General features: G+C 66.2%; 209 protein-coding genes, 4 tRNA genes, 3 rRNA genes and 1 pseudogene (1 of these 217 running past the window's edge). 157 read left to right on the forward strand and 60 right to left on the reverse strand.

The features are described 5' to 3' along the window. Window position 1: 1 nt before the first annotated feature. A complete protein-coding gene (locus C3B78_RS06385; RefSeq protein WP_396136695.1) occupies window positions 2–799 on the reverse strand; it encodes an SGNH/GDSL hydrolase family protein in 798 nt (265 codons plus the stop codon). Window positions 800–950: 151 nt separating this feature from the next. On the opposite strand from C3B78_RS06385, the gene C3B78_RS06390 reads away from it, so the two are divergent. After that, the gene (locus C3B78_RS06390) at window positions 951–1,601 is read left to right on the forward strand and encodes an alpha/beta hydrolase (protein ID WP_104997329.1); all 651 of its coding nucleotides are present in this window, start codon (window positions 951–953) and stop codon (window positions 1,599–1,601) included. 42 nt (window positions 1,602–1,643) lie between these two features. Here the strand turns inward: C3B78_RS06390 and C3B78_RS06395 are convergent, their stop codons facing one another. Further along, complete coding sequence (locus C3B78_RS06395) at window positions 1,644–1,871, reverse strand: RNA-binding S4 domain-containing protein (RefSeq protein WP_104997330.1); 228 nt, start codon at window positions 1,869–1,871, stop codon at window positions 1,644–1,646. Window positions 1,872–1,904: 33 nt separating this feature from the next. Between C3B78_RS06395 and C3B78_RS06400 the strand changes: the two genes are divergently transcribed. The 3 genes from C3B78_RS06400 to C3B78_RS06410 all read left to right on the forward strand — a co-directional run bounded on the left by C3B78_RS06400 (window position 1,905) and on the right by C3B78_RS06410 (window position 5,473). After that, window positions 1,905–2,906, forward strand: a complete 1,002-nt coding sequence (locus C3B78_RS06400) for a DMT family transporter (protein ID WP_104997331.1) — start codon at window positions 1,905–1,907, stop codon at window positions 2,904–2,906. A gap of 144 nt (window positions 2,907–3,050) precedes the next feature. Continuing rightward, complete coding sequence (locus C3B78_RS06405; RefSeq protein WP_104997332.1) at window positions 3,051–4,436, forward strand: glycine--tRNA ligase; 1,386 nt, start codon at window positions 3,051–3,053, stop codon at window positions 4,434–4,436. Between the two features lie 2 nt (window positions 4,437–4,438). Next, window positions 4,439–5,473 carry a GNAT family N-acetyltransferase gene (locus tag C3B78_RS06410; RefSeq protein ID WP_104997333.1) on the forward strand — a complete coding sequence of 345 codons (1,035 nt, stop codon included), beginning with the start codon at window positions 4,439–4,441 and terminating at the stop codon, window positions 5,471–5,473. Between the two features lie 97 nt (window positions 5,474–5,570). Here C3B78_RS06410 and C3B78_RS06415 read toward each other — a convergent pair whose 3' ends face one another. Further along, entirely contained in the window at window positions 5,571–6,326 is a 756-nt protein-coding gene (locus C3B78_RS06415) for an alpha/beta hydrolase (protein WP_104997334.1), read from the reverse strand. 85 nt (window positions 6,327–6,411) lie between these two features. Here C3B78_RS06415 and C3B78_RS06420 point away from each other — a divergent pair, with 85 nt between their 5' ends. The 6 genes from C3B78_RS06420 (at window position 6,412) to C3B78_RS06445 (ending at window position 12,762) form a co-directional block, all read left to right on the forward strand. Continuing rightward, a complete protein-coding gene (locus C3B78_RS06420) occupies window positions 6,412–7,920 on the forward strand; it encodes a YibE/F family protein (protein ID WP_199775398.1) in 1,509 nt (502 codons plus the stop codon). Between the two features lie 55 nt (window positions 7,921–7,975). After that, window positions 7,976–9,154: a tRNA dihydrouridine synthase DusB gene (gene dusB, locus C3B78_RS06425; protein ID WP_104997336.1), complete on the forward strand. Its 1,179-nt coding sequence runs from the start codon at window positions 7,976–7,978 to the stop codon at window positions 9,152–9,154. After that, on the forward strand, window positions 9,138–10,436 hold the full coding sequence (locus C3B78_RS06430; RefSeq protein ID WP_104997337.1) for a deoxyguanosinetriphosphate triphosphohydrolase: 1,299 nt from the start codon (window positions 9,138–9,140) through the stop codon (window positions 10,434–10,436). Before dusB ends, C3B78_RS06430 begins: the two co-directional genes overlap by 17 nt. A gap of 52 nt (window positions 10,437–10,488) precedes the next feature. Continuing rightward, window positions 10,489–12,417 carry a DNA primase gene (dnaG, locus tag C3B78_RS06435; protein ID WP_104997338.1) on the forward strand — a complete coding sequence of 643 codons (1,929 nt, stop codon included), beginning with the start codon at window positions 10,489–10,491 and terminating at the stop codon, window positions 12,415–12,417. Between the two features lie 72 nt (window positions 12,418–12,489). Then, window positions 12,490–12,562: transfer RNA gene (locus C3B78_RS06440), tRNA-Asn, on the forward strand. A gap of 124 nt (window positions 12,563–12,686) precedes the next feature. Beyond that, window positions 12,687–12,762: transfer RNA gene (locus C3B78_RS06445), tRNA-Asn, on the forward strand. A gap of 51 nt (window positions 12,763–12,813) precedes the next feature. Here C3B78_RS06445 and C3B78_RS06450 read toward each other — a convergent pair. The 3 genes from C3B78_RS06450 to C3B78_RS06460 all read right to left on the reverse strand — a co-directional run bounded on the left by C3B78_RS06450 (window position 12,814) and on the right by C3B78_RS06460 (window position 14,724). Continuing rightward, window positions 12,814–13,221 carry a hypothetical protein gene (locus tag C3B78_RS06450; protein ID WP_104997339.1) on the reverse strand — a complete coding sequence of 136 codons (408 nt, stop codon included), beginning with the start codon at window positions 13,219–13,221 and terminating at the stop codon, window positions 12,814–12,816. 83 nt (window positions 13,222–13,304) lie between these two features. Further along, the gene (locus C3B78_RS06455) at window positions 13,305–13,496 is read right to left on the reverse strand and encodes a hypothetical protein (protein WP_104997340.1); all 192 of its coding nucleotides are present in this window, start codon (window positions 13,494–13,496) and stop codon (window positions 13,305–13,307) included. 4 nt (window positions 13,497–13,500) lie between these two features. Continuing rightward, window positions 13,501–14,724 (reverse strand): multidrug effflux MFS transporter, encoded by a 1,224-nt coding sequence (locus C3B78_RS06460; protein WP_199775349.1) that lies wholly within the window; start codon window positions 14,722–14,724, stop codon window positions 13,501–13,503. 176 nt (window positions 14,725–14,900) lie between these two features. On the opposite strand from C3B78_RS06460, the gene C3B78_RS06465 reads away from it, so the two are divergent. The 5 genes from C3B78_RS06465 to C3B78_RS06485 all read left to right on the forward strand — a co-directional run bounded on the left by C3B78_RS06465 (window position 14,901) and on the right by C3B78_RS06485 (window position 18,883). Further along, a complete protein-coding gene (locus C3B78_RS06465) occupies window positions 14,901–15,752 on the forward strand; it encodes a phage holin family protein (protein WP_104997341.1) in 852 nt (283 codons plus the stop codon). A gap of 96 nt (window positions 15,753–15,848) precedes the next feature. Next, window positions 15,849–16,472 carry a CDP-alcohol phosphatidyltransferase family protein gene (locus C3B78_RS06470; RefSeq protein WP_104997342.1) on the forward strand — a complete coding sequence of 208 codons (624 nt, stop codon included), beginning with the start codon at window positions 15,849–15,851 and terminating at the stop codon, window positions 16,470–16,472. Next, window positions 16,472–17,380 carry a DMT family transporter gene (locus C3B78_RS06475; RefSeq protein ID WP_104997343.1) on the forward strand — a complete coding sequence of 303 codons (909 nt, stop codon included), beginning with the start codon at window positions 16,472–16,474 and terminating at the stop codon, window positions 17,378–17,380. The genes C3B78_RS06470 and C3B78_RS06475 overlap by 1 nt, the downstream gene beginning before the upstream one ends. Before the next feature lie 155 nt (window positions 17,381–17,535). Beyond that, complete coding sequence (locus tag C3B78_RS06480; RefSeq protein WP_104997344.1) at window positions 17,536–18,732, forward strand: glycosyltransferase; 1,197 nt, start codon at window positions 17,536–17,538, stop codon at window positions 18,730–18,732. 77 nt (window positions 18,733–18,809) lie between these two features. After that, window positions 18,810–18,883 (forward strand) — tRNA-Ile (locus tag C3B78_RS06485). Between the two features lie 92 nt (window positions 18,884–18,975). Here C3B78_RS06485 and C3B78_RS06490 read toward each other — a convergent pair. Beyond that, on the reverse strand, window positions 18,976–19,410 hold the full coding sequence (locus C3B78_RS06490) for a tyrosine-type recombinase/integrase (RefSeq protein WP_104997345.1): 435 nt from the start codon (window positions 19,408–19,410) through the stop codon (window positions 18,976–18,978). A gap of 361 nt (window positions 19,411–19,771) precedes the next feature. Between C3B78_RS06490 and C3B78_RS06495 the strand changes: the two genes are divergently transcribed. Continuing rightward, entirely contained in the window at window positions 19,772–20,173 is a 402-nt protein-coding gene (locus tag C3B78_RS06495; RefSeq protein ID WP_158677197.1) for a hypothetical protein, read from the forward strand. Window positions 20,174–20,528: 355 nt separating this feature from the next. On the opposite strand, the gene C3B78_RS06500 is transcribed toward C3B78_RS06495, so the two are convergent. Then, window positions 20,529–21,371, reverse strand: a complete 843-nt coding sequence (locus C3B78_RS06500) for a class I SAM-dependent methyltransferase (RefSeq protein WP_104997347.1) — start codon at window positions 21,369–21,371, stop codon at window positions 20,529–20,531. A gap of 713 nt (window positions 21,372–22,084) precedes the next feature. Here C3B78_RS06500 and C3B78_RS06510 point away from each other — a divergent pair. Beyond that, a complete protein-coding gene (locus C3B78_RS06510) occupies window positions 22,085–23,275 on the forward strand; it encodes an acyl-CoA dehydrogenase family protein (RefSeq protein ID WP_104997348.1) in 1,191 nt (396 codons plus the stop codon). 36 nt (window positions 23,276–23,311) lie between these two features. Here C3B78_RS06510 and C3B78_RS06515 read toward each other — a convergent pair whose 3' ends face one another. Next, window positions 23,312–23,890, reverse strand: a complete 579-nt coding sequence (locus tag C3B78_RS06515; protein WP_104997349.1) for a M23 family metallopeptidase — start codon at window positions 23,888–23,890, stop codon at window positions 23,312–23,314. Between the two features lie 468 nt (window positions 23,891–24,358). Between C3B78_RS06515 and rpsB the strand changes: the two genes are divergently transcribed. The 6 genes from rpsB (at window position 24,359) to C3B78_RS06545 (ending at window position 29,356) form a co-directional block, all read left to right on the forward strand. Continuing rightward, entirely contained in the window at window positions 24,359–25,228 is an 870-nt protein-coding gene (gene rpsB, locus C3B78_RS06520) for a 30S ribosomal protein S2 (RefSeq protein WP_104997350.1), read from the forward strand. Window positions 25,229–25,357: 129 nt separating this feature from the next. After that, window positions 25,358–26,194 (forward strand): translation elongation factor Ts, encoded by an 837-nt coding sequence (gene tsf / locus C3B78_RS06525; protein ID WP_104997351.1) that lies wholly within the window; start codon window positions 25,358–25,360, stop codon window positions 26,192–26,194. A gap of 140 nt (window positions 26,195–26,334) precedes the next feature. Next, on the forward strand, window positions 26,335–27,072 hold the full coding sequence (pyrH, locus tag C3B78_RS06530) for a UMP kinase (protein WP_104997352.1): 738 nt from the start codon (window positions 26,335–26,337) through the stop codon (window positions 27,070–27,072). A 129-nt stretch (window positions 27,073–27,201) separates the two neighbouring features. Next, window positions 27,202–27,759, forward strand: coding sequence for a ribosome recycling factor (frr, locus tag C3B78_RS06535; RefSeq protein WP_066274709.1), 558 nt, complete (start codon window positions 27,202–27,204; stop codon window positions 27,757–27,759). Beyond that, on the forward strand, window positions 27,759–28,682 hold the full coding sequence (locus C3B78_RS06540; protein ID WP_104997353.1) for a phosphatidate cytidylyltransferase: 924 nt from the start codon (window positions 27,759–27,761) through the stop codon (window positions 28,680–28,682). The genes frr and C3B78_RS06540 overlap by 1 nt, the downstream gene beginning before the upstream one ends. Window positions 28,683–28,771: 89 nt before the next feature. Then, a complete protein-coding gene (locus C3B78_RS06545) occupies window positions 28,772–29,356 on the forward strand; it encodes a DivIVA domain-containing protein (protein WP_104997354.1) in 585 nt (194 codons plus the stop codon). 29 nt (window positions 29,357–29,385) lie between these two features. Here C3B78_RS06545 and C3B78_RS06550 read toward each other — a convergent pair whose 3' ends face one another. The 4 genes from C3B78_RS06550 to C3B78_RS06565 all read right to left on the reverse strand — a co-directional run bounded on the left by C3B78_RS06550 (window position 29,386) and on the right by C3B78_RS06565 (window position 33,186). Then, window positions 29,386–30,852, reverse strand: coding sequence for a sodium/solute symporter (locus C3B78_RS06550; RefSeq protein ID WP_104997355.1), 1,467 nt, complete (start codon window positions 30,850–30,852; stop codon window positions 29,386–29,388). 7 nt (window positions 30,853–30,859) lie between these two features. Then, entirely contained in the window at window positions 30,860–31,210 is a 351-nt protein-coding gene (locus C3B78_RS06555) for a hypothetical protein (RefSeq protein WP_104997356.1), read from the reverse strand. Beyond that, window positions 31,207–31,923 carry a LytR/AlgR family response regulator transcription factor gene (locus C3B78_RS06560; RefSeq protein ID WP_104997357.1) on the reverse strand — a complete coding sequence of 239 codons (717 nt, stop codon included), beginning with the start codon at window positions 31,921–31,923 and terminating at the stop codon, window positions 31,207–31,209. The genes C3B78_RS06555 and C3B78_RS06560 overlap by 4 nt, the downstream gene beginning before the upstream one ends. 66 nt (window positions 31,924–31,989) lie before the next feature. Continuing rightward, window positions 31,990–33,186 (reverse strand): sensor histidine kinase, encoded by a 1,197-nt coding sequence (locus tag C3B78_RS06565; protein WP_104997358.1) that lies wholly within the window; start codon window positions 33,184–33,186, stop codon window positions 31,990–31,992. A gap of 182 nt (window positions 33,187–33,368) precedes the next feature. Between C3B78_RS06565 and C3B78_RS06570 the strand changes: the two genes are divergently transcribed. Both C3B78_RS06570 and C3B78_RS06575 read left to right on the forward strand, forming a co-directional pair. Continuing rightward, window positions 33,369–33,749, forward strand: a complete 381-nt coding sequence (locus C3B78_RS06570; RefSeq protein ID WP_104997359.1) for a DUF485 domain-containing protein — start codon at window positions 33,369–33,371, stop codon at window positions 33,747–33,749. Beyond that, complete coding sequence (locus C3B78_RS06575) at window positions 33,746–35,362, forward strand: solute symporter family protein (RefSeq protein WP_104997360.1); 1,617 nt, start codon at window positions 33,746–33,748, stop codon at window positions 35,360–35,362. The genes C3B78_RS06570 and C3B78_RS06575 overlap by 4 nt, the downstream gene beginning before the upstream one ends. Before the next feature lie 118 nt (window positions 35,363–35,480). Here C3B78_RS06575 and C3B78_RS06580 read toward each other — a convergent pair whose 3' ends face one another. Both C3B78_RS06580 and C3B78_RS06585 read right to left on the reverse strand, forming a co-directional pair. Then, a complete protein-coding gene (locus C3B78_RS06580; protein ID WP_234005541.1) occupies window positions 35,481–36,047 on the reverse strand; it encodes a hypothetical protein in 567 nt (188 codons plus the stop codon). Between the two features lie 160 nt (window positions 36,048–36,207). After that, complete coding sequence (locus tag C3B78_RS06585; RefSeq protein ID WP_104997361.1) at window positions 36,208–36,681, reverse strand: Lrp/AsnC family transcriptional regulator; 474 nt, start codon at window positions 36,679–36,681, stop codon at window positions 36,208–36,210. 194 nt (window positions 36,682–36,875) lie between these two features. On the opposite strand from C3B78_RS06585, the gene pdhA reads away from it, so the two are divergent. Genes pdhA through C3B78_RS06600 form a run of 3 tightly spaced genes read left to right on the forward strand, consistent with a single transcriptional unit; the run spans window position 36,876 to window position 40,473 of the window. Continuing rightward, entirely contained in the window at window positions 36,876–38,045 is a 1,170-nt protein-coding gene (gene pdhA / locus C3B78_RS06590) for a pyruvate dehydrogenase (acetyl-transferring) E1 component subunit alpha (protein WP_104997362.1), read from the forward strand. Beyond that, window positions 38,045–39,055: an alpha-ketoacid dehydrogenase subunit beta gene (locus C3B78_RS06595; RefSeq protein WP_104997363.1), complete on the forward strand. Its 1,011-nt coding sequence runs from the start codon at window positions 38,045–38,047 to the stop codon at window positions 39,053–39,055. Before pdhA ends, C3B78_RS06595 begins: the two co-directional genes overlap by 1 nt. A gap of 8 nt (window positions 39,056–39,063) precedes the next feature. Continuing rightward, a complete protein-coding gene (locus tag C3B78_RS06600) occupies window positions 39,064–40,473 on the forward strand; it encodes a dihydrolipoamide acetyltransferase family protein (RefSeq protein WP_234005542.1) in 1,410 nt (469 codons plus the stop codon). Window positions 40,474–40,519: 46 nt separating this feature from the next. On the opposite strand, the gene C3B78_RS06605 is transcribed toward C3B78_RS06600, so the two are convergent. After that, a complete protein-coding gene (locus C3B78_RS06605; RefSeq protein WP_104997365.1) occupies window positions 40,520–41,200 on the reverse strand; it encodes an SACE_7040 family transcriptional regulator in 681 nt (226 codons plus the stop codon). A gap of 150 nt (window positions 41,201–41,350) precedes the next feature. Between C3B78_RS06605 and C3B78_RS06610 the strand changes: the two genes are divergently transcribed. Genes C3B78_RS06610 through C3B78_RS06640 form a run of 7 tightly spaced genes read left to right on the forward strand, consistent with a single transcriptional unit; the run spans window position 41,351 to window position 49,282 of the window. Then, a complete protein-coding gene (locus C3B78_RS06610) occupies window positions 41,351–42,958 on the forward strand; it encodes a carboxyl transferase domain-containing protein (protein WP_104997366.1) in 1,608 nt (535 codons plus the stop codon). 8 nt (window positions 42,959–42,966) lie between these two features. Beyond that, complete coding sequence (locus tag C3B78_RS06615) at window positions 42,967–45,126, forward strand: acetyl/propionyl/methylcrotonyl-CoA carboxylase subunit alpha (protein WP_104997367.1); 2,160 nt, start codon at window positions 42,967–42,969, stop codon at window positions 45,124–45,126. Window positions 45,127–45,128: 2 nt separating this feature from the next. Further along, window positions 45,129–46,304, forward strand: a complete 1,176-nt coding sequence (locus C3B78_RS06620) for an acyl-CoA dehydrogenase family protein (protein WP_104997368.1) — start codon at window positions 45,129–45,131, stop codon at window positions 46,302–46,304. A gap of 20 nt (window positions 46,305–46,324) precedes the next feature. Further along, window positions 46,325–47,134: a CoA transferase subunit A gene (locus C3B78_RS06625; protein WP_104997369.1), complete on the forward strand. Its 810-nt coding sequence runs from the start codon at window positions 46,325–46,327 to the stop codon at window positions 47,132–47,134. Between the two features lie 2 nt (window positions 47,135–47,136). Then, complete coding sequence (locus tag C3B78_RS06630) at window positions 47,137–47,904, forward strand: CoA transferase subunit B (RefSeq protein ID WP_104997370.1); 768 nt, start codon at window positions 47,137–47,139, stop codon at window positions 47,902–47,904. Then, window positions 47,901–48,446 (forward strand): MaoC family dehydratase, encoded by a 546-nt coding sequence (locus C3B78_RS06635; RefSeq protein WP_104997371.1) that lies wholly within the window; start codon window positions 47,901–47,903, stop codon window positions 48,444–48,446. The genes C3B78_RS06630 and C3B78_RS06635 overlap by 4 nt, the downstream gene beginning before the upstream one ends. Next, a complete protein-coding gene (locus tag C3B78_RS06640) occupies window positions 48,443–49,282 on the forward strand; it encodes an HpcH/HpaI aldolase/citrate lyase family protein (RefSeq protein ID WP_104997372.1) in 840 nt (279 codons plus the stop codon). The genes C3B78_RS06635 and C3B78_RS06640 overlap by 4 nt, the downstream gene beginning before the upstream one ends. Window positions 49,283–49,293: 11 nt before the next feature. Here the strand turns inward: C3B78_RS06640 and C3B78_RS06645 are convergent, their stop codons facing one another. Next, window positions 49,294–50,763 carry a lipase maturation factor family protein gene (locus C3B78_RS06645; protein WP_104999671.1) on the reverse strand — a complete coding sequence of 490 codons (1,470 nt, stop codon included), beginning with the start codon at window positions 50,761–50,763 and terminating at the stop codon, window positions 49,294–49,296. A gap of 109 nt (window positions 50,764–50,872) precedes the next feature. On the opposite strand from C3B78_RS06645, the gene dxr reads away from it, so the two are divergent. The 7 genes from dxr (at window position 50,873) to C3B78_RS06680 (ending at window position 57,156) form a co-directional block, all read left to right on the forward strand. After that, window positions 50,873–52,057 carry a 1-deoxy-D-xylulose-5-phosphate reductoisomerase gene (gene dxr / locus C3B78_RS06650; protein WP_104997373.1) on the forward strand — a complete coding sequence of 395 codons (1,185 nt, stop codon included), beginning with the start codon at window positions 50,873–50,875 and terminating at the stop codon, window positions 52,055–52,057. Window positions 52,058–52,074: 17 nt separating this feature from the next. Then, the gene (locus tag C3B78_RS06655; protein ID WP_104997374.1) at window positions 52,075–53,406 is read left to right on the forward strand and encodes a M50 family metallopeptidase; all 1,332 of its coding nucleotides are present in this window, start codon (window positions 52,075–52,077) and stop codon (window positions 53,404–53,406) included. Between the two features lie 125 nt (window positions 53,407–53,531). After that, the gene (locus tag C3B78_RS06660) at window positions 53,532–54,221 is read left to right on the forward strand and encodes a MarR family transcriptional regulator (RefSeq protein WP_104997375.1); all 690 of its coding nucleotides are present in this window, start codon (window positions 53,532–53,534) and stop codon (window positions 54,219–54,221) included. Beyond that, window positions 54,218–54,733: a hypothetical protein gene (locus C3B78_RS06665; RefSeq protein WP_104997376.1), complete on the forward strand. Its 516-nt coding sequence runs from the start codon at window positions 54,218–54,220 to the stop codon at window positions 54,731–54,733. The genes C3B78_RS06660 and C3B78_RS06665 overlap by 4 nt, the downstream gene beginning before the upstream one ends. Window positions 54,734–54,808: 75 nt before the next feature. Beyond that, complete coding sequence (locus C3B78_RS06670; RefSeq protein WP_104997377.1) at window positions 54,809–55,102, forward strand: YciI family protein; 294 nt, start codon at window positions 54,809–54,811, stop codon at window positions 55,100–55,102. A 34-nt stretch (window positions 55,103–55,136) separates the two neighbouring features. Further along, window positions 55,137–56,303 (forward strand): flavodoxin-dependent (E)-4-hydroxy-3-methylbut-2-enyl-diphosphate synthase, encoded by a 1,167-nt coding sequence (gene ispG, locus C3B78_RS06675; protein ID WP_104997378.1) that lies wholly within the window; start codon window positions 55,137–55,139, stop codon window positions 56,301–56,303. Beyond that, a complete protein-coding gene (locus C3B78_RS06680) occupies window positions 56,266–57,156 on the forward strand; it encodes a GNAT family N-acetyltransferase (RefSeq protein ID WP_104997379.1) in 891 nt (296 codons plus the stop codon). Before ispG ends, C3B78_RS06680 begins: the two co-directional genes overlap by 38 nt. On the opposite strand, the gene C3B78_RS06685 is transcribed toward C3B78_RS06680, so the two are convergent. The 3 genes from C3B78_RS06685 to C3B78_RS06695 are packed head-to-tail and all read right to left on the reverse strand — an operon-like array spanning window position 57,153 to window position 59,382. Then, entirely contained in the window at window positions 57,153–57,791 is a 639-nt protein-coding gene (locus tag C3B78_RS06685) for a TetR/AcrR family transcriptional regulator (protein ID WP_199775350.1), read from the reverse strand. The genes C3B78_RS06680 and C3B78_RS06685 overlap by 4 nt on opposite strands. Beyond that, the gene (locus C3B78_RS06690) at window positions 57,788–58,531 is read right to left on the reverse strand and encodes an ABC transporter permease (RefSeq protein WP_104999672.1); all 744 of its coding nucleotides are present in this window, start codon (window positions 58,529–58,531) and stop codon (window positions 57,788–57,790) included. The genes C3B78_RS06685 and C3B78_RS06690 overlap by 4 nt, the downstream gene beginning before the upstream one ends. A gap of 11 nt (window positions 58,532–58,542) precedes the next feature. Next, window positions 58,543–59,382 (reverse strand): ABC transporter ATP-binding protein, encoded by an 840-nt coding sequence (locus C3B78_RS06695; protein WP_234005543.1) that lies wholly within the window; start codon window positions 59,380–59,382, stop codon window positions 58,543–58,545. A gap of 425 nt (window positions 59,383–59,807) precedes the next feature. Here C3B78_RS06695 and C3B78_RS06700 point away from each other — a divergent pair, with 425 nt between their 5' ends. From C3B78_RS06700 to C3B78_RS06710, 3 genes are read left to right on the forward strand one after another with little or no spacing between them, the layout of a single operon-like run. After that, window positions 59,808–61,619: a proline--tRNA ligase gene (locus C3B78_RS06700; RefSeq protein WP_104997381.1), complete on the forward strand. Its 1,812-nt coding sequence runs from the start codon at window positions 59,808–59,810 to the stop codon at window positions 61,617–61,619. A gap of 7 nt (window positions 61,620–61,626) precedes the next feature. Next, window positions 61,627–62,421, forward strand: a complete 795-nt coding sequence (locus C3B78_RS06705; protein ID WP_104997382.1) for a sulfite exporter TauE/SafE family protein — start codon at window positions 61,627–61,629, stop codon at window positions 62,419–62,421. Window positions 62,422–62,478: 57 nt separating this feature from the next. Beyond that, on the forward strand, window positions 62,479–63,870 hold the full coding sequence (locus C3B78_RS06710) for a pyridoxal phosphate-dependent decarboxylase family protein (RefSeq protein WP_104997383.1): 1,392 nt from the start codon (window positions 62,479–62,481) through the stop codon (window positions 63,868–63,870). Between the two features lie 17 nt (window positions 63,871–63,887). Here the strand turns inward: C3B78_RS06710 and C3B78_RS06715 are convergent, their stop codons facing one another. The 3 genes from C3B78_RS06715 to C3B78_RS06725 form a co-directional block, all read right to left on the reverse strand. After that, the gene (locus C3B78_RS06715; protein WP_104997384.1) at window positions 63,888–64,931 is read right to left on the reverse strand and encodes an aminoglycoside phosphotransferase family protein; all 1,044 of its coding nucleotides are present in this window, start codon (window positions 64,929–64,931) and stop codon (window positions 63,888–63,890) included. Window positions 64,932–64,980: 49 nt separating this feature from the next. Further along, window positions 64,981–65,682: a VIT1/CCC1 transporter family protein gene (locus C3B78_RS06720; protein WP_104999674.1), complete on the reverse strand. Its 702-nt coding sequence runs from the start codon at window positions 65,680–65,682 to the stop codon at window positions 64,981–64,983. 195 nt (window positions 65,683–65,877) lie between these two features. Beyond that, a complete protein-coding gene (locus tag C3B78_RS06725) occupies window positions 65,878–67,071 on the reverse strand; it encodes a DUF4439 domain-containing protein (protein WP_104997385.1) in 1,194 nt (397 codons plus the stop codon). 134 nt (window positions 67,072–67,205) lie between these two features. Between C3B78_RS06725 and rimP the strand changes: the two genes are divergently transcribed. The 5 genes and pseudogenes from rimP (at window position 67,206) to rbfA (ending at window position 73,146) form a co-directional block, all read left to right on the forward strand. Next, window positions 67,206–67,820 (forward strand): ribosome maturation factor RimP, encoded by a 615-nt coding sequence (gene rimP / locus C3B78_RS06730; protein ID WP_104997386.1) that lies wholly within the window; start codon window positions 67,206–67,208, stop codon window positions 67,818–67,820. Beyond that, complete coding sequence (gene nusA, locus C3B78_RS06735; RefSeq protein ID WP_104997387.1) at window positions 67,820–68,800, forward strand: transcription termination factor NusA; 981 nt, start codon at window positions 67,820–67,822, stop codon at window positions 68,798–68,800. The genes rimP and nusA overlap by 1 nt, the downstream gene beginning before the upstream one ends. A 180-nt stretch (window positions 68,801–68,980) precedes the next feature. Continuing rightward, on the forward strand, window positions 68,981–69,322 hold the full coding sequence (locus tag C3B78_RS06740; protein ID WP_324778438.1) for a YlxR family protein: 342 nt from the start codon (window positions 68,981–68,983) through the stop codon (window positions 69,320–69,322). Window positions 69,323–69,474: 152 nt separating this feature from the next. Beyond that, a pseudogene (gene infB, locus C3B78_RS06745) lies at window positions 69,475–72,387 on the forward strand (translation initiation factor IF-2). Between the two features lie 249 nt (window positions 72,388–72,636). Then, the gene (rbfA, locus tag C3B78_RS06750) at window positions 72,637–73,146 is read left to right on the forward strand and encodes a 30S ribosome-binding factor RbfA (protein WP_104997389.1); all 510 of its coding nucleotides are present in this window, start codon (window positions 72,637–72,639) and stop codon (window positions 73,144–73,146) included. Window positions 73,147–73,239: 93 nt separating this feature from the next. On the opposite strand, the gene C3B78_RS06755 is transcribed toward rbfA, so the two are convergent. Beyond that, window positions 73,240–74,373 carry a ScyD/ScyE family protein gene (locus C3B78_RS06755; RefSeq protein WP_104997390.1) on the reverse strand — a complete coding sequence of 378 codons (1,134 nt, stop codon included), beginning with the start codon at window positions 74,371–74,373 and terminating at the stop codon, window positions 73,240–73,242. A gap of 179 nt (window positions 74,374–74,552) precedes the next feature. On the opposite strand from C3B78_RS06755, the gene C3B78_RS06760 reads away from it, so the two are divergent. Both C3B78_RS06760 and trxA read left to right on the forward strand, forming a co-directional pair. Further along, window positions 74,553–75,038: a nucleoside deaminase gene (locus C3B78_RS06760; RefSeq protein WP_104997391.1), complete on the forward strand. Its 486-nt coding sequence runs from the start codon at window positions 74,553–74,555 to the stop codon at window positions 75,036–75,038. Window positions 75,039–75,040: 2 nt separating this feature from the next. Further along, window positions 75,041–75,478: a thioredoxin gene (trxA, locus tag C3B78_RS06765; RefSeq protein WP_104997392.1), complete on the forward strand. Its 438-nt coding sequence runs from the start codon at window positions 75,041–75,043 to the stop codon at window positions 75,476–75,478. Between the two features lie 18 nt (window positions 75,479–75,496). Here the strand turns inward: trxA and C3B78_RS06770 are convergent, their stop codons facing one another. Further along, a complete protein-coding gene (locus tag C3B78_RS06770; RefSeq protein ID WP_199775351.1) occupies window positions 75,497–76,654 on the reverse strand; it encodes a pyridoxal phosphate-dependent aminotransferase in 1,158 nt (385 codons plus the stop codon). 97 nt (window positions 76,655–76,751) lie between these two features. Here C3B78_RS06770 and truB point away from each other — a divergent pair, with 97 nt between their 5' ends. The 10 genes from truB (at window position 76,752) to C3B78_RS06820 (ending at window position 86,783) form a co-directional block, all read left to right on the forward strand. Beyond that, window positions 76,752–77,690 carry a tRNA pseudouridine(55) synthase TruB gene (gene truB / locus C3B78_RS06775; protein WP_104999675.1) on the forward strand — a complete coding sequence of 313 codons (939 nt, stop codon included), beginning with the start codon at window positions 76,752–76,754 and terminating at the stop codon, window positions 77,688–77,690. A 2-nt stretch (window positions 77,691–77,692) separates the two neighbouring features. Next, a complete protein-coding gene (locus C3B78_RS06780) occupies window positions 77,693–78,046 on the forward strand; it encodes a hypothetical protein (RefSeq protein WP_104997394.1) in 354 nt (117 codons plus the stop codon). A 19-nt stretch (window positions 78,047–78,065) separates the two neighbouring features. Next, window positions 78,066–78,527 carry a hypothetical protein gene (locus C3B78_RS06785; protein WP_442778260.1) on the forward strand — a complete coding sequence of 154 codons (462 nt, stop codon included), beginning with the start codon at window positions 78,066–78,068 and terminating at the stop codon, window positions 78,525–78,527. A gap of 133 nt (window positions 78,528–78,660) precedes the next feature. After that, a complete protein-coding gene (locus C3B78_RS06790; protein ID WP_104997395.1) occupies window positions 78,661–79,644 on the forward strand; it encodes a bifunctional riboflavin kinase/FAD synthetase in 984 nt (327 codons plus the stop codon). Window positions 79,645–79,670: 26 nt separating this feature from the next. Next, window positions 79,671–80,525, forward strand: coding sequence for a tryptophan 2,3-dioxygenase (gene kynA, locus C3B78_RS06795; protein WP_104997396.1), 855 nt, complete (start codon window positions 79,671–79,673; stop codon window positions 80,523–80,525). After that, complete coding sequence (gene kynU / locus C3B78_RS06800) at window positions 80,522–81,781, forward strand: kynureninase (RefSeq protein WP_104997397.1); 1,260 nt, start codon at window positions 80,522–80,524, stop codon at window positions 81,779–81,781. Before kynA ends, kynU begins: the two co-directional genes overlap by 4 nt. Window positions 81,782–81,962: 181 nt before the next feature. Next, a complete protein-coding gene (rpsO, locus tag C3B78_RS06805) occupies window positions 81,963–82,232 on the forward strand; it encodes a 30S ribosomal protein S15 (RefSeq protein WP_013600532.1) in 270 nt (89 codons plus the stop codon). Window positions 82,233–82,475: 243 nt separating this feature from the next. Beyond that, window positions 82,476–84,746: a polyribonucleotide nucleotidyltransferase gene (locus tag C3B78_RS06810; protein ID WP_104999677.1), complete on the forward strand. Its 2,271-nt coding sequence runs from the start codon at window positions 82,476–82,478 to the stop codon at window positions 84,744–84,746. Window positions 84,747–84,863: 117 nt separating this feature from the next. After that, a complete protein-coding gene (locus C3B78_RS06815) occupies window positions 84,864–86,207 on the forward strand; it encodes a M16 family metallopeptidase (RefSeq protein ID WP_104997398.1) in 1,344 nt (447 codons plus the stop codon). Window positions 86,208–86,270: 63 nt separating this feature from the next. Continuing rightward, a complete protein-coding gene (locus C3B78_RS06820) occupies window positions 86,271–86,783 on the forward strand; it encodes a DUF1579 family protein (protein ID WP_104997399.1) in 513 nt (170 codons plus the stop codon). Between the two features lie 73 nt (window positions 86,784–86,856). On the opposite strand, the gene C3B78_RS06825 is transcribed toward C3B78_RS06820, so the two are convergent. The 3 genes from C3B78_RS06825 to moaA form a co-directional block, all read right to left on the reverse strand. After that, window positions 86,857–88,617: an HNH endonuclease signature motif containing protein gene (locus C3B78_RS06825; RefSeq protein WP_234005544.1), complete on the reverse strand. Its 1,761-nt coding sequence runs from the start codon at window positions 88,615–88,617 to the stop codon at window positions 86,857–86,859. Between the two features lie 262 nt (window positions 88,618–88,879). Then, window positions 88,880–89,146, reverse strand: coding sequence for a MoaD/ThiS family protein (locus C3B78_RS06830; protein ID WP_104997400.1), 267 nt, complete (start codon window positions 89,144–89,146; stop codon window positions 88,880–88,882). 5 nt (window positions 89,147–89,151) lie between these two features. Beyond that, window positions 89,152–90,285 (reverse strand): GTP 3',8-cyclase MoaA, encoded by a 1,134-nt coding sequence (gene moaA, locus C3B78_RS06835; RefSeq protein WP_199775352.1) that lies wholly within the window; start codon window positions 90,283–90,285, stop codon window positions 89,152–89,154. Between the two features lie 285 nt (window positions 90,286–90,570). On the opposite strand from moaA, the gene C3B78_RS06840 reads away from it, so the two are divergent. From C3B78_RS06840 to C3B78_RS06870, 7 genes are all read left to right on the forward strand, one after another. Continuing rightward, entirely contained in the window at window positions 90,571–92,097 is a 1,527-nt protein-coding gene (locus tag C3B78_RS06840) for a molybdopterin-dependent oxidoreductase (protein ID WP_199775399.1), read from the forward strand. 23 nt (window positions 92,098–92,120) lie between these two features. Further along, window positions 92,121–93,398 carry a molybdopterin molybdotransferase MoeA gene (locus C3B78_RS06845; RefSeq protein ID WP_104997402.1) on the forward strand — a complete coding sequence of 426 codons (1,278 nt, stop codon included), beginning with the start codon at window positions 92,121–92,123 and terminating at the stop codon, window positions 93,396–93,398. Next, window positions 93,386–93,880 carry a cyclic pyranopterin monophosphate synthase MoaC gene (gene moaC, locus C3B78_RS06850; RefSeq protein ID WP_104997403.1) on the forward strand — a complete coding sequence of 165 codons (495 nt, stop codon included), beginning with the start codon at window positions 93,386–93,388 and terminating at the stop codon, window positions 93,878–93,880. Before C3B78_RS06845 ends, moaC begins: the two co-directional genes overlap by 13 nt. Next, window positions 93,877–94,407 carry a MogA/MoaB family molybdenum cofactor biosynthesis protein gene (locus C3B78_RS06855; protein WP_104997404.1) on the forward strand — a complete coding sequence of 177 codons (531 nt, stop codon included), beginning with the start codon at window positions 93,877–93,879 and terminating at the stop codon, window positions 94,405–94,407. Before moaC ends, C3B78_RS06855 begins: the two co-directional genes overlap by 4 nt. After that, window positions 94,397–94,867, forward strand: a complete 471-nt coding sequence (locus C3B78_RS06860) for a molybdenum cofactor biosynthesis protein MoaE (protein WP_104997405.1) — start codon at window positions 94,397–94,399, stop codon at window positions 94,865–94,867. Before C3B78_RS06855 ends, C3B78_RS06860 begins: the two co-directional genes overlap by 11 nt. Before the next feature lie 96 nt (window positions 94,868–94,963). Beyond that, window positions 94,964–95,734, forward strand: coding sequence for a 4-hydroxy-tetrahydrodipicolinate reductase (gene dapB, locus C3B78_RS06865; RefSeq protein WP_104997406.1), 771 nt, complete (start codon window positions 94,964–94,966; stop codon window positions 95,732–95,734). Window positions 95,735–95,737: 3 nt separating this feature from the next. Further along, window positions 95,738–96,217 carry a hypothetical protein gene (locus C3B78_RS06870; RefSeq protein WP_104997407.1) on the forward strand — a complete coding sequence of 160 codons (480 nt, stop codon included), beginning with the start codon at window positions 95,738–95,740 and terminating at the stop codon, window positions 96,215–96,217. Window positions 96,218–96,254: 37 nt separating this feature from the next. Here the strand turns inward: C3B78_RS06870 and C3B78_RS06875 are convergent, their stop codons facing one another. Continuing rightward, a complete protein-coding gene (locus C3B78_RS06875; RefSeq protein WP_104997408.1) occupies window positions 96,255–97,493 on the reverse strand; it encodes a heparan-alpha-glucosaminide N-acetyltransferase domain-containing protein in 1,239 nt (412 codons plus the stop codon). Between the two features lie 84 nt (window positions 97,494–97,577). Between C3B78_RS06875 and C3B78_RS06880 the strand changes: the two genes are divergently transcribed. From C3B78_RS06880 to C3B78_RS06910, 7 genes are all read left to right on the forward strand, one after another. Continuing rightward, window positions 97,578–97,937, forward strand: a complete 360-nt coding sequence (locus C3B78_RS06880; RefSeq protein ID WP_396136693.1) for a hypothetical protein — start codon at window positions 97,578–97,580, stop codon at window positions 97,935–97,937. Window positions 97,938–98,076: 139 nt separating this feature from the next. Then, window positions 98,077–98,985, forward strand: coding sequence for a 4-hydroxy-tetrahydrodipicolinate synthase (dapA, locus tag C3B78_RS06885; RefSeq protein WP_104997409.1), 909 nt, complete (start codon window positions 98,077–98,079; stop codon window positions 98,983–98,985). A gap of 41 nt (window positions 98,986–99,026) precedes the next feature. After that, on the forward strand, window positions 99,027–100,718 hold the full coding sequence (locus C3B78_RS06890) for a ribonuclease J (protein ID WP_104997410.1): 1,692 nt from the start codon (window positions 99,027–99,029) through the stop codon (window positions 100,716–100,718). A 133-nt stretch (window positions 100,719–100,851) separates the two neighbouring features. After that, a complete protein-coding gene (locus tag C3B78_RS06895) occupies window positions 100,852–103,764 on the forward strand; it encodes an FtsK/SpoIIIE family DNA translocase (protein WP_104997411.1) in 2,913 nt (970 codons plus the stop codon). Window positions 103,765–103,787: 23 nt separating this feature from the next. Beyond that, window positions 103,788–104,432 (forward strand): CDP-diacylglycerol--glycerol-3-phosphate 3-phosphatidyltransferase, encoded by a 645-nt coding sequence (pgsA, locus tag C3B78_RS06900; RefSeq protein WP_104997412.1) that lies wholly within the window; start codon window positions 103,788–103,790, stop codon window positions 104,430–104,432. After that, on the forward strand, window positions 104,429–104,908 hold the full coding sequence (locus C3B78_RS06905) for a CinA family protein (protein WP_104997413.1): 480 nt from the start codon (window positions 104,429–104,431) through the stop codon (window positions 104,906–104,908). The genes pgsA and C3B78_RS06905 overlap by 4 nt, the downstream gene beginning before the upstream one ends. A gap of 166 nt (window positions 104,909–105,074) precedes the next feature. After that, entirely contained in the window at window positions 105,075–105,527 is a 453-nt protein-coding gene (locus tag C3B78_RS06910; RefSeq protein ID WP_043793869.1) for a helix-turn-helix domain-containing protein, read from the forward strand. 77 nt (window positions 105,528–105,604) lie between these two features. Here the strand turns inward: C3B78_RS06910 and C3B78_RS06915 are convergent, their stop codons facing one another. Then, entirely contained in the window at window positions 105,605–106,138 is a 534-nt protein-coding gene (locus C3B78_RS06915) for a MarR family winged helix-turn-helix transcriptional regulator (RefSeq protein WP_104997414.1), read from the reverse strand. 40 nt (window positions 106,139–106,178) lie between these two features. Here C3B78_RS06915 and C3B78_RS06920 point away from each other — a divergent pair, with 40 nt between their 5' ends. The 6 genes from C3B78_RS06920 to dapF all read left to right on the forward strand — a co-directional run bounded on the left by C3B78_RS06920 (window position 106,179) and on the right by dapF (window position 111,743). After that, window positions 106,179–106,403 (forward strand): DUF3046 domain-containing protein, encoded by a 225-nt coding sequence (locus tag C3B78_RS06920; protein ID WP_104997415.1) that lies wholly within the window; start codon window positions 106,179–106,181, stop codon window positions 106,401–106,403. A gap of 190 nt (window positions 106,404–106,593) precedes the next feature. Then, window positions 106,594–107,649: a recombinase RecA gene (recA, locus tag C3B78_RS06925; protein ID WP_066274884.1), complete on the forward strand. Its 1,056-nt coding sequence runs from the start codon at window positions 106,594–106,596 to the stop codon at window positions 107,647–107,649. 135 nt (window positions 107,650–107,784) lie between these two features. After that, window positions 107,785–108,276 (forward strand): regulatory protein RecX, encoded by a 492-nt coding sequence (locus C3B78_RS06930; RefSeq protein WP_104999681.1) that lies wholly within the window; start codon window positions 107,785–107,787, stop codon window positions 108,274–108,276. 18 nt (window positions 108,277–108,294) lie between these two features. Beyond that, a complete protein-coding gene (gene miaB, locus C3B78_RS06935) occupies window positions 108,295–109,854 on the forward strand; it encodes a tRNA (N6-isopentenyl adenosine(37)-C2)-methylthiotransferase MiaB (RefSeq protein WP_104997416.1) in 1,560 nt (519 codons plus the stop codon). Between the two features lie 3 nt (window positions 109,855–109,857). Further along, a complete protein-coding gene (miaA, locus tag C3B78_RS06940) occupies window positions 109,858–110,766 on the forward strand; it encodes a tRNA (adenosine(37)-N6)-dimethylallyltransferase MiaA (protein ID WP_104997417.1) in 909 nt (302 codons plus the stop codon). Between the two features lie 32 nt (window positions 110,767–110,798). Next, window positions 110,799–111,743 (forward strand): diaminopimelate epimerase, encoded by a 945-nt coding sequence (dapF, locus tag C3B78_RS06945; RefSeq protein ID WP_104997418.1) that lies wholly within the window; start codon window positions 110,799–110,801, stop codon window positions 111,741–111,743. On the opposite strand, the gene C3B78_RS06950 is transcribed toward dapF, so the two are convergent. Next, window positions 111,715–112,338 (reverse strand): class I SAM-dependent methyltransferase, encoded by a 624-nt coding sequence (locus C3B78_RS06950; protein WP_104997419.1) that lies wholly within the window; start codon window positions 112,336–112,338, stop codon window positions 111,715–111,717. The genes dapF and C3B78_RS06950 overlap by 29 nt on opposite strands. Before the next feature lie 447 nt (window positions 112,339–112,785). Between C3B78_RS06950 and hflX the strand changes: the two genes are divergently transcribed. Further along, a complete protein-coding gene (hflX, locus tag C3B78_RS06955; RefSeq protein WP_104997420.1) occupies window positions 112,786–114,369 on the forward strand; it encodes a GTPase HflX in 1,584 nt (527 codons plus the stop codon). After that, on the forward strand, window positions 114,362–116,419 hold the full coding sequence (locus C3B78_RS06960; protein WP_104997421.1) for an ATP-dependent DNA helicase: 2,058 nt from the start codon (window positions 114,362–114,364) through the stop codon (window positions 116,417–116,419). The genes hflX and C3B78_RS06960 overlap by 8 nt, the downstream gene beginning before the upstream one ends. Before the next feature lie 33 nt (window positions 116,420–116,452). Here C3B78_RS06960 and lexA read toward each other — a convergent pair whose 3' ends face one another. After that, complete coding sequence (gene lexA / locus C3B78_RS06965; protein ID WP_104997422.1) at window positions 116,453–117,187, reverse strand: transcriptional repressor LexA; 735 nt, start codon at window positions 117,185–117,187, stop codon at window positions 116,453–116,455. 385 nt (window positions 117,188–117,572) lie between these two features. Here lexA and C3B78_RS06970 point away from each other — a divergent pair, with 385 nt between their 5' ends. From C3B78_RS06970 to C3B78_RS07000, 8 genes are all read left to right on the forward strand, one after another. Beyond that, window positions 117,573–117,929 carry a LysM peptidoglycan-binding domain-containing protein gene (locus C3B78_RS06970; RefSeq protein WP_104999682.1) on the forward strand — a complete coding sequence of 119 codons (357 nt, stop codon included), beginning with the start codon at window positions 117,573–117,575 and terminating at the stop codon, window positions 117,927–117,929. Between the two features lie 104 nt (window positions 117,930–118,033). Further along, window positions 118,034–119,152 (forward strand): histidinol-phosphate transaminase, encoded by a 1,119-nt coding sequence (locus C3B78_RS06975; protein WP_104997423.1) that lies wholly within the window; start codon window positions 118,034–118,036, stop codon window positions 119,150–119,152. 59 nt (window positions 119,153–119,211) lie between these two features. Next, window positions 119,212–119,838, forward strand: a complete 627-nt coding sequence (hisB, locus tag C3B78_RS06980; RefSeq protein WP_104997424.1) for an imidazoleglycerol-phosphate dehydratase HisB — start codon at window positions 119,212–119,214, stop codon at window positions 119,836–119,838. Next, window positions 119,835–120,602, forward strand: coding sequence for an imidazole glycerol phosphate synthase subunit HisH (gene hisH, locus C3B78_RS06985; RefSeq protein WP_104997425.1), 768 nt, complete (start codon window positions 119,835–119,837; stop codon window positions 120,600–120,602). Before hisB ends, hisH begins: the two co-directional genes overlap by 4 nt. Further along, window positions 120,603–120,761, forward strand: coding sequence for a hypothetical protein (locus C3B78_RS19840; protein ID WP_197432389.1), 159 nt, complete (start codon window positions 120,603–120,605; stop codon window positions 120,759–120,761). Between the two features lie 40 nt (window positions 120,762–120,801). Continuing rightward, complete coding sequence (gene priA / locus C3B78_RS06990; protein ID WP_104997426.1) at window positions 120,802–121,548, forward strand: bifunctional 1-(5-phosphoribosyl)-5-((5-phosphoribosylamino)methylideneamino)imidazole-4-carboxamide isomerase/phosphoribosylanthranilate isomerase PriA; 747 nt, start codon at window positions 120,802–120,804, stop codon at window positions 121,546–121,548. A gap of 10 nt (window positions 121,549–121,558) precedes the next feature. Beyond that, the gene (locus C3B78_RS06995) at window positions 121,559–122,440 is read left to right on the forward strand and encodes an SseB family protein (RefSeq protein WP_104997427.1); all 882 of its coding nucleotides are present in this window, start codon (window positions 121,559–121,561) and stop codon (window positions 122,438–122,440) included. Between the two features lie 53 nt (window positions 122,441–122,493). Next, window positions 122,494–123,780: an MFS transporter gene (locus tag C3B78_RS07000; protein WP_104999683.1), complete on the forward strand. Its 1,287-nt coding sequence runs from the start codon at window positions 122,494–122,496 to the stop codon at window positions 123,778–123,780. 166 nt (window positions 123,781–123,946) lie between these two features. On the opposite strand, the gene C3B78_RS07005 is transcribed toward C3B78_RS07000, so the two are convergent. After that, entirely contained in the window at window positions 123,947–124,333 is a 387-nt protein-coding gene (locus tag C3B78_RS07005) for a DUF1844 domain-containing protein (protein WP_104997428.1), read from the reverse strand. Window positions 124,334–124,718: 385 nt separating this feature from the next. Here C3B78_RS07005 and infC point away from each other — a divergent pair, with 385 nt between their 5' ends. The 4 genes from infC (at window position 124,719) to C3B78_RS07025 (ending at window position 127,506) form a co-directional block, all read left to right on the forward strand. Further along, window positions 124,719–125,717 (forward strand): translation initiation factor IF-3, encoded by a 999-nt coding sequence (gene infC / locus C3B78_RS07010; protein WP_234005545.1) that lies wholly within the window; start codon window positions 124,719–124,721, stop codon window positions 125,715–125,717. Between the two features lie 115 nt (window positions 125,718–125,832). Beyond that, the gene (rpmI, locus tag C3B78_RS07015; RefSeq protein ID WP_009358635.1) at window positions 125,833–126,027 is read left to right on the forward strand and encodes a 50S ribosomal protein L35; all 195 of its coding nucleotides are present in this window, start codon (window positions 125,833–125,835) and stop codon (window positions 126,025–126,027) included. Between the two features lie 118 nt (window positions 126,028–126,145). Next, window positions 126,146–126,532, forward strand: a complete 387-nt coding sequence (rplT, locus tag C3B78_RS07020; RefSeq protein WP_066274920.1) for a 50S ribosomal protein L20 — start codon at window positions 126,146–126,148, stop codon at window positions 126,530–126,532. A 62-nt stretch (window positions 126,533–126,594) separates the two neighbouring features. Continuing rightward, a complete protein-coding gene (locus C3B78_RS07025; RefSeq protein WP_104997429.1) occupies window positions 126,595–127,506 on the forward strand; it encodes a TrmH family RNA methyltransferase in 912 nt (303 codons plus the stop codon). A gap of 101 nt (window positions 127,507–127,607) precedes the next feature. Here C3B78_RS07025 and C3B78_RS07030 read toward each other — a convergent pair whose 3' ends face one another. Next, on the reverse strand, window positions 127,608–127,883 hold the full coding sequence (locus C3B78_RS07030) for a GlsB/YeaQ/YmgE family stress response membrane protein (RefSeq protein ID WP_066274925.1): 276 nt from the start codon (window positions 127,881–127,883) through the stop codon (window positions 127,608–127,610). 195 nt (window positions 127,884–128,078) lie between these two features. Here C3B78_RS07030 and C3B78_RS07035 point away from each other — a divergent pair, with 195 nt between their 5' ends. Beyond that, the gene (locus C3B78_RS07035) at window positions 128,079–129,038 is read left to right on the forward strand and encodes a cation diffusion facilitator family transporter (RefSeq protein WP_104997430.1); all 960 of its coding nucleotides are present in this window, start codon (window positions 128,079–128,081) and stop codon (window positions 129,036–129,038) included. Between the two features lie 58 nt (window positions 129,039–129,096). Here the strand turns inward: C3B78_RS07035 and C3B78_RS07040 are convergent, their stop codons facing one another. Further along, entirely contained in the window at window positions 129,097–130,305 is a 1,209-nt protein-coding gene (locus C3B78_RS07040; RefSeq protein ID WP_104997431.1) for an MFS transporter, read from the reverse strand. A gap of 159 nt (window positions 130,306–130,464) precedes the next feature. Here C3B78_RS07040 and C3B78_RS07045 point away from each other — a divergent pair, with 159 nt between their 5' ends. Further along, window positions 130,465–130,914, forward strand: a complete 450-nt coding sequence (locus tag C3B78_RS07045; RefSeq protein ID WP_104997432.1) for a (deoxy)nucleoside triphosphate pyrophosphohydrolase — start codon at window positions 130,465–130,467, stop codon at window positions 130,912–130,914. On the opposite strand, the gene C3B78_RS07050 is transcribed toward C3B78_RS07045, so the two are convergent. From C3B78_RS07050 to C3B78_RS07060, 3 genes are all read right to left on the reverse strand, one after another. Beyond that, window positions 130,911–132,044: an Rv2578c family radical SAM protein gene (locus C3B78_RS07050; protein ID WP_104997433.1), complete on the reverse strand. Its 1,134-nt coding sequence runs from the start codon at window positions 132,042–132,044 to the stop codon at window positions 130,911–130,913. The genes C3B78_RS07045 and C3B78_RS07050 overlap by 4 nt on opposite strands. A 72-nt stretch (window positions 132,045–132,116) precedes the next feature. Further along, a complete protein-coding gene (locus C3B78_RS07055; RefSeq protein ID WP_104997434.1) occupies window positions 132,117–132,800 on the reverse strand; it encodes an SIMPL domain-containing protein in 684 nt (227 codons plus the stop codon). Window positions 132,801–132,803: 3 nt separating this feature from the next. After that, window positions 132,804–133,274: a hypothetical protein gene (locus C3B78_RS07060; RefSeq protein WP_104997435.1), complete on the reverse strand. Its 471-nt coding sequence runs from the start codon at window positions 133,272–133,274 to the stop codon at window positions 132,804–132,806. A gap of 197 nt (window positions 133,275–133,471) precedes the next feature. Between C3B78_RS07060 and pheS the strand changes: the two genes are divergently transcribed. The 3 genes from pheS to C3B78_RS07075 are packed head-to-tail and all read left to right on the forward strand — an operon-like array spanning window position 133,472 to window position 137,768. Next, window positions 133,472–134,533, forward strand: a complete 1,062-nt coding sequence (pheS, locus tag C3B78_RS07065) for a phenylalanine--tRNA ligase subunit alpha (RefSeq protein ID WP_104997436.1) — start codon at window positions 133,472–133,474, stop codon at window positions 134,531–134,533. 2 nt (window positions 134,534–134,535) lie between these two features. After that, window positions 134,536–137,079 carry a phenylalanine--tRNA ligase subunit beta gene (pheT, locus tag C3B78_RS07070; RefSeq protein WP_104997437.1) on the forward strand — a complete coding sequence of 848 codons (2,544 nt, stop codon included), beginning with the start codon at window positions 134,536–134,538 and terminating at the stop codon, window positions 137,077–137,079. Window positions 137,080–137,099: 20 nt separating this feature from the next. Then, window positions 137,100–137,768 (forward strand): 4'-phosphopantetheinyl transferase family protein, encoded by a 669-nt coding sequence (locus C3B78_RS07075; protein WP_104997438.1) that lies wholly within the window; start codon window positions 137,100–137,102, stop codon window positions 137,766–137,768. Here the strand turns inward: C3B78_RS07075 and C3B78_RS07080 are convergent. The 3 genes from C3B78_RS07080 to C3B78_RS07090 all read right to left on the reverse strand — a co-directional run bounded on the left by C3B78_RS07080 (window position 137,765) and on the right by C3B78_RS07090 (window position 144,251). After that, window positions 137,765–139,147, reverse strand: a complete 1,383-nt coding sequence (locus C3B78_RS07080) for a M1 family metallopeptidase (RefSeq protein ID WP_104997439.1) — start codon at window positions 139,145–139,147, stop codon at window positions 137,765–137,767. The genes C3B78_RS07075 and C3B78_RS07080 overlap by 4 nt on opposite strands. A 34-nt stretch (window positions 139,148–139,181) precedes the next feature. Beyond that, window positions 139,182–143,102: a Pls/PosA family non-ribosomal peptide synthetase gene (locus tag C3B78_RS07085; protein WP_104999685.1), complete on the reverse strand. Its 3,921-nt coding sequence runs from the start codon at window positions 143,100–143,102 to the stop codon at window positions 139,182–139,184. 183 nt (window positions 143,103–143,285) lie between these two features. Further along, entirely contained in the window at window positions 143,286–144,251 is a 966-nt protein-coding gene (locus tag C3B78_RS07090; RefSeq protein WP_104997440.1) for a quinone oxidoreductase family protein, read from the reverse strand. 203 nt (window positions 144,252–144,454) lie between these two features. Here C3B78_RS07090 and argC point away from each other — a divergent pair, with 203 nt between their 5' ends. The 10 genes from argC (at window position 144,455) to C3B78_RS07140 (ending at window position 154,583) form a co-directional block, all read left to right on the forward strand. Next, complete coding sequence (argC, locus tag C3B78_RS07095; RefSeq protein ID WP_104997441.1) at window positions 144,455–145,498, forward strand: N-acetyl-gamma-glutamyl-phosphate reductase; 1,044 nt, start codon at window positions 144,455–144,457, stop codon at window positions 145,496–145,498. Further along, entirely contained in the window at window positions 145,495–146,661 is a 1,167-nt protein-coding gene (gene argJ, locus C3B78_RS07100; protein WP_104997442.1) for a bifunctional glutamate N-acetyltransferase/amino-acid acetyltransferase ArgJ, read from the forward strand. Before argC ends, argJ begins: the two co-directional genes overlap by 4 nt. 39 nt (window positions 146,662–146,700) lie before the next feature. Further along, window positions 146,701–147,660 carry an acetylglutamate kinase gene (gene argB, locus C3B78_RS07105; RefSeq protein ID WP_104999686.1) on the forward strand — a complete coding sequence of 320 codons (960 nt, stop codon included), beginning with the start codon at window positions 146,701–146,703 and terminating at the stop codon, window positions 147,658–147,660. Then, window positions 147,657–148,910, forward strand: a complete 1,254-nt coding sequence (locus C3B78_RS07110; protein ID WP_104997443.1) for an acetylornithine transaminase — start codon at window positions 147,657–147,659, stop codon at window positions 148,908–148,910. Before argB ends, C3B78_RS07110 begins: the two co-directional genes overlap by 4 nt. Further along, entirely contained in the window at window positions 148,907–149,917 is a 1,011-nt protein-coding gene (argF, locus tag C3B78_RS07115) for an ornithine carbamoyltransferase (protein ID WP_104997444.1), read from the forward strand. The genes C3B78_RS07110 and argF overlap by 4 nt, the downstream gene beginning before the upstream one ends. Then, window positions 149,917–150,447 carry an arginine repressor gene (locus C3B78_RS07120; protein ID WP_104997445.1) on the forward strand — a complete coding sequence of 177 codons (531 nt, stop codon included), beginning with the start codon at window positions 149,917–149,919 and terminating at the stop codon, window positions 150,445–150,447. The genes argF and C3B78_RS07120 overlap by 1 nt, the downstream gene beginning before the upstream one ends. 45 nt (window positions 150,448–150,492) lie before the next feature. Continuing rightward, complete coding sequence (locus C3B78_RS07125; RefSeq protein WP_104997446.1) at window positions 150,493–151,698, forward strand: argininosuccinate synthase; 1,206 nt, start codon at window positions 150,493–150,495, stop codon at window positions 151,696–151,698. A gap of 4 nt (window positions 151,699–151,702) precedes the next feature. Next, window positions 151,703–153,130, forward strand: coding sequence for an argininosuccinate lyase (gene argH, locus C3B78_RS07130; RefSeq protein WP_104997447.1), 1,428 nt, complete (start codon window positions 151,703–151,705; stop codon window positions 153,128–153,130). Between the two features lie 132 nt (window positions 153,131–153,262). Further along, entirely contained in the window at window positions 153,263–153,811 is a 549-nt protein-coding gene (locus C3B78_RS07135; protein WP_104997448.1) for a pyridoxine/pyridoxamine 5'-phosphate oxidase, read from the forward strand. 10 nt (window positions 153,812–153,821) lie between these two features. After that, complete coding sequence (locus C3B78_RS07140; RefSeq protein ID WP_104997449.1) at window positions 153,822–154,583, forward strand: maleylpyruvate isomerase family mycothiol-dependent enzyme; 762 nt, start codon at window positions 153,822–153,824, stop codon at window positions 154,581–154,583. Between the two features lies 1 nt (window position 154,584). Here the strand turns inward: C3B78_RS07140 and C3B78_RS07145 are convergent, their stop codons facing one another. After that, window positions 154,585–155,079: a methylated-DNA--[protein]-cysteine S-methyltransferase gene (locus tag C3B78_RS07145; RefSeq protein WP_104997450.1), complete on the reverse strand. Its 495-nt coding sequence runs from the start codon at window positions 155,077–155,079 to the stop codon at window positions 154,585–154,587. Continuing rightward, window positions 155,076–156,626, reverse strand: a complete 1,551-nt coding sequence (locus tag C3B78_RS07150) for a DNA-3-methyladenine glycosylase 2 family protein (protein ID WP_104997451.1) — start codon at window positions 156,624–156,626, stop codon at window positions 155,076–155,078. The genes C3B78_RS07145 and C3B78_RS07150 overlap by 4 nt, the downstream gene beginning before the upstream one ends. 116 nt (window positions 156,627–156,742) lie before the next feature. Between C3B78_RS07150 and C3B78_RS07155 the strand changes: the two genes are divergently transcribed. From C3B78_RS07155 to rrf, 7 genes are all read left to right on the forward strand, one after another. Beyond that, window positions 156,743–157,417: a DNA-3-methyladenine glycosylase gene (locus C3B78_RS07155; protein WP_104997452.1), complete on the forward strand. Its 675-nt coding sequence runs from the start codon at window positions 156,743–156,745 to the stop codon at window positions 157,415–157,417. A 52-nt stretch (window positions 157,418–157,469) separates the two neighbouring features. Then, a complete protein-coding gene (locus C3B78_RS07160) occupies window positions 157,470–159,698 on the forward strand; it encodes a HelD family protein (RefSeq protein WP_104997453.1) in 2,229 nt (742 codons plus the stop codon). Window positions 159,699–159,732: 34 nt separating this feature from the next. Then, the gene (tyrS, locus tag C3B78_RS07165; RefSeq protein WP_104997454.1) at window positions 159,733–161,046 is read left to right on the forward strand and encodes a tyrosine--tRNA ligase; all 1,314 of its coding nucleotides are present in this window, start codon (window positions 159,733–159,735) and stop codon (window positions 161,044–161,046) included. Window positions 161,047–161,119: 73 nt separating this feature from the next. Beyond that, the gene (locus C3B78_RS19640) at window positions 161,120–161,356 is read left to right on the forward strand and encodes a hypothetical protein (protein WP_158677198.1); all 237 of its coding nucleotides are present in this window, start codon (window positions 161,120–161,122) and stop codon (window positions 161,354–161,356) included. A 203-nt stretch (window positions 161,357–161,559) separates the two neighbouring features. Then, window positions 161,560–163,082 (forward strand): 16S ribosomal RNA (locus tag C3B78_RS07170). 495 nt (window positions 163,083–163,577) lie between these two features. Beyond that, a 23S ribosomal RNA gene (locus C3B78_RS07175) occupies window positions 163,578–166,703 on the forward strand. Between the two features lie 230 nt (window positions 166,704–166,933). Continuing rightward, window positions 166,934–167,050 (forward strand): 5S ribosomal RNA (gene rrf, locus C3B78_RS07180). Together the 16S, 23S and 5S rRNA genes form the textbook arrangement of a ribosomal RNA operon. Window positions 167,051–167,560: 510 nt before the next feature. Here rrf and C3B78_RS19990 read toward each other — a convergent pair. Further along, window positions 167,561–168,400, reverse strand: coding sequence for a hypothetical protein (locus C3B78_RS19990; RefSeq protein ID WP_234005546.1), 840 nt, complete (start codon window positions 168,398–168,400; stop codon window positions 167,561–167,563). Window positions 168,401–168,436: 36 nt separating this feature from the next. Here C3B78_RS19990 and C3B78_RS19995 point away from each other — a divergent pair, with 36 nt between their 5' ends. The 10 genes from C3B78_RS19995 to C3B78_RS07230 all read left to right on the forward strand — a co-directional run bounded on the left by C3B78_RS19995 (window position 168,437) and on the right by C3B78_RS07230 (window position 178,278). Next, window positions 168,437–169,357 (forward strand): hypothetical protein, encoded by a 921-nt coding sequence (locus C3B78_RS19995; protein ID WP_234005547.1) that lies wholly within the window; start codon window positions 168,437–168,439, stop codon window positions 169,355–169,357. A 3-nt stretch (window positions 169,358–169,360) separates the two neighbouring features. Continuing rightward, complete coding sequence (locus tag C3B78_RS07190; RefSeq protein ID WP_104997456.1) at window positions 169,361–170,350, forward strand: HAD-IIA family hydrolase; 990 nt, start codon at window positions 169,361–169,363, stop codon at window positions 170,348–170,350. Window positions 170,351–170,359: 9 nt separating this feature from the next. Further along, window positions 170,360–170,611, forward strand: coding sequence for a hypothetical protein (locus tag C3B78_RS07195; protein WP_104997457.1), 252 nt, complete (start codon window positions 170,360–170,362; stop codon window positions 170,609–170,611). Next, complete coding sequence (locus C3B78_RS07200; RefSeq protein WP_104997458.1) at window positions 170,611–171,426, forward strand: TlyA family RNA methyltransferase; 816 nt, start codon at window positions 170,611–170,613, stop codon at window positions 171,424–171,426. The genes C3B78_RS07195 and C3B78_RS07200 overlap by 1 nt, the downstream gene beginning before the upstream one ends. 13 nt (window positions 171,427–171,439) lie before the next feature. Beyond that, window positions 171,440–172,465 (forward strand): NAD kinase, encoded by a 1,026-nt coding sequence (locus C3B78_RS07205; RefSeq protein WP_104997459.1) that lies wholly within the window; start codon window positions 171,440–171,442, stop codon window positions 172,463–172,465. A 4-nt stretch (window positions 172,466–172,469) separates the two neighbouring features. Beyond that, the gene (gene recN, locus C3B78_RS07210; RefSeq protein WP_104997460.1) at window positions 172,470–174,209 is read left to right on the forward strand and encodes a DNA repair protein RecN; all 1,740 of its coding nucleotides are present in this window, start codon (window positions 172,470–172,472) and stop codon (window positions 174,207–174,209) included. A gap of 114 nt (window positions 174,210–174,323) precedes the next feature. Next, window positions 174,324–176,084: a CTP synthase gene (locus tag C3B78_RS07215; protein WP_104999687.1), complete on the forward strand. Its 1,761-nt coding sequence runs from the start codon at window positions 174,324–174,326 to the stop codon at window positions 176,082–176,084. 24 nt (window positions 176,085–176,108) lie between these two features. Further along, window positions 176,109–176,771 (forward strand): NUDIX domain-containing protein, encoded by a 663-nt coding sequence (locus C3B78_RS07220; protein WP_104997461.1) that lies wholly within the window; start codon window positions 176,109–176,111, stop codon window positions 176,769–176,771. Further along, entirely contained in the window at window positions 176,771–177,793 is a 1,023-nt protein-coding gene (xerD, locus tag C3B78_RS07225) for a site-specific tyrosine recombinase XerD (RefSeq protein ID WP_104997462.1), read from the forward strand. Before C3B78_RS07220 ends, xerD begins: the two co-directional genes overlap by 1 nt. Window positions 177,794–177,795: 2 nt before the next feature. Beyond that, on the forward strand, window positions 177,796–178,278 hold the full coding sequence (locus C3B78_RS07230) for an 8-oxo-dGTP diphosphatase (protein WP_104997463.1): 483 nt from the start codon (window positions 177,796–177,798) through the stop codon (window positions 178,276–178,278). 72 nt (window positions 178,279–178,350) lie between these two features. Here the strand turns inward: C3B78_RS07230 and C3B78_RS07235 are convergent, their stop codons facing one another. The 4 genes from C3B78_RS07235 to C3B78_RS07250 form a co-directional block, all read right to left on the reverse strand. Next, entirely contained in the window at window positions 178,351–179,502 is a 1,152-nt protein-coding gene (locus tag C3B78_RS07235) for a bifunctional 2-methylcitrate synthase/citrate synthase (RefSeq protein ID WP_104997464.1), read from the reverse strand. Window positions 179,503–179,563: 61 nt separating this feature from the next. After that, on the reverse strand, window positions 179,564–180,469 hold the full coding sequence (gene prpB, locus C3B78_RS07240; RefSeq protein ID WP_104997465.1) for a methylisocitrate lyase: 906 nt from the start codon (window positions 180,467–180,469) through the stop codon (window positions 179,564–179,566). Then, a complete protein-coding gene (locus C3B78_RS07245) occupies window positions 180,469–181,989 on the reverse strand; it encodes an MmgE/PrpD family protein (RefSeq protein ID WP_104997466.1) in 1,521 nt (506 codons plus the stop codon). Before C3B78_RS07245 ends, prpB begins: the two co-directional genes overlap by 1 nt. Then, window positions 181,982–182,641: a GntR family transcriptional regulator gene (locus C3B78_RS07250; protein ID WP_104997467.1), complete on the reverse strand. Its 660-nt coding sequence runs from the start codon at window positions 182,639–182,641 to the stop codon at window positions 181,982–181,984. The genes C3B78_RS07245 and C3B78_RS07250 overlap by 8 nt, the downstream gene beginning before the upstream one ends. A 176-nt stretch (window positions 182,642–182,817) precedes the next feature. On the opposite strand from C3B78_RS07250, the gene C3B78_RS07255 reads away from it, so the two are divergent. Then, window positions 182,818–184,710 (forward strand): AMP-binding protein, encoded by a 1,893-nt coding sequence (locus C3B78_RS07255; protein WP_104997468.1) that lies wholly within the window; start codon window positions 182,818–182,820, stop codon window positions 184,708–184,710. Between the two features lie 14 nt (window positions 184,711–184,724). Here the strand turns inward: C3B78_RS07255 and C3B78_RS07260 are convergent, their stop codons facing one another. Both C3B78_RS07260 and C3B78_RS07265 read right to left on the reverse strand, forming a co-directional pair. Continuing rightward, the gene (locus C3B78_RS07260; RefSeq protein WP_104997469.1) at window positions 184,725–185,438 is read right to left on the reverse strand and encodes a response regulator; all 714 of its coding nucleotides are present in this window, start codon (window positions 185,436–185,438) and stop codon (window positions 184,725–184,727) included. After that, window positions 185,435–187,069 carry a sensor histidine kinase gene (locus tag C3B78_RS07265; RefSeq protein WP_104997470.1) on the reverse strand — a complete coding sequence of 545 codons (1,635 nt, stop codon included), beginning with the start codon at window positions 187,067–187,069 and terminating at the stop codon, window positions 185,435–185,437. Before C3B78_RS07265 ends, C3B78_RS07260 begins: the two co-directional genes overlap by 4 nt. Before the next feature lie 151 nt (window positions 187,070–187,220). On the opposite strand from C3B78_RS07265, the gene C3B78_RS07270 reads away from it, so the two are divergent. From C3B78_RS07270 to C3B78_RS07315, 10 genes are all read left to right on the forward strand, one after another. Then, the gene (locus tag C3B78_RS07270) at window positions 187,221–188,564 is read left to right on the forward strand and encodes a cation:dicarboxylate symporter family transporter (RefSeq protein WP_104997471.1); all 1,344 of its coding nucleotides are present in this window, start codon (window positions 187,221–187,223) and stop codon (window positions 188,562–188,564) included. A 239-nt stretch (window positions 188,565–188,803) separates the two neighbouring features. Continuing rightward, window positions 188,804–189,703: a ParA family protein gene (locus C3B78_RS07275; RefSeq protein WP_013600617.1), complete on the forward strand. Its 900-nt coding sequence runs from the start codon at window positions 188,804–188,806 to the stop codon at window positions 189,701–189,703. Between the two features lie 7 nt (window positions 189,704–189,710). Then, window positions 189,711–190,523, forward strand: a complete 813-nt coding sequence (locus C3B78_RS07280) for a segregation and condensation protein A (RefSeq protein ID WP_104997472.1) — start codon at window positions 189,711–189,713, stop codon at window positions 190,521–190,523. Continuing rightward, window positions 190,520–191,182: an SMC-Scp complex subunit ScpB gene (gene scpB, locus C3B78_RS07285; protein WP_104997473.1), complete on the forward strand. Its 663-nt coding sequence runs from the start codon at window positions 190,520–190,522 to the stop codon at window positions 191,180–191,182. The genes C3B78_RS07280 and scpB overlap by 4 nt, the downstream gene beginning before the upstream one ends. Window positions 191,183–191,293: 111 nt before the next feature. Further along, the gene (locus tag C3B78_RS07290; protein ID WP_104997474.1) at window positions 191,294–192,508 is read left to right on the forward strand and encodes a pseudouridine synthase; all 1,215 of its coding nucleotides are present in this window, start codon (window positions 191,294–191,296) and stop codon (window positions 192,506–192,508) included. Window positions 192,509–192,511: 3 nt separating this feature from the next. Further along, the gene (locus tag C3B78_RS07295; RefSeq protein ID WP_104997475.1) at window positions 192,512–193,621 is read left to right on the forward strand and encodes a prephenate dehydrogenase; all 1,110 of its coding nucleotides are present in this window, start codon (window positions 192,512–192,514) and stop codon (window positions 193,619–193,621) included. Then, complete coding sequence (gene cmk / locus C3B78_RS07300) at window positions 193,621–194,334, forward strand: (d)CMP kinase (RefSeq protein ID WP_104997476.1); 714 nt, start codon at window positions 193,621–193,623, stop codon at window positions 194,332–194,334. Before C3B78_RS07295 ends, cmk begins: the two co-directional genes overlap by 1 nt. Before the next feature lie 31 nt (window positions 194,335–194,365). After that, window positions 194,366–195,046: a lysophospholipid acyltransferase family protein gene (locus C3B78_RS07305; RefSeq protein ID WP_199775400.1), complete on the forward strand. Its 681-nt coding sequence runs from the start codon at window positions 194,366–194,368 to the stop codon at window positions 195,044–195,046. 10 nt (window positions 195,047–195,056) lie between these two features. Further along, window positions 195,057–196,607, forward strand: coding sequence for a ribosome biogenesis GTPase Der (der, locus tag C3B78_RS07310; RefSeq protein ID WP_104997477.1), 1,551 nt, complete (start codon window positions 195,057–195,059; stop codon window positions 196,605–196,607). A 158-nt stretch (window positions 196,608–196,765) separates the two neighbouring features. Next, window positions 196,766–196,842: transfer RNA gene (locus C3B78_RS07315), tRNA-Pro, on the forward strand. 104 nt (window positions 196,843–196,946) lie between these two features. Here C3B78_RS07315 and C3B78_RS07320 read toward each other — a convergent pair. After that, window positions 196,947–197,816 carry an Fpg/Nei family DNA glycosylase gene (locus tag C3B78_RS07320; RefSeq protein ID WP_104997478.1) on the reverse strand — a complete coding sequence of 290 codons (870 nt, stop codon included), beginning with the start codon at window positions 197,814–197,816 and terminating at the stop codon, window positions 196,947–196,949. A 165-nt stretch (window positions 197,817–197,981) separates the two neighbouring features. Between C3B78_RS07320 and gcvH the strand changes: the two genes are divergently transcribed. The 5 genes from gcvH (at window position 197,982) to C3B78_RS07345 (ending at window position 201,071) form a co-directional block, all read left to right on the forward strand. Further along, the gene (gene gcvH / locus C3B78_RS07325; protein WP_104997479.1) at window positions 197,982–198,368 is read left to right on the forward strand and encodes a glycine cleavage system protein GcvH; all 387 of its coding nucleotides are present in this window, start codon (window positions 197,982–197,984) and stop codon (window positions 198,366–198,368) included. A 157-nt stretch (window positions 198,369–198,525) separates the two neighbouring features. Further along, complete coding sequence (locus C3B78_RS07330) at window positions 198,526–199,002, forward strand: FHA domain-containing protein (RefSeq protein ID WP_104997480.1); 477 nt, start codon at window positions 198,526–198,528, stop codon at window positions 199,000–199,002. A gap of 23 nt (window positions 199,003–199,025) precedes the next feature. Beyond that, on the forward strand, window positions 199,026–199,742 hold the full coding sequence (gene ftsR / locus C3B78_RS07335; RefSeq protein ID WP_104997481.1) for a transcriptional regulator FtsR: 717 nt from the start codon (window positions 199,026–199,028) through the stop codon (window positions 199,740–199,742). Next, window positions 199,742–200,245, forward strand: a complete 504-nt coding sequence (locus tag C3B78_RS07340; RefSeq protein ID WP_013600629.1) for a bifunctional nuclease family protein — start codon at window positions 199,742–199,744, stop codon at window positions 200,243–200,245. Before ftsR ends, C3B78_RS07340 begins: the two co-directional genes overlap by 1 nt. A 232-nt stretch (window positions 200,246–200,477) precedes the next feature. After that, entirely contained in the window at window positions 200,478–201,071 is a 594-nt protein-coding gene (locus tag C3B78_RS07345; RefSeq protein WP_104997482.1) for a MerR family transcriptional regulator, read from the forward strand. Between the two features lie 74 nt (window positions 201,072–201,145). Here C3B78_RS07345 and C3B78_RS07350 read toward each other — a convergent pair whose 3' ends face one another. Then, the gene (locus C3B78_RS07350; RefSeq protein WP_104997483.1) at window positions 201,146–201,964 is read right to left on the reverse strand and encodes a ParA family protein; all 819 of its coding nucleotides are present in this window, start codon (window positions 201,962–201,964) and stop codon (window positions 201,146–201,148) included. Between the two features lie 301 nt (window positions 201,965–202,265). On the opposite strand from C3B78_RS07350, the gene C3B78_RS07355 reads away from it, so the two are divergent. After that, on the forward strand, window positions 202,266–205,664 hold the full coding sequence (locus C3B78_RS07355) for a pyruvate carboxylase (protein WP_104997484.1): 3,399 nt from the start codon (window positions 202,266–202,268) through the stop codon (window positions 205,662–205,664). Between the two features lie 103 nt (window positions 205,665–205,767). Here C3B78_RS07355 and C3B78_RS07360 read toward each other — a convergent pair whose 3' ends face one another. Continuing rightward, a complete protein-coding gene (locus C3B78_RS07360; RefSeq protein ID WP_104997485.1) occupies window positions 205,768–207,576 on the reverse strand; it encodes an AMP-dependent synthetase/ligase in 1,809 nt (602 codons plus the stop codon). A gap of 190 nt (window positions 207,577–207,766) precedes the next feature. Here C3B78_RS07360 and C3B78_RS07365 point away from each other — a divergent pair, with 190 nt between their 5' ends. Beyond that, the gene (locus C3B78_RS07365; protein WP_104997486.1) at window positions 207,767–208,861 is read left to right on the forward strand and encodes an ROK family glucokinase; all 1,095 of its coding nucleotides are present in this window, start codon (window positions 207,767–207,769) and stop codon (window positions 208,859–208,861) included. Here the strand turns inward: C3B78_RS07365 and C3B78_RS07370 are convergent. The 3 genes from C3B78_RS07370 to C3B78_RS07380 are packed head-to-tail and all read right to left on the reverse strand — an operon-like array spanning window position 208,858 to window position 211,017. After that, complete coding sequence (locus tag C3B78_RS07370; protein WP_104997487.1) at window positions 208,858–209,424, reverse strand: hypothetical protein; 567 nt, start codon at window positions 209,422–209,424, stop codon at window positions 208,858–208,860. The two genes, C3B78_RS07365 and C3B78_RS07370, sit on opposite strands and share 4 nt — an antisense overlap. Then, window positions 209,411–210,232, reverse strand: a complete 822-nt coding sequence (locus C3B78_RS07375; protein WP_104997488.1) for an alpha/beta hydrolase — start codon at window positions 210,230–210,232, stop codon at window positions 209,411–209,413. The genes C3B78_RS07370 and C3B78_RS07375 overlap by 14 nt, the downstream gene beginning before the upstream one ends. Beyond that, window positions 210,229–211,017, reverse strand: coding sequence for an alpha/beta hydrolase (locus tag C3B78_RS07380; RefSeq protein WP_104997489.1), 789 nt, complete (start codon window positions 211,015–211,017; stop codon window positions 210,229–210,231). The genes C3B78_RS07375 and C3B78_RS07380 overlap by 4 nt, the downstream gene beginning before the upstream one ends. Window positions 211,018–211,128: 111 nt before the next feature. On the opposite strand from C3B78_RS07380, the gene C3B78_RS07385 reads away from it, so the two are divergent. Both C3B78_RS07385 and C3B78_RS07390 read left to right on the forward strand, forming a co-directional pair. Beyond that, the gene (locus C3B78_RS07385; protein WP_104997490.1) at window positions 211,129–211,962 is read left to right on the forward strand and encodes a lysophospholipid acyltransferase family protein; all 834 of its coding nucleotides are present in this window, start codon (window positions 211,129–211,131) and stop codon (window positions 211,960–211,962) included. A 73-nt stretch (window positions 211,963–212,035) separates the two neighbouring features. Continuing rightward, entirely contained in the window at window positions 212,036–213,430 is a 1,395-nt protein-coding gene (locus C3B78_RS07390) for a class II 3-deoxy-7-phosphoheptulonate synthase (protein ID WP_104997491.1), read from the forward strand. Window positions 213,431–213,471: 41 nt separating this feature from the next. On the opposite strand, the gene C3B78_RS07395 is transcribed toward C3B78_RS07390, so the two are convergent. Together C3B78_RS07395 and C3B78_RS07400 are read right to left on the reverse strand one after the other, a co-directional pair. Continuing rightward, the gene (locus C3B78_RS07395; protein WP_104997492.1) at window positions 213,472–215,622 is read right to left on the reverse strand and encodes a Stk1 family PASTA domain-containing Ser/Thr kinase; all 2,151 of its coding nucleotides are present in this window, start codon (window positions 215,620–215,622) and stop codon (window positions 213,472–213,474) included. A 105-nt stretch (window positions 215,623–215,727) separates the two neighbouring features. Further along, entirely contained in the window at window positions 215,728–217,119 is a 1,392-nt protein-coding gene (locus C3B78_RS07400; protein ID WP_104997493.1) for a lytic transglycosylase domain-containing protein, read from the reverse strand. 242 nt (window positions 217,120–217,361) lie between these two features. Here C3B78_RS07400 and C3B78_RS07405 point away from each other — a divergent pair, with 242 nt between their 5' ends. Continuing rightward, window positions 217,362–217,715 (forward strand): Rv2175c family DNA-binding protein, encoded by a 354-nt coding sequence (locus C3B78_RS07405; protein WP_199775353.1) that lies wholly within the window; start codon window positions 217,362–217,364, stop codon window positions 217,713–217,715. A gap of 67 nt (window positions 217,716–217,782) precedes the next feature. On the opposite strand, the gene C3B78_RS07410 is transcribed toward C3B78_RS07405, so the two are convergent. Together C3B78_RS07410 and C3B78_RS07415 are read right to left on the reverse strand one after the other, a co-directional pair. Beyond that, window positions 217,783–218,877 (reverse strand): polyprenyl synthetase family protein, encoded by a 1,095-nt coding sequence (locus tag C3B78_RS07410; protein WP_104997495.1) that lies wholly within the window; start codon window positions 218,875–218,877, stop codon window positions 217,783–217,785. After that, window positions 218,874–219,395: a hypothetical protein gene (locus tag C3B78_RS07415; protein WP_104997496.1), complete on the reverse strand. Its 522-nt coding sequence runs from the start codon at window positions 219,393–219,395 to the stop codon at window positions 218,874–218,876. The genes C3B78_RS07410 and C3B78_RS07415 overlap by 4 nt, the downstream gene beginning before the upstream one ends. A gap of 141 nt (window positions 219,396–219,536) precedes the next feature. On the opposite strand from C3B78_RS07415, the gene dinB reads away from it, so the two are divergent. The 8 genes from dinB to C3B78_RS07455 form a co-directional block, all read left to right on the forward strand. After that, entirely contained in the window at window positions 219,537–220,697 is a 1,161-nt protein-coding gene (gene dinB, locus C3B78_RS07420) for a DNA polymerase IV (RefSeq protein ID WP_442778269.1), read from the forward strand. Between the two features lie 275 nt (window positions 220,698–220,972). Beyond that, window positions 220,973–221,350 (forward strand): DUF3040 domain-containing protein, encoded by a 378-nt coding sequence (locus C3B78_RS07425; protein ID WP_104997498.1) that lies wholly within the window; start codon window positions 220,973–220,975, stop codon window positions 221,348–221,350. A 381-nt stretch (window positions 221,351–221,731) separates the two neighbouring features. Then, on the forward strand, window positions 221,732–222,160 hold the full coding sequence (mraZ, locus tag C3B78_RS07430) for a division/cell wall cluster transcriptional repressor MraZ (RefSeq protein ID WP_009358613.1): 429 nt from the start codon (window positions 221,732–221,734) through the stop codon (window positions 222,158–222,160). A gap of 165 nt (window positions 222,161–222,325) precedes the next feature. After that, window positions 222,326–223,318 (forward strand): 16S rRNA (cytosine(1402)-N(4))-methyltransferase RsmH, encoded by a 993-nt coding sequence (gene rsmH, locus C3B78_RS07435; protein ID WP_104997499.1) that lies wholly within the window; start codon window positions 222,326–222,328, stop codon window positions 223,316–223,318. Then, complete coding sequence (locus tag C3B78_RS07440; protein ID WP_104997500.1) at window positions 223,315–224,028, forward strand: hypothetical protein; 714 nt, start codon at window positions 223,315–223,317, stop codon at window positions 224,026–224,028. Before rsmH ends, C3B78_RS07440 begins: the two co-directional genes overlap by 4 nt. A gap of 48 nt (window positions 224,029–224,076) precedes the next feature. Beyond that, window positions 224,077–225,873 (forward strand): peptidoglycan D,D-transpeptidase FtsI family protein, encoded by a 1,797-nt coding sequence (locus C3B78_RS07445; protein WP_104997501.1) that lies wholly within the window; start codon window positions 224,077–224,079, stop codon window positions 225,871–225,873. Between the two features lie 66 nt (window positions 225,874–225,939). Next, window positions 225,940–227,616 (forward strand): UDP-N-acetylmuramoyl-L-alanyl-D-glutamate--2,6-diaminopimelate ligase, encoded by a 1,677-nt coding sequence (locus C3B78_RS07450; RefSeq protein WP_104997502.1) that lies wholly within the window; start codon window positions 225,940–225,942, stop codon window positions 227,614–227,616. 6 nt (window positions 227,617–227,622) lie between these two features. Continuing rightward, a protein-coding gene (locus tag C3B78_RS07455) for a UDP-N-acetylmuramoyl-tripeptide--D-alanyl-D-alanine ligase (RefSeq protein WP_104997503.1) crosses the window boundary here: on the forward strand, window positions 227,623–228,973 show its 5' portion. Its footprint extends 116 nt past the window's final position; only the first 1,351 of its 1,467 coding nucleotides appear in the window; it begins with the start codon at window positions 227,623–227,625; the stop codon falls past the right edge of the window.

Genomic DNA, 228,973 nt, shown 5'->3' on the forward strand with positions numbered 1-228,973 from the left:
GCTATCGCCGGGCAGCCTCGGTGCTGCCCAGTGGGCCCTCGCCGGAACCCAACGGAACGCCCGGCCCGAAGACTGGGCCCGGCGTCGGCCGTTTCGCGGTGATGCCGTCACCGGAGGACTGGTTGCGCAGCCGCCGAAGCACCCACGGCACGAAGTACTGCCGGGCCCACACCAGGTCGCCCGAGCGCGCCTCGCGCCACGTCCGTGGCGGAAACGGCTTGGGCTGAAGCGGCTCCAGCGTGTGCTCCACGTTCAGCGAGTCCAGCACCATGGCGGCGATGGTGTGGTGGCCCAGGGGGGAGAAGTGCAGCCGGTCCTGGTCCCACATCCGGGGATCGCTGAGCTGGCGGAGGGACCACATGTCCGCGATCACGGCGTCGTGCCTGGCGGCGACGGTCCGCAGGTTTTCGTTGTAGATGGCAACCTTGCTGCGGATCCTGCCGAGCACGGAAGTGCCGGTGTCCGGACCATTGAAGAGCACCACGGTGGCACCGCCCATGGCCAGGATCTGGACCACCGAGTCGAGCTTCTCGGCGAGGGCGTCGGGGTCCCCGCCCGGACGCAGCAGGTCATTGCCGCCGGCGGAAAGGGTGACCAGATCGGGCTTCAGCGCAAGGCACGGAGCGAGCTGCTGGTCCACGATCTGCTGCAGCAGCCGGCCGCGCACCGCCAGGTTTGCGTAGGCGAAGTCCGGCTTGGTGCGGCTGAGCTCCTCCGCCACCCTGTCTGCCCAGCCGCGGAACGCGCCCGGGCTTGAGGGTTCGGGGTCTCCAATGCCCTCGGTGAAGGAATCGCCCATGGCCACGTAGCGGGTCCAGGGGTGGGATCCGGAATGCGCGGGCGGGGTCTGGATAGCACTTTCTTCAGTCACGGTCTCCATCCTGCCTTTCGCTTCTCTGGCTACGCGAACGTAGGTTGTTACCTCTTAGTAACTGGTAAGAATGGAAACCATGACTGAAGCCGAAGTATTTCCTGCCCCTGTCGTTTTGTGGTCCCATCCGGAGGACCAGCGCGACGGCAAGCCGCTGCTGGTGCTGCTGCACGGCTACGGAGCCAACGAGCAGGACCTGCTGAGCCTGGCCGACCTGCTGCCCGGCGACTTCGCGGTCGCCTCGATCCGGGCGCCCATCGCCATGGGCCCCGGGTTCACCTGGTTCCCGCTCACCGCGTCCATTGACTACTCGCTCGAGCGGGTCAAAGCCGCGTCCTCCTTCGTGCTGGACTGGATCGACACCATCAGGGCGGGGCACCCGTCGGTGTCCCTGCTCGGTTTCTCCATGGGCATGGCCATGGCCACCACGCTCCTGCGGCAGCGGCCCACGGACTTCGCAGCCGTCGTCGGACTCTCAGGCTTTGTGGTGGACGCCGGCGACGATCCCAGCTTCCGGGATGACGAGCTGGACGGAACTATTCCGATGTTCTGGGGCCGTGACCAGCAGGACCCCGTAATCACCCCGGACAAAATCGACTTCACCATGGCCTGGGTCCGCAAGCACGTCAGGCTCACCAAGGTGCTCTACACCGGCATGTGGCACGGGATCAACCAGCAGGAGATCGGGCACGTGGGCGAGTTCCTCACCCACGAGGTCCTCAAGAAGTAGGACCTATGACGCCGGGCGGCGGGCCAGTGCCGCCCTTCGGCGTCAGGCTGCGGGCGCTGCCACGCGCACAGTCTGCCCGTTCACCGTGACGGTGTCCCCGTTGTGCAGCTGCCGGCCGCGGCGGTCGTCGATTTCCCCGTTGACCTTGACGAGCCCGTTCTTAATGAGCTCCGCCGCTTCCACCCCGTCCTCCACCAGGTTGGCGAGCTTCAGGAGCTGGCCAAGGCGGATCATGCTGTCGCGGATGGTGATCTCTTCAACATTGCTCATAGAAGCAATGATGCCTGACGTAAGGTGGATTCAATGACCCCCAGCCCCCGCCTGCCGCTGATCGCAGGCCTTCCCCTGGCGGTGGGCGCGGGCCTCGCCATTCCCGTCCAGGGCCGTATCAACGGAGCCCTTGGAGCCCGCCTCAACGACGGCATCGCCGCCGCAGTGGTGAGTTTCAGCACCGGACTGGTGTTGATGATCCTCATCTCGCTGGTCCTGCCGCGCGGCCGGGCCGGCCTGGCCAGGATCCTGCCCGCAGTCCGGAGCAGGGCTTTTCCGCGCGTGTACGTCCTGGCCGGCGGCATCGGCGCGCTCTTCGTCTTCGCCCAGTCCTTCACAGTGGCACTCCTTGGCGTTGCCCTGTTCACGGTCGCCACGGTCACCGGCCAGACCGTCAGCGGGCTGCTGGTCGACCGGCTGGGCATCGGACCGGCCGGCCGGAAACCCGTCACCGGCATCCGCGTCGTTGGCTGCCTGTTGACCATTGCCGCCGTGGCCTGGGCCGTTTCGCCCCGCTTCACTGGATCAACGGGCATGGCCTCCGACGCCGGCGCAGGACCAGGCGGCGGCGCGGCGGCCCTGCTTGTTCCGCTCCTGTTGCCGGTGGCGGCAGGGTTCCTGATGAGCTTCCAGCAGGCCATGAACGGAACAGCCACCGTCCACTACGGCACGCCCATCGCTGCAACGCTGGTCAACTTCGTGGCCGGCTCCGCCGTACTGTGGGCCGCGTACGCCATCAAAGTCTCGGTGGCCGGATGGGGCAATCCGCTGCCGGGGGAGTGGTGGTACTACGTGGGCGGTCCCATGGGCTGCGTGTTCATCGGGCTGGGCGCGCTGCTGGTCCGCAGCCTGGGGGTCCTGGTCACCGGACTGGGCATGATTGCCGGGCAACTGCTGGGTTCGCTCGCCCTGGATGTCGTGCTGCCAACTCCGGGGACGGTAGTGGCGCCGGCCACGGTGCTGGGCACCATCCTTACCCTCGCCGCCATCATCCTTGCCACGCTGCCATGGCCGCGGGGCGCGCTGCGCAGGTAGCGGCCGGTAGGCTAGGGCACGCAGCTTTTTCGCTTTCCCTTCATCCGCCCCGCCCGGCAACCAGAGATATCCCGCCGCTGGTTCCACCGGGCCAGCAAACCGCGGACCGCACCCAGCGGCCCTGTAGAAATTGGAGTTACCCCCATGGCAGCAAAATCCGTTCTCGACCAGGTCATTTCCCTCTCCAAGCGCAGGGGATTCGTGTTCCAGGCCGGTGAGATCTACGGAGGTTCGCGCTCTGCCTGGGACTACGGCCCCCTTGGCGCCGAGCTGAAGGAAAACATCAAGCGCCAGTGGTGGCAGTCCATGGTCCGCGGGCGCGAGGACGTGGTGGGCCTGGACTCCTCCGTCATCCTGCCCCGCCAGGTGTGGGAAGCCTCCGGGCATGTGGAGGTCTTCTCCGACCCCCTGGTGGAGTGCCTCTCCTGCCACAAGCGCTACCGGGCAGACCACCTCGAGGAAGAGTACGAGGAAAAGAAGGGCCGCCCCGCCGAGAACGGCCTCAAGGACATCGCCTGCGCCAACTGCGGCACCCGCGGCGAATGGACCGAACCGCAGGAATTCTCCGGCCTGCTCAAGACCTACCTGGGTCCGGTTGCCAGCGAAGAGGGCCTGCACTACCTGCGTCCGGAGACGGCGCAGGGCATTTTCGTGAACTTCAACAACGTCCTCACCACCTCGCGGAAGAAGCCGCCGTTCGGCATCGGCCAGATCGGCAAGTCCTTCCGCAACGAGATCACCCCGGGCAACTTCATCTTCCGCACCCGCGAGTTCGAGCAGATGGAGATGGAGTTCTTCGTCGAGCCCGGCACCGATGAGGAATGGCACAAGTACTGGATGAACGAGCGCATGGCCTGGTACACCGGCCTGGGCATCCGCGAGGAAAACCTGCGCTTCTTCGAGCACCCGCAGGAGAAGCTGAGCCACTACTCCAAGGGCACCACGGACATCGAGTACCGCTTCGGCTTCCAGGGCTCCGAGTGGGGCGAACTGGAAGGCATCGCCAACCGCACAGACTTCGACCTCTCCACGCACGCCAAGGCTTCCGGCACGGACCTGAGCTACTTCAACCAGGCCACCAACGAGCGCTACACCCCCTATGTGATCGAGCCGGCGGCCGGCCTGACCCGTTCCTTCATGGCCTTCCTGGTGGACGCCTACACCGAGGACGAGGCCCCCAACGCCAAGGGCGGCGTGGACGTCCGCACCGTCCTGCGGCTGGATCCGCGCCTTGCCCCCGTCAAGGCCGCCGTCCTGCCGCTGAGCCGCAACGAGGACCTGTCCCCGAAGGCCAAGGCCCTGGGTGCGCAGCTGCGCAAGAACTGGAACATCGACTTCGACGACGCCGGCGCCATTGGCCGCCGCTACCGCCGCCAGGACGAAATCGGTACCCCGTTCTGCATCACTGTGGACTTCGACACCCTCGAGGACCAGGCAGTGACCATCCGCGAGCGGGACACCATGAGCCAGGAACGCGTCTCCCTGGACAAGGTGGAGGGCTACCTGGCCGCACGCCTGATCGGCGCCTAGCCATGGCCATCGAATACCGCGAATGGCGGGAAGGCGACGACCTCGCCCTGCTGGAGATCTGGGGCGACCCGGAGACCCAGCAGGCCCGCCAGTTCCGGGGCGCGTTGACCCTGTCCTCCGACGGGAGCGGCGGCACGCCGTGGCGCCGCTGCATCGTTGCCGAGGACGTGATCGACGGCGTCGGCATCCCCGTGGCGGCGGGCGTGGTCTACGAGGCGTCGCTGCACCCTGAACGGCTCTGGGCCTACATCGAAGTGGCCCGGGACCACCGGCGTTCCGGCATCGGTGCCACCCTCCTGACCATGCTGCGCCGCGAGGCCGGCCAGTCGCCGTCGGGCGTTTCCAAACTCCGCGCCAAAGTGGAGCCGGGCACTCCGGGGGCCGCTTTCGCGGAGGCCTTCGAGCTTGCGCCCATCCAGCGTTCGCGGCTGGTGGTCATAGAACCGGGAGCCCTGCGGCTTCCTGTGTTCCCTGCCGGGGACGACGGCGGCGGGCCCGCCAACGATGAAAATGCGGGCTCCGACATCGTGATGGACCTCGCAACAGGGTCCGTTGAATTGACCGACGTTGTGGGCAGGTACTACACCTCGATCCACGGCTGGGATTCGCCCGGAGTGCTCTCGGTGGGGCAGGTGCAGAAGCTGTTCCTGGACGACCTCACCGGTGCCCACGGCGCCATCGTGCTGCGGGCGCGGCCAGAGTCTGCGTTCGGCGCCGGCGTGGCGCCCACCAGGAAGGGCCGGATCCGGGCCTTCGCCGTGAGCTACGCCGCGCCCGCCAACCCGGACGCGGCACCAGGCCAGGAAGCTGCCGGACCTGAAGCGCCCACGGACGTGTTCGTCGGCCATGAACCCGGCCTCGCCGCGGATGATGCTGCGGAAGCGGTCCGGGACATGCTCGCGCTGATCGCGTACCAGCACCCGGTGATGCTGGAACTGGACGACTCCATGACGGCCCTCCGTGCCGCCGTCGAGCCCCTGCTGGAAAGCGGCAAGGCGCGGCTTGCCGGCCCGGAAACCCTCATCGTCTCGGACTAGCCCCGCCAAGCCCAACCAGGTAGCGCCAAGTGTCGTTATGGGGCCTCAAAACGACACTTAGCGCTACCTGGTTGGGGGAGGGGCTGGGGGCCGGGGCTTACAGGGTCACCTGGACCGCTGATTCCGGGAGCAGCCGGGCGAAGGCTGCAGGCAGGGCAACGTCAGCGCCGGTGCTTTCGGCGAAAGCCTTCATCACGAAGCCCGTAGTGAGCGTCTGCCACAGCCCGATCTTGCGGAGCATGAAGTGGCCTGCCCCCTTGAGCGCCACGTACTGCATGCTCGCGGCGCCGGCCGAAGCGCGCCGGGCGAACAACTGCGACGCCGCGGGGCTGGTCCACCTGTCCCTGGTGCCATGGACAATAAGCACCTTGCGGCCTGCAACCGCGGAGACGGGAGTTCCCGGGCTGAGCCAGGGAGCAAGGGCGACGACGGCCTCCACCCCGGGCTGGTCCGCGGCGCAGACGGCGGTGAGCCCGCCCATGGAATGGCCCACCAGGAAGATCGGCACGCCCGGGTGCTGCTCCTGGATCTGCCCAAGTGCCCAGCGGGCGTCCTGGAGCGGGGTCATCTCAGCGCCGTTCCAGCCGCGGACGCTGTTGCGCAGCGACCACACAGCCAGCCCATGCTTGCGGCCGGCGCGGTGCAGGTGCCGCGCGAAGGGCACCATCCTCGCCGGACTCAGGTGCCGGGCCTCGACGGGCTCGCGGCTCTGGGACTTGCCGCCATGCAGGACCAGGGCAACACCCCGGGTGGGAGCCGCCGGTTGAAGGACGCGGAGCACTGCCTGCCGGGCAACCGCGGGTGCACCGGCAGGGCGGGATCCGCCGTTTTCCTCAGTACTGCTGCTGGCCATGCCCGGTACCTCCCAGTCCCCAAAGTTCCATTTATCAACCCTACGGTGCCGGACGTAGAGTTCAATGTATGAGGTTCTACTGCTGATGGGGTCCGGTCACTCCCACGCTTCCACAGGCCATTCGGAGCCGACGCCGGAAGCGATGGCCGCCCGACGGAAAGCCAACCGCATCCTGGCGGCGGTGCTGATCCCGCTGACGCTGCTCACGCTCGCGGGAATGGCGATGCTCTGGCCCTCGGGCAGCAAAGAGGGTATTTCCCTGGCCAACCCCTACTCCGCCGCCCCCGGGGTCACCTTCGACACCGGCACCATCCAAAGCGTGGTGACGGAGGACTGCATGCAGGGCGCGTCACAGCAGGGCCAAAGCCAGCAGGGTTCGGGCGGCCAGGGTACGGGCGACCAGTCCCAGGGCCAGCAATCCCAGCCGGGATCGGACTGCACCTTCGCCTTCACGGAGCCGGACAAGGGAGGCAGCCCGGTCAAGGTGGTCATCAACCCGGACGTCGCCAAGTCCCATGGGGTCAAGCCCGGTGACCAGATCCGGTACCTCAACCTGTCCAACGCCCAGGGCGCCTCCGCGGGCCAGGGTTCGCCGGCGTTCATTTTTGTGGACTTCGTCCGGACCCTGCCGATCGTCCTGCTCGCACTGCTGTATGCGGCGGTGGTGATTGCGGTGGCCCGCTGGCGGGGCCTGCGTGCCCTGATCGGGCTCGTCGGCGCCTACTTCGTGCTGGCCAGCTTTATGCTCCCGGGGCTGGTGGAGGGGAAACCGCCACTGCTGCTGGCCCTGGTGGGCTCCACGGTGATCATGATTGGCGTCCTGTACTTCGCCCACGGATTCTCGGCACGGACCTCCACCGCGCTGCTGGGCACCATGTTCGGACTGGGGATCACGGCGCTCCTGGCCGCCTGGGCCACGGGCGCCGCCAACCTCGCCGGGGTGGGCAGCCACGATGCCACCACCCTGGTGAACACTTCTGCCAATATCTCCATCTCCGGCGTCATCCTGTGCGGGCTCATCATCTCCGGGCTGGGTGTCCTCAACGACGTGACCATCACCCAGTCCTCCGCCGTCTGGGAACTCTATGAACTGGCACCGGGGAGCAGTGCCCGGAAGCTGTTCACCTCAGCCATGCGGATCGGCCGCGACCACATCGCCTCCACGGTGTACACCATCGCCTTCGCGTACGCCGGCGCGGCCCTGCCCATCCTCATCATCGTGATGCTGTACGACCGCCCGCTCGCGGACACGCTCACCAGCGCGGAGCTGTCAGAGGAAGTCATCCGGACCCTGGTGGGCTCCATCGGCCTGGTGCTGGCCATCCCCGTCACCACGCTGATCGCGGTCCTGGTGGTCAAGGCCACCGGCATCCGGGCGGACGCCGGGGCCGCCGCCCCTGCTATGGCAGCGGCCGGGCCGGGCTGGACACCGGCCGGCTCAGCCAACGGCAACGGCGGCCACACGATCGTGGACGACGTCGAGGACACAGGCGCCCTCGCAGCCGCCGCACTGGAGGGGCGCTCCCGGCGGTCGGCCGCAGGGGAGGGCACCGAGCCGCCCACCCGGCGGGGACGCCGGGCGGAACGGGGCTGACCGGTCCCGCACGGGCGTAGACTCCCGATTTGCCCGGCTTTGCAACAATAGACAGGTGACTGTTGCAGCAACTACTCCCGCCCCCAAGCTGGAACTCCCGCCCCTGAAGCTGGGTCCCATCACCGTGGACACGCCGGTGATCCTGGCACCCATGGCCGGCATCACCAACTCGGCGTTCCGCCGGTTGTGCCGGGAGTACGGCGGCGGCATGTACGTGGCAGAGATGGTCACCTCCCGGGCGCTGGTGGAGCGGACCCCCGAGTCCCTGCGGATCATTTCCCACGACGACGACGAAAAAGTCCGGTCCGTCCAGCTGTACGGCGTGGACCCGGTGACAGTAGGCGCCGCCGTACGCATGCTCGTCGAGGAGGACCGCGCGGACCATATCGACCTCAACTTCGGCTGCCCCGTTCCCAAAGTCACCCGCCGGGGCGGCGGCTCGGCCCTGCCCTGGAAGATCGACCTGTTTACGTCGATTGTGCAGACGGCCGTCAAGGAAGCCTCCAAGGGCAACATCCCGCTGACCATCAAGATGCGCAAGGGCATCGACGACGACCATCTCACGTACCTCGACGCCGGCCGCATTGCGCGCGATGCCGGCGTTGCCGCCGTCGCGCTTCACGGCAGGACGGCCGCGCAGTTCTACTCCGGGCAGGCCGACTGGTCCGCCATCGCCCGCCTCCGCGAGGCGCTTCCGGATATCCCGGTGCTGGGCAACGGCGATATCTGGTCCGCGGAGGACGCGGTCCGGATGGTCCGCGAAACGGGCGTGGACGGCGTGGTGGTGGGCCGCGGCTGCCAGGGCAGGCCCTGGCTTTTCGGCGACCTGCAGGCAGCGTTTGAGGGCAGCGACACCCGGCACAGGCCCAACCTGGGCCAGGTTGCGCAGGGCGTCTACCGGCACGCGGAACTGATGGTGGAGACTTTCGGGGACGAAGGCAAGGCGCTGCGGGAAATCCGGAAGCACATCGCCTGGTACTTCAAGGGCTACGTGGTGGGAGGCGAACTCCGCACGCGGATGGCGCTGGTGAACAGCCTTGAGGAGCTGCGCGCCGCGCTGGACGAGCTGGATGCCGACTCGCCCTACCCGGGCGGCGACGCCGAAGGTCCCCGCGGCCGCGCCGGCTCACCCAAGAGGCCGGCGCTGCCGAAGGACTGGCTGGAATCCCGTGCCCTCAATGCCGACCAGACCCGGGACATCTCGGCGGCGGAACTGGATGTTTCCGGTGGCTGAAACGCGCACTGCCGCCCCCGTCCTGCCAGGCTACGACACCCATGACTCCGCCCGCTGGGTGGAGGAACCGCCCAAGAACGTCTACCGCTCGGATTTTGAGCGGGACCGCGCCCGCGTGCTGCATTCCTCGGCGCTCCGCCGGCTGGGCGCCAAGACCCAGGTGGTGGCCCCGGACACGGACGACTTTGTCAGGACCCGCCTCACGCACAGCCTGGAAGTGGCCCAGGTGGGCCGTGAACTGGGCCGTGCCCTGGGCTGCGATCCGGATGTGGTGGACACCGCCTGCCTGAGCCACGACCTCGGCCATCCGCCGTTCGGCCACAACGGTGAATCGGCACTCAACGAGGTGGCCCACGCCATCGGCGGATTCGAAGGCAACGCGCAGACCCTGCGGCTGCTGACCAGGCTGGAACCCAAGGTGCTGACCCCGGACGGGCAGCCGGCGGGGCTGAACCTCACCAGGGCCAGCCTCGACGCGGCCGCAAAGTACCCGTGGTCCGCGCTGGAGGCCCCGGTGATCCACGGCCAGCGGACCAGCAAGTTCGGCGCCTACGAGGACGACCTCCCCATCTTCAACTGGATCCGGGAGGGTGCCCCGGAGCGCCGGTCCTGCCTGGAAGCCCAGGTCATGGACCTCGCCGACGACATCTCCTATTCGGTGCACGACGTTGAGGACGCGATCGTGGCCGGGCATTTCCAGCTGCGCTGGATGGACAACCCGGACCACCGCGCCCGGGTTGTGGGGTATGCCAAGCAGTGGTACCTGCCGCACAACGATCCAGCCGCCATCGACGCCGCCCTGGCCCGGCTTGAAGCCACGGACGTCTGGGTGCGGGAGGCCGACGGCAGCCGCAAGTCCATGGCTGCGCTGAAGAACATGACCAGCCAGCTGATCGGCCGGTTCTGCCAAAGTGCCTTGGAAACCACCCGTGCCGTCTACGGCCCGGAGAACCTGACCCGGTACAGCGCCGAGCTGATGGTGCCGGACGAAACTGTCATGGAAATCGCCGTCATGAAGGGCCTGGCCACCACCTTCGTGATGACCACCGAGCACCGCCAGCCCATCTACGAGCGCCAGCGCGAGGTGCTCCACGCCCTGGTCACGGCGCTGAGCGCCACCGGCGACCGGCACCTGGAACCAATGTTTGCCGCCGACTGGCGGGATGCGCCCGACGACGGCGCCCGCCTCCGCGTGGTGATCGACCAGGTGGCCTCGCTGACCGACGGCTCCGCGCTGGCGATGTACGAGCGCCTGGTGGGGAGCCTGCCGTCCCTGTGGTGAGCTGCGTTATGCCCGCGCGTTGGATGTCCGGCCCCGGGGCTAGGATGGCTCTGTGCCTGGGCTGATCAAACGCGAAGATATCGACGAAGTACGCCAGCGCACGGATATCAAGGAAGTTGTTGACGGCTACGTCACGCTCAAGGGCGCGGGGTTGGGGACGTTCAAAGGCCTGTGCCCCTTCCACGATGAACGTTCCCCCTCCTTCACTGTCCGGCCGCAGGTGGGCCGCTACCATTGCTTCGGCTGCGGTGAGGACGGCGACGTCATCGCGTTCGTTCAGAAACAGGACCACAGCTCGTTCCAGGAAGCTGTTGAGAAGCTGGCGGCCCGGATCGGCTACGAGCTCCGGTACGAGGACGGCGGGACCGGCCCCAACCGGGAGGAAGTAGGGCGGCGGCAGCGGCTGCTGGATGCCCACAAGATCGCGGACGAGTTCTTCCGCGCCCAGCTCCTGACGCCCGGTGCTGCCGAAGGGCGGATGTTCCTGCACAACCGGGGTTTTGACCGGGCGGCGGCGGAGCAGTTCGGCGTCGGCTATGCGCCCCAGGGCTGGGACGCGCTGCTCAAGCACCTCCGCGGCCGCGGCTTCACCGACGCCGAGCTGAAGCTGACGGGCATGTTTTCCGAAGGCAACCGGGGGATCTATGACCGTTTCCGTGGCCGCCTGATCTGGCCCATCCGCGACATCGCGGGGGACACCATCGGCTTCGGCGCGCGCAAGCTCTACGAGGACGACCAGGGCCCCAAGTACCTCAATACTCCTGAGACCACGCTCTACAAGAAATCCCTGGTCCTGTACGGCATCGACCTCGCCAAGCGCAGCATCGCCAAGGACCGGCAGCTGGTGGTGGTGGAGGGCTACACGGACGTCATGGCGTGCCACCTCGCGGGAATCACGACGGCGGTGGCCACCTGCGGTACGGCGTTCGGCACCGAGCACATCAAGATCGCCCGCCGGCTGCTGTCCGACGACGGCACCGGGGGAGAGGTCGTCTTCACCTTTGACGGCGACGCCGCGGGGCAGAAGGCCGCGCTGCGTGCCTTCGAGGAGGACCAGCGTTTTACCGCCCAGACGTATGTGGCTGTGGAGCCCTCCGGCGCCGATCCCTGCGACCTGCGCCAAAGCAGGGGCGACGAAGCCGTGCACGCCCTGGTCCAGTCCCGCCGGCCGCTGTTCGAGTTTGCCATCCGCACCACCCTGAAGCAGTTCAACCTGGACACGGTGGAAGGCCGGGTGCAGGGATTGAAGGCCTCCGTGCCCGTGGTGGCTGCCATCCGTGACGCCTCCACCCGTACGGGCTATTGCCAGGCGCTGACCGGCTGGCTGGGCATGCCGGACCCGAACGAGGTGCTGCGGCTGGTCAACGCCGAAGTCAAAAACGCCGGCAAGCGCGGCGACCAGGGCGGGGCTCCCGGGCCGGGGCCACGGTCCTCCGCCCCCACCGCCCAAGCGGGCGGACCCGGCGTGGCTGCCGGGCCGCCGTCGGGCGCTGTTCCTTCCTACCACCGTCCGGACCCCCGGGACCCCGTGGCGTCAATGGAGCGGCAGGCCCTTGAGGTTGCCCTGCAGGAACCGTCTCTGCTTGCCGGTGGGATCTGGGAGCGTTTTTCGGCCGCGCGGTTCGTCACCCCCGCCTTCCAGGCGGTCCATGACGCCATGCGTGCCACGGACCCTGCCCTGACCGGCGACCCCGTCCGGTGGGTGGAGCAGGTGATGCATGAGGTCCCCGAACCGTTGCGGCCCCTGGTGTCCGAACTGGCCGTGGTGCCGCTGCCCGCGAGCACCGAGGAAGCCGTCCAGAAGTATTGCCGCGACATCCTGTCACGGCTGTTCGAGCTTCAGATCACACGCGTCAAGGCGGACAAGATGGGCCAGCTCCAGCGGCTGGACCCTGCAACGGATCCAGAAACGTACCAGCGCCTTAACCGGGAACTGATGATGCTGGAGATGGAACGCCGGTCCCTGCGGGCGGAAGCCTAGCCGCGGCACTCCCGGCCGCTCCCTCGATTTCGTTTCCAGCCGGGGTCTTTGCTAGGCTGATACCCGCTTCATTCCTCCTTAGCTCAATTGGCAGAGCATTCGACTGTTAATCGAAGGGTTGCTGGTTCAAGTCCAGCAGGAGGAGCGCACAATCCCCGTTCCGGTCCTCCGGAGCGGGGATTTTTATGTGCCGGAAAGCGGTCCCGGGCGGGCGGGAACGCCGATTTCACTTTGGCCGGAAACCTTTGCTAATGTCATACCTGCTTCATTCCTCCTTAGCTCAATTGGCAGAGCATTCGACTGTTAATCGAAGGGTTGCTGGTTCAAGTCCAGCAGGAGGAGCCATCAAAAAAATCCCCGTTCCTCCCGTGTGGAGGGGCGGGGATTTTTGTCTTCCTAGACGAAGTCCATTTCCACCTGCAGGAAGCGCTCCGCTTCGGCGATGGCGGCGATGAACGCCTCTTGCTCGGTGGGGGACTTCCGTGGCTGGCGGGGGTTCCACTCGTGGGGTGCCGAATGGATCCGGACGAAGCCGGTTTCCGGCGGGGCATAGAAGATTCCAAAGCGCTGCACGGGCCATTCGGGGGATGTTTCCGGAGCCACCAGCAACGCGGCTTTGAAAGCGGGGTTGTACCACTGGGCAATGGGGCGGCGGCGGTCTTCGGTGAACAGGCCTGCGGCGTAGAGGGCGGCGGACTGGCTGCCGCTCTGGGCACACAACCGGTCCCACCACAGTGGCAGTATCCGGTTATCGCACCGTTGCCACGTGGCCGGAAGCGGCGGTTGATCCTGCCAGTTGGGCACGGACAACATTTTATCGCGCGGGCGGGGTTCGGCGGCAGAGCCAGCCCGCGCGGCTCGGGGTGCAAGCCCGAGGCACGGCAGGGTCAGGGACGGTTCCAGGGGCCGGGGTTGACCCGGTACAGCAGGGCCGATCCGGCCACCATCCCCAGCACAATGCCCATGGCAGGATTCCCCAGCGCGCGGCCGGCGAAGTAGCCCACGACGGCGCCAATCACCGCCCCGAGGAAGAGTCCCCGGCGGTTGCGGTGCGGCTTTCGTCCGGCAGTGTCCTTCATGGCGTCAGTGGATCGATGGGACGGTGCGCGGCCGGACTACCAGCCAAAGCGCCGCGATGGCCAGCAGGATGCACACTGCCTGCACCGCTCCCATGGGAGCGGCGCTGGTGATGCCCAGCCAGCCAACCACAGGGGAGATGAGGCCGGCCATCATGAAGGTCGAGAAGCCCAGCAGGGAAGCTGCAGTTCCCGCCTGGGCGGCGTGGCCGGCCAGGGCGAGCACCTGCACGCAGGGGAACATGAAGCCCGTCCCCATGATGTAGAACCACAGCGGAACCATGACTCCCCAGAGGCCAAAACCCAACTGGTCGAACACCACGATCAGCATGGCCATCACGAACATCCAGGCGGTGGCGCCGGCAAGGATCCACTGCGGCGGCACCCGCCGGATGAGGCGGGAGCTCGTTTGGATTCCGGCAACAATGCCCAGCGAGTTGATGCCAAAGAGCAGGCCGTACTGCTGGGGCGAGAAGCCAAAGATGTCCTGGAACAGGAACGGCGAGGCCGAAAGGTACGTGAACAGGCCGCCGAAGTTCAGGCCGGCCACCATCAGCAGTCCCACAAAGACCCGGTCGCCGAAAAGGATCCGGTAACGCTGGCGGACGGTCATCCCGCCATGCCGGCGATTTTCCGGCGGAAGGGTCTCACGCACCAGGAACAGCGAGGCGATGATCACCAGCGTGCCGTAGGCCGCAAGGAAGACGAAAATCCCGGGCCATGCCATCACCAGGAGCAGCTGCGAGCCGATCACTGGTGCCAGGATCGGCGCCAGGCCATTGACCAGGGACATCCGGGAAAACATCTTGACCATCGCGTAGCCGGAGAACAGATCCCGGACCATCGCCATGGCCACCACACCGCCGCCGGCGGCACCCACGCCCATAAGGACGCGGAATATGCCCAGGGCGGTGATGTCCGTGGACAGGGCAGCCCCCAGGGACGCTGCGATGTGCAATGCCGTGGCCAGGATCAGGGGCGTCCTGCGGCCGAACCTGTCGCTGAACGGGCCCACCACCAGCTGGCCGATGGCAAAGCCCACGGTAGTTCCCGCCAGGGTCAGCTGAACCTGCGCCTCGCTCACTCCCAGGCCCGCCTCCAGGGCGGGGAACGCAGGAAGGTAGAGGTCGATCGTGAACGGACCCAGGGCGGTCAGGGCACCGAGGAGGAGGATGTACAGGAGTTTCCGGCGGCGGCTCAAGAGATCGCCCGGATTGCTGGGGATGGTCACGGAGATCAATCCTAGGCCCGCACCGGCCAACTTTGCAGCGTTGTAGGCGGTGCCGTCCGGCAAGCCCCGAAGTTCGTCCTTAACCTGAATGATAGTTTTGGGGCGGGGACTGTGCGGCTGCACTTTCCCGCAGCACACGGAAGCCGATTCGACCCATAACCAGTTAGGCGGAACCGATGAGCGGACGTCACAGCGGGCGTACCAGCCAGGGATTGCGCATCACAGCGCTCCCAAGGACGCTAAAACTCCTTTTCCGGTTGGCGCCGCGCCAGCTCAATGACGAAATCGCCTTCGCCAAGATCGAGCTCAAGCGCAAGGGAATGCAGGTCGGAGTAGCCGCTGCGTTCTTTGCTGTAGCCCTCGTGTTCCTTTTGTTCCTGGTGGTGGGCCTCATCGTGGCGGCAATCATGGGCCTGGCAACCATCATGCCCGCCTGGCTGGCCGCGCTCCTGGTGTCGGCGGCCTTCCTGCTGATAGCGCTGATCGGCGGCCTGATCGGTGCAAGGAAATTCAAGAAGGCCATGCCGCTCATGCCGGAGGAGACCATCCGCGGCATCAAGCACGATATCGGCGTGGCAAAGGAAGGGTCCGCCTTCAACGCCGCAGTCCTGGATCCCCAGAGTCCGGAAGGCAAAGCCGCCAAAGCCGCGAAGGATGAAGCCGCGGCAAAGGCCAAGGCCGAGAAGGCAGTCAAAGCGGCTGACCACGACAAGGAATTCCCGCACGCATCCGAGCCCGAGCTGGCCCGCCGCCTCAACCAGCGCCGCCACCACCTCACCGAAGTACGCGACGAACTCGGCACTGAGCTGGATGTCAAGACCCAAGCCCGGTACCTGCTGGCCTCCGCCCAGGACAAGCTGCGCGAAGGGCAGGCCCTGGCCGGCCGCGGCCGGGATGTTGCAGGGCAGAAGTTTGCCGCCCTGGCCGGGTCCGCTGACCTCGAGAAGCGATGGAAGCCGCTGGCGGCCTTCATCGCCGCGGGGACGGCCTTCCTGGTGCTCGTCCGAAAGCTCCTGCGGACGTACTAGGGGCAGGTGGCGGGCCCGTCGCGGGAACCCGCAGAAGGTCCATGGCTGGAACGGCAAGGCGCTCGCAGGGGGCGGCAGGAAGGAAAGGGGCACGGGGTGAAGTTCATTGGTGCCGGCTCCCGTCCCGGACGCCCCCAGGTGGACCACGACCGGGTGTTCACTATCCCCAACCTGCTCACCGTGGTGCGCTTCATGGGCGTCCCGCTCTTCATCTGGCTTGTCCTGGCGCAGAAGGAATACGGTGCCGGCGTAGTGGTGCTGGCGGTCATGGCCGGCACGGACTGGATTGACGGCTACATCGCCCGCCGCTTCGATCAGGCCTCCAGGCTCGGCCGGGTCCTGGACCCCATCGCCGACCGCCTCGCCCTGATCGCCGTGGCTGTCACGCTGGTGATGGCCGGCGTCGTCCACTGGCTGTACCTGGCCGCGCTGGTGATCCCGGATGCCGTCCTGCTCGCCCTGACGCTGTCCTTCTTCCGGGGGCACCCGGACCTCCCGGTAAGCATGGTGGGCAAGGTGCGCACCGGCCTGCTGCTGCTCGGAACGCCGATACTGGTCCTTTCACGGCTGGATACGGGATTTTCCGGCGAGCTGTTCGTTGCCGCCTGGATAGTGCTTGGTCTTGGGCTGGTTGGCCATTGGATTGCTGCCTACAACTACTTCTGGGCCATCCTGCGAAAGGGCAGAATGGCCCGGCAACACGACGACGGGACAACCTGATGGTGTGGATGGCGGTGGTGCTTGCGCTGCTTGGCGCCTTCTGCCTGGCCCTCGGCGCCCAACGCCAGGGGAGCGCTGTCAAGGCGGACACCGGCGGCCTTGCCCTGAGCTCCAACGGCTTCTTGCGCCTGCTTCGGAATCCGCGCTGGGTGTTCGGCCTGTTGCTGCTGTGCACCGGTATGGCCATGAACGCGGTGGCGCTCGTATCCGCCCCGCTGACGGTCGTCCAGCCCATCGGTGCCATCGCCCTGGTGATCACCACCATCATCAATGCACGGGACCAGGACCTCACCATCAACCGGGCAACGGTGGTGGCCATCGCCGCCTGCGTGACGGGCTCCGCGCTCTTTGTCCTCCTGGCGGTCAACGTCACCCAGGAAAACCACCACGTGAGCGTGGAGGACGAGCTCACCATCGTGCTGCTGCTTGCCCTCGCCGTTGGAGTCTTCGGCACGCTCGCCGTCATGTTCAAACACCGGATCAATGCCTTCGTCTACATCCTGGGCGCCGGGGTGCTCTTTGGCTTCGTGGCCGTCCTCACCCGGATCATCGGCAAGCATCTGCTCGACCCGAACGGGCTGTTCCTGCTGAACGTTCAGTGGTACTCCGTGGTGGCCCTTATCGCCGCCGGCGGGCTGGGGTCCTGGTTTGTCCAAAACGCCTATTCCTCCGGCCCGCCGGACCTCGTGATTGCAGGACTCACGGTGATTGACCCCCTGGTGGGCATCGCGATCGGCATTGTGATCCTCGGTGAACTGCGCCCGGATGTCCACGCCGTGATGGCCATTGCGATGGGAACCGCGGCCTCCCTTGCTATCGTTGGGGTGATCGCCCTTTCCAGGCACCACCCCGAGGTCACGAAGCGCAAGAAGGACGCGCGGAAGGCCGTGGGCCGGGCGGTGCGTTAGCCGGCTGTCCAACATATCTTGTCCAGCAAATACCAGCAGATTTCCAGCCCAGATCCAGTCAACCCAAATTCACCACGAGGCCAGGCACCACGTGCTTCGGCCAGCTGTGCTGCCAGTTCATGCTGTCCGCACCGTGACCATCAGGAGCTCTCCACGTGACCACGCCCGCCGACCAGCGTCCCCTGACCATACTGATTGCCGCGGACACGTATCCGCCCCATATCAACGGAGCAGCCCAGTTCGGCTACCGCCTGGCCAAGGGAATGACCGGCCGGGGACACGACGTGCACGTCCTGGCCTGCCGCGCGGACAACGGAAAGAGCTTCACCGAGTTCCGCCCGGAAGGAACGGTCCACAGGCTCCGTTCCCACGGGGTTCCCACACACGAATACTTCCGGATCTGCCTCCCCTGGGAAATCAAGAAGGAAATCAGCCTTCTTTTCGACCGCGTGCAGCCGGACGTGGTGCACATCCAGAGCCACTACATGATCGGCGAGCACGTCCTGTACGAGGCCGTGAAGCGCGGTGTGCGGATTGTTGCCACGAACCACTTCATGCCGGAAAACCTCAACCCGTTCCTGCCGTTTCCGCAGTGGTTCAAGGACATCATCGGCCGTATCTCGTGGAAGGACATGGGCAAGGTCATGGGTAAGGCGGACGTAGTCACCACGCCCACCCCCCTTGCGGCAAAGGCCATGCACCAGCACGCCTTCCTGCACAAGGTGTTGCCGCTGTCCAACGGCATCGACTCCGCAGCCTACGAACTGCAGCCCGGGGAGCAGATCGATCCCCACCCGTACCCAACAGTGATGTTCGCCGGCCGGCTGGCGGAGGAGAAGCACGTGGATGTGCTGATCGAGGCCATCGGCAAAACCCCGCCGGAGCTGAACGTGCACCTGGAGATTGTCGGCGGCGGCGAGGTGCGCTCCGCCCTGGAGGAGCTTGTCGACCGGCTCGGGCTGGGGGACCGGGTGAAGTTCCTCGGGCTTGCCACCGACGAGGAGTTGCGGAAGGCCTATATCCAGGCGGACCTCTTCTGCATGCCGGGAACTGCCGAGCTGCAGTCGCTGGTGACGCTGGAGGCGATGTCCGCTTCCACCCCGGTGGTGCTGGCGGATGCCATGGCGCTGCCGCATCTGGTGCGTGACGGCGAAAACGGGTACCTCTTTACGCCCAATGACAGCGACGACCTCGCCAAGAAGATCACGCGCATCCTGGAACTGCCGGCCGCTGAGCGTGCTGCCATGGGCCATGCCAGCCGGCAGATGGTGGAGCCGCACAGCATCCAGGGAACGCTGCAAACCTTTGAGGACCTTTACCGGGGTGCGGCGTTCGAGGACAAAGTGGTCTGAACGCATTCCCGGGTTTGCTAGAGTGTTTTTGCCCTGCAGGCACGCATCGCTTTTGAAGCGGGCCGCCGCGGGGATTCGGGGCTATAGCTCAGCTGGTTAGAGCGCGGGACTCATAATCCTAAGGTCCTCGGTTCAAGTCCGAGTAGCCCTACCCGGAAAGAGCCCCTGACCTGCGGAAACGCGGATCAGGGGCTCTTCTCTTTTGAAGTCCCGAGGTAGGCATCCACCGGAAACCCACCGGAATCATTCCGTGCTCTGGCCGAATGCCTCCAGCAGAGTCGTGTTGTCCGGTGCCTCGTGGGTCTTTCGGACGTAGTGCTTCCGCGTGACGTTCTCGCTGGAATGGCCCAGCTGGGCGGATGCAACAGCCATGCCTGAGGAGGCCTCCAACAGGGTTCCTACCCTCTTTCGGAAGGTGTGCGGTGTGACCCACTCAAAGCCGAGCTCGTCGCGCGCTGAGCGCCACTGCTTCCGAAAATTGTTGGGGTCCCGGAGCGAGCCGACGGCCGAGGGGAACACGACGTCCCACGGGTTGGCCTCCAGCTGCCCAATTTGCCGCCTCAGGAGCATTTCCACTGCGAAGGCGGGCAGGAAGTACCTTTGGCGGGAATGGGCGCCCTTAGGGTGCTCCTGGATGGTCAGGCCCTGTTTCGGCATGTAGACGATGGTCCCGTTCACCGTGACAGTGGGGCGGGCAGCGGAGTCCTGCTCGCGCGACAGGCCTACGACACGATCGGTCAGGACGAGATCGCCAAGCCCCTGCGTTCTCTACGCAATGTCACTGCCGCATTCCTCGACTCCAATCGCATGCCTCCCTACGTCGCACAGACCGAGAAGCTGATCGTTCACGGCGAACTGGGGGATTCAGGGGCCTTCCGAAGCGACTGGGTCGCTCCTGCTCGGCGCCGCGCTGCTCACGAAAGGGGACTACTCACGCGATGTTGGCTGGGCGGGAAGGCGTCGCCAGCTCGGAAGTTCCCAGAAAGACGACTCCTGGACCGACATGCTCACCACGGGGTCTCGGGCGAATCTCGCGAACATGCGCGAGCCGCTGACGGCTCTGCTGGACGACGTCGCCACGCGGGCGGCGACCGGTACGAATCAGCCGAGCGACGCCCTCGAGGCGATCCGCGCCCAGTGGCTCGCTGAACGCGAGTCCCGCAACTTCTACGACTGGCGCTACTACCTCGTCCGCTACACCGGCGCCCGCAGCTCGAAGGGCGACGGCTACTACAACGGCACCTACGACAGCACGACCGGCGGATTCGCTTATCAGCGCCTCCGGATGCTTCACGGTAGCAACTACAACGCCTACTTCAGCGACGCGCTGCTACATGCGGCCTGGGTCGACGGCTCCCTTGGTTCTGATGCCGAGGAACCAAGTTGGTGGCACCGCGACGACCCAGGCGGTCAAAGAGTCCCGCATCGAGATTCGCTGTGATGACGACGCCTTCGAACTCGTCCTTCCAGACGACCGTGAGACCGTCGAGACCAAGGTCGCCAAGGCCTTGACGGCGTTCGACTCTGACGACCAGTTGCGGGTTCTGGTCCAGCAGAATCCCGAAGGCGGCCCGCTAGTGGATAGCGAGGACCGGATACAGCTCTGTTTGCGACTGGTGCGCTCGTTGGCAGTTGAGGGCCTCTGACGGTCATTGCAGGACGCCGCAGCCGAAGCGTTAGCGTCCTTCGCTCCAAAGCGGCGCATCGTGACGGAGATTGCCGATGGCAGGATAATGGCTGCCACCTCAACCCGTGATCCCTAGGGTCTAGAGCGATGAGGGCTCCGATGTCCCGGTTCATGGCGCGGCCCTCATCGAGTCGGACTCCGCGCGGATACGCTTCGCAGAGTCCTCTCCGACATCACGAAGAGTCCACTCATGCCCGTCGACCATGATCATCGCGAGTCGGGCGATGTGCTCTATCTGGACGTGCTGCTCGGCCGTCATCTCGACCGCAGTGTCGAGGAAGACCCAGTCGAACTGGCCCGGAGAGAAAGCGTTAGCGGTGAGTGCATCGCGGACATCGACCGGGTAGATCGCTGCGGCCTTCGGATGCTTGCGGATCAGGACGTTGAGCATCGCCTGACTAGAGTCAACGCCCGCGTAGCGGTCCGCACTGGCGAGCCCAAGATCGAGCACTCGACCGGTGCCGCAGCCGATGTCGAGAACGTGGGGCGGGTACTTTCCCCGAACACCATCGAGGAGCCGCTTGACACGGTTCGACTCCCCGGAACCGATGGGGTGCTCGACATCCCAGATAGTGGCGACCGCATCGTACGGCGGCTCGATGTCGCTGACCGTGGAGGGCGCGTTCTGGATTCCGTAGAACAGCCGAGTGGTTGCGCGGTTGACCAGTGTGGTGTCGGTGAAGTGGTTGTCCTCGGTCCACCAGCGGTACTTCCCGTCGGGGCTGAGGAGATAGATCTTGGTCAGCGAGTAGTACTTGCCCGGCTGCCCGAAGGTGTGGATCACGCGCGCGGCGCGAACCATGTCCTCGTGGGTCACGTCTGAGGTGCGCCCCTCGACGATGTAATGGTGGGGTGCCGTCTCGGCATAGGTCCTAGCGAACGTCCACTCCCGGGAGATTGCAAACTCCAGCCACCAATTCAGGTCCTGCTGGGTAATCCGGCCCTCAGTCATCTGTCTTCTCCTAGTTACGTGCGTCCGGTCTCGTAAGATCAGGATGCACGGCACCTCCGACAAAACCGCTGCTCAACGTCGTTGGAGGGTGTCGCGACGTTGGCGCGCTGGCGACTGATGCACCGATAGATGACAGCCTGAGCTGTCTTGCTTGTAGGCGGGCCCGGAGGGACGCAACAGATGCCTGTAGACCGCCACCCATCCACCGCAGAAGGCGAACTCAGATGGTCGTCGCTTGCGGCAACTCTCGGACCGCCGGTACAGGGTCGCCCTGGACCTGCCGAGGTCACGGGCGACCTGGGTGCCAGGCTCCCCGGCCGTCTGACGCCGCCTACCGAGATCCTTGCCGACGGCCCTCCATCGAATGGGCTGCGGGTAGACACATTCGGTGGCTTTCGCCCACCGCTAACCCACCGGAAACAACGAGCAGGATCGGAAGGCCATGATCAGCTGGAATCGCTCGAGGGGCGCTACTGCTTGGGATCCGCGGGGTGATGGAATCCACCGGAACGGACGAAAGGCAGGAATTGCTAATCCTAAGGTCCTCGGTTCAAGTCCGAGTAGCCCTACATCTGCGGAAAACCGCGGCCGACGATCATCGTCGGCCGCGGTTCTCTTCCTTAAGGCCACGATATGCGGTATGTTACTCATCAGTAACTTACCGTGCTTCTTCCACGGAGCACCGGTCACTGCTGATCACTTGTGAGGTAACCATGTCCACAGCCGCTGCAGGCCTCAACGACCTTCCCTACGCTGACGGCGACTTCTTCGCCTTTGAGCAGCTGCTCACCGGAAAGGAACAGGACCGGCTGGCAGAGGTCAGGGAGTTCCTGGCGCGGGAGGTCAAACCCATCGCCGTGGACTTCTGGAACCGCGGTGAATTCCCGATGGACCTCATCCCCAAGCTGGCCAACATCGACCTGGTCAGTCCGGTGCGCCGTCAGGGCTATTCCAACCTCCTCGCCGGCCTGGTCCACGCAGAGGTGACCCGGGCCGACGCCTCAATCTCCACCTTCATGGGCGTCCACGACGGCCTGTTTACCGGCTCCATTGAGGCGCTGGCATCACAGGAACAAAAGGACGCCTGGCTTCCTGACATTTACGCCCTGAACAAGATCGGCGCCTTCGGGCTGACCGAACCCCTGGGCGGCAGCGACGTTGCCGGCGGCACCCGCACCACCGCACGGCGGGAGGGCGGCGGCTGGATCCTCAACGGAGCAAAGCGCTGGATCGGCAACGCAACGTTCTCCGACTGGGTGGTCATCTACGCCAGGGATGTGGACGACAACCAGGTCAAGGGCTTCCTGGTAGACACCACCCTGGAGGGCTTCAGTGCTGCCAAGATCGAGAACAAGATCGCACTGCGGACTGTCCAGAACGCCGACATCGCCCTGGACAACGTGCTGGTCCCGGACTTCTGCAAGCTGGCACACGCCAACAGCTTCCGCGACGTCAACAAGGTCCTGAAGGTCACCCGGCTGGGCGTCGCGTGGCAGGCCGTGGGCCAGCAGCTGGCCGCCTTCGACGTGGCCCGGCGCTATGCCGTGGAACGCCACCAGTTTGGCCGGCCGCTCGCATCCTTCCAGCTGGTGCAAAGCCAGCTGGTGCAGATCCTCGGCAACGCCGTCAGTTCCATGGGCATGATGGTGCGGCTCTCCCAGCTGGAGGACGCAGGACAGGCGCGCGACGAACAGTCCGCCCTCGCGAAGGCATTCACAACAGCGAGGATGCGCGAAAGCGTGGCGATCGGCCGGAGCATCCTGGGCGGCAACGGCATTGTGACGGACTTCGAGATGGCCAAGATCTTCGCCGACGCTGAAGCCATCTACTCCTATGAAGGCACGCACGAGATCAACACACTGGTCACCGGCCGCGCGATCACCGGCATCTCCGCGATTGTCTAGCCTTCCCGGCCTGCCGCGGCATACTCGGGCCAGGTACTAGGGCGGCGCTTCGAGCGGCAGGAGGATGGACGGCCGGAGATCCATGACGAACTGCAGCGGATTGACGTAGTCATCGCCGCGCCGCACACCCCAGTGCACGCAGGGCGCTGCAGGGCAATGCCCCGGACGTGCCGTGCCGACAGGCTGCCCGGCCGCTACCACGCTGCCTGCTGCGAGGGTGCTTGCAACCGGCTCAAAGCTGCTCCGCAGCCCGTTGCCGTGGTCGATGGTGATTACCGGGCGGTCCACCACCACCCCCGCGAAGCTGACGGTGCCCGCAGCCGGCGAGGTGACGTGTGCGCCGTCGAAGGCTGCTCCGAGGTCCACGCCCCGGTGGCCGCTGAGCCAGGGCTTCGGGGGCGGATCAAAATCCCGCAACACACGGGGACGGGGGCTGAGGGGCCATTGCCAGGAGGGTGCGGCCGCGTCTGCCACGCCGGCGGTGGCGTCCGGAGCCGCCCCCTCCACGGCTCCCAAGGGTCCACCGTAGGCGGGCGCCGCGGTGAGGGGCTCCCCGGCGGGGGCCAGTGAAGCGGGCATCAGGAGGAACGCCGCGAGCAGCAATGGTGGTCTCATGCCACCAGCGTGCGCCCGCCTTGATCGTGCCGCGAGCGGCAGGTGCGGCTATGTGGATAAGGTGCGCGCCGGCGTCGTTCCTGTCCTCGTCAGTGTCCTCTGGCCGAGGGTGCCTGTAGTACACTTGATGGAGCAGTTTGCTGCGCCCTCAATGCCTCCCGTCCAGCGGCTATCCAGTGGTTCTTCCAAAGGTATATGTTCCTGTCCGGGCGGCGTCGGCACATCTCATTCAGGAGTGTGGGGGAGCGGCAGCTGACTACGCGCATCCAGCCCTCCTTAGCGACGCCCCGGCCGAGCTGGCGGAGGATCAGGCCTCTTGCGGTCGGGACTCCGGTCCTGATGGGAAGCCTGATGGATGCCAGGAGCACGGCCCGTCCGGGCCACGCTAATCAACCGTCAACTATTGGCAGGGTAAGAAGCCTCCGGGTTTTCTCATGAATGACCTGCCGGAAAATAAGGAGCGTCGGAATGCCCGTCGTAACCATGCGCCAGCTGCTTGACAGCGGCGTCCACTTTGGACACCAGACCCGCCGTTGGAACCCGAAGATGAAGCGCTTCATCTTCACCGAGCGCAACGGCATCTACATCATCGACCTTCAGCAGTCGCTGTCCTACATCGACCGCGCCTACGAATTCGTGAAGGCCACCGTTGCCCACGGCGGCACCGTCCTCTTCGTCGGCACCAAGAAGCAGGCCCAGGAAGCGATTGCCGAGCAGGCAACCCGCGTTGGCCAGCCCTACGTCAACCAGCGTTGGCTCGGCGGCATGCTGACCAACTTCCAGACGGTCGCCAAGCGCATCCAGCGCATGAAGGAACTCGAAGAGATCGACTTCGACGACGTCGCCGGTTCCGCTTACACCAAGAAGGAGCTGCTGCTCCTCAAGCGCGAACTCACCAAGCTGGAGTCCAACCTCGGCGGTATCCGCAACCTGACCAAGGCACCGTCCGTGCTCTGGATCGTGGACACCAAGAAGGAACACCTCGCCGTTGACGAGGCCAAGAAGTTGAACATCCCCGTTGTTGCCATCCTGGACACCAACTGCGATCCGGACGAGGTCGACTTCCCGATCCCGGGCAACGACGACGCCATCCGCTCCGTCAACCTCCTCACCCGCGTTGTTGCAGACGCCGTTGCCGAAGGCCTCATCGCGCGCAACAGCCGTGGCACGGGCGCTACTGAAGCTCCGGAAGAGCCGCTGGCCGAGTGGGAGCGCGAGCTCCTCGAAGGCAGCAAGGCTGAAGCTGCAGCTCCGGCAGAAGAAGCTGCGGCACCCGCCGCCGCTGAAGCTGCCGCTCCGGCGGAGGAAGCTGCTGCTCCTTCCGAAGAAGCCAAGTAACACAAGTAAATCCGGATTTTCCGGCGCCGTCCTGCGGCAGCCGGAGCTGCTGACAGGATGGCGGCCCGCCACGGGCTGCCGTCCTGTCGGTCCGTACACCACAACAAATTTCTAGACAGAGGGGTTCACATGGCGAACTACACTGCCGCGGACATCAAGGCCCTGCGCGAGCGCACCGGCGCCGGCATGATGGACGTCAAGAAGGCTCTTGACGAGGCCAACGGCGACGCCGAGAAGGCCATCGAGATCATCCGCATCAAGGGCCTCAAGGGCGCCACCAAGCGCGAAGGCCGCTCCACCGCTGAAGGCCTGGTGGCCGCAAAGGTCAGCAACGGCGTCGGCGTCATGATCGAGGTCAACTGCGAGACCGACTTCGTTGCCAAGGCTGACAAGTTCATCCAGCTGGCCGACAAGGTCCTGGCCGTTGCCGTCGAGTCCGGCGCTGCCGACCTCGAGACCCTTCTCGCCACCGATGTTGACGGCAAGCCCCTCTCCGAGGTCGTCGTCGAAGAAGGCGCAGTCCTGGGCGAAAAGGTTGTTGTCCGCCGCATCTCCCGCATCGAGGGTGCAACGGTTGACGCTTACCTGCACAAGACCTCCAAGGACCTGCCGGCCCAGGTTGGCGTGCTGTTCGCTGTTGACGGTGAAGGCGAAGCTGCTGCCACCGCAGCCCACGATGTCGCAGTCCACATTGCGGCCATGGCCCCGAACTACCTGACCCGCGAGGACGTTCCGTCCGACCTGGTTGAGTCCGAGCGCCGCATTGCCGAAGAAACCGCCAAGGCCGAGGGCAAGCCCGAAGCCGCCCTCACCAAGATTGTGGAAGGCCGCGTTACCGGCTTCTACAAGGGTGAGGTCCTGGTTGACCAGGCATTCGCCAAGGACGCCAAGAAGTCCGTGGCACAGGTCCTCGCTGAGGCCGGTGTCAAGGGAACCGCGTTCACGCGTTTCCGCGTCGGCTCCTAGCCGAAACTGCAAGGGGGTGGCCACTTCGGTGGCCGCCCCTTTTGCATGCGCGGGGAGGCCCCGTACGGGACAGGCCCGTATGGGACCTTTTGGCCGCGCAGCAGGATAACCTTTTTAGAGTTCACCAACGGGAAGGCATCATGGAAGCCGTCAACACTGTAGTCCAGCCAGAGAAAAGTCGACGCCGGGTCCTCCTGAAGCTCTCCGGCGAGGTCTTCGGCGGCGGGAAGCTGGGCGTTGACCCGGAGACCGTCCGCGACGTCGCCAAGCAGATCGCCGCAGCCGTACCCCAGGTGGAGGTGGCCATCGTCGTGGGCGGCGGCAACTTCTTCCGCGGCGCCGAACTTTCCCAGAGCGGAATGGACCGCTCCCGCGCCGACTACATGGGCATGCTCGGCACCGTGATGAACTGCCTTGCCCTCCAGGACTTCCTGGAACAGGCCGGCGTCGAAACCCGAGTCCAGAGTGCCATCACCATGGGCCAGGTCGCCGAGGCGTACATTCCCCGCCGCGCCATCCGCCACATGGAAAAGGACCGCGTGGTCATTTTCGGCGCCGGCGCCGGGCTGCCGTACTTTTCCACCGACACCGTTGCGGCGCAGCGGGCCCTCGAGGTCCACGCCGATGTCGTCCTGATGGCCAAGAGCGGTGTGGACGCCGTCTACACCGCCGACCCCAAGAAGGACCCCACAGCCGAGCGGCTGGAAACCCTCAGCTACGACGACGCGCTCCGCCGGGACATCCGGGTCATGGACCAGACGGCCATGACCATGTGCAAGGACAACAACCTTTCCATGGTGGTCTTCGGCATGGAAGGCGAAGGCAACGTCACCCGCGCCATCCTCGGCGAAAAGCTGGGCACGCTGGTGACCGCCTAGCTGCGGCTAGGATGTTTTCAGGACAGTTCCGTCGGTGCCGTTAAGGACACGGACGGACCAGCAACAGAGAACCACGTTGTGTGCAGGGACCCGGCCACCCGGACTGCACCAGGACCTTCAGGAGAGACCGTGATCGAAGAAACCTTGCTCGAAGCCGAAGAAAAGATGGACAAGGCAGTAGAGGTAGCCAAGGAAGACTTCGCTTCCGTCCGCACCGGCCGCGCCAACCCGGGCCTGTACAACAAGGTCCTGGTGGAGTACTACGGGTCGCCCACTCCACTGCAGCAGCTTGCCTCGTTCGCTATCCCGGACGCCCGCACCATCCTCATCACCCCCTTCGACAAGACGGCCCTGCGCGACATTGAGCGTGCCCTCAGCGATTCCGAGGTGGGCGCCAACCCGTCCAACGACGGCAACGTCATCCGGATCACCATCCCGGAGCTGACCAAGGAACGCCGCAAGGAATACGTCAAGATCGTCAAGACCAAGGGCGAGGACGCCAAGGTGTCCATCCGCAACATCCGCCGCAAGGCCAAGGAAACCCTTGACAGGCTGGTCAAGGACGGCGAGGCCGGGGAGGACGAGGGCACCCGCGCCGAGAAGGAGCTGGACAGCCTTACCAAAGCCCACGTGGACGGCATCGATGAGCTGCTCAAGCGCAAGGAAGCAGAGCTGCTCGAAGTCTGATGGGGCAGGCAGATCAGGCCCCGGCAGCAAGGGCGCGCACACGGGGGAAGCAGCCCAGGAGCAACCCGACGCCAAAGGCCGGACGTAACCTTCCGGCCGCCGTCGTGGTGGGTCTGGCCATGTTGTTTGCCGTTCTGGGCGGCCTGCTGCTGCTCCCGCTCGGCTTCGTTGCGGTAACCACCACCTTCGCCATATTCGGCGTCTGGGAAATCTACCGCGCCCTGGAAGCCAACGGGACCAGGATGCCCATCGTGCCGGTGATGACCGGCACGGTGGCCATGCCCTTCGCCGCCTACCTTGGGGGCATCGAAAGCCTCCTGTTTGCCATGCTGCTGAGCTCGGTGGCCGTGCTGCTCTGGCGGTCCATCGAAAGTGCCGCCGGCTCGGCCAACAGCATCTTCGCGGGCGTCTTCACCCTGGGCTGGGTGCCGTTCTTCATCAGCTTCGCCGTACTGCCGCTGCACGCCGCGGGCGGTGCAACCCCGCTGGGACTGTGGCCGGGCGGAACCATCCCCCAGGGCGCCTGGCAGGTAGCGGTGATGCTCCTGCTGGTGGTTTCCAACGACACCTTCGGCTACCTGGTGGGGGCATCGCTGGGCAAGCACCCCATGGCGCCAAAAATCAGCCCCAAGAAGTCCTGGGAAGGATTCGCCGGGTCCATCGGCGGGGCCATGCTCATCGGTATCCTTGCCTGCCTGTTTGTACTCGACAAACCCTGGTGGGTGGGCATCGTCCTGGCGGTTGGCCTGGTCGCCGCTTCCACCGCCGGTGACCTCGCTGAATCCATGGTCAAGCGCGAACTGGGCATCAAGGACATGAGCAGCATCCTGCCCGGACACGGGGGAGTCATGGACAGGCTGGACTCGATAGTCTTTGCTTCGCCGGCAGCGTTCGTCCTCTACGGGCTGGTGGCCGGTGCCTGACACAAACCCCGCCGGAACGCCAGATCACCCCCGGCACAAATAAGCTGGTGCAGAAGTACTACGGCTGAAGAGCACTGAAGGAAGCAAAAGTGGCATTGGACATTCATCGGCAGATCCCTGCGTCCTTTGAGCGCGTGAAGCGCGGTGAGTACGGCTACAACGCCAAACAGGTGGACCAGTTCCTGCAGCGTGCCCGGGTGTCATTGGAGACCCCGGAATCAGCGGCCCGGCCCGTCAACAGTTCAGACGTCCGGGCTGTCTCCTTCGATCCCGTCAAAGGCGGGTATTCTGCCGCGGTGGTGGATGCCGCGCTGGACCGGCTCGAGGACGCCTTCGCCCGCCGGGAGCGGGACGAGCTGATCGCAGCCCGCGGGGAGGAGGCCTGGCTGCGCGAGATCGGCAACCTTTCGGGCATCCTCCGCGGGCGGCTGCACCGCCCGGACGGCGACCGCTTCCGCCGCCCCGCCAAGAAGAAGGCGCGCAGCTACAACACGGCCGACGTCGACCGGCTGTGCCGCGAGCTGATTGCCTACCTTGAGCATGACAAGCCCCTCAGCGTGGACAGTGTGCGCCGGGCAGTGTTCCGCCCGGCCGTGGGCAGGGACGGGTACGAGGAATCGCAGGTGGATGCGTTCCTGGACCGCGTGGTTGAGCTGATGGCTGCCATCGACTGAGCCGCCCGGCTTCCGGACGGCAGGGGAGCTCAGCGCTCGGTGGCGAGCGGGCGCTCCGGGGTGTGGAGCCGGGTCATCACCCTGGCCATGGTTCCCGGGATCCGCTGCGCCGTTGCGCGGGACACGATGACCATTACCGCAAAGGCCGTGGGTACCGTCCATGCCGCCGGCTGGGCAAGCCAACCGGGGGTGTTGGCTGCCCCGGCGACGGCCCCGACGATCATTGCCCCACCGCACAGGACTCCGCCGGTCAGCATGCCGGCGATGGCGCCGGCGTCGGTAAGCCCCCGCCACCAGATCCCCAGCAGCAGCACCGGGCACACCGTGGAGGCGGTAAAGGCGAAGACCAGCCCGACGCTCCCTGCCAGGGCGAAGGAGTCGGTCATGAACGCAAAGCCCAAGGGGACAACGGCGGAAATGACGGCTGCCAGCCGGAAGCTGCCCACGCCTGCGCCCAGGACGTCCTGGCTGATGACGCCGGCCAGGGAAACCACCAGCCCCGAGGTGGTGGAAAGGAAGGCCGCGAAGGCCCCCGCCACCACTAGCGCGGACAGCAGGTCGCCCGCCGTACCGCCCACGAGTTGCCCGGGCAGCAGCAGCACCATGGCGTCCGCCTGGCCGGCGCGCGCCAGCCCCGGAGCGAACATCCGCCCCACGAGCCCGTAGGCGGTGGGAAACAGGTAGAACACGGACAGCAGGCCCAGGACGATCAGCGTGGTGCGGCGGGCGGACTGGCCGTCGGGGTTGGTGTAGAAGCGCACCAGCACGTGCGGCAGGCCCAGGGTTCCAAAAAGCAGGGCAACCAGCAACGATACGTTCTCGTAGAGCCCCGCAGGGGGCGCCCCCGTGGGATTAACCGCAGGCGCAGCGAGGGCAGGGGCCCCGCTGCCGGCGAGAACGAAGATGATGAACAGGATGGGAACGGCCAGTGCGGTGAGCTTCAGCCAGTACTGGAACGCCTGGACGAACGTAATGGAGCGCATGCCGCCTGCCACCACGGTGAGGCATACCACGATCACCACCGCGACGGACCCCACCCAGGACGGCAGCCCGGTGGTGATGCGGATGGTGAGGGCAGCGCCGTGGAGCTGGGGCACGATGTACAGCCAGCCCACCAGCACCACCACCAGGCTGGTGACTTGCCGCACCGGCCGGGAGTCAAGCCTGGCCTCGGTGAAGTCGGGGATGGTGTAGGCGCCGGACCGCCGCAGCGGCGCTGCCACGAAGAGCAGCAGCATCAGGTACCCTGCCGTGTACCCGACCGGAAACCACAGCGCATCCGTTCCGGACAGCAGGATGAGCCCGGCGACACCCAGGAAGCTGGCAGCGGACAGGTATTCGCCGCCGATCGCGGACGCGTTCCACCATGGCCGGACCGTGCGGGAAGCGACGTAGAAATCACCCGTGGTCCGCGATATGCGCAGGCCGTAGAAGCCGATCACGGCGGTGGCCAGGGAGACACCCACCAGGGCAGCCAGTGCGATGCCGGGGTTCACGGTTCCCTCACTGGTCCTCGGCCAGGTCCCGGTACCGTGCCTCGTTGCGCGCCGCCGTCCGGATGTACAGCCAGGCGCTGAGCCCGATCACCGGGTAGATGCCGGCCCCCAGCAGGAGCCAGGCGAACGGAATGCCGGCCACAGGGGTTTCGGCCAGCCCGGGGACGGTGGTGAGCAGCAGGGGGAAGGCACCAAGGATCACCAGGAAGCCTCCGGCGACCACCAGGCCCAGCCGCAGCTGGGAGCGGATCAGGGACCTGACAAAAACCTGTCCGACTTCGGAGTCCTGGGCGGCTTCCCGCGTCTCCTTTGCCGGCCGCAGCGCAGTCTGCGGTGCCGTTACCCGCACCCTGGTCATGTATTGGGCCTGATCCGGGTGGCCTCGAGTTTCTCCCGTACCGTGGGAAGGTGGCGCCTGCTGATGGGCAGGCCCGCGCCCGCCACCGTGACGCTGGGACCGTCGGCCGCGAGCTTCATCGAGGTCACGTGCTTCAGGGCCACCAGGTAGGAGCGGTGCGTCCGGATGAATCCGGCGTCCGCCCACTGCTGCTCGAGGTCAGCCAGCGGAACCCTGATCAGGTAGCTGGCCTCGGCGGTGTGGAGGCGCGCATAGTCGCCCTGCGCCTGGACGTAGGTGACGTCGTCGCGCCTGATCATTTTGGTGGTCCCGCCCTGGTCCACCGTAATCATCTCCGGCGCGGCGCCGCCGTCGCGCAGTTCGCTGATGCGCCCCACGCAGCGGGCCAGGCGCTCGGCCCGCACCGGCTTGAGCAGGTAATCCACCGCGGCGAGTTCGAAAGCGTCCAGCGCGTGGTCCTCGTCCGCCGTCACGAACACGACGGCGGGCGGCCGGCTGCTCCCTGCGATGGCCCGGGCAATGTCCAGGCCGGACATCGCGGGCATGTGGATGTCCAGGAAGACGGCGTCGACAGTGACGGAGGAGAGGGCATGGAGGGCTTCGCTGCCGGAGGTTGCCCGGAGGATCGTTCCCACGCGTTCGTCCCTTCCCAGCAGGAACGCCAGTTCCTCAACGGCGGGCAGCTCATCATCAACGACGAGGACGTTAATCATGCTCCTAGGGTAGCTTTCCGGAGCCTGCAGTTGGCGCCGGAGGCGGTCGGCGCAGGCCGGGGCCGGTCACGCATCGTGGCCCGGCTGCGACTTCGGGACCCGCATGGTGATCAGCGTTCCCTCTCCGGGGGCGGTCTCGATCACCAGCCCGTGGTCGTTGCCGTAGACCTGGCGGAGGCGGGCATCGACGTTCCGCAGGCCCACATGCTCGCCGTCGGTGTGGCCGGCCAGCATGGACTGGAGCTGGCCGGGGTCCATGCCCACGCCGTCGTCCTCGATGGTCACCTCGGCGAAGGCGCCGGCGTCGTTGGCCGTGATGCTGATGTGCCCGGCCCCCTCCTTGGCCTCGAGCCCGTGCCGGACCGCGTTCTCCACCAGCGGCTGCAGGCTCAGGAACGGGATGACGGTGCTGAGTACCTCCGGTGCCACGCGAAGGCTCACCTGGACGCGCTCGCCGAACCGCGCCCGTTCCAGGAGCAGGTACCGGTCGATGCAGCGGAGCTCCTCGGCGAGCGTGGTGAAGTCCCCGTGCCGCCGGAAGGAATAGCGGGTGAAGTCGGCGAACTCCACCACGAGCTCCCGGGCACGGGCGGGATCCGTATTGATGAAGGACGCGATGGCGTTCAGTGAGTTGTAGATGAAGTGGGGGCTGATCTGGGCCCGCAGCGCCCGCACTTCGGCCTCCATCAGCTGGGTGCGTGAGGCGTCCAGTTCCGCGAGCTCCACCTGCACGGCCACCCAGTCCGCCACTTCGCTGGTGGCCCGGACAAGTCCCGCGCCGGCGGACGGGGCGAAGGCTGCGACGGCGCCCACCACCCGGGAGCCGGCCCGCACCGGCGCGATCACGGCTGCGAACGGGCCCCCCGTAGTGTCCGTGGCGGGGCCTGCGTCCCCGGCCGGGAGCACAGCCGTCCGGCCGCTCGCCAGGACGCTGGCGGCAAGGTCCATCATCCGCGGTTTCAGGTCCTCACCGGCGCCGTCCCACGCCAGCACGCCGGAGGTGTCCATGATCGCCAACGCATCGCAGCCCAGCAAGGCACGCAGCTGGCGGCTGGCCTTGGCCGCGCCCGCGGGGTTGAGTCCGCGGCGGAGGTGCTGGCCCGCCTGGGAGGCGGCGTGCAGCGTGTGGTAGGTGGCGCGCTCGGCGTCGGTGCCCAGGTCCCGGAAGGACCGGAGCACCTTGAGTCCCACGCCGACGACGACGGCGATGGCCATGGCGATGACGGCCACGGCTGCGGCAGTCAGGAGGGGGGAGTCCGGCATGGTGCCCAGCGTAGCCGCGGGTGCCGTTTGTCGCAGCATCCCAACCGTTGAGCGACCGCCGGCGGCCAAGTCTGGAATGTGGCACCCCGCACGCAGCAGAGTGATTGTAGTCACATTTGCGGTACCCCGTCTTCGGGGCCTGCCGTTGGGTGTGTCCAGGCAAGTCTCAACAAGGAGGAACGATGGGTAACGATGCCCACACTCCGGACGCAGCGGCGTCCGTGGACTTCGAGCAGGTCCAGTCGACGGAGCAGTTCAAGGAACTGCGCAAGCGTCACCGCAGCTTTGTCTTTCCCATGGCAGTCGCATTCCTGCTGTGGTACTTCGCGTACGTCCTGCTCGCCGACTACGCCGTGGGCTTCATGTCCACGAAGGTCTGGGGCAACATCAACGTGGGCCTGATCCTCGGCCTGCTCCAGTTCGTGTCAACGTTCGCGATCACCGGCTGGTACGTCAGCTACTCCAACCGGCGGCTGGACCCCATCGCGGCCGAAATCCGCAACGAAATCGAAGGACACGAATTTGATAAGCACGGCAACCGAGTGAGCGGAGCAAACAAATGATCGGCATCGCCACCGCGGTGGACGTGGCCGCCCTCAAGGACACCACGCTGCTGAACATGGGGATCTTCGGCCTGTTCGTGGCCGTGACCATGGTGATCGTCTTCCGTGCCAGCCGGAACAACAAGACCGCCGCGGACTACTACGCTGCCGGCCGCTCCTTCACCGGCTCGCAGAACGGCACCGCCATCGCGGGCGACTACCTCTCCGCGGCCTCGTTCCTGGGCATCACCGGCGCCATCGCCATCAACGGCTATGACGGGTTCATGTACTCCATCGGCTTCCTGGTGGCCTGGCTCGTGGCGCTGCTGCTCGTGGCCGAACTCCTGCGCAACACCGGCAAATTCACCATGGCCGATGTGTTGTCCTTCCGGCTCAAGCAGCGGCCCGTGCGCATCGCTGCCGCCATCTCCACCCTCGCCGTCTGTTTCTTCTACCTCCTCGCCCAGATGGCAGGCGCCGGAAGCCTGATTTCGCTCCTGCTCGGCATCAGCGACTGGGGCGGACAGGCACTGGTGATCATCGTCGTCGGCGCCCTCATGATCATGTATGTCCTCATCGGCGGCATGAAGGGCACCACCTGGGTGCAGATCATCAAGGCAATCCTGCTCATTGCAGGCGCCGCCGTCATGACACTCTGGGTCCTGGCCATCTACGGCTTCAACCTCTCCAGCCTCCTGGGCGCCGCAGTGGAGACGGCCAACAACCCGGCCGTCCTCAACCCGGGCCTGCAGTACGGCAAGACCGAAACCTCGAAGCTCGACTTCATGTCACTCGGCCTGGCCCTGGTCCTCGGCACGGCCGCCCTGCCGCACGTGCTCATGCGCTTCTACACGGTCCCCACGGCCAAGGAAGCCCGCAAGTCCGTGGTCTGGTCCATCTGGCTGATCGGCCTCTTCTACCTCTTCACCCTGGTGCTGGGCTACGGTGCCGCTGCCCTGGTGGGTGCCGACACCATCAAGAGCGCCCCGGGCGGCGTGAACTCGGCTGCCCCGCTCCTGGCCTTCTACCTTGGCGGACCGCTGCTGCTGGGCTTCATCTCAGCCGTCGCGTTCGCCACCATCCTCGCCGTCGTGGCCGGCCTGACCATCACGGCTGCGGCTTCCTTTGCCCATGACATCTACGCCAGCGTCATCTCCAAGGGGAAGGCCGACGCCGACACGGAAGTTAAGGTGGCCCGGCGCACCGTCGTGGTCATCGGCGTCCTCGCAATCCTGGGCGGCATCCTCGCCAACGGACAGAACGTGGCGTTCCTCGTGGCGCTCGCATTCGCCGTCGCAGCCTCCGCCAACCTGCCCACGATCATCTACTCCCTGTTCTGGCGCAGGTTCACCACCCAGGGCGCGGTCTGGAGCATGTACGGCGGCCTGGGCTCCGCGATCGTCCTGATCATCTTCTCGCCGGTGGTCTCCGGCGCAGCAACATCGATGATCAAGGACGCGAACTTCGCGCTCTTCCCGCTGAGCAACCCCGGCATCGTGTCCATTCCGCTCGCGTTCCTGCTGGGCTGGCTGGGAACCGTCCTCGACAAAAAGCGCGAGGACACCGCCAAGCAGGCCGAAATGGAAGTCCGGTCCCTCACGGGGGTGGGTGCCGAAAAGGCCACCAGCCACTGACCTGCGCCCAGCCCCTGGCCGTCATCAACCGCCGGCCGAGGGCAAGAACACCGAAGAGCCTCCGTACCGGGAACATTCCATTCCTGGTACGGAGGCTCTTCCGTTCCTGCCGGAGCTGCTAGCCCGCGGGCCTCAGTTTGATGTTGGTCATCTTGAGCTCGTCGGCTCCTTCAAAGCGGTAGGCGAGGTCCACCTCTTTGCCCTCGCAGCTAATGAGTCCGACAATATCTGCCGACTTGGTTCCGTTCTCGGTGGCAACCTTAAGGTCGGTGTAGGCCGGTTTGCAGGATCGGTCCATCTCCAGGCTTTTGACGCCGGAAATGAAGGCCTCCTTGGACAGCTGCTCCTGCAGCGCCGGGTCGAGGTACTCGTCGTATGCTTTGGAACTGTCCCCGGCGATCACCAGCTTCGTGAAACCGTCCGCCAGGCCCCGCGCCTGGTTGGTGGCGCTGCCCGCTATGTTGACCAGGATGATGATCCCGAGGATCACCAGCAGCAGGACGCCGCCGGCGCCGGCCGCAATGATCCACAGTTTCCGCCGGTTCCTTGGCGTCCTTGGCGGCGGCTGCCCCGGGAGCCCGAAGGGCGCGGAGTCCGGGCCCTGCCCGAAGTGCGGCTGCTGGGGCAGCTGCCGGGACCCAAAGCCGGTGTGGCCCGGCTGGTACGGTTCCTGAGGAGTGCTCAAAATGGAGCCTTTCGGGAAAAGTGGTGCTGCGCACCGCTCGGTGGCGGGGATCCTGTGCCGGCCCCGCCAATTAACTGGCACCAGCCTATAGCGCGGGCTGCCGGCCTCGTACTCCGGCCCGCCTTCCGCCGTCGTACTTTACGTCGATGCGGGACGCCCGCTAGCCGCGTTCGGAACCACGGTCAAGCAGGGGCTGCACCCGGAACGGAATGAGTTCCCCCATGGCCAGGGCCGTGTCAGTCCTGTCCACGCCTGCGCACGCCAGGATTTTCCCGTTGATCCGGAACAGGTCCTCGGCGTCCAGTGCCACCACCCGCAGCAGCAGGTCCGCCGAACCTGTCAGGCCGTAGCCCTCAAGGATCTCGGGGATGACTGCAAGTTCCTTTGCCAGCTGGGCGAGCCGTTGCTGCTGGACGTGGACGGAAATGAAAGCCATCAGCGGGTAGCCCAGGGCAGCGGGGTTGATCCTCCGCTCGAAGGACAGGAAGACGTGCCTTTTCTCCAACTGCGCCATGCGCGCCTGCACGGTGTTCCGGGACAGGCCAAGCTTCTGGGCCAGCGCCACCACCGTCTTCCGCGGGTCCTGGGCCAAGGCCGAAAGCAGGCGGGTGTCGGTGCCATCCAGGGCTTGCATAATGCGCAACGTTAGCACGGTCGCGGGCCGCCGCGCAGAGCATTTTGCTCAATGATCGCGCCGGTGGTTGTACCTCCTGAGCATTGTGAGTAGGGTCACAATATCCGGGGCAAAGGCGCCCGGGCGGCCGGCGGCCGGCGGGACCACAAGTCCCCAAACCGCGGGTCAACCACGTGAGAAGATTGCGGGCTATCGTGTCTACAGACGAAACGGGCCAGGGCGGATCCACCGCCTCCATCAGTGCCCGGTTACCCCATGGACAAGGACGGGACCTGGTCCAGTTGGTCACCCCTTCCGGAGAACGGGTCAGCCATCCGGAATTCGACTACTGGGTCCGGGACATCACCGACGAGCAATTGTGTTCCCTTTTTGAGGACATGAGCGTCATCCGGCGCATCGACGTCGAGGCAACGGCCCTGCAGCGGCAGGGCGAACTTGGGTTGTGGCCGCCGCTGCTGGGACAGGAAGCGGCGCAGGTTGGCTCCGGCCGCGCGCTCCGCAGCGACGACTTCGTCTTCTCCAGCTATCGGGAGAACGGGGTGGCGTACTGCCGCGGAGTGGACCTGACGGACCTCGTCCGGGTGTGGCGCGGCAACGCGTCCTCGGGCTGGGATCCCTATACGGTCAACATGGCCACCCCGCAGATCATCATCGGCGCCCAGACCCTGCATGCCACCGGCTACGCCATGGGCATCCAGGACGATGGCGCAGATTCGGTGGCCGTGACCTATTTCGGCGATGGCGCCACCAGCGAAGGTGACGTCAACGAGGCAATGGTGTTTGCCGCAAGCTTCCAGGTCCCCGTGGTGTTTTTCTGCACCAACAACCACTGGGCAATCTCCGAGCCTGTCCGGCTCCAGTCCCACATCCAGCTCGCGGACAGGGCTGCCGGGTTCGGCATCCCCAGCCTGCGCGTGGACGGCAACGACGTCCTGGCGGTCATGGCGGCAACGCGGGTGGCCCTGGACCGGGCACGGCGCGGCGGCGGCCCGACCTTCATCGAGGCGGTCAGCTACCGGATGGGCCCGCACACCACGGCGGATGACCCCACCCGCTACCGCGACCCCAACGAACTCGAGGACTGGGCTGCCAAGGACCCGATCAGCCGGATTGCCGCACTGTTGGACCGGAAGGGCCTGCTGACCGAAGAACTGCAGCAGCAGGTGAAGGACAAGGCCGACGCCGTGGCGCGCGAGATGCGCACGGGGTGCATCACCATGCCGGACCCCGAACCGCTGGACGTCTTCAGGCACGTCTACAGCACACCCAACTCCTGGCTGGACCGGCAGCAGGACCACTACGCCCGTTACCTCGCCTCCTTCGGTGATCCCGCTGGGGCCGTCCCAGAAGAAGGTGCACGCTGATGACCCAGATGACCTTTGCCCGTGCCATCAATGCCGGCCTCCGGAAGTCCCTCGAGAACGATCCCAAAGTGGTGCTCCTGGGCGAGGACATCGGCACCCTCGGCGGCGTGTTCCGTGTGACCGACGGGCTGCAGAAGGACTTCGGGAAGCACCGCGTGGTTGATACGCCACTGGCTGAATCGGCCATTGTGGGCACCGCCGTCGGCCTCGCCTACCGGGGCTTCCGCCCGGTGGTGGAAATCCAGTTCGACGGTTTCGTGTACCCCGCATTCGACCAGATTGTCAGCCAGGTGGCCAAGATCCACTACCGCACCCGCGGAGCGGTGAAGATGCCCATCACCATCAGGATTCCGTTCGGCGGCGGCATCGGCTCACCCGAGCACCACTCCGAATCTCCGGAGGCCTACTTCACCCACACGTCCGGCCTGCGCGTGGTGACCGTTGCGGATCCGCAGGACGCCTACACGGTGATCCAGCAGGCCATCTCCTGCGACGACCCCGTGCTCTACTTTGAACCCAAGCGCCGCTACCACGACAAAGGCGAGGTTGACGAGGCACTGGACCCTGCCACCGCGGCGCCCATGGGCCAGGCGCGCGTCCTGGCCAAGGGCACCGACGTCACGCTGGTGGCTTACGGCCCGCTGGTCAAGACGGCCCTCGATGCAGCTTCCGCGGCCGCCGACGAAGGGATTTCCATCGAGGTCATCGACCTTCGCTCGCTGGCGCCGGTGGACTATGGCACGGTTGTTGCCTCCGTGCGCCGAACCGGACGAATGGTCATTACCCACGAGGCCGGGCAGTCGGGCGGCCTGGGTGCAGAAGTGGCGGCGAGCATTACCGAGCGGTGCTTCTACTACCTGGAAGCCCCGCCGGTCCGCGTCACCGGGTTCGACATTCCCTACCCCTACTCCAAGCTTGAAATGCACCATCTGCCAGGCCTGGACCGAATCCTCGACGGCGTGGACCGTGCCCTTGGCCGGCCTAACTCCCTCAGCGGGCTGGAAGGATGAGCGCCACCATGATCAAGGAATTCCGGTTGCCGGACCTGGGCGAGGGACTTACTGAATCGGAGATCCTCAGCTGGAAGGTGGGAGTGGGCGATACCGTCAGCCTGAACCAGGTGATTGCGGAAGTTGAAACGGCGAAGGCAGTGGTGGAGCTCCCGTCCCCGTTTGCCGGGGTCATCAAGGAACTGCACGAGCAGCCGGGCTCGGTGGTGGAGGTGGGCAAGCCTATCGTCTCCTTCGAGGTAGCGGACGACGCCGGGCAGGCACCTTCGGGGGGAACGGGGGAGGCGGCATCCGGGGCAGCGTCGGGGGCGCCCAAAAGGGAGCCAAACCTGGTGGGCTACGGCGCCGTCCCGGAAAGCACCGGCCGGCCCGCGCGGCGGCCGCGGAACATCCCGGTGCCTGAGAGTGTCGCCAGGCCTGTCGACACCAGGCCTGTCGACACCAGTCCTGTCGACACCAAACCTGCCCAAACCGAACCTGCCCAAACCAGTCCTGCCGAGACCACGGCCGACCGCCCCCGGTCCACGCCGCCGGTCCGGAAGCTGGCGAAAGACCTCGGGGTGGACCTGGCGGAGGTGGCCGGGACCGGTCCGCAGGGGCTGATTACCCGCGAGGACGTGCAGCACTTTGTGGATGGCAAATCCCGCGGCATTAGTGCAGGCGCTGGCGCGGGCCACGAAGCAGCCACTTCAACGGCGTGGCAGGCGCATCCGGATGGACGGGAGTCCCGGACCCCCATCAAGGGCGTCCGGAAGCTCACGGCCGCCGCCATGGTGCAGAGTGCTTTCACTGCACCGCACGCCACGGAATTCCTGACCATCGACGTCACTCCCGCCATGGAACTGCTTGCCCGGCTTCGGGACAGCAGGGCATTCGCGGGATACAAGCTGACCCCGCTGACCCTGGCGGCAAAGGCGGTGCTTATAGCCCTCCGGCGCAATCCGTCGCTCAACTCGCACTGGGACGAGGAAACCCAGGAGATCGTCACTTTCAACTACGTCAACCTCGGCATAGCGGCCGCCACGCCGAGGGGCCTCATGGTGCCCAACATCAAGGACGCGGACTCATTGTCCCTGGCCCGGCTGGCAGAAGCACTGACGGCGCTCGCGGAAACCGCCCGGGCCGGCAAGACCCCGCCGTCGGACCTGTCCGGAGGCACCATCTCCATCACCAATATCGGCGTCTTCGGTATCGACGCCGGCACCCCCATCCTGAACCCGGGGGAAGCGGCGATCCTGGCGCTGGGAGCCGTGCGGACGGTGCCTTGGGAGCATCGCGGGGAGGTTGCCCTGCGCCAGGTGATGACCCTGAGCCTGTCCTTTGACCACCGGCTGGTGGATGGCGAACAGGGTTCGCGTTTCCTTGCCGATGTGGGTGCCATCCTGGCCGACCCCGGCATGGTCCTCACGATGGTCTAGGCCATGGACGGCCCTGGCCCGCTTGAGCGTTGCTGCCCGGCACCGCTTATGCGGTCCGGGGCCGTTCGTGGGACTTGGCGTCAACCAACAGCGCTGCCAGCGCCATGCTCTCAAGCAGCGGGCGGGCGGTTCCGGCGGCCACCTTCCGGCCGTGGCTGCGGACCGAGTGCGGTGTGGAGTTGATCAGGCCGAACGTGGCGTGGGCCCGCATCCGGAGCTCCGAACCGTCCGTCGCGGGATGGAGCCTCGCGAGGACGTCCACCCAGACCTCCACATAACTGCGCTGGAGGATCCGCACCGCCTCCTGGTCCTGTTCGGACAGGCTGCTGAAGTCCCTGTCCTGGACACGGATGACGTCCGGCTTGCCCAGGGCAAAATCCACCTGGAACTCCACCAGTCCCCGCAGGGCTGCCAGGGGATCGGCATTGTCCGCCACCACCCGGCGCCCGCCGTCCAGCAGCTCCTGGCTGACAGTAACCAGCAGGTCGGCCAGCACCGCCTGCTTGCCCGGAAAATGGCGGTAAACGGCCGGGCCACTGACGCCCGCGGCAGCACCGAGGTCCTCCAGAGACACGCGGTTGAAGCCGTGCAGGGCAAAGAGGGACGCGGCAGCGGACAGCAGCGCCTGGCGGCGGTTCTCCTTCGCCCTGCTCCGCTGCGTTGTACTGCCGCTGCGCTGTGTTGTACTGCTGCGCTCGCCGGCGGGCGCCGCATCTGTGCTTGGCACAATTCCTCCTCGGACCCGGAGAGTCTAGCAAGGCAGTCCCTGCCCCTGTGTTGGACATCACAGTTAATCGAGACTAACCTGAATTTCAGTTACTCAATACTAACCGAGTTGGTTTTCGCCGACCGGCCCCAAGATGAACAGGATGCGTCAATGGAGACCATTGCCACCCGGCTTGATCCCTCCAGCGGGACCTTCGCGGCAAACCGCGAAGCGCAGCTGGAACTGGCGGAGGACCTGCGGAAAAGGCTGGCGGACGCTGCGCTGGGCGGACCGGAGAAATCCCGGCAGCGCCACGTGGCCCGGGGGAAGCTGCTGCCTCGCGAGCGCATCGACCAGCTGCTCGATGACGGCAGTCCGTTCCTCGAAATCGCGCCGCTCGCCGCCAACGGAATGTACAACAACGAGGCTCCCGGCGCCGGCGTCATCGCCGGCATCGGGCTGGTCCACGGCCGCCACGTGCTGGTGATCTCGAACGATGCCACGGTCAAGGGCGGAACGTACTATCCGCTGACCGTCAAGAAACACCTGAGGGCCCAGGAGATCGCCCTTGAAAACCGGCTGCCCTGCATCTACCTGGTTGATTCCGGCGGCGCGTTCCTGCCAAAGCAGGACGAGGTCTTTCCGGACAAGGAGCACTTCGGCCGCATCTTCTATAACCAGGCGAGGCTGTCCGCGGCCAAGGTTCCCCAGATCGCCTCGGTGATGGGCTCCTGCACCGCCGGCGGCGCCTATGTGCCGGCCATGAGCGATGAAACGGTGATCGTCCGGAACCAGGGCACCATCTTCCTAGGCGGGCCGCCGCTCGTGAAGGCCGCGATCGGCGAGATTGTCACGCCGGAGGAGCTAGGCGGCGGAGAGGTCCACTCGAGGATCTCGGGTGTGACGGACCACCTGGCGGAAAACGACGAACACGCGCTGCAGATCATCCGGGACATCGTGTCCACCCTCCCGCCGCCGGCGCCGCCCGCCTGGGAGGTGGAGGCCGCCGTCGAACCGTCAGCAGACCCTGAGGGGCTGTACGGTGCCGTGCCCACGGACGTGAATGCCCCGTACGACGTCCATGAGGTGATCGCCCGGCTGGTGGACGGCAGCCGGTTCCATGAGTTCAAGAAGGAATACGGCGCCACCCTGGTGACCGGTTTCGCCCGCCTGCACGGGCACCCGGTGGGCGTCGTGGCCAACAACGGCGTGCTCTTTAGCGAGTCGTCCCTCAAGGGCGCACACTTCATCGAACTCTGCGACCAGCGCGGCACCCCGCTGGTGTTCCTGCAGAACATCTCCGGCTTCATGGTGGGCAAGGATTCTGAACAGGGCGGCATCGCCAAGAACGGCGCCAAGATGGTGACGGCGGTAGCCACCGCCCGGGTGCCCAAACTGACGGTGGTCATCGGCGGTTCCTTCGGCGCCGGCAACTACTCCATGTGCGGCCGTGCCTATTCCCCGAGGTTCCTGTGGATGTGGCCGGCAGCACGGATCTCGGTGATGGGCGGCAACCAGGCCTCAAGCGTGCTGGCCACGGTGAAGCGCGACCAGTACGAGGCCGCTGGCCAGGCGTGGTCCGCCGAGGACGAGGAGGCATTCAAAGCGCCCATCCGGCAGCAGTACGAGGACCAGGGCAGCCCGTACTACTCCACCGCCCGCCTCTGGGATGACGGCGTGATTGATCCGGGCGATACGCGCACCGTGCTGGGCCTGGCGTTGGACGTCGTGTCCCGCACGCCGCTGCCGGACACCTCCTTCGGCCTCTTCAGGATGTGAGCCAGCACATGACCACCCCTTCCTTTACCGGCACCTCCACGGCAAGCAGGCCCATGTTCAGCACTGTCCTGGTGGCCAACCGCGGCGAGATCGCCTGCCGTGTGATCCGCACCCTCCGCGCCCTGGGCATCCGGGCGGTTGCGGTTTACAGCGATGCCGACGCCGGCGCGCGCCATGTGCGCGAGGCCGACACAGCCGTTCGGATCGGCCCCGCCGCGGCCACGGAGAGCTACCTGAAGATCGAGGCCATCATCGATGCGTGCCGCAGGTCCGGAGCGGAGGCGGTGCATCCGGGCTACGGCTTCCTGAGCGAGAACGCCGACTTTGCCCGCGCCCTGGACCGGGCCGGCATAACCTTCATTGGCCCCGGTGTTGATGCGCTGAACGTGATGGGGGACAAGATCCGCTCCAAGAACCACGTGGCCGGTTACGGCGTCCCCGTGGTGCCGGGAGTGGCGGAGCCCGGCATGACGGATGAGCAGCTGGTGCAGGCGGCCGGCGGCGTGGGGTTTCCGCTGCTGATCAAACCCTCCGCAGGCGGGGGCGGCAAGGGCATGCACGTGGTGGAACGCCCGGCGGACCTCCCCGCGACGCTGGCTACCGCCCGGCGGGTGGCTGCCAGCGCGTTCGGCGACGATACCCTGTTCCTGGAACGCCTGGTATCAACCCCGCGGCACATCGAGGTGCAGGTGCTCGCGGACAACCATGGCAACGTCATACACCTGGGCGAGCGTGAATGTTCGCTGCAGCGGCGCCACCAGAAGGTCATCGAGGAGGCGCCGTCGCCCTTGCTCGAAGCGCACCCGGAAGGCGCCGCCCTTCGCGCCCGCATCGGCGAGGCCGCCTGCAATGCCGCCCGCAGCGTTAACTACAGCGGTGCCGGGACCGTCGAATTCCTCGTTTCGGACGACGCGCCGGACCAGTTCTACTTCATGGAGATGAATACCAGGCTGCAGGTGGAGCATCCCGCCACCGAAATGGTCACCGGCATCGACCTCGTCGAATGGCAGGTGCGGATCGCCGCCGGCGGGGAACTCACCATCCGGCAGGCCGACGTCGAACTAAGCGGGCACGCGGTGGAAGCACGCGTCTACGCCGAGGTTCCCGAGAAAAACTTCCTGCCTTCCACCGGGACAGTGCTCCTCTTGGATGAACTGCCCGGGCAGGCGGCCGTCAGGGTGCGGGTGGATTCGTCCCTGGTGGAAGGACTGGAGGTATCGTCCAGCTACGACCCCATGATCTCCAAGGTGATCGCATGGGGCGAGGACCGTTCAGCTGCCCTGGACACCCTGGACGCGGCGCTCGCGGGCTACACGGCGCTTGGGCTGGACACCAACGTGGAATACCTGAGGTTGCTGATCAATGATGCCGATGTCCGCGCGGGACGCCTGGACACGGGCCTGATTGAACGCAAACTGCCGCACCTCGCCTTCCGCCGCGTTGGCGAGGCCGAGCTGGCGGCGGCGGCGCTCTTCACCCTCCATGCGGAGGAACAGAACAACCCGCTGCCGCCCGGCGTCTGGCATGCCCGCAACGGCTGGCGCCTTGGCACGCCGGCGCCGCGCTGCGTCAGCCTGGGAACGCCCGACGGCGGCGTGGCCACGGTGCGGATCAGCGGCAGCAACGCGGCGGGCCCGATAGGGGACGGCGCTGTCCCGGAAGGCAGTGCCCTGGTGGCCGTGGGCGGCGGACCGCCCCGTCCGGCACGGCTGGAAATGATTTCCCCGCGAAGTGTTGCGCTGACGTTCAACGGGCGCACCACCGCGTACGCCGTCGTGCCGGGATCTTCAGCGCTTTTCCTTGGCAGCGAGGGCTGGTCCTGCCGGCTGGAAGTCCTGACGCGTGAGACGCGGCTTAAGCGGGTACTTGCAGCGATACAGCGGGAGGAGGGTGCTGCCGACCCGGCGGTGCGCTCACCCATGCCGGGAACCGTGGTGTCCGTTCCGGTCACCGACGGTGCGGCTGTCACGGCAGGGCAGGTGCTGGTTTCGGTGGAGGCGATGAAGATGGAGCACCAGCTGCTGGCTCCGCTTGACGGGACGGTGCACCTCAGCATCCGGCCTGGAGACCTGGTTAAGGCGGACCAGGTCCTGGCCACGGTCCACCCCCGCACCGCAGGCACAGACACAGACACAGACACAGACTTACTCAACGGCGAAGGAGCCTAGACATGGCAGGTTTTGAACTCAGCGAGGAATACCAGGAGCTCAGCGACACCGTCCGGGACTTCGCGGACACCGTGGTGGCACCCGTTTCCGCAAAGCACGACGAGGAGCACAGCTTCCCCTACGAGGTGGTCAAGCAGATGGGAGAGATGGGGCTGTTCGGACTGCCTTTCCCCGAGGAATTCGGCGGAATGGGCGGCGACTATTTCGCCCTTGCCCTCGCCCTGGAGCAGTTGGGCCGGGTGGACCAGTCTGTTGCCATCACCCTCGAAGCGGGAGTGTCGCTGGGCGCCATGCCCATCTACCGTTTCGGTACGGACGCGCAGAAGCAGGAGTGGCTGCCCATGCTGGCATCCGGCCAAGCGCTGGCAGGCTTCGGCCTGACCGAACCGGAGGCAGGATCGGACGCGGGCGGCACCAAGACCCACGCCCGGCGCGAGACTGCCGGCGGCACAACAGAGTGGGTGATCAACGGCAACAAGGAGTTCATCACCAACTCCGGAACGGACATCACCCGCCTGGTCACCGTCACCGCCGTCACCGGCCGGAAGGAACGCGGCGACGGCTCGGTGCAGAAGGACATCTCCACCATCCTCGTGCCCACCGATACCCCGGGTTTCAAGGCTGAGAAACCCTACAACAAGGTGGGCTGGAACGCCTCGGACACGCATCCGCTGACCTTGAAGGATGTCCGCGTCCCGGAGGCCAACCTGCTGGGGGTGGAAGGGCGCGGCTATGCCAACTTCCTGTCCATCCTGGACGAGGGCCGCATCGCCATCGCGGCACTGGCCACCGGCGCAGCGCAGGGCTGCGTGGACTTGTCGGTCAAGTACGCCAAGGAACGCAGCGCCTTCGGGCAAAACATCGGCAAGTACCAGGCCATTTCGTTCAAGATCGCGCGGATGGAGGCGCGGGCCCACACCGCCCGCCTTGCCTACTACGACGCGGCGTTCCGCATGCTTGCCGGCAAGCCGTTCAAGACCCAGGCAGCCATCGCTAAGATGGTCGCAGGCGAGGCGGCCATGGACAACGCGCGGGATGCCACCCAGGTATTCGGCGGCTATGGCTTCATCAACGAGTTCACCGTGGCACGGCACTACCGCGACTCCAAGATCCTTGAAGTGGGGGAGGGCACCACGGAGGTCCAGCTGATGCTGATCGCCCGCGAACTGGGACTGTAGCCGGCCTGAGAGGATCACCGATGATTGACAAGGTTGTTGCCAGCGCTGACGAAGCCGTCGCGGACATACCGGACGGAGCGTCCCTGGCCGTGGGCGGATTCGGCCTCTGCGGTATCCCGGTGACCCTCATCGACGCGCTGCACCGGGCAGGAACAGCGGAACTGGAAACCGTCAGCAACAACTGCGGCGTGGACGACTGGGGGCTGGGCATCCTGCTCCGTGACGGCCGGATCCGCCGCACCATCAGCTCCTACGTGGGCGAAAACAAGGAGTTCGCCCGCCAGTACCTGGCCGGTGAACTCGAGGTGGTGCTCACCCCGCAGGGCACCCTGGCCGAGAAGCTCCGCGCCGGCGGCGCCGGCATCCCGGCGTTCTACACGAAGGCGGGGGTGGGCACGCAGGTGTCCGAAGGCGGGCTGCCGCAAAAGTACGACGCAGAGGGCGGGATTGCGATCGCGTCCGCGCCGAAGGAGGTGCGGTCCTTTGGCGGTGTGGACTACGTGCTGGAGGAGTCGTTGACCCCGGACTTCGGGCTGGTCCACGCCTGGAAAGGCGACCGGCATGGAAACCTGGTCTTCCACGCCACCGCCATGAACTTCAATCCGCTCTGCGCCATGGCCGGCAGGATCACCATCGCCGAGGTGGAGGAGCTGGTGGAGCCTGGCGAACTGGACCCGGAACACATCCACACTCCAGGGATCTTCGTCCAGCGGGTGGTGCTGGCCGCCAACGCGGAGAAACGCATTGAAAAACGTACCGTTGCCCTTCCCCGGCCGGGCAGCGGAACGTCCGGGATTGGCGCCGGCACCAACCAGCAGGCAGGAGCATAGCCATGGATCCCAACAGCCCCTACGCTCCACGGCCCGAAGGCGTCCGCCCCGAATACCGCCGGGCGGCAGTCCAACAGCACGCGGTCCAGGCAGACGGGACCGCCGCCAAAGGCTGGACCCGCAATGAACTCGCCGCCCGCGTGGCGAAGGAGCTCAGCAACGGCCAGTACGTCAACCTGGGCATCGGCATGCCAACCCTCATTCCCAACTACATTCCCGACGGCGTGGAAGTGGTGCTCCACTCCGAAAACGGGATCCTCGGCGTCGGGCCCTATCCCGCGGAGGATGCGGTTGATCCCGACCTGATCAACGCCGGCAAGGAAACTGTCACGGTCAACAAGGGTGCCGCTTTCTTCGACTCGGCTTCTTCCTTTGGAATGATCCGCGGGGGCCATGTGGACGTGGCAGTCCTGGGCGCCATGGAAGTTGCGGCCAACGGTGACCTGGCCAACTGGATGATCCCGGGCAAGATGGTCAAGGGCATGGGCGGCGCCATGGACCTGGTCTTCGGCGCCAAGAAGGTCATCGTGATGATGGAGCACGTGGACCGGAACGGGAATCCCAAGATTGTCAGGCGGTGCACCCTGCCGCTGACCGGCAAGGGCTGCGTGGACCGGATCATTACGGACCTTGCGGTCATCGACGTTGTTGCGGACGAGTCCGGGTCCAGGCTGATACTGCGCGAATTGGCGCCAAACGTCTCCGTGGAGGACGTGGCCGCCGCCACCGGGGCGGACCTCTTCGAGGAAGACCGGGAACTGACGGTATGAGCGGGGGAGACAAGCAGGACGTCGGCGGCGAGCCGCTCGTCATTGAGCAGCGCGGGCTGTACTTCGAGGAGCTGCAGGAGGGCGTCACCTACGCCCACCGTCCCGGCCGCACGGTGACGGAGGCCGACAATGTCCTGTTCACCACGCTGACGATGAACACCCAGGCGCTGCACCTGGATGCCGCCTGGAGCGCGGGTCAGCCCTTCGGCCAGCGGCTGGTGAACTCGATGTTCACCCTGGCCACCATGGTGGGGCAGTCCGTCTCTCAGCTGACCCAGGGCACCATTATCGCCCAGCTGGGCCTGGCCGATGTCTCGTTCCCGCATCCGCTCTTCCATGGCGACACCCTCTACACCGAGACGGTGATCAGCGGAAAGCGGCTCTCGGGTTCCCGGCCGGGCCAGGGAATCGTCACCATGGAGCACACCGGCCGCAACCAGGACGGGACGGTGGTGGCCCTGGCCACCCGAAGCTGCCTGATGTGGACCCGCGAGGCCCATGCCAAGCGGCAGGACCACGGACAGGAGACAATGCAGTCATGACTTTTGTGATGGGCCCCGCCCTGCTCTTCTGCCCTGCCGACCGGCCGGAGCGCTACCAGAAGGCGGCCGCCAGGGCTGATGCCGTCATCCTGGACCTCGAAGATGCGGTGGCGCCGGCGGATAAGCAGCGCGCCCGCGGTGCCATCCTCGCCCAGCTGGGGACCACCGGCGTGGAACCGGAGCTTGAACCCAGCTGCACCATCGTGCGCGTCAACCCGGCAGGCACGGAGGAGTTCGAGAAGGACCTGCACTGCCTGGCCCACACCCCCTACCGGACAATCATGCTGGCCAAGGCGGAAACCGCGCAGCAGCTCGAAGCCCTTGACGGATACCAGGTGATCGCGCTGTGTGAAACGGCCCTGGGGGTCCTGAACGCCCCCGCCATTGCAGCCGCCCCCAACGTGGTGGGCCTGATGTGGGGGGCGGAGGACCTGCTGGCATCGCTGGGCGGTACGTCCAGCAGGAAGGCCGACGGCGGCTACCGGGCCGTGGCGATGCACGCCCGTTCCGCCGTGCTGCTGGCTGCGCGCGCCTGCGGCAAGGAGGCGGTGGATGCGGTTTACACGGACATCCCGGACCTTTCCGGGCTGGAGGAGGAAGCGGCTGACGCCGTGGCCTCCGGCTTCAGCTCCAAAGCGTGCATCCATCCGAGCCAGGCAGCCGTGGTCCGGGCCGCCTTCGCGCCGTCCGACGCTGAGGTGGCGGCGGCTGAAGCCCTCCTGGAGGCCGCTGAGTCAGCGGGGTCAGGAGTGTTCAAGTACCAGGGGAAGATGATCGACGGGCCCCTCCTCAAGCACGCCCAGGAAATCATCCGCCGCGCCCAGGCCGTGGGCTAGCTGGTCCGCCCTCATCCCGGCTGCCCCTGCGACCGCCGCAATGACAGCGGGGGGATCGGCTCGTACAGCAGCCGCCGCACCCACCGGTTCCCGGTCTCCCGGAACTCCTTGCGGCTTGCGAACCGGTAGTGGTAGCTGCGCACGCGCACCCAACGCGGCGGCGCGCCGTCGAACGGGTCATGGCGGAGGAGCCGCAGCGTTTGCCTGTCCGCCTCCAGGAGCTTGCCCAGGAAAGCGTAGAACCACTCCTCATGGACCGTCCTTAGCGGCAGGAACCACATCAGCCAGTCCAGGCGGAGGTGGTAGGGCGCCCATTGCCGGGGGAGCCTCCCGAGGTCACCCGGCTTGCCCTTGAAACCGTACTCGCGCCACTCGGAGGAGTTGTCCGGGTCCTCGTCGAGGGTGCCCTCCACCACGATTTCAATCCGTTGCCTGGTGACCGTGCCGAACGCGCCGTAGGTATTGACCAGCTGCCACCGGTTGAAACTGGCATTCATCAGTTGCCGGCGGGAGAAGAGGTTGCGCAGCGGCCAGTAACTGAGCACAACCAGCAGCAGCGTGGCAGCCAGCGTAATGGCCAGCCACCAGAGCGGCGTCTCCCGGTCCACGCCCGGCGCTCCGTGCCAGTCCACCGGAATGGCCGGCAGGACGGCGTGGGCAACCGGATCACTCACGGCGGCGAAGGCCAGCACAATGGCAATCCAGTTCAGCCACGCGAAGTTGCCTGTGGCCACCAGCCAGAGCTGGGTTGCGATGACAATGCCTGCCGCGACGCTGGCAACGGGCTGCGGAGCAAACAGGAAGAACGGCACCACCAGCTGGGCGAAGTGGTTGCCCAGCACTTCCACCTTGTGCAGCGGCTTGGGCAGCAGGTGCGCCTGCCGGCTGAGCGGACCCGGCATGGGCTGCGTCTCGTGGTGGTAGTAGAGGGCAGTCAGGTCACGCCATTCCCGGCCGCCGCGGATCTTGATCATCCCGGCACCGAACTCCAGCCGGAACACCAGCCACACGATCAGGATCAGGATGGTGCGGGGCGGGTCTGTCTGGTCCGAGCCCAGGAAGGCCACCGTGAAGCCCGCCTCCAGGAGCAGCATCTCCCACCCGAACCCATAGAAGGTCTGGCCCACGTTCACGATGGACATGTACAGCAGCCACAGGATAAGGAACGCTATCAGCGGAACCCACGGCGGGCCCTGCTGCGGGATGCCGGCCACGAGCAGCGCCGACACCAGCAGCCCTGCGGCGCACACCCAGCGCAGCAGCCGGTCCGAATACCGCCAACGGAACAGGGTGGGCCGGCGCAGGCGGCTGAAGCCGGAGAGGTATTCGGGGGCCGGGAGAAGGCCTCGTTCGCCCAGCAGCGCCGGGAACTGGTTCAGCGAGGACAGGAACGCAACGAAATACAGTGCCGCCACGCCGCGCTGCAGCACCTGCCGGGCGAATTCGTATTCCGGCGCATCAAACCAGGAGAGCCAGTCCACGCAGTCCACGTTACGCCCGCTCCCAACAGTGCTGCCACCGGGGCAAGGGGATGTGTACCTCCGTTGGGGGCTGCGGTTGTCCGGCAGTGCGGTGCGGGATACTTAAGCAATGCAGCCACGCAGAATCGTCCTCCTCGGATCCACCGGTTCCATCGGCACCCAGGCGATTGACGTCGTCGACGGCGCCCCGCACCTTTTCAAGGTGGTGGCCCTCAGTGCCGGGGGAGGCAACCTGGAACTCCTCGCGCGCCAGGCGGTCCACACGGGTGCCTCTGTCATTGGCATCGCCGGCGGGGACCCCGGTCGACTGGCCTCCTTGGTGGCCGAAGCCGCAGCCGCGGCGGGCAGGCAGGATTACCGGCCGGAAATCATTGCCGGACCGGACGCCTCCACCCGTATTGCGGGGGTCGAGGCTGACGTGGTCCTGAACGGAATCACCGGTTCCATCGGGCTGGCGCCCACCCTGGCCGCCCTCAAATCCGGCGCCACGCTGGCGCTTGCCAACAAGGAGTCCCTGATTGTGGGCGGCTCGCTGGTGAAGGCCGCTGCCCGCGAAGGCCAGCTCGTGCCGGTCGATTCCGAGCACTCGGCGATCGCCCAGTGCTTGCGTTCCGGGTCTGCCGCGGAAGTGGAAAGACTGATCCTCACCGCGTCCGGCGGTCCCTTCCGCGGCAGGAGCAGGGACGACCTGCTCGGGGTAACTCCGCAGGAGGCGTTGGCGCATCCCACGTGGGACATGGGAGTCATGGTCACCACCAATTCCGCAACCCTCGTCAACAAGGGCCTGGAAGTGATCGAGGCGCACCTGTTGTTCGATGTTCCGCTGGACCGGATAGACGTGGTGGTGCATCCGCAGTCCGTAGTGCACTCAATGGTGCAGTTCATTGATGGATCCATCATTGCGCAGGCGTCCCCGCCGGACATGCGCCTCCCCATTGCCCTGGGGCTGGGCTGGCCGGACCGGGTGCCCAAAGCGGCCGCGGCCTGTGACTGGACGCAGGCCGCCACGTGGACATTCGAGCCGCTGGATACGGAAGCCTTCCCCGCCGTCGGCCTCGCCAAGGACGCCGCGAAGCAGGGCAGTACGTTCCCCGCCGTGTTCAACGCCGCCAACGAGGAAGCCGTGGCGGCCTTCCATGCCGGACGCATCAGGTTTACCGACATCGTGGACACCATCGAGTCCGTCCTCAGCGAACATTCAGGCTCCTCCGGGCTGACGGTGGAGTCAGTGCTGGATGCTGAGGATTGGGCACGCACCCGCGCCCACGAACGTTTAGCAGTCAGCAGTCTCTAGGAAGCAGCAGCACGTCAATGACCCCCGTTCTCCTCTTTGTCCTCGGCGTCGTCTTTGTGGCGATCGGCATCGCTGCCTCCATCGCGCTCCATGAAGTGGGGCACCTGGTACCAGCCAAGCTCTTCAAGGTCCGCGTCACGAAGTACATGATCGGCTTCGGCCCCACTCTCTGGTCCCGGCGGAAAGGCGAAACCGAGTACGGCGTGAAGGCCATCCCGCTGGGCGGTTACGTCTCCATGATCGGCATGTATCCGCCCAACAAGGAGGACGGTTCGGTCCGGCCCTCCAGCACGGGCATGTTCCAGACACTGGCCGCCGAAGCCCGGTCCGCTGCCCATGATGAAGTGGGACCCGGCGATGAGGGGCGGGTGTTCTACCGGCTTCCGGTCTGGAAGAAGATCATCGTGATGCTGGGCGGGCCGGCCATGAACATGGTGCTCGGCGTGCTCCTTACCGCCGTCCTGCTGATGGGCTTTGGCGTAGCCACGGCCACCACCACCATCTCCGACGTCTCCAAGTGCCAGGTGGCGGCGGGGGAGACCGTGGACCCCGACTCGGCGGACTGCCGGCTGACCCCCGCCGCGGCGGCCGGCCTCAAGCCCGGCGACAGGGTCACCTCCTTCGACGGGAAGACCGTGACCAGCTGGGACCAGTTGACGGAATGGATCCGGGCCTCCGCAGGACGTGAGGTGGGGATTACCGTTGAGCGGGACGGCAACCGGGTGTCCACCACGGTGACGCCGGTGCTGTCGGCCCGGCCCGTCATCGGGGCGGACGGGCGCCAGGCAACGGACGACGCCGGCACCCTCCTTTACCAGGACGTAGGCTTCCTGGGCATCGGTTCGCAGACTGAACTTGTGGCCCAGCCGGCGTCGTCCGTCCTTCCGATGGCGGGGGAGAACATCCGCCAGGTGGCGGGGGTGGTGTTCAACCTGCCCGCACGCGTCGTAGGCGTGGCGAAGGCTGCCTTCAGCGAGGAGCCCCGTGACCCGAACGGCCCCATCAGCGTGGTGGGCGTGGGACGGGTGGCCGGTGAAGTGGCCGCCATGGAAGAAATCCCGGTGCAGTCCAGGCTGGCCGCACTGATCGGGCTGCTCGCAGGCCTGAACTTCGCGCTGGCTGTGTTCAACCTGATACCGCTGCTGCCCCTGGACGGCGGACACGTTGCCGGCGCCCTGTATGAGGGTGCACGGCGCCGCGTGGCCAAGCTGCTCGGCAAGCCGGACCCGGGAGCCTTCGACATTGCCAAGCTGCTGCCGGTGACCTATGTGGTGGCCGCCCTGCTCATGGGGATGAGCGCGCTCCTCATCTATGCCGACATCGTGAAGCCCGTGAACCTCTTCGGCTGACGCCGGCGACTCCTTCGAAGGGGCAGTTCGCGGCTGATAAACCACTTCTCAGCCGAATGTGACTGATATCTAATAATCAGCCGAAGGTGGTTGATCCTGTTGGATCAGCTGCCTAAGGTTGGAACATGTACGTTCTCACCATTGACCAGCGGGGGAGCACCTCGGACGTGGACCGCGTCCCGGATTTGATCGCCGAGCTGCGGAGCCGCACCCGGGTTCCGTTCGAGCGCTCAGTGGGTGACGAACTCCAGGGTGTCGTGGAACAGGCTGCGGACGTGGTGGACATCGCCTTGCATGCGTTGCGCAGCGGGTACTGGTACGTGGGGATCGGCATAGGCGCCGTGAACCTCGTTCCGGGTGCCAGCCCGCGCGAAGGGTCCGGAAGCGGCTTCGTGGCGGCGCGCAAGGCAGTGGAACTCGCCAAGGGCGCGGCCGGCCAGGTCCCGTTGTCAGTGGTGTCCGGCACCATGGTCCGTGGAAAGGACATTCGGTCCCCGCAACAGAAAAGTTCGGCACAGGAAGGCGCCATGGCCTGCTCCAACGCACAGGCAGTGCTTCGCCTGATCGGGCGCCTGGTGCAGCAGCGTACGGAGGCCCAGTGGCGGGTGGTGGACCAACTGCGCGTGCAGGGTGACGGCAGGCACGGCAGCCAGAAGCAGGTGGCCCGGGACCTGGGAATCACCGAGCAGTCGGTGAGCCGTGCCGTGCTGAGGTCCGGCTGGCAGGAAGAATGGGCGGCAAGGCCTGCAGCGGCAATGCTCCTTGACTATGCGCAGTCCGTGATTGCAGGCACCCGGACGGAAGGAAACCAGTGAACGCACTGTGGATCACGGTTGCGCTGCTCGTGGCAGGATTCGCCGGCTGGCCCGTGACCGCATTGGTGTTCCGGCTCGCCAAGACCATCGACGACAAGGCGGACGCCGCCAAGGCGGCCGAGGAAGCCGGGAGGGCAGCCGACGATCCGTCCGCGGACGTCACCGTCGACCCCCCGCCTTCCCTAGGGGGCCAAAGTGTGGACGATGAGCTGACCGCCGTGGGGAACGCATCGCCGTCGGGCGGTTCCGGCTCCGAGCCGGCGGCTCCCACCCAGCGGATCCTTCGGGGCGGCGCCATCATTGGAATCCTGGAGCGGCTCGGAGTATGCCTTGCCATCCTTACCGGCCAGCCGGTGGCCATCGCCTACATCGTGGCCATCAAGGGCCTGGGCAGGTTCGCGGAGCTGAAGGAAACGCCCGTGGCGGCTGAACGGTTCATCATCGGAACACTGACCTCCATGCTGTGGGCGGCAGGAACGGCCGCGGCCGTCAAGGTCATCTTCCTGGCGTGACAAAAGGTCTGCCCCTTCCGTGGCAGGCAGCCCGCCGGATGCGTGCGAAGGCAGGCAGGGCGATAGGGTAGCGGTATGACTGTTTTTGCCGTTGAGTACGTTTATGCCGCCGAATCCACTGAAGAACGCAATGCCGTCCGGCCTGCGCACCGTGAATGGACCGCCGGCCTGGCCCAGGACGGCGCCATTCTGGCCAGCGGGCCGTACGGTGACGGTGCCGGAGCGCTGCTGATTTTCAAGGCAGCTGATGAAGCCGCCCTCAACTCGATCCTGAAGCAGGATCCGTTCGCGGCAGCGGGAGTCATCGCCGGAACCCGCATCACCGAATGGTCGCCAATTACCGGCGTGCTGGCCGGCCTCGCCGCATAAGCCGCCTCAACTTTTCGAATCTCAAGGAGTCCTCGTGACCTCGGTCAGCCTGGGAATGCCCGCAGCACCGCCACCCGTCCTTGCCCCCCGCCGCAAGACGCGGCAGATCAAAGTTGGTTCCGTGGGGGTCGGCTCGGACTCGCCCATCAGCGTGCAGTCCATGACCACCACGCCCACCACGGACATCAACGCCACCCTCCAGCAGATCGCGGAACTGACGGCGTCGGGCTGCGACATCGTGCGCGTTGCCTGCCCGTCCGCCGACGACGCCGAGGCGCTGCCCATCATCGCCCGGAAGTCCCAGATTCCCGTCATCGCGGACATCCACTTCCAGCCCAAGTACGTCTTCGCGGCGATCGAGGCCGGCTGCGCGGCGGTGCGGGTGAACCCCGGCAACATCCGGAAGTTCGATGACCAGGTCAAGGAGATCGCCGCGGCTGCCCGCGACCACGGAACATCGATCCGCATCGGCGTGAACGCCGGTTCCCTGGAGCCCGGAATCCTGAAGAAGTATGGCAAGGCCACCCCGGAGGCGCTCGTGGAGTCTGCCGTCTGGGAAGCATCCCTCTTTGAGGAGCACGGTTTCCACGACTTCAAGATCTCCGTGAAGCACAACGACCCCGTCATCATGGTGGCTGCGTACGAGATGCTTGCCGAAAAGGGCGACTGGCCGCTGCACCTCGGCGTCACCGAGGCCGGCCCGGCGTTCCAGGGAACCATCAAGTCGGCCACGGCCTTCGGGGCGCTCCTGTCCCGGGGTATCGGCGACACCATCCGGGTTTCCCTCTCCGCCCCGCCGGCGGAGGAAATCAAGGTGGGAAACCAGATCCTCCAGTCCCTCAACCTGCGTCCGCGCAAGCTGGAAATCGTCTCCTGCCCCTCCTGCGGCCGCGCCCAGGTGGATGTCTACACGCTGGCCGAGCAGGTTACGGCCGGGCTTGAAGGAATGGAGATTCCGCTGCGCGTAGCGGTCATGGGCTGCGTGGTCAACGGCCCGGGAGAAGCCCGCGAAGCAGATCTTGGCGTTGCCTCGGGCAACGGCAAGGGCCAGATCTTTGTGAAGGGCGAGGTCATCAAGACTGTCCCTGAGAGCCAGATTGTTGAGACACTGATCGAAGAGGCCATGCGTATCGCGGAAGAGATGGGGGAGGCCGATGGCGAAGATGCTGTCAAGGGTAGCCCCGTGGTTAGCGTCTCGTAAGGACGTCCCCGACCCGCCGGGGATCTCCGTCCGTACCCTGGAGCGGGAGGACACTGCAGCGCTGAGGCGCCTGGCGCAGCGTGATCCAGTCACGAACGTGTTCATCCTGGCGCACTTGCGTGCCGCCGGTTCCGCCGCAGCCACCAGCGGCGGAGCCGGGGTCTTCGGCGTGTTCGACGACGGCGTCCTTGCAGGTGCGTGCTGGGCAGGGGCCAACCTCGTTCCCGTCCAGCTGGACCCGGACCTGGCCGGAGCGGTGGCTGCGGCGGCGAGCGCGTCCGGACGCCGCTACGCCTCCGCCTTCGGCCCCGCCAGTTCCGTACTGGCCCTTCACGCCGAATTGGTTGAGCTGGGGCACCGGGCCCACGAGGTGCGCCCGGACCAGCCGCTGATGACCATCGCCGGCCCCCCGTCCGTTGAGCCGAACCCGGGACTGGGGCTGGGAAACCTTGCCGACTTCGACCGCATCCTGCCGGCGTGCGCAGCGATGTTCGAGGAAGAAGTGGGATACTCCCCTTTCCTTGGCGGCAGGGAGTTCTACAGCCGCCGGGTGGAAAGCCTGATTCGGCAAGGCCACTCCCTGGTGCACCTGAATGACGCCGGCGAAGTGGTGTTCAAGGCCGAACTCGGCGCCGTCACCTCCGACGTAACCCAGATCCAGGGCGTCTGGATGAACCCCCTTTACCGCGGCCAAGGGCTGAGTTCCGGGTATATGGCGGCAGTGGTGGAGCAGGCACAGAAAGTGGCACCCACCACAAGCCTCTACGTCAACGGCTTCAACACCCGTGCCCGGGCCACCTACGAGCGGGTCGGTTTCCAGCAGGTCGGGACCTTCGCCACCGTTCTCTTCTAGGACCGCTCCCTCTTCCGGTTGTCCAGGTCTCCCGTCAGGTAGCGCTGCACATTGGGTGCGACCAGCCGCACCACGTCCTCGGGTGCCGCGGATGCCAGCGGCTCCAGCCGGACCACGTAGCGGACCATCATCAATCCCACCATCTGCGTGGCTACCAAGTCGCCGCGGAGCGCCACGTCCTCCTTCGGCCCGGGCACGCCGGCCATGATGCGGCTGATGATGGCCCGGGTGGCGGTTTCCCGAAGGAGGGCAGTCTTCGCCTTCGATCCAATGGTGCCGCGCAAGAATGCCACCAGTCCTGGCTGGGCAGGGCTCTCCCACAGGCGCAGCACTGCCCGGACGATGAGTTCGGCCCGCTCGCCGGGGGGAGAATCCTCCACGCCGGCCAACACCTCCCCGGGATTCGCCGGAAGCTCCACGCTGAGGGCGAAGAGCTCGTCTTTCCCGTTGAAGAAATGGTGGATCATGGCCGGATCCACCCCTGCCGACCGCGCCACCTGCCGCAGGCTGGTCCCCTCAAAACCGTGCTCGGCGAAAAGCCGCCGGGCCGTCTCGAGGATGTGGCCCCGCGATGCGTTTGTCCCGCCCCGGCGTCCCCGCCGCACAGCCGGGGGCGGTCCATTCGATGCGCTCACGCGCTCTGCCTGCGCAAGGTGAGGGAAGCCAGCACCAGGACGCCCACAACAATGGCCACCATGATCCCGGCATCCTGCCACAGCTGTTCCGTGGCTTCCGTGTTGGCAGCGATCTCCTGCAGCGCGTCCACGGAGAATGTCAGCGGAAGTACGTTGGAGATTGCTTCAAGGACATCGTTCATGCGGTCACGGGCCACGAACAGTCCGCACAGCAGGATCTGCGGCACCACCACCACGGGCATGAACTGCACTGCCTGGAACTCGGTCCTGGCGAAGGCTGAACACAGCAGTCCCAGGGCCACGCCCAGGACAGCATTGATCACGGCGACCAGGACCACATAGCCGGGAGGCCCCTGGATGTCGAGATCGAAAATCCAGTAGGCAACGGCAGTGGCCACCAGCGACTGCAGGGCGGCCATGATCGAAAACGCCAGGCCGTAGCCAAAAAGGAGGTCGGCTTTGTGCACAGGTGTGGTGAGCAGCCGTTCCAGGGTTCCGGAGGTCCGTTCACGCAACATGGTGATGGAGGTGACCAGGAACATCACCACGAAGGGGAAGATGGCCAGCATCATCAGGCCTACCCGGTCGAAGGTCCGGGGGACTCCCGGGGGCAGCGACTCGTTCTCGTACAGGAAATAGACCGCAGTGAGCAGCAGGGCAGGCACCACCAGGATCATGGCGATGCTGCGGTGGTCGTGGCGGAGCTGGTCCAGCACCCGCTGCGTCGTGGCAAGCATCATTCTGAGGTCCACTACCGCACGCTCCTACCTTGTGCCTTGGGTTCCCCGGTGCCCGCAGCCGGAGCCCCGGGCGTCTCCGGCGCCGCCTCCGCATCCGCCGCCGTCGTCTCCTGGATGATGTGGAGGAACGCCCTCTCAAGATCGCTGCTGTGTCCGCGCCGGCTGAGTTCCCTGGGCGTCAGCCGGGCAAGCAGCCTGCCCCCACGGAGGAGCAGCAAGTCGTCACACCTGCTGGCTTCCTCCATCACGTGGCTGGACACGAGGAGGGTTGTTCCAGCCTCTGCCATGGCCTGGAACCTGCTCCAGAGGTCCGCCCGCAGTACCGGGTCGAGCCCTACGGTCGGTTCGTCCAGCACCAGGAGCGGGGGACGCGCCACCAGTGCGCAGGCGAGGGAGGCGCGGCTGAGTTCGCCGCCGGACAGGTCGGCCGTCTTCTGCCGGGCCTGGCGTTCAAGCCCGACGGCGGCAATCGCCTCCGCTGCCTCAAGCTTCCTTTTCCGGTGCATGGCTCCGAAGTAGCGGACGTTCGCTTCCACCGTCAGGTCCGGGTACAGGCTTGGCGACTGGGTCACATAGCCCACCTGGTGCCGCAGGGCAGCGCTGCCGGCCGGCAGGCCCAGGACCTGCACCGTTCCCGACGTCAGCCGCTGGACTCCAACGATGGCCCTCATGAGGGTTGTCTTTCCGCTTCCGGAAGGGCCCAGCAGCCCGGTGATCCTGCCGGCCGGGATTGTGAAGTCCAGTCCGCGAAGGACGGGAACTTTGCCCCGCGTGACATCCAGTCCGGCGGCGACAACGGTGTCCCCGGCCGTTCTGCCTTGAACTTCCGGTATTGCTGCCGCATGGGACATGATCGCACTCCATTGCCGGGAGCAGGCCTGCCGGCACCTGGAGGCACCGTAATTCATCACCTGATGAATTAAGGCTAGGGTGCCGGAAGGGTCCGGTCAACAGCAAGAAAAGGAGAAACACTTGTCAATGTGCCCGCCATCACATAGGTTCGATCTAGCTGCGCTGGAGTGGCGTGGGCGGTCTCACCAGTCCTCACCAGTACTTAGGCGATAACGGCGTCGAGCCACGCCCGGATGCGATGACCAGCCTCATGGGGGGCCAGGGGCTTTGCATCTCCGGGCGTGGCTCAACTGCGTTCCGGGTAAGTGCCGGCCTGCCGCGATGCGTACCCGCCAGCGGGGAGTGGCCCGGCCAGCCGGTAGATTAGTACCAGACGAAATCCCGGCCCTGCTCTCCAGCACTCCCCAGAAACGGATACCCACCCGTGGTTACAAGACTGTCCCAGCTATTCCTGCGCACCCTCCGCGAAGATCCCGTCGACGCCGAGGTGGCCAGCCACCGGCTCCTGGTCCGCGCAGGCTACATCCGCCGCGCGGCCCCCGGCATCTACACCTGGCTGCCGCTGGGACTGAGCGTCCTGCGCAAGGTGGAAGCCGTTATCCGCGAGGAGATGGCCGGGATCGGGGCGCAGGAAGTCCACTTTCCGGCCCTCCTTCCCCGTGAGCCCTACGAGGCCACCAACCGCTGGACCGAATACGGCGAGGGCCTGTTCCGGCTCCAGGACCGCAAGGGCGCCGATTACCTGCTGGCCCCCACGCACGAGGAAATGTTCACGCTGCTGGTCAAGGACCTGTACTCCTCCTACAAGGACCTGCCGCTGAGCCTCTACCAGATCCAGAACAAGTACCGCGATGAGGCGCGTCCCCGTGCCGGCCTCCTGCGCGGCCGCGAGTTCATCATGAAGGACTCCTACTCCTTCGACGTGGACGACGCCGGCCTGGACGCCAGCTACGCCGCCCACCGCGGCGCCTACCTGCGCATCTTCGAGCGCCTCGGCCTGGAGGTCATCCCGGTAACCGCGACGGCCGGTGCCATGGGCGGCTCCAAGAGCGAAGAGTTCCTGCACCCCACCGACATCGGCGAGGACACCTTCGTCCGGTCTGCCGGCGGCTACGCAGCCAATGTCGAGGCGGTGACCACCGTGGCCCCGGCTGAGATCGACTTCACCGGCGCTCCGGCCGCCGAGGTGCTCGACACCCCGGATACCCCCACCATCGACACCCTGGTGGCAGCCTCCAATACACTCGCCCCCCGCAGCGAAGCCGACGGCGGTGCCTGGACCGCCGCCGACACCCTTAAGAACGTAGTGCTCGCCGTTACCCTGCCCACCGGCGAGCGCCAGCTGGTGGTTATCGGGGTGCCGGGCGACCGCGCCGTGGACCTGAAGCGCGTCGAAGCGAACATCGGTTCCTTCCTGCCCATCGGCGGTGAGATCGGCCTGGAAGCCGCCAACGACGACGACCTCAAGAAGCAGCCGCTCATCGTGAAGGGCTACCTCGGCCCCGGCCTGTCCCTGGAGGAGCCCCTGCTGGGAGCCGAAAGTTCAACGAAGCTCCTGTACCTGGTGGACCCCCGCGTGGTCCGCGGCACAACCTGGATCACCGGCGCCAACGAGGCAGGCAAGCACGTATACGGCCTGGTGGCCGGCCGGGACTTCACCTGGGACGGTGTCATCGAGTGCACGGAGGTCCGCGAAGGCGATCCCGCCCCGGATGGCTCCGGCCCGCTGGAGACCGCCCGCGGCATCGAGATGGGGCACATCTTCCAGCTCGGCCGCAAGTACGCAGAAGCGCTGGAGTTGAAGGTCCTGGACCAGAATGGCAAGCAGGTCACCGTGACCATGGGCTCCTATGGCGTCGGAGTCACGCGGGCCGTTGCGGCGCTGGCCGAGGCCAACCACGACGCGCGGGGGCTCGTCTGGCCGCGTGCCGTTGCCCCGGCCGATGTACATGTTGTTGCGGTGGGCAAGGGTGAAGAGATCTTCGCCACCGCCGAGCGACTGGCAGCCGACCTTGAGGCAGCGGGCCTGGATGTCCTGCTCGACGACCGGCCGAAGGTTTCGCCCGGGGTCAAGTTCGGCGATGCCGAACTGGTGGGCGTTCCCACCATCCTTGCCGTTGGCCGCGGCCTGGTGGATGGTGTTGTCGAGATCAAGGACCGCCGCAGTGGTGACGCCGAAAACGTGGCAGTGGACAAGGCAGTTGACTACGTAGTCAACGCTGTCCGCACCAGCTGACCCGGCAGTGGAGTCCGGACTCGAATCCCTCGGGCTGACAACACTCCTTTTGATCGTGCTAGCCGGTTTCGCTGCCGGCTGGGTGGACGCAGTGGTGGGCGGGGGCGGGCTGATCCAGCTCCCCGCCCTGCTGCTGGTCCCGGGGATCACCCCCGTCCAAGCGCTGGCGACGAACAAGATGGGGTCCATCTTCGGCACCGCCACCAGTGCTGCCACCTACTACCGGCGGGTGGGACCGGACCTTAAGACGGCGCTGCCGATGGCCGTGATCGCCCTGGCGGGCAGCTTTGGCGGCGCCGTGCTGGCAGCAACCCTGCCGGCTACGGTCTTCAAGCCCATCATCGTCACGGCGCTGGTCGCCGTCGCCCTTTTCACTGCACTGAAGCCGGACGTTGGCGGCATCACCGTGCTGCGGCACGATGGCCGTAGGCACTACGTGATTGCCTGCCTGATCGGGGCCGTCATCGGTTTCTACGACGGCCTCATCGGCCCGGGGACAGGCTCCTTCCTGGTCATCGCCCTGGTCTCGGCGATGGGCTATGCCTTCCTGGAAGCCAGCGCCAAAGCCAAGATCGTCAACATGGCCACCAATGCGGGCGCACTGCTGTTCTTCCTGCCCCACGGCTCCCTCCTGTGGGGCCTCGGCCTGCTGCTGGGAGCTGCCAACATGGCTGGCGGCTACCTCGGAGCAAGGACAGCAGTCAAACAGGGAAGCCGCTTTGTCCGCGCGGTCTTCCTGCTGGTGGTGTCGGGCCTCATCATCAAGCTCGGCTACGACGTCTGGCAGGAAAACTTCGCCTGAAACTGCCCTGGAAAAGCAGGCTCGGAGGCCCGGCCGGCGGAGGCGTAGCATGCAGATATGTCACATGGCTATGACGAGTACGCCCCGGCCCTGGCGGCAGCGGCAGGCCACGCCGCGGCCTGGCTGCGAAGCCTTCCCGAGAGGCCCGTGGGACCGGCGGCGGCCGCCCATGACCTCACCGGCGCCTTTGGCGGCCCGCTGCCGCGTGAGGGGATGCCGGCTGAGAAAGTGGTGGACCTGCTGGCGAAGACGGCAGAACCGGGGCTCATGGCCATGCCCTCCGGCCGGTTCTTCGGCTGGGTGATCGGCGGGACGCTACCTGCCGCCCTTGCCTCCGACTGGCTGGTGAGTGCCTGGGACCAGAACGCCGGACTGCGCTACGCCACCCCTGCCATGGCGGCGGTCGAGGAGGGCGCGGGCAGTTGGCTCCTGGAACTGCTGGGACTTCCTGGACAGTCCGACGTCGGGTTCGTTACCGGCGCCACGATGGCGAATTTCACCTGCATGGCCGCCGCACGGTGGCGGCTGCTTGCGGACGCCGGCTGGGACCTGGACAGTGACGGGCTGTCTGGCGCTCCGAGGATCCGCTGCCTGGTGGGGCGGGAACGGCATGACACCGTGGACCTTGGCCTGCGCTACCTGGGCCTGGGCAAGCCCGCGGTGGTGGACTCCGACAGCCAGGGGCGGTTGATCCCCGAAGCCCTGGACGCAGCACTGGCTGGAGGCTCAGGCCCCGCATTAGTCTGCCTCCAGGCAGGGAACGTCCATTCAGGCGCTTTTGACCCGTTCCCCGAAGCCATCCGCGTTGCCCGGAAACACGGAGCGTGGGTCCATGTGGATGGCGCCTTCGGCCTGTGGGCCGCCGCAGCCCCCGAACTGCGCCATCTGATCCGTGGCTATGAGGATGCGGACTCCTGGGGAACGGATGCCCACAAGACCCTCAACGTTCCCTACGACTGCGGCATCGCGATTGTCCGGGATGCTGCAGCCCTTCGCTCTGCCATGGGCCTGCACGCCAGCTACCTGGTGCATGACGCGGAAGGTCCCGGCGATCCCTTCGAAAAGGTCCCGGAGCTGTCACGGCGGGCGCGCGGCGTGACGGTGTGGGCGGCCCTGAAGAGCCTCGGCTCCGACGGCGTGGCAGCCCAGGTGGAGGGAATGGCCGCCGCGGCCTCGGAAATCGCCGCGGGGCTGGCCGGGCTGGACGGCGTGGAAGTGTTGAACGACGTCGGCTACACCCAGGTTTGCGTGGCGTTCGGCGACGACGCCACCACCCGGGCGGTGACGGCCCGCGTCATCGGGGACGGCAGGGTATGGATGTCCGGGTCACGGTGGCGGGACCGGGACATCCTCCGGGTGTCGGTCAGCAACTGGCGCACCGAAGGGGACGAGGTCGGCACTGCCGTGGACGCCATCCGTTCCGCACTCGCCGCCGTGCGCGGCAGCTGACCTGGGAACGTGGCCGGTCAGGTCGGACCCGCGGCCTGGCCGGGCTCCGGCAAAGCATGTGCCGGCGGCAGTCCTTCCAGGGTCCGCCCGGCGAGGGTACTGGCAACCCAGAGGGACCTTGCCAAATCGCCGCGATGGCGGGGCTTCCCGGCGTACCAGAGCGCGTTGGCCACTTCCCTGGCCACGGCCCATTGCCGGGCGGCCTCGGGGTCCAGGCCGGCTGCGGCGCTGAAGTCCGCGCAGCGTCCACGCAGGCCGGCTTCGGGCTGGTTCAGCGGCAGGTCCTGCAGGCGGTTCCATAACAGCGGTGCCACGCCGAATTCCGGTTCGCCGATCATGGGCTGGGGGTCGATGGCTGCGAAACCGTCCGGCGTTGGTTTTCCGTTTGTTGCGCGGGTGCCCGGCCTGGCCAGGATATTGAGGTAGTGCAGGTCCGTATGGACCAGGACGTCCCGCGCCGAGCGGCGCCCCACCGCGCCCCGTATCTGGCACACCTCCAGCGCCGCTTCCAGCAGCCACCGTGGAAAGGGGCGGCCGAGCTGTTCCCAATCCGCGGGGAGGTCGTCGCTCCACTGTTCGGCACGGGCGGCGATGTGCTCGAACTCCCGCCACTGCGGCCGGTCATCGGGAAGGAGGCTTAGCTGGCGGACCAGCCCGCCCCATACCACCACGGCGTCAGCCATCGGCACGTTGCTGAGCGGGCGGCCGGCGTCGAGCCTTTCGAGGAGCATGGAACACGTGCCCGTGTCCGACGCCAGCAGCGCGACGGCGCCCCGCCCGCTCCACAGTGACAGCGCATGCCGCTCCACCCTCGCTTCGTCGTGGGGGAAGGCGATCTTGAGGGCAGCGGGGGAGGCGTCCTCCCGGACCACCGGAATCACGACCGCACCGTGGCCGTTCCAGGGCACGACGCCGGGACCAAGGCCGGAGGCAAGATGCCACCGGGCCAGCAGGCTTTCGGCGATGCCGGGCAAGGAAGCCAGCCAGGCCCGGCCTTCCGGGGTGCCGCCGTAGCGCGCGGCAAGGTCCGGAGGAATGGGGAGTACCGTTGGCTGGCTCATCAGTCCCAGCCTAAGGGCAACGGCCGTGCTGTCCCGGGGGCGGCGGGCGCTACACCACGCCCGTGGCGCCGAGCATGCTGCCGATGCTGAACGTGGCGGCGAGGGCCAGGGCGCCGCCCGCCACCACCCTGACCGCGGCCCTGGATTTGGAACCGCCGCCGATCCAGGCGCCCAATGCTCCCGTCAGGGCCAGTGCAACCAGGACAGCAGCGAAGGTCAAGGGAACACGGACCTCCGGCGGCGGAAGAAGGATTGCCAGCATTGGGAGGACCGCGCCGATAACAAAAGCCATGGCTGAAGCGAAGGCCGCGTGCCAGGGGTTCACGATGTCCGTCTCGTCGATGTTGAGTTCGGCGGAGAGGTGCGCGGCCAGGGCATCATGGGCCGTGAGTTCTTCGGCTACCTTGCCGGCTGTTTCGGGGCTGAGGCCCTTGGCGAGGTAGATGGCGGTAAGTTCTGCCAGTTCCTCCGCCGGTTCCTCGGCCAGCTCCCGGCGCTCTTTCTCTATCAGGGCTTTTTGGCTGTCGCTCTGGCTGCTCACGGATACGTACTCACCCAGTGCCATGGATACCGCGCCGCCCACCAGCCCCGCGGCCCCGGCAGCGAGGATGGGGCCGGACTCGGCGGTGGCCCCTGCCACGCCAACCACGATCGCCGCCACCGAGACGATGCCGTCGTTGGCACCCAGGACGCCCGCACGCAGCCAGTTCAGCCGCTGGGCGGTATCGTTGCCGTGCGGTTCGGTCTCCATGTGGCGGCGAAGTTCCGGGGCCCCGGTGTCCGCTGCACCCTGTTCCGCGGGTTCATGTGCGTCCATGCTCTTCAGCAAACCATCAGAAGCTGTCCCGGGCCACCCGGCACGGACAGGAAAGCGGCGCCCTGGCCGGGTTCATCGGAGTGGGGGTGCTGACTCCCGTAATTATGGGAGCTGCCGCGTCCCCTCAGTTCATGGCTCTGCCGGCGCAGGAGCGGAACTGGCGGGAAGGTCCGGCAGCTGGTCCTGGTCGAGGACGACGCCGGGAACCGGCCCCGGGTCCGCGCCCCAGTGGGCAGCGCGGCGTGCCGCGGCCTGAAGGGCGGAGATGGCCCACTCCCGCGTGCCGCCGTCGGCAAGGGCAATGACGTCCCCGAAGGCAGGAAGCGACACCAGCTCCAGGCGGGCAAGCCCGGCAGCCGGGTGGGCAAGGAATTCCGGGTCCAGTACGTAGCCGGGCTGCTGCATCTGTGCGGCACTGCATGCTGCCCGGGAGTGCGCCGCGGCTTCGGCGGCAAGGTCTTCATGCGCGGCAAGGAAGGCTCCCGCCGCGCCGGTGTCCTTGGCTGCCAGCCGGGGGAGTGCCGCCTGGTAGGCGTAGACACTCTGCTGTTCGGCGGCCAGGGCCGCCGAAAGCGCATTGGCGACAGCTGCAACCGTCCCTGTGCCGGTTGTTTCCTGTCCAGCAGATGCCGGAGCCGCGGCCGTGGGAGGACCCGCGGGCGCCGGAAGAAACGGCGGGCAGGCGGATTCCGTCGGGGATCGCGTGGGGCTGGCTGCGGGTGTGGCGGCTGTGGATGGAGAGGCACCGGCGGGCGTCCCTGCGGCTGAGTGCGGCAGTGTTTCCACGGCGACGCCGCCGGCGGCGGCCACGTCCTCGGCGGCGAGCAGTTGGGCGGTGCCGGCACCGGCCAGCAGCCGGGCCAGCCCGCCGTCGGCCTTTGCTGCGTCGGCGAGGCGCTGCACTCCGCTGGCCGAGAGCGCGGACGCCAGCCCTGCAAGGCTGGAAAGTTCCGCCTTGGGGGATTCCGTCGTCGTTGGCTGCGGGGCGGGCTGCGCGGAGGCAGGGGAGGGTGCGTCCAGCGCAGGGGCGGCTTCCGACGGCGAAAGGAGGGTGCGCGCCTGCAGCGTCAGCAATGTCACAGCCGTGTCCACGGCGGCCGTTTTTCCGCCAACGTCCGGGGCGCCGCCGGCTGCCGGCACAGCTGACAGCACCCCAGCGGCCGTTCGCAGCTCCAGCGCGTCATCCAGGGCGGCCATCCTCGCCTGCTCGGAGAACGGCGGATCCGCGGGCGGCGGCGGTTCCGCGGGGATCAGGGCGAATCCGAGGCTGAGGACAAGGAGGGCTGTGAACGACATAACGGCGTACCGGAAATAGCGCAGCATTGGGCGGTTTTCCCGATTGTCGTCTTTCACAACAGACCATGGTGTCACGCCGGCTGGGAATCTCCGTCCCGCCGGACCGGTAAAATAGCTACGCTAGTACACACAACATCATCTATAGGGAGGCGGCGGGCATCGTGAGCAATTCAGAAGCCACGGCTTCATCGGACCTGACCGGAACGGGTAAGGCTGATGCCGCACCCGCCAACAACCCGGAAGCTGCCCGGCTCCGCGCGCTCCTCGAACCGGCGGTGCAGGCGAACCGCCTGTACCTGGAGGACGTGGCCATCGTGGCGGGTTCCCACCGGGTGGTCCACGTTGTGGTGGACCTGCCCCAGGAGGAAACCGGCGGCGTCAGCCTTGATGTCATTGCGGACATCTCGAAAGTCCTGTCCGACGTCCTGGACAACGATCCCGCCGACGACGGCCGGCCCTATGATCTCGAGGTTTCCTCGCCCGGCGTGGGGCGCCCCCTGACCGAGCCGCGCCACTGGCACCGCGCCAAGGGCCGCATGGTCAAGGTCAATGTTGCCCAGGGGGACAACGTCACCGGCCGCATCCAGTCAGTGGATGACGGGGGAGTGATGATCATCCCGGAGATCGCCGTGAAAAAGGGAATGAAGCCCAAGCAGGGCGATCCCGTCAAGCTTCCTTTCGACAGGATCCGCAACGGAAAAGTCGAGATCGAATTCAGCCACCTCTCCGAGGACGGTCTGGAACCTGAACACAATGGACCTTCTGAGGAGGCCTGATGGATATTGACATGAGCGCACTGAGACTTCTGGAGCGTGAGCGTGAAATTCCGCTGGACCTCCTCATCCCCACCATTGAGCAGGCGCTCCTGGTGGCCTACCACAAGTCGCCCGGCGCCTTCGAAAAGGCCCGCGCCGAACTGGACCGCAAGAGCGGCCACGTGACCATTTGGGCTGTGGAGATTGACGACGACGGCGCCCCCATCGGCGAGTTCGAGCACACCCCTGAGGGGTTCGGCCGGATCGCTGCCAGCACCGCGCGCCAGATCATCCTGCAACGCCTGCGTGACGTTGAGGACGACAACGTGCTGGGCGAGTTCAAGGGCCGCGAAGGCGAGCTGGTGTCCGGCACCATCCAGCAGGGCAACAACCCCCACATGATCCAGGTCAACCTGGGCTCCGTCGAGGCGCTGCTGCCGCCGCCCGAGCAGGTTCCCGGGGAGAAGTACATCCACGGCAACCGGCTGCGCGCTTTGGTCATTGACGTCCACCGTGGTTCAAAGGGCCCGTCCGTCACTCTCTCCAGGTCCCACCCCGGCCTGGTCCGCAAGCTCTTTGAACTGGAAGTGCCGGAGATCGCCGACCGCTCGGTCGAGATCGTGGCACTGGCCAGGGAAGCCGGCCACCGCACCAAGATTGCGGTCAAGGCCAACGTCCCCGGCATCAACGCCAAGGGAGCCTGCATCGGCGAGATGGGGTCGCGGGTCCGCGCCGTCATGAATGAACTCAACGACGAAAAGATCGACATCGTCGATTTCAGCGAGAACCCGGCCACCTTCATTGCCAGCGCGCTGTCGCCGTCGCGAGTGAATTCCGTCACCATCACCGATGAAGCCACCCGGTCCGCCCGCGTGGTGGTTCCGGACTACCAGCTCTCCCTGGCAATCGGCAAAGAGGGCCAGAACGCGCGGCTGGCGGCCAAGCTCACCGGCTGGCGGATCGACATCGTGTCCGACGCCGCCCAGGCGCGGGACAACTAAGCAGTCTTTCGCCGTCCTCCCGCGCCGGAAACGCCCCCGCAGTTTCGGGCAGAACGGCCGGGAGGGGCTAGAATAGTAAAGACCGCGCCTAACGGCCGGCAGCCGTGCGCCCTGGGCGTGCCCAATCCGTTCAAACCGGAGGAAGGCCGTTCTCGGCCAGCAGATATGAACGTCAGGAAGATGACCGTGCCAGTAGCAAGCGGGAATCAGCCGGAGCGTACCTGCATCGGATGCCGGAAGAAGGGCACGCGGAATGAGTTACTCCGGCTCGTCGCCGAAGGCAGTGGATCAAACGCTGTCCTGGTGGATGAACGACGCCGGATGGCTGGCCGGGGTGCATGGCTGCATCCCAGCGAATCGTGCCTGGCTCTGGCGTTGAAGCGGCGAGCGTTCGGACGTGCCCTGCGGGGAGCGACCGGTACCGCCGCCGTCGAACGCCGGATCACGTCAGGCCCGAGCGTTGCACGCGTTCCGGCAACTGCAACACCAACCGTCCAACCTGAAAGCGGGTCAGAAAACTGATGGAAACCCGATGAGTTCCCAGCGATGAGTGCGCAACGATGACAACTTTGTTGCGCTCTGCAATGGGCCCTTCTGCAGTATTTGCGGCTTGGGCCCGCAGTAAGAAGTAGACGGTTCGTGCCTGGCTCGGTGCGGACCGAGACAGGAGAAATGTGGCCAAGGTCCGCGTACATGAGCTCGCCAAAGAGCTCGGTATTACTTCCAAAGATGCAGTGACAAAACTGCAGGAACTGGGCGAATTCGTTCGCTCTGCCTCTTCAACCATTGAGGCCCCCGTTGTGCGCAAACTGCGCAACGCCTTCCCCGACGCCGCCCCCAAGGCTGCCGCACCGGCAGCCGCCCCCAAGGCAGCCGCTCCGGCGGCAGAGGCGCGTCCCTCAACACCGGCACCCGGTCCGGCAGCTCCGAAGGCTCCGGCCCCCAAGGCTGAAGCGCCCGCGCCCGCCGCTCCGGCAGCACCGGCACAGGCGGCTGCTCCGGCAGCCCCCGCTGCCAGCGCCCCCGCAGCTCCGGCTGCACCTGCCCCGGCCGCTCCGTCCACCGGAGCGAAGCCCGGCGCACGCCCGGCACCCAAGGCTGAAACCCCCGCTGCTCCGGCCCGCTCCGGCGGCTCAGGGCAGGGCGGCTCCGCTCCCCGTCCCGGCGGTCCCCGCCCGGGCAACAACCCCTCGCCACGTCCCAGGGCATGCCCCGCGGCCGCGGCGGCGACGGCGAGCGTGCTCCCCGTCCCGGCAACAACCCGTTTGCCACCTCCCAGGGCATGCCCCGTCCGGGTGGAAGCCGTACCGACGGCGACCGTCCCGGTGGTCCGCGTCCCGCAGCAGGTGCGGGCGGTCCCCGTCCCGGCGGCCCCCGTCCGGCAGCAGGTGCGGGCGGTCCCCGTCCCGCAGCAGGTGCCGGCGGTCCCCGCCCGGGTGCACCGCGCCCCGGTGGCGCCGGCGGGAACCGTCCTACTCCCGGCATGATGCCAAACCGCACTGAACGTCCCGCACCCGCTGGTGCAGGCCGTCCCGGTGCCGGCGCGTGGTCCCGGACGCCCGGGCGGCGCTCCCGGAACCGGTGGTCCCGGCGGCGGCGGCGGTGCTCCCGCCGGCGGTGGCTTTGGCAAGGGCGGCCGCGGCCGCGGCGGCACCCAGGGTGCCTTCGGCAAGGGCGGCGCCGGACGTGGCAAGCAGCGCAAGTCGAAGCGTGCAAAGCGCCAGGAACTTGAGCAGATGAGTGCCCCGTCGCTGGGTGGCGTGAGCGTACCCCGCGGCGACGGCAACACCGTCATCCGGCTGCGCCGCGGCTCGTCCATCACGGACTTCGCCGACAAGATCGAGGCAAACCCCGCCGCACTGGTAACCGTGCTCTTCCACCTTGGTGAAATGGCAACGGCCACGCAGTCGCTGGACGAGGAAACCTTTGCCCTGCTCGGCGAGGAGCTTGGCTACAAGCTCCAGGTCGTCTCGCCGGAGGACGAGGAGCGCGAACTGCTCTCCACCTTCGACATCGACTTTGATGCAGAGCTCGAAGCCGAAGGCGACGAAGACCTCGAGGCACGTCCTCCGGTTGTCACCGTCATGGGCCACGTTGACCACGGTAAGACCCGCCTGCTCGATGCCATCCGCAAGTCCGACGTCATGGCGGGCGAGCACGGCGGCATCACCCAGCACATCGGTGCCTACCAGGTCACGCACAACCACGAAGGCAACGACCGCAAGATCACCTTCATCGATACCCCGGGCCACGAGGCGTTCACCGCCATGCGTGCCCGTGGTGCGAAGGTCACCGATATCGCCATCCTGGTGGTCGCAGCGGACGACGGCGTGATGCCCCAGACCGTTGAGGCCCTCAACCACGCCCAGGCGGCCAACGTGCCGATCGTCGTGGCCGTGAACAAGATCGACAAGGAAGGCGCCAACCCGGACAAGGTCCGCGGCCAGCTGACCGAGTACGGCCTGGTTCCCGAGGAGTACGGTGGCGACACCATGTTCGTGGAGGTCTCTGCCCGCCAGAACCTCAACATCGACGAGCTGCTCGAGGCAGTCCTGCTCACCGCGGACGCTGCCCTGGACATGCGGGCCAACCCGAACAAGGACGCCCGCGGCATCGCGATCGAAGCCAACCTGGACAAGGGCCGCGGTTCCGTGGCCACCGTCCTGGTGCAGTCCGGCACCCTGCGCGTCGGCGATACCATCGTGGCAGGCACGGCCCACGGCCGCGTCCGTGCGATGTTCGACGACGACGGCAGCGCCCTGACCGAGGCCGGCCCGTCCCGCCCCGTCCAGGTGCTGGGTCTGTCCAACGTCCCGCGTGCAGGCGACACTTTCTTCGTGACCGCTGACGAGCGTACCGCCCGCCAGATCGCCGAGAAGCGCGAAGCTGCGGACCGCAACGCCGCCCTGGCCAAGCGCCGCAAGCGCATCAGCCTGGAAGACTTCGACCAGGCCGTTGCCGAAGGCAAGATCGACACCCTCAACCTCATCCTCAAGGGCGACGTGTCCGGTGCCGTGGAAGCCCTCGAAGACGCCCTGCTCAAGATTGACGTCGGCGAAGGCGTGCAGCTGCGCGTCATCCACCGCGGTGTTGGTGCCATCACGCAGAACGACGTCAACCTGGCAACAGTGGACAGCGCCGTCATCATCGGCTTCAACGTCAAGCCTGCCGAGCGTGTTGCCGAACTGGCAGACCGCGAAGGCGTGGACATGCGCTTCTACTCCGTCATCTACTCCGCTATTGATGACATCGAGATGGCGCTCAAGGGCATGCTCAAGCCGGAATACGAAGAATTCCAGCTGGGTACCGCCGAGGTCCGCGAAGTCTTCCGCTCCTCCAAGTTCGGAAACATCGCAGGCTCGATCGTCCGCTCCGGCATCATCCGCCGTAACAGCAAGGCACGCATCAGCCGCGACGGCAAGATCATCGGTGACAACCTCACCGTTGAGACGCTCAAGCGCTTCAAGGACGACGCCACAGAGGTCCGTACGGACTTCGAGTGTGGTATCGGCCTTGGCTCGTACAACGACATCAACGAAGGTGACATCATCGAAACCTTCGAGATGCGTGAGAAGCCGCGCGTCTAGGCTGTTCCAGCCTTAACAGGGTGCGGGGTCGTTGGGATTTTTCCGGCGGCCCCGCCCCTTCGCTGGGTGGCCAGCGTCTTACGACGTCGGCCACCCAGCTTCGGCAGGCCCGATGCCACTCCCAGGCCGCCGGAAAAAATCCCAACGTGGGTCCGTCTTTGGCCCGCCTAGAGTGCGTGGCATCAATCGAACGTGGGTACGTCAGCTGCAACAAGCCGTCGTACGTTCCAAAATTTTTAGGAGTTGTTCATGGCTGATCCGGCACGTGCTGCCAAGTTGGCGCAGCGGATTAAGGTTGTTGTTGCTGAGGCCCTGGGCCGGAAGGTTAAGGATCCCCGGCTCGAGGGCATCACTGTTACTGATGCCCGGGTGACCAATGATCTGCAGCATGCCACTGTGTATTACACCGTCCTTGGCGACCAGGCTGTCCAGGCTGACGCCGCCAAGGGACTGGAAAAGGCCAAGGGTGTGCTTCGGCAGGAGGTTGGCCGGAACATTACCGTCCGGCTGACTCCCAGCCTCGAATTCGTGGCCGACCAGATTCCCGTGGTTGCCTCCAACCTGGAGGAACTGCTGCGGGAGGCCAAGAAGCGTGACGCCGAGGTGGCCGCGCTTGCCGCCCAGGCAAAGCACGCGGGCGACGCCGACCCCTACAAGAGTGACGCGTCCGCCGATGTGGACATCGACGAGGACGACTTCGACGAAGAGGACCTTGACCTCAGTGACGACGAGGAACTCGACGAAGACGGCCACAAGTAACCCTCGGCGCAGCAGAAGGCCCGGACCCCCATGTGTGGGTCCGGGCCTTCTGCTTCCCAGAAAATCTGTTCCGCCGGCTGGTCTGCTCCACGACTAGTGGAGGTCGGACTCGATGACTTTCCCGGCCGGTGGCCCTGCGGGCGCCCCGCCGGGACCGGGTGGGGGACCGCCCAATACGTTCACCGTGGCGTACAGCGTGCCGCCGCGGATCTCTACGTCTGCCGGAGATTCGACTGCGAGGAACTCGCTACGGTGTGCCTTCGATACGATGAACCTCAGGATCTGGTTGCCGAAAAGCGATGCAACATACACGTCGCCGTTATTCGCCACCGCCAGGCCCGTGGGGCTGAGGATGTAATCGACCCAGAGCTTCGCCTGGCCCGTCCACGGGTTGACCTTGAAGATCGCGCCGCGGTCACCGAGCGAGGGGACCTCCGGGCCGCCGGGCAGGGACGACACGTACAGCCAGCCGTCCGGACCCATCTCCACATCCGTGGGAACCGGTTCGAATGCATACTCGAACCCTGCGCAGCCTGGTGCGCCCAGTGTGGCCGCAGCTTCCGCGGTCAGCACTGCGGGCCGCGGCGGCAGGACTGCCAGCGTGGTGATGTCCCCTGAGCTGATGTTGACCTTGAGGATCGCGTTCGCTCCGGCGTCAGCCACGTACGCCGTGTTGGCCTGGACGTGGGTGGCGTAAGGATTTGAATCCAGGGTGCCTGTGTACTGCGGCGGTGGGGCGTCCGGGATGCCTGCAGCTTCCTTAAGGCACTGGCCGCTTGTGCCGGGAGCGAAGCCATACTGCTGGTCCGCGTCAGGGTTGGTGGTCCGCTCGTATTCAGCGAGGTCCGCTATGGTCTTGGCTTCTCCGCGTGGGCGGATCGATTTCAGGTAGCCTCCCAACGCTGCCGGGTCACCCTGGCCGGCCCCCTTGGCTTCAAGGAAGAAGGCCGTGGCACCACGGGTTTCCACACCGGCCACGCCCCAGCCCTCCGGAGCCTGGTAAACGGTGTCGACGCTCTTATCGCGGTCCACGCGGCTGAGCGTCCCCGCGAAGTCCTGGGTGACGTAGACGGACTTGCTTGTTCCTATGGCCAGGTGCAGGGGCGAAACGAGGCCGTCGGCCAGGACGTCCCGGTCCTGGGCTTCTTCGCGTGCCCAGGACGGAACTGCCGGTGCGATGACGGCTGCAGCCGCCACGCAGGCGATGATGGTCAGCTTTCTCTTCATTGGGTACTCCGGGGTTGGCGCCCAATAGCAGTCCGGGATACGAAGCCTCGCGGGAGGAAATCATTCAGGACCCTTGGCCGCCAGAGTATGCCCCCGGCTGCCGGTTTGTCGCCGCGATTTCCCCCTATTCGGCCCCCTATTTCGTCCCCTAACACCAACCCCTTGGCTAGGATCAAGCTATGACCGAGCCGAACGAGACTGACCAGACCGCGAAGTACCTGGAGCAGGCCGTGGAACTGGCCACCAGGAACGTCGGCGAAGGAGGAGGACCCTTCGGAGCGATTGTTGTGACGGCGGACGGCCGGGTGCACGAAGGCGTCAATCGCGTCACCCGCGACAACGATCCCACCGCCCACGCCGAAGTGGTGGCCATTCGGGCTGCAGCCGCGGCCACTGCCAACTATGACCTCCATGGCGCGGTGCTCTATGCCAGCTGCGAACCCTGCCCGCTCTGCCTGGCTTCCGCGCTTTGGGCCCGGATCGACCGCGTCTATTTCGCTGCAGACCGCCATGGTGCCGCCGCGGCCGGTTTCGACGACGCCGTCTTCTACGACTATTTCGACGGAACCCGGCCGGAACTCTTGCCGGTCATCCAAGGCGACATCCCGTCGTCGGACGCGCCGTTCCAGGCGTGGGGGGCGTTCGAAGACAAAAAGGAGTACTAGGAATGGAAGCTGCACTCACTGCCTGCCCGGCCTGCGGCAAGACCAACCGGGTCCCGGCGCAGGCGGCCGGCCGGCCGCGGTGCGGCAACTGCAAAGCTGACCTGCCGTGGATTGTGGACGCGGGGGACGCGGACTTTGCCGCCGTCGCCGAGCAGTCACCCGTTCCGGTGCTGGTGGACTTCTGGGCAGCCTGGTGCGGCCCCTGCCGCATGGTCAGTCCCGTGCTGGACAAGCTGGCCAGGGAACGGCCGGGGCGGATCAAGCTCGTCAAGGTGGACGTTGACAAGTCGCCGGGCCTGTCCCGGAGGTTCGACGTGCAGGCCATTCCCACCTTGATGGTCCTGGTGGACGGCAAGGTGGCAGCGCGCCAGGCCGGAGCAGCTCACGCCGAGGCTCTGCGGACGTGGCTGGACGGAGCACTGTCCGGAACCCGAAGCTAGCCGGGTGGCCCGGCCCCTTCAGCCACGACGGCCGGGCAGCCGGTTCAGGCCCGCCACGAGGTCATCCTGCTTCCCGCACAGCGCAACCCGGACCCAGCCCTCGCCGATGGAACCGAACGCAGTCCCGGGCGCCAGGGCAACCCCGGAGTCCGAGAGGAAGCGGCGCACCCAGCTGCGGACGTCCCCGCCGCTGGCGTGGGAAACATCGGCCCACAAATAGAAGGCTCCCTGTGCCTTCAGGTAAGGGATTCCCTTGGCATCGAGAACGGCGGATGCCGCGTCCCGGTTTGCCCGGTAGTGCCGGTGCGCGTGCAGGACGTAGTCCTGCGGTCCGGTCAGGGCGGCGAGCGCGGCGTACTGCGACGGTGACGCGACGCAGGAGACGATCGACTCCATTACGTTGTCCATCTCCTGCTTGATGCCGGGCGGGCAAATCAGCGCGCCGATCCGCAGCCCGGTGAGCCCGTACGTCTTGGACAGGGTCAGCGAAGTAAAGACGCGGGAATTTTCCGGCGTATCGCCGTCGAACCTGGCGGGGCTGATGTGCGGCACATCGTAGGTGAACGCCTCGTAGCATTCATCCGAGATGACCCACAGATCATGCCGCCGGGCCAGGTCCATGAGTTCCCGGGTCAGGTCCTCGGCCAGCACGGCGCCGAGCGGATTGGAGGGGGAGTTCAGGACCAGCACCCGGGTCCGGTCGGTGACCAGCGACTCAATATCGCCGGGCCTGGGCTGGAAGCCGTGCTCCAGGTACAACGGATAGCCCACCGGTACAGCGTTCAGCAGGCGGCTGGTCATGGCAAAGGTGGGATAGCCAGGGTTGGGAACCAGGATTTCGTCGCCAGGGGAGAGCAGCAGGCTCATGGCAAAGTGCAGGCCCTGCTGCGCCCCGTCCACCACATACACCCGGTCCGCGGCAATATCGCAGCCCTGCTGCTCCCGGAACCGGGCCGCGAAGGCCTCGCGCAACCCCGGGATGCCCGCGTTGGGCGTGTAGTTGGTCTCGTCCCTGTCCAGGCATGCCATGCCTGCGTCCAGGACATGCCGGGGGAGCGCAAAGCCGGGTTCGCCAATGCTGAGCACCAGGGCGCCGGGAGTCCGCCATGCGGCTTCGGTAATCTCGCGGATCTGGTTGACGGGCACGTCGCGGACATGGGCGGCAAGCTCAGGCATGCCTGCCATCCTAGCGCCGACGCAGGCAGCCGCAGGAGCCGCGGGCAGCTGCAGGGAGTGCGCCGGGGCGTCAACCAGCGCCGATATACTGGGAGGCGTGCTTTCTGGACTGGTGATAGTGGACAAGCCGCAGGGATGGACCAGCCATGATGTGGTTGGCCGGATGCGGCGCCTCGCAGGTACCCGGAAAGTAGGGCATGCCGGAACCCTCGATCCCATGGCCACGGGCGTCCTGGTGGTCGGCATCAACAAGGCCACCCGCCTGCTCACCTACATCGTGGGCACTTCCAAGACCTACACCGCCACCATCCGCCTCGGCCAGTCCACCGTCACGGACGACGCCGAAGGCGAAGTTACTGCCACGGCAGGCACGTCGGAGGTCAGCGAGCAGGCAATCCGAGACGGCGTCGCCGCGCTTACCGGTGACATCCAGCAGGTGCCCAGCAGTGTCAGCGCCATCAAGGTCAACGGTGAACGCGCCTACGCCCGGGTGCGCTCCGGTGAAGACGTGAAGCTTGCCGCCCGCCCCGTCACCATCCACCGCTTCGAGGTGCACGCCATCCGCCGGGATCCGGAAGCGGACGCCGTGGACCTGGACGTCACCGTGGAATGCTCCTCCGGAACCTACATCCGCGCCCTGGCCCGCGACCTGGGCAAGGCGCTGGGGGTGGGCGGGCACCTGACCGCGCTCCGCCGGACCCACGTGGGCCCGTATTCCCTGGAGCAGGCGCGCACCCTTGAGCAGCTCGCCGAGGAGCTCAACGTCCTGGACATGTCGCAGGCTGCCCGGGCGCTGATGCCCAACCGTGAGCTGACCGCGGCGGAAGCCACTGAGATCTCCTTCGGCCGGAGGATCGCTGCCGGTGCCGCCCCCGGCAGTCCCGCCGCTGCCACCGCAGACCACCCGGCCGCGGCCTTCGCACCCGACGGAAGCCTGGTGGCACTGCTTGCCGATGCCGGCAGCTTCGCCAAGCCCGTGCTGGTGTTTGCCCCCGGCGACGGCGGCCCCACCGCCCCTACCCTTGGCCAAGGCTGAACGTGGACGCGTATTTCTACATCATCCTGGTGGTCGGGCTCGTGTCCACGGGTGTGTGCCTGACGGCAGGAATCCTCAAAAAGGCTCCGAACGACGTCACTATCCTGTCCGTGGCGGCAGTGGAGGTTTCCCTCCTGGTCTACCTGGTGGGCTCCATCATCAGGGTCGTCGCCGGCGAACCCATCGCCGGCGAGGCGTGGGAATTCTGGGGGTACCTGGTCACGGCCATGCTCCTGCCGCCGGCTGCCGTCTACTGGGCCATCCTGGAGCGGACCAGATGGAGCAACTTTGTCCTGGCCGCCGTCGGCGTCACCGCGCTCGTGATGGCGGCACGCATGAACCAGATCTGGTACTGAAGTGGAAGAAGCACACAACGTGAAAGACCAGCAGGCAACCAGCGCCGCCGGAGAGCACACCCCGGGCAACAGCCAAGCCGTCATCAACAGCCGCAATACCGGCCCGGGGCGGCTGCTCATCGCCGTGTACGCCGTCTTTGCCATCTCGGCGTCGGCCCGTGCCGGCTACCAGATCCTCACCAAGTTCTCCGAGGCTCCGCTCGCTTACCTGCTGTCCGCGTTCGCGGCCCTCGTGTACGTGGTGGCCACCGTCTCGCTGGCCAAAGCCGGCACCACATGGTTCAAGGTGTCGGTTGCCGCGGTGCTGGTTGAACTGGTGGGTGTTCTGGTAGTGGGCGCGCTGAGCCTCTTCGACCCCGTGCAGTTCCCGCACGAGACGGTCTGGTCGCTGTTCGGCAGGGGCTACGCCTTTATTCCGTTGCTGCTGCCAATCCTGGGCCTGGTATGGCTCTACCGGCGGCGGCCGTCACGGAGCACCTGACGACGGCGCCGGCCGGCAGGCGGCACCCGCCCGGCTTGGCAAAGGTGGTCCGGTGAATGCAGGTAATCTTAGAGAGTTCCGCGGCCGGTACCGGCCCGAACGTTGATACTTGCAAGCGGTTAAGGCGAGGGTGATGGTCTACATCTGGAACGATCCGTCCGAGGTCCCGGCGGACTTCGGCCCATCTGTTGTCACCATCGGAAACTTTGACGGAGTGCACCGGGGACACCAGCAGGTGCTGTCTGAACTGGTCCGCACGGCTCGGATCACAAGGTCCAAAGCTGTTGTGGTCACCTTCGATCCACACCCGGCACTGGTCCACCGTCCCGAGTCCGCGCCCGAGTTGATCATGGGCCTGCAGGACAAGCTCGAGGCGCTGGGGGAGCTGGGCCTGGACGCCATCCTGGTCATGAAGTATTCGCTGGACCTGGCCAGCCTCACCCCTGAGGAATTCGTGGAGCAGTACCTGGTGGACTGCCTGCACGCCGGCCATGTGGTGATCGGCCACGATGTCCGCTTCGGACGCGGCAACTCAGGGGACCTGGACACCATGAAGGCCCTCGGCCGGAAGTTCGGGTTTGAGGTGCATGTGATCAGCGAGTTCGGCTCTGAGGGCTACCCCCTGCATGACGACGACGGCACGGACCGCCGCTGCTCCTCCACCTGGGTGCGGGAAGCCCTGCAGGAAGGCGACGTTGCCACGGCGTCCGCTGTTCTGGGACGTCCGCACCGGATGCGCGGCGAGGTTGTCCACGGCGCCGCACGCGGCCGCGCCCTTGGCTTTCCCACCGCCAACCTTGCCAGCAACGCCAGCGGCCTGATCCCTGCCGACGGCATCTACGCCGGCTGGCTGGTGGACCAGGCCGGAACCCGGTGGCCGGCAGCCATTTCCGTGGGGTCGAACCCCACGTTCGACGGCGTCAGCCGCCAGGTGGAGGCCCACGTGATCGACCGTCCCAAGGAGGACGTGGAGGACTTCGATCTCTACGGCCAGACAGTAGTCGTGGAATTTGTTGCCCGACTCCGGGGCATGGTGGCTTACCGTGGGCCGGAGGCACTCGTGGAGCAGATGCGCCTGGACGTGATCCAGGCACACGGGCTGCTTGCCAGGCGCTAGGCCGTCACCAACGAAAGGCAGTACCCGTGTCCGTCGAGAAGAACACCCGGAAGCTGGACAAGGGGATCGTCCGCGACTTCAGCTCACGGATGAGCTACGCGTCCTACCTGCAGCTGCCAACCCTCCTGAGTGCGCAGAAGCCGGTCAGCGAGCCCGAACACCACGATGAACTTCTCTTCATCATCCAGCACCAGACCACGGAACTTTGGCTGAAGCTGGTGCTCCATGAACTGCGCAGCGCCGCGGCCTGGCTCCGGGCAGACGACCTGGGATCGGCGCTCAAAGGCATTGCCCGGGTGAAGCACATCCAGAAGACCCTCACCGAGCAGTGGTCCGTCCTGGCCACCCTGACCCCCACCGAGTACTCCCAGTTCCGTGGCTTCCTTGGCAATTCCTCCGGCTTCCAGTCGAGCCAGTACCGTGCAGTGGAGTTCGTGCTGGGCAACAAGAACCGCAAGATGCTCCCGGTGTTCGAGTCGGACCCGGAGGCGCACGCCATGCTGGAGGAACTGCTGGCCGCTCCCAGCATCTACGACGAATTCCTTGCCTACCTCGCCCGGCAGGGTTTTGACGTGCCGGCGTCGGTCCTGCAACGGGACGTCACCAAAGCGCATGAGTACACCCCGGAACTGGTGCCGCTGTTCAAACACATCTACGAGAACGCGGCTGGCAACTGGGGGGCTTACGAGGCCTGCGAGGAGCTGGTGGACCTGGAGGACAACTTCCAGCTGTGGCGCTTCCGGCACCTGCGGACCGTCCAAAGGACCATCGGCATGAAAACCGGGACCGGCGGATCCAGCGGTGCCGCGTTCCTCCAGAAGGCCCTCGAACTGACCTTCTTCCCGGAACTTTTCGCAGTCAGGACGGAGATCGGACAATGAGCATCCACCAGGGGAATGCAGCTGCGCCGGCTGCCGAGCAGCTGCAGCAGCGGGCCGCCGAACTCGACCGCGAGGATCCGCTGGGACACTACCGCGAGCACTTCATCGGCACCGATACGGCCGTGTCCTACCTGGATGGAAACTCGCTGGGCCGGCCGCTGAAGCGGACTGCCGAGGACATCGCAGACTTCATCCGCGAAGACTGGGGAGGGCGGCTGATCCGGGGCTGGGACGAACGATGGCTGGGCCTGCCGCAGTCCATCGGCGACCAGCTGGGCCGCGCCGTCCTTGGCGCCGCGCCGGGCCAGACCATCATCGCGGATTCCACCACCGTAGTGCTGTACAAGCTGATCCGTGCCGCCCTCGCGGCGGTTACCGATCCGGACCGCAACGAGCTGGTCCTCGACACCGAAAACTTTCCCACGGACCGGTACCTCGTCGAAGGCATCGCGCTGGAGGAGGGACTTACCCTGCGCTGGATCCAGGCGGATCCGGCCGCCGGGGTGACCGTCGAACAGGTGCGCGAGGCAACGGGGCCGCGCACCGCCGTCGTACTCCTGAGCCAGGTCGCCTACCGCTCGGGCCACCTGGCGGACCTTCCCGCCATCACCTCCGCCGTGCACGACGCCGGAGCGCTGGTCGTGTGGGACCTGTGCCACTCCGCGGGGTCAGTGGAGATCGCACTGGACAGTGCCGGCGCCGACTTCGCCGCCGGCTGCACCTACAAGTACCTCAACGGCGGACCGGGCTCGCCCGCTTTCGCCTACGTGAACCAGCGCCACCTGGCGTCGCTCAACCAGCCGATCTGGGGCTGGATGGGGCGCAAGGACGCGTTCGAAATGGCTGCCGGCTATGAGCCGGCAGCCGGAATCCGCGGGTTCCTGAGCGGAACGCCGGCGATTTTCGGGATGCTGGCCATGCAGGGCACCCTGGATGTCATTGAAGAAGCGTCCATGGCCGCCATCCGGGCCAAGTCGGAGAAGCTCACGGCCTTCGCCGTCGAGGTTTTTGATGCCTGGCTCGCGCCGCTGGGCGCTGAACTTGCCTCACCGCGGAATCCGGCAGAGCGCGGCAGCCACATCACCATAGACCATCCCGATTTCGCCAAGGCCACCGTGCAGGCGCTGTGGGACAGGGACGTGATCCCGGACTTCCGCGCCCCGCGCGGTATCCGCGTGGGCCTGTCGCCGCTGAGCACCAGCTTCCAGGAGATCCTGCAGGGCATGGAGGCGATGCGGGACTGCCTGCAGGGATAATGGGGCTGTTTCGACAACATTAGGCAGTGGCCGGTAAACTGGACGATGGATCCGGCTGCAGTCCGTGGCGGCTGGTTCCTGTTGTGTACGGCCCGCTCCGGTTTTCCGGAATCGGCCGCAGCGGCAGACCCGGCAGTGAGTTACTGACCTGGGCCCTCACGGCACATCCCTAGGAGTTATTGTGGCACTTGACGCCGCTGTAAAGCAGTCCATCATCAAGGAATACGCAACCGGCGAAGGCGACACCGGTTCGCCGGAGGTCCAGGTTGCAGTCCTGACCCAGCGGATCAAGGATCTGACTGAGCACATGAAGGAGCACAAGCACGACTACCACACCCAGCGCGGTCTGCTGGCCATGGTTGGTCGTCGCAAGCGCATGCTGAGCTACCTCAAGAAGACTGACATCGCCCGCTACCGTTCGCTCATCGAGCGCCTCGGCCTGCGCCGCTAGTCGGACTTAGGGGCGGCCCATTCCAGCATGGAACGGGCCGCCTTCTTCAAAAGAAAAACTAAACAGGAGGATCAACCGCATCACGCATTCGCGGTCCTCGGTAGTGATCCCCGGGAACGGCTTCGTTGACTGAAGCCGGCGGCCCGTGGGTCTCGATCGATGACCGGGTGCAGGGCCAGTAGACAGATGCTGGCTGGGTTGATGCGGCTGGACTTCCGTAAAACAGAAACGGAGGTGACTCTCTTGGAGGGTCCCGAAATCCAGTTCTCGGAAGCAGTCATTGACAATGGCCGTTTCGGCAAGCGCGTAATCCGCTTCGAAACCGGCCGCCTTGCCAAGCAGGCAGCCGGCGCAGCCATGGTGTACATCGACGATGACACCGCACTGCTGTCCGCCACCACTGCAGGCAAGCACCCGCGTGAAGGCTTTGACTTCTTCCCGCTGACGGTCGACGTCGAAGAGCGCATGTACGCTGCCGGCCGCATTCCGGGCTCGTTCTTCCGCCGTGAAGGACGCCCGTCCACCGAAGCCATCCTGGCCTGCCGCCTGATGGACCGCCCGCTGCGTCCCGCCTTCATCAAGGGCCTGCGCAACGAGGTCCAGATCGTGGTCACCGTCCTGGCGATCAACCCGGACGAGCTCTACGACGTGGTGGCCATCAACGCCTCCTCCATGTCCACCCAGCTGTCCGGCCTGCCGTTCTCCGGCCCCATCGGCGGCGTCCGCGTTGCCCTGGTTGCTGACGAAAACGGTTCACAGTGGGTTGCTTTCCCCAAGCACTCCCAGCTGGAGCACTCCGTCTTCAACATGGTGGTTGCCGGCCGTACTGTGTCCGGTCCGGACGGGGACGACGTCGCCATCATGATGGTGGAAGCCGAAGCCACCGACAACTCCTGGAACCTCATCAAGGAACAGGGCGCCACCGCCCCCACCGAAGAGGTTGTCTCCGAGGGCCTCGAGGCCGCGAAGCCGTTCATCAAGGCACTCTGCGAAGCCCAGGCCGACCTCGCTGCCCGCGCTGCCAAGCCGACCGTTGAATTCCCGGTCTTCCTCGACTACGAGGACGATGTTTACGCCGCCGTCGAGGCCGCTGCCGCTGAGAAGCTCGCCGCCGTCTTCCAGATCGCGGACAAGCAGGAGCGCGACAACGCCTCGGACGCCCTGAAGGACGAGGTCACCGCCTCCCTGGCCAGCCAGTTCGAAGGCCGCGAAAAGGAGCTGTCCGCAGCATTCCGCTCGGTCACCAAGCACGTTGTGCGCCAGCGCATCCTGAAGGACCAGATCCGCATTGACGGACGTGGCCTCACGGACATCCGCCAGCTCACCGCCGAGGTCGAGGTCCTGCCGCGCGTTCACGGTTCGGCCATCTTCGAACGCGGTGAAACCCAGATCATGGGCGTCACCACGCTGAACATGCTGAAGATGGAACAGCAGATCGACTCGCTGTCTCCGGTAAAGACCAAGCGCTACATGCACAACTACAACTTCCCGCCGTACTCCACCGGCGAGACCGGCCGCGTCGGTTCCCCGAAGCGCCGCGAAATCGGCCACGGTGCCCTGGCCGAGCGCGCGCTCATGCCGGTCCTGCCGTCCCGCGAGGAGTTCCCGTACGCCATCCGCCAGGTATCCGAGGCCCTCAGCTCCAACGGCTCGACGTCGATGGGTTCCGTTTGCGCCTCCACCCTCTCGATGCTGAACGCAGGTGTGCCCCTGAAGGCCGCCGTCGCCGGCATCGCCATGGGCCTGGTCTCCGACCAGGTGGACGGCCAGACCCGCTACGCTGCGCTGACCGACATCCTTGGTGCCGAAGATGCCTTCGGCGACATGGACTTCAAGGTTGCCGGTACCTCCGAGTTCGTCACCGCCATCCAGCTTGACACCAAGCTCGACGGCATCCCCGCTTCCGTGCTGGCAGCAGCCCTGAAGCAGGCCCGCGAGGCACGCCTGCACATCCTCGAGGTCATCAACTCGGCCATCGACACCCCGGACGAGCTCTCCGAGTTCGCACCGCGCGTCATCGCCGTGAAGATCCCCGTGGACAAGATCGGCGAGGTCATCGGCCCCAAGGGCAAGATGATCAACCAGATCCAGGAAGACACCGGCGCCGACATCTCCATCGAGGACGACGGCACGGTCTACATCGGCGCCACCAACGGCCCGTCTGCGGAAGCAGCGCGTTCCGCCATCAACGCCATCGCCAACCCGCAGGTCCCGGAAATCGGCGAGCGCTACCTGGGTACGGTCGTCAAGACCACCACCTTCGGTGCCTTCGTTTCGCTGACACCGGGCAAGGACGGCCTCCTGCACATCTCCGAGCTGCGCAAGATCGCAGGCGGCAAGCGCGTGGACAACGTCGAAGACGTTGTCTCGGTGGGCCAGAAGGTCCAGGTGGAAATCACCAAGATCGATGACCGCGGAAAGCTGTCCCTGTCTCCTGTAGTGGCTGATGAGGAAGGCGCGGGGGAGAACGAGCGCGTAGACGCCACGGAGCCCGCTGAAGGCGCAGAGGTCTAGCACACCGCACAGCGGGCTCGCCCGCAGCATGAAGAGGCGGGGCCGGTGGATGATCCACCGGCCCCGCCGCTGTTACGATGGCAGCCAGATCCCGGCTGCCCCTCTTGAAAGGCCTCAATGACTGTTGTACCCCTGCCGCTTGAGCAGAACCACCGCGGCGATACCCTGGTCCACGGGGCCGACGGCGGCTCCGAAGTGCGGCGTTCGGTGCTGCCCGGCGGAGTGCGGGTACTTACGGAGGCGATGCCCGGGCAGAGGTCGGCCACCATCGGATTTTGGGTGGGGGTCGGTTCCCGCGATGAGGCCCCGGGCCAGCACGGCTCAACGCACTTCCTCGAGCACCTCCTGTTCAAGGGAACCAAGCGCCGGACTGCGCTGGAGATCGCCTCTGCCTTTGACGAGGTGGGCGGCGAGTCGAATGCCGCCACGGCGAAGGAAAGCACGTGTTACTTCGCGCGGGTCCTGGACACCGACCTGCCGATGGCCATCGATGTCATTGCCGACATGATCACAGGCGCCGTCATCGATCCTGCCGAGATGGAGCAGGAACGCGACGTCATCCTTGAGGAAATCGCCATGGACAGCGACGACCCAACGGACGTCGCCCACGAACACTTTGTCTCAGCCGTCCTGGGCAGCCATCCCCTGGGCCGCCCCATCGGCGGCACGCCGGACGCCATCAAGGCGGTAGCCCGCGATTCCGTGTGGGAGCACTACCAGCGCTATTACCGGCCGGACGAACTGGTGATTACAGCCGCCGGCGGCCTGGAGCACGACGTCGTCTGCGGCCTTGTGGTGGACGCACTTGAGTCTGCCGGCTGGTCGCTTGAGTCCGATGCGGCGCCGGTGGAACGCCGGTCCACCGAACGTGCCCTCATCACCGGGACCGCAGGGCTCCACGTCGTCAAGCGCGCCGTGGAGCAAGCGAACATCATCATGGGTTGCCCCACCATCGTGGCCACGGACGAAAGGCGCTACGTCATGAGCGTCCTCAACGCAGTGCTGGGCGGGGGCATGTCCTCACGCCTGTTCCAGGAGATCCGCGAGAAGCGCGGCCTGGTGTATTCCACATACTCCTTCGCGTCCTCCTACGCGGATGCCGGCTACTTTGGCATGTACGCCGGGTGCACGCCGTCCAAGGTACGGCAGGTGCTTGACCTGCTCGCTGTTGAGCTGGACAAGCTGGCTGAGCACGGCATCTCCGAGGACGAACTCCGCAAGGCTGTAGGCCAGCTGGGCGGCGGGATCGTGCTGGCGCTGGAGGATACCGGGTCGCGGATGTCCCGGCTGGGCCGGGCCGAGCTTGTGTCCGGCGAGTACCAGGACATTGACGAAACCCTGCGCCAGATCAAGGCTGTCACCACCGAACAGGTCCAGGAATTGGCGGCCGAACTCGCTGCCGCTCCCAGGACTGTGACCGTCGTCGGACCATTCGAGGAGTCGGAAACGTTCGGACTCTGACGCCGCGGAACGGCAGGACATAGCTCGCAAACGGCAGGACTTGGCTCTGGAGGTGAGGGGACAGTGGAACGGAACCCTCCCGGCCGCGCGCCGCAAGCTCTGGCCGGCTTCCTGGGCCACTGGCGGGGGAGTACCCGGTTCGCCGCCGGTCCGTGGGGGCCCGAACGGACCGTCGACGCCGAGGTGACCTACACCCCGGTGGCCGGCGGATCTGCCGTCGTCCAGAGCTACCGCCACCTGGAGGCGGACGGGACGCATTCCGAAGGGCACGGGATCTTCACTGTCGACCCGGATCACCAGGACGTTTTTTGGTACTACGTGGATAACGCGGGCCCCGCGACCGCCGCTGCCGTCCGCTGCACATGGCATGACGGCGCCCTTAGGGTGGAACGCCGGGGCGGTGCCGGGTGGACCCGCCATACGTTGCGCGTCGACGGCGATGTACTCACCCACATCACGGAGCTACGAACCCGAGGCGGCAGGACTACAAGTACGACAAGGGACGGGTCCGGCGCGGACGACGGGACCGGCCCGGCCTACGTTCCCTTCATGACGTCGTCGTTCCAGCGGAGCTGACGCGGTCAGATGAAGCAGATCACAATGACGGCTGATCCAGATGGCAGCAGATTCAGTCAGATTCCAAGCGACGTCAGCAGTGCACCAAGCCCCACCCTTTGAGAGGGTCCCCGGGCAGTTTCGGGGGCATGGCGTAGAAGTCGGCCCATAAACTGTCGTCAGCCGGAACATCGGCCGGATCCACGAAGTTGTCACCCGCCGGCTCTTCAAGGGGAGGTTCCGCCGCCTGGAATTCCGGGGGTTCAGCGGCAAGGAGTCCAGGCGGCCAGTGGGGTGGTTCCCAGTCCTGGTGTTCGGCTTTGTAGTGCCTGCCCGTTGGTGAGGTCCAGCCGGGTGGTTCGGTTTCGGTGGCAGGGGTGGGTGTCCAGCGGCTGTTGTGTTTGAGGCGGTGGTGTTTGGGGCAGAGTTGGGCCAGGTTGCTGATGCCGGTGGTTCCGCCGAGCTGCCAGGCGGTGAGGTGGTCGGATTCGTTGTCGAGTGAATGGTTGTTGCAGCCGGGGAAGGTGCATTTTCCGTCGCGGAGGCGGAGTGCTTGTTTCATGGCTTTGGTGAGGCGGTAGCTGGTGCGGCCGATTTCAAGGGGTGCGCCGTCCCGCGGGTCCACCAGGACGCGGTGGAACGAGTTTGCGCCGTCGGCGACGAGTTTGCGGGCCATGGAGGCCGGGATGGGCCCGTAGCCGTCCAGGTTTGCGGGCTCGTCCGTGACGCCGAGGAGTGAGAACACCGGGACTGTGACGAGGACGTCCGCCTTGGGCACCGGGACGCTGGCAAGATCGGCGCACGCGCTGTTGACGTCAGTGGCAGCGGCGGCAGAGGCATCCCCGACAGTTGGTCCCGCGGCATCCGTGCCGATGGGTGCGGCATCTGTTTGGTCATTGACGGACAGGGAAGCCAGCCCGACAGGGGCGTCGGTGCCCTCTACAGTGCTGCGTTCTGCCGTCCCGGTTCTATCTGGGGTGCTTTCCTGTGCGTGGCTAGGGGCTGGTCCTGCGCTGAGGAGCAGGTGGGCGGCGACGTCGGGCCGCAGTTGCGACATGGTGCGGGCTTCTTCGGGGCCCTGGAAGCCGCGGGCGAGGGCGGTGGTGCGGTTCCAGATGGCGTTTGCGGTGTCGGCTGGCAGGTAGAGCGAGAGCCACGCCATGCCGTCGCGGTCCGGGGTGCATTCCATCCGCCGGTCCGCGGCACATTTGCTGTGGCGTTTCGCCAAAGTCTCGGGGTGGTGGCGTTCACGCCAGCCGCGGACCTTGGCACGGAACCGGTTAGGCACGAGTTCACCTGCGGCGGCTCCGCGGGCGGGCTTAGGTGCGTCTGGGTCGAGGAAGTGTGCAACGAGGGCGGCGGTGCCAGTAGTGCCGAGTGCATCGGTTTCGTCGACGAGTATTTTGGCGTGCTGCCAGGAGATGGTCCCTGCCGCCAGGGCGTCCATAGCCAAGGGCAGGGTGGCGAGCTGTCGGGCCTGGGCAACGAGGGCCCCGGCGGCGGGGGAGCTGAGGGTCAGGACCCCGGCGATTTCCTCAACGGCGGACATCTCGGCGTAAGTCCGTTCGTGTAGGGGCGCGTCCGGCGGGGTCATGGCGTGCTGGATTCCGACGGCCTCGGCCGCGTCCCCCGCCTTCACAGCGGCGATCTGCGCTTCGAGTTGCTTCGCCACGGCCATCCGCTCCAGGCAGAGTTCATAGCGGCGCTGCAGCACGTCAACCCCGGCACCCGCACCACCGCCGGCTTCCAGGGCGGAATCTTCGAGAAACAGCGCGTTCAGGCGGGAGGTGGAGGCCTGAATGCCCTCCATCGCTAATGCCGTGCCCGCGCCGTTTCCCATTTCAGCATCATCCATTGAGGCACTGACATTCTGTCCGGGCCCAAGTCTGGGAGCGGCCGGCGGGCGGACTTGCGCAGCTTGGACGGCAGGAAATAACGCCGTCGCGCTGATCACCTCACCTGTCGTGTCCATGTGGATATCATCCATCGAGGCACCGACATTTTGAGGCGTGTGGCTGCGGGTGCAAGTGAAGGACTGACTGAAGCGTCCGGCCGGGCTGGACACCGCAAGCGTTCCCTGATCACCTAGGCCACTAAATCCAGTAGGACTCGATCATCTAGCCTCCGGCGAACGGCGGCAGCACATCCACTACGTCGTCGGCCTTCAACACAACCGAATGATCGCGCACGGCGATTTCGTTCAGGAGGAAGCTGCTCCGGGACAGGATGCGGGGCAGCGGGGGAGTGCCGGTGGGCGGTTCAGGGCGCTCGACAGCCAGGACAGCTTCCAAAAGATCCGTAACAGTGGAGCCTGCCGCCAAATCGAAGCGCTCTTCTTCGACGCCCGAGGCAGCGCGTGCGGCAGCGAAGTAACGTACGTTCACAAGTTTCAGCCCCCGATGGCGCTCATGCTGCGGTCCGGCTGGACGAAGTCCGGAGCGTCGAGTCCCACGTGGTCCATTCCGTGGGCTTTGGGCTTGAGCCACATGGCGTCCTGCCAGCGCTCGGCGAGTTCGCAGTCGCTGGCTCCCGAACGCAGGAGCCCCAGCAAGTCAATCTCTTCCCGGGAGAACAGGCAGCTCATGATCTTGCCCTCGGCCGTGATCCGGGTCCGGCGGCAGTCCGAACAGAAAGGTTCGGTCACGGAGGCGATGATCCCCACCGTGCCCAGGACCGGGCCGGACAAATCGTCGGAAACAGACCCGGCCTCCCGGCGTCGTACTTCAAAGCGTTCCGCCGGGGCGCCGTCACGGGCGCGGGGATCGGGGCTGAGGACAAAGTCGGACGAGAGCAGCCCACGGATCTCGGCGGCCGTGATCATGTTCCGCCGCGTCCAGCCATGGTCGGCGTCGAGCGGCATCTGCTCGATGAACCGCAGCTCGTAGCCGCGCTCCAGCGCCCATGCCAGCAATGACGGCGCCTCGGCATCGTTGATGCCGCGCATCAGGACGGCGTTGAGCTTAACCGGGCCAAGACCTGCCGCCCATGCGGCATCCACCCCGGCCAGCACCTGGTCCAGGAACGGCCGCCGGGTCAGCTGGGTGAAGGTTTCCTCGTGCAGCGAATCAAGGGAAACGTTGATCCGGGTCAGGCCGGCCGCCTTCAATGCCGCGGCTTTCTTCGCCAGCCCCACACCGTTGGTGGTCATCGAAATGGGCAGCCCGGGATGGTTCCGGCGGAGTGAGGCAATGATCTCCACAAGGTCGTGCCGCACCAGCGGTTCGCCACCGGTAAGGCGCAGTTCGCGCACACCCAGCTGGTCCACGCCGATCCGCACGATCCGCACGATCTCCTCCGCGGACATTACTGCCTGCTTTGCGAGCCATTCCAAACCTTCGGCGGGCATGCAGTACGTGCAGCGGAGATTGCATTTGTCCGTCAGGGACAGCCTCATGTCCGTGGCCCGGCGGCCGTACCGGTCTACGAGCCCGGCAGCGGCGCCGGCGGGGCGGGCCGCCGGGACGGACGGCAGTGCTGAGCCCGCTTCCTCCCGTGGCTGCGGCATGCCTAGCTGGACACTCATGAATTCAGGCTACGCCACGATGGGCTCTGCATCACACACGGGACGGTGCGGACAGGGCAAACAGAATGTGCAGCCAGCATCGGCGCAGCGGGTATCCGGCGAATCTAAGCTGGAGATGTGGACAGTTCCCAGCCAGGACAGGCAACGCACGACGGCGGGACGCGGCTTCCGGAGCGCCCGGCGCCTTTCCTGCCGCACAGGCACGGGCACGGGCTTGGGGGTGGGCAAGGGCACGGGCAGAGGCAAGTTCAAGGGCATGGGCAAGCGCTACGGCGCCGCGCGTGGCTGGCCGCCGCAGCAGGTGCGGTTGCGGCGGGCAGCGCGCTAGTCCTTGGGGAGCTTTTGGCGGGCGTGTTCAGTCCGGCGCTGTCACCGGTGACCGCTGTGGGCGGTGCCGTCATCGATGCCGTTCCTCCCGCTGTCAAGGACTGGGCTGTTGCGCTGTTCGGGACGGCGGACAAAGTTGCCCTCCTGGTGGGCATGGCGCTGGTCATTGCCGGATTCGCCGGGCTGGCAGGAGTCGTGGAGGACCGGCGGCGCTACGCCGGCGCCGCCGTGGTTGGCGTCTTTGGCCTGGCTGGCCTCGCGGCCGTCCTGACCCGTGCCCAGGCGAATGCCAACGCAATGAGCCTGGCGGTGTTCACCGCCCTCGTGGCGGTCATCCTGCTTAGGCTCCTGGTCCGCATGCTTCAGGAGTGGGGGAGCCAGGCAGCGACCCCCGACCCCACAGCAACCCCTGCCCCGGCCCGCCGCCGCTTCCTCCAGGCCTTGGCGAGTGGAGCCGCATTTACGGCAGTCGGCGGCGTGCTCGCGGCAGCCTGGCGCGGGGCCGCTGCCGTCGTCAGCGAGGCCAGGGGCCGTGTGGCCCTGCCGGCTCCCGCGTCAGCGGCTCCAGCCATACCGGCAACCGCCGAGGCCGGAGTCGAGGGCATCACCCCGCTGGTCACCCCGAACGCCGACTTCTACCGCATCGACACCGCACTCACCGTTCCCGCAATCGATCCCGACACCTGGGTCCTGAAAGTCACGGGAATGGTGGACAGGGAGGTTGAACTGTCCTTCGCCGATCTCCTGGCCAAACCCCTGGTTGAGCGCCATGTCACCCTCGCCTGCGTGTCCAACAACGTGGGCGGCGACCTTATCGGCAACGCGCGCTGGCTCGGCTGGCCGGTCCGCGAGCTCCTGGCACTGGCAGGCCCCCGGCCCGGCGCGGACATGGTCCTCTCAAGGAGCGCCGACGGCTGGACGGCGGGAACGCCCCTTGAGGTGCTCAGCGACGGCAGGGATGCGCTGCTCGCCATTGGAATGAACGGCGAGCCGCTGCCCCTTGAGCACGGCTTTCCCGTGCGGCTGGTGGTGCCCGGACTCTACGGCTACGTCTCCGCCACCAAATGGGTCACCCAGCTCAAGGTCACGAGGTTCGCGGATGACGTCGCCTACTGGACACCCCGAGGCTGGTCCGAACGGGGTCCCATCAAGACCTCCTCGAGGATCGATGTGCCGCGTGGTGGCCGCCCCGTGAAGGCGGGAAAGGTGCTGTTCGGAGGCGTGGCCTGGGCGCAGCATACCGGCATCGGGAAGGTGGAGCTGAGGGTGAACCGGGGCGCGTGGCAGCAGGCCGAACTGGCGGAGGGCATCTCCCTGGACACCTGGTACCAATGGAAGCTGGGACTCGACCTGACGGAAGGGCAATACGAAATCCAGGTCAGGGCCACGGACCTTTCCGGCCGGATCCAGGACGAGCAGAGCCGCCCTGCCGCCCCCGACGGCGCCACCGGGCTCCACACCATTAGAGTGGACGTGAAACCCTGAAGGCTGACACTGAAGGCGGAACCATGACTAGCCCGCAACCGCATGGAACGCCTGTGGACCAGGCACCGCACCGTGCCCGGCACCACGCACGGTCCGTGGCTGACCATGCGGCCGCTGTCGAGGATCTGTTGCGGCCCTTGCGGTCACCCGAGCGGACGGAAAGCCTGCCGCTGCGCGGGGCCCTGGGCCGGGGCCTGGTCGGCGACATCCCGGCTCCCATCAGCTTGCCGCCCTTCCCCAACTCGCAGATGGACGGCTACGCCGTCCGCTCCGCTGACCTGCCCGACGGCGGGGGAGAGCTGCGCGTCATGCCTCCCGTCCCCGCCGGTGCCAGTCCGGACGGACTCAGGCCCGGCATGGCCGCACCGATCATGACGGGAGCCATGCTCCCGGACGGAGCCGACGCCGTCGTCCCCATCGAGCGGGCCGTTCCGGACCGATTCCTGCCCCCGGCCGCACAGGCAACGGAACAGGCAACCGTGCGGCTGCCCCCGGCAGCGCCCGGAACGTTTGTGCGCGCAGCAGGCAGCGACGTCCTTGCCGGGGAGACGGCCCTGGCAGCCGGTACTTTCCTGGGCCCGGCCCAGCTGGGACTGCTGGCGGCGCTGGGCATCCCGGACGTGGCGGTCTACAAAGCTGTGACCGTCCTGCTGGTGACCACCGGCGACGAGGTGGTGGAGCCCGGCCAGGAGCTCCCCGCCGGCAAGATCTACGACTCCAACGGCACCCTGCTGGAAGCGGCCATGACGCAGGCGGGACTGGTGGTCCGGCGGGCAGGCATTGCCGCGGACAACCCGGACGCGCTGCGGGCGCTGCTGCGGGCCGAAGGCAGCGCGGCGGACCTGATCGTCACCACCGGAGGGGTCAGCAAGGGCGCCTACGAGGTGGTCCGGCAGGCCATGGAGGACCAGCCGGTGGAATTCCTGCACGTGGCCATGCAGCCGGGGGGCCCGCAGGGGATCGGCAGCTTCGACGGGCGTCCCTTCCTGGGCTTCCCCGGCAACCCTGTCAGCTGCCTGGTGTCGTTCGAGATGTTCCTCCGCCCGGTGCTTGCCGGTTTGCTGGGAACGCCCGCACCGCGCCTGCCCCTCCGCGCCCGCCTCGCCCACCCGCTCACGTCTCCCGAACACAAGCACCAGGTCCGCCGGGGAACGTTGCGGTCCGACGGGACGGTGGAGCTGCAGGGCGGGGAAAGCTCACACCTGATGCACGCGCTCGCGGGTTCCAACGTGCTGGTTCACGTCCCCGCAGGAGTGGCCGCGCTCGCGGCCGGTGCGGAGGTGGAAGTATGGATGCTGTGAATGCAGAACAAACCCCGGCCGCGCTGACGCACCTGCGCCAGGACGGCAGCGCCCAGATGGTGGACGTATCCGCCAAAGCCGAAACCACCCGCGAGGCCACCGCCACCGCAACGGTCCACACCACCTCCGAGGTGATGGACCTGCTCGGCTCGGGCGGACTGCCCAAGGGGGACGCCCTGGCCGTTGCACGGGTTGCCGGAATCATGGCGGCCAAGAAGACCCCCGAACTGATACCGCTGTGCCATCCGCTTCCGCTGTCCAAGGTCACCGTGGACTTCGAGCTTGGCGCCGCGACGGTTTCGATCCTCGCCACCGTGAAGACCCGCGGCGTCACCGGCGTGGAAATGGAGGCCCTCACAGCGGTGTCCGTTGCGGCGCTGAGCGTCTACGACATGATCAAGGCCGTGGACAAGCACGCTGTCCTGACCGACATCAAGGTGCTGGCCAAGAGCGGCGGCAAAAGCGGGGACTGGACACTGTGACCAATCCAAGCACCATCAATGCCTCCGAGCCGCACCGGCACGGCGACGTGCAGGGCCGGAAGGCCGGCGTCGTGATCGCCTCCACCCGCGCTGCGGCCGGCATCTACGATGACGAAACCGGCCCCGTGATCACGGACTGGCTGACAGAACACGGCTTCGACGTGTTCCCGGCCATGGTGGTCCCCGACGGCGAGCCCGTGGGCGCAGCCATCCGCGCCCTCCTCACCCAGCACCCCGCCGTCGTCATCACCAGCGGCGGGACGGGCCTCAGCCCGGACGACCGCACCCCGGACGTCACCCTGCCGCTGCTGGACCGAGAGATCCCCGGCATCATGGAAGCAGTGCGCCGCGCCGGAGCCGCGAAGACCCCGCTGGCGGCCCTGAGCCGCGGCTATGCCGGCGCGGCCGGCAGCACCTTCATCATCAACCTGCCCGGATCACCCAAGGGGGTCATGGACGGACTGACCGTCCTGGACCCCGTGATCGGGCACCTGTGCGACCAGCTGGAAGGCGGACATGGGCACTGAAGCAGTTTTCGAGGTAGTCAACGCCGTCCTCAGCGCGGAGCCAATCTCCGTCGACCAGGCCATCGCGGCAGTGGAGAGCGACACCGCGGGGGCGGTGGTCAGCTTCAGCGGCGTGGTGCGGAACCACGACGGCGGCAAGCCGGTTGAGCGGCTCAGCTACAGCGCGCATCCCACGGCACACCAGGTGATGGCCGACGTCGTCGCGCAGCTGGTCGCCGAACAGGCGGCGGGCCTGGAAAGTGGCGGAACCAGGCAGCCGGTCCGCATCTGGGCGGCGCACAGGATCGGCATGCTGGAGATCGGCGATCCCGCGCTGGTGTGCGCGGTGTCTGCGTCCCACCGGGGCCAGGCCTTCGCTGTGTGCTCGGAGCTGGTGGACCGGATCAAGGAACAGGTGCCCATCTGGAAGGAACAGTTCTTTACTGACGGCACGGTGGAGTGGGTCGGCGCCGGCAGCTGAGGTCTCCGCTGGTGCCGGCCAGCACCATGCTTCCTGCGAGGTAACGCACACTCCCCGGTTCCTGCTCGGCGCGGGCCCGCCGGTAGGCTTAACGGCATGACCGAACAACTCCCTGCTCCCATGCCCGTTGCCGTGCTGGGCGCGAACGGGCGCATGGGCGCCGAAGCCGTAAAAGCCATCGAAGCCGCACCGGACATGAAGCTGGTGGCGGCCCTGGGACGCGGCGATTCGCTGGACCAGGTCACGGCTGCCGGCGCCCGGTACGTGGTGGACCTGACGGTTCCGGAAAGCACGGAAGCGAACGTCCGCTTCGCCGTCGAACACGGGATCCACGCTGTTGTGGGAACCACCGGCTGGGACGCGGGCAGGCTGTCCGCGCTGGAAAGCCTGCTGGCAGGACATCCGGACACAGGTGTCCTGATCGCCCCGAACTTCGCCCTCGGATCGGTGCTGGCCTCCGCCTTCGCCGCCAAGGCCGCCAAGTACTTCGAATCGGTCGAGATCATCGAGCTCCACCACCCGGACAAGGTGGACGCGCCCTCGGGCACGGCGGTCCGCACCGCCCAGCTCATCGCTGCCGAACGCGCTGCGGCGCAGGTGCCGCCCAGCCCGGACGCCACCACCAGCGAGCTGGCCGGAGCGCGGGGCTGCGACGTTGACGGCGTAAGGGTCCACAGCGTGCGCCTCCGGGGACTCGTGGCGCACCAGGAAGTCCTGCTGGGCGGCCCCGGCGAGCAGCTGACGCTGCGCCACGACTCCTTCGACCGCGCCTCCTTCATGCCCGGTGTCCTGTTGGGCGTCCGCAACGTGGCAACACACCCCGGACTGACCGTAGGCCTGGACGGCTACCTGGACCTGGGGCTCTAGGCCATGGACGGACTGCTGGCCGGCTTCCGGAAGAACCGCACCAAGATCTGGGTGGGAGCGGTGACCCTGCTGCTGGTCTTCTACCTGGTGGTGTCCTTCCAGCGCTCCATCCTCCTGCTGACGGACAGCAACCTCGCGGCGCAGGCTATCGGTGCGGCGTACCTGGTGCTGCCCGCCATCGGTGCATGGGCCCTCATCCGGGAGCTGATGTTCGGCGCCCGCACGGAGCAGATGGCCAAGGTCCTGGAGGCGGAGGGCGGACTCCCGGTGGATGAGCTGCCCCGCACGCCGGCCGGCCGGATCGTCCGGACAGCCGCGGATGCCGAGTTCGAGAAGTACCGTTCCGAGGCCGAGGCGGCTCCGGATGACTGGCGCTCCTGGTTCCGCCTGAGCTGCGCGTATGACGCCGCCGGCGACCGGAAACGCGCCCGCGCTTCCATGCGGGACGCAATCAAGCTCTTCCGCGGAAACGTTCCCGCCTAGGAGCCCTCTCCGGCCCGGCGCCAGCTGCTGAGTACAGCTAGCGAACGGACGGCCTAAGCTCGCCCCGGCCCGCCCGGTTCGCGGCGTGTGCCAGCCACTCCAAGGGCCCGCGCCACTTCCGCAGCACGAACACCATGCCAACGATTACTGCACTGGCGGCGTGGGCAAAATACATCCCGTCCTCCGTCCAGCCGGCGGGCAGCGGCTTGAGGTAGAAGCCGGAGACCACCCAGACGTGGACTGTGTAGAGGCTCAGGGTCATCGCTCCGGCGCCTCGCAGCGGCAGCAGCAGGTCCACGTCCACCCACTCGGCAAGCCGGCCCAGCAGCAGGCACGCGCCGATGACCGCCACAGCCACGCCCGAGGTGTGCAGCAGGTCCAGGGTGGTGGCCGAGTGCGGTGCCGCGGAAGCCAGCCACCACCAGGACCCCTCCTGGGCGATGCCCGTCAAGTTCACCTGCAGGACGCTCTCCAGCGGATAACCCGGGGAATTCAGCAGTTCCTCCAGTGCGGCCCGGCCGCCCCAGCTCTCCATCGCCGTAACACCCAGGGTCCTGGCCAGGACTGCGACGATAGAGCCGCCAACCAGCAGCACCACCGGCACCATCGCCCTGCCCAGCACCAGCCGGCCCACGATGAGCCCGACGAGCAGGTATGAAAGCCACTGGAACACGGGGTAGTACCCGGTGAAGAACAGGTCCGCCAGCAGGCTCGCGGGTGTTGACAGGTCTTCCCACGAGGGGTTGTGGCCCAGCTGCATCGGCGGTTCGGCAGCGAGGAGCCAGGGGCGCAGGAGATAGGCCAGCACCGGTGACCCCATGATCCAGCCGCCGGCCCAGGCGCACAGCTGCTTCAGCCCCATCCCCAGGAACGGCAGGACACACAGGAACAGCACCGCGTAGTGGACCAGGATGATGGCCAGGTTGACTTCCAGCCCGCCCAGGGAAAGTCCGACGGCGGCGATCACCAGGGCGCGCAGGGCAACGCCGCGGCGGGCGGCGGACAGGTCCGGGGCCTGCAGGGGCTTGTGCTTTCCGGTGGACAAGGCCAGGCCCACTCCCGCAAGTACCGCAAACAGTGCTGCAGCCCGGCCCGAGAAGGTAAGGCCGATCCAGGTGGGGGTCAGGTCCGCGTTCGATTCGAACGTGGGAAGCAGGTGGGTGGCCATCATGCCCAGCAAGGCGAGGCCGCGGGCAGCGTCGATGCCGTGGAGCCTGGCCGTAACCGGCCGCCCGGCGGTCTTGCGGGACGTTCTTGCCGGGGTACGGGACGTCATGACCAGATCGTCTCACACCTGCCTGTGCCGGAGCTGTCGGGAAACTTCTTGTATTCGAATATATGTTCGAATAAAATGGGCTGCATGCACACTCCATCATCCGGAATTCCCGCCCATGAGTCCGGCAATGCAGGGCTCATGAAGGCTATGAGTCCCGGGGTCGTCGACTTCCTCTTCCGCCAGTTGGTGGCGGGCCGGCCGCCCGAGGACGTCGAGTGGGAGCAGGAAGGCATCAGCCTTGCAGCCCAGCCTGAGGGACCCGAGCTCGCCCGCCGTCTCGCGGAATCGGATATAGACGCCTTGACCCCGCTGGAGCTGTTCCACTATGTCCGGGCTGCCCAGAGGCTGGCCTCATGGGCGGAGGAACTGCGGCAGGCCGCCGTCGGACGGTATTGCGGCCCGCCGGCCGGGGCGCCCCGCTCCTCTGGCCGGCACGCTCCCTGACCGGCTCGAATGCCGCGAGGGGGAAGGGGTTCCGGGCAAGGCGAAAGGGGTCGGCGCCGAGGTGCAGGCCCGCCTGTTTGACGTGCATCACGTTCCCGGCATTGTCCTAACCAGCCGCTGACAGGGTAACGTTTTTTCCATGGCTGACAATTCCGCGCATCTCCCTGCCCTTGGTACTCTTCTGACCGCCATGGTCACACCGTTCACCAAGGACGGCGCAGTGGATTACGAGCAGGCCGCTGAACTGGCCGGCAAGCTGGTGGACGACGGCTGCGATGGCCTGGTAGTCACCGGAACCACGGGCGAAACATCCACCCTCACGGACGAGGAAAACCTCGGCATGTTCCGCGCCGTCAAGGACGCTGTCGGCGGCCGGGCTGCCATCATTGCCGGCACCGGCACCAACGACACCGCCCACTCGGTGCACCTTTCCAAGCAGGCGGCAGCCCTCGGCGTCGACGGCCTCCTCCTGGTGACGCCGTACTACAACAAGCCCAGCCAGGCAGGGGTCCGCGCGCACTTCGAAACGGTCGCCTCCGCCGTCGACGTGCCCGTCATGCTCTACGACATCCCCGGCCGCTCCTCCATCGCCATTGAGCCCGACACTATGATCCGGCTGGCGCAGCACCCGAACATCGTGGCAGTCAAGGACGCCAAGGCCGACTTCGTCGCCGCCACGCGCGTCATGGCCGAGACGGACCTCCTCTTCTACTCGGGCGACGACGGACTGACCCTTCCGTGGATGGCCCTTGGAGCCGTCGGCCTGGTGGGCGTCACCACCCACGTGGCCACGCGCCGCTTCCGCGAGCTCATCGACGCCGTCAACGCGAACGACCTCGGCACTGCCCGGAAGATCAACTTTGAACTCCAGCCTGTTGTCCGGGCCACCATGACGCGGGTCCAGGGGGCCGTCGCGGCCAAGCAGATTCTTAAATGGCAGGGAGTCCTGCCCAACTCGATTGTCCGTTTGCCCCTCGTGGAGCCGGACGAAGCCGAGATCGAAACCATCCGCGGGGATTTGGCGGAAGCGGGGCTGGTCTTTTCCTGAGGAGTAAGACCAGCACCCTTCCGCCTGGAAAGTAGTGCAATATGACCCAAACTGCCCTCACCGGCCTTGTCACCCCTCCCCGCCTGCCACAAGGCACCCTCCGGATTGTTCCGCTGGGCGGGCTGGGGGAGATCGGCCGGAACATGGCCGTGTTCGAAATCGACGGCAAGCTGCTGATCGTGGACTGCGGCGTCCTCTTTCCCGAGGAAACCCAGCCGGGCGTCGACCTGATCCTGCCTGATTTCTCCTACATCGAGGACCGGCTGGACGACATCGTCGCAGTGGTCCTCACCCATGGCCACGAAGACCACATCGGAGCCGTTCCGTACCTGCTGCGCCAACGCAACGACATTCCGCTGGTGGGCTCGCAGCTCACCCTCGCCCTGATCGAGGCAAAGCTGCAGGAGCACCGCATCCGGCCGTACACCCTCACGGTGGAGGAGGGCCAGATCGAAAAGTTCGGCCCGTTCGAGTGTGAGTTCGTGGCCGTCAACCACTCCATCCCCGACGCTTTGGCTGTGTTCATCCGGACCGCCGGCGGCACTGTGCTGCACACCGGCGACTTCAAGATGGACCAGCTGCCCCTGGACGGGCGCATCACCGACCTCCGGCACTTCGCCAAGCTCGGCGAAGAGGGCGTGGACCTCTTCATGTCCGACTCCACCAACGCCGACGTCCCGGGTTTCACCACTGCCGAGAAGGAAATCGGGCCCACACTCGAACGGCTCTTCGGCCAGGCCACCAAACGCATCATCGTGGCGTCCTTCTCGTCGCACGTCCATCGGGTTCAGCAGGTGCTGGACGCAGCTGCCAAGCACAACCGCAAGGTGGCCTTCGTGGGCCGCTCCATGGTCCGCAACATGGCCATTGCCGAGAAGCTCGGGTACCTGGACGTCCCGCCGGGCCTGATCGTGGACATCAAGAACGTGGACAACCTCCCGGACAACCGCGTGGTGCTGATGTCCACCGGTTCGCAGGGTGAGCCCATGGCGGCCCTGTCCCGGATGGCCAACGGCGACCACCGCGTGGTGGTGGGGGACGGCGACACCGTCATCCTCGCCTCCAGCCTCATTCCCGGCAACGAGAACGCCGTCTTCCGGATCATCAACGGGCTGCTCAAGCTGGGCGCCGACGTGATCCACAAGGGCAACGCCAAGGTCCACGTCTCGGGCCACGCCGCCGCCGGCGAACTCCTTTACTGCTACAACATCCTCGAGCCGCTCAACGCCATGCCGGTGCACGGTGAGACCCGCCACCTGATCGCCAACGGCAAGATCGCCATCGATTCCGGCGTCCCCGAAGCCAGCGTCATCCTCGCGGACAACGGCACCGTCATCGACCTGAAGGACCACCGGGCCGACGTCGTGGGCCAGGTGGAAGTCGGCTTCGTTTACGTGGACGGCTCCAGCGTCGGCGAGATCACGGACGCCGACCTCAAGGACCGCCGGATCCTCGGCGACGAAGGCTTCATCTCCATCATCACCGTCATCCACCGCGCCACCGGCAAGGTGGTGTCCGGCCCCGAGATCCACGCCCGCGGGGTGGCGGAGGACGACTCCGTGTTCGACGAAATCATCCCCAAGATCAACGCTGCGCTGGAGGAAGCGGTCCTCAACCACGCGGACCACACCAGCCACCAGCTCCAGCAGGTGGTCCGCCGCGTGGTGGGCACCTGGGTCAACCGCAAGCTCCGCCGGAAACCGATGATCATCCCCGTGGTGCTCGAGGCCTGACAGTTGCCTGCCTGCTCCGGCCCGCGCTCCCGTCCAACGGGGCCGCGGGCCGGACGCGTTTAAGGGCCGCGAACCGGGAGTCAGGGGGTCCAAATCCCCGGAAAACCAGCCCAACTCGGGTACCGTGGCTGGTATGGCCACTCGTACTACGTCCGCGCCCAATGGCTCCAGCAGGGGCAGCGCCGGAAGCAAAACCGGCAGCTCCTCCGGCCGCGGTTCAGGCGCCACGGCCGCCAAGTCCGGGCGCGCCGGCGGCTCCTCCAGCACCGCCCGCACCCGCCAGCTTCCCGCCGTCGAGCATCACCAGCCGTGGCTGCTGCGCGTGGTGGGCGGAGCCTGGCTGGGCGTGGGCCACCTGGTGGGCGGAGGGGTGCGGCGGATCGGCCACGATGTCAGCGACCTGCCTGCAGGAGAGCGCCGTGACGGCGCAGCCCTGTTCAACCTGGCCCTGGGCATCTTCATTGCCACCTTCGCCTGGTGGGGCCTCACCGGCTGGTTCCCGGACGCGGTGTACGCCGTGGTCAACGGCACCTTCGGGTGGATTTCGCTGCTTCTTCCGCTGATGCTTTTTGTCTGCGCGTTCCGGCTCTTCCGCCAGCCGTCCGACGGCCGGGGCAACAACCGGGTGGGCATCGGCTTCCTCATCATGACGTTCGCCGGCTGCGGGCTGGCCCACGTGCTGGGCGGCCAGCCCACGGTGGCCCAGGGGTTCGACGGCCTCCGCCAGGCCGGCGGCATGCTCGGTTTCCTCGCCGCATCGCCGCTGGCCGCGATCCATGCTGCCGTTCCACTGGTGCTCTACTCGCTGCTGGCCTTCATTTCCCTGCTGATCATTACGGCTACTCCGTTCACCGCGATTCCGCGCCGCCTGCGCACCGGCTACGAGCACCTCATGGGCATTGACCTGCTGGATGACCAGGACCGGGACGCCCACGACCGCAGCTACCTGGAACGGACCTCGCCCGCCACGGCGTCCAGGGGCCCCAAGAAGAAGCGCCGCTTCTTCGGCAAGGACCAGGAGGACACCGGTGCCGGACTGGAGGGCTACGTAGGAGACGAAGCCTTCGAGCACGCGGTGATCGACGACGACGACCCAAAGGGAGGCGCAGAGGCGCGCCCGGCGCCGGGAGTCCGGCGGCCCACGCAGGCGGAGATCGCCGTCGAGAAGATTAAGGCTGCGCAGGGCCTGGGCGCGGGTGCTCCCTCCGCCGCGGGTGAGAACGCAACCGAAGCCATCCCCATGATCACCCCCGGCATGTCCGCAGCCGCTGCCAAGCCGGCGGCCGCGCCAACGGTGCCGTCCAACCCCGTGGCGCCCGCCCCGCCGCCGGTTCCCATCCCGCAGCGCACCGAGCAGCTGTCCCTCGCCGGCGACGTGACGTACACGCTCCCGGCATCGGACTACCTGACGCCCGGCTCCATCCCCAAGGAGCGCACGGAAGCCAACGACGCCGTCGTCGCTGCCCTGACTGACACCCTCCAGCAGTTCAACGTCGACGCCACCGTCACCGGCTTCAGCCGCGGCCCCACGGTTACCAGGTACGAGATCGAACTCGCCCCCGGAACCAAGGTGGAACGCGTCACCGCGCTGTCCAAGAACATCTCCTACGCCGTAGCCTCAAGCGACGTGCGGATCCTGAGCCCGATCCCGGGCAAGTCGGCCATCGGCATCGAGATCCCCAACACGGACCGCGAGACCGTCTCGCTGGGCGACGTCCTGCGAAGCCAGAACGCCCGCCGGACGGACCACCCCATGGTGATGGGCGTGGGCAAGGACGTGGAAGGCGGCTACGTAGTGGCCAACCTCGCCAAGATGCCCCACCTCCTCGTGGCAGGCGCCACCGGTGCCGGCAAGTCATCGTTCGTGAACTCGATGATCACATCCATCCTGATGCGCGCCACCCCGGATGAAGTGCGTATGGTCATGGTGGACCCCAAACGGGTGGAGCTCACGGCCTACGAGGGCGTCCCGCACCTGATCACACCCATCATCACCAACCCGAAGAAGGCAGCCGAGGCGCTGCAGTGGGTGGTCCGGGAGATGGACGCGCGGTATGACGACCTCGCCAACTACGGCTTCAAGCACATCGATGACTTCAACAAGGCAGTCCGCGCCGGCAAGGTCCAGCCGCCGGTGGACTCCAAGCGCGTCATCCGGCCGTATCCGTACCTGCTGGTGATCGTGGACGAACTCGCGGACCTCATGATGGTTGCCCCGCGTGACGTCGAAGACTCGATCGTCCGCATCACGCAGCTTGCCCGCGCGGCAGGCATCCACCTGGTCCTGGCCACCCAGCGGCCTTCCGTGGACGTCGTCACCGGCCTGATCAAGGCCAACGTTCCATCCCGCATGGCGTTCGCCACGTCCTCCGTCACGGATTCACGCGTTGTCCTTGACCAGCCGGGCGCCGAAAAGCTGATTGGCCAGGGTGACGCGCTGTTCCTGCCGATGGGCGCCTCCAAAGCCATGCGCGTCCAGGGCGCCTGGGTCACGGAGTCCGAAATCCACAAGGTGGTTGAGCACGTCAAGGGGCAGCTCCAGGCGAGCTACCGCGACGACGTCGCCGCCGAGGCGCCGAAGAAGCAGATCGACGACGACATCGGGGACGACCTCGAGGTCCTGCTGCAGGCGACGGAGCTCGTGGTCACCACGCAGTTCGGCTCCACTTCCATGCTCCAGCGCAAGCTCCGCGTCGGCTTCGCCAAGGCGGGGCGCCTCATGGACCTGCTGGAATCCCGGGGCGTGGTGGGCCCGTCCGAAGGGTCCAAGGCACGTGACGTCCTGGTGAAACCGGACGATCTTGCCCCCGTCCTGGCGGCCATGAAGGGCCAGGACGCACCCGCTGCGCCGGACTCGCAGACCGCAGCCCTGAGCGACAACGCCAACGCCAACATCGCCCGGGGCGGATACGCGGAAGACCTCGTGGCGGCGGACCTCGACCAGCGGAAGCAGAGTGCGGAATATTACGACGGCTCGGATTCCCCGCCCGGCGGCTATGACGACGAGGACGGCTCCGAAGATGCCTGGTCCCTCACCGGGCGCTAGCCCAAAGAATGTAGCCTAGGAACGTGACTAGCACCGATGCCACCGCGGCCGGCCCAGGCCGTGCCGGGGTCTGGAACCTTCCCAATATCCTGACCATGATCCGCATCGCGCTGGTCCCGTTCTTCGTGTGGTTCCTTATCGCGGACGCGCCGGGGCTGCAGAGCGTGTCCGGGCCGTGGCGGTGGGCCGCGGTAGCGGCGTTCGCCGTCGCCATCTATACGGACAAGCTCGACGGCGATATCGCCAGGAGCCGGAACCTGGTGACTGACTTCGGCAAGATTGCCGATCCCATCGCAGATAAGCTCCTTACCGGCTCCGCCCTGGTGATGCTCTCGGTGCTGGGCGAACTTCCCTGGTGGGCCACGCTGGTGATCCTGGTCCGCGAGTGGGGCATCACCGCGCTGCGCTTCTTCGTGATCCGCTACGGCGTCATCCCTGCTTCGCGGGGCGGAAAGCTCAAGACTGTCGTGCAGACTGCGGCCATCTTCCTCTACCTCCTGCCGCTGGGTGCTGTCGCTCCATGGCTGGCCTGGGTGGCGTTCGCCGTCATGATGGCGGCCGTGGCCATCACTGTCTGGACCGGCGTCCAGTACGTGATTGAGGCACTGCGTCTTCGGGCGAAGGGAAAGCTGCAAGCGCGCAGCGGCAAAGGACAGGAGCCGGCATGACCAACCTCCACCATCTGTCTGCGGAAGCAGTCAGGAAAGCCCTCGACACGGGACGCACCGTGGCCGCCGCAGAATCGCTGACCGCCGGCATGGTGTCCGCGGTCCTTGCCGACACGCCCGGCGCCTCCGGGATCCTGCAAGGTGGCGTGGTTGCCTACCAGAACTCGGTCAAGGAATCGGTCCTGGACGTCCCGGCAGAGTTGCTGGCCCGCGCCGGATCAGTCGATCCCGGCGTCGCCGCAGCCATGGCGGCCGGAGCCCGGACAGTCCTGGGCGCTGACATCGGCGTCTCCACCACCGGCGTTGCGGGACCGGACGCACACGACGGAAAGCCGGTGGGAACCGTATATGTCGGCATCGCCACCGCTGCGGGGACGGCAGCCTTCGAGTATTCCTTCGCCGGCAACCGAGCGGAAATCCGCGGACAGGCCTGCGCAGCTGCCCTCGAACGGCTTCTTGAGGCCCTGTCCCAGTGACCCAGCCGGCTGAAGTTACCCGGACGTAAAGTTGGCGGGAACAAAAGCCGGTACCGATTAGTTATTACATTGTGTCGCTTCCGGAGAGTGGAGGCGCCTAGGATGAAATGACCACGACGGTTCGCGCCACCGCGGACCTGACCTATGAGGGAGCAAGGCGATACAGATGGTAAAGCAGCCCGTATCCGTAAACGGCGTTGTCCGCTGGAAGGATGTGGGCCTCGCCGATCAGGCTAAGAGCGAACAGAAGGAGCGCAAGATGGTTGTACTTCGTCACGAAATTGGTGATGTCCTGCGCGATGTCCGCCAGCGTCAGGGGCGTACGCTCCGTGAAGTTTCGCACAGCGCCCGTGTCTCCCTGGGTTACCTCAGTGAAGTGGAGCGCGGCCAGAAGGAAGCGTCATCCGAGCTCCTCTCTTCGATCTGCTCGGCGCTGGATGTCCCGCTGTCCAGCATGCTCCGCGAAGTGAGCGACCGTGTGGCAGTTGCCGAAGGCGTTGCCGTTCCGGACACCGTTCCGCAGGAGTTCTCCCAGCGTTATGGCCGTGACCTTGAGCGCGACCTGAACACTGAACTCAACGACGAACTTTCCACCGGCCTTCTTTCAGGCGCCCGGTAAAGGCGGCGCCTTAAGGCGGCCCTGGAAACAAGACGCACTGAAGCCCCCGGCCTTGCCGGGGGCTTCAGTTGTCCCTGCTAGGAGTCTTCCGCAGAGGCGGCCGCCGGCCCGTCCTTCGGGAACCCGTCACGTTCGTACGTGGAGTTCAGCTTGGCCATGTACCGGGCCAGTTCTTCCAGGTCCTCCACCGGCCATTCCCCCAGGCGTTCGCGGAACACCTGCCGCCGGGCATCCTGGACCTGGTGCATCTTTTCCTCCCCCTTGGGGGTCAGCCGGATGGCCTGGGCGCGTCCGTCCAGCGGATCGGCCTCCTTGGACACGAGTCCCAGGCTCTCCAGGAATGCGATCTGCCGGCTGACGGACGGCTTGCCCACGCCAATGTTCATGGCAAGGTCGGTGAGCCTGATCGGGCCCTCCCGGCGGATTACCGTCAGCAGGCCATAGGCGGCCGGCTCCATGTCCGGATGGACCTGGCGGGAGAGCTGGTTGGAGATGGCCCGGGCGCGCCGCCAGAAGAGGCTGATCTGGTGCTCCACGTTCTGCAACGCGGCGTCCACGGTGGCTTCGTCGTGGCGGCCTTGCAGGGAGGGAACGTCGGGGGAGCTGCTCATGGCAACAATTCTAGGGTGCGGACCGTGAGAGACTTTTCTGGTGCGAATCAGCGATTATTGGCGGCTCATGGACGACGAATTCGGCGCCGGGTACTCGCGGGTCCTCAGCAGCACGCTTGTGCTCGCCGGGGTGGGCGGGCGCACTGCGGACCAGGCGCTGGCTGCCGGCGTGGAACCCCGCAAGGTGTGGCTGGCTGTCTGCGACGTGCAGGACGTCCCTGCCGAGCGCCGGCTGGGGCGGGATCTCAAGCCCCGCACCAACTAGCCTGATTCTCCTGACACGCCGTGCTCCTGTTCGAATACCTGTTCGGGTAAAGCTATGCTTTTCCTAGCGGGTTATCCACATAGCCGCCGTTAGCCGGCCGGAATGTCAGTGGGTCCCATTAGCGTCAGAGATGACCAATAAACGGCCGCTGAGGCCACTCCAAAGCGAGAAAGCATTAGAGGTGTGAACCATGGCGGCAGCCCCGGATCGTGCAAAAGCGCTCGAAGCAGCGCTGGCCCAGATCGACAAGCAGTTCGGTAAAGGCTCAGTCATGCGGCTCGGCGATGAAGTCCGGGCCCCCATCGAGGTCATCCCCACCGGCTCCATCGCCCTGGACGTTGCACTGGGAATTGGCGGCCTGCCCCGGGGCCGCGTCGTTGAAATCTACGGCCCGGAATCTTCCGGTAAAACCACCGTTGCCCTGCACGCAGTGGCCAATGCCCAGCGCCTGGGCGGCATCGCTGCCTTCATCGACGCCGAGCACGCCCTCGATCCTGAGTACGCCGCCAAGCTCGGCGTGGACACGGACGCCCTCCTGGTGTCCCAGCCGGATACCGGCGAGCAGGCCCTCGAAATCATGGACATGCTGGTGGGTTCAGGCTCCCTGGACGTCATCGTGATCGACTCCGTCGCGGCGCTGGTGCCCCGTGCCGAAATCGAAGGCGACATGGGCGACAGCCACGTGGGCCTGCAGGCACGCCTCATGAGCCAGGCCCTGCGCAAGATCACCGGCCGCCTGAGCCAGACCAAGACCACCGCAATCTTCATCAACCAGCTCCGTGAAAAGATCGGTGTCTTCTTCGGATCCCCGGAAACCACCACCGGCGGTAAGGCACTGAAGTTCTACGCCTCCATCCGTATCGACGTGCGCCGCATCCAGACCCTCAAGGAAGGCGCGGATTCGGTCGGTAACCGGACCAAGGCGAAGATCGTCAAGAACAAGATGGCCCCGCCCTTCAAGGTGGCCGAGTTCGACATCATTTACGGCCAGGGCATCTCCCGCGAGGGCGGCATCATTGACATGGGCGTGGAGCACGGCATCATCAAGAAGTCCGGCTCCTGGTTCACCTATGATGGCGACCAGCTGGGCCAGGGCATGGAGAACTCGCGCCGGTTCCTGCGCGACAACCCTGAGCTGGCCGCCGAACTCGAGCGCCTGATCAAGGAAAAGCTTGGTGTTGGCGTCAAGCCTGCAGAGCCCGAGTCCAAGGATTCCCCGAAGCTGAAGGCCGTTGACGGGTTCTAACCGTTGACCAGCCCTGAAAGTGCGCGCCCCCGCCGGTCCAGAGCCGGCGGGCGGCGCGCCGCTTCGTCTGCCGATGACCTCCAGGACGGCCCGGCGCCGGACTCTCCCGTTGCAGGGGACGCCCAGCCTGATCCCGTGTCGGTTGCGCAGTCCATCGTCTACCGGCAGCTGACCGCGTCAGCCAAGAGCAGGCTTCAGCTCGCACAGAAGCTTGCGGAGCGGAACGTCCCGGAAGACGTCGCCGAGGCCGTGCTGGATAAGTTCCAGGAAGCCCGCCTGATCAACGATGCCGAATTCGCCGACATGTGGGTCCGGAGCCGCGCCCAGTCGCGGAAACTGGCAAAGGGCGCCCTCCGGCGCGAGCTGGCAGAGAAAGGCATCGACCAGGATACTGCCGCCGCCGCCCTGGAACAGTTGTCGGACGCGGATGAAGAAGCCGCAGCAAGGCAGCTCGTTGAGCGGAAGCTCCGCCCCGGGATGGATCTCCAGGACCGGGCGGAACGGGACAAGGTTGCACGCCGGCTGGCCTCCATGCTCGCCCGCAAGGGGTACCAGCCGTCCCAGGCATTCCGGATCGTCAATGACGTCCTGGAGTCCCGGGCCGCGGCAGACAGTGGCGAACGGTAAAACCGGTACCCTTAACAGGTGAGTTTGACCATCCCTTCCCCCTTTTCCGGTGCCGGCACCTCCACAGCGGCCGCCGGCGCTCCGCAAGCGGCTGCCCAGAAGCCACGCACCTACCAGGTGCGCACCTTCGGCTGCCAGATGAACGTCCATGACTCAGAGCGCATGGCAGGCATGCTCGAGGACGCCGGGTACGTACCGGCGGAGGGTGAGCAGGCCGACGTCGTGGTGTTCAACACCTGCGCAGTGCGCGAAAACGCGGACAACAAGCTCTACGGGAACCTGGGGATCCTCGCTCCGGTGAAGGCGGCCAACCCCGGCATGCAGATTGCGGTGGGCGGCTGCCTCGCCCAGAAGGACCGGGAAACCATCCTGAAAAAGGCGCCCTGGGTGGACGCCGTCTTCGGCACGCACAATGTTGGCGCCCTGCCCGCCCTGCTGGACCGCGCGCGGCATAACAGCGAGGCCCAGCTTGAAATCCTTGAGTCGCTGGACGTCTTCCCTTCGACGCTTCCCACCAAACGGGATTCCGTCTACTCAGGCTGGGTATCGATCTCCGTAGGCTGCAACAACACCTGCACCTTCTGCATCGTGCCCGCCCTCCGCGGAAAAGAGAAAGACCGCCGGCCCGGCGACATCCTGGCCGAAATCCAGGCCCTCGTGGACGACGGCGCCATTGAAGTCACCCTCCTCGGCCAGAACGTCAACTCCTACGGCGTCGAGTTCGGCGACCGGCAGGCCTTCTCCAAACTCCTCCGGGCCTGCGGCGATATCGAAGGCCTGGAACGCGTCCGCTTCACCAGCCCGCACCCCGCCGCGTTCACCGACGACGTCATCGACGCCATGGCCGAGACCCCCAACGTCATGCCGCAGCTGCACATGCCGCTGCAGTCCGGCTCGGACAAGGTCCTGCGGGACATGCGGCGCTCCTACAGGTCCACAAAGTTCCTTGGCATCCTGGACAAGGTGCGGGAAAAAATTCCCCACGCCGCCATCTCCACCGACATCATCGTCGGTTTCCCGGGTGAAACGGAAGAGGATTTCCAGGCCACCCTGGACGTGGTGGAGAAGTCCCGCTTCGCCACCGCCTTTACCTTCCAGTACTCCAAGCGTCCCGGCACCCCGGCTGCAGACCTGCCGGACCAGTTGCCCAAGGCCGTGGTTCAGGAACGCTTTGAACGCCTTACCGCCCTCCAGGACAGGATCGCGGCAGAGGAAAACCGGCGCCAGTTGGGCCGCAGGGTTGAGGTCATGGTCACTGCGCAGTCCGGGCGGAAAGCCGGGGAAACCCACCGGCTGTCCGGCCGCTCCCAGGACCAGCGGCTGGTGCACTTCTCCGTCCCCGAGGGCGCCCAGGCTCCGCGTCCGGGAGATCTTGTCACTGTCACCATCACCGAGGCCGCCGCCTTCCACCTCGTGGCCGATCCCACCCGGGAGGATTACAGCCTGCGCCGCTCCCGGGCCGGCGATGCCTGGGACAGGTCCCAGGCTGATTCCTGCGGGGCCCCCGCGCCGGGTGCCGGTACAGGCGGCAAGGGCGTCTCGCTGGGCATGCCCTCGCTGCCCGTCCGCACCCGCTGACCGGTGGGCTCCCCGCCTGTCATCGCCGTCGTCGGTCCCACCGGTTCCGGCAAATCCGACCTCGCCGTCAATCTTGCACTGGAACTTGACGGCGAAGTCATCAACGCCGATGCCATGCAGTTCTACCGCGGCATGGACATCGGCACGGCAAAAATCACCCAGGCCGAACGCAGGGGAGTGCCCCACCACCTGCTGGACATCATGGACGTGACCGAGGAAGCCAGCGTGTCCCGGTTCCAGCAGCAGGCGCGCACCCTGATCGCGGACATCCACGCCCGCGGTAAGCGCGCCATCCTGGCCGGCGGCTCGGGCCTGTATGTGCGGGCCGCAGTGGACGTCCTTGAATTTCCCGGAACAGATCCGCTGGTGCGCCAACAACTGGAGGCTGAGCTCGCGGAGGACGGGCAGGCGGTGCTGCTGGAGCGCCTGCGCGAAGTGGACCCGGTCTCGGCCGGAAGGTTGTCCGACGCCCGGCGCATCATCCGTGCGCTGGAGGTCTACCGGCTCACCGGCCGGCCGTTCAGTTCCTTCATGCCGCAGCGCGAGTACGTCCAGCCGGCCGTCCAGGTGGGCCTGGCAGTGGACCGGGACGTGCTCCGCGACCGGCTAGCCCGCCGCGTGCACCGCATGGTGGACGACGGCCTGCTGGCCGAAGTCCAACGGTTGGACAACCAAGGGCTGCGCCAGGGGAAAACCGCGTCCCGCGCGCTTGGCTACGCCCAGTTCCTCCGGGTCATCGACGGCGCGTCGACCGTAGCGGAGGCGGCGGAAGAAACCATCGTGGCCACCCGGCAGTTCGCACGGCGCCAGCTCACCTGGTTCCGTGCCGATCCCCGCATCTCCTGGCTGGAGTGGCAGGACCCAACGTTGGTGGCCAAGGCGGCAGCGCTGTGCGAAGGACCGCGTATTTAGGGCTGCCCCGCCCGGCCGGTACCCTTGGAAACATGGACGCAACCCTCGCAGAAACCACCGAGCCGGCCTTCCGCACCCTGAGCGGGCTCCGCTTTTCCAAGGGACACGGCACCGGCAACGACTTTGTCCTGGTGGCCGATCCCGAGGGCGTCCTGACCATATCCGCCCAGGACGCTGCAGCGCTGTGCGACCGGCACCGCGGGATCGGCGGCGACGGGCTGATCCGTGCCGTCCCGTCGCGTTTCCTGCCGGAGGGCCGTGAGCTGCTCGCCGCCACCCCGGACGCCGAATGGTTCATGGACTACCGCAACGGTGACGGCTCATTGTCCGAGATGTGCGGCAACGGCGTCCGCGTCTTCGTCCACTTCCTCCGCTTGGAGGGGCTCATCGACCTGCCCGACGGCGGGGCCCTCACCATCGGCACGCGCGCCGGCGTCAAGACCGTGGTGCGGACGGGCGAAGACTACGCCGTGGACATGGGGCCCTGGGAGTTCATTTTCCCCGGGGAAGCCACAGCCAAGGCGATGGATTCACTGGTCACTGCAGAAGGCCTGGAAGTTCCCCGGCCTGCCCTCTCCGTCAGCATGGGCAACCCCCACACCGTCGTTGCCCTGGCGGAGCTGTCGGAACTCACGGCGACCCGCCTGTTCACAGCGCCCGTGGTCGACCCCGTCCCGTCCCACGGGACCAACGTAGAGTTCGTGGTTCCATCAGAACCCCTGGTGCACGACGGCGTCGGCACAGTCACCATGCGCGTGCACGAACGCGGGGTGGGGGAGACCCAGTCGTGCGGGACCGGGGCCTGCGCAGCGGCAGTGGCCATTCGGCACTGGGCTGGTGCGGAGGCCCCCGACACCTGGCGCGTCCAGGTGCCTGGCGGCGTGGTTGGCGTCAAGTTCTTTGCCGGCCCGGCGGGCCATGAACATGTTGAGCTGAGCGGCCCGGCAGTTATTGTGGCAACCGGGACGCTTTCCTGACCTTCAGGATCCGGAAGGACTTGGACGTTGATTCCCGGCTGACGCTGAATGATTCGTCCAGCTCCGCAGCAAGCCAGCGCTGCAGCGAGTCGGCCCCAAGATTCTTCTGCACCACCAGCCACGCCGTACCGCCAGGCGCCAGCCGGGGCAGCCACAGCTTGAGGAGCGAATGGAGCTCGTCCTTGCCGATCCGGATAGGCGGGTTGGACCAGATTGTGTCAAAGCGCACCTCCGGGTCCACCGCGTCAGGGGTACTGGCCGTGACGTTGGCGAGTCCCAGCGCCGCAGCGTTCTCGTTCGTCAGCGTGATGCAGCGTTCGTTGACGTCCACTGCGTAGACCCGGGCAGAGGGCGACTTCAGGCCCATGGTCAGGGCAATCGGGCCCCATCCGCAGCCGATGTCCAGCAGGTTTCCCTGCGGCGCGGGTGCCGGGACTTCGGCGAGGAGGATGGCGGTTCCCTTGTCGATACCGTCCGGGCTGAAGATGCCGGTGGAAGTCTGCAGCCTGCGCGTCTGCCCCGCGAGTTCGACAGCCAGCGGCTTGCGGGTAAAAGGGCCGGCGGGTGTTGCGCTGAAATAATGTGCGGACTCCATAACTGGCCAGAGTAGTTCGCCTTGCAGCGTAAAGGGAAACTGCCGGGGACGGCCCTCTGCTAGGCTGGAGGGCATGTTCCTGATCTTCGAGTAGCCGGCACGGGCACAGCCCGTCCCGAAGCCTGTCCCCATGTGGCAGCCTGTCCCACCCAGCGATGCAGGTTTTCTCCCTTCCGCTGCGTGCACCGGACCAAACGTATATTCGTTTGCCGGTCGCCGGACAACACTCGAAGCTCCGCCTCCTGCTGGTCTTCCCGCCGTTTCCGGCTGTTCCCGTTTCCGCCACGAATCTGAGTCGTGGCCTCTCCGCCGGCGCTGCCTCCTGCAGCGCCCGGCCCAACAAGCCAGGAGGCTTGGATGACCGCAGGCCGTCAGCCCAGCGCGAATACTTCACCAATCACCGGCATTCGGCACTATTCTGGAACTGCCGAATCTTCAAAGGAGACCATGACCAGCCAGCCCAACACCGGATCAGATCCAGCCGCCCAGGACATGAGTCCTGCGGAAATCCAAGCTGTCATCGACCGGATTCTCTCCAAGGACGTACCGGCCAGGAAACTCAGCGTGCCAAGCGGCGGCGAGGAGGGCCGGGACGGGAAGGCAATGCTCGGCAAAGCCCAGGCGATTTCCCGCCTGGACGAAGAACACACAACGTACGACGGCGACCAGCAGGACCTTGAGGAACGCCGCGCCCTGCGCCGCACGGCAGGGCTTTCCACCGAACTGGAAGACGTTACCGAGGTCGAGTACCGGCAGCTGCGCCTTGAACGCGTGGTCCTGGCCGGGCTCTGGTCCGAGGGGACCCTGGCCGACGCCGAGAACTCGCTGCGGGAGCTCGCAGCCCTCGCGGAGACTGCCGGCTCCGAGGTTTTGGACGGGCTCGTCCAGCGGCGCGACAAGCCGGATCCTGGAACGTTCCTCGGCTCGGGCAAGGCCCTGGAGCTCCGGGACATCGTGATGTCCACCGGCGCTGACACCGTGGTGGTGGATGCCGAGCTCGCGCCCTCCCAGCGCCGGGGCCTGGAGGACATCGTCAAGGTCAAGGTCATCGACCGGACGGCCCTGATCCTGGACATCTTTGCCCAGCACGCCAAGAGCCGCGAAGGCAAAGCCCAGGTGGAGCTGGCCCAGCTGGAGTACCTCCTGCCGCGCCTGCGTGGCTGGGGTGAGTCGATGTCCCGCCAGGCCGGTGGCCAGGTGGGCAGCGCGGCTGCCGGCATGGGTTCACGTGGTCCCGGTGAGACAAAGATCGAGCTGGACCGCCGCCGGATCCGTACACGGATGGCCAAGCTGCGGCGGGAGATCGCCGCGATGAAGCCGGCCCGCGAGACCAAACGGGCCAACCGCCGTCGTAATGCCGTGCCGTCCGTAGCGATTGCCGGGTACACCAACGCGGGCAAGTCCTCCCTGCTGAACCGCCTGACCGACGCCGGAGTCCTGGTGGAGAACGCCCTGTTCGCCACCCTGGATCCCACCGTCCGCAAAGCGGAAACCGCGGATGGCCTGGGCTATACCCTTGCCGACACCGTGGGGTTCGTCCGTTCGCTGCCAACCCAGCTGGTGGAAGCGTTCCGCTCCACGCTCGAGGAAGTCGCCGACGCGGACCTGATCCTGCACGTGGTGGACGTTTCGCACCCGGATCCCGAGGGGCAGATCGCCGCAGTCCGCAAGGTCTTCAGCGAGGTGGATGCCCGCAAGGTGCCCGAAATCATCGTGCTCAACAAAGCCGATGCCGCTGATCCGTTCGTGGTGGAACGGCTCAAGCAGCGCGAGCCCCGGCACGTGGTGGTCTCGGCCCGTACGGGGGAAGGCATCGGCGAGCTGCTGAAGGCAATCAGCGACGCCATTCCCCGGCCCAGCGTCAAGCTGGAACTGCTTATCCCGTACGACCGCGGAGACCTGCTCAGCAAGCTTCACGACTCCGACGCCGAGATCATCAGCGTCGACCACGTTGAAGCCGGAACCAGGGCCGTCGTGATGGTCCGGGAAGGCTTCGCGGCTGAACTGGAACCTTTCGTCAGCAATGACTGAGGCCGTGGCGGGAGAAGCCACGGAAACGGCCGGCGAGCAGTTCGTGATCGAACTGCTCGACCGGGCCGTGGCCGGCATGGGCGGGCAAAGCCGTGCCGGCCAGCACGAGATGGCCAGGCAGGTGGCCCGCGCCATTGAATCGGGGGACCACCTGCTGGTCCAGGCGGGGACCGGCACCGGCAAGTCCCTGGCCTACCTCATCCCCCTGATCGCGCACGCCCTGCAGAGCAACAAGCCCGCCCTGGTGTCAACGGCCACCCTGGCCCTCCAGACGCAGATTGTGGGCAGGGACCTGCCCCGGCTGCTCAAGGCGATCACGCCCGCCCTGGACAGGCCCGTCAAAGTGGCCCTGGTCAAGGGCCGCTCCAACTACGTCTGCCGGCACAAGCTGGAAGGCGGCTTCCCCAGTGAGGAGCCGTCCGAGGGCCAGCTGTTCAGCCTGGGCGAGGACACCAGCGTCCCGCATTTCGCAGCAGCCGTGGGCGGCCCCTCGTCCCAGCTCGGCAAGGAGGTGGTGCGGCTCCGGGAATGGGCTGAAAAGACCCACACGGGCGACCGGGATGAACTCCTGCCGGGCGTCACGGACCGTGCCTGGCGGCAGGTTTCGGTGACCTCCATGGAGTGCCTGGGCGCCCAGAAGTGCCCCATGGCCGCGGAATGCTTCAGCGAACTGGCGCGCCAGGATGCTGCTGAAGCGGATGTTGTGGTCACCAACCATGCGATGCTCGCTGTCAGCGCGTTCGAAGGCCTGGCCGTCCTGCCCGAGTATGACGTGGTGGTGGTGGATGAGGCCCATGAACTGCAGGACAGGGTCACCGGGGCGGTCTCCGGCCAGCTCTCGGTGGCCATGGTCCACGCTGCTGCCGCCGGTGCGCGGAAGCACACGGCCATCACGGTTGATGCGTTGAACGCCGCAGCCGCCAACTTGGAGCTCGCATTGGCAGGCGTACCCAACGGGCTGCTCCCGAACGGGCTCAACGATGAACAGCTGGACTGCGTGGACCAGCTGCGGGACGCCTGCCGCGCTGCCCTCTCGGATTCAAAGGGGGACAGCAGCGCCACGGCCGACGGCGGCAGGCAGCTTGCGCGGTCCCGGCTGCTGCTCATCCTGGAACTTTGTGAACGGCTCCTGGCAGCCCGGGAGAACCGCGAAGTGGTGTGGTTTTCCCGTGCCAGCTCCTTTGATCCTGCGCAGGGATTCTCCCAGCCGGACGAGACCGCTCCGGCGTTGATCAACATTGCGCCGCTGTCCGTTGCCGGAAGGCTGCGTGAGGGGCTCTTCGCCGGCCACACGGTGGTGCTGACCTCCGCGACGCTGGCCATCGGTTCCGCATTCGAGCCTGCAGCGGGCGGACTGGGCCTGGTGGGCGACGGCGCCCCCAGCTGGACCGGCGTTGACGTGGGATCGCCCTTCGACTACCCGAAGCAGGGCATCCTCTACGTTGCCGGGCACCTGCCGAAGCCCGGCCGGGGCGCCTCCCCGGAAGCGCTGGACGAACTGGAAGCCCTGATCCGTGCATCCGGTGGCGGGGCACTGTGCCTGTTCTCGTCCCGGCGTGCGGCAGAGGAAGCGGCCGAGGCGCTTCGCCCCAAGCTGGGAATAACGGTCCTCTGCCAGGGTGACTCCACCATGACCGCCCTGGTAAAGCAGTTCGCCGACGAGCCCGATACCTGCCTGTTCGGGACCATGTCCCTCTGGCAGGGCGTGGACGTCCCCGGCGGCTCGTGCCGGCTGGTGGTGATAGACCGCATTCCGTTTCCGCGGCCGGACGATCCCCTCATGACGGCGCGCTCACGGGCGGTAGCACAGGCCGGTGGAAACGGCTTCATGTCGGTTTCGGCCACGCACGCCGCGATCCGGCTCGCCCAGGGGGCCGGCCGGCTGATCCGTTCCACGGGCGACAGGGGAGTGGTGGCCGTGCTGGACTCCCGGTTGGCCACCGAGCGCTATGCCGGGTTCCTCCGCGGGGCGCTGCCGCCCTTCTGGTCCACAACAGACCGGAAGACGGCGATCGCAGCCCTGGAACGGCTGGCCCGGGAAAACGCCTGAGCCCGCCTCGCTGCGGCGGGCGGAGTTTCCCGGCTACAGCGAGCGGAGTACGGACACAACCTTGCCCATGATGGTGGCGTGGTCCCCGAGGATGGGTTCGTACTGGGTGTTCTGCGGCAGCAGCCACGTGTGGCCGTCGCGCTGGCGGAATGTCTTGACGGTGGCTTCGTCATCCAGGAGCGCGGCCACAATGTCCCCGTTGGCGGCATCCTGCTGGCGGCGGACCACAACCCAGTCGCCGTCGCAGATGGCCGCATCCACCATGGAATCCCCGGCTACCCGAAGCATGAACAGTTCCCCCTGGCCCACCAGTTGCCTGGGGAGCGGCATGACATCCTCCACCAGCTGGTCGGCAAGGATGGGGCCGCCTGCGGCGATCCGGCCCACCAGGGGGACCATTGCCGTGTCCAGGGCGGTGGGCAGTTCGGTGACAGTCGCTGTACCGGGTGAACGCACGGCGGACGCCTGGCTGGCCGGCTTTGCGGCTCCGCCGTCCAGGGTCAGGGGCATGAGGACTTCCATGGCCCGGGGCCGCTTGGGGTCGCGGCGGAGGTAGCCAAGCTTCTCAAGCTGGGAGAGCTGGTGCGTGACGCTCGAAAGGCTCGCCAGCCCCACGGTGTCGCCGATCTCCCGCATGGACGGCGGGTACCCGTTCTCGTTGACCGAGCGCTGGATGGTTTCGAGGATTTTCTTCTGCCGTGGAGTCAGGCCCTTGGCGGTCCTCTTCGGTTGCGCGGTTGCCCTGCCCCCGGCGGCTGCTGCTGCCATGTTCGCCAATGCCTTTCGGTTCCGCCGGTCCGTTCCATGGCCAGGCCCTGGAAGGTCCCGCCCTTGAATGTCAGACCCTGCTGATCGACTGTCCGGGTGGTTGTTCTTTGGTTCAAAGCTAGGCCAGCCGCATTGCTTTTTCAAACATTTGTTCTAGCGAGTCTCGACAATGTTCGTTGATAGGTGCTAAAACAGAGAAAGCAAAGTTCGAATATATGTTCTACTGACTGCCCTGGTCCTTCGAAGACCGCGCCGGAATACGTCCGGCCGGGGGCGGCGGGAAGGACGTCCGGGCAGCACAGTACGGTCCAGGAGGGCTCAGATCATGTCAGGTACATCTGTTACGCGGGGTTCACGCCAACAGCTGCTTTCGGTGCAGCAAATCATGTCCCAGTCGGACAATCGTCTGGCCGGGCGGCCTGCGCCTCTTCCGCCGCTTCGGCTGACCCGTCGCGGTCGCATCGTGCTAATCGGCATTCCGCTGGTCCTGCTGGCTGCGCTGCTCTTCTCCCTGGCGGGCTTTTTCAATGCCCCGGCCAAGGCGTCGGAGTCCGCGACGGATCTTGCAACGACGCCCACTGTCGCAGTGACGGTCCAGCCAGGCGAGTCGTTGTGGGGTATCGCCGCCAGCGTCTCGCCGGAGCGCGACCCGCGGGACGTCGTCGCGGACATCGTGCAGCTGAACAACCTCCCTGCCGGCGCGGTCTTTCCCGGCCAGCAATTGTTCGTGCCTGCAAGTTAGGGCCCGGCATTTTGCCTCTCCACGGGCGTGAGGGCGCAGCATGCGGGAGCGAACAGGAAACCGTCACATTTTCCGGTGTCCGGCGCTGGCACTAAACTGTTCAGGTGAATGACCAGCTAGAGCGCCTGAACCGGCTTCCCCTCCGCAGCAACCTTCGCGGGCTTACCCCCTATGGCGCGCCCCAGCTGGACGTTCCAATCCTCCTGAACGTGAATGAAAACACCCACGGGGTCCCGGCTGACGTCAGGGCAGCCATTACCGCCGCGGTATCCGATGCGGCAGCGGGACTCAATCGATACCCGGACCGGGAATTCACGGAGCTGCGAAAGGCGTTGGCGGAGTACCTGGGGCACGGGCTGGATGAATCCAACCTTTGGGCGGCCAATGGCTCCAACGAAGTACTTCAGCAGATACTCCAGGCCTTCGGCGGGCCGGGACGTACAGCGCTCGGATTCCCTCCCACGTACTCCATGTATCCCCTGCTGGCCAGCGGAACGGACACGGAATACATTGTGGGTGAGCGTGCCGGCGATTACGGACTCAGCGCCGAATCGGCGGCGCGGCAGGTCAAGGAGCTGCAGCCCAACATCGTCTTCCTGTGTTCACCCAATAACCCCACGGGAACCGGCCTCGGGCTGGACGTGGTGGAAGCCGTCTACGAGGCCGGCGAAGAAAGCCAGTCCATCGTCATCGTCGATGAGGCTTACCACGAGTTTGCACACGACGGAACGCCCAGTGCGTTGACGCTGCTGCCGGGGCGGGAACGGCTGATCGTCTCGAGGACCATGAGCAAGGCGTTCGCGCTGGCCGGTGCCCGCCTCGGCTACATGGCTGCGGCCCCCGAAGTAACCGACGCGCTGCGGCTCGTCCGTCTCCCGTACCACCTTTCGGCCATCACCCAGGCCACCGCCCTCGCCGCCCTCCAGCACCGCGAGACGCTGATGGCGGATGTGGAGGACATCAAGAAGCAGCGGGACCGCATTGTTTCCGAGCTGCTGAGGATGGGCCTCAAGCCTGCCGCCTCAGACTCCAACTATGTGTTTTTCGGCGGCCTGGAGAACCCCCATCAGGTGTGGCAGGAACTGCTGGATGCGGGTGTGCTGGTCCGGGATGTGGGAATCCCAGGCCATCTCCGCGTCACTGCCGGAACTGAGACCGAAACCACAGCTTTCCTCACCTGCCTTGAAAGCATCCTTGCCAGCCAGGCCAAGCTTCCCGCCTAGACTGGGAGTACCGGCGCTGGACGCCCCGAACCACCCCTTCTGCCCAAAAGGACCCAAGCATGAGTACCACCGGATCGAATGTTGCTGCGGCCCGCACCGCGCGCATGGAACGTGCCACCAGTGAGTCCTCTGTGCTCGTGGAAATCAACCTCGACGGTACCGGCGCCTCGGACATCGACACCTCGGTGCCGTTCTACGACCACATGCTCACGGCGCTCTGCAAGCACTCCCTGATCGACATGACCGTCAAAGCCACAGGTGACATCCACATCGATGTCCACCACACGGTGGAGGACGTTGCCATCACCTTCGGTGAAGTGCTGCGCACCGCCCTGGGGAACAAAGCCGGGATCCGCCGGTTTGGAGAAGCCACCGTTCCCCTGGACGAAGCGCTGGCCCACGCCGTCGTGGACGTCTCCGGGCGGCCCTACCTGGTGCACGGCGGCGAGCCTGCCGGCCAGGAATACCACCTGATTGGCGGCCACTTCACCGGATCCCTCACCCGCCACGTCTTCGAAGCGATCACCCTGCACGCCGGCATCTGCCTGCACATGAACGTCATAGCGGGCCGGGATCCCCACCACATTGTCGAAGCCCAGTTCAAGGCCTTCGCCCGGGCACTTCGCGCAGCAGTTGAGCCCGATCCGCGCGTTGAAGGAATCCCCTCCACGAAGGGTGCGCTGTGAGCGGGCAGGTCCTGCAGGACGGCGCAATCGTCGATCCCTCGGCCTCCCGGAAACTCCCCTCGCCCGAAGGCAAGCCCACCGTCACGGTCCTGGACTACGGTTCCGGCAACGTCCGGTCCGCGGTGCGAGCCCTTGAACGCGCCGGCGCGGAAGTCATCCTGAGCTCCAAGCCCGAGGACGTCCTGAACGCCGACGGCCTGGTGGTTCCCGGCGTCGGTGCCTTCGAAACGGTGATGCGGGAGCTCAAAGCCGTGGACGGCATCCGCCTTATCGGCAGGCGGGTGGCCGGCGGCCGGCCGGTGCTGGGGATCTGCGTGGGTCTCCAGGTGCTTTTTGAGGCGGGCGTCGAACACGGCACGGAGGCGGAGGGCATCGGCGAATGGCCAGGCAAGGTGGAGCTCCTGCCGGCCGACGTGGTGCCGCACATGGGCTGGAACACCGTGAAGGTGCCCGAGGGATCCAAGCTGTTCGCCGGCGTCGAAAACGAGCGGTTCTACTTCGTGCACTCATACGGGGTGCAGGAGTGGAACTTCGATGTTGTGCAGCCGCGCATGGCCGCACCCCTGGTCACCTGGTCCGAGCACGGCGGGCCGTTCATAGCAGCGGTCGAAAACGGTCCGCTGTGCGCCACCCAGTTCCACCCGGAGAAGTCCGGTGACGCCGGCGCCCGGCTCCTGCGCAACTGGGTGCAGAACCTCAAAAAGCCGGCTCCTGGCGGCCCGGTCCCCGCGGGCGCCCCTTCAACGGAAGACGGCGCCGCCTAGATGTGGTCGATCGTCCTGATGGGGCTGGCCGGCCTGCTGGTCGGCGGTGCCCTGTCCTTCAGGCAGCAGCACAAGCCGCTCTGGACCCAGATTTCGTTTTACGTTTTGGCGGGCATGTCGCTGCTCGCTGCCTACCTGCTGACGCTGCCGGGCAACTGACCGCCGGCTGGCAATACTGACCCCGACCCGAAGGATTGACATGACCTCCGCAACCGACCTGCCGGTTCTTGAACTGCTGCCCGCCGTCGACGTCGTCAACGGCCAGGCCGTCCGGCTGGTCCAGGGGGAAGCGGGCAGTGAGACCAGCTACGGAACCCCGCTGGAAGCAGCGCTGAACTGGCAGCAGCAGGGTGCCGAATGGGTGCACCTCGTGGACCTCGATGCCGCATTCGGACGCGGCTCCAACGCGGAACTGCTCCGCGAAGTGGTGGGCCGGCTGGACATCAAGGTGGAACTCTCCGGCGGCCTCCGTGATGACGAAACCCTGGAAGCGGCCCTGGACCTTGGCGTTGCCCGCGTGAACCTGGGAACCGCCGCGCTGGAGAATCCCGATTGGACGCGCCGGGCAATCGAGCGCTTTGGCGACAAAATCGCCGTCGGGCTGGATGTCCGCGGCACCACGCTGTCCGGCCGCGGCTGGACCAAGGAAGGCGGGGACCTCTGGGATGTCCTGGGCCGTCTTGAGGACGCCGGCTGCAGCCGCTACGTGGTCACGGACGTGACCAAAGACGGCACCCTGCAGGGACCCAACGTGGAACTCCTGCGCCAGATGGTGGAAAAGACCGGCAAGCCGGTGGTTGCTTCGGGCGGCATCTCCAGCCTCGACGACCTCCGTGTCCTGCGCTCGTTGGTTCCCTTGGGCGTTGAAGGCGCCATCGTGGGCAAGGCCCTCTACGCCGGAGCCTTCACGCTGCCCGAAGCGCTCGACGTCGCCGGCCGCCGCTAAACGTCCCGGCATGGCCAGCAACGAATTAGGCGCCCCGTCCCCGCGCCAGCTGCCGGGGCACATCGCTGCGGCGCTGGCGGGCGCCGGCGGCGGTGCCGATTCTGCAGGCCGGCCCTGGGCAGGCCGAAGCCTGGCCGGTGACGATGCCAAAATCCACAACTTCGAGAACGACGACGGAACGGCCAGCGAGGCCTACCTCGCCGCAGTTGCGGCCTTGCGGAAAGGAACGGGGGACGAAGCCGGCGTGGTGGCTTCGCTGGCCACCGCCCGCGTATTCATCCCCATCGTGGCCCGGCTCGCCGAGGAAGCGGAAGGAGCGCACGGCCTGAACGCCGACAAACAGGCGGACATGGCCCTGGTCACCCTCAAGGCTGCCGACGGCAGGACAGCCATGCCCGCCTTCACTTCAACGGCGGCCCTGGCCGCCTGGCACCCCGAGGCCAGGCCGGTTGCCGTGTATGCGGCCCGCGCGGCGCTCTCGGCCGTCGCCGAAGGCGCCGAACTGCTGGTCCTCGATCCGGGCTCCGGGTTCACGTTTGTGGTGCGGCGGCCCGCGGTCTGGGCCCTGGCGCAGCAGCACGGGTGGGTCCCGTCGTACAGGGACGAAGAGCTCGCGGAGGAGATGGGCCGGGCCGCTGCAGGTTTTCCCGCCGTCCGGAACCTCGAGCTGGCGCCGGGCAGGGGAGTGGCCGCCCTGGCCGCCGATGGGACCATGGCCGCAGGCGGCGGCGCAGGGCCGGAACTGCAGGTGGTGCTTTACCTCGAAGACGGACTTGATGCGGCCGGGGTGCAGGACCTCATAGCAGGCCTCCAGTCGGAGTGGTCGCGGAATGTATTGTTTGGGGAGCGCGTCGACTCGATCGAGGTCAAGTTGAGGCGCGCAGAACGCTAGCCGCAGCGAGGCGGGGTGATCCCCGGCCCACGGCGGCAGACATGAGGATCACTGTGAATTTCGCTCTCTACCGGGAGTTGCTCGCCGTCGGGCCCGTCCGCAGGCTGCTCTTGGTGGGCATGGTTGCCCGAATACCCCATTCCGCGGCCGGCGTGCTGCTGACCCTGCATATCGTCCTCAGCCTGGACGAGGGATATGCCGCTGCGGGCGCCGCCGCCGCCGTCATGACCATCGGCATTGCGGTTGGCGCGCCGTGGCGCGGGCGGCGCGTGGACACCGTGGGCCTGCGCACCGCACTGATCCCGTCCGTGATCTCGGAAACCGTCATTTGGTCTGTTGTTCCTCATGTGTCGTACCAGTGGCTGCTTCCGCTGGTGTTTGTGGGCGGCCTGCTCACGCTCCCCATCTTCAGCGTGGTCCGCCAGTCCCTGGGCGTGCTGGCCGACGGCGACCAGCGCCGTACGGCCTTTGCCCTCGACGCGATCACCACCGAGATCGTGTTCATGATCGGCCCCGCCGCAGGTGCCATCGTTGCCACCAGCGGGTTCACAGTGCTGGGCCTGACCGTGGTGGGCGTTTCCACGTCGCTGGCCGGCCTGTTCCTGATGTGGTTCAACCCGCCCACTCGAAGTGCGGACCAAACCGGGGAGTCCAGCGCCGACGAGTGCCGCGCGGCAGAAGCGGCCGTCGTGGCCGCCGCCCCGGCGCATTTGCAGGAGGCGGCGGCGGAACTGGCGCCTGCGGAAACCCGGGGCCGCGCCGGATTCCGCGGCAAGGTTGCGCACAATTTTGCATGGTTTACGGCGGCCGTCGGCGCGGTCTTTGCGGTGGCTGCGGGCGCCGGCATGGTCCTGAGCGGGACGGATGTGGGCATTGTTGCCGCCCTGGAGACGGGCGGCCACCAGCGCGACATCGGCATCGTGTTCGTCTTCTGGTGCGCAGCGTCGGTGGCGGGCGGCCTGGTATACGGCGCCATGCACCGCCCCGTCTCTCCGCTGGTCCTGCTGCTGGGGATGGCGGCACTGACCATCCCCATGGGCTTCGCCCACGACACCTGGACGCTGGCCTTCGCCTCGCTCCTGCCGGGACTGCTGTGCGCGCCCGTGCTGTCATCAGCATCAGAAAAAGTGGCGGATTTGGTGGCGGAGGAACGCCGCGGGGAGGCCATGGGCTGGTATGGCTCCGCGCTGACGGCCGGCGTGGCCCTGGGCGCACCGCTCGCGGGCGTCTTCATCGACGGCACGGGACCGTCCGGAGGGTTTGTGTCGGTGGGGGTTGCCGGCGTGCTCCTATGCTTTGCCGGGCTGTTCCTCCAGCAGCGGCGGCGCCGCGCTGCCTGACGCAGTTTCTTCCATCGGTTGCTCCACAGTTGTCCTTTTGGCCGCGCTAAACGGCAGCTACGGAGCAATCGATGGACCGCGGAGGTACTTTGCCTGGGAAACGACGACGGCGGGACGACCCGTAAAGGCCGTCCCGCCGTCGCAAGGCGCTTGGGTGGGTTCTTCCTTAGTTCACTGCCCCGGTGTACTTCTCGCCCGGGCCCTTGCCGGGGGCATCGGGGATCAGCGACTCTTCGCGGAACGCCAGCTGCAGCGACCGGAGGCCGTCACGCAAGGGCCCTGCGTGCTGGGAGCCGATCTCCGGGGCGGCCGCGGTCACCAGGCCGGCCAGGGCCGTGATCAGTTTCCGTGCCTCGTCCAGGTCCTTCAGCTCCTCGGCGTTGTCCTCCGCCGCAAGCCCCAGCTTGACGGCGGCTGCGCTCATCAGATGGACGGCTGCGGTGGTGATGACCTCGATCGCCGGAACTTCGGAAATGTCGCGGACCTGCCGGGAGACATCGGGACCGGCGGCTGCCGGCTCGAAAACGTGTGAATTACTGTCTGGGGTGCTCATACTGGTAAGCTTGACACAGACCAACTGGATGTCGTTATTTCAGAGATTGATCCAACAATCAAGGTTCCCACCGGCGCTGCACAGCGTTGACGGGAATTTTTTCTGTAAGATGGCATGCAGTTTGCAAGCGGAGTTCTCTCCCACCCGCGTCAGCCGCTGTTCCGAAGTTTAGGAACTCAAGGTTGCCGGGTACCTGGTTGGGCATGGCACCGGCATCCGCCGGAACTGTGCGTGCAGTCCCTTGACGGGCGCTGTATCCGATCTTTCTGAGGCCTTCGATTGCTCCGGCAGTTGGGGGCCTTCTCTATTTGCCGGATTCCACAACAAAAACAGGAGCTTTAACATTAGCGAGCCAAGAATCAATGAGCGTATCCGCGTCCCCGAGGTGCGGCTGGTCGGCCCTGCAGGTGAACAGGTAGGAATCGTCCGTATTGAGGATGCCCTGCGTCTGGCTGCCGAGTCCGACCTTGATCTCGTTGAAGTTGCACCTCAGGCGAAGCCTCCGGTGTGCAAGCTGATGGACTTCGGCAAGTACAAGTACGAGGCCGCGGTTAAGGCACGGGAAGCCCGGAAGAACCAGACGAACACCGTTCTGAAGGAAATCCGCTTCCGACTGAAGATTGACACCCACGACTACGAGACCAAGCGCGGCCACGCATTGCGCTTCCTCGGCGCCGGGGACAAGGTCAAGGCCATGATCCAGTTCCGTGGCCGTGAGCAGCAGCGTCCGGAAATGGGCATCCGCCTGCTCCAGCGCTTCGCCGACGACGTCGCTGAAGTGGGTGTTGTGGAGTCCAGCCCCCGCATTGACGGCCGCAACATGGTCATGGTGGTCGGCCCGCTGAAGAATAAGGCTGAGGCCAAGGCCGAAGCCCGCCGCGCCACCCAGCGTGCCGAGGCGAAGGCGCAGAACGAAGCCAAGGCTTCCGGGCGCGTTGACACGTCCGGCGACGATCAGGCGCCCCTGACGCAGTCCCTGGCGGATCTGCTTCCCGAAGGTTTCACCGTCTCCACCGAACCTGAGGCAGTAGCCGAGGCCCCTGCACAGGAGCCGGCCGCCGTCGTCGAACCTGCTGCAGCCGAAGCTCCCGCCAAGGCAGCGGAAGCTCCCAAGCAGGAAGCGCCCCAGCAGGAAGCTCCCAAGCAGGAAGCCCCGAAGGCGGCTGCTCCGAAGGCGGCGGCCCCCAAGGCTGCCGCTCCGAAGGCTGCTCCCGCCCCCAAGGCTGTTGCGGAGAAGCCCGCCGCGGCTGCTCCGGCAGCAGCGCCGAAGCCCGCAGCGGTTCCGGCTCCGCCGAAGCCGGTGGCCAGGCCTGCCGCACCGAAGCCTGCTGCCCGCCCTGCCCCCAAGGCAGTGCCGAAGCCGGCCGGCAAGAAGACCACTTAGTCCACAGCTGCCGGAGGTCGCCCTCCGGCAGTCAGCAACCAGCACGCCGCCCTGAGGGGCAGCTGCGCGATAGAGCTGCAGGCCCAGCCTGCGGAACGTAAGGAGATCGGTTCCCATGCCGAAGATGAAGACCCACAGTGGTGCCAAGAAGCGCTTCAAGCTGACCGGAAGCGGCAAGCTGCGCCGCCAGCAGGCCAACCGCCGCCATTACCTCGAGCACAAGTCCTCGCGGCTGACCCGTCGCCTTGCCGGCGACAAGATCGTCTTCAAGGGCGACGCCAAGGTCATCCGGAAGATGCTCGGCATCTAGTTTCCAAGTTCTTTGACTGACCATCACCTGGTGGCCGGTCACCTACCAAAAAGCCTTCTCAGGCCGCCGGGAAACCGGCAGTAGATGCTTGGGATCAGATTTTCGAAGGAGTACGCACGTGGCACGTGTGAAGAGGGCGGTCAACGCCCACAAGAAGCGCCGGGTTATCCTTGAACGCGCAAAGGGCTACCGTGGACAGCGTTCACGCCTGTACCGCAAGGCCAAAGAGCAGCTGCTGCACTCGTTTGTGTACAGCTACGGCGACCGCAAGAAGAAGAAGGGTGACTTCCGCCGCCTGTGGATCCAGCGCATCAACGCTGCATCCCGCGCCAACGGACTCACCTACAACCGCCTGATCCAGGGCCTGAAGGCCGCTGAGGTTGAGGTTGACCGCCGCATGCTCGCCGAGCTCGCGGTTTCCGACGCCAACGCGTTCGCTGCGCTGGTCAAGGTTGCCAAGGATTCCCTGCCTGCCGACACCTCCGCCAAGAAGGTTGTTGCCTAGCAACTGGCTGTCCCGCCAGGGACGGTTCAGGAACCCGTGGCCCTAGCCACTAAAGTTCTTATATGAACGAAACCGGGCGCCCGCAAGATTTTCCGCTGTCCAATCCCCGAGCTGATCGGGTGAGGGACGTGGCAAAACTTGCCGGGCGCCCGGCCCGTTTAAAGCGCGGCCTGTTCCTTGCCGAAGGGCCCCAGGCGGTCCGCGAGGCCCTCAGGCTCCACCAGCAGCGCCTTGCCGCCGGAGCCCCGGGTGTGGTCACGGAGGTCTTTGCCAGCGAAAGCTGCCTGGACCGGTTCCCGGAATTCGAAGACCTGTCCCAAGGGGTCAACGCCCGCCTTGCCACTGACGAGGTCCTCGCTGCCATGGCGGATACCGTCAACCCGCAGGGGATCGTCGCAGTCTGCCGCTTCCTGGACGTGGCGCTGCAGGAAGTGCTCGACGCCGGGCCCCGCCTGATTGCCGTGCTGTGCCAGGTCCGTGACCCCGGGAATGCGGGGACCGTCCTCCGGGCGGCAGACGCCGCCGGCGCGGACGCCGTCATCCTCACATCCTCCAGCGTGGACATCTACAACCCCAAGGCGGTGCGGTCCACGGCCGGTTCGCTTTTCCACCTCCCGGTGGTGCTGGGCACCGACATCGGCGATCTGGTTGCGGCGTGCAGGGCGCGAGGGGTAGGCATACTGGCAGCGGACGGCTACGGTTCCCTCAACCTGGATACCCTGCAGGACGAGAACGCCCGGCGGCGGCTGACCGGCGAAGGTCCGGAATCGGCCTATGCCCTGGAGCAGCCCACGGCGTGGCTCTTTGGGAACGAGGCCCAGGGCCTGTCCCAGGAAGAGCTCGCGCTGGCCGACCATCGGGTTGCCGTGCCCGTGTACGGTTCCGCGGAGAGCCTGAACCTGGGTACCGCGGCAACGGTTTGCCTCTACGCCAGCGCGCGGTCCCAGCACTTGCCTGCGCCGGTGACAGCCTAGGCCGGAACCCGGCCGCGGTTCCATTGCCCGGCCGGTCGAAAAATATAAGGGCTCCGGATTTCCGGAGCCCTTGCTGTTGATGATTCAGTCGGGAGAGCAACTCAGGGTGCGCGGGTAGCCTTGCCGCGTCCGGTGATTGCTCCGTAGATGCCGGCAACAACAAGGCCGCCGACGATAGCGAGAATCCAGGTGCCCAGGTCAAAGAAGGCAAGATCGCCCTTGTTGAACAGGAGGCTGCCGATCCAGCCGCCCACAATGGCGCCCACTACACCCAAAACAAGGCTGGTGACCCAACCCCCGCCAACCCGTCCGGGCATGACGGCCTTAACAATGGCCCCTACGATAAGGCCGAGGATAATCCAAGCAAGAAAACCCATGTCTCCTCCTTATAGTGGCCGGGATCTGATGGTCCCGATGAGGCTCAAGCTAACACAGGGCCCTGCCAATGTCAGCAGGCTTAGGGTCGCCGCCGGTGCATGCGGGATGTTGCGGCGGGTACGGTGACTATGGGCGGGCCGAGGCCGGATCCGCGTTTTCCTCACTGAACCGTAACCGTAAAGAGGTGAAGCCCTGTGGCTGCAAATGGCGGTACCAAGGCGATTGTGGCAGCCCTGGCTGCCAACCTGACCATCGCCGCCCTTAAGTTCGTGGCGTATGCCCTGACGCTTTCCTCGTCAATGCTCGCAGAAGCCATCCACTCCGTGGCCGACTCCGGCAACCAGATCCTGCTGCTGGTAGGTGGCAAGAAGGCGAAACGGGCTGCCAGCCCCGAGCACCCCTTCGGCTACGGCCGGGAGCGCTACATCTACGCGTTCATTGTCTCCATCGTCCTGTTCAGCGTCGGCGGCCTCTTCGCCCTCTATGAGGCATGGGACAAGTTCCAGCACCCGCATGCCATCGAAGGCGGCTTCTGGTGGGTTCCGCTGGCCGTGCTGGTGGGCGCGATCATCGCCGAGTCCTTCTCGTTCCGGACCGCCATCATCGAGTCGAACCACGTCCGGGGGCAGCAGTCCTGGGCCAAGTTTGTGCGCAGCGCCAAGCAGCCTGAGCTGCCGGTGATCCTGCTTGAGGACCTCGGTGCGCTGGTGGGCCTGGTCTTCGCCCTGATCGGCGTCAGCCTGACGCTCCTCACGGGGGACGGACTCTGGGATGCCGCCGGCACGGCGATGATCGGCCTGCTGCTGGTGGCGATCGCCGTCGTCCTCGCGTTGGAGACCAAGTCCCTGCTCCTGGGCGAGTCCGCAACAAAGGACGACGTCGCAAAGATCGCCGCGGCGATCGAAGCTGACGGCGGGCGAATCATCCACCTCAAGACCCTGCACCTCGGCCCCGAGGAGCTCCTCGTGGCGGCCAAGATCGCCGTCAGCCACTCCGCCACGGGGGATGAGATTGCACGGGAAATAGACGCTGCTGAAGCGAGGATCCGCGCGGCCGTGCCCATCGCCCGGGTCATCTACCTTGAGCCCGACCTTCACCGGGCCGACGCCACGGGGGCTGGCCAGCAGCCTGCTGCCGTTGCCCCGCAGCCGTAACTGTGCTTCCGTAACTATTGCCTGGCTGGAAGCCGCCGGCCGCCCCGGTCCCGAAGGATCAGGCGGTCAGCGGCTTCCTGCGTTCCAGGAGTCCGCTGGCGATGGCGACGCCGAGTCCCAACAGGGCGAGGACAGCGCCTACCAGCGCCGGGGCAACATAACCCCAGCCGAGCGCGATCACCACTCCGCCCAGGAAGGCCCCCAGCGCATTGGCAACGTTGAGCGCGGCATGGTTCAGTGACGAAGCGAGGGACGGCGCGTCCGGCGATGCATCCAGCAGCCTGGTCTGCAGCGCCGGGACCAGCATGGACCCTGAAGCGCCCACCACGAACACCATGACGAAGGCAGACCACGGCCAGTGGACGGCCACGGCGTAGACCACCAAGGCAACAGCTATGGCAGGCAGCACCTTGTACAGGGTTCCCATCACGGACTTGTCAGCGAACCTGCCGCCCACGATGTTGCCGGCCACCATTCCCAGGCCATAGAGGGCCACCACCAGCGGAATCAGTGACGACGGCATGCCTGCCACGAGTGTCATGGTGTGGGCGATGTAGGTGTAGGTGGCGAAGAAGCCGCCAAAGCCTACGATGCCGATCAGGATGGCCAGCCAGACCTGCAGGCGCTTGAGGGCTCCCAGTTCGCGCCGGATGCTGGCGTCAGGGTGCGCCTCGTGGAACGGTACGGATTTCCAGACCAGGGCAAGCGTCAGCAGTCCTATGAATCCCACCAGGATAAACAGCAGCCGCCAGCCGTAGGTTTGCCCCATCCACGTGGCAAAGGGCACCCCCACCACGTTGGAGATGCTGAGCCCCGCCATCACCATGGAGATTGCCCAACCCCGCCGGGTTGGCGGAACCAGCGAGGCTGCAATGACAGCCGCAACTCCGAAGAACGCGCCGTGCGGCAGGCCGGCGGCGAAGCGCGAGGCCAGCATGGTCCCGTAGTCGGGCGCGAGGAAGGAAAGGAAGTTGGCCACCGTGAAGAACAGGATGAGCCCGAGTGCCAGGTGCTTGCGGGGGAGCCTGGCGCCGACGGCGGCGAGCAGCGGGGCCCCGACCACAACGCCCAGGGCGTAGGCGGAGATGAGGTGGCCGGCTTCCGGTGTTGATATCCCGAGGCCCTGCTCCACTTCCTTCAGCAGGCCCATCATGGTGAATTCCGTAACGCCGATGCCCACCCCGCCCATGGCGAGGGCAAAGATAGCCAGGGCGACGTTGGGGGATCGGATGGGGGCTGCCGTGGATGTTTCGAGGACGCTGCTCATGGGCCTGCTTTTCGGGGTAGAAACTGTGATGGGACCGGTGCCACGGCAGTGGGGCTGATGAAGTCCGGACCCTGCCAACAACCCCGGGAAGGGGGAACAGTATTCCCGCTGCGGGGATGGTGTGTCCGGCCCCACCATTGTCCCCCATAGAATGGGCCAGTGACTGGACTGATACAGGTGGTAGGTGGAGCCGTCGTTGACAGCCTGGCGGAACCTTCGCTGCTTCTGGCGGCACGGCGCAGCGCGCCGGAGGAGCTGGCCGGTCTCTGGGAGTTCCCCGGGGGCAAGGTGGAATCCGGAGAGCAACCGGAAGCGGCGCTTGCCCGCGAGCTGTTCGAGGAACTCGGCATCGGCGTCCGGCTTGGCTCTGAGCTTCCGGCCGAGGCGCCGCAGGGCTGGCCGTTGAACAGCCGTGCCAGCATGCGGGTGTGGCTGGCCGAGGTCACCCGCGGGCAGGCCCGGCCGCTTGAAGACCATGATGAACTGCGGTGGGTGCCGCTGTCTGATCCGGAAGCCGTCCTGGGCCTGCCCTGGATACCCGCCGACTTCCCGATTGTCAGGGCCCTCCTTGCCGCCCTGGCGGTGCCGGCAGGGGCTGCGCGCTCCTAGAAGAGGGTGGCCTGTTCTGCTGATTTTCTTACTCCCGGCAGCCCGGGAACGCCGGGCAGGGAGGCGGCCGAATCATGCCCTGCCGCTGCCGGAATGGTGCCTGCCGGGTACTCGGCTTCCTCGCCGCGGGGATCGTCCGCCAAATCCCTGTGGCTGAAGCCGGATGAATCGGTGAACCCGTGGCGGGCCTTGAAATACCGGACCTTGCCGGCCAGCCAGGAACGGTACTCCTTGGAGGCGTACGAGCCGGAGCCGTAGAGCCTGCGGTAGCTGCCGGCCAGTCCGGGATGGTTGGCGGCAATCCACTGCATGAACCACTCCCTGGTGCCCGGCTTGAGGTAGAGGGCTCCTGCAGTCACCCCGGTGGCTCCGGCTGCAGCCAGGGAAGCGAATAGAGCGTCAAGGGCTTCGTCGCTGTCCGAAAGCCAGGGGAGGATGGGCATTGCCATTACCCCGCAGGGGAGTCCGGCCTCGCGAAGGCGGGAGACAAGCTTGAGCCGTGCCCGGGGCCCCGGTGTTCCGGGCTCGACGGCCTCGGAGAGTGCTTCATCGGTCATGGCGAGGGAAATGCCCAGGCCAACGGGCACCTGGGTTGCGGCGCTCTTGAGCAATGGAATGTCCCGTGCCAGCAGCGTCCCCTTGGTGAGGATGGAGAGGGGAGTTCCCGAGTCAGCCAGGGCGGCGATGATCCCCGGCATCAAGCGGTAACGGCCCTCGGCACGCTGGTAGGGGTCCGTGTTGGTGCCGAGGGCCACCTGCTGGCGGCCCCAGGAAGGCTTGGCGAGTTCTTTGCGGAGGACCTCTGCGGCGTTGACCTTGACCACCACCTGGCTGTCGAAGTCCAGGCCGGCGTCGAAATCCAGGTACGTATGGCTCTTCCGGGCGAAGCAATAGACGCAGGCGTGGCTGCAGCCCCGGTACGGGTTGATGGTCCACTCAAACGGCATCCTTGAACCGGGCGGCACCTTGTTGAGCACCGATTTGGCGGTGACCTCGTGGAAAGTGATGCCGGCGAACTCTGGAGTGGTGACTGACCGTACCAGGCCGGCCAGGGGGAGCAGGGCGGGTGAGGCCGTGCCCGGAGCGGTTTCTCCCGGCCGGGGCATCAGTGCTTGGGCGTCCCATCTCATGCCTCTATTCGAATGTATGTTCGAATCAAAGTCAAGCATCGACCCGTGCCCGTCCGGCGTGCCGAGGCACGCCTAGGGGAGGTCCTGGAGCTCCCACACCACCGTGATTGCCACGGCCACCGTGGAGTCCCCGGCCGCCACGGCGAGGGGTTCCACGGAAGCGGCGCGCTGTATCCCGGTCACCGGCACCGGACCCTGGACCGGGATGTTGTCCACTACGGAAAGCACCCGGCCCAACCGGGCCGAGGCAAGCCGGGCGTACTGGCGTGCGGTGCTTGTAGCATCCACCCAGGCGGCTTCACGGGCCCGGGCCCGCACCGCGGCGTCGTCGCTGAACGTGAGTTCCAGGCCGTTCAGCCGGACGTCGTTGCCGCCCGCCCCAATGGCCTCGGAAATTGCGGCGGAGGCGGACCCAGGCGCCCGTAGCCTTACGGTGAGGGTGCTGGCGGCGACGTACCCCGTGACCCGCTGGCCCTCGCCTTCCCGCCATGTGACATCCGCCCGCACGTTCAGGGCCGCAGTGCGGATGTCGGCACCCTCAACGCCGTGTCGGCGGAAGGCTGACGCAACGGCTTCGGAGCTGGCGCCGGCCCGGGAGTAGGCATCCTCCACGGATGCGGCGCGGCACTCCACCCCGATGGAGACCACCATCAGGTCGGGGGCAGCGTCCGCCGAGCCCGTCCCGGTGACGGTGACAGTGCCGGGAATCCCGATTCCGTCCCTTGCCCCGCCGCCGCTGCCGGAATCCGCTGCCATGGGTCACGCCTCCGCTTCTGAAGGCCCCCGGCGCCGGGGGCGTACGGGGTAGCCGCCGGCGGCAAGTCCGGCATGACGTTCAAATATGTTGGCTGTCCCAGGGTTCCCGGTGCGCAGCATGGACCAGCCGGCGCTGAGGAGATACAACGGCAGGAAGGGGAGGCCCAGGCACCAGGCGTATTGGCTGCAGTGTTTTTCTTCGTGGCTTAGCAGGGCCGGCTGCGCCGCCAGCTTGTCCGCCGGGCAGCGGCAGAGCACCACGTTGCCCAGGGTGAACGCTCCCGCGACCGGCAGCCGCCAGCTGTACCCGCCGGCGAGGACCAGGCCGCGCGGCCCGCTGCGGACGTCGGTGCGTGCGGCCATTGCGACGGCGACGCCGAGGACGGTGCTGCCATTGACCAGGTTGGCTGCCCGCCTCAGCCGCTGGGCGGGCGTAAGTCGCTCCGGGGCTTCCTGGCTTCGAGGCGCAGTCATGAGGCCATGCTAGCCGGACGGTTCAATTAGACTGGAGGATAGTGGCCGCCGGTTCCGCCGGTGTGCCCTGACCTGGTCATTGAACGCCCTGCACGTGGGGCTTTCATCCATGACCTGCCAGTGAAGGACGCGCCGCCGGGAAACCGCGCCGGCTGTCCCGTTCACCGGCAGCCACGACTCGTAGCTAAGAACAGTAGATGACTGAAACTTTGCCGGGCGCCGCCATCCCGAACCCCACGGATGAAGCCGCCATCACTGCCGCCGTAGACCAGGCCGTTGCCGCCATCGCCGGCGCGGCCACCCTTGATGAGCTGAAGGCGGTGAGGCTCGCCCACACCGGCGAGAAGTCACCCCTCAGCCTTGCGAACCGCGAAATCGGCAAGCTGGCCAAGGACCAGAAGGCCGTGGCCGGAAAGCTCATGGGTGCCTCCCGCGGGCGGGTCAACAAGGCGCTCGCGGACCGCACGGCAGAGCTGGAAGCCGAAAACGACGCCCGTATCCTGCTGGAAGAGACGGTGGACGTCACCGCAGCCCCCCGCCGTCGTCGTGCCGGTGCCCGCCACCCCCTGTCCACCCTCCAGGACCGCGTGGCGGACATCTTCGTGGGCATGGGCTGGGAAATCGCCGAGGGTCCGGAAGTCGAATCGGAGTGGTTCAACTTCGACGCCCTGAACTTCAAGCCGGACCACCCGGCCCGCGAAATGCAGGACACTTTCTTTGTGGAGCCGCCCGAGGCCCACCTGCTGATGCGCACGCACACGTCCCCGGTGCAGGTCCGTTCAATGCTGGAACGCGAGCTGCCCATCTATGTGCTGTGCCCGGGCAAGGTGTTCCGCACGGACGAGCTGGACGCCACGCACACGCCGGTGTTCCACCAGTTCGAAGGCCTCGCCATCGACAAGAAGCTCAGTATGGCGGACCTCCGCGGCACCCTGGAGCACTTCGCCCGGCAGATGTTCGGCGACGAAGCCCAGATCCGGCTGCGGCCCAACTACTTCCCGTTCACGGAACCCTCTGCCGAGCTGGACATCTTCCACCCCGGCGCCAAGGGCGGGCCAAGCTGGATCGAGTGGGGCGGCTGCGGCATGGTCAACCCCAACGTGCTCCGCGCTGCGGGCATCGACCCGGACGTCTATTCAGGTTTTGCCTTCGGCATGGGCATCGAGCGGACCCTGATGTTCCGCAACGAGGTGGGGGACATGCGCGACATGATCGAAGGCGATGTACGGTTCAGCGAGCACTTCGGGATGGAGATCTAACAGTGCGTATCCCAATTTCCTGGCTGCGTGAATTCGCGGAGGTACCGGCCGGAGCGACGGCCGAAGACGTGATGGCCGAACTGGTCAAGGTTGGCTTTGAGGAGGAGGACGTCCACCGTCCCACGGACACCCTCAAGGGCCCGATCGTGGTGGGCCAGGTCCTGAGCCTGGTCAAGGAACCGCAAACCAACGGCAAGACCATTAACTGGTGCCAGGTCCGTGTTGTCCCCGAGGGGCAGGAGCAGGCGCTCACCGGCAAGGGCATCGACCCCTCCGGCGTGCAGGGCATCATCTGCGGCGCCCACAACTTCGTGGAGGGCGACAAAGTGGTGGTTACGTTGCCCGGAGCCGTGCTGCCGGGCGACTTCCACATCTCCGCGCGCAAGACCTACGGCCACCTCTCCGCAGGCATGATCGCCTCCGTCCGCGAGCTGGGCATCGGCGAGGACCATGACGGCATCCTGGTGCTGTCCCGCATCGGGCTGGACCCGGAAGTGGGCACCGACGCCATGGAACTGCTGGGCCTCTATGACGAAGCAGCCGAGATCAACGTGACTCCGGACCGCGGCTACGCCTTCTCCATCCGGGGTGTGGCCCGCGAGTACGCGCACGCCACCGGGACCGCGTTCACGGATCCCGCCTCCCGCGTCAACGCACCCGCAGAGCTTTCCGGCGGGTACGGCGTCAAGCTCAACGATGACGCCCCCATTTACGGGAACCCGGGCTGCGACCGGTTCGTGGCCCGGACCGTCCGCGGCGTGGACGCCACCAGGCCCACCCCGCCGTGGATGGTGTCCAGGCTCCGGCTGGCCGGCATCCGCTCCATCTCCCTGCCGGTGGACATCTCCAACTACGTGATGCTGGAACTTGGCCAGCCCACGCACTGCTACGACCTGGACAAGCTGTCCGGGGACATTGTGGTGCGCCGTGCCGCGGCCGGCGAGAAAATGACCACCCTCGATGGCAAGGTGCGCGCGCTCGATGCCGAGGACCTGCTGATCACCGATGACTCCGGCGCCATCGGCATCGCCGGCGTGATGGGCGGGGCCGACACCGAGGTGTCCGACGCCACCACGAACATCCTGGTGGAGGCCGCGCACTTCGACGAGGTGTCCATCTCCCGTTCCCGCCGCCGCCACAAGCTGCCGTCCGAAGCGTCCAAGCGCTTCGAGCGCGGCGTTGATTGGCAGGTGGCCGGCATTGCCGCCCAGCGGGTGGTTGACCTCCTCGTGGAACTCGCTGGCGGCACGGCAGACGAGGCGGGAACCGACGTCGGCACCGCCCCTGACTCCGTGGCGATCGAGCTTCCGGCAGCCTTCGCGGCCGCACGGATCGGCATCGACTTCACCGAAGAGCAGATTGTCACCTCCTTGGAGGACCTGGGCGCGGCCGTGGTGAAGAACGACGGCGGCTGGACCGTTACGGCCCCCAGCTGGCGCCACGACCTGGAGACCAAGGAGGACCTCTCCGAGGAGATCGCCCGGCTGGTGGGCTACGACCAGATTCCCGCGACGCTGCCTGTGGCGCCTCCCGGCCGCGGCCTGACGCGCGTACAGCAGCAGCGCCGACGCCTGATCCAGGCGCTGGCTGATGCCGGGCTCACCGAAGTCCTGGCCTACCCCTTCGTGTCCAAGGCGGCCAATGACACCTTCGGCGTGCCGGAAGAGGGCTCCGTCCGGACCGCGGTCAAGCTGGCCAACCCGATCAGTGAGGAGCAGGGCTTCCTGCGCACTTCCATCCTGCCCGGGCTGATTGAGGTGGCGAAACGGAACCACTCCCGTGGATTCCGGGATCTGGCGCTCTTCGAATCGGGCCTGGTGTTCCTGCCCGCCGAAGTAACGGGCACGGACTCAATCCCGCCGCTGGGCGTTAAGCCTGCCGATGAGGTGCTGGATGCGCTGTACGACGGCGTTCCCGACCAGCCGTTCCACCTTGCCGCCGTCCTCACGGGCCATGATTCGCCCGCCGCCGCAGGCCACACGCCGCGGTTGTGGGACTGGGCTGACGCCGTGGACATCGCCCGCCTCGCCGGGGACGTCCTGGGCGTGGACATTGTGGTCAGCCAGGGTGCGCACCAGGCGTTCCACCCGGGCCGTGCCGCCCGGTTGTCCCTGCGCTCGGGCGAAGTAGTGGGCTATGCAGGTGAACTGCACCCCAAGCTGCTGGCGGCTTCCGACATGCCTGCACGCTCGGTTGCACTGGAGCTGAACGCCGACGCGCTGTTCGAGGCTGCGCCTGATGTCATCGTGGCGCGGCACATCTCCACGTTCCCGGTGGCTACCCAGGACGTGGCTCTGGTGGTTCCCGCCGGGATTCCGGCCGATGAGGTGCTGGCCGCGCTCCGCGAGGGGGCCGGTGAACTGCTGGAGGACGTTGCGCTCTTCGACGTCTACGCCGGCAAGGGGATCGAGGAGGGCAAGAAGTCCCTGGCCTTCGGACTCCGGTTCCGTGCCGACGACCGCACGCTGACGGCGGACGAGGCGTCGGCCGCACGCGAGAGCGCCGTGGCCCTGGCCGCTGAGCGTTTCGGCGCAGTCCAGCGCTAGGCGGGCAGTACCCAGGTCCCATGGACGCCAGGCTGACCCTGCGGGCAGTGGATATCGCAACCGATGTCCGCTGCCCGCAGGCGCATCCGGACGGCCCGGAGGGATTCGTCCCTGAACCCGCCGAGGAACTGCGGGCCGCAGCCATGGAGCCGGCCGCTGCGCAGCGTTTCCTGGCCGGCAGGGCAGCACTGCGCCGTTTTGCGGGCGACGTGCTCGATCTGCCGGCATCGCAGCTACGGTCCTCCTACTCCTGCCCCCAATGCGGTTCCGGGCCCGGACTCTCCCACGGCCGGCCGGGCTTCACGCATCGGGGCCGTCCGTTGCCACTGCTGCTGAGCACGGCCAGGACCGGGAACTGGGTGCTGCTCGCGGCGGTCACTTCGCCGGGCAGGGGGGAACGGCTGGGCGTGGACGCCGAAAATCCGGAGCGCGTTGGCTTCGAGGGGTTCGATGCCGTGGCGTTGTCCCGCGCGGAGGGGCTCACCCTCGCGGGGCTGGCAGGAAAGGCGCTCCTGCGGGAACGTGCCCGGCTCTGGAGCCGGAAGGAGGCCTGGCTCAAGATGACCGGCGAGGGGCTCCGGGTGGATCCCCGCACGGTAGCCGCACTGGAGGAACGTGGGGTGCGGGACCTGCCGTCCTCTGCTACGGGGCTGCCGGCGTCGCTGGTTGCCGCTGTGGCCTTGGACTAGCCCAGCCGGCTTCGCGGGGCAGGCAACGGCGGGAGCGCGAGTTCAAAGAGCCAGGGGTGGAGGACTGCTTCGGCGTCGATGCCCGCTACACCGTTGGCCAACAGGATGAAGTCGGCCGTTGAGACTGAGCTGTGGCGGTGCGTCCTGGTCCACTCCTGCAGCAGGGTAAAGAACGCAAGGTCCCCGCAATGCATGCGGAGTGCATGCAGCGCCAGGGCCCCGCGCTTATAAACACGGTCGTCAAACATCAGGGCCGGTCCGGGGTCGCCGATGAGCAGGTCCTTCCCGGCGGCGGAAAGCCTGCGCCAGGCCGCGGCCGCCCTGTCCTGGGCGGTCATCACCCCGGCCGCCTCCGACCAGAGCCACTCGGCGTAGCAGGCAAACCCCTCGTGCAGCCAAATGTCGTGCCACCCGCGGACTGTCAGGGAGTTTCCGAACCACTGATGCGAGAGTTCATGGGCGATCAGGCGCTGGGCATCCCAGTCCAGGCTGAGGTGGCTCCGGCCCAGTATGGCCATGGTCTGGGCTTCGAGCGGAATTTCCAGGACATCGTCCGCCACCACAACCGTGTACCCGGAAAAGGGGTAGGGCCCGAAACATCTGACGAAGGTGCGCATCATCTCGGGCTGCAGGCGCAGCCCCTCGCGGGCGGCGCCTGCCAGTGCAGGCGGGACCGCCGCGGTTTGGAGCACGCCTCCCGGGGCGTCACCCGGGTCAAGGACCAGGGAGTCATAGCGGCCGATCTGGACCGTGGCCAAGTAGGTGGCCATGGGCTCCTCCTGCTCGTAGGTCCAGGTCTCCCGGCTGGCCCTGATGCTGTGCCCTACCAGCCGGCCGTTGCAGACGGCACGGTAATTGGCGTCGGTAGTTACCGTGATCCGGTAGCTTGCCTTGCTCCGCGGATGGTCGTTGCACGGAAACCAGGACGGTGCGCCGTTCGGCTGGCCGGCCACCAGCACGCCGTCGGTCAGTTCCTCCCAGCCCACCTCGCCCCACAGCCCGCGGCGCGGAGCAGGATTGCCCTCGTAACGGACGTCTACGGTGAACGTTTCCCCGGCGGCGAGGCCGGCGTCCAGTTGGACCACCAGTTGTTCGGCGCGCTGCGAGAACCTCCGCACGCGCCTCCCGTTCAGCTGCACCTTAACGGCGCGAAGACCTGCCAGGTCCAGGACGACGGCGGACGTTTGGCGGGCTGCCGTGGCGTGAATGAGGGCACGGCCGCTGAGCCGGTTGGCGGCCATCCGGTAGTCGAGGTCCAGTTCGTAGCGGGACACACGGTACGAGTCGGTACCGTGGCCCGGCATGTAGGGGTCGGACAGCACTCCCGGGATGGCTGTCCCGGCCGAAGGTCCGGAAGTTGCTGGTTCAGGAAGACTCATGGACGCGGGCCTCAATCACAAAAGTGGCGGGTACTTACTTCTGGCGGGGTGCAGGAACACCGGGGCCGGCCCATGGACTGACGGGGTTGCCCATCCAGTAGGTTCCGGCCGGAACCGTTTCCCCGCGCATGACCAGGGAGGCCGGTCCCACCGTTCCGCCGTGGCCGATGCGCGCCTGCGGGAGGATGACACCGTGCGGTCCCATCGTTGCGCCGTCTTCGAGCGTAACAGGGCCGATGCTCATGATGCGGTCGTGGAACAAGTGCGTTTGCACCACGCAACCGCGGTTGACGGTGGAGTTCGCTCCAAGGGTGACGAGGTCGGCTTCCGGCAGCCAGTAGCTCTCGCACCATGCTCCGGGTCCGATCCTGGCGCCCAGTCCGCGCAACCACCATACAAGGGCCGGCGTGCCGGTGGCGGCCCGGGCGAACCACGGGGCGCTGACCATTTCTATGAACGTATCCACCACTTCGTTCCGCCAGATGAACGAGCTCCACAGCGGGTGTTCCCCGGCCCGAATGCGGCCGATGAGCAGCCATTTGGCAACCACGGCACTGGCGGCGGCGACGGCACCGGCCAGCAGCATCACCACTCCGCCGAGCAGGGCCGCTGCGCCGTAGTTGAAGGTCGCGGCCAGCCAGTCCAGGGCAAGCAGCACACCAGCGGCGAGGCCCACCGTGAGCGCTACGGGAATGAACCGGCAGGCCTCCCACAATGCACGTGCCATCTTCAGCCTGGGAGGCGGCTGGTAGGTGAGCGAACTGTCCGAGGCGATGGCCGTGCGCCGCAGCCGGACAGGAGGGCTTCCCAGCCAGGAGGTACCGGACTTGGCCTTCGACGGCGTCGCGGACAGGACGGCCACCAGCGAGTTCTTGGGCACATTGCGGCCCGCTCCCGTCATGCCCGAGTTGCCCAGGAAGGAGCGCTTGCCGATCTTGGCCGGCGCGATCCGCAACCAGCCCCCACCCAGCTCGTAGGATGCCACCATCGTGTCATCGGCCAGGAACGCGCCCTCTCCCACGGTGGTCATCTTGGGAACCAGCAGCACGGTGGAGGCCTCCACGTTCTTGCCGACCTTTGCTCCCAGCAGGCGAAGCCAGACGGGCGTGAAGAGGCTGGCGTAGACGGGAAACAGGAGGTCCCGGGCCAGGTCCAGCACACGTTCGGTAGCCCAGATCTGCCAGCCGATCCGGCTTCGCACGCGGTAGTAGCCTTCACGCAGGCCCAGCCCGAGCAGGCGGGTGGTTCCCAGGACCAGCAGCAGGTTGGCCGCGAACCAGGCCAGGGCGGCAAGGGGCAGGGAGGCGAGCAGGGGAAGCCAGGCCCCGGACAGTGAGCTGTGGCCCCTGATGAACAGGAAGGCCACCAGGCAGGCAGCCCCCGCGGAAAGGTAGGGGATCATGGCCAGCAGTGCGCTGGCTGCCGCGAAGGCCGTAAACCAGAGCCGTGCCGGCAATGCGCCGGTGGCGGGGTGGGCCGGCCAGTTCTGTTTTGCTTTGCCCCGGCGTTCTGCCGGCGAGCCGGCCACAACCTGGCCTGCCTTGACCTTGCCCAGGACCGCCGAACCGGGCTCCACCTGGCCGCCGGCGCCGATGCTGGCGCCGGGCATCAGGGTGCTCCGGGCCCCCACGGTGGCGCCTGCGCCGATCCGGATTGCTCCGATGTGCACGTTGTCACCGTCGATCCACCATCCTGAAAGGTCCACTTCGGGCTCCACGTTGGCTCCGGTGCCCAGCGAAAGCAGCCCGGTCACTGGCGGCAGCGAGTGCAGGTTGACGTTGCTGCCGATCTTCGCGCCGAGGGCGCGGGCGTAGTACGGCACCCAGGGTGCGCTTGCCAGGCTGACCGCTCCTGCAAGGTCCTGGATCTGCTCAGCCAGCCAGAGCCGGAGATGGACTTTCCCCGATCTGGGATAGGTGCCCGGCTGAACGTTCCGGAGCAGGAGCCGGGCTGCTGCGACGGAGAGGAGCATACGCCCGGCAGGGCTGACGAACACCAGCCAGGAAGCACCCACCCACCACCAGGACACCGTGGCTGCGGCGGTGAAGCCGGCCAGCCCGGCGAGCAGGTTGTTGGCCGCCATCAGGTAGGTCAGCCACCGCATGCCCACGAGGATGTGCAGCGGGACGCCCATCAGCGTCTGGAAAACCTGGGACTTCCGGGCGGTCGGACGGACAGTGCGCGCCTGGGCCGGACCGGCGGGCGTGCCGTCCGGCAGCGACTGCCGCGCCACATCGATCAGGGCCCCGACGCGGGGCGTGGCGTAGATGTCTGCCACGGTGATGGTGGGATAACGGACCCGCAGCGCAGAGACGAGCTGCGCCGCGGCAAGGGACCCGCCCCCGGCAGCAAAGAAATCCGCGTCGAGGCTGGCTGCCTTGCTGCCAAGGACCGCGCCCCACTGCTCGACGATCCATTGGGCGTCATCGGGAAGGTCCAGCGGGGCCCTGTCTGCTTCGTCGTCCCCGCTGCCCGCGAGCGGCCAGGGCAGGGCGTGGCGGTCCACCTTGCCGCTGGTCTTAGTGGGCAGGGAGTCGACGACGGCCAGCAGCGGAATCAGCGCAGCCGGGAGGGTGTCGGCGAGGAGCTTGCGGGCGGCGGCCAGGTCGGGCCCGGCGGGTCCCGCCGGCGCAAGGTACCCCACCAGGATCTGGTTCCCGGCCGCCGTCGTCCGGACGGCGGCAGCAGCGCCCGCGATGCCCGGCAGGGCCTGCAGGGCTGCGTCGACTTCACCGAGTTCGATCCGGCGGCCACCCAGCTTGACCTGTTCATCGGCACGGCCCATGAAGATGAGGCCCTCGGCTTCGTAGCGGACAAGGTCTCCCGAGCGGTAGGCGCGGTCCCAGCCAAACGCGGGAAGGGACGCGTACTTTTCGGCGTCCTTGGCCGCGTCCAGGTAGCGGGCAAGTCCCACGCCGCCGATGATGAGTTCGCCAATGCCTCCTTCGGGAACGGGAATTCCTGCCTCATCCACCACAGCCAGATCCCAGCCATCGAGCGGACGGCCGATCCGCACCGGACCCGGACCGCGCAGGGGTGCAGCGCAGGCCACCACGGTGGCCTCGGTGGGGCCATACGTGTTCCATACTTCCCGGCCGTCAACGGCCAGCCGTTCCGCGAGTTCCGGCGGGCATGCCTCCCCGCCGAAGATCAGCAGCCGGACGTTTTCGAGCGCTTCGGCGGGCCAGAGGGCAGCAAGGGTGGGGACGGTGGACACAACCGTGATCCCATGGCTGATGAGCCAGGGGCCCAGATCCATGCCCGTTCGCACCAGGGCACGGGGAGCAGGGACCAGGCAGGCGCCGTGCCGCCAGGCAAGCCACATCTCCTCGCAGGACGCGTCGAACGCCACCGACAGCCCGGCAAGCACCCGGTCCGCCGTTCCGATCGGCTCCGCCGTGAGGAAGATCCGGGCCTCGGCGTCAACGAAGGCGGCAGCAGAACGGTGCCGTACGGCAACGCCCTTCGGGGTCCCGGTTGAGCCGGACGTGAAAATCACCCAGGCGTTGTCGTCCACATCCGCGGTCCGGGCCGCAGGGTATGGTGTGGGCCGGCTGCCATTGACGGTGATTCCCTTTTCCGTGACGACGGCGGCCACCCCGGCTTCAGCGAAGACGAGCCGTGCGCGCTCCTCGGGATCGTCCGCGTCGACGGGGACATAGGCGGCGCCGATGAGCAGGATGGCAAGGATGGAAACGTACAACCGGTTGGTGCCGGAGGGGATCCGCACGCCGATCCTGTCGCCGGCGCCCAGTCCGGCAAGGTGCATCGCCCGCCCGGCGGAGCGGACTTCCGCCAGCAGCTGGGCGTAGCTCAGGGACCTCCGGCCGTCGTCGAGGGCTGAGGCATCGGGAAAACGTTCCGCCGTCTCCAGCAGGATGTCCACGAGCGTCCGGGCCGGGGGAGCGGCAGCAGCGCCGGCCAGCTGCGGCTGGTAGGGGGCCCGCCCCTGCATCTTGTCCGGGGCCTGTTCCGCGGCAATGCCCTCGGCTGCCCGGCTGCTGCTTTGTTGCTCGGTCACCTGTGCAGTGTGCCGGGGCAAGATGAACGGAAAGTGTCCGGGTTTGCCCGCTGTCCATCCCTTGTTCGACATTTGTTCATGGTGCTTCCTTAGTGTGCGCCCCCGAAACCTGCCGACCTACGGAATCAGGACCACCTTGCCGGTGGTGCGGCGACCTTCAAGGTCGCGGTGCGCCTGGGCGGCCTCGGCCAGGGGGTACTTTCCGCCCACCCTCACCTTCAGGCTGCCGTCGGCGGCGGCGGCGAAAATTTCGTCCGAGCGCCAGCGCCGTTCCGCGGCGTCCAGGAGGTGGTGCGCGATCGTGGGCCGGGTCAGGAAGAGCGAGCCGCCGGCGTTGAGCCGTTGCGGGTCCACCGGGGGAACAGGACCCGAGGCGGCGCCGAAAAGCACCAGCGTGCCCCTGATGCGCAGGGCGGCCAGCGAGCCGTCGAAGGTGTCCTTTCCGACGCCGTCGTACACTACGTCGGCGCCCCTGCCGTTGGTGATGTCCCTGACGGCCTCGGTAAATCCGCTGTAGCGCAGCACATGGTCCGCGCCGGCGTCGAGGGCTAGCCGCTCCTTTTCATCCGTGGATACCGTGGTGACCACGGTGGCGCCTTTGGCTTTGAGCAGCTGGAGCATCAGCAGGCCAACACCGCCCGCGCCGGCGTGGAGCAGTACGGTGTGCCCCGCCTCCACCTTGAAAGTGGAGTTCATCAGGAAATGCGCGGTCATTCCCTGCAGCGGGAGGGCGGCGGCGGTGGGGTCGTCGAGGCCTTGGGGCACGGGCAGGGCCTTGTCCGCATCCACCACGGCATAGCCGGCGTAGCAGTTAGTGCCCTCGGCGGTGGCCACGCGGTCTCCTTCGGCGAAGCCGGTCACCCCTTCGCCCAGTCCGGCAACCGTGCCCGCTGCTTCAGACCCCGGAGTAAAGGGATACGCGACCTTATACACGCCGCTGCGCTTGTAGGTGTCGATGAAATTGACCCCAACCGCGCCCACTTTGACCAGCAACTGGCTGGGGCCCGGGACCGGCGGGTCCACCTCTGCGTATTCGAGGACTTCCGGGCCGCCTGCCTGCCGTGCGACGATTGCATGCGTCATGGTTCTCCTTCCCCGGGCCCGGCCTTTCCAGCCCCGGCTGCACGCTCCATCCTAGGCAGACCCCGAAGGGAAAGCTTGCAGGGAAAGCTTGCAGGGAAAGCCTGCAGGGAAACCCCGCATGATCCCGGCCGACGAGCCGACACTGGATAACTTTGTGCATAAATATCGGAACTAGTGAATATTCTTGCTGTAAGGTGGAGGCCATGACTATTTCTGTTGCAGTGTCAGGCGCCAGCGGTTATGCCGGGGGAGAAGTCCTGCGCCTCCTCGCCGGGCACCCGGATGTCACGATCGGAGCCATCACCGCCCACAGCAATGCCGGCTCCCGGCTCGGCGAGCTGCAGCCCCACCTGCACGGACTCGCAAGCCGCATCCTCGAGGACACCACCGTGGAGAACCTCTCCGGCCACGACGTCGTGTTCCTCGCGCTGCCGCACGGTGCCTCCGCGGAGATCGCGGCGCAGCTCCCGGAAGGCACTGTCGTCATCGACGCCGGGGCGGACCACCGCCTCGAGGATCCCGCGGCATGGGAGAAGTTTTACGGCTCTGCCCACTCGGGCACCTGGCCGTACGGACTGCCCGAACTCCCAGGCCAGCGCGAGGCCCTGAAGGGCGCAAACCGCATCGCCGTGCCCGGCTGCTACCCGACGTCGGCCCTGCTCGCCTTGGCGCCGGGGTTCGCCGCGCGCCTCCTGGAACCCGACGACGTCGTGATCGTTTCCGCGTCCGGCACTTCCGGTGCGGGCAAGGCGGCGAAAGTGAACCTGATCGGCGCCGAAGTGATGGGCTCCATGAGCCCCTACGGCGTGGGCGGCGGCCACCGGCACACGCCCGAAATTGAACAGGGCCTGTCCAATGCGGCTGGGGAGCCGGTGACGGTGTCCTTCACGCCCACCCTCGCGCCCATGAGCCGCGGCATCCTGACGACTGCGACCGCCAGGGTAAAGCCGCAGGCACTAAACAGCACCACGGCCGGGCAGCTGCGCCAGGCGTGGACCGACGCTTACGACGACGAACCCTTTGTGCACGTCCTGCCGGAGGGACAGTGGCCCGGCACCAAATCCGTGCAGGGGTCCAACCACGCGGCCATGCAGCTGGCTTTCGACGCCCACACCGGGCGGGTGATCGTTACCTGCGTGATCGACAACCTCACCAAAGGAACGGCCGGCGGCGCCGTCCAGTCCATGAACATCGCACTTGGCCTGCCGGAAACCGCCGGCCTTGACCTGCAGGGAGTAGCTCCGTGACCATTACCGCCCCTTCCGGATTCCGGGCCTCCGGCGTCACCGCAGGACTTAAGGCCTCCGGCAACCCGGACCTTGCCCTGGTGGTCAACGACGGTCCCTCCAAGGCTGCCGCTGCAGTCTTCACCAGCAACCGGGTGGCTGCGGCGCCGGTCCACTGGTCCCGCCAGGTGGTTTCCGACGGCCGGGTGGACGCAGTCATCCTCAACTCCGGCGGCGCCAACGCCTGCACCGGGCCCACCGGCTTCCAGAACACGCACACCACGGCCGAAAAGGTGGCCGGGGTGCTGGGCATCTCGGCCACGGACGTGTTTGTCTGCTCCACCGGCCTGATCGGGGAGCAGTTGCCCATGGACAAGATCCTCCCCGGCGTGGAGGCAGCAGCTGCAGCCTTGAGCGACGACGGCGGGCCCGAGGCAGGCATGGCCATCATGACCACCGACTCGGTGCCAAAATCGGCGCTGTATATCGGCAGCGACGCCGACGGCCAGGAATTCAGCATTGGCGGCATCGCCAAGGGTGCCGGCATGCTCGCTCCGGGCCTGGCCACCATGCTGGTGGTCCTCACCACGGATGCGGAGGTTGCAGCGGAAATGCTCGACGTCGTCCTCCGCGATGCCACGCACGTCACCTTCGACCGTGCAGACTCGGACGGCTGCATGTCCACCAACGACACCGTGGTCCTGCTGGCCTCCGGTGCCTCCGGTGCTGTTCCCTCCGCCGAAGCGTTCAGCGAAGGCCTGACCAAGGTCTGTGCCGAACTGGCGCGGAAGCTCATTGCGGACGCCGAAGGCGCCAGCCACGACATCGCCATCCGGACCTTCAACGCCGCCAGTGAAGCCGATGCCGTGACCGTGAGCCGGTCCGTGGCCCGCTCCAACCTTTTCAAGGCCGCCATCTTCGGCAAGGACCCCAACTGGGGCCGGGTACTCTCCGCCGTCGGAACCACGGACGCCGAATTCGAGCCTGACCAGCTCAATGTGGCCATGAACGGCGTCCAGATCTGCCGGAACGGCAGCATCGGCGACGACCGGAGCCTCGTGAACCTGGAACCGCGCGAAGTGCTGGTGGAAATAGACCTGCAGGCCGGCGACGCCGAGGCCACCGTCTGGACCAACGACCTCACCCACGACTACGTGCACGAGAACAGCGCCTACTCGAGCTAGGGCCCGCCCCCGGCAGGAACCGTTGTGGAAAGTGACAGCATGAACACCCAGACGCGTGAAACCACCAGCATGTCCGACGCCCAGGATAAGGCGGCAACCCTGATCGAGGCCCTGCCCTGGATCCAGCGCTTCGCCGGCACCACCATGGTGATCAAGTACGGCGGCAACGCCATGGTCAACGATGACCTCCGCCGCGCCTTTGCCGAGGACATTGTCTTTCTCCATCACGTGGGCATCCACCCCGTGGTGGTCCACGGCGGCGGCCCGCAGATCAACTCCATGCTGGGCAGGCTTGGGATCGAGTCCGAGTTCAAGGGCGGCCTCCGCGTCACCACGCCTGAAGCCATGGACGTGGTCCGCATGGTCCTCACCGGCCAGGTGGGGCGTGAGCTGGTGGGACTCATCAACTCCCACGGCCCCTACGCGGTGGGCATGTCCGGAGAAGACGGCGGGCTGCTGCGCGCCGTCCGGACCGGCACTGTGGTGGACGGCGAAGAAGTGGACCTCGGTCTGGTAGGCGAGGTGGTCGGCGTCGACCCCGCAGGCATCGAGGACATCCTCGGCGCCGGCCGCATTCCGGTGATCTCCACAGTTGCCCCGGAGATCGTGGACGGCGGAGAAGGCGTGGCCGGCACCGCCCGCTTCCAGCCCACCGGCCAGGTCCTCAACGTCAACGCGGACACCGCCGCGGCGGCCGTCGCCTCGGCGCTGGGCGCCTCCAAACTGGTGATCCTGACCGACGTCGAAGGGCTGTACGCCAACTGGCCGGACAAGTCCTCCCTCATTTCCTCCCTCACGGCCTCGGAGCTGCGGGACATGCTTCCGCGGCTCGAATCAGGCATGATCCCCAAAATGGCAGCCTGCCTGAAGGCCATTGACGAGGGCGTAGAACGCGCGCACATCGTGGACGGGCGCCTGCCCCACTCCATGCTTCTTGAAACATTCACGACGGCGGGCATCGGCACACAGGTAGTCCCGGACGAGGAGATCAACGCATGAACGCGCTGGAAAAGTCATCAGTGACAGAGCTCGTGGAGACCATAGGCCATGCCGGATCCGAGTGGCTGGCACGTTACTCCACCTCCCTGATGGGCGTATTCGGCACCCCGCAGCGTGTGCTGGTCCGCGGCGCCGGCTGCCTGGTCTGGGATGCAGACGGCAAGGAATACCTGGACCTCCTTGGCGGGATTGCGGTCAACGCCCTGGGCCACGCGAACCCCTTCGTCACGTCCGTGATCTCCAGCCAGCTGGCCACGCTGGGGCATGTCTCCAACTTCTTCACCAGCCCCACGCAGATTGCACTGGCTGAAAAACTCCTGGCCCTCACCCAGGCGCCGGCCGGCTCCAAGGTGTTCTTCACCAACTCCGGCACGGAAGCGAACGAGGCAGCCTTCAAGCTGGCCCGCCGCAACACGGGTGGCAGCGGCGCCAAGCGGACCAAAATCATCGCCCTCGAAGGCGCCTTCCACGGCAGGACCATGGGTGCTCTTGCCCTGACTGCCAAAGAGGCCTACCGCGAGCCGTTCGAGCCGCTGCCCGGCGGTGTGGTGCACATCCCGTTCGGGGACGTCGAGGCGCTCAAGGCCGCCGTGGACGTAACCGTGGCCGCCGTCTTCCTGGAGCCCATCCAGGGCGAGGCGGGCGTCCGGCCCCTGCCGCCCGGGTACCTTCGGGCCGCGCGGGAGCTGACCGCCAGGGTAGGGGCACTGCTGATCCTGGACGAGGTACAGACCGGTATTGGCCGCACCGGAAAGTGGCTTGCCAGCGAGGACGCCGACATCATGCCCGATGCCGTCACCCTGGCCAAGGGACTGGGTGGGGGCTTCCCGATCGGTGCGCTGGTCACCTTCGGCGGCCATACGTCGTCGTTGCTGTCCGCCGGCCAGCACGGCACCACGTTCGGCGGCAACCCGGTGGCCACGGCAGCTGCCCTCGCCACGCTCCACGCAATCGAAAGCCAGGATATCTTGGCAAACGTGGCTTCCGTGGGGGAGCACCTGCGCTCGGGGCTGGCAGCCATCCCGGGCGTCACTGAAGTCCGGGGCGAAGGCCTGCTGATCGGCTTCGATCTCGACGCGGACGTGGCCCCGGCCGTGGTGCAGGCCGGCCTGGACGCCGGTTTCATCGTCAACAGCCCGGGTCCGCGGACCATCCGCCTTGCGCCGCCGCTGGTTCTCACTGCAGCGCAGGCAGACACTTTCCTGGCCGCCTTCCCGGCCATCCTCCAAGCAGCTAAGGACGCCCAGTGACAACAGCCACCGGCACCACCCGGCACTTCCTCAAGGACACGGACCTCAGCCCGGCAGAGCAGGCCGAGGTCCTGGATCTCGCCGCGCGCATGAAGGCCGCGCCGTACAGCGTCCAGCCGTTCGCCGCCGAGGGCAACGGCCGCAAGACAGTCGCCGTGATCTTCGACAAAACGTCCACCCGGACCCGGGTTTCGTTCGCCACCGGCATCGCGGACATGGGCGGCAACGCGCTCATCATCAACCCTGGCGAGGCACAGATCGGCCACAAGGAATCCGTGGAGGACACCGCCAAGGTCCTGGAACGCATGGTGTCCGCCATTGTGTGGCGGACCGGCGCCCATGCCGGCCTGGTGGCCATGGCCGAGAACTCCCGGGTGCCGGTCATCAACGCCCTGTGCGACGACTACCACCCGTGCCAGCTGCTCGCCGACCTGCTGGCCGTGAAGGAGCACAAGGGCGAACTCAAGGGGCTCACCATGAGCTACCTGGGCGACGCCGCCAACAACATGGCGAACTCCTACCTGCTGGCCGGGGTCACGGCCGGGATGCATGTCCGGATTGCCGGGCCCGAAGGCTACCTCCCCGCGGCGGACATCGTTGCTGCCGCGGAGGAACGCGCCGCGGAGACCGGCGGTTCGGTGCTGGTCACCACTGACGCGGCGGAGGCCTTGAAAGGGGCCGACGTCGTGGCAACGGACACGTGGGTGTCCATGGGCCAGGAAGCCCAAAAGGCGGAGCGGATGAAGCTGTTCCGCGAATACACCGTGGATGAGGCCGCCATGGCACACGCTGCGGAAGACGCCGTCGTGCTTCACTGCCTCCCCGCGTACCGCGGGTACGAAATTTCGGCAGGCGTCATTGACGGTCCGCAGTCAATCGTGTGGGATGAGGCCGAAAACCGGCTGCACGCCCAGAAGGCCCTGATGGCGTGGCTGATGCACCGCTCCGGCCTGGCGTTCGTGGACGGCCTCGCTCCGGTTGAAGGCACCGGGGAGAGCACGTTCTAGTGTCTGCCCAACCGGCGTCGCCGGGCTCCAGCCCGGCCACCAAAACGGCCCGCCAGGCCCGGATCGCCGCCATCCTGACGGGGGAGTCCGTGCGTTCCCAGGCGGAGCTGGCAGCCCTGCTGGCGGACGACGGCGTGCAGGTCACCCAGGCGACGTTGTCGCGGGACCTCGTGGAACTCGGCGCGGTCCGGGTCCGCGGCAAGGAGGGTGTGCTGGTGTACGCCGTCCCCGGCGAGGGCGGCGAACGGGCTGCCAAAAGCGGCGTGAGCCAGGAGATCCTGGATGCGCGGCTGGCCAGGCTCTGCAGCGAACTGCTGGTCACCGCGGAAGCCTCAGCCAACATCGCCGTGCTCCGCACCCCGCCGGGCGCCGCCAACTTCCTGGCACTGGCCATTGACCACTCGGTGATGCCGTCCATCCTGGGGACCATCGCCGGGGATGACACCGTGCTGCTGGTCTCGCGGGATCCGCAGGGCGGCCAGGACCTCGCCGCCAGGTTCCTGCAACTGGCTGAAGAAGCCGGGCAATAAGCTTGAAGACAACATCTACAACCCCCAATCCCAAGGAGCATCCAAGTGACTGAACGTATCGTGCTGGCCTACTCAGGCGGCCTGGACACCTCAGTAGCCATCGGCTGGATCGGCGAAGCCACCGGCGCCGAGGTCATCGCCGTGGCGGTCGACGTCGGACAGGGCGGCGAATCCCTGGAGACCATCCGCCAGCGTGCCCTGGGCTGCGGCGCCGTCGAAGCCTACGTGGCCGACGCCTCCGACGAGTTCGCCAACGAGTACTGCGTCCCCACGCTCAAGGCCAACGGCCTCTACCAGGGCCACTACCCCCTGGTGTCGGCCATCTCCCGCCCGGTGATCGTCAAGCACCTGGTCAAGGCTGCCCGCGAATTCGGCGCCACCACAGTTGCCCACGGCTGCACCGGCAAGGGCAACGACCAGGTCCGCTTCGAAGTGGGCATCCAGACCCTCGGCCCGGACCTGAAGTGCATCGCCCCGGTCCGCGACCTCGCCCTCACCCGCGACAAGGCCATCGCCTTCGCCGAGGAAAAGGGCCTGCCCATCGAGACCACCAAGAAAAACCCGTACTCCATTGACCAGAACGTCTGGGGACGCGCCGTGGAAACCGGCTACCTCGAGGACATCTGGAACGCACCCACCAAGGACATCTACGACTACACTGCCACCCCGGAATTCCCGCCGGCCCCGGATGAAGTCACCATCTCCTTCGAAGCCGGCGTGCCGGTGGCGATCGACGGCGTGAAGGTCACCCCGCTGCAGGCCATCAAGGAACTCAACCGCCGCGCCGGCGCCCAGGGCGTGGGCCGCATCGACGTCGTCGAGGACCGCCTGGTGGGCATCAAGTCCCGCGAGATCTACGAGGCCCCTGGCGCCATGGCCCTGATCACCGCGCACAAGCACCTCGAAGACATCACCATCGAGCGCGAGCAGGCCCGCTTCAAGGCGACTGTCGGCCAGCGCTGGGCCGAACTGGTGTACGACGGCCAGTGGTTCTCCCCGCTGAAGCGCTCCCTGGACGCCTTCATCGAGGACACCCAGAAGTACGTCTCCGGCGATATCCGCATGACCCTGCACGGCGGCCAGGCCATCGTCAACGGCCGCCGCTCCGAGACCTCGCTCTACGACTTCAACCTCGCCACCTATGACACCGGCGACACCTTCGACCAGTCCATGGCCCGCGGCTTCATCGAGCTGTGGGGCATGTCCGCCAAGGTTGCCTCCGGCCGCGACATCCGCGTCGCGGGAAAGTAGCCCTGTGGCTGAGGAAAAGACCGAAGCTACAAACGCTGGCGCACTGTGGGGCGGCCGCTTCGCCGGCGGCCCCGCCGATGCCCTGGCAGCCCTGAGCAAATCCACGCATTTCGACTGGCGGCTGGCCCGCTACGACATCGCCGGGTCCAGGGCGCACGCCCGCGTGCTGCACAAGGCCGGGCTGCTGGATGACGCCGAACTCGAAGGCATGCTGGCTGCCCTGGCACGGCTGGATGAGGACGTTGCGTCCGGCGCGTACCTGCCCGCGGAGTCCGACGAGGACGTGCACGGCTCGCTGGAGCGCGGACTCATCGAGCGTGCCGGGACCCAGTTGGGCGGCAAGCTCCGCGCCGGCCGCTCGCGCAATGACCAGGTGGCCACGCTGGGCCGCATGTTCCTCCGTGACCACGCCAGGATCATCGCGCGCGGCGTGCTGGCCACGGTGGATGCCCTGGTGGAACAGGCCAAGGCGCACCATGGTGTGGCCATGCCCGGCCGCACCCACCTGCAGCACGCCCAGCCGGTGCTGCTCAGCCACCACCTGCTGGCCCACGCCTGGGCGCTGCTGCGCGATGTGCAGCGGCTCCAGGACTGGGACAAGCGCGCCGGGGTTTCGCCGTACGGTTCGGGTGCCTTGGCGGGCTCCTCGCTGGGCCTGGACCCGGAAGCTGTGGCGGCGGACTTGGGCTTCTTCTCGGCCACCCACAACTCGATCGACGGTACCGCGTCCCGCGACGTCTTCGCCGAGTTCGCCTGGGTGTGCTCCATGATCGGTGTGGATCTGTCCAGGATTTCGGAGGAGGTCATCTTCTGGGCCACCAAGGAGTTCTCCTTCGTCACCCTGCATGACTCGTACTCCACCGGATCCTCGATCATGCCGCAGAAGAAGAACCCGGACGTGGCCGAGCTGGCCCGCGGCAAGGCAGGGCGCCTGATCGGCAACCTGACCGGGCTGCTGGCCACGCTCAAGGGGCTGCCGCTGGCCTACAACCGCGACCTCCAGGAGGACAAGGAACCGGTGTTCGACGCCGCCGACACCCTGGAGCTGCTGCTCCCGGCCGTCTCCGGCATGATCGCCACCCTGAAGTTCAACACCGAACGGATGGAGTCGCTGGCTCCCCAGGGCTTCGCGCTGGCCACGGACATCGCCGAATGGCTGGTCCGCCAGGGCGTGCCGTTCCGCGAGGCGCACGAACTCTCCGGGGCGGCCGTCAAGCAGGCCGAGTCCCGCTGCGTGGAACTGTGGGACCTCACGGATGAGGAGTATGCGGCCATTTCGGTGCACCTCACGCCGGAGGTCCGCACCGTCCTCTCCACGGAAGGTTCCCTGAACAGCCGCAACTCGCAGGGCGGAACGGCGCCCGCCGCCGTCGAACGCCAGCTCGCTGCGCTGGAAGCCGAACTCGCCGGCGTGCGGGAGTACGCCGGCTAGGACGCTCTCTCACTTAATGCAAAGTTTCTGGCAACGCTCCTGCATAGGGTGCAGGAGCGTTGCCAATTTTCATGCATTAAGTGAGAGAGCATCGGGTGTTGGGGCGGGTGGCCTCACCGCTACCATGGCGCCATGAGCGAAACCTTCCGGAAGTTCCTTCGCACGCTGCCCGACTTTCCATCCGACCTGCCCGGCTTCGATCCCGACAAGTCGCCGCAGGACCCGGTACTGCTCTTCAAGCAGTGGCTGGACGAAGCCCTGGCGGCAGGGGAACTCCAGCCGCATGCCTGCAGCCTGGCCACCGTTGGCCGCGGTTCCGGCGGTGGGCAGCAGCCCTCGTCGAGGATGCTGATCCTGAAGAACATCGACGACGACGGCTGGCACTTCGCCACGTCCCGCACCTCCCGCAAGGGCAGGGAACTGGGCGCCAACCCCTACGCCGCCCTGAACTTCTACTGGCCGTCGCTGGGCCGGCAGGTCCGTGTGCTGGGTCCCGTGACGGAATTGTCCGCGGAAGCTTCGTCCACGGACTGGGCCGAACGGCCCCGTGCTGACGGCAGCGAAAACCCTGACTGGCAGCTCTATGCCATCCGCCCGGAGGAGATCGAGTTCTGGCAGGCCAGCCACGACGGCTCCCATATCCGCCACCGCTTGGGCGCGGACGGCGCACGGCTGGACTAGGCTGGGCGGCATGACCGCTCCCGAACCCGACCTCCTGCTCACCGGGCTTCACACAGCTGCCGACGACGTCACCTCCGACGCCGCCAAGCTCACCGACGACGACGTGAAGGCTCCGTCCGCTCTGCCCGGCTGGACGCGGGGACACGTCCTTGCGCATCTCACGGGCATCTCCAACGCCATGGCCCGGCAGCTCGAGTACGCCGCCCGGGGGGAAACCATCGAGCTCTACGACGGCGGAATGGACGGCCGGAACAAGGCGATCGACATGGCGGCCGGCCACGACGCCGCCACCCACAGGGCGGACCTGGCCGCGGCGCTGGAGCGGGCCCTGCGCGCGTTCGATGCGCTGCCGGGCATCAAGGACTCGTCGGCCAACCGCACCGGCTGGTGGGCGCCCATCTCCTACCGAGGTGGAGTGGTCCTGGACGGCGGCCTGGCCCTCTGGCGCGAGCTCGTCATCCATGACTCCGACCTCCTGACCGGCAGGGGACCGGAAACCTGGACCCGGCCGTTCTGCGAGCACCTGTTCGACTTCCTCGCAGCCCGCGTCCCGCCAGGGGAGAAACTGGTGCTGCAGCCGCTTGGCCTGCCGCCCGTGGCTGTCGGCAGCGGCAACCGGTCCACCGTGGTCAGCGGCATGCTCACGGACATCGCCGCGTGGCTGGCCGGCCGCGAACCCACGTTGGGGAGCCTGCGCGCTTCTGCAGCGGCCGACGGCGTGGACCTGCCGGCGCTGCTGCCATGGCCTGCGGGAACGCCCGCGCCCAAGTGATTCAGGCGGCTTCGCGCGCCAGCAGGCTCTGCTTGATGGGCAGTCCCCAGCGGAAGCCGCCCAGCGAACCGTCCGTCCGGATCACGCGGTGGCAGGGCACAAACAGGGCTGCCGCATTAAAGGCACAGGCGCTGGCGGCCGCCCGGACCGCTTTGGGATTGCCGGCCAGCCCCGCGTACTCGGTGTACGTTACGGGGGATCCAGGCTGCACCAGCCGGAGCACATCCCATGCGTGGGCACGGAACGGCCCGGACTTCTGCCGCACGGGAACCTGCATGGCCGGCGCCGGATCGCCCGAGTAGAACGCCTCCACGGCAGCCGAGATTTCCCCCAGGCTGGCGACCACTTCAATCGAGGCGGGCCGCAGGGACGGGTGGACCTGGCCGGTCAGGTCGCCGGGATTGCCGGTCCAGCCGCTGGAAAGGACCACGCCGTCCCGGGCAAGGATGGTGAACGGTCCGTCCGGGGTGGACATCTGGAGCAACTGGGCCTTCATCGGTTCGCCTTCTCTGTTGTGCCGCTGCCTGTTGTGCTGGTGCCTGCTGTGCCGGTGCCTGCCGCGGCAGGGCGCGCCGCCGCCCGCCACAGGTGCATGGTGGCATAGGAGCGCCACGGGCTGACCTCACGGAAGTCCGGGCTTGGAACCGCAGCACCGTGGAAACCAGGTTCCGCATCCGCCGCGCCGTGGGCCGCACCGCTCAGGGCCTTGATCCCGTTCCGTACCGCCGCGTCGTTGGCAAGGAATACGTCCGGGGCGCCGAGCACCCGCATGGCGAGGTAGCCCACCGTCCATGGTCCAACCCCCGCCAGCGGCAGCAGCTTCGCGCCAAGGCTGGCCAGGTCGTCGCCGTAACCGAAATCGAGCCTACCCTCCGCCAACGCGGAGGCAGCTGCCCGGAGTGCCTCGGTTCGCTTCCGGGGCCCGCGCAGGACGGCGTGGCCGTCCGCGGCAATCTCCGCTGCGGTGGGGAACATGCCGTCAAGGCCGTCGCCGGGGCTTTGGCTGGGGCGTCCGACGGCGGCCAGCTGGGTGAGTGCGGTCCGCGCCGCAGCCACGGTGACCTGCTGCCCGATCATCGCCCGGACCAGCATCTCCGCGGGATCCAGCGCTCCGGGCATCCTGATCCCCGGGGTGCTTGCCACCGCGGCCGCCAGCCGGCCGTCCCCGGCCAGCGCGCTGTCGATGGCAACCGGATCCGCGTCCAGGTCGAACAGCCTCCGGACGCGGCTCAGCAGGGCCGGCAGGTCGCGGAGGTCCACCGCGCCGATGGTGAGGGTCAGCGGCCGCCCGGGAGCGCCGTCGTCGTAATCCACCCGGAACCTCGCGTCCCCGTGCGGAAGCCGCAGCGTGCGGGCGTAGGACGCCGCGGTGCCCGTTTCGATGCCAGGGAGGGCGCGCACGGCAAGGAACGTAAAAATCCCGGGGTCGAAGGGTTCCCGGTAGGGGAGGCGGAGGGTGATGGCGGTGGAGCCGGCGGGGGCCTTCGGATGCCGCGCCGCGCGCAGGGCAGTGGGGGTCATGTCGAAGACCTCCAGCATGGTGTCGTTGAACTGGCGGACGCTGCTGAAGCCGGCCGCGAAGGCGATGTCGGCAAGCTTCATGGAAGTGGACACCAGCAGGGTCCGGGCGGTCTGCGCCCGTCCGGCCCGGGCCAGTGACAGCGGCCCCGCCCCCAGTTCCTGGCTGAGGATGCGGTTGAGCTGGCGGGATGAATAGCCCAGGCGGGCGGCCAGGCCCTCCACGCCGTCCCTGTTGATCACGCCGTCGTTGATGAGCCGCATGGCGCGCCCGGCAACATCCTGGCGAAGGTTCCAGGCGGGTGTCCCCGGAACAGCCTCCGGAAGGCAGCGCTTGCAGGCCCGGTAGCCGGCGTCGTGGGCCGCCGCGGAGGTTTCGTAGAACGTGACGTTGGCCGGCTTCGGAGTCCGGGCCGGGCATGAGGGGCGGCAGTAAATGCCCGTGGTCCGGACGGCAGTGTAGAACTGCCCGTCGAACCGGGTGTCCCTTGCATCGATTGCCCGGTAGCGCTGCCAGAAGTCCATCCCTCCATCCTGCCAGCCGCACCGGACCCGGGCTAGCGGAAAACGGACACGGCCGTTTACCCTGCACATACCGAAATTGCCCGGTGTTGGCCGCCGGCTTTGGATAGAGTCTGGCCATGAACAGAAATCCGCTGGCCGGCACATCGCTGCGGGATTTCCTTTCCGGAGATGCCCGCCAGTTGGCGCCCCTGCTGCTGGGGGCGGTGCTGACGCACGAGTCCCGGGAAGGCGTGGTGTCCGTCCGGCTCACCGAAGTGGAGGCCTACCTCGGGCCAGAGGATTCGCTCCACCCGGACCCCGGCTCTCACACCTACCGGGGCCCCACACCCCGCAACGCACCCATGTTTGGCCCGGCGGGGCACCTGTATGTCTACTTCACCTACGGGATGCATCACTGCACCAACCTTGTGTGCGGACCGGAAGGAACGGCTTCTGCGCTCCTGCTGCGGGCCGGGGAGATCGTAGACGGCGTGGAACTGGCCCGGCGCCGGCGCCCCACGTCCAAGGACCTTGCCGACCTGGCAAGGGGGCCCGCGCGGCTGGCCAAAGCCATGGGCATGACGACGGCGGACAGCGGCCGCGATGCACTGGCGCCGCCTTTCGGGCTGGTGCTTCCGCCCCGCACCAGCCAACGGGTGAGTTCGGGCCCCCGCGTGGGAGTCTCCGGTGCCGGCGGAACGGACCGGTATTCCTGGCGTTTCTGGGTCACCGGCGACCCCACCGTTTCCCAATACAAGGCCGCCAAGCCCAGGAGGGCAAAACCGGATCCGGCCGGGTTTCACGGGCGTTAACGGAAATGGTTGTAGAATGGTAGGTCTGTCTTTTGCGATAGGGGAACGTTAAATGCTCGACGCCGATTTGGCCCACGAACGGGACTATGTTGCCGGCCTGTATGCGCGGCTGGAAGAGCTGCGCGAGGAAAAGCGGCGCCAACTGGCCCAGGTCCGTCGGGCCGGGGCTGTGGGCACCATGCAGAACGTCTCTGAGCGTGATGCGTTCGCTGCCCTGTATGAGGACCGCCTGGCCCAGCTCGATGCTGTTGATGACCGCCTGGTCTTCGGCCGCCTGGACCTGGACTCCGGCGAAGCGCAGTACATTGGCCGCATTGGCCTCACCACGGAGGACCTGCAACGGCTCATGGTGGACTGGCGCGCGCCCGAGGCCGGCCATTTCTACCAGGCCACTGCGTTTGACCGGCAGGGCGTCCGCCGCCGCCGGCACCTCATCCTGCAGGGCCGTGAGGTCAAGGCCATCGAGGACGACGTCCTTGACGCGGACATGCTTGCGGACAACGAGTCGCTGCAGGGCGAAGGCGCCCTGCTCGCCGCGCTGAACTCCAAGCGCACCGGCCGGATGTCGGACATCGTCAGCACCATCCAGTCCGAGCAGGACCGGATCATCCGTTCGTCGATTTCCGGCGCGCTCGTGGTGCAGGGCGGTCCCGGTACCGGCAAGACCGCTGTTGCCCTGCACCGCGCCGCCTACCTGCTCTACACCCACCGCGACCGCCTCAAGACCGCCGGCGTACTGCTGGTGGGCCCGTCGTCGTCGTTCATGAAGTACATCGAACGGGTGCTGCCATCCCTCGGTGAGACCGGCGTGGTCATGGCCAGCCTGGGCCGCCTCATGCCCGGAATCCACGCTGTCCCCGAGCCTGACCCCGCGGTTGCCGCCATCAAGGGGCGGCTGGACATGGCCGGCGTCGTGGCCAATGCCGTGGCCAACCGGCAGCGGATGCCCGCCGAAGACCGGATCCTTGAAGTCGACGGCCGGAAACTCGTGCTGACGCCGCGCCAGGTGCGCCGTGCAAGGGAACGGGCACGCTCCACCGGCAAGCCCCACAACGAGGCACGCGTGACGTTCGTCAAGATCCTGCTCCGGGAACTGACCGAACAGATGACGGAGCTCGTGGAAGCCGGGAACATCGGCAACAACGCCGACCGCTCCTACCTGGCCGAGGACGTGCGCAGCGCCCGTGACGTGCGGATCGCCCTCAACCTTTGCTGGATGCCCATGACGCCGGAAAAACTGATCTCCGAGCTCTTCAGTAAGCCTGCCATCCTGGAAGCCTGCACGCCCAAGCTCGCCCCGGCGGAGCGCGCCCTGCTGCTGCGCCCCGCGGACGCGCCCTGGACAGAGTCCGATGTGCCCCTCCTGGATGAGGCTGCGGAGCTGCTCGGCGAGCTTGATCCGGCGGCGGGGCGTGGGCTGGCCCAGCAGGAACACGACCGCGCCCGGGACCTTGCGAACGCGAAGCAGACGCTGGTCAACATGGAGGCGGCGGGCGTGGACCCGCTGATGTCGGCCGAGGAACTGGCCGAGCAGAACCAGGAGCAGGAAACAAGGCAGACCGCCGCGGAGCGCGCCACAAGCGACCGCACCTGGGCCTTCGGCCACATCGTGGTGGACGAGGCGCAGGAGCTTTCGCCCATGCAGTGGCGCCTGCTGGTCCGCCGTTGCCCCCTTAAGTCCTTCACGATCGTCGGGGACATCGCGCAGACGAGTTCGGTGGCCGGCGCAAATTCGTGGCAGGGCGCGCTTGGTCCCATGTTCGGTGAGCGCTGGCAGCTGGAGGAGCTGACGGTCAACTACCGGACACCCTCCCAGATTGCTGAGGCTGCCGTCCGGATGGCCAACGCGGCCGGACTGGTAGTCTCGGCGCCCAAGGCTGTCCGCGAAGGACGCTGGTCGCCTGTCATTGACGAGGTGGATCCGGGCCAGGTGGTCAGCCGCCTGGTTGACGTCCTCCCCGAGGAACTGGACGCGCTCGACGGCGGACTCCTCGCGGTCATCGCGGACGGCGCCTTTTTGCCGGAAGCCACAGCGGCCCTCCGCGCCGCCTACGGGCGCCGTGTGGGGACAGGCGCAGGCAGCTATGAGCAGGACATCGTGGTGATCAGCCCCCGGGAAGCCAAGGGGCTGGAGTTCGACGGCGTCGTGGTGCTGGAGCCGTCCATGATGCTGAACCATGAACACGGCAAGGTGGGGGACCTGTATGTGGCGATGACCCGCGCCACCCAGCGGCTGCGGCTTATTGCTTCGGAACCTGTGCCGGCGGGGATCAAGCGCTGATCCTGCCTGCCGCAATACTGCTAACTTAGAAGGCGTGCCAGAACTCAACAGCCTCGAATCGCAGCAGAACGACACCACTTTTGCCAATGTCTGGCAGGAGCTGAAATGGCGTGGCCTGGTCCACGTCTCCACCGATGAAGCAGAACTCGAAAAACTGCTCGCCGACGGACCTGTGACGTACTATTGCGGCTTCGATCCCACCGCGCCGAGCCTGCACCTGGGCAACCTCGTCCAGCTCCTGCTCATGCGGCGGCTGCAGTTGGCCGGCCACAAGCCCCTCGGGCTCGTGGGCGGTTCCACCGGCATGATCGGCGATCCCCGCCCGACAGCAGAGCGCACCCTGAACACCAAGGACACCGTCGCTGAGTGGGTGGGCTACCTCCAGGCGCAGGTCCGCCGGTTCCTTAGCTTCGAGGGTGACAACGCAGCCCGGATGGTCAACAACCTGGACTGGACGGCGCCGCTGAGCGCCATTGACTTCCTGCGTGACGTGGGAAAGCACTTCCGTGTGGGAACCATGCTGCGCAAGGACGCCGTTGCGTCCCGGCTGAGCTCGGATGAGGGCATCAGCTACACCGAGTTCAGCTACCAGATCCTGCAGGGGATGGACTACCTCCAGCTTTACCGGGATTATGGCTGCGTACTGCAGACCGGCGGCTCGGACCAGTGGGGCAACCTCACCAGTGGCACGGAACTGATCCGCAAGGTGGAGGGCAAGAGCGTCCACGCACTTGGCACCCCATTGATCACCAACGCCGACGGCACCAAGTTCGGCAAGAGCGAGGGCAACGCCATCTGGCTGGACGCCGGCATGTGCAGCCCCTACGCCTTCTACCAGTTCTGGGTCAACACAGCGGATGCCGACGTCGTGAACCGGCTGAAGGTTTTCACCTTCCTTAGCCGGGCCGAGATTGAAGAAATCGCCGTGGCTGTGGCTGAGCGTCCGTTCGCCCGGGAGGGCCAGCGGAAACTTGCCTATGAAGTGACATCCCTCGTGCATGGAGTGGAAGCCACTGAGAAGGTCATCGCGGCCTCCGCCGCACTTTTCGGGAACGGCGACCTCACTGCCCTCGACAAGGCCACCCTCCAGGCGGCGACGTCAGAGCTTCCTTCCGCGACAGTCCAGGTGGATGCGCTGGGAATCGTGGACCTCTTGGTGGCCTCCGGCCTTTCCGAAAGCAAGTCGGCGGCCAGGCGCACGGTTGGCGAAGGCGGGGCCTACGTCAACAACGAGAAGGTGTCGGATCCCGAAGCCGTGATTTCGGAGTCCGAACTTCTGCATGGGCAGTACCTGCTCCTGCGCCGCGGAAAGAAGAACCTCGCCACCGTGGAAGTCCTGGTTCCCTAGTCCTGTTACAGCCCGCGAAGGCCCCCTGCACGCTCCTCCGCAGCCGATTTGCACGGCCGCGGGGGAGCGTGTAATGTTTTCTGAGTCGCCGCCGCTGAAGCGGAAAAATAGCGACCAACCCCCACCGAAAAGTGAAGCAGCTTCACGATGCGCAGAAGCGCTGAAGGAAGAAATGCTTCACTTTCTGATGGGCGGATTCATTCCGCAGAGTGAATTCCGGGAAAACAACCGGATTTGCAAAGTGAAAATGAATGAAATAAGATTGAAACATCGCAGCGAAGAAATACGGAATAGAAATTCATTGAATTGAATTGTTCCGGGAATATTCGAATGTGTCTGTTGTTTGAGAACTCAATAGTGTGCCAAGTTTGTTGATACCAATTGTTTTAGTGATTGGTTGAATTGACCGGGCTGTCCGCCCCTGTGGGTGGTCTGGTTTTTACAGCTGGTTTCAAATTTTGTGCAGCCTTTTTGTTCCGTTTTCCCGGGGCTTGGGGTTGTGTCTGTTTTACTTCAACGGAGAGTTTGATCCTGGCTCAGGATGAACGCTGGCGGCGTGCTTAACACATGCAAGTCGAACGATGATCCCAGCTTGCTGGGGGATTAGTGGCGAACGGGTGAGTAACACGTGAGTAACCTGCCCTTAACTCTGGGATAAGCCTGGGAAACTGGGTCTAATACCGGATATGACTCCTCATCGCATGGTGGGGGGTGGAAAGCTTTTTGTGGTTTTGGATGGACTCGCGGCCTATCAGCTTGTTGGTGAGGTAATGGCTTACCAAGGCGACGACGGGTAGCCGGCCTGAGAGGGTGACCGGCCACACTGGGACTGAGACACGGCCCAGACTCCTACGGGAGGCAGCAGTGGGGAATATTGCACAATGGGCGCAAGCCTGATGCAGCGACGCCGCGTGAGGGATGACGGCCTTCGGGTTGTAAACCTCTTTCAGTAGGGAAGAAGCGAAAGTGACGGTACCTGCAGAAGAAGCGCCGGCTAACTACGTGCCAGCAGCCGCGGTAATACGTAGGGCGCAAGCGTTATCCGGAATTATTGGGCGTAAAGAGCTCGTAGGCGGTTTGTCGCGTCTGCCGTGAAAGTCCGGGGCTCAACTCCGGATCTGCGGTGGGTACGGGCAGACTAGAGTGATGTAGGGGAGACTGGAATTCCTGGTGTAGCGGTGAAATGCGCAGATATCAGGAGGAACACCGATGGCGAAGGCAGGTCTCTGGGCATTAACTGACGCTGAGGAGCGAAAGCATGGGGAGCGAACAGGATTAGATACCCTGGTAGTCCATGCCGTAAACGTTGGGCACTAGGTGTGGGGGACATTCCACGTTTTCCGCGCCGTAGCTAACGCATTAAGTGCCCCGCCTGGGGAGTACGGCCGCAAGGCTAAAACTCAAAGGAATTGACGGGGGCCCGCACAAGCGGCGGAGCATGCGGATTAATTCGATGCAACGCGAAGAACCTTACCAAGGCTTGACATGAACCGGAAACGCCTGGAGACAGGTGCCCCGCTTGCGGTCGGTTTACAGGTGGTGCATGGTTGTCGTCAGCTCGTGTCGTGAGATGTTGGGTTAAGTCCCGCAACGAGCGCAACCCTCGTTCTATGTTGCCAGCACGTGATGGTGGGGACTCATAGGAGACTGCCGGGGTCAACTCGGAGGAAGGTGGGGACGACGTCAAATCATCATGCCCCTTATGTCTTGGGCTTCACGCATGCTACAATGGCCGGTACAAAGGGTTGCGATACTGTGAGGTGGAGCTAATCCCAAAAAGCCGGTCTCAGTTCGGATTGGGGTCTGCAACTCGACCCCATGAAGTCGGAGTCGCTAGTAATCGCAGATCAGCAACGCTGCGGTGAATACGTTCCCGGGCCTTGTACACACCGCCCGTCAAGTCACGAAAGTTGGTAACACCCGAAGCCGGTGGCCTAACCCCTTGTGGGAGGGAGCTGTCGAAGGTGGGACTGGCGATTGGGACTAAGTCGTAACAAGGTAGCCGTACCGGAAGGTGCGGCTGGATCACCTCCTTTCTAAGGAGCACCTACAGATTGTTCGTGCCGTGTATGCGGTGCGGGGGTTTGTCAGGAGTACAGCCCGTTGCGCAGACGCTAGTTCTGCGGCGGGTGCTCAAGGGTGGAATATCAACGAATAGCGGCTGCCGGTTCTTTCCGGTGCTTAGTACGGTTCCTCTTTGCGGGGGTTCCTGGAAGGGTGCTGGTGGGTGCGGGTGGTTTAGTGTTTGGCACACTGTTGGGTCCTGAGGCAACAGGGCCGTGGTCTTGCCCTTTTTTTGGGGTGGGGTTGCGGGTTTGTGTGTTTCTGGTTTCCTGGCTGCACCGGTCATGCATGTTGTGTGTGTGGGGTGTGTGGTTTGGGGTTGTTGTTTGAGAACTACATAGTGGACGCGAGCATCTTTTATAAGAAGCAATTTCCAAGAATATGAACCTGGATCTGTTGTGCTGTCTTTCGGGATGGTGCAGTGGTTTTCGTGGTTCTCTCGAAAATTAGCGTTTTTGATCTTTTGTGGTCAAGTTTTTAAGAGCACACGGTGGATGCCTTGGCATTAGGAGCCGAAGAAGGACGTAGGAATCTGCGATAAGCCTGGGGGAGTCGATAACCGGACTGTGATCCCAGGGTGTCCGAATGGGGAAACCCCGCCGAGCGCGCGAGTGACTCGGTGACCCGCATCTGAACACATAGGGTGCGTGGAGGGAACGCGGGGAAGTGAAACATCTCAGTACCCGCAGGAAGAGAAAACAATAGTGATTCCGTTAGTAGTGGCGAGCGAACGCGGATCAGGCTAAACCGTTCCATGTGTGATAGCCGGCGGGCGTTGCATGGTCGGGGTTGTGGGACTTTCCATACCAGTTCTGCCGGGCTGGTGGGGTGTGATGTGCAGGCATAGGTGAACGGTTTTGAAAGGCCGGCCAGAGAGGGTGTTAGCCCCGTAACCGTAATGTTGTGTACCGCCTGTGAGAGTATCCCAAGTAGTACGGGGCCCGAGAAATCCCGTGCGAATCTGTCAGGACCACCTGATAAGCCTAAATACTCCCTAATGACCGATAGCGGACCAGTACCGTGAGGGAAAGGTGAAAAGTACCCCGGGAGGGGAGTGAAACAGTACCTGAAACCGTGTGCTTACAATCCGTCGGAGCAGCCTTGTAGCTGTGACGGCGTGCCTTTTGAAGAATGAGCCTGCGAGTTAGTGTTACGTCGCGAGGTTAACCCGTGTGGGGCAGCCGTAGCGAAAGCGAGTCTGAATAGGGCGTTGCAGTGGCGTGATCTAGACCCGAAGCGAAGTGATCTACCCATGGCCAGGTTGAAGCGACGGTAAGACGTCGTGGAGGACCGAACCCACTTCAGTTGAAAATGGAGGGGATGAGCTGTGGGTAGGGGTGAAAGGCCAATCAAACTTCGTGATAGCTGGTTCTCCCCGAAATGCATTTAGGTGCAGCGTTGCGTGTTTCTTGCTGGAGGTAGAGCTACTGGATGGCTAATGGGCCCTACAAGGTTACTGACGTCAGCCAAACTCCGAATGCCGGTAAGTGAGAGCGCAGCAGTGAGACTGTGGGGGATAAGCTTCATAGTCGAGAGGGAAACAGCCCAGACCACCAACTAAGGCCCCTAAGCGTGTGCTAAGTGGGAAAGGATGTGGAGTTGCGAAGACAACCAGGAGGTTGGCTTAGAAGCAGCCATCCTTAAAAGAGTGCGTAATAGCTCACTGGTCAAGTGATTCCGCGCCGACAATGTAGCGGGGCTCAAGTACACCGCCGAAGTTGTGGCATTCAAATATTAGCTAAGCCCTTGTGGTTCAGGCGTTTGGATGGGTAGGGGAGCGTCGTGTGGGCGGTGAAGTCGCGGTGTAAACCAGCGGTGGAGCCTACACGAGTGAGAATGCAGGCATGAGTAGCGAAAGACGGGTGAGAAACCCGTCCGCCGAATGATCAAGGGTTCCAGGGTCAAGCTAATCTGCCCTGGGTAAGTCGGGACCTAAGGCGAGGCCGACAGGCGTAGTCGATGGACAACGGGTTGATATTCCCGTACCGGCGAAAAACCGCCCATGCTGAACAGGGGATACTAACTGCCCGAGACCTGCCTGACACCCCTTGTGGGTGAAGGGTTTTGGTGGAGCGCAGGACCTGATCCTGGGAGGCAAGCGTATTAACAGGTGTGACGCAGGAAGGTAGCCGAGCCGGGCGATGGTTGTCCCGGTCTAAGGATGTAGGGCGAACGGTAGGCAAATCCGCTGTTCATGATGCCTGAGATCTGATGGGACCCCCGTTTGGGGGGATTCGGTGATCCTATGCTGCCGAGAAAAGCATCGACGCGAGGTTTTAGCCGCCCGTACCCCAAACCGACACAGGTGATCAGGTAGAGAATACTAAGGCGATCGAGAGAATTATGGTTAAGGAACTCGGCAAAATGCCCCCGTAACTTCGGGAGAAGGGGGGCCCCAACCTTGAACACCACTTGCTGGTGGGAGGGGATCGGGGCCGCAGAGACCAGGGGGAAGCGACTGTTTACTAAAAACACAGGTCCGTGCGAAGTCGCAAGACGATGTATACGGACTGACTCCTGCCCGGTGCTGGAAGGTTAAGAGGACCGGTTAGCCGCAAGGCGAAGCTGAGAATTTAAGCCCCAGTAAACGGCGGTGGTAACTATAACCATCCTAAGGTAGCGAAATTCCTTGTCGGGTAAGTTCCGACCTGCACGAATGGAGTAACGACTTCCCCGCTGTCTCAACCATAAACTCGGCGAAATTGCAGTACGAGTAAAGATGCTCGTTACGCGCAGCAGGACGGAAAGACCCCGAGACCTTTACTATAGTTTGGTATTGGTGTTCGGAGTGGCTTGTGTAGGATAGGTGGGAGACGTTGAAGCCCGGACGCCAGTTCGGGTGGAGTCATCGTTGAAATACCACTCTGGTCACTTTGGACATCTAACTTCGGCCCGTAATCCGGGTCAGGGACAGTGCCTGATGGGTAGTTTAACTGGGGCGGTTGCCTCCTAAAAAGTAACGGAGGCGCCCAAAGGTTCCCTCAGCCTGGTTGGCAATCAGGTGTCGAGTGTAAGTGCACAAGGGAGCTTGACTGTGAGAGAGACATCTCGAGCAGGGACGAAAGTCGGGACTAGTGATCCGGCGGTACATTGTGGAATGGCCGTCGCTCAACGGATAAAAGGTACCTCGGGGATAACAGGCTGATCTTGCCCAAGAGTCCATATCGACGGCATGGTTTGGCACCTCGATGTCGGCTCGTCGCATCCTGGGGCTGGAGTAGGTCCCAAGGGTTGGGCTGTTCGCCCATTAAAGCGGTACGCGAGCTGGGTTTAGAACGTCGTGAGACAGTTCGGTCCCTATCCGCTGCGCGCGCAGGAAATTTGAGAAGGGCTGTCCTTAGTACGAGAGGACCGGGACGGACGAACCTCTGGTGTGTCAGTTGTACTGCCAAGTGCACCGCTGATTAGCTACGTTCGGATGGGATAACCGCTGAAAGCATCTAAGCGGGAAGCTCGCTTCAAGATGAGATTTCCATACACCTCGTGTGTGAGAGGCCCCCAGCCAGACCACTGGGTTGATAGGCCGGATGTGGAAGCGAGGACTAACGACTCGTGAAGCTGACCGGTACTAATAGGCCGATAACTTACACCACACACCACACCCGTGAAACCGGTTCAAAAGCGGTTCCACACCAGGGTTGGTAAAAAGAAAAATCAAGACTGCTTGCGTCCACTATGTGGTTCCCAAACAACAAACCAAACGTTGTCGGGGAACACCAACTGAATAACAACACCACCCTGCCCCTTACACGGGCAGGACAGCATGTTGTAACCACAACACTTCCCACCCCCGGGTCACACCCGGGCGGACGGGTAACAAGGTTACGGCGGTCATAGCGTGGGGGAAACGCCCGGTCCCATTCCGAACCCGGAAGCTAAGACCCACAGCGCCGATGGTACTGCACCCGGGAGGGTGTGGGAGAGTAGGTCACCGCCGGACAACCATTAGGTCGAGGCCCCAACCACCAGGTTGGGGCCTCCCGCATTTAAACACCCACCCCACACCAAACAGACAACACCACACCCCCGGCCCCTCCCGCCGGGACCCTCTCGCACTTAACGCCCCCTCCCGCCGGGACCCTCTCGCACTTACCCGGCCCGCCCGCCGTCGGCCACCAGGACCAAACCGCGAGAGCACCCCCAAAAACTCCCCATCAACTGCGACAGCGTCACAGAAAACCCACATCAACTGCGAGAGCGTGTGAATATTGCCACGATGCCGGCGTCTGGGCTTCTCCCGTCCTGCCCGGTTGGGTGACTCCACTAGAATTGAAGAAGATGTACGGACTTCGAAGCGCTTGATTTCGGGTTGCGTAGGAAACGAAACACGGATACGAGCGGCTGCAGTTGCGCCAGTGGTCGGCTCACAACAGGAGGAATCCACATGGCTGAGCATAACGGCGGCAACCGCGGCGGAAATGACCGCGGGGCATTCCGCGGCAATAACAGTTCAGGCGGCGACCCGCGTGGATTCCGTTCCCGCAGCAGCCGCGACAACAGTGATTCCGGCCGTGCCTCCGGCGGCGGTGAGCGTAAGCCGTTTGGGGACCGTGACAAGAAGCCTTTTGGTGACCGTCCGCGCCGTGATGGCGAGGGTGAGCGTCGTGGATTCGGTGCCGGGGAGCGGAAGCCTTTCGGTGCTGGCGAGCGTAAGCCGTTTGGGGACCGTGACAAGAAGCCTTTTGGTGACCGTCCGCGCCGTGAGGGCGAGGGTGAGCGTAAGCCTTTCGGTGCCGGGGAGCGTAAGCCGTTTGGGGACCGTGACCGCAAGCCTTATGGCGACCGTGAGAACCGGGCCTTTGGTGACCGTCCGCGCCGTGAGGGCGAGGGTGAGCGTCGTGGTTTCGGTGCCGGGGAGCGGAAGCCGTTCGGTGCCGGGGAGCGTAAGCCTTCTGGCGATCGTGACCGGAAGCCGTTTGGCGATCGTGACCGCAAGCCTTATGGCGACCGTGAGAACCGGCCCTTTGGTGACCGTCCGCGCCGTGATGGCGAGGGTGAGCGTCGTAGCTTTGGCGGGGGAGAGAACCGGAAGCCTTTCGGTGAACGGACCGATCGTGGCGACCGGGCCGGCCGTGGTGACCGCCAGGACCGCGCGCCCCGTAGTTTCGATCGCGGCTCCAGCCGGGAAGATGCCGGGCCCCGCAACTTCGGGCGGGACCGCCAGGAAGACCGTCCCGTCCGCGTGCCCAACGCCCGGGACCTCCGGAGCGCCAACCGGCCGGACCGGGAACGTTCCCCTGAAATCGACGAGGACGTCACTGGCAAGGAACTGGACCGCGCGACCCAGCACCAGATCAAGACCCTCGAAGCAAAAAGTGCGGAGTGGGTGGCCCGCCACCTGGTCATGGCCGGCCGGCTGATCGATGAAGAGCCGGAACTCGCGTTCCAGCACGCCCTGGCTGCCAGCCGGCGCGGTGGCAGGCTCGCTGCCGTCCGCGAAGCCGTCGGACTGACGGCGTACGCCGCCGGCCACTACGGCGAGGCGCTGCGCGAATTCCGCACGTACCGACGCATCAGCGGCTCCAACGTCCACCTTCCGGTCATGGCCGACTGCGAACGAGGGTTGGGACGCCCTGACCGTGCGCTGGACGTGGCCCGTTCCGAGGAAGCCCAGGACCTGGACGCTCCCGGCAAAGCCGAACTCGCCATCGTTGCCGCCGGTGCCCGGACCGACCTTGGACAGCTGGACGCTGCCGTAGCCGAACTGGAAATCCCGCAACTGGACATCAACCGCGCCTTCTCCTACAGCCCCCGGCTTTTCCGCGCCTACGCCGACGCCCTCGCCGGCGTGGGCCGCGACGCTGAAGCCGAGAAATGGCGGAAGCAGGCCGTTGTGGCCGAGAACGCACTGGGCCAGGGCGTGGACGAGGAACCGGACATTATTGACCTTGGCTGGGACGAAGAGGAAGAGGCCAGGGAGGACGCCGAACGCCGCCGCCTGCTGGAGCGCGCATCCCAGGCATCGGAAACGGCCGCGAGTGCCGCATCCTCAACCGATGCCGCATCAGCCGCCGGTGCAGCTGCAGCCGGTTCCGCTGCGGAGTCCGCTGAACCGCAGGACGCCGCCATCGAAGACCAGGAGGGTGACTACTTCGCCTCCGACGACGCCGAGTCCGACGAAGACTCGGTGGAGCCGGACGAGCTGGAAACCTCCGGCGAGGCCGCAGACGGAGCCGAAGCCGGACACGACGGCGAACCCGGCGTGGAATACCAGGCCGGGGACCAGCAGGACCGGCGGGAAGACTGACGCATGAGTGACGTTCCCCTGATTTCCCTGTTCGACGCCCTCCTGGCAGATCTGGACGGCGTGGTCTATGCCGGACCGCATGCCATTCCCGGTGCGGTTGAGTCCCTAAAACAGCTCTCCGGCCTCGGCGTGGGGCTGGGCTACGTGACCAACAACGCATCCCGGTCCCCGGCGGAGGTGGCTGCCCACCTCCGGGAACTCGGCGCGCCTGCCGAGGACCACCAGGTGGTCAGTTCCTCCCAGGCCGCCGCAGACCTTCTCGCCTCCCTGCTGGCTCCGGGCTCCAGGGTCCTCATCACCGGCAGCCCGGCGCTGGCCGCGGAGATCGAACTCGTGGGGCTCGTACCGGTGTACGGCCAGGACGAGGACCCGGTGGCGGTGGTCCAGGGATTCAACCCCGAGATCGGGTGGAAGGACCTGGCCGAAGCCACCTACGTCGTCAACGCAGGCGCCCTGTGGGTGGCCACCAACACTGACATGTCCATACCGCAGGCCCGCGGCATCGCCCCGGGGAACGGCACGCTGGTGCACGCTGTCGCAGCCGCAACGGGCCAGACCCCGCGTGTGGCCGGCAAGCCCGAAGCGCCGCTCTTCCACTCCGCCGCCAAGCGGCTTGGCGCGGAACGGCCCCTGGTGGTGGGAGACCGGCTGGACACGGACATCCTGGGCGGAAACAACGCAGGCTTCGCCACTGTGGCGGTCCTGACCGGCGTCGACACCCGGCAAACCATCCTGGCCGCCCGCGCCGCCGAGCGTCCGGACTACATCATCAGCTCCCTGGCGGACCTGCACCGGGTCTACCCGGAGGTCACGCACGACGACGGCACCTACGCCTGCGGCGAGGCCACGGCCCGCGTGGCCAACGGGGCGGTGGGCATCATCGGCAGCCAGGACAACCTTGATTCCTGGCGGGCCGCGTGTGCAGCCTGGTGGGCAGCCACCCCGGACGCCGCCGCACCCCAGGCGCCTGAACTCGTCTGGCTGGATCACTAGACTGGTGGAATGACTGAGCTGACCGAACCCCGCCCCGCAGCAGCCCAGCCTTCCCCGGACTGGCCCGGAACCGACGGAGCAGGTGTCACGGACCCGGTAGTGGCGCACGCACTGGCACGGCTTGAAGCCTTGCCCCAGGTCCCGGTGGCGGAGCACGAGACCGTTTACAACGAACTTCACGATGAACTGCTTGCCGCACTGAACAGCGAACCCGCCGACAGCGGGCATGGAAGCAGTGATCCGACGGACGGCGCCGCCTGATGCCGCTGCGCCTCGACCAGGCGTTGGTGGCCCGCGGCCTTGCACGCTCCCGCACCCATGCGGCCGCCCTGATCGCCGAGGGCAAGGTCAGTTCCGCCGGACAGGTCCTCGCCAAGGCATCCCTCCATGTCGATGAGGGCCGGGACCTCGCCGTTCAGCATGATGAACAGGACGCCTACGCCAGCCGCGCGGGCCACAAGCTGGCCGGCGCCCTTGACGCCTTCCCCGAGGTCTCGGCAGCGGGAAAAAGATGCCTTGACGCCGGAGCCTCCACCGGCGGCTTCACGGACGTGCTGCTGAGGCGGGGAGCCGCGCACGTGGTGGCGGTCGACGTCGGGCATGGCCAGCTGGTGCCCCAGCTCCGCGAGGATCCCCGCGTGGAGGTCCACGAGGGACTGAACGTCCGCTACATGTCCCCCGCGGACATTGGCGGCCCTGCAGCGCTTACCGTGGCTGACCTGTCCTTCATTTCCCTCACCCTGGTGGTGCAGCCGCTGGCCCTCTGCACTGAGCCCGGCGGGGACCTGGTGCTGATGGTGAAGCCGCAGTTTGAAATCGGAAAGGACCGGCTGGGACGGACCGGCGTGGTCACCTCCGAGCGGGAACGGCGCCTGGCGGTGGAGAAGGTTGCCAGGGCAGCGCTCGACGCCGGGCTCGACCTGACGGGCCTTGCGCAGAGTCCGCTGCCGGGCCAGGACGGAAACGTTGAATACTTCCTGTGGATAAAACGCAGGATGAGCCAAGACTTGCCTAAGATCGAAGAGCGGGAGGCAGCGGCCGCTGCCTTGCTCGGACGAATCTGGCCGAACCACTAGAGAGCGGAACCTGATGAGCAGGCGTGTACTGGTCCTCGCCCATACCGGCCGCGAGGACTCACTTAAGGCCGCCTGGGAGGCGTGTGCCCTGCTGCATGCCTCGGGCATCGTGCCGGTCATGCAGGAGTCCGAACTCGGGGACATGGAGCGGTTTTTCGGACACCTGGCCCAGCCCGTGGAGATCCTCCACGACCACGTCCGGCTCCCGGACGTCGAACTCGTCATGGTCCTCGGCGGTGACGGCACCATCCTGCGCGCGGCAGAGCTTGTCCGCGAGGTGGACGTGCCGCTGCTTGGGGTGAACCTCGGCCATGTGGGATTCCTCGCCGAAAGTGAGCGGGCGGACCTGGCCCAGACGGTGGAATGGATTGCCAGCCGTGAGTACACGGTGGAAGAGCGCATGACCATCGATGTCCAGGTGTGGGTGCGCGGCCAGAAGATCTGGCACACGTGGGCGCTGAATGAGGCCGCCATCGAGAAGGCCAACCGTGAACGCATGCTGGAGGTGGTCACCGAGGTGGATGAGCGTCCCCTGACGTCCTTCGGCTGCGACGGCATCGTGCTGGCCACGCCCACGGGTTCCACAGCGTACGGTTTTTCTGCCGGCGGCCCGGTGGTCTGGCCCGAGGTGGAGGCCCTGGTCATCGTCCCCATCAGCGCCCATGCCCTCTTCGCCAAGCCCCTGGTGGTCTCGCCACACTCCCGGTTGGCGGTTGAAGTCCTGAACCGTACGGATGCCCTGGGCGTCCTGTGGTGTGACGGCAGGCGGTCAGTGGACCTGCCGCCGGGAGCCAGGGTAGAGGTCACGAAGTCCGCCACTCCGGTGCGGCTCGCGCGCACGCACCAGACGCCGTTTTCCGCCCGCTTGGTCCGGAAGTTCCAGTTGCCCATTCACGGCTGGCGGGGCCCGGCTCCCAAGGCTGAGTCCGTTCACACCGGCCCCATCCCCATCATTCGGACGCCCCGCCCCATGCCCCCGCTCCAGGTACCGCAGGCGGGCCAGCCCGATGTCGAAACCGATCCGCCGACCGCAAAGTGAAGCCATGCTTGAAGAACTGAGAATCCGCGATCTGGGCGTCATTGCTGACGCAACGCTGCCGCTGGGGCCAGGCCTGAGCGTGGTGACCGGTGAGACAGGTGCGGGCAAGACCATGGTGGTCACCGCCGTCGGGCTCCTGCTGGGTGCCCGCTCCGACGCCGGGGCGGTGAGGAGCGGTGCCAAGAGTGCCACCGCCGAGGCAGTGCTCAAGCTCGACGCCGGCCATCCCGCCATAGCCAGGGCTTTGGAGGCGGGTGCCGAGGCGGAGGAGTTCGACGGCGGCGCGGAGCTGATCCTGGCCCGCCGCCTCGGCTCGGACGGCCGCAGCCGTGCTTTCCTGGGCGGCAGGGCCGCCCCGGTGGGCGTCCTCGCCGAGATCGGCGAGACCCTCGTGGTGGTCCATGGCCAGTCGGACCAGATCCGGCTTAAGGGAGCCGCCGCCCAGCGGGGCGCCCTGGACAAGTTCGCCGGTGAGGCGCTGTCCGGCCCGCTGGCCGTCTACCAGGACCTGTACAACCGCTGGAAGTCCAGCCAGGCGGAGCTGGACACGCTCCGCAGCGCCGCCCGCGACAGGCTGCGCGAAGCTGAGTCCCTGGAGACCGCCCTGGCGGAGATTGACCAGGTGGATCCGCAGCCGGGGGAGGACGAGCTGCTCAAGGCCGAGGCCGTAAAGCTGGCCAACGTGGAGGAGCTCCGCATCGCAGCGAGCACCGCCCACCAGGCGCTCATCGCCGAGGACTTCGGCGAAGCCGGTGACGCCACCACACTGGTTGACGCCGCCAAGCGGACGCTGGAGCATGTGGCAGAGCACGACGCCGAGCTCGGCTCAGCGGCTGCGCGGCTGGCCGAGGTGGGCTTCCTGCTCAACGACATCGCCACCGAGCTGGCCAGCTACCAGGCCGGCCTGGACACGGAAGGGCCGGAACGGCTCGCGGAAATAGAGGACCGCCGGGCCGCCCTGGCCAAGCTGGTCCGCAAGTACGCCCCGACAATTGACGAGGTCCTCGTCTGGGCGGAGAACGCCCGCATCCGTTACGACGAACTGCAGGACGACTCCACCCGGATCGAAGCCTTGGACGCCGAGGTTGTGAAGGCTGAGGCGGACCTGAAGAAGCAGGCCGCCGCAATCAGCAAGACCAGGGCCAAGGCCGCCAAGGACCTTTCGGCCCGGGTCAGCGCGGAGCTGAAGGCGCTGGCGATGGCCGATGCCACCCTGGTCATCACCATCGACCCGGCCGGCCAGCTAACACCGTATGGCGCCGACGAGATCAGCTTCCTCCTGCAGCCGCACTCCGGTGCGCCCGCCCGGCCGTTGGGCAAGGGCGCATCCGGCGGTGAACTCTCGCGCGTCATGCTCGCCATTGAGGTGGTGCTGGCCGCCGTGGACCCCGTCCCCACGTTCGTCTTCGACGAGGTGGACGCCGGTGTGGGCGGACGTGCCGCCGTCGAGATCGGCCGCAGGCTGGCCATGCTGGCCCGCCACGTCCAGGTGCTGGTGGTCACGCACCTTCCGCAGGTGGCCGCCTTCGCGGACCAGCACATCACGGTCACCAAAACCTCAGTCAGGGGAGCCGACGGCAAAACAGCCACGGGGTTCACCTCAAGTGATGTCCGCCTCCTTGATGGTTCCGAACGGGTCCGCGAACTGGCGCGCATGCTGGCAGGCCAGGAGGATTCGGAGTCGGCGCAGGCCCACGCACAGGAACTGCTGGACGACGCCAAACTCCTGCCGCAGCGGGCCTGAAACCCGGCCTTGCCGGGGTGCCGGCCAGCGGCCGCCCCTTGCTCCCGGGGCGGCCGGACCGGCAGACTTGGTCATTTGGGAAGTACTCCCAGCGATCCGTGGAAGGCTCAAATGATGATAGGCTCGAATTCCGTGGTGCAGCGATCAAATTCCCGTGTAAATTCCCGGTTCCCGGGCTCGTCCAAGACGACCAAACACATCTTCGTAACCGGTGGTGTGGCGTCCTCGCTCGGTAAGGGACTGACGGCGTCAAGCCTCGGCCACCTGCTGCGGGCGCGTGGCCTGTCTGTAACTATGCAGAAGCTCGATCCGTACCTGAACGTCGATCCGGGCACCATGAACCCCTTCCAGCACGGCGAAGTCTTCGTCACTGACGACGGTGCCGAAACTGACCTGGACATCGGACACTATGAGCGCTTCCTGGACGAAAACCTGGAAGGTTCGGCAAACGTGACCACGGGCCAGGTGTACTCCACGGTCATCGCCAAGGAACGCCGCGGCGAGTACCTCGGCGACACCGTCCAGGTCATCCCGCACATCACCGATGAGATCAAGCGCCGCATGCGCCTGCCGGCCGAGGGCAAGAACGCCCCGGACGTCATCATCACCGAAATCGGCGGCACCGTGGGCGATATCGAATCCCAGCCGTTCCTCGAGTCGGCCCGCCAGGTACGCCAGGACATCGGCCGCACCAACGTGTTCTTCCTCCACGTCTCGCTGGTCCCGTACATCGGGCCGTCCCAGGAACTGAAGACCAAGCCCACCCAGCACTCCGTCGCAGCACTGCGGTCCATCGGTATCCAGCCTGAGGCGATCGTTATCCGCTCGGACCGCGAAGTTCCGGACGCGATGCGGGAAAAGATCGGCCGCATGTGCGATGTCGACATTGACGCCGTGGTCAACGCTGCTGATGCCCCGAGCATCTACGACATCCCCAAGACGCTCCACACGCAGGGCCTGGACTCGTACATCGTGCGCGCCCTGGACCTGCCCTTCAAGGACGTGGACTGGACCAGCTGGGACAAGCTGCTCGAAGCCGTGCACAACCCCAAGCACGAGGTTGAAATCGCGCTGGTGGGCAAGTACATCGACCTGCCCGACGCCTACCTGTCAGTAACCGAGGCCCTGCGAGCCGGCGGCTTCGCCAACGACACCAAGGTCAAGATCCGCTGGGTCCCCTCGGACGAATGCGAAACCCGCGAGGGCGCCGTCAAGGCGCTCGACGGCGTCGACGCCATCTGTGTTCCCGGCGGCTTCGGCATCCGCGGGCTTGAAGGCAAACTCGGCGCCCTGAAGTTCGCCCGCGAAACCAAACTGCCGGTCCTGGGACTCTGCCTGGGCCTGCAGTGCATGGTCATCGAATACGCCCGCAACGTGGTGGGGCTGGAGGGCGCTTCGTCCAGCGAGTTCGAGCCGGACTCCAAGTACCCGGTCATTGCCACCATGGAAGAGCAGCTGGAGTTCGTGGAAGGCCGCGGCGACCTCGGCGGCACCATGCGCCTGGGCCTCTACGAAGCAAAGCTCGACGCCGGATCCGTCATCGCGGAAACCTACGGCAAGACCACCGTCAGCGAACGCCACCGCCACCGCTACGAGGTCAACAACAAGTACCGCGACCAGATTGCAGCTGAAGGCCTGGTCTTCTCCGGCACGTCCCCGGACGGCAAGCTCGTGGAGTTCGTTGAACTGCCCGCGGACGTCCACCCGTACTACGTGGCCACCCAGGCGCATCCTGAGCTGAGCTCGCGTCCCACGCGGCCGCACCCGCTGTTCGCCGGCCTGGTCAAGGCAGCCCTGAAGCACCAGGAGGGCTCCGACACGGCCGCCATCGCGGATGCCGGCGCCCTGCACTCCGGTACGGTAGCCGCTAAGTAGTTCCAACTGAAAAAGGACGGCGCGATGCCCGGCACACCTGAAAACCCCCCTGCTGCACAGCAGGTTTCGGATGCACCGAGCCCGCGCCGTCTTTTGTCTACCGAGAAGGTGTACGAGGGCCGGATCTGGGACGTGGTCAGCGACAGCTTCCAGCTGCAGGAGACCGGCGAGGCCCTGACCCGCGACTACATTGACCACCCCGGGGCAGTGGCCGTCCTGCCCATGAACGCCGACGGCGAAATCCTCCTCCTCAGGCAATACCGCCACCCGGTGGGCATGGACCTCTGGGAAATCCCGGCCGGCCTGCTGGACATCGAAGGGGAGGACTTCGTCGTCGGAGCCGCCCGCGAACTGGCCGAGGAAGCGGACCTCGCCGCGGGAACGTGGAACGTCCTGGCCGACTTCTTCAACTCCCCGGGGTCCTCCAGCGAGGCCATCAGGATCTACCTTGCCCGGGACCTCACTGACATACCCCACCACGAACGCCACGAGCGGACCGATGAGGAAGCGGAGATCGAGTTCCACTGGATCGACCTGGACGACGCCGTGGCGTCGGTGCTGGCCGGCAGGCTCCACAACCCGTCCGCCGTCGTCGGAATCCTGGCGGCGGCCGCGGCCCGCGCCGGCGGGTATGAAGGCCTCCGTCCAGCGGATGCCCCGTGGCCTGCCCACCCCAGCCAGCGCTGATGGTCCCCATTTCCTCCGCCGGGCTGGCCCCGGCCGGTCCGGCCCCGGCAACGCCGGTCCAGGATTCCGCACCACCGCCTGCACCGCCAACCGCCGTTGACCGCGGCATCACCGACTACCTCCAGCACATGGGTGTGGAGCGCGGGCTCGCGGCCAACACCCTGGCTGCCTACCGGCGGGACCTTGCCCGCTACTCCCGCTACCTTTCCGCCGCAGGCTGCCGGCGCCCGGAGGAGGTCACCCGGCGCCACGTGACCGGATTCGTCCAGGCCCTGTCTGACGGTTCCGACGGCGGCACGGCCCTGGGAGTGCGGTCCGCGGCCAGGACCGTGGTTGCCGTACGCGGCCTCCACAAGTTCTGGGCCCTGGAGGGGCATACCCCCTCCGACCCCGCCAGTGAGGTCCACCCGCCAATGCCCGGGAAACGGCTGCCGAAGGCCATCAGCGTGGACGAGGTGACCAGGATCCTCGAGGCGGCGGGAACGGACACGGCAACAGGGCTGCGCGACCGGGCCCTCCTTGAGTTCCTGTATTCCACCGGGGCGCGGATCAGTGAGGCCGTGGGCCTGGACGTTGACGACATTTCCTTGGCGGAGGCCGGATCGGGCCCGGCCATCGTTCGGCTCTTCGGCAAGGGGTCCAAGGAACGGCTGGTACCTCTCGGCTCGTACGGGGCCAGGGCGTTGGACGCCTACCTGGTGCGCGGACGTCCCCTGCTGGCGGCGAAGGGAAAAGGAACACCCGCACTGTTCCTGAATGCCCGCGGCGGCCGCATCAGCCGCCAGAGTGCCTGGACCATCCTCAAGGCAGCAGCCGAAAAGGCGAACATCACCAAGGACGTTTCCCCGCACACCCTCAGGCACTCCTTCGCCACCCACCTGCTCGAAGGCGGCGCCGACGTCCGCGTGGTCCAGGAACTCCTGGGTCATGCCTCGGTGACCACAACCCAGGTGTATACCCTTGTCACTGCCGATACCCTGCGGGAGATTTATGCTGCCGCGCATCCCCGGGCACTGGGCTGAGCGTGGCTGCCGCTGCAGTGGCCCTGTGTTTCCTGCTCCGCGAAGTGGACGGCGTCCCCCAAGTGCTGCTGGGACTAAAGAAAACCGGCTTCGGTTGCGGAAAGATTGTCGGCATCGGCGGGCACGTCGAAGCGGGGGAGACCGCCGCGGAAGCGGTGATCCGCGAGGTGCGGGAGGAAACCGACGTCGGGCTCCGGCTTGAGGACCTTAGGGATGCGGGCGTCGTACGGTTCGTGTTCCCTGCCAAGCCGGAGTGGGACATGGACACGCGCCTGTTCACCGCCGTTTGCTGGGAAGGCGAACCCATCGAAAGCATCGAGATCGCTCCCGCCTGGTTCGATACCGCCGCGCTGCCCGTTGACCGGATGTGGCAGGATGCGGACCACTGGCTGCCGGTGGTGCTGGAGGGCGGCAGGGTCAATATCGTGGTGACCATGGACAACGACAACGAGGCCGTCGCATCGTCGGAAAGCCTGCTGCCTTAAGCCGTTAGACGCCGACGGCGGGCCGGGCACCGCAGCGCCCTCCCGCCGTCGTCGTTGTTTCCGCAGCAGCGCCTACGGCAGGTGCCGCTCCTCGGGGCCGTTGTACTCGCTCAGCGGCCGGATCAGCGAGTTGGAGTCCAGCTGCTCCATGATGTGCGCCGTCCAGCCCGTGATGCGGCTGGCAACGAACAGGGGAGTGAACGTTGCGGTGTCGAAGCCCATCAGGTGGTAGGTGGGCCCTGCCGGGTAGTCGAGGTTGGGCTTGATGGCCTTGGCTTCGTCCATGGCGGTTTCAAGCCCCTGGTAAAGGCCCAGGATCTCGGGCCGCCCGTAGTGGGCGATCATCTTGTCCAGCGCAGCCTTCATGGTGGGCACCCTGGAGTCGCCGTGCTTGTACACGCGGTGGCCGAAGCCCATCACTTTCTTCTTCTGGGCCAGCGCATTCTCCATCCACGCCTTGGCCCGGGCTGCTGCCTCCTCAAGGGACTCCTCGGGCCGGATCCCGATCTCGTCGAAGGTGTGCATGACGGCCTCGTTGGCTCCGCCGTGCAGTGGTCCCTTCAGCGCACCGATGGCTCCGGTGACCGCCGAGTGCAGGTCCGAGAGGGTGGACGTGATGACCCGAGCTGTGAACGTCGAGGCGTTGAAGCTGTGCTCGGCGTACAGGATCATGGAAACGTTGAAGGCCTCCACCACCTCCGGTACCTGCTCCTCGCCAAACGCCATCCAGAGGAAGTTGGCCGAGTAGCCAAGGTCGTCGCGGGGCTCCACTGGGTCGATGCGCTGGCCCGCGGCGTGCCTGCGGCGCTGGTCGTACGCCACCACGGCCGGCATGGCGGCGAAGAGGTCCACCGCTTTGGCCATGTTGGCCTCCCGCGACGAGTCTTCCGCTAGCGGATGCCTCGCCCCCATCACCGACGCGGCTGTCCGGCAGACATCCATGGGATGCGAGCTGGTGGGCAGGGTATCGACTACCTGCTTGACCACCGGGTCCAGGGCGCGCCCGGCCCGCTCCCGCGCGGTGAATTCAGCTAGCTGGTCTTGGCTGGGCAGTTCCCCGTTCCAGAGGAGGTACGCAACTTCCTCGAAGCTGCACCGGGAGGCGAGCTCCTGGACCGGGTAGCCGCGGTACAGCAGTGAGTTGGTGTCCGGGTTGACCTTCGAGACGGATGTGTAATCCACTACGACGCCGGCGAGACCTTTTTTGATGTCCTGTTCAGCCATGCTGAAACTCCCTTGTTCCTGTCGCCTTTCGGATGCCGGCCGCGGCCGGCGGTGGTGGTTTTTAGTGCTTCCCGGGGACCTGGAAATTGAAGACCCCGGTGTCGAAGCGGTTGTAGGCCTCGTAGTCAACGAGGTCGTACAGCCGCGCACGGGTCAGCATGCTGCCCACCTGTGCCTCCTGTGTTCCCTCAGCCTTGATCGAGTCCAGCGTACGCTCAGCAGCGCCCATGGCACTACGGAGCAGGGTCACCGGATAGATCACCATGTTCACGCCCACCCCGGCGAGCTGGTCCACGGTGAAGAGTTCGCTCTTTCCGAACTCCGTCATGTTTGCCAGGATTGGCACGTCCACGGCGTCGCGGATGGCCTGGAACTCGTCCAGGGTGGCCATCGCTTCGGGGAAAATGGCGTCCGCACCGGCATCCACGAGAGCCCGGGCGCGGTCCTGGGCCGCTGCGAGCCCATCCGTGGCGCGGATGTCGGTACGGGCCATGATCAGGAAGTTCGGGTCCCGTCGCGCATCCGCGGCTGCCCGGATGCGTTTCGTGGCAGTCTCCAGGTCCACCACGTTCTTGCCGTCCAGGTGGCCGCAGCGCTTGGGGTTGAACTGGTCCTCGATGTGCAGCCCGGCCAGGCCGGCATTCTCGATTTCCTGGACGGTGCGGGCCACGTTCATGGGTTCACCGAAGCCGGTGTCCGCATCCACGATCGCGGGCAGGTCCGTCATGCGGGCGATCTGTCCGGCGCGGGTGGCGACTTCGGTGAGGGTGGTCAGGCCGATGTCCGGCAGGCCGAGATCGTTGGCCAGCACGGCGCCGGAGATGTAGACCCCGGCGAAGCCCTTTTCCTCGATCAGCCGTGCCGAAAGCGGGTTGAAGGCGCCCGGGAACTGCTGGATGGTCCCGGAGGCCAGGAGTTCCCGGAACCGGACCCGCTTCTGCTCCGGAGTGGTCTTGGAGTACAGCATCAGAAAAGGCCCTTGGGTGCGGCGCCCAGGTCGATAACCCCCGGCGCGGCAGTGATGTTCAGTTGGTCCAGTTCGCCGGCGGCGAGTTCCGGGAGGCGTTCGACGGCGGCCAGGAACCTTTCGATTTCCGGTTCCTCCACTAGCCCGGCGGCGAGGGTGCGGAACTTGTTGACGTACTGCTCCCGGCCGAAGGGCCGGGCACCGAGCGGGTGGGCATCGGCCACCGCGATCTCGTCCGTGATAACTGTGCCGTCCGCGAGGGTGATCTCCACGGAACCGCCGAAGGCCTTTTCGGCAATGTCCAGGGAATGGTAGCGCCGCGTCCACTCGGGATCTTCCTCGGTGCACACTTTCTGCCACAGGTCCACCGTGTCCGGGCGTGCGGCGCGTTCGGGGGCATAGGAGTCCACGTGGTGCCACGCGCCATCCTGCAGCGCCACTGTGAAGATGTACGGGATGGAGTGGTCCAGGGTTTCCCTCGAGGCGGTGGGGGAGTATTTCTGCGGATCGTTCGCGCCGGAGCCGATCACATAGTGCGTGTGGTGGCTCGTCTTGATCAGCACGGACTTCACGTTCGCGGGGTCGGTGGCCTCGGGGTGCTCACGGTTCAGCTTCCGCGCGAGGTCGATCCAGGCCTGGGCCTGGTACTCGGCGGAATGTTCCTTGGTGTACGTGTCCAGGATGGCGCGCTTGGCCTCCCCGGCTTCCGGCAGCGGGACCAGGTAGGAAGCGTCCGGGCCGTCAAGCATCCAGGCGATCACCCCGTCCTCGCCCTCGTAGATGGGTACCGGCGAGGTCTGACCGCGCATGGCACGGTCCGCGGCCTCCACTGCCATCTTGCCGGCGAACGCCGGTGCGTGCGCCTTCCAGGTGGAGATCTCACCCTTCCGCGACTGCCGCGTGGCCGTGGTGGTGTGCAGGGCCTGGCCCACGGACTGGAAGATGGTTTCGACGTCGAGCCGCAGCAGGGTACCGATGCCCGCCGCAGCCGACGGGCCCAAGTGCGCCACGTGGTCGATCTTGTGCTTGTGCAGGCAGATGGCCTTGACCAGGTTCACCTGGATCTCGTACCCGGTGGCGATGCCCCTCACGAGGTCGTGTCCGCTGGCCCCGGTGTGCTGGGCAACGGCAAGGATCGGGGGAATGTTATCTCCGGGGTGTGAATAGTCGGCAGCCAGGAAGGTGTCGTGGTAATCCAGTTCGCGCACCGCCACCCCGTTGGCCCACGCCGCCCACTCGGGAGAGACGCGCTCGCCGATACCGAAGACCTTGGCGCCCTTCCCGCCGGTGCTGGGGCCATGCGCCAGCGCCTGGGCCCGGGCCGCCACGATCGGAGCACGGTTCAAGGACGCGATGGCCACCGAGGCGTTGTCGATCACCCGGTTGATCACCATGTCTGTCACCTCGTCGGTAACTGCCACCGGATCGGTGGCTACCTTGGCGATCTTGTAGGCGAGCTGCTCCTCGCGGGGCAGGTTTTCCTCGCTCTTGTATACGCGGACGTGGTGTTCCTTAACCATGATGCTCCTTGTCGTGGGGCCTGTGCGTGTTTTTGACGTGTGAAAGGCTTCTGTGCAGGTGGAGGGTGGTGGCTGCCTCGGCCAGCCGGGGATTGCCGGCGGCTATGGCCTCGGCGATTGCTGCGTGCTCGGCGGCAGCGGAAGTGAGCCGTGGCGCATCGTCGGCGGCGAGCCTGCGGACCCGGACAAGGTGCACGCGCAGGCCGCGCATGGCCTGGGCCAGGTAGGAGTTGGAAGCAGCAGCATCGATGGCCGCGTCGAGGCGCCCCGCGAGGTCGTAATACGCGTGCCGGCCCGGATCGCTGCCATCGATGAGGGCGGGTGCCTCAAGGAATTCCTTCTGCAACTGCAGGAACACGGCAGAGTCGCCGCGTTCGGCGGCGAGCGCCGCGGCTTTGCACTCCAGGGTTTCGCGCAGCTCGAAGAGTTCGTCGATGTCGTCCAGTGAGACGTCGGTGACGACGACGCCGCGGCTGCCCGCCGTCGTCGTCAGCCCTTCCGCCGTGAGCCGGCTCAGCGCCTCCCGCAAGGGAGTGCGCGAGACACCCAGGCGTTCCGACTGCTCCACCTCCGCCAGTACCGTGCCCGGTAGGAGGCGCCATTCGGTGATGTCATCGCGCAGCGCTTCATAGGCCCTGTCGCTGGCGCGCATCCTTGCCTCCTTCGGTGGTTTGACCTCTTCAGTGTATACAAAGCGTGGGAAAAAACCAGCCCGAAGCGGCAACAACTGCAAAAAATCTCGCTGCCTGTATACATTGCTATTGTTTCCGTTCAACGGCCCGGCTAGCATGGCGTCATCACAATGTCGTGGACGGGATATGCGCTTTCATGGTCACCAACAGCTATCGGGACACTTACGACCACAGCCTCAGGGAGCCAGGGGAGTTCTGGCTCAGCGCGGCCGCAAGGATATCCTGGTCAACGCAGCCCCGGCGCGCCCTGGACTCCAGTAGGGCTCCGCTGTACGGCTGGTTTCCCGACGGCGTCCTGAATACCTCCTACAACGCCCTGGACCGCCATGTGGAGGCCGGCCGGGGGGACCAGGATGCCCTGATCTTCGATTCGGCCATGCTCGGCAGCCAGCGCCGGTTCAGCTATGCGGAACTCACCGGCCTTGTGGCGCGCTTTGCCGGGGTCCTTCGCAACAGCGGCGTGGGCAAGGGCGACCGCGTGGTGATCTACATGCCAATGATCCCCGAGGCCGCCATCGCCATGCTTGCCACGGCCCGGCTCGGGGCAGTGCATTCAGTGGTGTTTGGCGGATTCGCCCCAAAGGAGCTTGCATCCCGCATTCGGGATGCCGCCCCTGCCGTGGTGGTCACTGCCTCGGGCGGAATCGAGCCGTCACGCCGCATTGAATACCTCCCCGCCGTCGCGGATGCCCTCACCCTGGCCGGCGTGCCGGATCTCCCCGTTATCGTCACGGCACGGGAGGGTTTCACCGCCACGGCAGCGGAGCACGGCTGGCTGGACTGGGATTCCGAAATGGCCGCCGCCCAACCGGCCGGGCCGGTGGACGTCGCTGCTACGGATCCGCTGTACATCCTGTACACCTCCGGTACCACCGGGACGCCCAAGGGCGTGGTCCGGGACAACGGCGGACACGCGGTCGCCCTCAGTTGGACGCTCGAGAACGTCTACGGCATCGGTCCGGGAGACGTTATGTGGACCGCCTCGGATGTCGGCTGGGTGGTGGGGCACTCCTATATCGTCTACGGCCCGCTGCTGGCCGGCGCCACAACAGTCCTCTATGAGGGGAAACCGGTCGGAACCCCGGATGCCGGCGCCTTTTGGCGGGTGGTCCGGGACCACGGCGTCAACGTCCTGTTCACGGCGCCCACGGCACTGCGGGCCATCCGGAAGGCGGACCCGGATGCAGCCCTGCTGGGCGCCTACGACATTTCCAGCCTGCGCACCCTCTTCACGGCAGGGGAACGGCTGGACACGGACACGTTCCACTGGGCCTCGCGGACGGTGCGTGTCCCCGTGGTGGACCACTGGTGGCAAACGGAGACGGGCTGGGCCATCTGTGCCAATCCCCGCGGGCTGGAAGAGCTGCCGATCAAACCGGGTTCGCCCAGTGTTCCCATGCCGGGGTTCAAACTTCGCATCGTGGACGGCTTCGGGGAGGAGGTGGGGCCCGGAAGCGAAGGCAACATCGTGCTGGGCCTGCCGCTGCCGCCCGGGACGCTGGCAACGCTTTGGGGCGACGACGAACGCTATGTCTCCTCCTACCTGCGGGCTTTCGACGGCTGTTATGCCACCGGTGACTCGGGCTACCGGGACGAAGACGGCTACGTGTTCGTCATGGGGCGCACCGACGACATCATCAACGTGGCGGGACACAGGCTCTCCACCGGTGCCATGGAACAGGTCATTGGCCAGCACCCGGCCGTGGCCGAGTGCGCGGTGATCGGCCTCGCGGATCCGCTGAAGGGCCAGCGCCCCAGCGGCTACGTTGTGCTGAAGTCCGGGGTGGAGGTCTCGCAGGACGTCCTGGAAAAGGACCTGGTGGCGCTGGTGCGCCGGGACATCGGGGCCGTCGCCGACTTCAAGCACGTCACCGTGGTGGAGGCCCTGCCCAAGACCCGGTCAGGAAAGATCCTCCGCAAGACCATGCGCCAGATAGCCGACGGCGAGGAGTACACGGTGCCGTCCACCATCGAGGACGCCGGGGTGATAGACCAGCTCATCGGGACCCTCCGCCCCACGCCGGGGTGAGGCCCGGGTCCAGTTCAGCGCGCGTTCCAGCGGTACTCGTTCTCCGGCCTGCCCGGGGTGCCGTACCGGGCAGTCCTGGAGACTGTACCTGCATCGGCCAGGTACTCCAGGTAGCGCCGCGCGGTGACGCGGGACATGCCGAGGGCGTCCATGACCTCCGTGGCCGAGACGGCATCGCGCTGCTGTTTGACGAAGTCCTGCACCGAGTCCAGCGTGGAAACCGAGAGGCCCTTGGGCAGGGGGAGTTCGGACGGCGCCCGCAAACTGGCGAAAGCCTGGTCCACTTCGCTTTGGGACGCGCCGGTCTTCCCGGATCCTGCGTCATGGCCTGCGAGCTGCTGCCGGAACTGCCGGTAACTCTCCAGCTTGTCGGCGAAAGTGGCAAAGGTGAACGGCTTGATCAGGTACTGGACCACGCCAATGGCCACCGCGCTCCGGACGATCGCCAGTTCCCGCACCGCCGTGATGGCAATGATGTCCGCCAGGATGCCGGCCGCCCGCATGCGCCGCGCAATGTCCAGCCCGTGGAGGTCCGGGAGGTTCATGTCCAGGAGGACCAGCTCCACCGGGTTGCCTGCCGCGGAGAATTCGCCGAGCAGGCGGAGGGCAGACTGGCCGTCAGGAGCGCTTCCGGCCAGTTCAAAGCCCGGCAACCGCCCGATGTAGGCCGCGTGTGCGGCTGATGCGATGGCCTCGTCCTCAACGATGAGGACCCGGATGTTGCTCACGGTGTGTGCTCCTTCTGCGGGGACACCGCTGCGGGAAGAAATACTTCGAACTTCGCTCCGCGCCGTCCGTTGATGGTCAGCGTACCGCCCAGGCGGTGTACTGCCTGCCGGACCAGCGCCAGCCCGATGCCCCGTCCGCCGGGTCCGGAAGGCTTGGTGCTGAAGCCGTGCCGGAAGATGTTGTCCGCGGCCTGGGCGTCCAGCGCCGCACCGGAATCGTGGACGGCAATGTCCAGCCCCTCCTCGTCCGACTCCACGGTCAGCTGCACCCGCCGCGGCGGAGGAGCGTCTGATGCCGCATCGATCGCGTTGTCCAGCAGGTTGCCCAGGATGGTGACCAGGTCCTGCACCGCGACTCCCGCCACAGTACCGGAACCCAGCGTGGCAACGTCGAGCTGGACGCCGCGTTCGTGGGCTTCAGCCACCTTGCCCATGACCAGGGCACCCAGTACGGGCTCATCCACCGAGCCGACCATGTCATCGGTCAGCTGCTGGCTCAGTTCCAGGTCCCGGGTGGCAAAGTCCAGGGCTTCCTGGGTCCGGCCCAGCTCCAGGAGCGAGACCATGGTGTGGAGCCTGTTGGCGTGCTCATGGGTCTGTGCGCGGAGCGCTCCGGAAAGGGTGCGCATGGTTTCCAGTTCGTTGCCCAGCGCCTCAATCTCGGTCCGGTCCCGCAGCGTGGCCACCGTGCCGTAGACGGCTGACCTGCCGCGGTTCCCCGGAGCCCCGGGCGCCTTGGCCGGTCCCTGGTTAACCACCAGGACCCGCGAACCGGTAAGGACAATTTCGTCCTTGGCAGTCCGCCCCGACTCGAACAGTTCCCGGAGCTCCTCCTCGAGCGGCAGTTCCGCCAGTGACGGGGGCCGGGTGGGGTCCTCGCTGCCGGATCCCTCAAGGCCCAGCAACTCGGCCGCGTGGTCGTTGTACATCACCACGCGGCCCTTGGCATCGATGAGGATCAGCCCTTCCCGGACCGAGTGCAGGACGGACTCGTAGTATGCGAACAACTGCGAGAGCTGCTCCGGCCCCCAGCCGCGGGTGACCCGGCGAAGATACCGGCCCAGCAGCCAGGAGGCCAGCGAGCCTCCCAGCAGCAGGGCAAGGCCAATCGCCAGCAGGGCAGGCAGGCGTCCCGCGAACGCAACATCCACCGTCCGTACCGTGACACCCGCCGCCACCAGCGCCTTCACGCCGCCCGCCTCATCCTTGACCGGGACGATCGTCCGCACTGACGGGCCCAGCGTCCCCGCCGTCACTTCCGTGTATTGCTCACCCCGCAAGGCGGCGTCGATTGAGCCGATGTAAGGCCGGCCGATTTCCTCCTCCCGCGGGTGCGTCCAGCGCGTCCGGTCCGGAGCCATGATGGTCACGAAGTCGACGTCGGCTGCGGACATTACGTCGCTGGCATAGGGCTGCAGGACGGCGGAGGGGTCCGGGCCGGCGGCCGCCTCCAGCACCAGCGGACTGGCTGCGATCGAAGCGGCGATCCCCGCCATGCGCGTGCCGGCCTCGTCATAGGCGCGGTCACGGGCATCAACGTAGGTGGCTGAACCAACGATGGCGATGAACACCACCACAATCAGCAGGTTCGCCACGAAGAGCCGGCGGGCGATACTCCAGGGGTGGATCATCCGTACCTCCACGCGCCTTCCACGACCAATATGAACGCAACGGTGAGCTGGGTCACGGCGTACCCAATGATGGATATCACACCGGAGGACGTGTTGAGCCCAGATACTGTGCCGCAGCGTCTATCAGATTATCCATATAAGGAGACACATCATGGCTTCTCAACGAGGAGAGTCGCTTGACACCGTGAAGACGCGGCGCAAGGGCATCGACAAATCGCACTACCTGTACATCGCCGTCATCGCCGCCGTGATCCTCGGCGCCGTGGTGGGCCTGATGTTTCCGGAGGTCGGCAAGTCCCTCAAGCCGCTCGGCGACGGGTTCATCAAACTCATCAAGATGATGATCGCCCCGGTCATCTTCTGCACCATCGTCCTGGGCATCGGCTCGATCGCGAAGGCTGCCACGGTAGGCAAGGTAGGCGGCATGGCGCTGGGCTACTTCGTCCTGATGTCCACGTTCGCGCTCGCCATCGGCCTCGTGGTGGGCAACCTGATCCACCCGGGTGAGGGCCTGAAACTCGCTCCCTACGACCCCAACAAGAAGGCGGAAGTAGACAGCACCGTTGCCTTCCTCCTTGGCATCATTCCGGGAGATATTCCCGTCCTGCCCACCCTCTTTGCTGCCATCCTCGTAGGGTTCGCCCTCCAGAAGATGGGCCCGCAGGGCGCTCCCATCCTCAAGGCCATCAGCCACGGCCAGGTCCTCGTGTTCCGCATCCTGATCATGATCATGTGGCTCGCCCCCGTGGGTGCCTTCGGTGCCATCGCCGCCGTCGTGGGAGCTACCGGCTTCCAGGCCATCGTCAGCATGTTCACCCTGATGGCTGCCTTCTACATCACCTGCGCACTGTTCATCGTGATCATCCTGGGCGGCCTGCTCAAGGTTGTCACCGGCGTCAACATCTTCAAGCTGATGAAGTACCTGGGCCGCGAATACCTGCTCATCTTCTCCACGTCCTCCTCCGAGGCCGCCCTGCCCCGCCTGATCGCCAAGATGGAACACCTCGGTGTCTCCAAGCCCGTTGTTGGCGTCACGGTGCCCACCGGCTACTCCTTCAACCTTGACGGCACGGCCATCTACCTGACCATGGCCTCCCTGTTCGTTGCCAACGCCATGGGCACGCCGCTGGACCTGGGCGCCCAGATCTCCCTGCTGATCTTCATGATCATTGCCTCCAAGGGTGCAGCCGGTGTCACCGGTGCCGGCCTCGCCACGCTGGCTGCCGGCCTCCAGGCCCACAAGCCCGAGCTGCTGGGCGGCGTAGGCATGATCGTGGGCATCGACCGGTTCATGTCCGAGGCCCGCGCCCTGACCAACTTCACCGGCAATGCCGTAGCCACCGTCCTGATTGGCACGTGGGTCAAGGAGATCGACGGCGTACAGGTCAACCAGGTGCTCTCGGGTGAACTGCCCTTCGACGAGCAGACCATGATTGCCGGGCACGCCGCCCCGGTCGTCGAGGAAACCGGGGCGCGCGTTCCCGCCACCGTCTAGCACGAACCAGATACCAGTCCGGATCAACGCAGCAGCCCCCGCAGCCATGGCAGCGGGGGCTGCCGCGTGTCCTGAACCAAACCAACCTTCGACCTCAGCTAGAGGGTCAAGGCTCAACATGGGCCGAAAGTCAAGTTCCCTCGAATGCCGTGTCGGTCGCTGTAACCTTGGGAAGAAGAAGGAACGGCGCTGGCAGTCAGCGGCAGGAAATCACCGTCATCGAAAGTGTGGATAGATACGTGAGCAGCGAACAGGGTTCAGCAACTCTGGAGGGCACGGAATTTGACCTGGACAATGCGGTGATGGGGCCCACCGGGCGCCCATACCGCGAGTTTCCGGAACCCGCGCCGCTGTCCTCCCACGGTCCGGCCCGGGTCATCGCCATGGTGAACCAGAAGGGCGGCGTCGGCAAGACCACCTCCACGATCAACCTCGCCGCGGCGCTGGCGGAATACGGCCGCCGCGTCCTCCTGGTCGACTTCGATCCGCAGGGTGCGCTTTCGGCCGGCCTCGGCGTGAATCCCCACGAGCTGGACCTCACTGTCTACAACGTGCTGATGGACCGCAAAGTGGACATCCGCGACGCCATCCACCAGACCGGCGTCGAGAACGTCGACCTGCTGCCGGCCAACATTGACCTCTCCGCCGCCGAAGTCCAGCTCGTCAATGAAGTTGCGCGAGAGCAGGTCCTGGACCGGGCCCTCAAGAAAGTCGAGGACGACTACGACGTCGTCCTCATAGACTGCCAGCCTTCCCTCGGGCTCCTGACCGTCAATGCGCTCACCGCGGCGCACGGCGTCATCATTCCGCTGATCTGCGAGTTCTTCGCCCTCCGCGCCGTGGCGCTGCTGGTGGAAACCATCGACAAGGTGCAGGACCGCCTTAACCCGCGCCTGCAGGTGGACGGCGTCCTCGCCACCATGTACGACGCACGGACGTTGCACAGCCGGGAGGTCATCACCCGGCTGGTGGAGGCCTTCGGCGACAAGGTCTTCGAGACCGTCATCAAGCGCTCCATCAAGTTCGCGGACGCCACCGTGGCCGCCGAGCCGATCACGAGTTACGCCGGCAACCACGTGGGCGCCGACGCCTACCGCCGGCTGGCCAAAGAGCTGATCTCGCGCGGCGGCGCACCCTAGCCACGCCGTGGCCGAAACCAAGCCCGGCTTCGAGGTGCGGCTGGCCAACTTCACGGGTCCGTTCGACCTCCTGCTGGGGCTGATTGCCAAGCACCAGTTGGACATCACCGAGGTGGCCATCGCCACGGTGACCGACGAATTCATCAAGTACATCCGGAAGCTGCAGGAACTGGGCGAGGACTGGGCCCTTGACGAAGCCAGTGAATTCCTGGTGATCGCCGCGACACTGCTGGACATCAAAGCTGCCAGGCTTCTTCCTGCCGGGGAGGTGGAAGACGACGAGGACATGGCCCTGCTCGAAGCCAGGGACCTGCTCTTCGCCCGGCTGCTCCAATACAAGGCCTTCAAGCACGTGGCCGGGCTGCTAGGCGAAACATTGCACCAGGAAGCCCGGCGTTTTCCCCGGCAGGTTGCGCTGGAGGAACACTTCGCTGCGCTGCTCCCCGAGCTCGTCTGGAAGCACACTCCTGAACAGTTCGCAGCCATGGCCCAAGCTGCGCTGCAACCCAAGGCGCCCAAAGCAACGGAGGTGGGGCTGGCCCACCTGCACGGCGGCAATGTCAGCGTCAAGGAGCAGGCGGAGATCGTGGGGTTGCGGCTCCAGCAGGAATCGCCGCTGACTTTCCGGGCCATCATTGCCGACGCAGAGTCCACCTTGGTGGTGGTGGCCAGGTTCCTGGCCCTGCTTGAACTGTTCCGGGACAAGGCAGTCTCCTTCGACCAGCTTTCGCCGCTGGCGGACCTTGCCGTCCACTGGACAGCCGGCGGCAGGCAGTGGTCGGCGGAGAACCTGAGCGAAGAATTCGAGGAGCAGCTGTGACCAAGGAAGCTACCGAACCAACGGACCCGGGGGAGGATGACCTGGAAAACCTTCCGGGCGGGGCCAAAGCTGCCATTGAGGCCGTGCTGATGGTCATCGACCAGCCGGCAACAGAAGAAGAACTGGCTGCCGGGCTTGGGCTGACCGTTGAAACGGTCACCACGCTGCTGGCCGAACTTCAGCGCGAGTATACCGGCTATACTGTTAAAGCCCCGGATATGGAACAAGCCAGCGCCGCTGGTTTCGGCTCCAGCCCCCGGGGTTTTGAATTGCGGAACATCGCCGGTGGCTGGCGAATCTATTCCCGCGCGGAATTCGCCGACATTGTTGGCAAATACGTGCTGGAAGGGCAAACGGCCAGGCTCACCCAGGCGGCCCTGGAAACGCTGGCGGTCATCGCGTACCGGCAGCCTGTCTCCAGGGCAAGGGTGTCCGCAATTCGGGGCGTCAATGTTGACTCTGTGGTCAGGACACTCGCCCAACGCGGGTTGATCGAGGATTCGGGAACGGATCCGGAGTCCGGGGCCATCCTCTACCGGACTACATCGTATTTCCTGGAGCGGATGGGAATCGGCTCGGTGGCCGAGCTGCCGCAGCTGTCTCCACATCTTCCAGGGTTGGACGGCATCGCGGAGTACTACGACGCCGAAGGGATCTAGGCGGGTTCGCCCTGCCTGGGCAAAGAGAATTTATCAGGGCAGACTATTTCTGCACGGCTGGTTAAGGTTGTCTGTGGACACCTTTCCGGCCACACAATTGAAGGACGGGTCATGACACAGGCGGGACGCCAGGGTTCACCACGTAACAGTTCGGGACGCGACGGTTCGGAACGAAACAGGACACAGCGCAACACCTCCCAGGGTGGCAGTTCAGCGGGCGGGTTCCGCGGCGGTGCCCCCAAGCGGGGCGGCGGGTTCGGCAGCGACCGCCCGCAACGCGCACCCAAGCCGCGCGAGGAGCGATTCATCGATCCGGATTTGGCTTCGGACGGCCCGCAGCAGGGCCGCGGTGCGGTTGATCCGAAGGCGGCCAGGCCGTCCTCCCGGAAGCCTGCAGCGCGCAAGCCCGGGGCAAAGAAAGCACCGGGCACTCCCGGCGCCCTGAAACCGAAGCCACGCACCGGCGCCCCGGGCGCCGCGGCCTCCCGGGCGTTCGGCAGCGAACGTTTCGGCCAGAACCTGGGGCCGGTCCGCAGGCCGTCCCGCAAGAAGGGCCCGCGGGGCGATGTTCCCCAGTCGGAGCTTCACGATGCCGATGGCGTGCGCCTGCAGAAGGTCATGGCCTCGGCCGGGGTCGCCTCCCGCCGCGTCTGCGAAGAGATGATCGCCGAGGGCCGCGTGGAAGTGGACGGCCAGGTGGTCACCGAACTCGGCGTCCGCGTCGACCCCAAGACCGCCGTCATCCACGTGGACGGGCTCCGGATCCAGCTGGATGAGGACTTGGTGTACATGGTGTTCAACAAGCCCAAGGGCGTTGTTTCCACCATGGAGGATCCTGAGGGGCGCCCCTGCATCAGCGATTTCCTCAAGAACAGCAAGAACAAGGGCGAACGCCTGTTCCACGTCGGCCGCCTCGACGTCGCCACCGAGGGCCTGCTCCTGCTGACGAACGACGGCGAACTCGCCAACCGCCTGACGCACCCTTCCTACGAGGTTCCCAAGACCTACCTCGTGCAGGTCCGCGGTCCCTTCCCGCAGGGCATTGGCGCGCAGCTCAAGGAGGGTGTGGAACTCGAGGACGGCTTTGCGTCCGTGGACTCCTTCCGGCTTGTCGACTCCACCCCGGGCCACGTCCTGATCGAGGTGGTGCTGCACTCCGGCAAGAACCGCATTGTCCGCCGCCTGTTCGACGCCGTAGGTTTCCCGGTCCTGCGGCTGGTCCGCGTGAAGGTGGGCCCCATCGGTTTGGGAGACCAGCGACAGGGCAGCATCCGCAACCTCGGCAAGCAGGAAGTCGGCCACCTGCTGGCATCCGTAGGGCTCTGAGGCATGTCCGCTTTCCACAGCCAGGGCCGCGGGCACCTGGACGGTCCGGTCGTGGTCCTTGGGACCGGACTGCTGGGCACCAGCATCGGGCTGGGGCTGCGCGGGCGCGGCGTGCCGGTGTTCTTGTCCGACCCCTCACCCACCAACCAGGCGGTGGCCGTGGATATCGGGGCGGGCCGGCCACTGGCTGAACTGGGCGGCAGGGTTCCGCAGCTCGTGGTGGTTGCCGCCCCGCCGGACGTCACGGCCGACGTCGTGGCGGAAGCCCTGTCCGAATACCCTGACTCGGTTGTGGTGGACATCGCCAGCGTGAAGGCGGAGATCCTGGGCCAGCTGCGCCGCCGCGGAGTTGACCTGTCCCGCTACGTGGGAACCCACCCCATGGCCGGGCGGGAAAAGTCAGGTCCCGTAGCTGCGCGGGGGGAGCTGTTTACCTCGATGCCGTGGGTGGTGTGTCCTTCGGAGGAGACCTCCGGCGCCGCCCTCCAGACGGCCCGTTCCCTGGCCGCAGACCTGGGCGCGGTCGTCTCCCGGTTCACGGCCGAAGAACATGACGAAGCCGTGGCCCTGGTCTCGCACCTGCCCCAGGTGATGTCGTCTCTGGTGGCGAGCCGATTGCAGGGCACACCCCTGCACGCGCTGTCCCTGGCCGGCAACGGCCTCCGCGACGTCACCCGTATTGCTGCCAGCGATCCCGCCCTCTGGGTCCAGATCCTTGGCGGCAACGCGGCGAAGGTGGTGGACATCCTGTACGGCGTCCGCGATGACCTTAACCGGCTGATCGGCACCCTGGAACAGCCCGCAGCCCCGGGAGCGCGGCTGGACCTCGCCCAGCTCATGAGCGAAGGCAATGCAGGCCAGGCACGCATTCCGGGCAAGCATGGCGGACCGCCGCAGGCATACTCCTGGCTGACCGTCCTGGTGGACGACAAACCGGGTCAAATTGCCCGGCTCCTCACCGAAATCGGGGAGATCGGCGTCAACCTGGAGGACCTCCGCCTTGACCACTCGTCCGGCCGAAACGTGGGTATGGTGGAAATATCCGTGTTGCCGAACAAGCACGACCACCTGATCGAAGCACTAAACGACCGCGGATGGCGGGTACTTCAGTAATGACACAGGAACTTCTCGACACCATGCCCGCGCTGCGCATCGGACGGCCGCTCGTGGTGGCCATTGATGGCCCCTCCGGTTCCGGCAAGTCCAGCGTCAGCAAGGAAGTGGCCCGCAGGCTCCGGCTCGCCTACCTGGACACCGGCGCGATGTACCGCGCCCTGACCTGGGATTGCGTTAACAGGGGTATTGACCTCGGTGACGCCGCAGCCGTGGAGCAGGCCGCCCGGGACCTGGTACTGGAACTGAGCACCAGCCCGCAGGACGACTACGTCCGCGTGGATGGGGTGGACGTCACGGACGCCATCCGCGAACCGGCAATCTCTTCCGCCGTCAGCGCTGTGGCCACCACCCTCGGCGCCCGGACTGAGCTCATCCGCCGCCAGCGGGAACTGATCGAAAAGCACCACCGCCGCATGGTGGTGGAAGGCAGGGACATCACCACCGTCGTCGCGCCCGGGGCAGAAGTCCGCATGCTGCTGACAGCCAGCGAGGAAGCACGGCTGCGCCGGCGGGGGATGCAGCTCGGCGGCACCCAGGACGCCGAGCAGTTGGCGGCCCAGGTGACCCACCGCGACGCGAAGGATTCCACGGTGGTGAACTTCACGAAGGCGGCCTCCGGGGTTGTCACGCTGGACTCATCGGACCTCGACTTCGAGCAGACCGTCGCAGCGGCCCTGGTGATCGTCACGAAGGCCCTCAACCGTGACTGACGGCAAGCGGGGTGTCCCGTCCGGGCTGACCATGACGTGGAGCAGGCCGGTGGGCTGGATCCTCGACCATCTGGTGTACCGGACCACAGTCACAGGCAAGGACAACGTGCCTACCGGAGGCCCGGTGATTTTCGCCGCGAACCACATCAGCTTCCTGGACGGGCCGGTCATGTTCGGTGCCTCGCCACGGCCCATGCACATCCTGGTCAAGCAGGAAATGTTCCAGGGATTCCTTGGCCGGGTGCTCCACGCCTCCGGCCAGTTGCCGGTGGACCGGCGGGGCGACCGCGCGGCACTGCAGCGCTGCAAGGAAGTGCTCGACGCCGGACGGTGCGTAGGGATCCTTCCCGAAGGTACCCGGGGGAGCGGGGCGGCTGCGGACATTAACGGCGGCGTCGCCTGGCTGGCGCTGAACTCCGGAGCCCCGGTGGTTCCGGTGGCCATCCTGGGTACGCGCAAAGGCGACGAACACCTTGATTCCGTGCCCCGGCCGGGCAGGCGTTTCCACGTCAGCTTCGGAAATGCCCTCACCCTTGGCCGCAGGGCCGGGGAAAGCGGGCGTGCTTCAATGGACAGGGCGGCGCTGGAAATCCGCGCTGCGCTGGCTGGGCACGTCCAGGATTCCATCCAACTCAGCGGGCAGCCCCTGCCCACGGCAGATGCCCATAAAGACTTAACAGCAGTAGCCGGGACGCCGGCAGATGACCACTAAGGACAGTGCAATGAGCGATACGACTCAAACTCCCGGCCACCCCGGCGCCGGCGAAGACGAATACACGCCCACGGGCACGGACCAGGTGGCCGAACGGCTGGCTGCCATTGACGACGACGAGGCAGAGCTCCGCGCCGCGTCCCTCCGGGCGGGCCTGGAGGACTATGACCTCGACGAGGAAGACGCCGCACTCCTCAGCGGCGAGTACGGCGACGAGGACTTCGACGGCCCGGTCAAGCTTGATCCCGTCCTGGCCATCATCGGACGCCCCAACGTGGGCAAGTCAACCCTGGTGAACCGTATCCTGGGCCGACGTGAAGCAGTGGTTGAAGACACCCCCGGTGTCACCCGCGACCGCGTCATGTACTCCGCCAGCTGGAACGGCCGCAACTTCACCCTGGTGGACACCGGCGGCTGGGAGCACGATGCCCGCGGCATCCACGCCCGCGTGGCGGAGCAGGCCGAGATGGCCGTTGAACTCGCGGACGCCGTGCTCTTCGTGGTGGACTCCGCAGTGGGGGCAACGGCCACCGATGAAGGCGTCATGAAGATGCTCCGCCGCAGCAAGAAGCCGGTCATCATGGTGGCCAACAAGGTGGACGACTTTGCGCAGGAGGCGGACTCGGCCACCCTGTGGGGCCTGGGCTTTGGCGAGCCCTACCCGGTGTCGGCGCTGCACGGCCGCGGAGTTGCGGACCTGCTGGACCACGTGATGGACGTGCTCCCGGAGTTCTCCACCATTGAGGGAACCGACCGTTCCGGCGGCCCGCGGCGCATTGCCCTGATCGGGCGCCCCAACGTGGGCAAGTCCTCGCTGCTGAACAAGCTGGCGGGTACCGAGCGCGTAGTGGTGGACAACACCGCCGGAACCACCCGCGACCCCGTGGACGAGTTCATCGAGCTCGGCGGCCGGACGTGGCGCTTCGTGGACACGGCAGGCATCCGCCGCCGCCAGCACATGGCGCAGGGGGCGGACTTCTACGCCTCCCTGCGGACCCAGGCCGCACTCGAAAAGGCGGAGGTCGCCGTCGTGCTCCTCGCCGTGGATGAGGTCCTCAGCGAGCAGGACGTCCGGATCCTGCAACTCGCCATTGAGTCCGGCCGTGCCCTGGTGCTGGCGTTCAACAAGTGGGACCTGCTCGACGACGAACGCCGGCGCTACCTGGAACGTGAGATCGAGCAGGACCTGGCCCACGTGAACTGGGCGCCCCGGGTGAACATCTCGGCCAAGACCGGGTGGCACAAGGACCGCCTGGTTCCCGCCCTGGACCTGGCACTGGAGAACTGGGACAAGCGCATCGCCACCGGCCGCCTGAACGCCTTCCTCGGCGAACTCGTTGCAGCGCATCCGCACCCCGTCCGCGGCGGCAAGCAGCCGCGCATCCTCTTCGGCACCCAGGCGTCCAGCAGGCCGCCGAAGTTCGTGCTGTTCACCACCGGATTCCTGGACCCCGGATACCGCCGCTTCATCACCCGCCGCCTCCGGGAAACCTTCGGCTTCGAGGGCACCCCTATCGAGGTCAGCATGCGCGTGCGGGAAAAGCGCGGCAAGAAGCGTTGATTCCGGTGATCTCCGCAACACGCGGAGCGCCGGAAGCCGGAAAGTGTCACTGGCACCCTCCGGAATCGTGTAAGCTCTTCTAGGTGGTTCGGCCGGACTGCTGGTGAAATCCTCGAAGCGATTCGTGGATTTGGCACAGCGGAGAACGGCGGAACCAGCGGGCTGTAGCGCAGCTTGGTAGCGCACTTGACTGGGGGTCAAGGGGTCGCAGGTTCAAATCCTGTCAGCCCGACCAAAACACCAGAGGCCGCCTTCGGAGAAATCCGGAGGCGGCCTCTGGTGTTTAACCGGCGCTGATCAGTCTCCCGCAAGAAGCCCGTGCCGAGACCTTATGTTTTCCTACTTGAGGAACTTCGAGGTCCTGCGGTCAGCCAGGATCTTGCCCTTGGTCTGGCAGGTGGGGCAGTACTGCAGGGCGGTATCGGCGAAGGAAACCTCCCGGACGGTGTCCCCGCACACGGGGCAGGGCTGCCCGGTCCGGGCATGGACGCGCATGTGGCTCCGTTTGACGTCCTTCAGGTCCTTCGGCGGCTTGCCCTGAGCCTCGGCCATCGCCGTGCCCAGGATGGTGTGGATGGCGTCGTACAGGACCTGGACGCTTCCGCGGTCCAGGGACTTGGCCGTGGCAAAGGGGGAAATCCTTGCCGCATGCAGGATCTCGTCGCTGTAGGCGTTTCCAATGCCGGCGATGACGCCCTGGTTCCGCAGGAGGCCCTTGACCTGCTGGGAACTGCCGGCAAGGATCTCCGCCAGCATGTCGGCGTCGAACGCCTCAGCGAAGGGGTCCGGTCCCAGCGAGGCGATGCCCGGCACTTCCTGCGGATCCCGGACCACGTAGACCGCCAGGCTCTTCTTGGTGCCGGCCTCGGTGAGGTCAAAGCCGCGGGGACCCCCGGGGCCGGTGAAGGCAAGGCGGGCGGCGATGTGCCCCTTGCCCATTTTCAGCTGGGCCTCGGTGGGGGAGTCCGTGAAGCGGACCCAGCCGGCCCTGGCCAGGTGAAAGACGAAGGAGATGCCGCCGGTGTCGATGCTGATGAACTTGCCGAAACGCCGGACGCCCGTGACGGTCCTGCCCTCGAGGGCGCTGAACGGGGGATCGGCCGTCTTGAGGACGGCGAAGGAAACGATCTGCACTTTAGACACGACCGCTCCCTGCAGGTGCTCATCCAGGAACCCGGCAAGGCCGGCGACCTCGGGCAGCTCAGGCATCCGCTACCTGCCTTCCCTGACGTGGACGCCCGGCTGTGCATGCGCTCATGCGTCCCATCTTGGCAGAAACCCCGGCGAACGCCCGGGCAGTTGTGCCTATACTTTCAGCGGCGGCCCGTTCCGGGCCCCGTTGACATTGGTGTTCGACCCGATGAAAGGCCCCTGATGAGCAACATTCCCGAAGATCTGTCCTACACAGCCGAACACGAGTGGGTCACCGCCCCCAATGCCGACGGCGTGGTCCGGGTAGGCATCACCGACTTTGCCCAGGACGCGCTCGGGGATGTTGTCTATGCCCAGATGCCTGAAGTTGGCACCAAGATTACGGCGAACGATGTTGTGGGCGAGGTGGAGTCCACCAAGAGCGTCAGCGACATCTATGCACCCGTAACCGGTGAAGTCGTGGCCCGCAACGAGTCACTGGACACTGATTCCGCGCTTATCAACACAGATCCCTACGGTGACGGGTGGCTGATTGAGATCAAGCTCGCCGAAGCCGACGCCGTTGAATCATTGCTCAGTGCATCGGAGTACGAACAACAGGTAGGCTAAAGCTAACCGGTAATTCCGGTCCGGCCCCGCCGTGAAGGCAGAACGTCTTCGCACGTCAGCGGCCGGATCGGCGGGCCGGGACCGGGCCTGCGTTGCAGGTCCGGAGGGCAGATGTTGGTTGCAGGCCTGAGGGCTGCAACGGAAAGAGGAGGAGTCCATGGCTGGCCACACACAGAACCCTGCCGACGGGGAACACGGCTCGGGTGCGGCCAGGGCGTCGGAGACCACTTCAATCCATCTCACCCCGGTGAGGGATGAGCCCACGATTGCCCCCAAACTCTCATCCGATGAGCGCAGCTCGGTTGAGGCGCTGCCGGCTGGGTCAGCATTGCTGGTTGCGCACAGCGGCCCCAACGCCGGCGCCCGCTTCCTGCTTGATTCCGATGTCACCACGGCAGGACGCCACCCGGATGCGGACATCTTCCTGGACGACGTCACCGTTTCCCGCCGCCATGTTGAGTTCCGGCGCACCGCACGGAGTTTTGAGGTGGTGGACAAAAACAGCCTGAACGGCACCTACGTCAACCACGACCGCGTGGACAGCGTGGAGCTCAAGTCCGGCAGCGAAGTCCAGATCGGCAAATTCCGCCTCACCTTCTACCTGAGCCCTGCCAACGCTGCAGGCCGCGGCTGAACCGGGGACCACTGCCTGTGGCAATGGCACAACCGGAACGCCGGGGACCCCAGGTCCTCAACATTGGGGAAGTCCTCGCACAGCTCAGCGGGGACTTCCCCGGAATGACTGCGTCCAAGATCAGGTTCCTTGAGGAAAAAGGGCTGATCAACCCGCGCCGTACGCCGGCGGGCTACCGCCAGTACTCGGACGGCGATGTGGAGCGGCTGCGGTTCGTCCTGGCCCTGCAGCGGGACCAGTACCTTCCCCTGAAGGTCATCAAGGACTACCTCGACGCCATCGACCGGGGGGAGCGCCCCGAGAACCTCCCGCCCGGCGTCGTGGTGTCCCCGCGCATCGTCTCGGATGAGCTGGCGGCCGAACTGCAGAACCGGGGGCGCAAGCTTACGGAAGAGCAGCTCCGCACGGAATCCGGTGCCAGCGTGCCGCTGCTGCAGTCCCTCCTGAGTTTCGGCCTGATCAGCCACAGCAATGGCCAGTTCGATGAGCACGCCCTCCAGGTGGCGCGGGCCTGCGTCCAACTGGAAAGCCACGGGCTTGAGCCCCGCCACCTCCGCCCCTTCCAGGCGGCTGCGGAACGGGAGTTTGGCCTGGTGGAGCGCGTCGTGGCGCCGTTGGCGTCCCGCAAGGACTCCGCGTCCCAGGCGCGGGCAGCTGAGGCCGCCCGTGAAATCAGCGACCTCTGCCTCACCCTGCACCGTGCCCTGGTGCAGGACCATATCTCACGCATGGACATCTGATGATTGAAGTCGAGATTGTGGGCGTTCGGATCGAACTGCCTTCCAACCAGCCCCTGGTCCTGCTTCGGGAGATGCACGGGGAACGGCATGTCCCCATATGGATCGGGACGCCTGAAGCCAGTGCCATCGCCCTTGCCCAGCAGGGCGTGGTCCCGCCGCGCCCCATGACCCACGACCTCTTGGTGGACGTCGTGGAGTCGCTGGGGCACTCGGTGGTCAGCGTGAACATCGTGGCGGTGGAGGACAACATCTTCTACGGCCAGTTGCAGTTCGAGAACGGGACAACAGTCAGTTCCCGGGCTTCGGACGCACTGGCCATAGCCCTGCGCGCAAAGTGCAGGATTTGGTGCGCCGACTCGGTAATGGATGAGGCCGGGGTTCGCATCACGGAACACGACGAGGGCGAGGACACCGAGCCCGGTCCCACCGTTGATGAAGAGCGCGAACTGCGCCGGTTCCGGGAGTTCCTGGACGACGTTGAACCTGAGGATTTCGACGGCTAAGGTCACGTTAAGGTTAAAGTTGAGGGTGAAACTTTCGACACGCCCCGATAAACCCTGCTGGGTCTTTGACCTTGCGAGCCCCCGGGCCTAACGTCGAAGTATCGAGTTCCCATTGCTTACGGCAGCCGCGCAAGTCACACTGGAAAGTGCGCCCCGCGAAAATTACATGCATGGTCTTCATGCACTGCTGCTGCAGCAGTTTCCCCGGGAGCGTATGACAAGGAGGATCCAGGTGAGTCCCAAAGGTGAAACAGGCGGGCTGAAGCAGCCCACGGCTGGTGTTGCTGTGCCGGCGAGCGGTGCCCAGGGCCTCCTGTTTACCGAAGACCTTCCTGTGCTGGATGAGGACGCGGGTTACCGCGGACCCACTGCCTGCAAGGCGGCCGGCATCACGTACCGCCAGCTCGACTACTGGGCACGCACCGGCCTGGTGGAGCCCGCGGTCCGCGGCGCCGCCGGCTCCGGCTCCCAGCGACTCTACGGCTTCCGCGACATCCTGGTCCTGAAAGTCGTCAAGAGGCTCCTGGACACCGGGGTATCGCTGCAGCAAATCCGTACCGCCGTGGAACACCTGCGGGAACGCGGCGTCGAAGACCTCGCCCAGATCACGCTGATGAGCGATGGCGCGAGCGTCTACGAGTGCACCTCCGCGGATGAGGTCATCGACCTCGTCCAAGGCGGGCAAGGTGTGTTCGGGATTGCCGTCGGACGGGTCTGGCGAGAGGTGGAGGGCAGCCTGGCCTCGCTTCCCAGCGAGCATGCCGCAGAGCAGACCTTTCCGGATGACGAACTGAGCAAGCGCAGGGCAGCGCGGAAGATCAGCTGAAACTTTGAACAAGGGGCCGCTCTCCATCCGGAGGGCGGCCCCTTGCCTGTTAATTCGGTTTCCTGCGGGCTGCCCTACCTGGCGCGGCTGCGCAGGCCGCTGCCCGCGGCCATCAGGTTGGCCAGCAGCTCATCGAACAGCGCCGCAGCGGACTTCGCGGAATCACCGGGCCAGTGGTGCACGGGGTGCGCGGCGCCCTGGATCTGCTGCCAGTTGGCCTGTTCCGGAATCCGCGGGCTCAGGAGGAGTTCTCCGAACATGGACTCCATCTCTGCAAGCCGGTACGCGTGTTCAGAGGAGCCGGACCGCACCCGGTTGGCCACGATGCCTGCCGGGGAGAGGCTGGGGGCGAACTCCTGGCGGAAAAGCTGGATGGCCCGCATGGTCCGCTCTGTGCCGGCCACCGAGAACAGGCCGGGCTCGGCAACGAGTGCGACCTTGTCGCTGGCGGACCAAGCCATCCTGGTCAGGCCGTTCAGGGACGGCGGGCAGTCCACCAGGACAAGCTGGTAGTCGTCCCCGGTAGCCAGGACGGAGGAGAGCCTGCGCAGGTCCCGGCGGCCCAGGTCCGGCCGGTCGTAGATGCCGGTGTAGGCAGAGCCGACGGCGACGTCCAGTACGGCGGGACCGGAGCCGTTGGACTGTGCCCTGGCCGTCCAGCTGCTGCGCACCACGTTTTCGGACAGCTTTGCCCGGCGGGGACTCTTGAGCATCCTGCCGATATCCAGCTGGTCGCCGGGCTGCACTCCCAATGCAGTGGTGGCATCGGCGTGGGGATCAAGGTCCACCACCAGCGTGCTGATGCCCGCGGCCAGCGCCGCAGACGCCAATCCTGTGGTGACGGAAGTCTTGCCGACTCCACCCTTAAGGCTGCTGATGCTGACTACTTGCACTTGAGAGACCAAAACCTAACGCCGGATGCCGTGTTGGGGGTAATGTTTGCTCCGGCAGTGCCGAAGCCGGACGGTCCTGCCGCCCTACACATCATATGTTGATGCGCCGGCGAATCCTGCTTTCTGGGGCGTCGGCATGGCACCGACTGCGCTGCTGGGGCGGTTTCCGCCCGAGCCGGCAGAAGGCTTCGGGACATGACGGGGAAATTAGTGATGGTGGCCACAAAGATTTGTGTTTGTCGTTGTAGGTCCTAGACACTGTGACCACTCACCGATCCACCCGCAATGATGCAGGAGAAGTATGTTTTCCAAAGTTCTGGTGGCCAACCGCGGCGAAATCGCGATCAGGGCCTTCCGCGCCGGCTACGAGCTGGGCGCCAAGACTGTTGCCGTTTTCCCCCATGAGGACAGAAACTCGATCCACCGCCAGAAAGCGGACGAGGCCTACCTGATTGGCGAAGAGGGCCACCCCGTCCGGGCTTACCTGGACGTAGAAGAAGTAGTGCGGGTAGCAAAGGAGTCCGGTGCGGACGCCATCTACCCGGGCTACGGGTTCCTTTCCGAGAACCCGGACCTCGCCCGGGCGGCGAAGGCCGCGGGCATCACCTTTGTTGGTCCGCCTGCTGAGGTCCTCGAACTCGCGGGCAACAAGGTGGCGGCGCTGAAGGCAGCCCGCGACGCCGGCGTTCCCGTCCTGAAGTCCAGCGCGCCCTCCAAGGACCTGGACGAACTGATCGCTGCAGCCGACGAGATCGGGTTCCCCATCTTCGCCAAGGCTGTGGCCGGCGGCGGCGGCCGCGGCATGCGCCGGGTGGACACCCGCGAGGCCCTGCCCGAAGCCCTGCAGTCAGCCATGCGCGAGGCCGATGCCGCCTTTGGCGACCCCACCATGTTCCTGGAGCAGGCCGTGCTGCGCCCGCGGCACATCGAGGTCCAGATCCTGGCCGATGCCCAGGGCAATGTCATGCACCTCTTCGAACGCGACTGCTCCATCCAGCGGCGCCACCAGAAGGTCATCGAGATCGCACCGGCCCCCAACCTCGACGAGGGCATCCGGCAGGCGCTGTACCGGGATGCCGTCAAGTTCGCCAAGGCCCTGAACTACGTCAACGCCGGCACGGTGGAGTTCCTTGTGGACACGGTCGGGGAGCGCGCCGGCCAGCACGTCTTCATCGAGATGAACCCGCGCATCCAGGTGGAACACACGGTCACCGAGGAAGTCACCGACGTCGACCTGGTGCAGGCACAGATGCGGATCGCCGCCGGAGAAACACTCGCCGACCTCGGCCTCTCCCAGGACACCGTAAAGCTGCGCGGCGCGGCGCTGCAGAGCCGCATCACCACGGAAGACCCCGCCAACGGCTTCCGTCCGGACGTCGGAAAGATCACCGGCTATCGGTCCGCCGGCGGGGCGGGTGTAAGGCTCGACGGCGGCACCGTTTACTCGGGTGCCGAAATCAGCCCCCATTTCGATTCCATGCTCGTAAAGCTCACCTGCCGCGGCAGGGACTACCCGTCTGCCGTCGCCCGTGCACGCCGGGCCCTGGCGGAATTCCGCATCCGCGGCGTCTCCACCAATATCTCCTTCCTGCAGGCCGTGCTTGACGATCCCGACTTCATCGCCGGGGACGTTGCCACCTCCTTCATTGACGAGCGGCCACAGCTGCTCAAGGCCCGCGTCTCTGCGGACCGCGGCACCAAGCTCCTCACCTGGCTGGCCGAGGTCACGGTCAACAAGCCAAACGGCGAACTCAAGGTCCACTCCAACCCGGCAAGCAAACTGCCGTCCGTCAAGGACAGGCAGCCCGTTCCGGGCTCCCGGCAGAGGCTCCTTGAACTGGGCCCCGAAGGTTTTGCCAAGGCGCTTCGCGAACAGAATGCGGTGGCCGTCACGGACACCACGTTCAGGGACGCCCACCAGTCGCTGCTGGCAACCCGCGTCCGCACCCGCGACCTGGTGGCGGCCGGACCGGCCGTCACCGCACTGCTGCCGGAACTGCTGTCCGTTGAAGCCTGGGGCGGGGCCACCTATGACGTGGCGCTCCGGTTCCTCGGCGAAGACCCCTGGGACCGCCTCGCCGCGCTGCGCACTGCGCTCCCCAACGTGTGTTTGCAGATGCTGCTGCGGGGCCGCAACACCGTGGGCTACACGCCCTACCCTGAAGAGGTCACCGAAGCCTTCGTCAACGAGGCTGCCGCCACCGGCATCGACATCTTCCGGATCTTCGACGCCTTGAACGACGTCAGCCAGATGGCCCCGGCCATCCGGGCGGTCCGGGCCACCGGCACCGCGGTGGCCGAGGTGGCACTCTGCTACACCGGGGACATGCTGGACCCGGAAGAGACGCTCTACACGCTTGACTACTACCTGGGGCTGGCCCAGAAGATCGTTGACGCAGGCGCCCACATCCTGGCAATCAAGGACATGGCCGGCCTGCTCCGTCCCGCAGCGGCCGCGAAACTCGTCTCAGCCCTCCGGGAACGCTTCGACCTGCCGGTGCACCTGCACACCCACGACACAGCAGGAGGCCAGTTGGCCACGCTGCTGGCTGCCGTGGATGCCGGTGTTGACGCCGTGGACGTCGCATCGGCGTCGCTGGCAGGAACCACCAGCCAGCCTTCGGCTTCGGCCCTGGTGGCAGCCCTGGCGCACACTCCGAGGGACACGGGGCTCAGCCTGGCGGCGGTCAGTTCGCTGGAACCGTACTGGGAAGCGGTCCGCCGCGTGTACGCACCGTTCGAATCCGGCCTTCCCGGCCCCACCGGACGCGTTTACCAGCACGAGATCCCCGGCGGCCAGCTCTCCAACCTGCGCCAGCAGGCCATGGCCCTGGGGCTGGGGGAGCGCTTTGAGGCCATCGAGGACATGTACACCGCGGCCGACCGCATCCTTGGCCACCTGGTCAAGGTGACGCCGTCCTCCAAGGTGGTGGGTGACCTCGCCCTGCACCTCGTGGGCCTGAACGCGGACCCGGCGGACTTCAACGAGAACCCGCAGAACTACGACATCCCGGATTCCGTGATCGGCTTCCTGTCCGGCGAGCTCGGCGATCCTCCAGGAGGCTGGCCTGAGCCCTTCCGCACCAAGGCCCTGCAGGGCCGCAGCGTCAAGGTCAGGGACGTGGAGCTCAGCGCCGAGGACAGCGCTGCCCTCAAGTCCGACTCCAAGACCCGCCAGCACACTCTGAACCGGCTGCTCTTCGACGGACCCACCAAGGACTACCTGAAGAGCGTGGAGACCTACGGCAACATCTCCGTGCTGGACACCCGTGACTACCTTTACGGCCTGCAGCGCGGCGCTGAGCACGAGATCCAGCTGGAGAAGGGCGTGCGCCTGATTGCTTCGCTGGAAGCAGTCTCCGAGCCCGACGAAAAGGGCATGCGGACCGTGATGTGCACCCTGAACGGCCAGTCCCGTCCGGTCATGGTCCGGGACAAGTCCGTGGTCAGCAACGTCAAAGCTGCCGAGAAGGCAGACCCTGGCCAGCCCGGCCAGGTGGCCGCGCCGTTCGCGGGTGCAGTCACTGTAACGGTCAAGCAGGGCGACGAGGTCAAGGCCGGTGACACGGTAGCCACCATCGAGGCGATGAAGATGGAAGCATCCATTACGACGCCGGTGGCCGGCAAGGTTTCCCGGCTCGCCATCTCTACCATCGAGCAGGTGGAGGGCGGGGACCTGCTGCTGGTCGTCGAGCAGTAGCCGGGACCCGGTTAAACAGACGAAAGGATCTTCCCCGTGGGGAGGATCCTTTCGTTTGTTAGGGCCGGAGTCGGCGCCGGCTTTGGCGCCTCATCCTTGTGTGTCAGGAGCGCGGTGCCGCGTACATCTCCTCGATGACGGTTTCGAAGTCCTTCATGACCTGGGCCCGCTTGACCTTCATGGAAGGCGTCAGGTGCCCGGACGCTTCGGTGAAGTCGGCCGGCACGATGCGGAAGGACTTGATGGCCTCGGCCTGGGAAACCGACGCATTCGCGGCGGTGATCAGGTCCTGGACTGCCGCCTTGACCACCGGGTTCTTGGCGGCATCGGCCAGGGAGGTGTCTGCCGGGAGGTTGTGTCGCTGCAGCCAGCCGGGCAGGGCTTCCTGGTCCAGCGTGACCAGGGCGCCGATGAACGGCCGGTTGTCGCCCACCACCAGCACCTGCGAGACCAGCGCATCGGCCCGGATCTGGTCCTCAAGCAGGGCAGGGATGACGTTCTTGCCGCCGGCGGTGACGATGATCTCCTTCTTGCGGCCGGTAATCCACACGAAGCCGTCGTCATCGAGCCGGCCGATGTCCCCGGTACGGAACCACCCGTCGTCGAACGTTTCCCCGGTGAGGTCGGGCCGCTTGTAGTAGCCGCGCATGACGCACACGCCCTTGGCCAGTATCTCGCCGTCTTCTGCGATCTTCACCGCATTTCCCGGCAGGGGTTTTCCCACGGATCCGATCTTGATCAGCGACGGGGTGTTCACGGAGATGGGTGCGGTGGTTTCCGTCAGGCCGTAGCCTTCAAGCACCTGCAGCCCTATGCCCTGGAAAAAGTGGCCCAGCCGCTCACCCAGCGGGCCGCCGCCGGACACTGCATGGGCAACATGGCCGCCCATCGCGGCCCGCAGCTTGCCGTAGACCAGTTTGTCGAACAGTGCATGGCGGAGCTTGAGGCCCAGGCCGACGCGGCCCTCCTGCCGTGCCTTGGAGAAGGCGATGGCGGTATCCGCTGCCTTATGGAAGATGGCTCCCTTGCCGGCGTCCTCCGCCTTGGTCATGGCGGAGTTGTAGACCTTTTCGAAGACCCGCGGCACCGCGAGGATGAAGGTGGGCCCGTAGCTCTGCAGGTCCGCCAGGAGGTTCTTGATGTCCGGCGTGTGCGCCACGGTGGTGCCGGCAGCCATGGCCAGGACGGAGATGAAGCGGGCGAAGACGTGTGCCAGGGGGAGGAACATGATGGTCTTCGCGTTTTCGTGGACGATCTCGCCAATGATCGCCAGTGCGTTGTCCGAAAGCTCAACGAAGTTGCCGTGCGTCAGTTCGCAGCCCTTGGGCCGGCCTGTTGTGCCCGACGTGTAGATGATGGTGGCGGTATCACCCAGGGTGGCTGTTTTCCTCCTGGCTTCAAGATCATCATCGCTGACCTCCCGGCCGGCTTGGCGGAGGGCGTCAAGTCCTGCGCCTTCCAGCTGCCACACGTGCTGGAGGGATGCCAGGCCTTCCGCCGTCACTGCCTGGCGGATGATGTCCTCATGGTGGGCTGCCTCGCCGAAAGCGGCCACCGCGCCGGAGTCGCCGAGGTTCCAGGCCACCTGGGAGGGCGAGGATGTTTCGTAGATGGGGACGGAAACGGCGCCGGCGAACCAGATTGCGAAATCCACCAGGGACCATTCGTACCGGGTGCGGGACATGATGCCCACGCGGTCGCCGGCACCCACGCCGCTGGCCATCAGTCCCTTTGCCAGGGCCCGGACGTCGGCCACGAAGTCAGTGGCGGAAATGTCCCGCCAGGCCCCGGAGTCGTCGCGCCGCGAAAAGAGTGCGGGGTTGCTGGCCTTGGCTGCCTGCCGCAGCACCAGATCGGTGATGTTGGTCTCCGGTGGGACTACAACAAGAGGCGGAACACTGAATTCGCGCACTATAGCTCCTTTGATATCCGACGTCCCGCACGGGGGTATGCCTAAAGACTAGTACGCCGGTGCGGGACGGTGCAGTATATAAAGTTACTGGCGGGTAACTTTACAGTCAATGACGCGGGAAGACATGTGCCCGGCATCAGCGGGCTGCCGCAGGCTTTCGGCGGAATATGCGCACCTAGAATGGGGGACTATGTACGTACCGCCCACCGGCGAACAGGCCGGGCCCCTGAGAAGACCCGCCCCTTGGAGGCTCCGGCCCGCCACTTCCAGGGCAAGGACGCGGCACGACGGCGGAGGCTTCCGTGAGCACCTGCGCCTCGGCCGCAAAGGCCTCGCCATCGGCATCGACATCGGCGGTACGAAGGTGGCCGCCGGCGTCGTTGATGCGGACGGCCGCATCCTCAGCGAGGCACGGCGTGCCACTCCCGGCAGCGATCCCCGGGCAGTGGAAAAGGTCATCGTGGAGCTGGTCGAGGAATTGGGCAAGGGGCACCGGATCTGGTCCGTGGGCATCGGCGCCGCAGGGTGGATGGACCTCGACGGCGGGACGGTGCTTTTCAGCCCCCACCTCGCCTGGCGCAATGAACCGCTCCGGGCCAACCTGCAGCAGCTCCTCCGCCGGCCGGTGCTTTTGGCCAACGACGCCGACGCCGCCGCGTGGGCGGAATGGCGCTTCGGTGCGGGCCAGGGGGAAGACCGGATGGTGTGCATCACGCTGGGTACCGGCATCGGGGGTGCCATGGTGATGGACGGCAGGGTGGAGCGCGGCCGTTTCGGTGTGGCAGGGGAATTCGGGCACCAGATCATCATGCCGGGCGGGCACCGCTGCGAGTGCGGAAACCGTGGCTGCTGGGAGCAGTATGCGTCAGGGAATGCGTTGGGCCGGGAAGCAAGGATCCTGGCGCGGGCCAACTCTCCGGTGGCGCAGGACCTGATAGCGGCTGTGGACGGGCGGACCGAGGCGATCACCGGTGCCATAGTGACGGAACTGGCCTTGGCGGGCGACCCGGCATCACGTGAATTGCTCGAGGAAGTAGGGGAGTGGCTCGGGCTGGGACTCGCCAACCTTGCTGCCGCCCTGGATCCGGGACTTTTCGTCATCGGCGGCGGCCTCTGCTCGGCAGGGGACCTGCTGGTGGAACCTGCCCGCAAAGCTTTCGCCCGCAACCTGACGGGCCGCGGTTTCCGGCCTGCCGCCGGGATCCAGCTGGCGGCCCTGGGGCCGAGTGCCGGGCTCATCGGCGCTGCCGATCTGTCCCGGGTCAGCAGCAGGACGCGCCGCTAGACGCGGGCTCCGTCGTCGTCTTCGTCCTTTTCCTGCGGGAGCTGCATGATCAGGTACACGGTTCCCAGCACGAACACGGCCACGATTCCCACGATTGCCAGGAGCGGCGCGGAGCGCCAGAACATCGCTGAGAACAGCAACGCCACCGGTCCGCCAACGGCGGCGAGCCAGGCAAGCATGGTCAGCGGATCCGTACCGGCGAGGCTGGGTGGTTCCTCCGGGACGAACGCACCGTCTTCCCCGTCCACGTCATAGTCACGTGGCCCGGCTGGAGCGCCGGCGCCGGCATCTGTGCCTGCTGTGTCCCCTGCAGCCTGCCGTTCGGCCGCCGACATCTCGGCAGGTGCCGCGCCCGCCAGGCCCAAGGGGTCGAAGTCCCGGAACGCGGCAGGCCGTCCACCCGACGGCGAGTCATCCCGTGGCGCGGTGGCAGCGCCCGGATCGGTGGCGCTGCCGGTGCTTCCAGCGGGGGAATCGGCTTCCAGCCGGGCCACGAGGTCCAGCCAGACGGCGTCGTCCTGGTTGGCGCCCTGGTCAGGGGAGCCCGGGTCAGGCCTGTTCATGGGACGTGACCTCCAGCGTCGATGGCGCACTTGCCGGTGAACGCCCGGGACCCCCGCCGGAAGCAAGCGAGCGGATAAACTCCACGGATCCCTGGAAGATCCGGTCGGCATCGTTGTCCAGGGTTGCCACATGGTAGCTGTTCTCCAGGTAGACCAGGTCCAGGGGAGCATGGGTCAGCCCGCGGCGGAGCGCCACGAGGCTTGAGTCGGACACCACGTGGTCAACCGTGGAGCGGAAGGCCTTGACCGGAGCCGTGATCCGGGGGAGGAGCCTGATGGTGTCCTTGAACATCTTGTTGACTTCGTGTGCCGCAGCAACCGGGGTCCGCGGGTAGGCGCCCTCGTCCATGCCTTCCTTGAGAATGTCGTTGGCGATGGCCGGCGTACTTTTCATCACCAGCTTCAGGATCCCGGCGATCGGGGCGCGCGGGTCATCGATGACCAGCCCCGGGTTGACCACGATCACGCCGGCCACGGGCCGGGTGGCTGCAATCCGGAGCGCCAGCGCCCCGCCCATGCTCAGCCCGGCCGAAAAGACATAGTCGCAGTCCGCATCCAGTTCAAGATAGGCCTCGTCCAACGCTCCGTGCCATTCCTGCCACCGCGTCCTGGCGAGTTCCTGCCAGCTGGTGCCGTGGCCGGGCAGCAGCGGCATACGGACGGCGAAGCCGGCATCGGCCAGGCTCCGTGCCCAGGCGCGCAGTCCGTGCGGACTGCCGGTAAAGCCATGCGAGAGGACCACACCGACGCGGGGCCCGTCGCCGATGGAACTGCTGCTGAACGGGCTGTGGTCCAAGCTGGAGGTCATGGCGTCTCCAATGAGGTCTTCTGGCGGGCGAGGGCGTGGAAGAAGGCACCGGATTTCGCATGGATCTCCGGCGCGTCCACGTCCAGCGTAGCCACATGTCCGCTGCTGTGGAGGTCCACCACTTCAGCAAGGTTTTCGCCCAGGCCCTTTCGGAGCAGTGCCAGCGACGTTGGCGGAACCACCGCGTCCGTGCGCGACTTGAAAACCTGGACCGGGGCAGTCACCTTGGGCAGGCACCGCGCGGCCGCACCAAAAAGCTTCTTCAACTCGTGCACTGCCGCCAGGGGAGTACGCGAATAGTCGCCGTCATTGGTGACTGCCGCCGTCGGCTGTTCCTCCTGGATAGGAAGGGTTGTCCGCTGGAAGTACTTCAGCACGCCAATCACGCGGACCCGCCGGTCGTAGAAACTCAGGCCCGGGTTGACCACGGACACCCCGGCCACGTTGTGCCGGGAAGCGGTCAGCAGCGCTATGGCGCCGCCCATCGAGAGTCCGGCGACAAAGGTTGTGTCGGTCCGGCCTTCCAGCTCCAGGTAGGCAGCCTCAAAGCTGCGGTACCAGTCGCTCCAGCGGGTCCTTGCCAGCTCGCGCCAGTCGGTTCCGTGGCCCGGCAGCAAGGGAACGGTAACCGCATAACCCTGGGAGGCAAGGTGCTCGGCCCACGGCAGCAGGCTAAGCGGGCTGCCGGTAAAGCCATGGCAGATGGCCACACCGGTGCGTGCATTGGGTCCGTGGCCGGGATAGCTGAAAGCGGCAGGAGGGGAAGGGGTGCTGCTTTCGCTCATGCCTCCATCGTGTCACTGTTCCGGACAAATCTCACTAGAGTAGGGTTGCATTGAACTGCTGGCCAGGCCCGACGCGGGGTCCGGGGGCCGCCTTCCGGAGAGGTTTCTCACGTGTTCTATTGGGTCATGAAGCGGATTTTCCTTGGTCCTGTGTTGAAGCTTCTTTTCCGCCCCTGGGTTAAAGGGCTGGACAATATTCCGGCCGAGGGCGCGGCCATTATCGCTTCCAACCATTTGTCGTTTTCCGATTCGATTTTCATGCCGCTGATGGTGCGCCGGCCCGTGGTCTTCCTGGCCAAATCGGAGTACTTCACCGGGACCGGCGTCAAAGGCAGGCTGACCGCGCTGTTCTTCCGCCTGACCAACCAGTTGCCCATGGACCGGTCCGGCGGGGCTGCATCGGCTGCCTCGCTGAGTGCCGGGATGGAGGTCCTCAACCACGGCGGCCTGCTGGGCATCTACCCGGAAGGCACCCGGAGCCCGGACTCGAAGCTCTACAGGGGCAAGGTGGGCGTGGCCAGGCTGGCGCTGCAGGCCGGAGTTCCGGTGATTCCCGTGGCCATGATCGGCACGGACAAGGTGCAGCCCATCGGCAAGCGGCTGCCAAACATCCGCAGGATCGGCATGATCTTCGGTGAGCCCCTGGACTTCAGCCGCTACCGGGACCAGGCGGAGGACCGGGATATCCAGCGGAAAGTCACGGACCAGATCATGTTCGAACTGATGCGGCTCTCCGGGCAGGAGTACGTGGATGAGTACGCCGCCGTAGTGAAGCTTCGGCTGGCGGCAAAGCCCTCCGAACCCGCGGCCGCCGCGAAACCCGTGGTCCCACCGGCGCCTGATGCTGCCGGCGCCGGGAGTCCCTCTCCCGACGCCGGTGCGGGAGAAGGCGCCGCAGGCCTCCTGAACGCGGAGGACGACGGCGGGGCTGCCGCCAAGGGGTGAAGCGGTTGTGACGCCCCCTGCACGGTGCGTGACGGTACGGTGTCCCGGGGCCCTGCCCGACCGTTAGTCTTAGATGGTGACTGAGCTATCTGCAAAACCTGCCTTTTCGCTGTCCAGCACCGCCCAGAGCGGAGCAGCCAACTATCCCGGACTCGACGACTGGCGGGACCTCCCCATTTCCCAGCAGCCCAGCTGGCAGGACCGGGACGTATTTGAAGCATCCGTGAAGGAGCTCTCCGTACTTCCTCCCCTGGTGTTCGCCGGCGAAGTGGACGTCCTCCGCGAACGCCTGGCCGCCGCCGCCCAGGGCAAGGCCTTCCTCCTGCAGGGCGGTGACTGCGCGGAGACCTTCGAGGCCGCGACGGCGGACAAGATCAGCGCGCGCGTCAAGACCATCCTCCAGATGGCTGTGGTGCTCACGTATGGTGCGGCCATGCCCGTCATCAAGATGGGCCGCATGGCGGGCCAGTTCGCCAAGCCCCGCTCCTCCAACGATGAAACCCGCGACGGCGTGACCTTGCCCGCCTACCGCGGCGACATCGTCAACGGGTACGACTTCACGCCGGAGTCCCGGGGCCACGACGCCTCGCGCATGCTCCGCGCCTACCACACGTCCGCTTCCACGCTGAACCTCATCCGCGCCTTTACCCAGGGCGGGTTCGCCGACCTGCGTTCGGTGCACCAGTGGAACAAGGGCTTCACCGAGAACCCGGCGCACGCACGCTATGAGTCCCTGGCCCGCGACATCGACCGCGCCATCAAGTTCATGGCCTCCTGTGGCGCCGACTTTGAGGCGCTCAAGCGCGTGGAATTCTTCGCCAGCCACGAAGCCCTGCTGCTGGACTACGAGCGCGCGCTGACGCGGATCGATTCCCGTACCGGATTCCCCTACGACACCTCCGCGCACTTCCTCTGGATCGGGGAGCGGACCCGCGAACTGGACCACGCGCACGTCGACTTCCTGTCGCGGGTGCGGAACCCCATCGGGGTCAAGCTGGGCCCGTCCACCACCGGCGACGACGCCCTCCGCCTGATTGACAAGCTTGACCCGGAGCGCGAACCCGGCCGGCTGACCTTCATCACCCGCATGGGGGCGGGCAACATCCGGGAGAAGCTGCCCGCCGTAGTCGAGAAGGTCACGGCGTCAGGCGCGCAGGTGCTCTGGGTTACCGATCCCATGCACGGGAACACCGTCACGTCCCCCAACGGGTACAAGACCCGCAATTTCGACGACGTCATTGACGAGGTGCGCGGCTTCTTCGAAGTGCACCACGCCCTGGGCACCGTTCCCGGCGGCCTGCATGTTGAGATGACCGGCGACGACGTTGCCGAGTGCCTTGGCGGCGCCGACCCCGTGGACCAGGACGCGTTCCTGGACCGCTACGAGTCGGTCTGCGATCCGCGGCTGAACCACATGCAGTCGCTGGAAATGGCGTTCCTGGTGGCCGGCGCCCTCGCCAAGCACTGAGACCCGCCTGATACCTGGCGGCGGTGCAGGCGGGGTACCGCCTACACCACCGTCAGGGTAATGACCGATCCCTCCGGAACCTCTTTGTTTACGGGATCCTGGTCCCGGACCGTGCCGAAGAAGCCGCCCAGGATATTGTTTAGGCGTACCTGGAAGCCCAGGCCCTCCAATGCCTTTCGGGCATCCGTGGCCTGCTTGCCAACGAAGCTGGGCACCTTCACCATCCGGGGTCCCTTGGAAACGGTCAGCGTGACGGTGCCACCTCGGGTAAGCGTTCCGGTAGCCGGAGCCTGGCTGACAACCGCGCCCTTCGGGACGTCCCTGCTGAACACTTCCTCGCGCGCAACCTCAGCCGTGAGGCCGGCTTCCTCGATGGCATCAACGGCATCCTTCTCGTCCTGGCCCACCACAGACGGGACGGGAATTGGCTCGGGACCCTTCGAAACCACCAGGCTAACGGGCGTGCCATGCCGGACGGCCGTACCGGGAGCGGGGTCCTGGGACAGGACTGTGCCGGCAGGGACCTTCTCATGGAACTGTTCTGTCACCCGGCCAAGAGCCATCTCCGCTGTGTTGAGGCCCGTCTTGGCCTGATCCAGGGTGCCTCCCGTCAGTTCCGGCAGCGGGAACAGCTGGGGGCCCTTGGAAACAAAAAGCGAGACGGGCTGGAACTTGCGGATTTCGGCGCCCGCCGCAGGCTCGCTGCCCACTACGAGGCCTGAGGGCACGTCGTCGTCGAAAATGTCCTTGGTGGTGGACCGGAAGCCGGCCTCGTCCAGAAGCTGCTGTGCCTGTGCCACTGTCTTGTTGGCCACGGAAGGTATGGTGGCGGCGGCGCCCGGGCCCATCCCGAAGAACCAGCCCGCTCCGGTTGCCAGGAGGGCAGCAATAACCAGGACAATAATCCATAGGATTCCCCGGCGGCGAGGGCTGCCTTCACGCAGCGTACGGGCCGGGGTGGCGGCCGCACGGGCCCGTGCCCTGTCATCCTCCTTGTCCGCCCGGCGCTGGGCGCGCTTGCCCAGCGCCGGAGGCGGCGGGGACCACGGCTCGACATCGTCGCCGGGCGGTGTGAGGGTGTGCCGGGCAGCGCCCGGATGGGCAGGACCGGTGTAACGGTGCTGGCCTTGTGACGGCGGGTAGGCGGGCGCGGCCGGCTTGCCGAACGGCATCACCGTTGTTGGATTGTTGGACCGGCCAATCACCTCCGTTGGGTTCTGCTGGCCCCCGGGATCCTGGAATTGCCCGGTGCGCTGGTACTGCCCGGGAGCGCCGGGCGCTGCGGGAGCCTGGGAGCGTGCCATGGCGCCTCCGGCCGCTGCCGCCGGGGGATGCAAGTCCAGCTCCGCATCGGTGAGGTTGGTCCGGATATGCCGAAGCTCCTGGAGCAGTGCATTCCCGTCCACAGGCCGGTTTTCAGGATCGTTGGAGGTGCACCACTGCACCAGCTCGTCCACCTCAGCGGCCAGTCCAGGAACCAGGGCCGAAGGCGGTTCCACTGTTCCATTTACATGCTGGTACGCCACCTGGATAGGGACCTCGCCGTTGAAGGGCTGCTGGCCCGTAAGCATTTCGAACAGCATGATGCCCACGGAGTAGATGTCGCTGCGCGCATCTGCCGGCTTTCCAAGGACCAGCTCAGGCGAGAGGTACGCAACCGTGCCGATCAGGGCTCCGGTGCTCGTGGACGTGGTGACCGCGCGTGCCAGCCCGAAATCTCCAATTTTGATCCGTCCATCGTCGGAGATCAGGACGTTTTCCGGTTTGACGTCACGATGGATAAAGCCGGCGGCATGCGCAGCGCCCAGTCCTTCAACCACTGGGTCAATCAGCGCGAGGGCCAGCCGGGGCGGCAGCGCCCCCTTCTCGGCGATGACGTCACGAAGGGTGTGGCCCTTGATGTACTCCATGACCAGGTAAGCGGTGCGGCCGTCGTTCCCTTGGTCGAGGACTCCCACCACATGGGGGTGGGACAATCTGGCTGCTGCCTTTGCCTCACGCCCCAGCCTGCCCAGGAAATTCTCGTCGGCCGAGAGGTGCGGGTGCAGCACCTTGAGTGCCACGTCCCGTTCCAGCCGCTGGTCCGTGGCCAGGTAGACAGTAGACATTCCGCCCCGCGCAAGCTTGGACCTGACGGCATACCGGTTGTCCACCAGCGTCCCAACAAGAGGGTCTGACACGTGTTCCTGCACCCTTCGATCCTAGTCCCCGCAATGAAGCGGGCCCGAACCGTTGCCGGTCCGGACCCGTGTCAAAGTGCCTGCGTACGCGCTGCGGGTGCTACCGGGCGGTGCAGGTCAGCCGAAGTTCTTCTGGTGGGCCTTGATGGCGGCGACGTAGGCCTTGGTGTCGTCATACATTCCGTATTTGCTCACGGAGTACTGGCCCTGGTAATAGCCCGCAATGGCCGTGTCCCTGTCCTTGCTGGTGGCGAGGAGCTGGCGGATGATCGCGACTCCGGCCGTCGCATTGTCGTAGGGGTCCAGGAGGTTCAGCTTGCGCCCCACCAGGTCCGATGCCCACTGCCCGGAGCTGGGGATTACCTGCATGGTTCCGATGGCGTTCGCCGGAGACACTGCGCGCTGGTCAAACCCGGATTCCTGGTGAGCAAATGCAAGGGCGAGCGAGGGTTCCACGCCCATCCTGCGCGCGGTGTCGGCCACGATGTTCCGCATCTCGCTGCGGGAGGGCACTGGGGAGGCGTTCAACAGGGCTTTGTTTTCGTTGGCCGAGCTGACCACCGCTGCGGGGTAGCTGAAGCCGAGGAATGAACTCGGGACCAGGGGCGTCACGGAGGCAGCCGGCTGCGGGGCCGCCGGCCGGGCGGAGCCCCCGGGGATTGCCAGCTTGTTGCCCGGGTAGATGACACTGGTCATGCTCAGGCGGTTGGCAGAGAGCAGTTCGGAAAGTTTTACGCCGTGGCGCGTGGCAATGGCCGAGAGAGTGTCTCCGGCTTTCACCGTGTAGGAGCCGGACGCGGGGGCCGGGGCCGGAGCGGCGGGTACCGGGGCAGCCGGCGCGGACGTTGAAGCCAGGCCTGCCGAAGCAGGAGCGGCAGCGGGAGCCGCGGCAGCTTCGCCGCCCCCAACCTTGATCTTCTGTCCCGGGTAGATGATGGAGCGCATGTTGAGGTTGTTCCAGGCAAACACGTCAGCCAGGCCCACGTTATGCCGGGCGGCAATGGCCCCCAGCGTGTCGCCTGCCTTTACGGTGTAGGTGGCACCGGACGCGGCGGCGGGTGCGGCCGGTGCAGGAGCGGGGGCTGCAGGCGCCGCGGCTGAACCTGAGAGCTTGATCTTCTGGCCTGGGTAGATGATGGTGTTCGGCTGAAGGTTGTTCAGTTTCAGGATTTCAGCGGTGTTGAGGCCGAACTTTCCTGCGATCGCACTGATGGTATCGCCGCGCGCAATGCTGTACTCGGCGGGCGCCTGCGGCTGGGTGGGCCTGAAGGCAGCCGGGATGGCAGTGGACACGGCGGACGCGGGGATGACCGCCGCAGTGGCTTTCGCAGCCTGAGCTTTCATGGCCGCGGCAAGCGTTCCCGGGATGGCGCGGACTGGCTGCGCGGCGGCAGCGGGCTGGGCCAAGGCCAAGGATGACAGTACGACCGCTGGCAACGCCGCAGTTGTGGCGGCAAGCATTGGCAGGCTCGGCTTGGGGGGCTGCTTGCGCGAGCGGGACATCGTCATGGAAAGAATCCTCTTCTCAACTGCGGGCGCGGGCGGGGTGCCGCTGTCATTTCTCGATACTACTGTTACTGCTGTTAATTTTGTTACGTATGTGATCAATGAGAATCTCTCACGGATTTGGAAATAGCACAAGAATTCCGGGAATGGCCGCAAGGAAGAATTCCGGGTGTGTCTGCAGGTCAGGAGCGCCCTATGGAGGCATCGACTAGGCGGCAGGGTGCACAGCGTGGCAACCTTGATCCGTGAGTAATGTAGAAGAGCTTGTGGGCGAATGGTTGCCCCTACCCGACGTCGCCCGTTTATTGGATGTTTCCATCACCAGGGTTCACAGCCTGCTTGATGAACATGCCCTTGCGGCATTGCGTGTCGGGGAACGGAGAATCCGGTCCGTGCCCGCTGGGTTTATTCAGGACGGGCAGGTTGTAGACAGCCTCAAGGGGACGATTGTTGTCCTGGCTGACGCCGGGTATTCAGATGAGGATCTGATTGTTTGGCTTTTCACCCCGGATGAATCGCTGCGGGGACGCCCCATCGACGCCCTGCGCGAGGGACGCAAAACGGAAATCAGGCGACGGGCCCAGACCCTCGCCTGGTAAACCGCCGGCCGGGGATGTTCGGCAACACAAACAGCCCGCCATCCCCGGCTAACAAAACCTGTTTGGGTCAGGAGGCGCGGCTGACTGTCGCTTCAGCCAGCCTCCGCAAGGCGGTTTTCGGCAGTTCGTCCAGGGGAAGCGACTCAAGGGCATCGAACGCGGCCGCCCCGAATTCATGGATGAGGACTTCGCTGGCCGCCAGCGCACCGGAGTCCTCAATAATGCGCCGAAGTTCAAGGATGTCCTCTTCGGAGAGGTCCGGGCTGCCAAGCCTGGCGTCGATGAACGCCGACTCGGCTGCCGATGCCTGGTCCAGGGCCAGGGCAACCAGCACGGTGCGCTTTCCTTCCCGCAAATCGTCCCCGGCAGGCTTGCCGGTTGTCAGCGGATCGCCGAAGACACCCAGCACGTCGTCGCGGAGCTGGAACGCTTCGCCCAAGGGCAATGCAAAAGCGGAGTAGCCGCGGAGCAACTCATCCGAGGCTCCCGCCAATGCTCCACCCAGGGCGAGGGGATGCTCGGTGGAGTATTTTGCAGACTTGAACCGGATGATTGACTGGGCGCGGGTCACGGCCCCCGCCCGGTCCCTTACCGGACCGGCGACTTCCTCCAGGATGTCCAGGTATTGGCCGGCCATCACCTCAGCCCGCATGAGGTTGAAAATCAGCCTGGCTTTGGTCCCGGCGGCCGCCCGCTCTCCAATGTCGGTGAACGCCTCCTCGCTGAAGGAGAGGCACAGGTCACCTGTGAGGATGGCCGCCGCGTGTCCGAACCGTTCGCTGTCCAGTGCCCACCCCCGCGACCCGTGCAGTTCGCTGAACCGGCGGTGGACGCTTGGGCCGCCCCGCCTGGTATCCGACCGGTCGATGATGTCGTCGTGGATCAGGGCCGCCGCCTGGAACAATTCCAGTGCGGCGCCCGCGGTCACCACCTGTTGCGCGGCGGGCTGTCCGCCTGCGCCCCGCCAGCCCCAGTAGCACATCAGCGCCCGCAGGCGCTTGCCGCCCGTGACCAGGTTGGAGATGGAACCCATGAGGGGTTCGATGTCCGGAGAGATGCCGGACATAATGGCCTGCCGCGAGGTGAGGAACAGCGTCAGCTCGCCGGCAACCGCCGCAACGAAGTCGGCCTGTTCATTCCTCAGCTGTTCCGCTGCCGTCACTTGGCGGACTCAGCTGCCACGTTGGCGCCGATGGTGAAAGTGGCAACGCCCGAAGCTTCAACTACCGAGAGGTTGACGGTTTCGTTGTCCCCGCGGACAAAATCCTTGGACGCCACCGCTCCCACGGCTTCGCCCGGAACTGCCTTGAAGCCTTGTCCTTCAAGGGCCTTGGTGTAAAAATCCACCACCGCGGCGGTGGGGGCGGCGATGCTTCCCACCAGGGCGGCAGTGGCGGGGGCTGTTTCCTTGTCGAAACTGCTCGATACCACCTTGGCTCCCGGCATAAGGGGAAGAAGCTGCTGCGGGAAGCCCTCCACCACCGCCCCAACGGTTGCCGAGGTATTGGGCGACGCGGAGGGGCTGGGGGAAGCTGTGATAGTTGATCCGGCAGCTGCCGGCGTGGATACGGAGGGGTCCGGGGCTGCTGACGGAGTCGGGCTGCAGGCTGAGAGCAGCAAGGCTGCGCCGGCAGCGAATACTGCCAACCCTGCTGGCTTAAGGTTTCCAAAGACCGTCACAGGGACATTCCTCCTGGTGTTGATGCCGGATTCAGCCTCCAGTTTAGTCAGTACAAAACGGATAGGATTGCAGCCGTGGGGCCCGAAGGTACGAACCAGCAGCCCGGGGCGCGCCTTCCGGGACGCAGGCGCAAGTGCATCATGCACGTGGACATGGATGCCTTCTTTGTCTCGGTGGAGCTCCGGACCCGACCTGAACTCATGGGCCGGCCCGTCATCGTCGGGTTCCCCGCGGACCGCTCCGTGGTCCTCTCAGCCTCTTACGAAGCCAGGGCATTCGGGGTGAAGTCAGCCATGCCGATGGCCGTGGCCGCCCGGATGTGTCCCAATGCGGTCATCATCGAGCCGCGCCACAAGCTGTACTACGAAGTGTCCGCCCGGCTGATGGGCATCTTCGAGTCCATTACCGAGCTCGTTGAACCCCTCAGCGTCGACGAGGCGTTCCTCGACGTCACCGGCGCCATCAGGCGCCTGGGTGCGCCGAGGGGAATTGGGGAAATGATCCGCCGGCAGGTTGCCTCCGAGCTGGGCATCACGGCGTCGGTGGGGATAGCGGAATCCAAATTCGTGGCGAAAATTGCCTCTACCCGCTGTAAACCGGACGGACTGCTCATGATCGCACCCGACGAGACAGTGCCGTATCTTCATAGCCTGCCGGTCGGGGCCCTGTGGGGAGTAGGTGCCAAGACGGCGGAGGTGCTCGCAAGGATGGGCATCAGGACCGTTGCGGACGTGGCCGCAACGCCGGTCTCTTCGTTGAAGAAGATGCTGGGCGCCACGGGGGAGCATGTCCACCAGCTTTCCTGGGGCATAGACCCCCGACCCGTCGTCCCGGTACGGCTGGAGAAGAGCATCGGGGCGGAAGAAACGTTTGCCGTTGACACGGCCGACGACGCCTTGCTCCACCGGGAACTGCTGCGCCTCTCCCACCGGACGGCCGCGCGCCTGAGGAGTTCAGGCATGGTGGCCCGGACCATCGCCCTCAAGCTCCGGTTCGCGGACTTCTCCACCATCACGCGCAGCAAGACGGTGCAGACTCCCGTGGACAGCGCCCAGCTGATCTACGCAGTGGCCTTGCAGCTGCTCGAGTCGGTGGGGGACAGGGCAATGACCGTTCGGCTCGTGGGGGTGCGCGCCGAACAGCTCGAAGACGCCGCCCGGACCTCGCTTCAGCTCAGCATCGACCGGCGGGACGACAACTGGCGGGCAGCTGAGCAGGCGCTCGATGAAGTGGCGCGCAAATTCGGCAGCAAGTCTGTCCTTCCCGCCCGCCTGATGGAGCCCGGAAACACCCCGGAATAGCGGCTGGCTGAAGCCTTGGCAGGGCCGCCGCCAAACTCTTTTCCGTCTTTCAGATCAGCCCTCAACAAACTATCCTTAGATATACATAGTTTTCGAGTGACTGGACTTACTGCCGGACCCTCTTGGACATGCTCCCGCTCCTGCGAAGGCATGCCGGGTTCCCGATTTCCGCTTTTTGCCGGCGGAGCGGGAACCTCTTAGGCATAACAGCCGTTAAGGGTGCAGAAGTAGTGGCTGGGATCAGCCCGGACGTTGGCCTACAAAAGGAGGTCGTGATGCCGCTGTCGGAGCACGAACAGAAGCTGCTTGAGCAGCTGGAGAAGCAGCTTCACGAGGACGACCCGAAGTTCGCGAATTCCATGGGTTCAGACCCCGGGCGTTCATGGTCCACGAGGCACGTGGTGATTGGCGTCCTCTGCGCCCTGGCTGGCGTTTTCCTGCTACTCGTGGGTGTCACTCTCCAAAACATCTTCGTTGGAGTCCTGGGCTTTGTGGTGATGGGCGGCGGTGTCTATTTCGCCACCATGCGGAGCAGTTCGGCCGCATCAAAGCCGGGATCCAAGGCCGGCGGCCGAAAGCCGGGGAAGTCCAGGAGTTCCTTTATGAGCAGCCTCGAGGAACGGTGGGATGAAAGGCGCAGGGGGGAACCCTAAACGCCCTCCCGCCGAACTACTCCCGGCACCTCCACTTTGCTCCCCATTGAGGGGGCATCCGAAAAGACCCGCACTTTGCGGGTCTTTTCGCATTTAAATGGGGCCGAATTGAAAAACGCCGTGGTTGCGCCGCATGCCGCGCCACCGCCGGCAGTTCACCAGCGGTTCATGCCGGGGCCAGGCATCCCGGGTGGAAAAGTCCTCCACTTTCCACCACCGGCTGGAATCCCTGCAATTCCGGTGTTCCTTTCCCATAAATAACCTGCAGTAGGGCCGCGTTCGCGTTGACTGTGGTGGAAAGTGGAGTAATGTGGAGGACATAAGAGGGTGGTTGCAACATAGGGGATGTGCAGTTCCTGACAGCGGACAGGCGGTGGGCCAGTGTTTCTGGGCACTCACTCGCCGCGTCTGGATGAAAAGGGACGGATTATCCTCCCCGCAAAGTTCCGGGAGGAACTTGCCAGCGGGCTGGTGCTCACGAGGGGCCAGGAACGTTGCATCTACGTCTTCAGCGAGAAGGAATTTGCGCGGGTCCACGAGCAAATGCGGGAGGCGCCAATCTCCTCGAAGCAGGCACGTGACTATATCCGCGTCTTTCTCTCTGGAGCCTCTGACGAGGTACCTGACAAGCAGGGGCGCGTTACCATTCCACCCGCGCTCCGGGAATACGCAGGCCTCGGCCGGGAACTCGCCGTGATAGGCGCCGGATCCCGGGCCGAGATCTGGGATGCCCAGGCTTGGAATGAGTACCTCGCGGAGAAGGAAACAGCCTTCTCCGAAACTGATGACCCCATTCCGGGCATTCTCTGACCGGAACAGGACTGCAGGCAGCTTCTTGGATGAGATCTCCAGCCGCCCATCGGCCGGCCATCCTGGCTCACTTCCCCGGAGCCAGGCTGGCGGACGATAGGCGCGGATGGGGATCTGGTCCCAGAAGCACCACAAGGTGACACCGACGGCGAGAAAGGACGAGGCATGAACGAACACCCCAAGCCAACGTCCGAACGCCATGTGCCGGTCCTGCGGGACCGGTGCATCAATTTGTTGGCACCTGGATTCGAGGCGGCCAGGCTCCGCGGCGAAACACCGGTGGCCGTGGACGCGACCCTGGGCATGGGCGGCCACTCCGAGGCCATGCTGCAGCGCTTTCCGGACCTGCACCTCATCGGCATAGACCGGGACGAGGAAGCGCTCGCCCTCGCCGGCGAGAGGCTGGCCCCCTTCGCCGCGCGCACGGACCTGGTGCACGCCGTATACGACGAGATAGCGGAGGTCCTGGCGGACCTGGGCGTTCCCGAGGTGCACGGAATTTTGATGGATCTTGGGGTCTCATCCCTCCAATTGGATGAACGCGAACGCGGTTTCGCCTACTCCTTCGACGCCCCGCTGGACATGCGGATGGACACCAGCCGTGGCCAGACCGCGGCAGACGTGGTGAACAACTACAGCGAAGAGGAACTCGTCAGGATCATCCGGAAGTGGGGCGAGGAGAAGTTCGCCGGCCGGATCGCCAACAGGATTGTCACCTCCCGTGCCACCAGGCCCTTCACCACCACCGGTGAACTCGTGGAGCAGATCCGGGCAGTAGTTCCGGCAGCGGCGGCCAAGTCCGGCGGGCACCCCGCCAAGCGCACTTTCCAGGCGCTGCGGATCGAAGTCAACGAAGAACTCGATGTCCTTGAACGCGCCGTGCCTGCCGCCGTCGAGGCCCTGGCACTGGGCGGACGGATCGTGGTCATGTCCTACCACTCCCTCGAGGACAAGATCGTCAAGAGCGTCCTGCAGGCACGTTCCAAATCCTCGGCTCCGCTCGGGTTCCCGGTGGAGCTGGAAGAGCACAAGGCCGAACTTAAGACACTGACCAAAGGCACCGAAGTGCCCACCGCCGTCGAGATCGCCGAAAACCCGCGCGCTGCATCAGCAAGGCTGCGCGCGGCGGAACGAATCAGAGCCAGGAGAGCTGCATGAGCACCGCCGCCGCCAAGAACTTTCCCGCCGCGTCCGGCACTTGGGCGGCCGGCAGGATCCTTCCGGCACAGACCTCCGGGGATGGCCGGAAGGGCCGGACTCCGCTGTCAGTGGTGCGTACCGTACCCCGCAAGCGCCGCGCCCCCTTCGTGGTGCTGTGCTTCGCCTTGCTTGCCGTGGCGCTGGTGGCCGTGCTGGTGTTGAACATCTCCGTGTCCACCGCGCAATACCAGCTGGTAGAGCTGCGGGCCCGGCAGAGCACGCTGACCAAGCAGAACCAGGACCTCACCCAGCAGGTGCAGAACTTCGAAGCTCCCCAGAACCTGGCGGCTAAAGCTTCTGAGCTCGGCATGGTGGCCTCCACGGTCAAGGGCCAGATCGACCTGTCCACCCTGTCCGTTACAGGCAAGGCAACACCGGCAGTTAAGGGCAGCTCCGGAGGGGCCGTTATTCCTGCACCAGCCGTGGCCGGGCAGCTGATCGTGGTACCGCCGGCAACCAAGGGCGAACCGCTGGCGAACCGTAAACCGGCAGCCCCGGCAGCCCAAGGTTCTTCAGCAGCAGATGCTGCGGGATCCAACGCAGCGACCCCCGCTGCGGCCACGCCGGCTGGTCCACCTGCCGGGGTTCCCGCACCGGCGGCTGCTGCAGCGGTGGAGCTCCACGGCGGATCCGTCCCCGCACCCGAGCAGAAGGTGCCCGGGCAGTAATACGGCAGGTCTGACAGGCAGCAGGGTCGAGCAGCAAGGAATTTCACGGTGGCGCAGAGGTCCGGCAAGGCAGTCAATGGCAAGGTGCCCAACGCCACCAAGCGCCTGCGCCTGGGGCTGGGCATCATGCTGACACTCCTGTTGGTGGTGGGCGGCAAACTCTTCCTCGTCCAGGGACTCGATGTAGGGGGCATGGCGGAGGCCGCCCTCAACAGCCGGATGAAGCAGACCGTGCTCCCGGCAGAACGGGGCAGCATCCTGGACTCCCGGGGCACGGTGCTGGCCAACAGCGTGATCCGCTACAACGTGGTGGTGGACCAGAGGGTCAACACTAAAACCGAGACTTTCAAGCGCCTGGACGACGCCAAGGAGAAGCTGGTTGACGTCAGCCGGGAACAGGGGCTGACGGAACTGGCGGCCGCCCTTGGCATGGAGAAGGACGCCATCCGCGAGGCCGTCACCGGGCAGCAGCCGTATTACATCGTGGCCAAGGACGTAAAGCCTGACGTCGAGGACCGCATCTCGCAGCTCCAGATCCCCGGCATCGTGACCGAAGGCGTCAGCAAGCGCGTCTATCCCAACGGCTCGGTTGCCGGCGGGATCATCGGCTTCCTGCAGGACGGTGCCAGCGGCCAGGCCGGCATCGAACAGACCCAGGACGAAATCCTGAAGGGCTCGGACGGCAAACGGCTCTTCGAGATCGGTGCGGACGGCCTGCGCATCCCCGTGGGGGTTGACGAACTGACGCCCCCGCAGGACGGAAAAGACGTCAAGCTCACCCTCAACTCGGACCTCCAGTACTTCGCCCAGCAGGCGATCCAGAGCCAGTCGGACAAACTGGGCGCGGAGTGGGGCGTCATCATCGTGATGGACGTCAAGACAGGCAACCTCGTTGCCATGGCAGACACCAATTCGCCGGACCCGAATGACCCTGGCCGGGTGGCGGCCAGGGACCGCGGCGTACGTGCCGTCACGGCCGCCTACGAGCCCGGTTCGGTGGAGAAGATGATGACGGCGGCGGCACTCATCGAAGAAGGCAAAGCCAAGCCGCTCGACACGTTCACCCTCGGACCCACTTACACCGTGGACGGGCAGACCTTCAGCGACTCCTTTGCCCATGGAACCGAGGAACGGACCCTGGCCGGCATCCTGGGCTATTCGATGAACACCGGCACCGTCATGGCCGGACAGCGCCTGAGCAAGGAACAGCGCTACGACTGGCTGAAGAGGTTCGGAGTTGGCGAAGCCCCGGATATCGGCCTGCCGGCCACCGCCTCCGGCATCCTGACACCCTGGGAACAGTGGGACGGCCGGCAGGAATATACGGTCCTGTTCGGGCAGGGTGTTTCCCAGTCCACGCTGCAGACAGTCCGCGCGTTCCAGTCCATCGCGAACGATGGCGTGATGCTCCAGCCCCGCCTGATCGACTCCTATGTCTCCGCTGACGGAACAGAGGAAAAGGTTCCGGCCGCGGAACCCCGGCGGATCGTCTCCGAGGACACGGCGCGGCAGGTCCAGGACATCCTCGAAAGCGCAGTCACCGAGGGCCAGATCAAGGACGCGGCCATCGACGGATACCGGGTGGGAGCCAAGACAGGCACCTCCGAATCTCCCTGCGACGACGGCAAGTCCGGGTTCTGCGGCTACACGGCCTCAATGGTGGGCATGGCACCCATGGATGATCCGCGGTTTATTGTGGAGGTGGTACTCCAGCGGCCCAAGGGCAGCATCTACGGGATTACCAACGGGCCGGTCTTCCGGTCGGTCATGAGCCAGGCATTGCGGACCTACAACGTCCAGCCATCCACGGGCGAACCGGCCAGACTGCCCCAGTTCGCCAAGTAACACCCCGGCAGCGCTGCTACGGTTCATCCATGCCGGGCACGGTCCACTAGCACCATCGGAGATCCCTTGTCAGAGTTCAACCCGTCCCACGACCATGCAGCCCCGCAGGGACATGCGCAGGACGAACAAGCCCCGCAGGGACCTGCATCGCCGGGACACGGCCAGCCCCGTTTCCGGCCGTCCGCCGTTGAAGCCGTCCGGCTGGACAGCATCGGTGAGGCGCTCGGCGTCGTCGTTCCGGGAGCCTCCGCCGACGTCACGGTGACCGGCATCTCCCTGAACTCCCGGACGGTGGAACCGGATGACCTGTACATCGCACTTCCGGGCGCTACCCGGCACGGCGCCGACTTCGCTGCCCAAGCCATTGCGGCGGGGGCGGCGGCCATTGTGACGGACGACGCCGGTGCCCGCCTCCTGGCCCTGTCCTCCGACACATCGGTTCCGGTGCTGGTGGTCGATGCCCCGCGGAACGTGGTGGGCCCGCTGTCCGCCATGATCTACCGTCGCAGCCAGGAAGGGGCAGCGCTGCAGCTTTTCGGCGTGACGGGAACGAACGGCAAGACCACCACCACCTACTTCATCACCTCGCTGCTGCGGTCCCTGGGCAAAAAGCCGGGCCTGATCGGGACCATCGAAATCCTGGCCGGCGGCGAACCGATTCCGAGCCTCCTGACCACGCCGGAGTCCCCCGAAGTCCACGGGCTGCTGGCACTGATGGGGGAGAACGGACTGGCCGCGGCCGCGATGGAAGTTTCCTCGCACGCCATCTCCTACCAGCGCGTGGACGGAGTGCAGTTCGACGTCGCAGGGTTCACCAACCTCACGCAGGACCACCTTGACCTGCACCACACCATGGAAGAATACTTCGCCACGAAGGCCGAGCTGTTCACCCCCGCCCGTGCGCGGAAGGCCGTGGTGACGGTCGACGACGAATGGGGACGCCGCCTCGCGGCCACCGCCCGGGTGCCCGTCACCACGCTGGCCACCGTGCCCGGGAACAGCGCCGACTGGACCGTCACGGAAGCAAAGCCCCGCGGGCTTGGCACCGAGTTCACCCTCAGCGGGCCAGGCCAGCGCGTCCTGAAGGTCCACACCGGGCTTCCCGGCAGCTTCAACGTGGCCAACGCAGCCCTGGCCGCGGTCATGGTCCTCACCGGCGGGGTTGACGCCGATACGCTGCAGGCGGCCCTGGATGCGGACGACCCCTTCACGGTGGCCGTGCCGGGACGCATGCAGCTGGTCTCCGAGCAGCCGGCCGCCGTGGTGGACTTCGCGCACAACACGGATGCGCTGGCCAGGGCGCTGGAAGCCGTCCGGTCGCCGGAACCGGACTCCCGGCTGATCGTGGTGTTCGGCGCCACAGGCCAGCGCGACCAGGGCAAACGGCCGGCCATGGGCGCGATTGCCGCCCGGCTTGCCGACACCGTGATCGTCACCGACGACGACCCCCACGACGAGGACGCCGCAGCCATCCGCGCCGACGTCCTCGCGGGGGCGCTGGAAGCCCAGGCGAGTGAATCCCTCCCTTGTGAAGTTCTGGAGGTTTTCCCGCGCGACAAGGCCATCCAACGTGCCGTGGAACTCGCCCGGCCGCAGGACAGCATCCTGGTTGCCGGCCGCGGCCATGAAGTATGGCAGGAAGTGAAGGGCGTCAACCTTGCACTCGATGACAGGGTGGAGCTGCGCAGCGCCTTGACAGCCAGGGGATTCAACGTTCTCCAAGACGACCGGATAGAGTCCTAGACCGAGATGATTGCATTTACCGCGGCGGAAATCGCCGACATCACTAAAGGGCGCCTGGACGCCGATCCCGGGATCACGCCTCTGTCGGTCGTCACCGATTCCCGCGAAGCCACGGCGGGGTCGCTCTACGTCGCAAAACCCGGCGAGTATGCCGACGGGCACAGCTTCGTTGAAGCCGCCTTCGCCGCCGGCGCCACCCTGGCGCTTGTGGAGCGCACAGTGGCAGCCCCGGACGGTTCCCCGTACCCGTCCGTGGTGGTTCCCGACGCCGTGCTCGCGATGGGTGCGCTGGCCGCGGAAGCCGTCCGGAGGATCCGGGCCGCCCGCGCGGAAGCCAACGAGGAACTGACGGTCATCGGCATCACCGGGTCTGCCGGGAAAACCACCACCAAGGACCTGCTCGCCGGCATACTTTCCCGGCATGGCGCGACCGTGGCGCCGCGGGGGTCCTACAACGGTGAAATCGGTGTACCGCTGACCGTTTTCACCGCCGGAACAGATACCCGCTACCTCGTGATCGAGATGGGCGCCACCGGCATCGGCCACATCAAGTACCTGGCCGAGATGGTCAGGCCCGACATCGGCGTGGTGCTCGGCGTGGGGACCGCCCACGCCGGCGAATTCGGGGGAGTGGAGAACATCGCCCGCGCCAAGGGCGAACTCGTGGAAGGACTGGCAGCCTCCGGCACAGCCATCATCAACCTCGACGACGACAGGGTGGCGGACATGCGCGCACGAACCTCCGCGTCCGTCGTCGGCTTCTCCGCCGAAGGCCGGCCCGGCGCCGCCGTGCAGGCGCTCACTGCGGACACCAACGCGGAGGGCCACCCGGAATTCGATCTCCTCCTTCCCGGCGCGGAAACGACCCACCACGTCAGCAGCCGCCTGATTGGTGCCCACCATGTCAGCAATCTGCTGGCAGCGGCCGCAGCCGCGTGGGCGGCAGGAATTCCCGGCAAGGAAATCGCCGCGGCCCTCAGCGGCCAAACGGCAGCCAGCCGGTGGCGAATGGAGCGCACCGAGCGGGAGGACGGCGTCACCATCATCAACGACGCCTACAACGCCAACCCGGAGTCGATGCGCGCGGCCTTGCGCACACTCGCGGACCTCGGCCAGGGAAGGCGCACCTGGGCAGTCCTGGGCGCCATGCTCGAACTCGGCGAGGACTCCATCCGCGAGCACACGGCCGTGGGCACCCAGGTGGTGCGCCTCAATATCTCCCGGCTGGTGGTGGTGGGCCGGGAAGCCCGGGCCCTGTACGTATCCGCCGTCCAGGAGGGCTCCTGGGGAGACGAATGCGTCTTCGCCGAGACCGCTGACGACGCCTACGAGCTGCTGTCCGCGGAACTCGAACCCG

Origin of the sequence: Arthrobacter sp. PGP41, from assembly GCF_002953935.1 — a bacterium.
Classification (GTDB): domain Bacteria; phylum Actinomycetota; class Actinomycetes; order Actinomycetales; family Micrococcaceae; genus Arthrobacter.

Bases quoted from the DNA above. Each gene is read 5' to 3' on its own strand.
- C3B78_RS06385 (WP_396136695.1), bottom strand. From the start codon at position 799: ATGGGCGATTCCTTCACCGAGGGCATTGGAGACCCCGAACCCTCAAGC.
- C3B78_RS06390 (WP_104997329.1), top strand. From the start codon at position 951: ATGACTGAAGCCGAAGTATTTCCTGCCCCTGTCGTTTTGTGGTCCCAT.
- C3B78_RS06395 (WP_104997330.1), bottom strand. From the start codon at position 1,871: ATGAGCAATGTTGAAGAGATCACCATCCGCGACAGCATGATCCGCCTT.
- C3B78_RS06400 (WP_104997331.1), top strand. From the start codon at position 1,905: ATGACCCCCAGCCCCCGCCTGCCGCTGATCGCAGGCCTTCCCCTGGCG.
- C3B78_RS06405 (WP_104997332.1), top strand. From the start codon at position 3,051: ATGGCAGCAAAATCCGTTCTCGACCAGGTCATTTCCCTCTCCAAGCGC.
- C3B78_RS06410 (WP_104997333.1), top strand. From the start codon at position 4,439: ATGGCCATCGAATACCGCGAATGGCGGGAAGGCGACGACCTCGCCCTG.
- C3B78_RS06415 (WP_104997334.1), bottom strand. From the start codon at position 6,326: ATGGCCAGCAGCAGTACTGAGGAAAACGGCGGATCCCGCCCTGCCGGT.
- C3B78_RS06420 (WP_199775398.1), top strand. From the start codon at position 6,412: ATGGGGTCCGGTCACTCCCACGCTTCCACAGGCCATTCGGAGCCGACG.
- C3B78_RS06430 (WP_104997337.1), top strand. From the start codon at position 9,138: ATGTTTCCGGTGGCTGAAACGCGCACTGCCGCCCCCGTCCTGCCAGGC.
- C3B78_RS06455 (WP_104997340.1), bottom strand. From the start codon at position 13,496: ATGAAGGACACTGCCGGACGAAAGCCGCACCGCAACCGCCGGGGACTC.
- C3B78_RS06465 (WP_104997341.1), top strand. From the start codon at position 14,901: ATGAGCGGACGTCACAGCGGGCGTACCAGCCAGGGATTGCGCATCACA.
- C3B78_RS06475 (WP_104997343.1), top strand. From the start codon at position 16,472: ATGGTGTGGATGGCGGTGGTGCTTGCGCTGCTTGGCGCCTTCTGCCTG.
- C3B78_RS06495 (WP_158677197.1), top strand. From the start codon at position 19,772: ATGCGCGAGCCGCTGACGGCTCTGCTGGACGACGTCGCCACGCGGGCG.
- C3B78_RS06500 (WP_104997347.1), bottom strand. From the start codon at position 21,371: ATGACTGAGGGCCGGATTACCCAGCAGGACCTGAATTGGTGGCTGGAG.
- C3B78_RS06510 (WP_104997348.1), top strand. From the start codon at position 22,085: ATGTCCACAGCCGCTGCAGGCCTCAACGACCTTCCCTACGCTGACGGC.
- C3B78_RS06515 (WP_104997349.1), bottom strand. From the start codon at position 23,890: ATGAGACCACCATTGCTGCTCGCGGCGTTCCTCCTGATGCCCGCTTCA.
- rpsB (WP_104997350.1), top strand. From the start codon at position 24,359: ATGCCCGTCGTAACCATGCGCCAGCTGCTTGACAGCGGCGTCCACTTT.
- tsf (WP_104997351.1), top strand. From the start codon at position 25,358: ATGGCGAACTACACTGCCGCGGACATCAAGGCCCTGCGCGAGCGCACC.
- pyrH (WP_104997352.1), top strand. From the start codon at position 26,335: ATGGAAGCCGTCAACACTGTAGTCCAGCCAGAGAAAAGTCGACGCCGG.
- C3B78_RS06540 (WP_104997353.1), top strand. From the start codon at position 27,759: ATGGGGCAGGCAGATCAGGCCCCGGCAGCAAGGGCGCGCACACGGGGG.
- C3B78_RS06555 (WP_104997356.1), bottom strand. From the start codon at position 31,210: ATGACCAGGGTGCGGGTAACGGCACCGCAGACTGCGCTGCGGCCGGCA.
- C3B78_RS06560 (WP_104997357.1), bottom strand. From the start codon at position 31,923: ATGATTAACGTCCTCGTCGTTGATGATGAGCTGCCCGCCGTTGAGGAA.
- C3B78_RS06565 (WP_104997358.1), bottom strand. From the start codon at position 33,186: ATGCCGGACTCCCCCCTCCTGACTGCCGCAGCCGTGGCCGTCATCGCC.
- C3B78_RS06570 (WP_104997359.1), top strand. From the start codon at position 33,369: ATGGGTAACGATGCCCACACTCCGGACGCAGCGGCGTCCGTGGACTTC.
- C3B78_RS06575 (WP_104997360.1), top strand. From the start codon at position 33,746: ATGATCGGCATCGCCACCGCGGTGGACGTGGCCGCCCTCAAGGACACC.
- C3B78_RS06585 (WP_104997361.1), bottom strand. From the start codon at position 36,681: ATGCAAGCCCTGGATGGCACCGACACCCGCCTGCTTTCGGCCTTGGCC.
- C3B78_RS06595 (WP_104997363.1), top strand. From the start codon at position 38,045: ATGACCCAGATGACCTTTGCCCGTGCCATCAATGCCGGCCTCCGGAAG.
- C3B78_RS06600 (WP_234005542.1), top strand. From the start codon at position 39,064: ATGATCAAGGAATTCCGGTTGCCGGACCTGGGCGAGGGACTTACTGAA.
- C3B78_RS06610 (WP_104997366.1), top strand. From the start codon at position 41,351: ATGGAGACCATTGCCACCCGGCTTGATCCCTCCAGCGGGACCTTCGCG.
- C3B78_RS06615 (WP_104997367.1), top strand. From the start codon at position 42,967: ATGACCACCCCTTCCTTTACCGGCACCTCCACGGCAAGCAGGCCCATG.
- C3B78_RS06620 (WP_104997368.1), top strand. From the start codon at position 45,129: ATGGCAGGTTTTGAACTCAGCGAGGAATACCAGGAGCTCAGCGACACC.
- C3B78_RS06625 (WP_104997369.1), top strand. From the start codon at position 46,325: ATGATTGACAAGGTTGTTGCCAGCGCTGACGAAGCCGTCGCGGACATA.
- C3B78_RS06630 (WP_104997370.1), top strand. From the start codon at position 47,137: ATGGATCCCAACAGCCCCTACGCTCCACGGCCCGAAGGCGTCCGCCCC.
- C3B78_RS06635 (WP_104997371.1), top strand. From the start codon at position 47,901: ATGAGCGGGGGAGACAAGCAGGACGTCGGCGGCGAGCCGCTCGTCATT.
- C3B78_RS06640 (WP_104997372.1), top strand. From the start codon at position 48,443: ATGACTTTTGTGATGGGCCCCGCCCTGCTCTTCTGCCCTGCCGACCGG.
- dxr (WP_104997373.1), top strand. From the start codon at position 50,873: ATGCAGCCACGCAGAATCGTCCTCCTCGGATCCACCGGTTCCATCGGC.
- C3B78_RS06655 (WP_104997374.1), top strand. From the start codon at position 52,075: ATGACCCCCGTTCTCCTCTTTGTCCTCGGCGTCGTCTTTGTGGCGATC.
- C3B78_RS06660 (WP_104997375.1), top strand. From the start codon at position 53,532: ATGTACGTTCTCACCATTGACCAGCGGGGGAGCACCTCGGACGTGGAC.
- C3B78_RS06670 (WP_104997377.1), top strand. From the start codon at position 54,809: ATGACTGTTTTTGCCGTTGAGTACGTTTATGCCGCCGAATCCACTGAA.
- C3B78_RS06680 (WP_104997379.1), top strand. From the start codon at position 56,266: ATGCTGTCAAGGGTAGCCCCGTGGTTAGCGTCTCGTAAGGACGTCCCC.
- C3B78_RS06690 (WP_104999672.1), bottom strand. From the start codon at position 58,531: ATGATGCTTGCCACGACGCAGCGGGTGCTGGACCAGCTCCGCCACGAC.
- C3B78_RS06695 (WP_234005543.1), bottom strand. From the start codon at position 59,382: ATGTCCCATGCGGCAGCAATACCGGAAGTTCAAGGCAGAACGGCCGGG.
- C3B78_RS06710 (WP_104997383.1), top strand. From the start codon at position 62,479: ATGTCACATGGCTATGACGAGTACGCCCCGGCCCTGGCGGCAGCGGCA.
- C3B78_RS06715 (WP_104997384.1), bottom strand. From the start codon at position 64,931: ATGAGCCAGCCAACGGTACTCCCCATTCCTCCGGACCTTGCCGCGCGC.
- C3B78_RS06720 (WP_104999674.1), bottom strand. From the start codon at position 65,682: ATGGAGACCGAACCGCACGGCAACGATACCGCCCAGCGGCTGAACTGG.
- C3B78_RS06725 (WP_104997385.1), bottom strand. From the start codon at position 67,071: ATGCTGCGCTATTTCCGGTACGCCGTTATGTCGTTCACAGCCCTCCTT.
- nusA (WP_104997387.1), top strand. From the start codon at position 67,820: ATGGATATTGACATGAGCGCACTGAGACTTCTGGAGCGTGAGCGTGAA.
- C3B78_RS06740 (WP_324778438.1), top strand. From the start codon at position 68,981: ATGACCGTGCCAGTAGCAAGCGGGAATCAGCCGGAGCGTACCTGCATC.
- rbfA (WP_104997389.1), top strand. From the start codon at position 72,637: ATGGCTGATCCGGCACGTGCTGCCAAGTTGGCGCAGCGGATTAAGGTT.
- C3B78_RS06755 (WP_104997390.1), bottom strand. From the start codon at position 74,373: ATGAAGAGAAAGCTGACCATCATCGCCTGCGTGGCGGCTGCAGCCGTC.
- C3B78_RS06760 (WP_104997391.1), top strand. From the start codon at position 74,553: ATGACCGAGCCGAACGAGACTGACCAGACCGCGAAGTACCTGGAGCAG.
- trxA (WP_104997392.1), top strand. From the start codon at position 75,041: ATGGAAGCTGCACTCACTGCCTGCCCGGCCTGCGGCAAGACCAACCGG.
- C3B78_RS06770 (WP_199775351.1), bottom strand. From the start codon at position 76,654: ATGCCTGAGCTTGCCGCCCATGTCCGCGACGTGCCCGTCAACCAGATC.
- C3B78_RS06790 (WP_104997395.1), top strand. From the start codon at position 78,661: ATGGTCTACATCTGGAACGATCCGTCCGAGGTCCCGGCGGACTTCGGC.
- kynU (WP_104997397.1), top strand. From the start codon at position 80,522: ATGAGCATCCACCAGGGGAATGCAGCTGCGCCGGCTGCCGAGCAGCTG.
- C3B78_RS06815 (WP_104997398.1), top strand. From the start codon at position 84,864: ATGACTGTTGTACCCCTGCCGCTTGAGCAGAACCACCGCGGCGATACC.
- C3B78_RS06825 (WP_234005544.1), bottom strand. From the start codon at position 88,617: ATGGATGATGCTGAAATGGGAAACGGCGCGGGCACGGCATTAGCGATG.
- moaA (WP_199775352.1), bottom strand. From the start codon at position 90,285: ATGAGTGTCCAGCTAGGCATGCCGCAGCCACGGGAGGAAGCGGGCTCA.
- C3B78_RS06845 (WP_104997402.1), top strand. From the start codon at position 92,121: ATGACTAGCCCGCAACCGCATGGAACGCCTGTGGACCAGGCACCGCAC.
- moaC (WP_104997403.1), top strand. From the start codon at position 93,386: ATGGATGCTGTGAATGCAGAACAAACCCCGGCCGCGCTGACGCACCTG.
- C3B78_RS06860 (WP_104997405.1), top strand. From the start codon at position 94,397: ATGGGCACTGAAGCAGTTTTCGAGGTAGTCAACGCCGTCCTCAGCGCG.
- dapB (WP_104997406.1), top strand. From the start codon at position 94,964: ATGACCGAACAACTCCCTGCTCCCATGCCCGTTGCCGTGCTGGGCGCG.
- C3B78_RS06870 (WP_104997407.1), top strand. From the start codon at position 95,738: ATGGACGGACTGCTGGCCGGCTTCCGGAAGAACCGCACCAAGATCTGG.
- C3B78_RS06875 (WP_104997408.1), bottom strand. From the start codon at position 97,493: ATGACGTCCCGTACCCCGGCAAGAACGTCCCGCAAGACCGCCGGGCGG.
- C3B78_RS06880 (WP_396136693.1), top strand. From the start codon at position 97,578: ATGCACACTCCATCATCCGGAATTCCCGCCCATGAGTCCGGCAATGCA.
- dapA (WP_104997409.1), top strand. From the start codon at position 98,077: ATGGCTGACAATTCCGCGCATCTCCCTGCCCTTGGTACTCTTCTGACC.
- C3B78_RS06890 (WP_104997410.1), top strand. From the start codon at position 99,027: ATGACCCAAACTGCCCTCACCGGCCTTGTCACCCCTCCCCGCCTGCCA.
- C3B78_RS06895 (WP_104997411.1), top strand. From the start codon at position 100,852: ATGGCCACTCGTACTACGTCCGCGCCCAATGGCTCCAGCAGGGGCAGC.
- C3B78_RS06905 (WP_104997413.1), top strand. From the start codon at position 104,429: ATGACCAACCTCCACCATCTGTCTGCGGAAGCAGTCAGGAAAGCCCTC.
- C3B78_RS06910 (WP_043793869.1), top strand. From the start codon at position 105,075: ATGGTAAAGCAGCCCGTATCCGTAAACGGCGTTGTCCGCTGGAAGGAT.
- C3B78_RS06915 (WP_104997414.1), bottom strand. From the start codon at position 106,138: ATGAGCAGCTCCCCCGACGTTCCCTCCCTGCAAGGCCGCCACGACGAA.
- recA (WP_066274884.1), top strand. From the start codon at position 106,594: ATGGCGGCAGCCCCGGATCGTGCAAAAGCGCTCGAAGCAGCGCTGGCC.
- dapF (WP_104997418.1), top strand. From the start codon at position 110,799: ATGGACGCAACCCTCGCAGAAACCACCGAGCCGGCCTTCCGCACCCTG.
- C3B78_RS06950 (WP_104997419.1), bottom strand. From the start codon at position 112,338: ATGGAGTCCGCACATTATTTCAGCGCAACACCCGCCGGCCCTTTTACC.
- hflX (WP_104997420.1), top strand. From the start codon at position 112,786: ATGACCAGCCAGCCCAACACCGGATCAGATCCAGCCGCCCAGGACATG.
- C3B78_RS06960 (WP_104997421.1), top strand. From the start codon at position 114,362: ATGACTGAGGCCGTGGCGGGAGAAGCCACGGAAACGGCCGGCGAGCAG.
- lexA (WP_104997422.1), bottom strand. From the start codon at position 117,187: ATGGCAGCAGCAGCCGCCGGGGGCAGGGCAACCGCGCAACCGAAGAGG.
- C3B78_RS06970 (WP_104999682.1), top strand. From the start codon at position 117,573: ATGTCCCAGTCGGACAATCGTCTGGCCGGGCGGCCTGCGCCTCTTCCG.
- hisB (WP_104997424.1), top strand. From the start codon at position 119,212: ATGAGTACCACCGGATCGAATGTTGCTGCGGCCCGCACCGCGCGCATG.
- C3B78_RS19840 (WP_197432389.1), top strand. From the start codon at position 120,603: ATGTGGTCGATCGTCCTGATGGGGCTGGCCGGCCTGCTGGTCGGCGGT.
- priA (WP_104997426.1), top strand. From the start codon at position 120,802: ATGACCTCCGCAACCGACCTGCCGGTTCTTGAACTGCTGCCCGCCGTC.
- C3B78_RS06995 (WP_104997427.1), top strand. From the start codon at position 121,559: ATGGCCAGCAACGAATTAGGCGCCCCGTCCCCGCGCCAGCTGCCGGGG.
- C3B78_RS07005 (WP_104997428.1), bottom strand. From the start codon at position 124,333: ATGAGCACCCCAGACAGTAATTCACACGTTTTCGAGCCGGCAGCCGCC.
- rpmI (WP_009358635.1), top strand. From the start codon at position 125,833: ATGCCGAAGATGAAGACCCACAGTGGTGCCAAGAAGCGCTTCAAGCTG.
- C3B78_RS07025 (WP_104997429.1), top strand. From the start codon at position 126,595: ATGAACGAAACCGGGCGCCCGCAAGATTTTCCGCTGTCCAATCCCCGA.
- C3B78_RS07030 (WP_066274925.1), bottom strand. From the start codon at position 127,883: ATGGGTTTTCTTGCTTGGATTATCCTCGGCCTTATCGTAGGGGCCATT.
- C3B78_RS07040 (WP_104997431.1), bottom strand. From the start codon at position 130,305: ATGAGCAGCGTCCTCGAAACATCCACGGCAGCCCCCATCCGATCCCCC.
- C3B78_RS07050 (WP_104997433.1), bottom strand. From the start codon at position 132,044: ATGAGATGGGACGCCCAAGCACTGATGCCCCGGCCGGGAGAAACCGCT.
- C3B78_RS07055 (WP_104997434.1), bottom strand. From the start codon at position 132,800: ATGGCAGCGGATTCCGGCAGCGGCGGCGGGGCAAGGGACGGAATCGGG.
- C3B78_RS07060 (WP_104997435.1), bottom strand. From the start codon at position 133,274: ATGACTGCGCCTCGAAGCCAGGAAGCCCCGGAGCGACTTACGCCCGCC.
- pheS (WP_104997436.1), top strand. From the start codon at position 133,472: ATGACTGAAACTTTGCCGGGCGCCGCCATCCCGAACCCCACGGATGAA.
- C3B78_RS07075 (WP_104997438.1), top strand. From the start codon at position 137,100: ATGGACGCCAGGCTGACCCTGCGGGCAGTGGATATCGCAACCGATGTC.
- C3B78_RS07080 (WP_104997439.1), bottom strand. From the start codon at position 139,147: ATGAGTCTTCCTGAACCAGCAACTTCCGGACCTTCGGCCGGGACAGCC.
- C3B78_RS07085 (WP_104999685.1), bottom strand. From the start codon at position 143,102: ATGCAGGGGCGGGCCCCCTACCAGCCGCAGCTGGCCGGCGCTGCTGCC.
- C3B78_RS07090 (WP_104997440.1), bottom strand. From the start codon at position 144,251: ATGACGCATGCAATCGTCGCACGGCAGGCAGGCGGCCCGGAAGTCCTC.
- argC (WP_104997441.1), top strand. From the start codon at position 144,455: ATGACTATTTCTGTTGCAGTGTCAGGCGCCAGCGGTTATGCCGGGGGA.
- argB (WP_104999686.1), top strand. From the start codon at position 146,701: ATGAACACCCAGACGCGTGAAACCACCAGCATGTCCGACGCCCAGGAT.
- C3B78_RS07110 (WP_104997443.1), top strand. From the start codon at position 147,657: ATGAACGCGCTGGAAAAGTCATCAGTGACAGAGCTCGTGGAGACCATA.
- C3B78_RS07135 (WP_104997448.1), top strand. From the start codon at position 153,263: ATGAGCGAAACCTTCCGGAAGTTCCTTCGCACGCTGCCCGACTTTCCA.
- C3B78_RS07140 (WP_104997449.1), top strand. From the start codon at position 153,822: ATGACCGCTCCCGAACCCGACCTCCTGCTCACCGGGCTTCACACAGCT.
- C3B78_RS07145 (WP_104997450.1), bottom strand. From the start codon at position 155,079: ATGAAGGCCCAGTTGCTCCAGATGTCCACCCCGGACGGACCGTTCACC.
- C3B78_RS07150 (WP_104997451.1), bottom strand. From the start codon at position 156,626: ATGGACTTCTGGCAGCGCTACCGGGCAATCGATGCAAGGGACACCCGG.
- C3B78_RS07155 (WP_104997452.1), top strand. From the start codon at position 156,743: ATGAACAGAAATCCGCTGGCCGGCACATCGCTGCGGGATTTCCTTTCC.
- C3B78_RS07160 (WP_104997453.1), top strand. From the start codon at position 157,470: ATGCTCGACGCCGATTTGGCCCACGAACGGGACTATGTTGCCGGCCTG.
- C3B78_RS19640 (WP_158677198.1), top strand. From the start codon at position 161,120: ATGTTTTCTGAGTCGCCGCCGCTGAAGCGGAAAAATAGCGACCAACCC.
- C3B78_RS07190 (WP_104997456.1), top strand. From the start codon at position 169,361: ATGAGTGACGTTCCCCTGATTTCCCTGTTCGACGCCCTCCTGGCAGAT.
- C3B78_RS07195 (WP_104997457.1), top strand. From the start codon at position 170,360: ATGACTGAGCTGACCGAACCCCGCCCCGCAGCAGCCCAGCCTTCCCCG.
- C3B78_RS07200 (WP_104997458.1), top strand. From the start codon at position 170,611: ATGCCGCTGCGCCTCGACCAGGCGTTGGTGGCCCGCGGCCTTGCACGC.
- C3B78_RS07205 (WP_104997459.1), top strand. From the start codon at position 171,440: ATGAGCAGGCGTGTACTGGTCCTCGCCCATACCGGCCGCGAGGACTCA.
- recN (WP_104997460.1), top strand. From the start codon at position 172,470: ATGCTTGAAGAACTGAGAATCCGCGATCTGGGCGTCATTGCTGACGCA.
- C3B78_RS07215 (WP_104999687.1), top strand. From the start codon at position 174,324: ATGATAGGCTCGAATTCCGTGGTGCAGCGATCAAATTCCCGTGTAAAT.
- C3B78_RS07220 (WP_104997461.1), top strand. From the start codon at position 176,109: ATGCCCGGCACACCTGAAAACCCCCCTGCTGCACAGCAGGTTTCGGAT.
- xerD (WP_104997462.1), top strand. From the start codon at position 176,771: ATGGTCCCCATTTCCTCCGCCGGGCTGGCCCCGGCCGGTCCGGCCCCG.
- C3B78_RS07235 (WP_104997464.1), bottom strand. From the start codon at position 179,502: ATGGCTGAACAGGACATCAAAAAAGGTCTCGCCGGCGTCGTAGTGGAT.
- prpB (WP_104997465.1), bottom strand. From the start codon at position 180,469: ATGCTGTACTCCAAGACCACTCCGGAGCAGAAGCGGGTCCGGTTCCGG.
- C3B78_RS07245 (WP_104997466.1), bottom strand. From the start codon at position 181,989: ATGGTTAAGGAACACCACGTCCGCGTATACAAGAGCGAGGAAAACCTG.
- C3B78_RS07250 (WP_104997467.1), bottom strand. From the start codon at position 182,641: ATGCGCGCCAGCGACAGGGCCTATGAAGCGCTGCGCGATGACATCACC.
- C3B78_RS07255 (WP_104997468.1), top strand. From the start codon at position 182,818: ATGGTCACCAACAGCTATCGGGACACTTACGACCACAGCCTCAGGGAG.
- C3B78_RS07265 (WP_104997470.1), bottom strand. From the start codon at position 187,069: ATGATCCACCCCTGGAGTATCGCCCGCCGGCTCTTCGTGGCGAACCTG.
- C3B78_RS07270 (WP_104997471.1), top strand. From the start codon at position 187,221: ATGGCTTCTCAACGAGGAGAGTCGCTTGACACCGTGAAGACGCGGCGC.
- C3B78_RS07290 (WP_104997474.1), top strand. From the start codon at position 191,294: ATGACACAGGCGGGACGCCAGGGTTCACCACGTAACAGTTCGGGACGC.
- C3B78_RS07295 (WP_104997475.1), top strand. From the start codon at position 192,512: ATGTCCGCTTTCCACAGCCAGGGCCGCGGGCACCTGGACGGTCCGGTC.
- cmk (WP_104997476.1), top strand. From the start codon at position 193,621: ATGACACAGGAACTTCTCGACACCATGCCCGCGCTGCGCATCGGACGG.
- C3B78_RS07305 (WP_199775400.1), top strand. From the start codon at position 194,366: ATGACGTGGAGCAGGCCGGTGGGCTGGATCCTCGACCATCTGGTGTAC.
- der (WP_104997477.1), top strand. From the start codon at position 195,057: ATGAGCGATACGACTCAAACTCCCGGCCACCCCGGCGCCGGCGAAGAC.
- C3B78_RS07320 (WP_104997478.1), bottom strand. From the start codon at position 197,816: ATGCCTGAGCTGCCCGAGGTCGCCGGCCTTGCCGGGTTCCTGGATGAG.
- gcvH (WP_104997479.1), top strand. From the start codon at position 197,982: ATGAGCAACATTCCCGAAGATCTGTCCTACACAGCCGAACACGAGTGG.
- C3B78_RS07330 (WP_104997480.1), top strand. From the start codon at position 198,526: ATGGCTGGCCACACACAGAACCCTGCCGACGGGGAACACGGCTCGGGT.
- ftsR (WP_104997481.1), top strand. From the start codon at position 199,026: ATGGCACAACCGGAACGCCGGGGACCCCAGGTCCTCAACATTGGGGAA.
- C3B78_RS07340 (WP_013600629.1), top strand. From the start codon at position 199,742: ATGATTGAAGTCGAGATTGTGGGCGTTCGGATCGAACTGCCTTCCAAC.
- C3B78_RS07355 (WP_104997484.1), top strand. From the start codon at position 202,266: ATGTTTTCCAAAGTTCTGGTGGCCAACCGCGGCGAAATCGCGATCAGG.
- C3B78_RS07365 (WP_104997486.1), top strand. From the start codon at position 207,767: ATGTACGTACCGCCCACCGGCGAACAGGCCGGGCCCCTGAGAAGACCC.
- C3B78_RS07370 (WP_104997487.1), bottom strand. From the start codon at position 209,424: ATGAACAGGCCTGACCCGGGCTCCCCTGACCAGGGCGCCAACCAGGAC.
- C3B78_RS07375 (WP_104997488.1), bottom strand. From the start codon at position 210,232: ATGACCTCCAGCTTGGACCACAGCCCGTTCAGCAGCAGTTCCATCGGC.
- C3B78_RS07380 (WP_104997489.1), bottom strand. From the start codon at position 211,017: ATGAGCGAAAGCAGCACCCCTTCCCCTCCTGCCGCTTTCAGCTATCCC.
- C3B78_RS07390 (WP_104997491.1), top strand. From the start codon at position 212,036: ATGGTGACTGAGCTATCTGCAAAACCTGCCTTTTCGCTGTCCAGCACC.
- C3B78_RS07400 (WP_104997493.1), bottom strand. From the start codon at position 217,119: ATGACGATGTCCCGCTCGCGCAAGCAGCCCCCCAAGCCGAGCCTGCCA.
- dinB (WP_442778269.1), top strand. From the start codon at position 219,537: ATGCACGTGGACATGGATGCCTTCTTTGTCTCGGTGGAGCTCCGGACC.
- C3B78_RS07425 (WP_104997498.1), top strand. From the start codon at position 220,973: ATGCCGCTGTCGGAGCACGAACAGAAGCTGCTTGAGCAGCTGGAGAAG.
- rsmH (WP_104997499.1), top strand. From the start codon at position 222,326: ATGAACGAACACCCCAAGCCAACGTCCGAACGCCATGTGCCGGTCCTG.
- C3B78_RS07440 (WP_104997500.1), top strand. From the start codon at position 223,315: ATGAGCACCGCCGCCGCCAAGAACTTTCCCGCCGCGTCCGGCACTTGG.